General features: G+C 70.6%; 135 protein-coding genes and 3 pseudogenes. 69 read left to right on the top strand and 69 right to left on the bottom strand.

Annotated elements, in window-relative coordinates:
- From ABZT87_RS25780 to ABZT87_RS25770, 3 genes and pseudogenes are all read right to left on the bottom strand, one after another.
- Positions 1-510 (bottom strand): annotated as a pseudogene (locus tag ABZT87_RS25780) (4Fe-4S ferredoxin); the annotation flags it as partial.
- A 3-nt stretch (positions 511-513) separates the two neighbouring features.
- Complete coding sequence (gene fdh, locus ABZT87_RS25775) at positions 514-3,789, bottom strand: formate dehydrogenase (protein ID WP_355138736.1); 3,276 nt, start codon at positions 3,787-3,789, stop codon at positions 514-516.
- Positions 3,790-3,925: 136 nt separating this feature from the next.
- Entirely contained in the window at positions 3,926-4,723 is a 798-nt protein-coding gene (locus tag ABZT87_RS25770; RefSeq protein WP_354856811.1) for a PrsW family intramembrane metalloprotease, read from the bottom strand.
- Positions 4,724-4,847: 124 nt separating this feature from the next.
- Between ABZT87_RS25770 and ABZT87_RS25765 the strand changes: the two genes are divergently transcribed.
- A complete protein-coding gene (locus ABZT87_RS25765; RefSeq protein ID WP_355138734.1) occupies positions 4,848-5,180 on the top strand; it encodes a hypothetical protein in 333 nt (110 codons plus the stop codon).
- 108 nt (positions 5,181-5,288) lie between these two features.
- On the opposite strand, the pseudogene ABZT87_RS25760 reads toward ABZT87_RS25765, so the two are convergent.
- Positions 5,289-5,396: pseudogene (locus ABZT87_RS25760) on the bottom strand (RNA-binding protein); the annotation flags it as partial.
- A 61-nt stretch (positions 5,397-5,457) separates the two neighbouring features.
- Between ABZT87_RS25760 and ABZT87_RS25755 the strand changes: the two are divergent.
- Both ABZT87_RS25755 and ABZT87_RS25750 read left to right on the top strand, forming a co-directional pair.
- On the top strand, positions 5,458-5,856 hold the full coding sequence (locus ABZT87_RS25755) for an NUDIX domain-containing protein (RefSeq protein WP_355138732.1): 399 nt from the start codon (positions 5,458-5,460) through the stop codon (positions 5,854-5,856).
- A gap of 879 nt (positions 5,857-6,735) precedes the next feature.
- Positions 6,736-8,277 carry a TROVE domain-containing protein gene (locus ABZT87_RS25750; RefSeq protein WP_355138730.1) on the top strand — a complete coding sequence of 514 codons (1,542 nt, stop codon included), beginning with the start codon at positions 6,736-6,738 and terminating at the stop codon, positions 8,275-8,277.
- A gap of 41 nt (positions 8,278-8,318) precedes the next feature.
- Here the strand turns inward: ABZT87_RS25750 and ABZT87_RS25745 are convergent, their stop codons facing one another.
- Entirely contained in the window at positions 8,319-9,203 is an 885-nt protein-coding gene (locus ABZT87_RS25745) for a LysR family transcriptional regulator (RefSeq protein ID WP_355138728.1), read from the bottom strand.
- Positions 9,204-9,258: 55 nt separating this feature from the next.
- On the opposite strand from ABZT87_RS25745, the gene ABZT87_RS25740 reads away from it, so the two are divergent.
- Positions 9,259-10,536: an MFS transporter gene (locus ABZT87_RS25740; protein WP_355138726.1), complete on the top strand. Its 1,278-nt coding sequence runs from the start codon at positions 9,259-9,261 to the stop codon at positions 10,534-10,536.
- A gap of 49 nt (positions 10,537-10,585) precedes the next feature.
- On the opposite strand, the gene ABZT87_RS25735 is transcribed toward ABZT87_RS25740, so the two are convergent.
- Positions 10,586-11,335 (bottom strand): glyoxalase, encoded by a 750-nt coding sequence (locus ABZT87_RS25735; protein ID WP_355138724.1) that lies wholly within the window; start codon positions 11,333-11,335, stop codon positions 10,586-10,588.
- A 165-nt stretch (positions 11,336-11,500) separates the two neighbouring features.
- Between ABZT87_RS25735 and ABZT87_RS25730 the strand changes: the two genes are divergently transcribed.
- The 4 genes from ABZT87_RS25730 to ABZT87_RS25715 are packed head-to-tail and all read left to right on the top strand — an operon-like array spanning position 11,501 to position 14,758.
- Positions 11,501-12,427, top strand: a complete 927-nt coding sequence (locus ABZT87_RS25730; protein WP_355138722.1) for a hypothetical protein — start codon at positions 11,501-11,503, stop codon at positions 12,425-12,427.
- Entirely contained in the window at positions 12,424-12,876 is a 453-nt protein-coding gene (locus tag ABZT87_RS25725) for an ABA4-like family protein (RefSeq protein ID WP_355138720.1), read from the top strand. The genes ABZT87_RS25730 and ABZT87_RS25725 overlap by 4 nt, the downstream gene beginning before the upstream one ends.
- A 5-nt stretch (positions 12,877-12,881) precedes the next feature.
- Positions 12,882-14,135 carry a histidine kinase gene (locus ABZT87_RS25720; RefSeq protein WP_355138718.1) on the top strand — a complete coding sequence of 418 codons (1,254 nt, stop codon included), beginning with the start codon at positions 12,882-12,884 and terminating at the stop codon, positions 14,133-14,135.
- The gene (locus ABZT87_RS25715) at positions 14,132-14,758 is read left to right on the top strand and encodes a response regulator transcription factor (RefSeq protein ID WP_355138716.1); all 627 of its coding nucleotides are present in this window, start codon (positions 14,132-14,134) and stop codon (positions 14,756-14,758) included. Before ABZT87_RS25720 ends, ABZT87_RS25715 begins: the two co-directional genes overlap by 4 nt.
- 21 nt (positions 14,759-14,779) lie before the next feature.
- Here ABZT87_RS25715 and ABZT87_RS25710 read toward each other — a convergent pair whose 3' ends face one another.
- The 3 genes from ABZT87_RS25710 to ABZT87_RS25700 form a co-directional block, all read right to left on the bottom strand.
- The gene (locus ABZT87_RS25710) at positions 14,780-16,570 is read right to left on the bottom strand and encodes a gamma-glutamyltransferase family protein (protein ID WP_355138714.1); all 1,791 of its coding nucleotides are present in this window, start codon (positions 16,568-16,570) and stop codon (positions 14,780-14,782) included.
- Between the two features lie 69 nt (positions 16,571-16,639).
- A complete protein-coding gene (locus ABZT87_RS25705; RefSeq protein ID WP_355138712.1) occupies positions 16,640-20,671 on the bottom strand; it encodes a discoidin domain-containing protein in 4,032 nt (1,343 codons plus the stop codon).
- Positions 20,672-20,820: 149 nt separating this feature from the next.
- A complete protein-coding gene (locus ABZT87_RS25700) occupies positions 20,821-22,746 on the bottom strand; it encodes a Na+/H+ antiporter NhaA (protein ID WP_355138710.1) in 1,926 nt (641 codons plus the stop codon).
- A 170-nt stretch (positions 22,747-22,916) separates the two neighbouring features.
- On the opposite strand from ABZT87_RS25700, the gene ABZT87_RS25695 reads away from it, so the two are divergent.
- Genes ABZT87_RS25695 through ABZT87_RS25680 form a run of 4 tightly spaced genes read left to right on the top strand, consistent with a single transcriptional unit; the run spans position 22,917 to position 25,321 of the window.
- Complete coding sequence (locus tag ABZT87_RS25695) at positions 22,917-23,315, top strand: YbaB/EbfC family DNA-binding protein (protein ID WP_355138708.1); 399 nt, start codon at positions 22,917-22,919, stop codon at positions 23,313-23,315.
- Complete coding sequence (locus ABZT87_RS25690) at positions 23,302-23,622, top strand: type VII secretion target (RefSeq protein ID WP_355138706.1); 321 nt, start codon at positions 23,302-23,304, stop codon at positions 23,620-23,622. Before ABZT87_RS25695 ends, ABZT87_RS25690 begins: the two co-directional genes overlap by 14 nt.
- The gene (locus ABZT87_RS25685; RefSeq protein ID WP_355138704.1) at positions 23,619-24,932 is read left to right on the top strand and encodes a WXG100 family type VII secretion target; all 1,314 of its coding nucleotides are present in this window, start codon (positions 23,619-23,621) and stop codon (positions 24,930-24,932) included. Before ABZT87_RS25690 ends, ABZT87_RS25685 begins: the two co-directional genes overlap by 4 nt.
- 50 nt (positions 24,933-24,982) lie before the next feature.
- Positions 24,983-25,321, top strand: a complete 339-nt coding sequence (locus ABZT87_RS25680; protein ID WP_355138702.1) for a hypothetical protein — start codon at positions 24,983-24,985, stop codon at positions 25,319-25,321.
- A 299-nt stretch (positions 25,322-25,620) separates the two neighbouring features.
- On the opposite strand, the gene ABZT87_RS25675 is transcribed toward ABZT87_RS25680, so the two are convergent.
- From ABZT87_RS25675 to ABZT87_RS25660, 4 genes are all read right to left on the bottom strand, one after another.
- A complete protein-coding gene (locus ABZT87_RS25675) occupies positions 25,621-26,226 on the bottom strand; it encodes a hypothetical protein (RefSeq protein WP_355138700.1) in 606 nt (201 codons plus the stop codon).
- Between the two features lie 31 nt (positions 26,227-26,257).
- Entirely contained in the window at positions 26,258-27,178 is a 921-nt protein-coding gene (locus ABZT87_RS25670) for a hypothetical protein (protein WP_355138698.1), read from the bottom strand.
- Positions 27,154-28,599, bottom strand: coding sequence for a hypothetical protein (locus ABZT87_RS25665; RefSeq protein ID WP_355138696.1), 1,446 nt, complete (start codon positions 28,597-28,599; stop codon positions 27,154-27,156). The genes ABZT87_RS25670 and ABZT87_RS25665 overlap by 25 nt, the downstream gene beginning before the upstream one ends.
- Positions 28,600-28,909: 310 nt before the next feature.
- Positions 28,910-34,900 (bottom strand): DUF4011 domain-containing protein, encoded by a 5,991-nt coding sequence (locus tag ABZT87_RS25660; protein WP_355138694.1) that lies wholly within the window; start codon positions 34,898-34,900, stop codon positions 28,910-28,912.
- Between the two features lie 118 nt (positions 34,901-35,018).
- Between ABZT87_RS25660 and ABZT87_RS25655 the strand changes: the two genes are divergently transcribed.
- Positions 35,019-35,507 (top strand): hypothetical protein, encoded by a 489-nt coding sequence (locus ABZT87_RS25655; protein WP_355138692.1) that lies wholly within the window; start codon positions 35,019-35,021, stop codon positions 35,505-35,507.
- A gap of 253 nt (positions 35,508-35,760) precedes the next feature.
- Positions 35,761-36,576: an NAD(P)-dependent oxidoreductase gene (locus tag ABZT87_RS25650; protein WP_355138690.1), complete on the top strand. Its 816-nt coding sequence runs from the start codon at positions 35,761-35,763 to the stop codon at positions 36,574-36,576.
- Between the two features lie 117 nt (positions 36,577-36,693).
- Here the strand turns inward: ABZT87_RS25650 and ABZT87_RS25645 are convergent, their stop codons facing one another.
- A complete protein-coding gene (locus tag ABZT87_RS25645; protein WP_355138688.1) occupies positions 36,694-37,053 on the bottom strand; it encodes a hypothetical protein in 360 nt (119 codons plus the stop codon).
- Positions 37,054-37,140: 87 nt separating this feature from the next.
- A complete protein-coding gene (locus tag ABZT87_RS25640; protein WP_355138686.1) occupies positions 37,141-37,590 on the bottom strand; it encodes a VOC family protein in 450 nt (149 codons plus the stop codon).
- A gap of 113 nt (positions 37,591-37,703) precedes the next feature.
- Here ABZT87_RS25640 and ABZT87_RS25635 point away from each other — a divergent pair, with 113 nt between their 5' ends.
- Positions 37,704-38,138, top strand: coding sequence for a TIGR03668 family PPOX class F420-dependent oxidoreductase (locus ABZT87_RS25635; protein WP_355138684.1), 435 nt, complete (start codon positions 37,704-37,706; stop codon positions 38,136-38,138).
- Positions 38,139-38,153: 15 nt separating this feature from the next.
- Here ABZT87_RS25635 and ABZT87_RS25630 read toward each other — a convergent pair whose 3' ends face one another.
- The 3 genes and pseudogenes from ABZT87_RS25630 to ABZT87_RS25620 form a co-directional block, all read right to left on the bottom strand.
- Positions 38,154-39,065, bottom strand: a complete 912-nt coding sequence (locus ABZT87_RS25630) for a TIGR03619 family F420-dependent LLM class oxidoreductase (protein WP_355138682.1) — start codon at positions 39,063-39,065, stop codon at positions 38,154-38,156.
- A 40-nt stretch (positions 39,066-39,105) separates the two neighbouring features.
- Positions 39,106-39,498 (bottom strand): annotated as a pseudogene (locus ABZT87_RS25625) (DUF2267 domain-containing protein).
- A gap of 48 nt (positions 39,499-39,546) precedes the next feature.
- A complete protein-coding gene (locus ABZT87_RS25620; protein WP_355138680.1) occupies positions 39,547-39,963 on the bottom strand; it encodes a DUF2267 domain-containing protein in 417 nt (138 codons plus the stop codon).
- 699 nt (positions 39,964-40,662) lie between these two features.
- Between ABZT87_RS25620 and ABZT87_RS25615 the strand changes: the two genes are divergently transcribed.
- Positions 40,663-41,151: a hypothetical protein gene (locus tag ABZT87_RS25615; RefSeq protein ID WP_355138678.1), complete on the top strand. Its 489-nt coding sequence runs from the start codon at positions 40,663-40,665 to the stop codon at positions 41,149-41,151.
- Positions 41,152-41,233: 82 nt separating this feature from the next.
- Here ABZT87_RS25615 and ABZT87_RS25610 read toward each other — a convergent pair whose 3' ends face one another.
- From ABZT87_RS25610 to ABZT87_RS25595, 4 genes are all read right to left on the bottom strand, one after another.
- Positions 41,234-41,953 (bottom strand): CBS domain-containing protein, encoded by a 720-nt coding sequence (locus tag ABZT87_RS25610; RefSeq protein ID WP_355138756.1) that lies wholly within the window; start codon positions 41,951-41,953, stop codon positions 41,234-41,236.
- 90 nt (positions 41,954-42,043) lie between these two features.
- Positions 42,044-42,946 carry a phospholipase D-like domain-containing protein gene (locus ABZT87_RS25605; RefSeq protein WP_355138754.1) on the bottom strand — a complete coding sequence of 301 codons (903 nt, stop codon included), beginning with the start codon at positions 42,944-42,946 and terminating at the stop codon, positions 42,044-42,046.
- An 86-nt stretch (positions 42,947-43,032) separates the two neighbouring features.
- Entirely contained in the window at positions 43,033-43,284 is a 252-nt protein-coding gene (locus tag ABZT87_RS25600; protein ID WP_355138676.1) for a hypothetical protein, read from the bottom strand.
- Positions 43,281-43,580 carry a DivIVA domain-containing protein gene (locus ABZT87_RS25595; RefSeq protein ID WP_355138674.1) on the bottom strand — a complete coding sequence of 100 codons (300 nt, stop codon included), beginning with the start codon at positions 43,578-43,580 and terminating at the stop codon, positions 43,281-43,283. The genes ABZT87_RS25600 and ABZT87_RS25595 overlap by 4 nt, the downstream gene beginning before the upstream one ends.
- A 241-nt stretch (positions 43,581-43,821) precedes the next feature.
- Between ABZT87_RS25595 and ABZT87_RS25590 the strand changes: the two genes are divergently transcribed.
- Positions 43,822-44,238, top strand: a complete 417-nt coding sequence (locus tag ABZT87_RS25590; RefSeq protein WP_354856878.1) for a winged helix-turn-helix domain-containing protein — start codon at positions 43,822-43,824, stop codon at positions 44,236-44,238.
- Between the two features lie 18 nt (positions 44,239-44,256).
- On the opposite strand, the gene ABZT87_RS25585 is transcribed toward ABZT87_RS25590, so the two are convergent.
- From ABZT87_RS25585 to ABZT87_RS25550, 8 genes are all read right to left on the bottom strand, one after another.
- Positions 44,257-46,143: a DUF262 domain-containing protein gene (locus ABZT87_RS25585; protein ID WP_355138672.1), complete on the bottom strand. Its 1,887-nt coding sequence runs from the start codon at positions 46,141-46,143 to the stop codon at positions 44,257-44,259.
- An 80-nt stretch (positions 46,144-46,223) separates the two neighbouring features.
- Complete coding sequence (locus ABZT87_RS25580) at positions 46,224-46,901, bottom strand: DUF6308 family protein (protein WP_355138670.1); 678 nt, start codon at positions 46,899-46,901, stop codon at positions 46,224-46,226.
- Positions 46,898-48,031 carry a hypothetical protein gene (locus ABZT87_RS25575; RefSeq protein ID WP_355138668.1) on the bottom strand — a complete coding sequence of 378 codons (1,134 nt, stop codon included), beginning with the start codon at positions 48,029-48,031 and terminating at the stop codon, positions 46,898-46,900. The genes ABZT87_RS25580 and ABZT87_RS25575 overlap by 4 nt, the downstream gene beginning before the upstream one ends.
- Positions 48,032-48,033: 2 nt before the next feature.
- Positions 48,034-49,644: a protein kinase gene (locus ABZT87_RS25570; protein WP_355138666.1), complete on the bottom strand. Its 1,611-nt coding sequence runs from the start codon at positions 49,642-49,644 to the stop codon at positions 48,034-48,036.
- Between the two features lie 38 nt (positions 49,645-49,682).
- Complete coding sequence (locus tag ABZT87_RS25565; protein ID WP_355138664.1) at positions 49,683-51,449, bottom strand: AAA family ATPase; 1,767 nt, start codon at positions 51,447-51,449, stop codon at positions 49,683-49,685.
- A 30-nt stretch (positions 51,450-51,479) separates the two neighbouring features.
- The gene (locus tag ABZT87_RS25560; RefSeq protein ID WP_355138662.1) at positions 51,480-54,533 is read right to left on the bottom strand and encodes a type I restriction endonuclease; all 3,054 of its coding nucleotides are present in this window, start codon (positions 54,531-54,533) and stop codon (positions 51,480-51,482) included.
- Positions 54,530-55,693: a hypothetical protein gene (locus ABZT87_RS25555; protein ID WP_355138660.1), complete on the bottom strand. Its 1,164-nt coding sequence runs from the start codon at positions 55,691-55,693 to the stop codon at positions 54,530-54,532. The genes ABZT87_RS25560 and ABZT87_RS25555 overlap by 4 nt, the downstream gene beginning before the upstream one ends.
- A 77-nt stretch (positions 55,694-55,770) precedes the next feature.
- Positions 55,771-57,732, bottom strand: a complete 1,962-nt coding sequence (locus tag ABZT87_RS25550; RefSeq protein ID WP_355138658.1) for a class I SAM-dependent DNA methyltransferase — start codon at positions 57,730-57,732, stop codon at positions 55,771-55,773.
- A 140-nt stretch (positions 57,733-57,872) separates the two neighbouring features.
- Here ABZT87_RS25550 and ABZT87_RS25545 point away from each other — a divergent pair, with 140 nt between their 5' ends.
- Together ABZT87_RS25545 and ABZT87_RS25540 are read left to right on the top strand one after the other, a co-directional pair.
- On the top strand, positions 57,873-58,184 hold the full coding sequence (locus ABZT87_RS25545; RefSeq protein WP_355138656.1) for a hypothetical protein: 312 nt from the start codon (positions 57,873-57,875) through the stop codon (positions 58,182-58,184).
- Positions 58,181-58,582 carry a hypothetical protein gene (locus ABZT87_RS25540; protein ID WP_355138654.1) on the top strand — a complete coding sequence of 134 codons (402 nt, stop codon included), beginning with the start codon at positions 58,181-58,183 and terminating at the stop codon, positions 58,580-58,582. Before ABZT87_RS25545 ends, ABZT87_RS25540 begins: the two co-directional genes overlap by 4 nt.
- A gap of 2 nt (positions 58,583-58,584) precedes the next feature.
- Here ABZT87_RS25540 and ABZT87_RS25535 read toward each other — a convergent pair whose 3' ends face one another.
- Positions 58,585-60,507, bottom strand: coding sequence for an N-6 DNA methylase (locus tag ABZT87_RS25535; protein WP_355138652.1), 1,923 nt, complete (start codon positions 60,505-60,507; stop codon positions 58,585-58,587).
- Positions 60,508-60,591: 84 nt separating this feature from the next.
- Between ABZT87_RS25535 and ABZT87_RS25530 the strand changes: the two genes are divergently transcribed.
- The 5 genes from ABZT87_RS25530 (at position 60,592) to ABZT87_RS25510 (ending at position 65,775) form a co-directional block, all read left to right on the top strand.
- Complete coding sequence (locus ABZT87_RS25530; protein ID WP_355138650.1) at positions 60,592-61,152, top strand: DUF4352 domain-containing protein; 561 nt, start codon at positions 60,592-60,594, stop codon at positions 61,150-61,152.
- 82 nt (positions 61,153-61,234) lie between these two features.
- Positions 61,235-61,966 (top strand): hypothetical protein, encoded by a 732-nt coding sequence (locus tag ABZT87_RS25525; RefSeq protein ID WP_355138648.1) that lies wholly within the window; start codon positions 61,235-61,237, stop codon positions 61,964-61,966.
- Positions 61,967-61,994: 28 nt separating this feature from the next.
- Positions 61,995-62,831 (top strand): RNase H family protein, encoded by an 837-nt coding sequence (locus ABZT87_RS25520; protein ID WP_355138646.1) that lies wholly within the window; start codon positions 61,995-61,997, stop codon positions 62,829-62,831.
- A gap of 89 nt (positions 62,832-62,920) precedes the next feature.
- Positions 62,921-65,371 (top strand): AAA family ATPase, encoded by a 2,451-nt coding sequence (locus ABZT87_RS25515; RefSeq protein ID WP_355138644.1) that lies wholly within the window; start codon positions 62,921-62,923, stop codon positions 65,369-65,371.
- Positions 65,368-65,775 (top strand): hypothetical protein, encoded by a 408-nt coding sequence (locus ABZT87_RS25510; RefSeq protein WP_355138642.1) that lies wholly within the window; start codon positions 65,368-65,370, stop codon positions 65,773-65,775. Before ABZT87_RS25515 ends, ABZT87_RS25510 begins: the two co-directional genes overlap by 4 nt.
- A 111-nt stretch (positions 65,776-65,886) precedes the next feature.
- On the opposite strand, the gene ABZT87_RS25505 is transcribed toward ABZT87_RS25510, so the two are convergent.
- Positions 65,887-66,648, bottom strand: coding sequence for a hypothetical protein (locus tag ABZT87_RS25505; RefSeq protein WP_355138640.1), 762 nt, complete (start codon positions 66,646-66,648; stop codon positions 65,887-65,889).
- Positions 66,635-67,147 (bottom strand): sigma-70 family RNA polymerase sigma factor, encoded by a 513-nt coding sequence (locus ABZT87_RS25500; RefSeq protein ID WP_355138638.1) that lies wholly within the window; start codon positions 67,145-67,147, stop codon positions 66,635-66,637. Before ABZT87_RS25500 ends, ABZT87_RS25505 begins: the two co-directional genes overlap by 14 nt.
- A 268-nt stretch (positions 67,148-67,415) precedes the next feature.
- Here ABZT87_RS25500 and ABZT87_RS25495 point away from each other — a divergent pair, with 268 nt between their 5' ends.
- The 6 genes from ABZT87_RS25495 (at position 67,416) to ABZT87_RS25470 (ending at position 73,116) form a co-directional block, all read left to right on the top strand.
- Entirely contained in the window at positions 67,416-67,892 is a 477-nt protein-coding gene (locus tag ABZT87_RS25495; RefSeq protein ID WP_354856911.1) for a hypothetical protein, read from the top strand.
- A gap of 63 nt (positions 67,893-67,955) precedes the next feature.
- Complete coding sequence (locus ABZT87_RS25490; RefSeq protein ID WP_355138636.1) at positions 67,956-69,779, top strand: glycoside hydrolase family 15 protein; 1,824 nt, start codon at positions 67,956-67,958, stop codon at positions 69,777-69,779.
- Positions 69,776-70,612, top strand: a complete 837-nt coding sequence (locus ABZT87_RS25485) for an aldo/keto reductase (protein ID WP_355138634.1) — start codon at positions 69,776-69,778, stop codon at positions 70,610-70,612. Before ABZT87_RS25490 ends, ABZT87_RS25485 begins: the two co-directional genes overlap by 4 nt.
- Before the next feature lie 41 nt (positions 70,613-70,653).
- Entirely contained in the window at positions 70,654-71,322 is a 669-nt protein-coding gene (locus ABZT87_RS25480; RefSeq protein WP_355138632.1) for a response regulator transcription factor, read from the top strand.
- A gap of 4 nt (positions 71,323-71,326) precedes the next feature.
- Positions 71,327-72,517: a HAMP domain-containing sensor histidine kinase gene (locus tag ABZT87_RS25475; protein WP_355066313.1), complete on the top strand. Its 1,191-nt coding sequence runs from the start codon at positions 71,327-71,329 to the stop codon at positions 72,515-72,517.
- 107 nt (positions 72,518-72,624) lie between these two features.
- Positions 72,625-73,116: a DUF2231 domain-containing protein gene (locus ABZT87_RS25470; protein WP_355066315.1), complete on the top strand. Its 492-nt coding sequence runs from the start codon at positions 72,625-72,627 to the stop codon at positions 73,114-73,116.
- A gap of 187 nt (positions 73,117-73,303) precedes the next feature.
- On the opposite strand, the gene ABZT87_RS25465 is transcribed toward ABZT87_RS25470, so the two are convergent.
- On the bottom strand, positions 73,304-75,373 hold the full coding sequence (locus ABZT87_RS25465) for a phosphocholine-specific phospholipase C (protein ID WP_355138630.1): 2,070 nt from the start codon (positions 75,371-75,373) through the stop codon (positions 73,304-73,306).
- 117 nt (positions 75,374-75,490) lie between these two features.
- Between ABZT87_RS25465 and ABZT87_RS25460 the strand changes: the two genes are divergently transcribed.
- From ABZT87_RS25460 to ABZT87_RS25440, 5 genes are all read left to right on the top strand, one after another.
- Entirely contained in the window at positions 75,491-76,507 is a 1,017-nt protein-coding gene (locus ABZT87_RS25460; RefSeq protein ID WP_355138628.1) for an SEC-C domain-containing protein, read from the top strand.
- A gap of 87 nt (positions 76,508-76,594) precedes the next feature.
- Positions 76,595-77,080 (top strand): DUF2231 domain-containing protein, encoded by a 486-nt coding sequence (locus tag ABZT87_RS25455; RefSeq protein ID WP_355138626.1) that lies wholly within the window; start codon positions 76,595-76,597, stop codon positions 77,078-77,080.
- 125 nt (positions 77,081-77,205) lie between these two features.
- On the top strand, positions 77,206-79,089 hold the full coding sequence (locus tag ABZT87_RS25450) for a Xaa-Pro dipeptidyl-peptidase (RefSeq protein ID WP_355138624.1): 1,884 nt from the start codon (positions 77,206-77,208) through the stop codon (positions 79,087-79,089).
- 235 nt (positions 79,090-79,324) lie between these two features.
- The gene (locus ABZT87_RS25445; RefSeq protein WP_355138622.1) at positions 79,325-80,218 is read left to right on the top strand and encodes a DUF1996 domain-containing protein; all 894 of its coding nucleotides are present in this window, start codon (positions 79,325-79,327) and stop codon (positions 80,216-80,218) included.
- Between the two features lie 71 nt (positions 80,219-80,289).
- Positions 80,290-80,910, top strand: a complete 621-nt coding sequence (locus ABZT87_RS25440) for a DUF305 domain-containing protein (RefSeq protein WP_355138620.1) — start codon at positions 80,290-80,292, stop codon at positions 80,908-80,910.
- A gap of 163 nt (positions 80,911-81,073) precedes the next feature.
- On the opposite strand, the gene ABZT87_RS25435 is transcribed toward ABZT87_RS25440, so the two are convergent.
- The 3 genes from ABZT87_RS25435 to ABZT87_RS25425 all read right to left on the bottom strand — a co-directional run bounded on the left by ABZT87_RS25435 (position 81,074) and on the right by ABZT87_RS25425 (position 84,783).
- Positions 81,074-81,970, bottom strand: a complete 897-nt coding sequence (locus tag ABZT87_RS25435) for an acetyltransferase (protein ID WP_355138618.1) — start codon at positions 81,968-81,970, stop codon at positions 81,074-81,076.
- A 479-nt stretch (positions 81,971-82,449) separates the two neighbouring features.
- Positions 82,450-83,841 carry a hypothetical protein gene (locus tag ABZT87_RS25430; protein WP_355138616.1) on the bottom strand — a complete coding sequence of 464 codons (1,392 nt, stop codon included), beginning with the start codon at positions 83,839-83,841 and terminating at the stop codon, positions 82,450-82,452.
- A 48-nt stretch (positions 83,842-83,889) separates the two neighbouring features.
- A complete protein-coding gene (locus tag ABZT87_RS25425; RefSeq protein WP_354862334.1) occupies positions 83,890-84,783 on the bottom strand; it encodes an NAD(P)-dependent oxidoreductase in 894 nt (297 codons plus the stop codon).
- A gap of 120 nt (positions 84,784-84,903) precedes the next feature.
- Here ABZT87_RS25425 and ABZT87_RS25420 point away from each other — a divergent pair, with 120 nt between their 5' ends.
- The 4 genes from ABZT87_RS25420 to ABZT87_RS25405 all read left to right on the top strand — a co-directional run bounded on the left by ABZT87_RS25420 (position 84,904) and on the right by ABZT87_RS25405 (position 87,885).
- Positions 84,904-85,314 carry a VOC family protein gene (locus tag ABZT87_RS25420; RefSeq protein WP_354862333.1) on the top strand — a complete coding sequence of 137 codons (411 nt, stop codon included), beginning with the start codon at positions 84,904-84,906 and terminating at the stop codon, positions 85,312-85,314.
- Between the two features lie 148 nt (positions 85,315-85,462).
- Positions 85,463-85,918: a pyridoxamine 5'-phosphate oxidase family protein gene (locus ABZT87_RS25415; protein ID WP_355066332.1), complete on the top strand. Its 456-nt coding sequence runs from the start codon at positions 85,463-85,465 to the stop codon at positions 85,916-85,918.
- Between the two features lie 101 nt (positions 85,919-86,019).
- Positions 86,020-86,439 carry a PPOX class F420-dependent oxidoreductase gene (locus ABZT87_RS25410; protein WP_354862330.1) on the top strand — a complete coding sequence of 140 codons (420 nt, stop codon included), beginning with the start codon at positions 86,020-86,022 and terminating at the stop codon, positions 86,437-86,439.
- A gap of 120 nt (positions 86,440-86,559) precedes the next feature.
- A complete protein-coding gene (locus tag ABZT87_RS25405; RefSeq protein WP_355138614.1) occupies positions 86,560-87,885 on the top strand; it encodes a glycoside hydrolase family 18 protein in 1,326 nt (441 codons plus the stop codon).
- A 66-nt stretch (positions 87,886-87,951) separates the two neighbouring features.
- Here the strand turns inward: ABZT87_RS25405 and ABZT87_RS25400 are convergent, their stop codons facing one another.
- Both ABZT87_RS25400 and ABZT87_RS25395 read right to left on the bottom strand, forming a co-directional pair.
- Positions 87,952-89,850: a caspase family protein gene (locus tag ABZT87_RS25400; protein ID WP_355138612.1), complete on the bottom strand. Its 1,899-nt coding sequence runs from the start codon at positions 89,848-89,850 to the stop codon at positions 87,952-87,954.
- Complete coding sequence (locus ABZT87_RS25395; RefSeq protein WP_355138610.1) at positions 89,847-90,263, bottom strand: hypothetical protein; 417 nt, start codon at positions 90,261-90,263, stop codon at positions 89,847-89,849. Before ABZT87_RS25395 ends, ABZT87_RS25400 begins: the two co-directional genes overlap by 4 nt.
- A gap of 169 nt (positions 90,264-90,432) precedes the next feature.
- Here ABZT87_RS25395 and ABZT87_RS25390 point away from each other — a divergent pair, with 169 nt between their 5' ends.
- Positions 90,433-93,234: a M14 family zinc carboxypeptidase gene (locus ABZT87_RS25390; protein ID WP_355138608.1), complete on the top strand. Its 2,802-nt coding sequence runs from the start codon at positions 90,433-90,435 to the stop codon at positions 93,232-93,234.
- A 71-nt stretch (positions 93,235-93,305) separates the two neighbouring features.
- Here ABZT87_RS25390 and ABZT87_RS25385 read toward each other — a convergent pair whose 3' ends face one another.
- Together ABZT87_RS25385 and ABZT87_RS25380 are read right to left on the bottom strand one after the other, a co-directional pair.
- Positions 93,306-93,497, bottom strand: coding sequence for a DUF397 domain-containing protein (locus ABZT87_RS25385; protein ID WP_355138606.1), 192 nt, complete (start codon positions 93,495-93,497; stop codon positions 93,306-93,308).
- A complete protein-coding gene (locus ABZT87_RS25380; protein WP_355138604.1) occupies positions 93,488-94,288 on the bottom strand; it encodes a helix-turn-helix transcriptional regulator in 801 nt (266 codons plus the stop codon). Before ABZT87_RS25380 ends, ABZT87_RS25385 begins: the two co-directional genes overlap by 10 nt.
- 238 nt (positions 94,289-94,526) lie before the next feature.
- Here ABZT87_RS25380 and ABZT87_RS25375 point away from each other — a divergent pair, with 238 nt between their 5' ends.
- Positions 94,527-95,045, top strand: coding sequence for a hypothetical protein (locus ABZT87_RS25375; protein ID WP_355138602.1), 519 nt, complete (start codon positions 94,527-94,529; stop codon positions 95,043-95,045).
- A 682-nt stretch (positions 95,046-95,727) separates the two neighbouring features.
- On the top strand, positions 95,728-96,708 hold the full coding sequence (locus ABZT87_RS25370; RefSeq protein ID WP_355138600.1) for a DUF559 domain-containing protein: 981 nt from the start codon (positions 95,728-95,730) through the stop codon (positions 96,706-96,708).
- A gap of 3 nt (positions 96,709-96,711) precedes the next feature.
- Here ABZT87_RS25370 and ABZT87_RS25365 read toward each other — a convergent pair whose 3' ends face one another.
- Both ABZT87_RS25365 and ABZT87_RS25360 read right to left on the bottom strand, forming a co-directional pair.
- On the bottom strand, positions 96,712-97,512 hold the full coding sequence (locus ABZT87_RS25365; RefSeq protein ID WP_355138598.1) for an SAM-dependent methyltransferase: 801 nt from the start codon (positions 97,510-97,512) through the stop codon (positions 96,712-96,714).
- A gap of 137 nt (positions 97,513-97,649) precedes the next feature.
- Positions 97,650-99,716: a cellulose binding domain-containing protein gene (locus ABZT87_RS25360; protein ID WP_355138596.1), complete on the bottom strand. Its 2,067-nt coding sequence runs from the start codon at positions 99,714-99,716 to the stop codon at positions 97,650-97,652.
- 525 nt (positions 99,717-100,241) lie between these two features.
- Between ABZT87_RS25360 and ABZT87_RS25355 the strand changes: the two genes are divergently transcribed.
- The 5 genes from ABZT87_RS25355 to ABZT87_RS25335 all read left to right on the top strand — a co-directional run bounded on the left by ABZT87_RS25355 (position 100,242) and on the right by ABZT87_RS25335 (position 107,150).
- On the top strand, positions 100,242-101,582 hold the full coding sequence (locus ABZT87_RS25355) for a PHB depolymerase family esterase (protein ID WP_355066349.1): 1,341 nt from the start codon (positions 100,242-100,244) through the stop codon (positions 101,580-101,582).
- A gap of 281 nt (positions 101,583-101,863) precedes the next feature.
- Positions 101,864-104,002, top strand: a complete 2,139-nt coding sequence (locus tag ABZT87_RS25350) for a hypothetical protein (RefSeq protein WP_355066350.1) — start codon at positions 101,864-101,866, stop codon at positions 104,000-104,002.
- 4 nt (positions 104,003-104,006) lie between these two features.
- Positions 104,007-104,690: an HAD hydrolase-like protein gene (locus ABZT87_RS25345; protein ID WP_355066352.1), complete on the top strand. Its 684-nt coding sequence runs from the start codon at positions 104,007-104,009 to the stop codon at positions 104,688-104,690.
- Between the two features lie 220 nt (positions 104,691-104,910).
- Positions 104,911-106,353, top strand: coding sequence for a B12-binding domain-containing radical SAM protein (locus tag ABZT87_RS25340; protein WP_355138594.1), 1,443 nt, complete (start codon positions 104,911-104,913; stop codon positions 106,351-106,353).
- 89 nt (positions 106,354-106,442) lie between these two features.
- On the top strand, positions 106,443-107,150 hold the full coding sequence (locus tag ABZT87_RS25335; RefSeq protein WP_355138592.1) for an ElyC/SanA/YdcF family protein: 708 nt from the start codon (positions 106,443-106,445) through the stop codon (positions 107,148-107,150).
- A 30-nt stretch (positions 107,151-107,180) separates the two neighbouring features.
- On the opposite strand, the gene ABZT87_RS25330 is transcribed toward ABZT87_RS25335, so the two are convergent.
- Genes ABZT87_RS25330 through ABZT87_RS25315 form a run of 4 tightly spaced genes read right to left on the bottom strand, consistent with a single transcriptional unit; the run spans position 107,181 to position 111,434 of the window.
- Entirely contained in the window at positions 107,181-108,197 is a 1,017-nt protein-coding gene (locus ABZT87_RS25330; RefSeq protein WP_355138590.1) for a LacI family DNA-binding transcriptional regulator, read from the bottom strand.
- 54 nt (positions 108,198-108,251) lie between these two features.
- Positions 108,252-109,091, bottom strand: a complete 840-nt coding sequence (locus ABZT87_RS25325; RefSeq protein ID WP_355066360.1) for a carbohydrate ABC transporter permease — start codon at positions 109,089-109,091, stop codon at positions 108,252-108,254.
- On the bottom strand, positions 109,088-110,086 hold the full coding sequence (locus ABZT87_RS25320; RefSeq protein ID WP_355138588.1) for a sugar ABC transporter permease: 999 nt from the start codon (positions 110,084-110,086) through the stop codon (positions 109,088-109,090). Before ABZT87_RS25320 ends, ABZT87_RS25325 begins: the two co-directional genes overlap by 4 nt.
- A gap of 52 nt (positions 110,087-110,138) precedes the next feature.
- Positions 110,139-111,434: an extracellular solute-binding protein gene (locus ABZT87_RS25315; RefSeq protein ID WP_355066361.1), complete on the bottom strand. Its 1,296-nt coding sequence runs from the start codon at positions 111,432-111,434 to the stop codon at positions 110,139-110,141.
- Positions 111,435-111,684: 250 nt separating this feature from the next.
- On the opposite strand from ABZT87_RS25315, the gene ABZT87_RS25310 reads away from it, so the two are divergent.
- Positions 111,685-113,310, top strand: coding sequence for a glycoside hydrolase family 43 protein (locus ABZT87_RS25310; protein ID WP_355138586.1), 1,626 nt, complete (start codon positions 111,685-111,687; stop codon positions 113,308-113,310).
- Positions 113,311-113,343: 33 nt separating this feature from the next.
- Here the strand turns inward: ABZT87_RS25310 and ABZT87_RS25305 are convergent, their stop codons facing one another.
- Positions 113,344-114,222: a dihydrodipicolinate synthase family protein gene (locus tag ABZT87_RS25305; RefSeq protein ID WP_355138584.1), complete on the bottom strand. Its 879-nt coding sequence runs from the start codon at positions 114,220-114,222 to the stop codon at positions 113,344-113,346.
- A 70-nt stretch (positions 114,223-114,292) separates the two neighbouring features.
- Here ABZT87_RS25305 and ABZT87_RS25300 point away from each other — a divergent pair, with 70 nt between their 5' ends.
- The 4 genes from ABZT87_RS25300 to trxA all read left to right on the top strand — a co-directional run bounded on the left by ABZT87_RS25300 (position 114,293) and on the right by trxA (position 117,392).
- Positions 114,293-115,189 (top strand): LysR family transcriptional regulator, encoded by an 897-nt coding sequence (locus ABZT87_RS25300; RefSeq protein ID WP_355138582.1) that lies wholly within the window; start codon positions 114,293-114,295, stop codon positions 115,187-115,189.
- 145 nt (positions 115,190-115,334) lie between these two features.
- Positions 115,335-116,552 carry a chitosanase gene (locus tag ABZT87_RS25295; RefSeq protein WP_355138580.1) on the top strand — a complete coding sequence of 406 codons (1,218 nt, stop codon included), beginning with the start codon at positions 115,335-115,337 and terminating at the stop codon, positions 116,550-116,552.
- 130 nt (positions 116,553-116,682) lie between these two features.
- Positions 116,683-117,075, top strand: a complete 393-nt coding sequence (locus ABZT87_RS25290) for a MerR family transcriptional regulator (RefSeq protein WP_355066371.1) — start codon at positions 116,683-116,685, stop codon at positions 117,073-117,075.
- Entirely contained in the window at positions 117,045-117,392 is a 348-nt protein-coding gene (gene trxA / locus ABZT87_RS25285) for a thioredoxin (RefSeq protein ID WP_355138578.1), read from the top strand. The genes ABZT87_RS25290 and trxA overlap by 31 nt, the downstream gene beginning before the upstream one ends.
- A gap of 256 nt (positions 117,393-117,648) precedes the next feature.
- On the opposite strand, the gene ABZT87_RS25280 is transcribed toward trxA, so the two are convergent.
- From ABZT87_RS25280 to ABZT87_RS25265, 4 genes are all read right to left on the bottom strand, one after another.
- Complete coding sequence (locus ABZT87_RS25280; RefSeq protein ID WP_355138576.1) at positions 117,649-118,194, bottom strand: PepSY domain-containing protein; 546 nt, start codon at positions 118,192-118,194, stop codon at positions 117,649-117,651.
- A gap of 94 nt (positions 118,195-118,288) precedes the next feature.
- Entirely contained in the window at positions 118,289-118,843 is a 555-nt protein-coding gene (locus tag ABZT87_RS25275; RefSeq protein ID WP_354855713.1) for a DUF5872 domain-containing protein, read from the bottom strand.
- A gap of 28 nt (positions 118,844-118,871) precedes the next feature.
- A complete protein-coding gene (locus ABZT87_RS25270) occupies positions 118,872-120,161 on the bottom strand; it encodes a HAMP domain-containing sensor histidine kinase (protein ID WP_355138574.1) in 1,290 nt (429 codons plus the stop codon).
- Positions 120,158-120,841 (bottom strand): response regulator transcription factor, encoded by a 684-nt coding sequence (locus ABZT87_RS25265; RefSeq protein ID WP_355138572.1) that lies wholly within the window; start codon positions 120,839-120,841, stop codon positions 120,158-120,160. Before ABZT87_RS25265 ends, ABZT87_RS25270 begins: the two co-directional genes overlap by 4 nt.
- 103 nt (positions 120,842-120,944) lie before the next feature.
- Between ABZT87_RS25265 and ABZT87_RS25260 the strand changes: the two genes are divergently transcribed.
- Together ABZT87_RS25260 and ABZT87_RS25255 are read left to right on the top strand one after the other, a co-directional pair.
- Positions 120,945-121,403: a septum formation initiator gene (locus tag ABZT87_RS25260; RefSeq protein WP_355138570.1), complete on the top strand. Its 459-nt coding sequence runs from the start codon at positions 120,945-120,947 to the stop codon at positions 121,401-121,403.
- Between the two features lie 42 nt (positions 121,404-121,445).
- Entirely contained in the window at positions 121,446-121,853 is a 408-nt protein-coding gene (locus ABZT87_RS25255) for a hypothetical protein (RefSeq protein WP_355138568.1), read from the top strand.
- A gap of 57 nt (positions 121,854-121,910) precedes the next feature.
- On the opposite strand, the gene ABZT87_RS25250 is transcribed toward ABZT87_RS25255, so the two are convergent.
- The 4 genes from ABZT87_RS25250 to ABZT87_RS25235 form a co-directional block, all read right to left on the bottom strand.
- On the bottom strand, positions 121,911-125,840 hold the full coding sequence (locus tag ABZT87_RS25250; RefSeq protein ID WP_355138566.1) for a ThuA domain-containing protein: 3,930 nt from the start codon (positions 125,838-125,840) through the stop codon (positions 121,911-121,913).
- Between the two features lie 181 nt (positions 125,841-126,021).
- Entirely contained in the window at positions 126,022-127,086 is a 1,065-nt protein-coding gene (locus ABZT87_RS25245) for a hypothetical protein (RefSeq protein WP_355138564.1), read from the bottom strand.
- Positions 127,083-128,843, bottom strand: coding sequence for a phosphoribosyltransferase (locus tag ABZT87_RS25240; protein WP_354855720.1), 1,761 nt, complete (start codon positions 128,841-128,843; stop codon positions 127,083-127,085). Before ABZT87_RS25240 ends, ABZT87_RS25245 begins: the two co-directional genes overlap by 4 nt.
- A gap of 16 nt (positions 128,844-128,859) precedes the next feature.
- Positions 128,860-130,023: a hypothetical protein gene (locus ABZT87_RS25235; RefSeq protein WP_355138562.1), complete on the bottom strand. Its 1,164-nt coding sequence runs from the start codon at positions 130,021-130,023 to the stop codon at positions 128,860-128,862.
- Between the two features lie 372 nt (positions 130,024-130,395).
- On the opposite strand from ABZT87_RS25235, the gene ABZT87_RS25230 reads away from it, so the two are divergent.
- Positions 130,396-130,932 carry a hypothetical protein gene (locus ABZT87_RS25230; protein WP_355138560.1) on the top strand — a complete coding sequence of 179 codons (537 nt, stop codon included), beginning with the start codon at positions 130,396-130,398 and terminating at the stop codon, positions 130,930-130,932.
- Positions 130,933-131,057: 125 nt separating this feature from the next.
- Here the strand turns inward: ABZT87_RS25230 and ABZT87_RS25225 are convergent, their stop codons facing one another.
- Complete coding sequence (locus tag ABZT87_RS25225; protein ID WP_355138558.1) at positions 131,058-131,975, bottom strand: low temperature requirement protein A; 918 nt, start codon at positions 131,973-131,975, stop codon at positions 131,058-131,060.
- A gap of 255 nt (positions 131,976-132,230) precedes the next feature.
- Between ABZT87_RS25225 and ABZT87_RS25220 the strand changes: the two genes are divergently transcribed.
- Complete coding sequence (locus tag ABZT87_RS25220) at positions 132,231-132,839, top strand: class I SAM-dependent methyltransferase (protein WP_355138556.1); 609 nt, start codon at positions 132,231-132,233, stop codon at positions 132,837-132,839.
- Here the strand turns inward: ABZT87_RS25220 and ABZT87_RS25215 are convergent.
- Positions 132,754-133,425 carry a hypothetical protein gene (locus tag ABZT87_RS25215; RefSeq protein WP_355138554.1) on the bottom strand — a complete coding sequence of 224 codons (672 nt, stop codon included), beginning with the start codon at positions 133,423-133,425 and terminating at the stop codon, positions 132,754-132,756. The two genes, ABZT87_RS25220 and ABZT87_RS25215, sit on opposite strands and share 86 nt — an antisense overlap.
- 172 nt (positions 133,426-133,597) lie before the next feature.
- Between ABZT87_RS25215 and ABZT87_RS25210 the strand changes: the two genes are divergently transcribed.
- From ABZT87_RS25210 to ABZT87_RS25160, 11 genes are read left to right on the top strand one after another with little or no spacing between them, the layout of a single operon-like run.
- On the top strand, positions 133,598-134,413 hold the full coding sequence (locus tag ABZT87_RS25210; protein WP_355138552.1) for an alpha/beta fold hydrolase: 816 nt from the start codon (positions 133,598-133,600) through the stop codon (positions 134,411-134,413).
- Complete coding sequence (locus ABZT87_RS25205; RefSeq protein ID WP_355138550.1) at positions 134,410-141,069, top strand: condensation domain-containing protein; 6,660 nt, start codon at positions 134,410-134,412, stop codon at positions 141,067-141,069. The genes ABZT87_RS25210 and ABZT87_RS25205 overlap by 4 nt, the downstream gene beginning before the upstream one ends.
- Before the next feature lie 11 nt (positions 141,070-141,080).
- Positions 141,081-142,469, top strand: coding sequence for an MFS transporter (locus ABZT87_RS25200; protein WP_355138548.1), 1,389 nt, complete (start codon positions 141,081-141,083; stop codon positions 142,467-142,469).
- Positions 142,466-142,696 (top strand): acyl carrier protein, encoded by a 231-nt coding sequence (locus ABZT87_RS25195; RefSeq protein ID WP_234591281.1) that lies wholly within the window; start codon positions 142,466-142,468, stop codon positions 142,694-142,696. The genes ABZT87_RS25200 and ABZT87_RS25195 overlap by 4 nt, the downstream gene beginning before the upstream one ends.
- On the top strand, positions 142,693-144,321 hold the full coding sequence (locus ABZT87_RS25190) for a hypothetical protein (RefSeq protein WP_355138546.1): 1,629 nt from the start codon (positions 142,693-142,695) through the stop codon (positions 144,319-144,321). Before ABZT87_RS25195 ends, ABZT87_RS25190 begins: the two co-directional genes overlap by 4 nt.
- A complete protein-coding gene (locus ABZT87_RS25185) occupies positions 144,318-145,346 on the top strand; it encodes a 3-oxoacyl-[acyl-carrier-protein] synthase III C-terminal domain-containing protein (protein ID WP_355138544.1) in 1,029 nt (342 codons plus the stop codon). The genes ABZT87_RS25190 and ABZT87_RS25185 overlap by 4 nt, the downstream gene beginning before the upstream one ends.
- Positions 145,347-145,383: 37 nt before the next feature.
- Positions 145,384-147,267, top strand: a complete 1,884-nt coding sequence (locus tag ABZT87_RS25180; protein ID WP_355138542.1) for an HAD-IIIC family phosphatase — start codon at positions 145,384-145,386, stop codon at positions 147,265-147,267.
- A complete protein-coding gene (locus tag ABZT87_RS25175; protein WP_355138540.1) occupies positions 147,260-147,508 on the top strand; it encodes an acyl carrier protein in 249 nt (82 codons plus the stop codon). Before ABZT87_RS25180 ends, ABZT87_RS25175 begins: the two co-directional genes overlap by 8 nt.
- Positions 147,505-148,443, top strand: coding sequence for a thiamine pyrophosphate-dependent dehydrogenase E1 component subunit alpha (locus ABZT87_RS25170; protein ID WP_355138538.1), 939 nt, complete (start codon positions 147,505-147,507; stop codon positions 148,441-148,443). Before ABZT87_RS25175 ends, ABZT87_RS25170 begins: the two co-directional genes overlap by 4 nt.
- Positions 148,436-149,449, top strand: coding sequence for a transketolase C-terminal domain-containing protein (locus ABZT87_RS25165; RefSeq protein WP_355138536.1), 1,014 nt, complete (start codon positions 148,436-148,438; stop codon positions 149,447-149,449). The genes ABZT87_RS25170 and ABZT87_RS25165 overlap by 8 nt, the downstream gene beginning before the upstream one ends.
- Positions 149,442-150,647 (top strand): 2-oxo acid dehydrogenase subunit E2, encoded by a 1,206-nt coding sequence (locus ABZT87_RS25160; protein ID WP_355138534.1) that lies wholly within the window; start codon positions 149,442-149,444, stop codon positions 150,645-150,647. The genes ABZT87_RS25165 and ABZT87_RS25160 overlap by 8 nt, the downstream gene beginning before the upstream one ends.
- A gap of 8 nt (positions 150,648-150,655) precedes the next feature.
- Here the strand turns inward: ABZT87_RS25160 and ABZT87_RS25155 are convergent, their stop codons facing one another.
- The 4 genes from ABZT87_RS25155 to ABZT87_RS25140 all read right to left on the bottom strand — a co-directional run bounded on the left by ABZT87_RS25155 (position 150,656) and on the right by ABZT87_RS25140 (position 153,749).
- On the bottom strand, positions 150,656-151,123 hold the full coding sequence (locus ABZT87_RS25155; protein ID WP_355138532.1) for a hypothetical protein: 468 nt from the start codon (positions 151,121-151,123) through the stop codon (positions 150,656-150,658).
- 150 nt (positions 151,124-151,273) lie between these two features.
- Positions 151,274-152,464 (bottom strand): MFS transporter, encoded by a 1,191-nt coding sequence (locus ABZT87_RS25150; protein ID WP_355138530.1) that lies wholly within the window; start codon positions 152,462-152,464, stop codon positions 151,274-151,276.
- 75 nt (positions 152,465-152,539) lie between these two features.
- Positions 152,540-153,022, bottom strand: coding sequence for a hypothetical protein (locus tag ABZT87_RS25145; RefSeq protein ID WP_355138528.1), 483 nt, complete (start codon positions 153,020-153,022; stop codon positions 152,540-152,542).
- A gap of 151 nt (positions 153,023-153,173) precedes the next feature.
- The gene (locus ABZT87_RS25140; protein WP_355138752.1) at positions 153,174-153,749 is read right to left on the bottom strand and encodes a TetR/AcrR family transcriptional regulator; all 576 of its coding nucleotides are present in this window, start codon (positions 153,747-153,749) and stop codon (positions 153,174-153,176) included.
- 150 nt (positions 153,750-153,899) lie between these two features.
- On the opposite strand from ABZT87_RS25140, the gene ABZT87_RS25135 reads away from it, so the two are divergent.
- Positions 153,900-154,919 carry an aldo/keto reductase gene (locus ABZT87_RS25135; protein WP_355066410.1) on the top strand — a complete coding sequence of 340 codons (1,020 nt, stop codon included), beginning with the start codon at positions 153,900-153,902 and terminating at the stop codon, positions 154,917-154,919.
- A gap of 60 nt (positions 154,920-154,979) precedes the next feature.
- On the opposite strand, the gene ABZT87_RS25130 is transcribed toward ABZT87_RS25135, so the two are convergent.
- Genes ABZT87_RS25130 through ABZT87_RS25115 form a run of 4 tightly spaced genes read right to left on the bottom strand, consistent with a single transcriptional unit; the run spans position 154,980 to position 163,924 of the window.
- A complete protein-coding gene (locus tag ABZT87_RS25130) occupies positions 154,980-155,171 on the bottom strand; it encodes an MbtH family NRPS accessory protein (protein WP_007461660.1) in 192 nt (63 codons plus the stop codon).
- A complete protein-coding gene (locus tag ABZT87_RS25125) occupies positions 155,164-158,313 on the bottom strand; it encodes a beta-ketoacyl synthase N-terminal-like domain-containing protein (RefSeq protein WP_355138526.1) in 3,150 nt (1,049 codons plus the stop codon). The genes ABZT87_RS25130 and ABZT87_RS25125 overlap by 8 nt, the downstream gene beginning before the upstream one ends.
- Positions 158,310-161,597, bottom strand: coding sequence for an amino acid adenylation domain-containing protein (locus tag ABZT87_RS25120; RefSeq protein ID WP_355138524.1), 3,288 nt, complete (start codon positions 161,595-161,597; stop codon positions 158,310-158,312). The genes ABZT87_RS25125 and ABZT87_RS25120 overlap by 4 nt, the downstream gene beginning before the upstream one ends.
- Entirely contained in the window at positions 161,594-163,924 is a 2,331-nt protein-coding gene (locus ABZT87_RS25115) for a non-ribosomal peptide synthetase (protein ID WP_355138522.1), read from the bottom strand. Before ABZT87_RS25115 ends, ABZT87_RS25120 begins: the two co-directional genes overlap by 4 nt.
- Before the next feature lie 463 nt (positions 163,925-164,387).
- Here ABZT87_RS25115 and ABZT87_RS25110 point away from each other — a divergent pair, with 463 nt between their 5' ends.
- Complete coding sequence (locus ABZT87_RS25110; RefSeq protein ID WP_355138520.1) at positions 164,388-166,709, top strand: BTAD domain-containing putative transcriptional regulator; 2,322 nt, start codon at positions 164,388-164,390, stop codon at positions 166,707-166,709.
- A 110-nt stretch (positions 166,710-166,819) separates the two neighbouring features.
- Here the strand turns inward: ABZT87_RS25110 and ABZT87_RS25105 are convergent, their stop codons facing one another.
- The 3 genes from ABZT87_RS25105 to ABZT87_RS25095 form a co-directional block, all read right to left on the bottom strand.
- Positions 166,820-167,275 (bottom strand): glycerophosphodiester phosphodiesterase family protein, encoded by a 456-nt coding sequence (locus ABZT87_RS25105; RefSeq protein ID WP_355138750.1) that lies wholly within the window; start codon positions 167,273-167,275, stop codon positions 166,820-166,822.
- Positions 167,248-167,721 carry a glycerophosphodiester phosphodiesterase family protein gene (locus tag ABZT87_RS25100; protein WP_355138518.1) on the bottom strand — a complete coding sequence of 158 codons (474 nt, stop codon included), beginning with the start codon at positions 167,719-167,721 and terminating at the stop codon, positions 167,248-167,250. The genes ABZT87_RS25105 and ABZT87_RS25100 overlap by 28 nt, the downstream gene beginning before the upstream one ends.
- 215 nt (positions 167,722-167,936) lie before the next feature.
- The gene (locus tag ABZT87_RS25095) at positions 167,937-169,967 is read right to left on the bottom strand and encodes a PQQ-dependent sugar dehydrogenase (protein ID WP_355138516.1); all 2,031 of its coding nucleotides are present in this window, start codon (positions 169,965-169,967) and stop codon (positions 167,937-167,939) included.
- Positions 169,968-170,237: the final 270 nt, after the last annotated feature.

The following is a 170,237-nucleotide window of genomic DNA, read 5'->3' as shown; positions in this document are numbered from 1 at the left end:
ACACACATCCGACATCATCAACCACCGAAAATCCGACCGCTGCTCCACACCAGTGCCCCGCCCCGGCGGCTGCCCACCCGGCATACCCAGGAACTCCGGCCCGCCCGACATGCGGGCCGCCGCGGCCGGCGAGCCGGTTGGCAGGCCCGGATCCGTGCCGGTGTCGGTGCTGGTCCGCGCGCCCACAGCCGCCGTCGCCGGGCTGACCGCCGGCCCGTCCGGATAGCCCTCGAACGCCGGCGTCTCCCGGTCGACCGGGCGCGGCTGCTCGATGAAAGCGACGTGCCGCCACGAATTCGCGGTCAACGCCCCGGTGTTGTCGTACGACATGCCCAGCAGATCCAGACCACTCTCCGGAACGCCGTTCCACTCCTTGCAGGCCACCTCGCACGCCTTGCACCCGATACACACGCTCGTGTCGGTGAAGAACCCCATCCGCGGCGGCGCGTCCACATAGCCGGCGTCCGGCGCCGGATCGAGCGGCCCGTACAGGGCGTTGGGGTGGGGCATCGGTCAGGCCTCCTGGTCGCTGCTGCTGTCGGCGACGTCGGTCGTGATCAGCGGCGGGTAGCGGTGGGTCAGGTGCCCCGACCGTCGCCGGTAGTCGAATACGAGGTTCAGCAGATCCTGGCCCCTCGGGCGTCGGCCGGGCCGCACGTCGCACGTGCCGACCTTGCTTTCCTGGATGAGGACGTTGGGGTCGAGGGTGATGCCGAACAGGTCGTTGGCCGAGTCGCCGGTGACCAGACCCTCGTAACCGAAGTGGTACGGCACCCAGACCTGGTGGATGATCCGACCGTCTACCCGCAGCGGGGTGATCCGGTCGGTGACCAGGACCTTCGCCTCGATGGCCGCGCGGGCGGTGACCAGGTGCGCCCAGCCCAGGTGGGTCAGGCCGCGTTGGGCGGCCAGTTCCGGCGACACCTCGACGAACATCTCCGGTTGCAGCTCGGCGAGGTGCGGCACGGTCCGGCTCATGCCGCCGGCGGTGTGGTGCTCGGTGAGCCGGCTGACCGTGAACACGTACGGGAAGACGTCGCTGTACGGCTCGGGCGGGCTCGGGTTGAGGGTGTTGATCGGATGGATGTAGACCTTGCGAGCCGGGTTGGCCTGCTGGCGGTAGAGCGGGTTGCGCACCGGCGACTCGATCGGCTCGTAGTGCGTCGGCAGCGGCCCGTCCAGCACGCCGGTGGGCGCGTAGAGCCAGCCCTTGCCGTCGCCCTGCATGATGAACGGGTCGTCGCCGGCGATCCCCGCCGGCCCGGACGCGTCGGCCGGCGGCCGGTACGAGGGCGGTTTGGTCTTCTCGAAGTCCGGCACGTCGTAGCCGGTCCACTCGGCCTTTTCGGCGTCCCACCACACGTAGCGCTTGCGCTCACTCCACGGGTTGCCGTCCGGGTCGGCCGAGGCACGGTTGTAGAGGATCCGCCGGTTGGACGGCCACGCCCAACCCCATTCGAGCGCCACCGAGGACTGCTCCGAGCCGGGCTTGCGGCGCGCGGCCTGATTGACGCCGTCGGCGTACACCCCGGTGTAGATCCAGCAGCCACCGGCGGTGGAACCGTCGTCCTTCATCTCCGTGTAGCTCGACAGCGGTCGGCCGCTGGCCACCTCGTATCCGTTGATCTCGTATAGCACCGATTCGGCGCTCGGTTCGGCGTGCGGACCGTGCGTGGGGTAGTTCCAGTTGAGGTCGAGCAGCGCCCGGTCGCGGGGCCGGGTCGAGCCGGCCAACCGCTCCCTGACGATGCGTCCGAGGTGGTAGAAGAACCACAGTTCGGAGCGGGCGTCGCCCGGCGGCTCGACAGCCTTCTCCCGCCACTGCAACAACCGCTGCGTCTGGGTGAACGTGCCCTCCTTCTCCACGTGTGAGGCGGCCGGCAGGAAGAACACCTCGGTACGACACTCCTCGGGCACGATCTCGCCCGTTTCGATCTCCGGGGCGTGCTGCCAGAACGTGGCGCTCTCGACCATGAAGAGGTCCCGCACGACCAGCCAGTCCAGGTTGGCCATGCCGAGGCGCTGCGCGCGGGCGTGCGCCGAGCCCACCGCGGGGTTCTGCCCGAGCAGGAAGTACCCCTTGACCTTCCCGTCGATCATGTTGAGCACCTGCTGGTAGGTGCCGTGGTCACCGGTCATCCGCGGCAGGTGGCCGTAGCAGTAGTCGTTGTCGGCGGTGGCCGCGTCACCCCAGTACGCCTTGAGCAAGTTCACGCCGTAGGCGCGCGCGTCACCCCAGAAGCCCTTCTGCCCGGGGTGGCGGATGCTGTCCACCCACTCGTCGAAGGTCGGGTGGTCGGCGTGGTGCGGCATCGGCAGGTAGCCGGGCAGCAGGTTGAACAGGGTCGGGATGTCCGTCGAACCCTGGATGCTGGCGTGACCGCGCAGCGCCATGACGCCACCACCCGGCCGCCCCATGTTGCCCAGCAGCAACTGGATGATCGCCCCGGTACGGATGTACTGCACGCCCACACTGTGCTGCGTCCACCCCACCGAGTAGATCAGCATGCCGGTGCGGTCCCGGCCCGAGTTCGCCGTCCACGCCTGCGCCAGTTCGAGGAACTTCTCCTGCGGGATCCCGCAGACCCGCTCCACCATCTCCGGCGTGTAGCGGGAGAAGTGCCGCTTGAGGATCTGGTAAACGCAGCGCGGATGCTGCAACGTCTCGTCCCGCTGCGTCTGCCCGCCCACCGGCGCGCCGTGCGACTCGTGCTCCAGCCCGGCCGCCGTTTCCCGCTGCGTCTCGGTGTCCCGGGGGGGGATGTTCTCCTCGACGCCCTCGTACTGCCAACTGCTCTGGTCGTAGCTGGCGTTGTCCTCGGCGAAGCCGGAGAAGAGCCCGTACAGATCCTCGGTGTCGCGGTACTCCTCGGTCACGATGGTGGCGGCGTTCGTGTAAGCGACCACGTACTCGCGGAAGTCCAGCTCGTTGTCGAGGATGTAGCGGATCACGCCGCCGAGCAGGGCGATGTCGGTGCCCGCCCGGATCGGCAGGTACGCGTCCGCCACCGCGCTGGTCCGCGTGAACCGCGGGTCGACGTGGAACACCTTCGCGCCACGGTGCTTGGCCTCCATCACCCACTGGAAACCCACCGGATGTGCTTCCGCCATGTTCGAACCCTGGATGACGATGACGTCAGCGTTGGCGATGTCCTGCTGGAACTGGGTGGCGCCGCCACGACCGAAGCTGGCCCCCAGACCGGGGACGGTGGCGGAGTGTCAAATACGGGCCTGGTTCTCGATCTGCAGCGCCCCCATCGCGGTGAACAACTTCTTGATGAGGTAGTTCTCCTCGTTGTCCAGCGTCGCCCCACCCAGACTGGCGATCCCCAGCGTCCGGTTGAGCGGCCGGCCCTCGTCGTCATGGTCTTCCCAGGTCTCGTCCCGGGCGGCCAGGACCCGGTCGGCGATCATGTTCATCGCCGTGCCGAGGTCGAGATCCTCCCACTCGGTGCCGTACGGCCGCCGGTAGCGGACCGTCGTCTGCCGCAGCGGACTGGTCACCAGACTCTTGCTCGCCGAGCCCTTCGGGCAGAGCCGGCCCCGCGAGATAGGACTGTCCGGGTCACCCTCGATCTGTGTGACCTGCCCGTCCTTGACGAACACCCGCTGGCCACAACCCACCGCGCAGTACGGACAGACCGACCGGGCGACCGAGTCGGCGGTGTCGGTGCGGGCGGTCAGCGACAGTGACAGGGCCGACTTGGCCGCCGCGCCCCGCCCGAGCGGGTCGGTGCCGGTGAGCTGGCGGTAGAGCGGCCAGCTCTCGACCCAGCGGCGCACCCCCATCGCTGCACCTTCCCGACGAAAGCCACTAAATGTGAACAGTCCGACAGTAGATGAGGTGCCAGCCCGGCCGCAGCGGGATCAGCAGAGCGGGCCATTTCGCGCTGGCCGCCGACGGCATGGTGTAGGAGGGCCGCGATCAGTTCGACGGGTGCTGGACCGCCAGGCGATCACCGAAGGTCCGGTAGCGGTGCAGCTCCCAGAACAGCCAGCCGATGCTGACGATCGCCAGTACGACGAAGACCAGCGAACCGGAGAACGTGTCCCAGAGGGTGTGCAGGACGACGACGCCGAGGAAGGTGCCGAGGAACCCGAACAGCCGGCCGACGCTCGGGCTGGCCAGCAGCGCCCACAGCGCTCCGGCGGTGAGCCCGGTCCAGGCGGTGTGCCCGGCGGGCGCGGTCAGACCACGGATGAACAGGGTCTGCTCCACCGCGCCAATGTTGCCCTGCGAGCTCAGCAGCGCGGTGAAGGCGTACCCCATCGTCTCCAACGCGGCGAAGCCCATGCCGGCGGCCACACCGATGACCAGACCGTCGGACGGCAGACGGCGACGGTGCTGCGCCAGGGCCGTGAACAGCAGCACCACGGGGACGATCAGCTTCGCCGACTCCTCGATCAGTGCCACGAACAGCATGGGCAGGGCGCCGAGGCCGCGCAGAGTGTCGTACTCCAGGGTGCCGGCGACCACCGTGCCGATCACCCCGCCGAAAAACGCCGATGTCACCAGAACCGACGCCGGCACCTGCCAACGCCCGGTACGGGCCTGGGCGAACGTGAGGAACGTCAGGGGAGCCAGGGTCGCGCCGAGCAGGATCAGTGCCGGCACGAAGTTCGGGTTCTGGGTGCGGACGAGGGTCCGCAGCACCGCCAGATACAGGATCAGCCCGATGACGAGCACTCCGACCCACGCCCACCGGCGAGAACGATCACCCATACCGGGGAGTCTCGCGGATCCAGGTTACGAAGACCAGCCTGGCGCTGAGATCCCCACGACTCGACGGCGACCACGGCGTGCGAGCGAGCGTGGAGGTCTGGCGGGCCGTGCCTACGCTGGCGGGATGGATCGATGGCTGGGAATCGGCGGGTTCATCACCGGCGTCGTTGGTCTCGTGCTCACCGTCTACTACGCGCGCAAGGCCGAAGAACTCAACCTGATACGGAAGCGGCTTGAGTGGCCCGACCTGCAGGCGGCCGCGAACGACCTCGGCCGGCGGATCAAGACGGAATTCCCGCCCACCGCGATCATCGCTCCCGGCGTCGCTGCCGATCGCATCCGGGCCGCATCGGTCGCCGTCACGCGGGTGGCGTGCAAGAACCACAAGTCTCCCGAGTACTACTGGTGGCTCGCCGACAGTGACGACTTCTTCTTTCCCTGGGGTAAGGCCAGGTAGCCCAGGACCGACCGCGGCGCAGGGCTGATCCGGCGGCCGCCCCAGGGCTGTTCAGAGCACGTGACCGGCCTCCGGCAGCGGCTCGTTCGCGTGCTCGTAGCCGAGCAGCAGCGCGGACGTGGAGGTCTTCGCGCCGGCCAGGATCGCGGCAACGAGCGTGTCCCGCAGCGGCCCGGGGAACCCGAACTCCACCACAGGAAGATCATCCAAATCCATTCACGGAGGGTACGTCCGACGACCGGCGACGGGGGCCGGCCAGCGTGGCATGGTCTCGTGCATGGCCACCTACGACGTCGCCCTCGTCCTGCTCGTTGACGCCTCCGGGTCGGTGCTGATGCAGCATCGCGACGAGCACGCGCCCGTCTCACCCAACCAGTGGAGCCTTCCCGGCGGTCACATCGAGCCCGGCGAGTCGCCCGAGCAGGCGGCCCGCCGCGAGCTGCTGGAGGAGACCGGCCTGACAGCCGGTGAGCTGCGCCTGCTGTGGAGCGGTCCGCGCCCGTACGAGGCGGGCTTCGGGCACACCGTGACGGTGCACATCTTCCATGGCGTCACCACCGCGCGACAGGAAGACGTCGTGCTCGGCGAGGGGCAGGCCATGGTGTTCGTCCCGCGCGACGAGGTGTTCGATCGGGAGCTGGCGGCCTCGACCGCGCTGGTCCTGCCCATGATCTAGACGAATAAGTCCTAACTCAAGACGGGGCTGGGGCTGCGGCGAAGGGCGCTGGTCATCCGCTTTGGCTGCCCGCCGTGTCGATGTGCTGGTGAGCGGTATACCTCAGAGGTATGAATATGACTCTGAGGTATACCGCTCACCACCGCATCCGCCCCCACGGAGGTGACCGACGGTCGCCGCCGGCCACCGGCTGCGCCCACCGCCCGGAGTCCTCGACAGCGGATGCGGAATCGGGTTGTTGGCGTGGCAACGCGGGCCTACCGTCATGGGGCACCTCCCGGTGCGCAGGCAACGGCTACTTCCGCTTCCAATCGGGGAGACGTGGGTTCGAATCCCACCGCCATGTCACGTGGCGTCGACCAGCGGCCCAGGTCACCTTGGCCCGCGAGGGCCGGTCGCCGTCGCCGCTTCGATCTCGGGAGGTGCTCTCGCCGCACGCCCGGTGCGACGGATACGGTTACTTCCTGGTGAAGGCCCGGCAAGGGCCTGCGGTTCGAACCCGCGAACACCGTGTCCACTTTTGATCTCGGGCGTGTGGTGCGACCAGCCGCCGTCGATCACAAGATCACAAAACCCGTTGCCCCTCCCGCACCGCTGCCGCTACGGTCGTGACCGCACTTCCCGGTGCGTAGGCGACGGCTACATCTGGAGGGGTTCCGGCCCCGGTGAAGGACATCCGTCGCCAACCTCGATCTCGGGAAGCGCGACCACACGCACACCCGGTGCGCAGGCAACGATTACTTCCCGGCTCCGCAGATGGGGGTTCGAATCCCCCCGACACCTTCGGGTCGGTGGTTCAACGGACAGAACGGCGGACTAGTCCGTGGCCGACTCTGATCTCGGGTGTGCGCTGTGGTGGCGCCTTCTCGGCTGACTGACGTGGGGGACGTCATGGCCAAGTTCAACGTCAAGCTGCGCACGAGCCGGCATCGGCCGGCGACCGGCGAGGGCGCACCCGGTTTCGTCCGTGAGCCGCGCCTCGAACTGTTCCTGCTCGGTGTCTCGAACATGGTGGGCGAGGACACCTTCTACGAGGGTTCCACCAGCCGGGAGGCCCGTTTCCGGGACCTGGTCGCCGCCGTCGCCGTCGCGGATCCCGACTGGTTCGCGCGCTTCGTACCGTGGCTCCGCACCGGAGCGATGATGCGCTCAGCGTCCGTGGTGGCGGCCCTTGAGGGTGCCCGTGCCCAGGTAGCGGCGGGAATTCCGGGTTCCCGCGCGGTCGTGGATGCGGCGTTGCAGCGTGCGGACGAGCCGGGCGAGGCGCTCGCGTACTGGCTGGCTCGTCATGGCCGGGCACTGCCCAAGCCGGTGAAGCGGGGCATCGCTGACGCGGCGGTCCGGCTCTACACCGAGCGGAGTCTGCTCAAGTACGACTCCATCGCCAACCAGGTGCGCTTCGGTGACGTCATCGAGCTGACCCACCCCACCGCCAGGGATGAGCGACAGGGCGACCTGTTCCGGCACGCGCTGGATCGGCGGCACCGGCGGGACAACCCGGTACCCCCGTCCCTGCGGATGCTCAGGGCGCGGGACGCGCTCATGGCGATGCCTGTCGAGCAGCGCAGGGAGGTCACCGATCCGGCGACGCTGGACGCTGCCGGTATGACGTGGGAGGCGCTGGCCGGCTGGCGACAGAGCGCGATGGACGCGGCGGCATGGGAGTCGGTCATCCCGACGATGGGCTACCTGGCGCTGCTGCGTAATCTGCGCAACTTCGACCGGGCCGGGGTCAGCGACACCGTCGCGGAGACCGTGGCGGCCACGCTCTCCGACCCGGCTCAGGTCGCGAGTTCGCGGGTGCTGCCGATGCGCTTCCTGTCGGCGTACAACGCGGCGCCGAGCCTGCGCTGGGCGTACCCGCTGGAGAAGGCGTTGCAGCACGCCCTCGCGAACGTGCCCGCCCTGGACGGGCGGACGCTGATCCTCATCGACACCTCCGGCTCGATGCAGAGCCCGTTCAGCAAGGACGGCACGCTGCTCTGCTGGGACGCCGCCGCGGTGTTCGGTCTCGCGCTGGCCGCCCGCGCGCAGTCGGCCACGGTGGTGTCGTTCTCCAATGACAGCCTGGTGTTCCCTGCGGTGGCGGGCGAGTCGGTCCTCGCGGCGGTGCGGCGGTTCAAGGAGGGCGGCTACTTCCTCGGCAGGGGAACCGACACCGAGAAGGCGGTCCGCGAGCACCACGGCCGACACGACCGGCTGATCATCCTCACCGATGAGCAGGCCCACTGGCACGGCTCGACGGATGTCGTCGCGGCGGTGCCGGCGGAGGTGCCCGTCTACACCTGGAACCTGGCCGGATACCGGGTCGGGCACACGCCGACCGTCACGAACCGGCACACCTTCGGCGGACTGTCCGACGCCGCGTTCGCGATGATCCCGCTGATCGAGGCCGGGTCCGACGACCGGTGGCCCTTCTGATCCACGCGCTGCGGGGCTGCACCCGCCCCGCAGCGCGCGGGTCAGGGTAGGAACTCACCGGTCAGGGCGATGAGGGCGCGGGCGGCCGCGCCCACCGGTCGGTCCACCGGCGTGGCGAGCGACGCCGTCCAGTCGAGGTCGGCGTCGGTGACCGTCAGCGTGCGCACGCCCTCGGCGTCGGCGACGGCGAAGCGGGGCAGCAGGGCGATACCGAGGCCGTGCCGGACGTGGTCGGCGCCGGTGGCGATGTCGGGGATCTCGATCGTGACGCGCCGGGAAAGGCCGGCGGCGGCGAACGCCCGGTCGGTGACGGCGCGGTTGCCGTACCCGACCGGGGAGTCGATGAAGTTCAGCCCGGCGATTTCCCCGAGCGTCACCGCCTCGCGGGCGGCCAGCGGATGATCGTCCGGCACGACGAGATCGATCACCGAGCGGGCCAGCTCCGTGAAGCGGACCTCGGCCGGCGGCGCGCCGGGCAGCGAGACGAACGCCAGGTCGAGCCGGCGCTCCGCGAGCGCGTCGATGAGCCCCTGGGAGCCGGACGGAGCGACGCTGGTGTGCAACAGCACCCCGGGGTGCCGGCGGTGGAACTCGCCGAGCAGGGCCGGCAGGTGCAGGAGTCTGATCGACGTCATCGTGCCGATGCGGAGGGTGCCACGGAGGCCGCCGTGTACCTCGGCGACCGCGTCGCGGGCGTCGCGGGCCGCGTCGAGGGCGATGCGGGCGCGGGGCAGCAGCGCGGCGCCAGCGTCGGTGAGGAGTACGCGTTTGGAGTTGCGGTCCAGCAGCGGCGCACCCAGTTCGCGTTCCAGGGTCTTGACCGCCGCCGAGACGGCGGACTGGACGACGTGCAGGCGGGCGGCGGCGCGGGTGAAGTTCTGCTCCTCGGCCACGGCGACGAAGTACTCGAGTTGGCGGAGTTCCACGTCCCCAAGTATCACCCATACTGATCGTTGCTAGCGTCAACTTTCGTTGCACGCGATGATCGCGTGGAGCGACAGTGGGGTCATGTCGTCGACGATCCTGTCATCCCGCCGGCCCGCCGCCGCGTCCACCCGCGCCGAAGGATCGTCTCGCCGCCACGGCCGGGGCTTCTGGGTGATCGCTCTGGCGTTCCTGACCGCGATGGCGTTCGGCACCGTGCCGGCCCCGCTCTACCCGCTCTACATGGCCCGGGACGACTTCTCCACGTTCATGGTCACGATCGTGTTCGCGTCGTACGCGGTGGGTGTGGTGATCAGTCTGCTGCTCGCCGGGCACGTCTCGGACTGGGTCGGCCGGAAGAAGATCCTCATTCCGGCGCTGGTGTTGGAGCTGGTCGCCGCCGCGCTGTTCCTGGGCGACGCGTCCCTGCCGGTGCTGCTGGTCGCCCGCCTGGTGAGCGGACTGGGCATCGGCATGATCACCGCGACCGCCACCGCCTACCTGCAGGAACTGCACGCGGCGCACCGGCCCGGCGCGTCGCGCCAGCGCTTCGAAGTGGTCTCCACCGCCGCCAACATCGGCGGCCTCGGCGTGGGCGCGTTGGTCGCGGGCGTCCTCGCCCAGTACGTCCACGCGCCGCTGCGCACTCCGTACCTGGTGTTCGCCGTGCTGCTGACCGCAAGCATCGTGGCGGTCGCGGCGACCCCGGAGACCGTCGAGGAGCGGCTGGTCAAGCCCGCGTACCGGCCGCAACGGATCAGCGCCGACCACGGCGACCGGGCCGGGTACGTGGCTGCTGCCGGCGCCGGCTTCGCGTCGTTCGCCGTGTTCGCCCTGTTCACCTCCGTCGCCCCGGGCTTCGTCGCGGGCGCCCTGCACCTGCCCTCGCGGGCGCTGGGCGGCGCGGTCGTGTTCGCCGTGTTCGGCGGCGCCGCCGTGGCGCAGACCGTCACCAACCGGCTCCCCGCCCCGGCGAAGGTGCGGCTCGGGCTGCTGGCGCAGGCGGTCGGCGTGCCCGTCGTGCTGGTGGGTATGCACACCGCCAGCCTGACCGCGTTCCTGGTCGGTGGTGTGGTCGCCGGTGTCGGGGCCGGCGTGCTGTTCAAGGCCGCCGTCGGCATGGTCGCGGCGATGGCCACGCCCGCCCGGCGCGGCGAGGCCCTGGCCGGGCTGTTCCTCATCGCCTACCTGGGAATGAGCCTGCCGGCCGTCGGCATCGGGATCGCCACGCGAACCGTCAGCACGATCACGGTGATGAACTGGTTCACCGGCCTGCTGCTCGTCATGCTCGCCGGTGTGACGGCGCTCTTCCGTCGCCGTCCCGCAGCCCGCTGACCCCGCCGACCGGGGTTGGGCCGTGTCCGGCTCGCCCCGGTCCGTGTGGTCAGCGCGGATCGGACCACCAGGGTTCGAGGACGACCGGGTCCGCGATGTAGGCCCGCACCTGCGTACGCTCCGGCGCGGTCAACGTCAGCGCGCGGAGCTGGGCGCCCCACTCGGGCACCCGATCGGTCTTTCCCAGCGCGATCGACAGCTCGATCAGGCCGGCCAGCGCCGTGGCCTGCTCGACCGTCGGAGCGTCCTCGGCGCGACGACGCATCCCCGAGTCGAGCGCCCGGTAGGCGGCCAGGTCGTCCATCTTGAACTCGCGCAGGATCCGCGCGTTGTCGAGCACCCGGGCCAACCCCTGCAGGTCCTTCGACCCGCCGTACTCCAGATCCTTCGGCTCGTCTCGTTGGATGAAGATGATGGTGTTGCCCGACGGGTCGACGACGCTGAACCGTGATGCTCCGGCACGGTAGCGGGTCAGTCGGGGCAGGCCCTTGACCAGCACCTTGCCGTGGGCGCGGCGCATCGCGTCGGCGAACGCGGCGTGGTACGGCGCGACCGCGTCGACCAACACCAGGCAGCCGCCGGTCTGTTCCTTCGCCGGGTCGAGGTCCTTCGGCGCGGGCCCGTAGTGCAGGGCGAACCCGCTCCACTGAACGACCAGATACACGTACGGCCTCATCTGCTCGTAGGTCACCTCGAAGCCCAGGGCACGCCAGAAGGCCAGGGTCTCCTCCGGCGCCGGGCAGGGCAGCAGCGGCACGGTGGTCTCGTTCGGCTGGACGCGGTCCTCGTTGATCGTCATGGTCACTCCCGGTCCGGTCGGCAGGCCGGCCATTGTGCCAGCACCGGCGGCGGGCCGCCCCGATCGCGCCTCCTACCCAGGGAGGAGATGCGCTCCGACCCCGGGCCGCAACCGGGGCCCGTGGTCGGACGCGACCGGCGGGAACGGCCCCGAGCATCTACAGACATGACTACCGTTCTGCGTCGGGCGACACACTGGAACCGCCCCCTCCTGATTCTCGTCTGCGCGATGGCGGTGCTCGCCGTCGTCGCCACGGTCGGCATCCTCGTCGACCCGCGCGTCCTCACCGGGGCGCCGATCTGGCTCAAGCCGTTCAAGTTCGCGGTGTCCTTCGTCCTGTACGGCGCGACGCTCGCCTGGATGCTCTCCCTGCTGGCCCGGCGCAGCCGGATCGTCGAGTGGGCGGTGATCGTCATCGTCGCGGTGGCGGTCCTGGAGAACGCGTGGATCGTCGGTCAGGTGATCCGCGGGCAGACCAGCCACTTCAACGACACCACAGCGCTGAACACCGCGCTGTTCGCGTCGATGGGCGCGGCGATCATGGTGCTGTTCCTCGCGCACCTCGTCATCGGGATCGTCGTGCTGATCCGGCGGATCCCCGACCGGGTCGCCGCGACCGCCGTCGGGTCGGGACTCGGCCTGTCCCTGCTCGGCATGCTCGCGGCGGTACCGATGGTGCTGCCGATGCAGGACCCGGGCATCGAGGGCATCTCCGGGGCGCACAGCGTGGGCGTGGCCGACGGTGGGCCGGGGCTGCCCGTGGTCGGTTGGAGCACCACCGGCGGTGACCTGCGGATCGGGCACTTCGTGGGGCTGCACGCCCTGCAGGCCCTGCCGATCCTGGCGATCCTGCTGACCCGTTTCGCGACCCGGCTCGACACGCGCACCCGCGTCCGGCTGCTGGTCGTCGCGGGCTGCGCGTACGGCGTACTCACGATGCTGTTGACCTGGCAGGCCCTGCGCGGGCAGCCGCTGCTGCGCCCGGACGCCCGCACCCTGGCCGCCGTCGCGGCCCTGGTGGTCGCGACGGCGACCGCCAGCGGCCTGGTCCTGGCCCGCCGACGCCGCCCGGAACTGGCGCTCGCGGCATGACCGCGACGCTGTTCTCCCTGACGTTCGCGGTGGCCGCGCCGTTCTGGGCGCTGATGATCCTGGTGCCGCGCTGGTCCTGGACCGCCCGGATCATCAGCTCACCGCTGATCGTGCTGCCCGTCGTGGTGATCTACGCGCTGCTGGTGGTCCCGGCGTTCGGCGAGGTGCTGCCCGCCGTCGCGTCGCCGACCCTGGCCGGGGTACGCGACCTGCTCGGCACGCCCGACGGCGCGGCGGCGGGCTGGGCGCACCTGATCGCGTTCGATCTGTTCGTGGGCCGCTGGGCGTGGCTGGACAGCCGGGAACGGGGGGTGCCGGCGCTGGTCATGGCTCCGGTGCTGGTGCTGACCATCCTGCTCGGACCACTCGGGCTGGCCGCCTACCTGGGCGTACGGACGCGGTGGCGGCGGTCGGCGGTCGCTGCCACCGACCGTGAGCACCTAGGCTGACGACCGTGGGGTGGCTGGGACGACTGTTCGACACGCGGGACGCCCGCGTGCGGATGGTGCTGCTCGACCTCAGCGGGTTGGGCTACCTGCTCGTCGTGCCCCACTCCGGCTCCGCGCCAACGGTGACACAGTGGATCCTCGCGGTGGCCGCGTTCGCCGCCGCGCTCGTGACGTATCGCCGGCCGGTGGTCAACCTGGTGCTCCAGACGGCGTTGCTGGCGGTCGCGGTCTGCCTCATCGACGACTTCACCATCAACCAGGTGGGGGCGAGCTGGGCGCTGCTCGAGGTCACCATGCTCTCGGCTCGCGCCCGCACCATCTGGCTGGGCGCCGGGCTGCTGGCCGTGGTCGACCTGACCGACTCGATCGGCGACCCGCTGCGCCAGGTCGCCTCCGGCGTCGTCGGACTGGCCCTGGAGGTCGGTGTCCCGGTGCTGCTCGGCCTGGTCATCCGGACCAACCGGGAGCTGGGTCGGCAGGCCGTGGAGCGGGCGCTGGCCGAGCAGCGGCGCCGCGAGTCGGAGAGCCGCGCGGCGCGCGCCGACGAGCGCAGCGCCATCGCCCGCGAGCTGCACGACGTCGTCGCCCACCACGTGGCGTCGATGGTGCTGCGGGTCGGTGTGGCCCGGCACGTCCTCACCGACCTGGACCCCCGGGTGGACGAGGTGTTCGACGACGTGCACGGCACGGGCACCGCGGCCCTGGCGGAGCTGCGCCGGCTGGTCGCGGTGCTGCGCAACCCCGACGGGGTACGCGGGGACGCGGCGCTGACCGCGATCGAGCCCTCGGCGCTCCCCTCGGCGCTCGGCGCCGCCGTCGACCGGGCCCGCCAGGCCGGCATCACCGTGGACGCCGACATCGACGCGGCGATCGGCTCCCTCGACGCGGTGCGTGGCCTGGCGGTGCTGCGGTTGACCCAGGAGGCGCTGACCAACGTGGCACGCCACGCCGGGCCGGCCGCGCGGGCGCACCTGGTGGTCGCCCTGCACGGCGGGGCCGTGCACTGGGAGGTCACCGACGACGGGGGTGGCGTCGACGGCGACAGCGCGCCGACGCCGGTGCCGGCCGGCGGCGGCCACGGCATCACCGGCATGTCCGAACGCGTCGAGGTCCTCGGCGGCCGGCTGGAGGCGGGACCGACCGGCACGGGCTGGCGCGTGCGGACCGTCCTGCCGAACACGCTCCCCGAGACCGCCGCCGGGCCGGCGCCGCGGGCCCGTGAGGTACCGGCCGCATCAGCCGCCCCGGAGCCGGCGTGATCCGCATCCTGCTGGTCGACGACCAGCACCTCATTCGCGCGGGCCTGCGCATGCTGTGCGACGCGCAACCCGACATCGAGGTCGTCGGCGAGGCCGACAACGGCCGCGAGGCGGTCGTCCTCGCCGCCCGGCTCATCCCCGACGTCGTCGTCATGGACCTGCGCATGCCCGGCGTCGACGGAATCACCGCGACGTCGCGGATCCTCGCCGAGCGTCCCGCCACCCGGGTGCTGGTGCTGACCACGTTCGGCGAGGACGACCACCTCTACCCCGCGCTGAGCGCTGGGGCGTGCGGCTTCCTGCTCAAGGACGCGCCCCCGACCGAGCTGCTGGACGGCATCCGCCGCGCCGCCGCGGGCGACAGCCCGTTCACCCCGGAGGTGCTGCACCGCCTCGTCCAACGCGCGGTGCGCGCCCGCGCCGAGCCGCCCCGACCCGTGCAGGGGCTGACCGCCCGCGAGCAGGACGTGCTGACCCTTGTCGCCGAGGGCCTGTCCAACAGCGAGATCGCCGAACGGCTCCACATCGGCGTCACCACCGTCAAGACCCACATCACGAGCCTCATGACCAAGACCGACAGCCCCAACCGCGTACGCCTGGCCCTGTTCGCGCGCGGCGCCTGACCCTCGGCCATCCGGCGCGCGCTACCGGCCGCACGCGTAGCCCTGCATGCCTCTCGGGTTCGCGCCGGCGGCGAGCACGCCCGTGACCGGGTCCCGGGTCACGGCGCAGAGCCGGCCCAGACTCCACGCGTCGGCGAGCCGCACCTCGTGCCCGTACGCCCGCAGGGCCCGCACCACGTCGGCGTCGAACCGGTCCTCCATGAGCAGGACGCCGGGCTCCGAGTCGCGGGGATAGAACGACGCCGGCAGGCTGACGGTGTGCCACGCGGGCGCGTCGATGGCCTCCTGCAAATGCTGACCGCCGACGAGGTGGCGCAGCAGGAAGGGCACCTGCCACTGGTCCTGCTGGTCACCGCCGGGCGTACCGCACGCCAGGACCGGCTCCCCGTCGCGGTGCACCATCGTCGGGCTCAACGTGGTGCGCGGTCGGCGGCCCGGGGCGAGCGACGAGGGCAGCCCCTCCTCCAGCCAGAACATCTGCAGCCGGCTGCCCAGCGGAAAGCCGAGTTCCGGGATCGTGGGCGAACTCTGCAACCAGCCACCACTCGGCGTCGCGGAGATCATGTTGCCCCAGCGGTCGACGACGTCCACGTGGCAGGTGTCGCCCCGGTTCACCCCGTCGGACCGCACCGTCGGCTCCCCCGTGGTCGGGTCCGAGGCATCGACGCGGCGGCCGGCGCCGGGTCGGACGTGGGCCGGCAGGCGCGGCTGCGCCCCGTCGGGACTCCCCGGTCGCAGCTCGGTCGACGCGCGGTCACCGATCAACCCGGCCCGCTCCCGCGCGTACGCCGGGGAGAGCAGCGCCGCGGCGGGCACATCGGCGCTGTCGCCGTACCATGCCTCGCGGTCGGCGAAGGCGAGCTTGAGCGCCTCGACCTGGGCGTGGACGCCGACAGCGGTGGCCGTCTCGTACGCGCCGTCGTCGTCGAGCGCGTCGAGGACGGCCAGCGCCTGGAGCAGCACCGGCCCCTGGCCCCAGAACCCGGTCTTCGCCACCGAGTAGCCCTGCCAGTCGAGGGTCGCCGGGGCCTCCCAGGTCGCCGAGTAGGCGGCCAGGTCGTCGCCGGTGACCAGCCCGGCGTGCGCGCGTCCACTGGAGTCCCGGAACGGCCGCCGGCTGAACTCGTCGATCGCCTCGGCCACGAAGCCCGTACCCCAGGCTCGGCGCGCGGCCTCGATCTGCGCCTCCCGGTCGGCGCCGGCCGCCTGCCCGGCCTCGACGAGTCGGCGCAGGGTGCGCGCGTACGCCGGGTTGGCGAACCTCTCCCCCGCCGCCGGTGGCCGGCCGTCGCGCAGCCAGAGCTGGGCGGACGTCGGCCAGTGCTCCTCGAACAGCGACCGCACGGCCGCGACGGTCTCACCGACCCTGCCCACCAGGGGGTGGCCGGCGGCGGCGTAGCCGATCGCCGGCTCCAGCACGTCGGCGAGCGCGAACGTGCCGTGCTCGCGCAGCAGCAGGAGCCACGCGTCCACCGCGCCGGGCACTGCCGCCGCGAGCGGGCCGGCGCCCGGGATGAGGTCCATGCCGAGGGACCGGAAGTGGGCGATGGTCGCGGCGGCCGGGGCCGGACCCTGCCCGCACAGCACCTTCGGGCGAGGATCCTGGGCGGTCGCCACGATGGCCGGCACCTCGCCCCCCGGGCCGTTGAGGTGGGGTTCGACGACGTGCAGGACGAACCCGGCGGTCACCGCGGCGTCGAAGGCGTTGCCGCCGCGTTCCAGGACCCCCATCGCGGACTGGCTGGCGAGCCAGTGCGTCGACGACACCATGCCGAAGGTTCCCTGCAGGGTTGGTCTGGTGGTGAACGTCATGACAACACCTCACTCGGGCCAGATGGCGCTGGGAGGCGGCCCTCGGCGGTCGCCTCCCAGCGCGCAATGCTAGAGCGTGTTGTACGCCTGGGCGGTGACGGTGGCCTGGCGGGCAAGGCCCGGCCGCGCCGGCCAGGAGATCCCCACCTGACGCGTCTCCCCCGGCAACAGCCAGAAGTAGTTGTCGTCGTAGCGGGCCGGGAGGATCCGCTCGCCCCTCTGGTCGCGTACGGCGAGCCGGATCATCGCGGCAACCGTACGGCCCTGGTTGCGGACCGTCGTGGTGACGGTGTTCCGGCCGTCCACGACACGTACGGTGCTCGTCGACGTCGACAGTCGGGGGCTCGCCAGGTCGTTGAGCGCCCGCATCTGCTCGGCCTTGTCGTAGCGCCAGTAGGTGTTCTCCGCGAGCAGCCGGTCACGGCCGTCGCGCAACTCCAACCAGACCAGGTGCAGCCCACCGCCGTCCGGCGCGGCGACGGCGAACACGGGCGTCGTCGACGAGCGTGCCACGTCCACCCGCTGGCGCTGGGCGACACCCAGCGAGCGGCCGTTGAGGTCGTACCGGCGGGCGGTGACCGTCACTCCGGTGAGCGCGGCCGTGGTGTGGTTGACCACCCGTGCCTGCCAGGTGCCCGGGTCGGCCTGGACGTGCACCGGCTCGCACCCCTTGCGGGCGCCGTAGTAGGCGCCGTTGACGTCGCGGTCGTAGTCGTAGGTCTGCCAGACCGTGCTGTGCCACGCCGGGTGCGACATCCACAGCAGCAGGCCGGTCGCGTCCTGCCACAGGTTGGCGTTCCACGCCTCGAACATGGCGCGGTGGCTCTCGTAGTTGACGAACTGCGCCCGGGCGGCGAACTCGTCGAGCGAGCCGGACGCACCGAGCCGCGCGTCGATCGCCGCCTGGTACGTGCCGACGCGCTGGTTACCGATGGTCGACCAGTCGTGGTAGTTCCACACCTCGCCGATCGGCCACTCCGGCGCGTCGCCGACCAGATTGCGCATGCTCTCGGCGACCGACACCACCGGCATGCCGATCTCGGTGTGGAAGCCGAACGCGCCCGTGTCGTACGTGTTCCTGTTGTTGTAGGTCGCCGGCTCGACCCAGTGGTACGGGCCGTGGCCGCTGACGATGCCGCCGGCCGAGTTGGGGATGTAGAGGATCTCCGGGTGTTCGGTGGCCGCGGCCTGCTTGAGCCCGGCGTCGACGATCGGCGGCGGGTCACCCTCGTTGGCGCCGCACCACACCACGATGCTGGGGTGGTGGCGGAAACGCCGGATGGTGTCGGCGGCGATGTCGACGTAGCCGGGCGGGTTGGGCAGGAACGCGCCCGCCTGCCAGAAGTCGTTCCACACCAGGATGCCCTGCTCGTCGCAGGCCCGGTACAGCTCCTCGCGGTTGCTGCTGCCCAGCCAGTTGCGGATCATCGTGAAGTTCATGTCGCGGTGCATCTCGACCGTGTCGGCCAGCCGGTCGGGCAGCACCCGACGCAGCAGCTCGTCCCAGCCCCAGTTGCCGCCCCGGGCGAAGACCGGCACACCGTTCACGCTGATCTTGAGCTGGGTGACGGCGTTGCTGACCGGCTTCACGTCGGTCCACCGCTGCCCGTCATTCGAGACCTGGATGACGAAGTCGCGGGCGTACGCCTGCTCCCAGACGATGGTCACCTGGTCGAAGCTGACCGGAGCGCCGAGGTCGACCTGGATCCACTGGTTGTCCTCGAACTTCGACGACCACCGGGTCCGGGGATTGCCGTCGACGGCCCGGTCAGGGCCGTTGGCGTCGCTGTCGGACGACGACGCGGTGGCCGTCCGGCCCAGCGCCAGGTCGACGTCCGGCTCGGCCTGCCGCTGCACCGAGAGCGCCCACATGGACACCCCCCACGAGGTCACCCGCGCGCCGGTCTGGATGCGCAGGTGCTGGGCGGTCTGGCTGGCGAACGTCTCGACCTGGGTGGCGCGGCTGCCCAGCGGGGTGTCGTTGCTGACGGCCTTCACGTCGGTCCACGTGCCGCCGTCGGCAGACACCTGGACGCGGTAGTCGAGGGCGTACGCCTGCTCCCAGACGATGGTGACCCGGTCGAAGTCGACGGCCGCGCCGAGGTCGACCTGGATCCACTGGTCGTCCTCGGCCTGCGAGGCCCAGCGGGTCGCGGCGTCACCGTCCACGGCCCTGGCGGGCACGTTGGTGTCGTTCTCCGACGACGACGCGGTCGCGTCGCGCCCCAGGGCGAGGTCCGGGCCGGCGCCGTCGGCCACCGACAGCGCGTACATCGAGATGCCCCAGCCGGTGGCGCGCTGGCCGGCCTGGATGCGCACGTGTCGGGCGTGCTGCCGATCGAAGGTGACGGTCTGCGTGGCGGCGCCGTCGACGAAGTCCAGCGGGGGCTGGCCGGGCGGGGAGATCACGATCGGCTGATGCCAGTCGTAGCCGAACTCGCGGATGCCGAAGCGCAGCTCACGCCTGTCGCTGACCGCGTGCTTGACCGTGGCGGTCAGCGTCAGGTCGTACAGGTGGGGCTCGCCGTAGCCGTTGGGCCACCAGAGGCGGGGCTTGGCGAGGCGCAGGGCCCCGAAACGCTCCGGGGTGAAGGAGACCGTCGCGGACCCGTGGGCGGGAATGGTCACCGTTGACTCGACGCGTACCTTGTCGAACTCCGCGCGCACGGTGACGGTGGTCGCGGTGGCCGTGGCGTTGCGCACGGGCACCCGAATGGTGACCTCGGCCGTGCCGGTGTCCGGCAGTTTCGGCAGCGTGGTCTCGACGTGCGGGTCGCCGACGACCACGGTGCCGGTGCTGCGCAACCGCACGTGGTCCCACAGGCCGGTGACCCGGTCGCGGACGGCGGGCATCCAGTCCCAACCGGACACCGCCAGGTAGGTCGGCGCGTCAAGGTAGTGGTGGGCCGACTGGAGGAAGGTACGGCCGTCGGGGCCCTTGTCGCCGGGGGTGCCGGGGTGGGGCATCGGGGTGACCCGCACGGCCAGCACGTGGTCGCGGTGGCCCGCGAGAGCGTCGGTGATGTCGAAGGCGGCCCGCGCGAACGGGTGCTTGACGCTGCCGACCCGCACACCGTTGACCCAGGCGGTGGCCTCGTGGTTGATGCCGTCGAACTCCAGCCAGATCCGGCGGCCGGCGGAGGTGTCCAGGCCGCGCGGCAGCCGCAGCGCCCGCCGGTACCACCAGGTGTGCCGCGACAGCGCCTCCGGGATGCGCAGGTTGTTGAAGCCGGCGACCGGGTCGGGCAGGTGTCCCTGCTCGACCAGGGTGCCCAGCACGGTGCCGGGCACGGTCGCCGGCAGCCAGGAGCTGACGTCGACGCCGGCGCGGGACAGCTCGGCGCCGTCGGTGGTGCCCGCGAAGTCGTCCATCGTCAGCGACCAGCCGGACTCCAGCGCGACCGTGCCGTCCGGGGCCACCGTGAGCTCGGGGGCCCGGCCGGTGTTGCCTCCCTCCCAGCTCGTCCAGCCCGCGGCCTTCGGGCGAGGGGACAGGGCGACGCCGTAGACCTGGAAGCCGTTCAGGCCGACCGGGTTGCTGTTCGACCGCCCGGTGACCGTCATCCGGACCCAGCGCGCGGTGACGGGCTGCGGAAGCTTGATGGCCTGCACACCGCCCTGACCGTCGGTGGTCTCGTACACCGACCGCCAGTCGTGGCCGTCGGTGGAGACGTCGATGCGATACGCCTTCGCGGCGCTGGAGAGGATCTCGTCACCGTCGGTGTCGGTGTAGTTGCCGTCGAACGGTCCGTCGGCGAGGGTCGCCTCGAAGACCAGGGTGACGGCCTCGACGCGGCACTGCGCCTGAAGGTCCACCGAGATCCACTGCGGATCGCCGTTCGCGGCGCGCCATCCGCTGCCCCGTACGCCGACCCGGGGCAGACCGTCCACGGCGAACGCGGCGGGCGTCGGCGCGTAGTCGGTCGAGGAGACCGACACCGGGCGGTACCTGGCGAGATCGGTGGGCGACGGGCCGCCGGCCGGCGGCGCGGCGGCGCTGGCGGCCGCGTCAGGCAGGACGGCGCTCACCCCGACCGACGCCAGCAGCGTCGCTCCGGCGGAGAGGAAGGTACGCCGCGAAACGGGCGATGGCTCGGACATTGCGCCTCCAGGGATGACAACGTTGTCAGATGGCGAGGAAGTCGGTGACAACGTTGTCAGATGGTGGCCTGATGTTTCCCGGGAGTCAAGAGCCCGCGTCCTATCCATTGGGGAGCGGGCGGCAGGTCGCCCGCCCGCTCCCCGACCGGCTAGCTGTCCTGGCGCTGGCCACGCTCGCCACGGTGGTACTCGGGTTGGAGGCGCACGCTCGCGAACGCCGACTTCACCGCCGCCGAGAGCGCGGTGATGTCGTACGCGCCGTGGTGGCGCCGACCGTTGATGAAGAATGTCGGGGTGCCGGTGACGCCGCTGAGGTCGGCGGAGTCGACGTCCTCGGCGATCCGGTCAACGCCCATCCGCCTCGCCATGTGCTCCCGGAACCCGTCGAGGTCCAGGTCGAGCTGCTCGGCATAACCGAGCAGCTCGGCGGGACCGAGCGCGTCCTGGTGCGCGAGAAGCAGATCGTGCATTCCCCAGAACGCGCCCTGCTCGCCCGCAGCCTCGGCGGCCTCGGCGGCGAGCTGCGCATGCGGGTGAACGTCGGTGAGCGGCAGGTGCCGCCAGACGTACCGGACGTTGGCGAAGTCGGCCAGCAGTTCCCGGACCACCGGCTCGGCCTGCCCGCAGTAGGGGCACTCGAAGTCGCCGTACTCCACGACCGTCACCGGCGCGTCGAGCGCCCCGCGCATGTGGTCGCGATCCGGATCGACCGGCAGCTTCAGGTCGACGATCCCCTCGGCGACGCCCAGCAGCCCGCGCGCGCGCCGTGCCGGCGAGAGCCGGGCGACAGAGCGGAACACCAGCCAGGTGACAACGGACGCACCCACCGTCGCCACGAGGATGCCGAGCTTCGCCTCATCCAGCGCAGGGCCGCTCAGGGCGTGGGTGGCGATCAGGAGCGCGACGGTGAATCCGATGCCGGACACCGTGCCGACCCCCGCGACGGCAAGCCAGCCGACCGGTGGCCGGAACCGGTTGCCGCTCAGCCGGGCCACCAGCCACGAGGTGGCCAGGATCCCGGCCGGCTTGCCAACGACGTACGCGACCACGACCCCGAGCGTGACCGGGGAGGTCACGGCCCTGGCGAGCAGGTCGCCGTCGATCACGATCCCGGCGTTCGCCAGTGCGAAGAGCGGCACGATCACGTAGCTCGCCCACGGGTGGTAGAGCGTCTGCAGCCGCTCGTTCGGCGACAGCGCCGAGGTGAGCCCGGCCTGGGCCATGCGGGCGAGCTGCGGGGTGGGCTGTTCCCGGAAGAGGCGGAACTGGTCGCTCGCCCGCTGCAGGTCGCCGCGACCGGGAGCGTAGGCGTAGGTCAGCAACCCCATCACCAGGCCCACCGCGACCGGGTCGACACCGGACTCCGAGACGGCGAACCAGGCCGCCACCCCCAGCAGCGCGTAGACCGGCCCGAACCGCACGCCGAAGCCGCGGACGAGCAGGACAACACCGAAGATCGCCGCCGCGACGAGCAGCGCCGTCGGCGAGGGGTGTTCCGGGTACGCGATCGCCAACACCGCGATCGCCACCACGTCGTCGACGACAGCGACGGTCAGCAGGAAACCCCGCAGCCGATCCGAGAAGCGCGGCCCGAAGACGGCCAGCGCGCCGAGCGCGAGCGCCGTGTCCGTGGCCATCACCGCGCCCCATCCCGCAGCGGTGGGGCGCCCGGCGTTGATCGTCAGATAGATCCCGATCGGCAGGAGCATGCCGCCGAACCCGGCCAGCATCGGCAGCGCCAGTCGCCGCCGATCCCGCAGCTCGCCGATGTCGAACTCGCGTCGCAACTCCAGCCCCGCGACCAGGAAGAAGAACGTCATGAGACCGCTGTTGACCCAGGTACGCAGGTCGTGTGACACAGGCCAGTCGCCGAGCTGGACCGAGAGGGAGGTGCTCCAGAGCGACTCGTACGACGACACGTCCAGGTTGGCCCACGCCAGCGCCGCCACCACAGCGACGAGCACCACCCGTGCGCCACCGGTCTCGGTGCGCAGGAACGCGCGCAGCGGAGCGTTGAACCGCCCCTCCCAGGCGGTCCGGCTGGTCCATCCCCGGTGCGGGTTGTCGCTCGTCACGGGAACAATCTTCGTTGACCGGATCGTCACGTGGTTCGGATTCGGGCACATGGCGATGGCCGGTGCGGCGTCCCTCCCTATTCAGGGGCATACACGGAGCGCCACCAGTTGATAACGTGCCGGTGATCCCGCTGGCTGCCGTCGGCGGTGGTCCCCTGGGGAGGGTCAACATGTGGGCGGACGACGCTGCGCTCGACGCGGCCGGACGCCGGCTCGACGAGTGGGAGTCGTCGCTCGCCGAGCGGGCGGAACGAGCGAAGACGCTGTCGACGCGGATGCGGGAGCTGACAGGCACCGCCCACACCCCCGATCGGACGGTCCAGGTCACCGTCGACTCGGCTGGCCTGCTGATCGACCTGTGGCTCGACGAGCGCACCCGGCAACAGCCCGCAGCGCGCACCGCCCAGCGAATCGTGGACACCACGAGAGCCGCGCGCACCGACCTGCTGCGGCAGGTGGCTGAAGTAACCGCGGAGTCCTTCGGCGACGACGCGAGCGCCCAGGCCATCATCGACTCGTACCGCAGTCGGCTGAGCCGCGACCAGGGGCCGAGCGATGCCCGCCGGTGAGGGCATCCAGGTCGACCCGGACGACCTGACCGCCCACGCCGCACGCCTCGATCGCTGCGCCGGCAGCCTCGACACCGCCCAGCAGGCGGGCCAGCACGTCCGGCTGGGCGCCGACGCCTACGGGCAGCTCTGCGCGATGCTGCCGATGCTGCTCGACGGCCTGCAACGCACCCTTGTCGACGGCATCGGTGCCGCCGCCGCGTCGGCGCGGGACACCGCCGGCAGGCTGCGGACCGGCGCGGACCGCTACCGACACTCCGACGCCCACGCCAAGCACCTGCTCGATGGGGTGCGGCAGCGCCCGTGACGTCCAACCCGCTCGTCGCCGCCGCAGCGGACACCCCGCCCAGCGCCTGGGCGGGTGTGTGGATCTGCGAGGACATCGACCTCATCGCGCAGGGCGTCCGCAACGGCAGTTGGATCGACGGCAGCCTCGGTGTGGTGAGTGCCGGCCTCGACGCCCTCGCCTTCGTCTCCGACCCGGTCGGCGCCCTGCTCCAGTACGGGATCGCCTGGCTCATCGAGCACGTCAAGCCGCTCAGTGAGGCGCTCGACTGGCTCGCCGGCGACCCGGCACAGATCACCGCACACGCCCAGACCTGGCGCAACGTTGCCGCCTCGCTCCGCGAGGAAGCCGCCGAGCTGACCCGCGCCGTCCGCGACGACGTCGCCGACTGGGGCGGCAGCGCCGGCCCCGCCTACCGCGCCTGGGCCGCCGAGCAACAGCAGGCGATCACCGGCCTCGCCCAGGGCGCCGACACCATGGCCGCGATCACCGAGGGCGCCGCCGGCCTGGTGGCCGCCGTCCGGCTCCTGGTCCGCGACGCCATCGCCGCCTGCGTGTCCCGCCTCATCACGTACGCGGGCGAACTCGTCGTCACCGGCGGACTTGCCGCACCGCTGGTCGTGGAGCAGGTCACGACGCTGGTGGGGTCGTGGGGGGCGCGGATCGCGCGGCTGTTGCGGGGATTGTTGGCCAGCCTGCGCCGGTTGGTCCCGGAGGTACGCCGGCTCGGCGACCTCATCGAGAAACTCAAGCAGGCGCTCGGGCGACTCACTCGGCTCGGGCCGGCCGACCGGATGGGACAGCGACGTGACTGGGCCGATCCGAGGGGGCGGCCGCTACCGCCCGAAAGGGCGCCCGATTCCTACCTCTCCGCTGGCGACCCGGTTTACTACTCCGATCGCTCGACGGGAGTTGGCTACGACGAATTGACGATGCGGAACTTTGACAAGGTGCGGCCGCTGGATGGGCACCATGACGTCATCGTGCACGGCACCGACCGGGGGTACTTTGTCCCCGGTAAGGTTTCAGCAGACGGAGCGCCCATGGACGGCAACGCCACCAACGCGGCCCAGATCGCCGCCGCGGTTCGGGAAAATCCCGCATATGACGGTGGCCCCCTCCGTTTGGTCTCCTGCTATGCCGGCACGGTCAAGCCCGACCTCGACGCGGTGCCACTCGGTCAACAGGTCGCCAACGAACTCGGGGTCAGCGTGCTCGCGCCAACGGCTCGGGTGGGAACCCAGCGATGGGCCGCAGAGCCCCAACCGCCAGTCGTCGAGAGCGGCGGCTCCTGGGAGGTCTTCGTACCGCGAGCGAAAGGGCAACGATGAAGACTGTGGGGTTCTTTCGAGAACTAGGACCCAACCAGAGCGAGGTGTACGTGGAGAGCATCCACGCGCACGTCCACGCGGAGCCACTGCCCGACGCCGTCCAGGTCGAAGACTATCTGCGCAATGGACATAGCCTCATCGACGTCATGGGCGCGGAGATCGACGTCCTCGGCAGTGGCCGACACCTGGTCGGGGGCGCGTCGGTGCTGACAGACGGCGAGTGGTTGTGGCGCGACGACTTACGCTTCTACCTCGCCACCTACCACCTGCGTCTGCCCACCGAATTCCTCAAGACAGTGCGCGGCAATGATTACCGCGTGCCCGATCTGCAAGGAGATCAGCTCCGGCTGGCCGGTGAGGAAGCGACACGGATCCTCGGGTATCACTGACGGGAGGACTGTTCGGCTAGCTGGGGTGGAGGCCAGGGCATGCGAATGATGGTGACCGCCCGACGCGTCGAGGCGACTGCGGGCGAGGTCCGATACGAGTTCGGTTGCCCTTCGAGGGTGAGGGGCGGTTCGGCGCTCCACCGAGGAGCTGCCAACGGATACGCGGCGCCAGTTCGGACCGGAGCCTCAAGTTAGTCAGGGTTCAGTGTTCGCCTGGGTCGTCAACACAAGCAGATACCCTCGGTGGCTCGCCGTTCAACCGACTCCGCCCGACTGCACCTTGATGAGCAGCCCGAGCACTATTCAGGAGCCTCGCGATGCAGCTCGGTCTCCCATCCGATCACGGCGTCGTCCCAGCTTATCCGGCCTACGTCCCGCAGCCAGTAAATGGTGTAGAGCAGATTCTGCAACGACACCACGGAGCCCAGCTGCTCGTATGCGATCCGCAGCACCAGCGCTCCTCCGGCCACGTCGATCATCTCGTCGAGCACTTGGCGGAGTTCGCCGTCCAGTCGGTCCTCCGCACCTCGGGCACCCGGTTCCAAGATGGGCGGTCCAGACTTCAAAGGCTCGTGCCCGACGTCGGGAGCCGAGACGCTCAGCGCTCGAGTGGTTAGTTCCAGCAGGGCTGCCTTGACGGTAAGTTGTGTGGCTTGCATCTGGATAACGCCACCCTTGATCTCCTCCAGTGCGACGGTCGTCTTCGCGTTCAGCTGTCGGCTCTGACGGGACGCCAGCCAGGAGAACGCCCATTGAGTCAGCAGGCCGGCGACGGCGGCGGCGAGGAACGGGGTGTCGAGCCACCCCGGTAGGTGGGTGTCCAGAGCAACCCACGAAGTGCGCAGTGCCGGAACCGCATCGGACACGGCCCACAGCGCGAGGTTCATCCAGGCCGGAATCATCATCGGGGGCATGCCACCTCCGGAGCCAGAGATGCTACGACAACCTGCCGGGCGAGTCGTCGGGCAGGCCGGACAGGATCTCGTACAGCAGGCCTCCCACCCAGCGGGTATCGGGCTCGCCGTTCGGCACGCCAAGCGTCGATGCGACCCTCGGTGACACGAAGACGCGGATGCTCTTGGCCAGCTTCTGGAAGTCCTTGACTGCCGCTTCCGCAGTGCTCGAGATCCGGTCGATCTGCTCCGGCTCGCCCGTGTCATCCCGCAAGAAGGCAACGGGCTGGCCGTCCATGGGACGGGCCGGGATGTCAATAAGGATCTCGGCGTCGTCAATCTCGCCGAGCCCTGGATAGCGCGACCTGATCGCCTCCGCGAGGGCCTTCCGTAGTCGCAACTCGCCGCCGCGGCCACGACCCCCGGCACGGGATAGGGCTGTCAGCCGACGGAAGACGAAGCCTTCCTCACGGTCGTCGGCTACCGGAACCTTGTACAGCTCCTCGAATAGGCCGGCGCCGCGTAGTGGAATGAACATGGCCATGGGCGACCGCCGTCCGGTGTGATCCTCGTACAGCTTGTTCATCTTGCGGACGACGTCTGCCTCGGACGACACCAGAAACTCACGCCGCAGCACCGCCTCGTCCAGCTTTCGGTAGTCAATGTTGTCGGCGACATGGAGGAACATCGCCATCAGTGCCCGGTTTCGCTGGTGCCAATAGATCGCCCGAAAGTTGGCCAGGCGGGCGTGGATCACTGATTCGACAGCCGGCAAGGCCCGTATGTCGAACGCCAGCGACTCCATGTTCAGCCGGTCGGGCACCATGATTGCCGACCGCATGAGGCGGGAATGGTCGATGCCCTGCCCGGCGGGCACTCCGGTGTGCAGCGCGTCCAGACTGAGATAGGACAGCTTGTCGACGTCGACGCCCGAATCGATCATCGAGTTGACGAACTGCTCCACGGGGCCACATTGTCGGAGCTGGTGCCGCTCGCCGAAATCACCCTCCACAATGCTTCAGGGTCGATGGCAGAATCCGTGAGCAGTTGCCCCAGGGGCACGTGCCGCTGTCCGGTGAAGTGGCTGAAATCCGACCCCATCACCTCGTCGAAGAGCGCCCGATTTGTGAAGAGCGACCTAGCGGACTCCTGAAAAGTGTGCAAGAAGGGAAAGTGGTTGATGTCGTGCAGCAAAGCTGCAACGATCGCGAACCGAACGTCCCGACTGTCGAACGTCCGCCGGAACCGCGGTTCAGAGAAAAGATGCTTGAGCAGGTCGGCGGTCAGGCTGGCGCAATGCATCATGTGCATGGCCCTGGTGTGTTCCGCACCGACGAAGACGTAGCGCAGAAGCGTGAGCTGCTTGACCTCGAACAGTCTCGTAAAGGCTGGATGTCGGACAATCTCCCCCAGCACCCCAACCTTAGTGAATACCTGCGCGTCAGGAAAAATCTCTACGTCGACGTTACGCGCGTTGCGTACGAGTTCCGGCACTCCGTAGGGGTGGAGGAACTCGGGTTTTGCCCGTTCAAGCAGGCGGTGGACCTCCGGGGCCTTAACCTCCGTGCACGCCGGGTAGTCCGTTAGATAGCTGGCCACCTCGTCGAGGTATCGGCGGTTCGTAGCGTCAAGATTCTTCGCCGTCACCGCCAACTCTCGGATGAGTAGCCCGAACTGGTACCAGTCCAACCACTCTAGTGGAGACTCCGCTCGCAGACGGGCGAGGTCGATCCGGCCCTCCCGATCGGCCCGATCTCGATACCAGGCCTCCGGCGCCAGCCGCTCGTCGAGCTGGAGAATGGTGTGCCGGGCGGCTTCGTTGACGCGCAGTACCTGACTCGAATTCAGGTCGATGACGACAACAGGCCGGCGTTGCTCGTCGGGGTGGATCACGTTAGCGGCACGCAAATCGAAGTGCCCCACGTTGTTAGCATGCAGTGCGATCAGTGCTCGCAGCACTCCTTCGAGCCAAGGGACGATCAGCCGGACCGGGTCGACATTCGGGCTATCAAGATCTTTGAGGCGTTGGTCAACGGACAGCCCTTCGATGAAGTCCCGCGTCACCGCTAGCACGTCCACGGTCCGATCGGCGTTGGAAAGGCGGGCGGGACCGCTCCAACGCTCGTAGACACGCGGCAGTTCGGGCCGGTCAACCGCCTTGAGGGCGTTGAGCTCGTGGTAGACGCTGGCGGCGGCGACCTGCGCCCAACCGATGTCCTGCTCGTCTGACGTCCGCAGACACCGGGCGAGAAACTTCTCTTCCTCGTCTGCGGCCCGCACCACGAGCAATACCTGATGGCGCCGATGACTGGGAATCTGACCCTCGACTGTCAATTCGCTGCCATTCACCGTGATCTGTTGCCATATCGACCGCTCGATCCGCATCGGTGAAGCTCCCCCGGTTGGCCTTCCGGCTAAGCCGCGCCACCCGAGCCTAGTGCGATGCGGCGACTCTCCCAACAAGCTGTAACCCGATAGGTCGTCGGCCATCCGGAGCTTGTAGAGACACATTCCGGCAAACGCCTCAACGAAACAGTCATCCAGCAGGATCAGTTTTCCGAAATAGAGGAGGGACGGACGAACTGCCTCCACTGTTCGTCCGTCCCTCCTGGACACGAGGGTGCCGCCATGTCACCGCGTGTCCCGGTCGTCAGCACTGGAAGGACGAAGCACGCTCCGAGCAAGCAGCACAGATTCAACCTGGGCTCAGGCGGCCCTCCTGGTCGAAGCGGAGGCGACCGCTGGTTACGGCCACGTGCAGCCCGTACCGGAGTAGCTTGTCGATTTTCTCGGTGCGGCGGCGGTAGCCGAGCCGTTCCAGGCCGGCGCGCAGCAGCCGCTCCTCGTCCATGCTCGGCACGCCCTGTAGTACGTGCACGAAGGCATTGGCCACCTCCTCGGGCGGCACCTCCTCGAACGCGCGGTCGTTGCTCGCCTGCGTAACCCGGTACGCGCGGTACGTCTGCGGATCGGCGCCCTCGGGCCAGGCGTACCGGCTCACGGTCGGGTGCGTGTGCAGGCGGCGGGAGTCCACGAGCGCGAGCACCGCGGTACGCCGGTCCTCCCGAGTCCGGAGGAAACCGAACCGCGCGAGGGCGAGGCGTGCGAGCCGGTGCTGCTCGATGGGCCCCTCAGCCTCGATGATCTCGCGGAGCGCGTTCCGCATCAGGTCACGTACCCGCCGGTCGGTGGCCAGAAGGTCGAGGTCGGCCTGGTCTCCGAGCGAGGTCGGGACGTACGGAACGAACGGGCTCACCGTGATGGTGTCCGCGCCTGAGGTCGCCGTGACCTGCGGTGCGGTGGTCGCGGCGGCCAGTGCGGTGACGGGTTCCGCCGAGGCGCCCAAGAGGGGCTCCTCGTCCACCGCGAGGCGCGGCTGTGGCAACTCGGCGGCCGGTGTGGGGCGTGGCGGCCCCGCATCCGTTACGGAGCGCGGCTGCGGCAGTTCGATGGCTTCGCGTGCCGCTGCGACCGCAGAAGACTCGGGCTCCGGCTCAGCGGTCGCGGGGGCCTCGGCTTGGGCGACCGCTTCGTCGACCCGGTCGAGCAGCGCCGACCGGTCGTGGATCCACGCCGGCAGCCAGAACCGCACGACCTCCGACCAGCCCATGATCGAGCGAAGGAGCGCGGGCGCCGAGTCCCGGTCGGCCACCGTCGGGCGTGCGCTCCAGTCCGGGCCGTCGAGCATGACGGCCACCTGCCACCGTGGCGAGCCTGGTCTGCGTACGGCGATGTCCACGGTGAAGTCGGAGAGGCCGTGCGAGGTACGGACCTCGTGGCCGCGGTCGCGCAGCGCCGCGGCCACCTCCTCGCGGATTCGACTGCGCCGTTCGGTGCGGTCGGTGGCGAGGTCGCCCAGGCGCTCCGCGCCGGCGGCGGCCATCTCGCAGTACGCCCGCAGGTGCTGTGTGCCCAGCGCGGACGTACGGGACAGGTCGATGTCGGACGGGTCGAAGGACGAATAGAGGACGACCTGACGGCGGGCGCGGGTGATGGCGACGTTGAGCCGCCGCTCGCCGCCGGCCTGGCTCAGTGGACCGAAGTTCAGCGGGAGCTGACCGGTCTCCGGGTTGGTGGAGAAGGCCAGGGAGAACAGGACGACGTCCCGCTCGTCACCCTGCACGTTCTCCAGGTTCTTCACGAAGATCGGCTCCGCGACCGCACCGGAGAGCTGCTCGCGGATGATCGGCTCGGTGCTCTCCTCCAGCAGGTTGAGGATGAGATCCCGCTGCTGGATGTTGAAGGTGACCACGCCGACGGACTGGCCGGCGGTCGCCGGGTCGTGCAACCGCCGGGTGATGTCCGCGAGGATCGCCCGTGCCTCGACCTCGTTGGTGCGGGATCCGCCCCGGTCGTACTGGCCCTCGACGCGGCGCCAGCTGACGCCCGCCGAGCTGGCGGCACCGGGCGACGGGAGGCTGGAGAGCTTGTTGTCGTAGTAGTAGCGGTTGGAGAAGGCGATGAGTGACTCGTCGTGACTGCGGTAGTGCCAGGAAAGCCACCGTTGCGGCAGCCCCGACTCGACGGCCTCGCTGAGAATGCTCTCCAGGTCCTCCGGCACCGGGCCGTTGCCCTCGTCGACCCCGTCCACGGTGTGGCTGGCCTGCATGATGCTGCTCGGCGGCATCTGCCGGGAGTCGCCGACCACCACCACGGCGCTGCCCCGACCCATCGCGCCGATCGCCTCCGCCACCCGGATCTGCGAGGCCTCGTCGAAGATGACCAGGTCGAATCGTTGGCTCCCCGGCGCCAGGAAGTTCGCCGCGGACGCGGGGCTGACCAGCACGCACGGGGTCAGTGCGAGCACCGCGTCCGGGTACTGCTCGAACAGCTCCCGGAAGGACCGCCCGCCCCGCTTACGGCGGAGCTCCGCCGCGAAGTCAGCGAAGCGGCCACGCCGGTCGGCCGGGCTGAAGGGACGGCGACGGACCAGCACCGACGGCAGCTGCGTCGGCAGCGCGGACCGCAGCTCACCGGCGGCCGCCTCGAACTGGCTGATCTCGTCGTCGTGCAGTTCCGGGTCGAAGTACTGCAGGCCGCCGGCGCGTACCCGCTCGGCGAGGGACGCCGTCGCGACTCCCCGCCGGTAGACCTCCTCGGCGAGATGCCCGGGCACCTCGGCGCGCAGCAGTTGGTCCCGGTAGTCGGTGAGGCCGGCCGAGGCCAGCACGTCGGCATGGGTGAGGACGGTCGCCCACCGGCGCAGCGGGAACAGCTCCTCGGCCCGTAGCTCCTGCAGCCAGGCCGCGCCGTCGCGCTGCCAGGCGTCGACCCAGTGCGAACCGGCGGCCCACAGTGTCAGCTCCGGCCCGCCGGAACGCAACACCCCGCGCCAGGCCCGCCACCGCGAGGCAAACCGGTCGAGCAGGGCCGCGTCGACGTCGGTGAACCCGCTCTGGAACAGCTCCCAGGCCTGCGGGTGCTGGCTCAGCAGCGTCCGGCCAACCCGGGTCGCCTCGATGGCCTCCGTCAGCCGCTCCTGCGCGGTCGGGTCCGTGGGCAGCCACTGCGACAGCCGCAGCCCACCGAGCCCCTGCAGGTGGTGGTGGAGCGCGGCGGCCTGCGCCTGGGCAGCGACCAGCCGGCCGGTGAGCACCTCCATCTGTTCCACGTCGAGCGTGGCACCGGCGACCACATGCACGGCCAACCGGTCCGCGATGGCCTGGCGGCGCTTGCGCTTGCCGAACAACCGCTTCGCCGCCTCCTGGGCCTCACCGTGCCAGGTGGTCAGCTCCGGTCGGGCGAACACGTCCGGCCGGAAGGTCGCGAGCTCACCGGCGAAGCCCTGCCGGAAGGCCGCCAGGTCCGCCTGGAGCCGGGCCATCGCCTCGTCCCACCGCCGGTCGCTGGCGTGCAGGGTGGTCTGCCGGTCCGGCAACAGCCCGCGTACGGCGAGCCAGGCGCCGGCCTGCAACTCGCTCACGGTCTCCGGGGCGGGCAGCGTCCGCAGCAACTCGACCAGGTGCGGGTGGGCGGCGAGGTCGGCGCGGAGACGTTCGAGCTCACCGGCGATCTCGGTGACTGCGGCGCCGTGCAGCCCGTCGAGGGTGCGGCAACCGCTGAGCGCCCACGAGTGTGCGGCCCGCAGTCGGGCCGATCGGGCTGCCGCCGGGAACTCCCGCAGGGTCGTCTCGACCTGCGAGCGCGCCTCGGCGGGTGCGTGCAGGTAGGCCACCGGAATCGGGGCGACCGGGCCGTCCCCGTACGCCAGGGTCTGCTCATAGGCCGACCAGAGCGACATCCCGACGGGGTTGGTGGTGTGCACCTGGGCGGGGTACTCGGTCAGCGGGGCGAGCCGCGTCCGATAGGCCGTCTCGACGGCCGTCCACGTGCCGTCGCCGCCCTGGTCGTACTGGTCGAGGGCGTCGCGCAGCTGCTGGCGGATCGCGTTGAGGGACTGTTTGCGCCCGTGCAGGTCCAGCGCAAACGGCCCGAGGCCGACCTGCTTGAGGCGGCGCTTCACCACCTCCAGCGCGGCCTGCTTCTCGGCGACGAAGAGCACCGATCGACCGGCGCTGACCGCCCGGGCGATCATGTTGGTGATGGTCTGGGACTTGCCGGTGCCGGGCGGGCCCTCCAGGACGAACGAGTGGCCGCGCTCGGCGCGCACGATGGCCTGCATCTGCGACCCGTCGGCGGGGATCGGCAGGTGAAGGTCCGCCTCGTCGACCATGACCTCGGCGTCGTCGGGGCGGGCCGGGTCGTCGAAGGTGGCCCCGGAGGACTCGACCAGGTGCCGGACGACCGGGTTCTCCATGAACCGGGGCCAGTGGTCGGTGAGGTCCCGCCACATCTGGAAGGTGGAGAACTGCAGCAATCGAAGGCTGGCGGTCTCGTCGATGCGGTAGTTGAGCCGGTTGTCGAGCAGCCCGGTGTTGATCGCGGCCAGGGTCTTGGCGACGTCGATGCCGTGCTCGTCGAGCACCGGCTGTTCCAACTCCGGAATCCGGACGCTGTGCTTGACGCGCAGCCACTCGATCAGGCAGTAGTTCGGGCTGGCGACCTCGGTGCCGTCGATGACCATCGCGTACGGGCGACGGCCGCTGCCACCCTCGATACGCACCGGTAGGAGGAACAGCGGCGCGTACGCCTCTCCCCCGGTCGTCTTGGTGTGCACCAGCGTGCCGATGGTCAGGTAGAGGTAGTTGCTGCCGGTCTCCTGCTCCATCGTGCGCGCCTCGCGCTGCAGCGCCCGCATCGCGGTCTTGTAACGGGCGTCGGTGACCGCGCCGTAGACCCGGCGGTCGGTGCGCAGCTCCCGGGTGAGGATCTCGGCGTCGAGGTCCTGCGCCCGGCGTGCCCCGGCCAGCTCGTGGACGTGGCTGATGTCGTCCTGCGGAATGACCTGCACCTGACGACCATCGTGGATGAGGTCGTCGAGCAGGGCCAGCGCACCCGCCGGCACGTGCAGGTCCAGGCCGCGCCCGCGCTTGGGCAGGTTGAGCAGCGGGTTACGCAGGCTCAGGTCCAGCAGCGACTTCTTCCACTGCTGGACGCGCGCCGGCGACCCGTCGGACTGCTGCGGCGCTTCCTCACCTTCATCGGTGAGCTGGCGCAGCTTCGCGGCGGCGACGCCGGGCGGAAGGTCGAGGGACGCTTCTGCGTCGACGGTCGCTTCCGTGAGCAGCGGCGTGGTGACCAGTTCGTCGGCTGACGGCAGCGGGCGGATCCCCGAGCGGTGGGCCAGGTGGACGTCGACAACGCCCTGCATGCGCTCGCCGTCGCCGCGGAAGTGCCCGAGCCCGACGCGTACCGCCTCGGTGAAGGTCGCCGACTGCGCGCCCGGCCCGATGCGGGTCAGCTCGACCGGCACCGCCCGGCCGGAGTCCACCATCGAGATCAGCAGGTTGGTCTCGGTCACCGCGGCCGAGCCCAGCCGCTCCTCCTCCAGCAGGAAGCCACCGAAGGCATGCCCCGCGCTGATGAAGATGAGCGGGTGCAGCCCCGCCGCCTCCAGACACGCGGCGTACGTGACGGACAGGTCGAGGCAGTTGCCCAGTCGCCCGTCCAGCACGGCGGCTGTCGTCCGTACCTTCTGGCCGGTGTTCTCGAACGACGCCGGCAGGGTCTGGTAGGTGATCTCCAGCTGGCGCAGTGCCTCGTACACCGCGCCGGCGATCAGCGCCGCCCGCTCCGAACCCTCCTGATAGCCCTGCAGAGAGCCGGAGCCCGTCCGCGCGAGCAGGAGCTGGGCGGCTGCCCGCAGGACCGCCTCTACCGCCCGCGTGTTCGGCTGCACGAAGGCGGCCAGGCTGTCGTACAGGGCAGGGCTGTTGAACCATTCGTTGTGGGCCAACACTCTCGATGGGGCAACCAGCCGCAGTGCGTCCTCCTGCGCTTGCACCCGGAGGGTGTAGTCGACCGGGAACGCCTCGTCGGTGCGATACAGCAGCACCCGGTCGGGCGTGAAGTCCCGGAAGTCGTCCCAGCTCGTGCTCGCCCCCGGCCGCAACGGCGCGGTCAGCGTACGCGTCCACGGCTCGGTCAACGCGCCGTCAGGGCCTCGCAGTTCCAGCGTCAGCGTGACGTCGGTCAGCGGCACCGGACCTCGGTTGACGAGGGTGAGGTGACGGACCAGCGGCACCCGGTTGTGCACCAGGGCGGCGTTGATCGCCGGCTGCACGATCAGCCCAACTTCGAGCTGGTCGTCGTCGGCGGTGAACTGCGCGAAGACGCTGTCGGACATGGGCGTTTCTCCAGGTGGCGAGGCCAGGAGGGCCAGCCTAGCGGTCAACCAACCGGTGGACAGGGCCCCGGCCGTACGACGATCTTGGAAGTCGTACGTCTGAGGCAGGATGTGCGCCATGACGACGCACCACCAGCACCTGGTCTACGGCCACGCCACCAATCACGACTGCCTCGCCTTCATCGACGCCCCTACCGCCGCGGGGGAGGCCGCGGAGATCAGGGCACTCGCCACCGCGCGGACCTGGGGCGAGGCCCGACAGGTCCAGATGACCCGCCTGTCGCACCCCGCCGGCCCCGACTGCTACGAGCCGGAGGACGGGTACGGCGACGACGAGCCCTTCCACATCACTGAGGTGGGCGCGGTCGTGGAAGGGTACTGGCCCCCGATGGTCACGACGCGCGCGCTCGATGTGCTGCCGCAGGACCTGCGGGACCGGTACGGCAAACTCGTGCTCACGGTTCACACCGGTGAGTACCTCGAGGTTCCACTCGACTGCGAGACCGAACTGGTGGCGGAGCTGCGCGGGCGCGGCTACGAGGTGACCCGCGACGACGAGCTCATCAACCTGCTCGACGGCTTCAGCCTGGGCTCGCTGGCCAGCTGAGACGTCCTCACGCCCGAGCATCGGCAGAGATCGCCGCCAGGGGCGAACCTTCAGGGTGCGGCGGCGATGGTCGGCCGCATGACCGAATCACCGCCGCATGCTCCTGCACCTTGCCGGGGTCAACCTGCCCGGCAGGCATGATCAAACGGCAGCACCAGCATCCAGGTTTGTGCGGCATTGCCCGGGCAAAATTGGCAGGATGGCGCCATGGCCACGGTCGCTGTGATCGGTCTGGGTGGAATGGGGTAGCCGGATGGCCCGCCGGTTGCTCGATGCCAGCCATGACCTCGTTGTCTGGAACCGCACGCCGCAGAGGGCCAACGATCTTGTGGCGCGCGGCGCGGTCGCTGCCGGCAGTCCGGCAGAGGCTGCCCGCCGGGCCGATTTGGTCATCACCATGCTGTCCGACCCGGCGGCGCTGCGAGAGGTGGTCGAGGGCCCGCAGGGCATCCTCGCCGGTGCTACCGCGTCGACGACGCTCGCTGAGATGTCCACGGTCGGGCCGCCCGCGGTGCGTCGGTTGGCCGCGATGCTGCCGGATGGTGTTGGCCTGCTCGATGCGCCGGTGCTGGGCAGCGTCTCGGAGGCCGAGTCGGGTTCGCTGCGGATCTTCGTCGGAGGGCCGGAGCAGCTTGCCCAACAGTGGATGCCGGTGTTGGGCGCGCTTGGCTCGCCGATGCATGTCGGACCGCTCGGTGCCGGCGCGGCGGCCAAACTGGTCGCCAATTCGACCCTCTTCGGAGTGCTCGCTGTTCTCGGTGAGGCGCTCGCCCTCGCGGATGGGCTTGGACTGCCGCGTGACACAGCGTTTGAGGTCTTGTCCGCGACTCCCGTCGGCTCGCAAGCGGATCGGCGACGACCAGCAATCGAGTCCGACCAATTCCCGCTCCGGTTCGCGCTGTCACTCGCCCGTAAGGACGCCGATCTGGTCGTGTCGGCCGCCGAGTCGGCAGGCGTCGAACTGCCGGTCGCGACGGCCGCACGGCAGTGGGTCGCGTCAGCCCAGGAGGCCGGCCTTGGCGACCGGGACTACTCGGCCGTAATCGCGCACATCACCGACACTGCCTGAGCAGCCTGAGACCTGGCGGTCCGGCAGGCCCGTCAGGTGACCGTTGAACTCTTCCTCGCCTGCCAAGTACCGATGGCCATAACTCTGCCGGGCGCGGCGGCAACCTGCCCGCCAGGTTCAGCGGGGGCGACTCAGCCACTCCCAGGCGCGGCGGAGGCCCACCTGCACCGGGTCGTCACCCGCGGCCTCGGCCCTTCTGGCCGGCGTGTCCTCGCCCGGCTCGTGCATCTCGGCACCGGGTACCAACAGCACGACCCCCCGCTCGTACAGGTCGGCGATCTGCTCCCGGTGGGCGAAGCGGTGGGACTGGTCCGGCCCCGACGGTGCCACGATGATGCCGTGGAAGATGTCCTTCGGTTCGTCGGTCAGCACGTGCTCGACCACGCCGACGGGTGCCGAATCGACGTCGTAGACCCGAGTGCCGACGGCGAGCGCGAGGTACGAGACCTTCGCGCCGAGATCCTCCACGACGTTCACGTTACCCACCGCCTGACCACCAGGGGCCCGATCACGATGGTTGGGCTGGCCGTGACCAGGGCTGCCGGCGGACGCCGATCGTCAGGCTCAGGCGGAGGCTGCCCGACCCATCTCGGCGAGGATCCCGGTGCCCTGACCGAGCTCGATCAGATAGCCGTCCGGATCGCGCAGGTAGCACCGGATCTCGACGCCATGATCCTTGGGCTCGGTCAGGAACTCCCCACCCCGTGACCGCCACTGCTCGTAGACCGCCCGGACGTCGGTGACCCGGACGTTCATCGCGCTGCTGAGCGTGTTCGGATCCGGCGGCGCCTTCGCCTGCACACCCGGCTTGTCGTCGGTCGGACCACCCTCATCATTGATCACGATGTAGCTGTTGTGGAACCGCAGGATCGCCGGCTGGCGTTCCCGCACCACCGTTGCGCCCAGCACCCGCTGGTAAAACTCCCGGGAACGGTCCACGTCCCGCACGATCAGCAGGTGCGTGAGCACCAGACCAGCCTCCGGCTGGAAGTAGTCGGGCGCCTCGCTCGCCATCACGCCTCCCCCGCGTCCGCTCGGCAGGGCGTACCCGCGTGCGGCGCCGGCACACCCCGCCAGCTCGGCCACAACGCGTCACCAGGACCGGTGTCGGCTGTTACCGTCGGGCCGTGCCCGCCGACGACATCCGGTATCGGGTCGGGTCGGCCAGAGTGGCCCGGCTGACCACCGTCGGAGCGGATGGCCGTCCGCACCTGGTGCCCGTGTGCTTCGTGCTGCTCGACGATGTCGTCTACCACGCCGTGGACGAGAAGCCCAAGCGCCACCGGCGGCTGCGCCGGCTGGAGAACATCCAGGCGACGGGGCATGCCTGCCTGCTGATCGACGAGTACGACGAGGACTGGTCGCGGCTGTGGTGGGTCCGTCTGAACGGGCACGGTCGGCTGGTGGAGGACCGCGCGGAGGAGGCCGCGGCCCGCGCGGCCTTGGCCGACAAGTACCCGCAGTACGTCCAGCGGCCACCAGCCGGGCCGGTGATCGCGATCGCGGTGACCGGCTGGTCGGCGTGGTCCGCGGCGGACGCGGCAGCCGACCCGGCCGGGTGAGCGCCGACCGGGGTGTCAGCGGGTCGGAGCGAGGGCCTCCAGCACCTCGTCGGCCCGGCGCAGCGACGCCTGCGCGTCGGCGCGGGGTGAGCCGATCTCCGGATCGAAGTTGAGATCGACGAACACTTCCGTGATGCCGGCTTCGGCGAGTCTGCCGAGATCCGACCGGATCTGCTCGAGCGTGCCGGTGAGCGGCTCGCGCTCGGGCGGGCCCGTCGGCCGTACGCGGACCGCGCCGCGGCAGACGAAGCGCAGTGCGCCGGGTTCGCGGCCGGCCTCCGCCGCGGCGGCCTTGACGGTCGCGACCGCCTCGCCGATGCCTGTCAGGTCCGCCTGGCTGCCACTGACCCAGCCGTCGGCGAGCCGGCCGGCCCGGCGCAGCGCGGCGGGCGCCTGGCCGCCGAGCAGGATCGGCGGGTGTGGCCGCTGCACGGGTTTCGGCTCCAGGCGCGTCGGCGGGATCTGGTAGAACTCGCCGCGATGCTCGGCGACGCCGTCCTGCCAGAGAGCGCGGAGAACTGCCAGGAACTCCTCGGCCCGATGGCCCCGCCGATGCTTGCTCACCCCCGTCGCCTGATACTCCTCGTCCGCCCAGCCGAGGCCGAGTCCCACGTCGAGCCGTCCGCCGGCGAGGATGTCCAGGGTCGCGGTCTGCTTGGCCAGCAGCACCGGAGAGACGAACGGCATGTTGAGCACCGCGACGCCGAGCCGGACCCGCGTGGTGTGGGCCGACAGGAACGCCAGCGTGGTCAGTGGGTCCTGGACGCTGTGGTAGGTCTCGCTCCAAGCGAGGTCGGCAGGCACCAGGAGCCGCTGGAACGTCCAGAGCGAGTGGTACCCGAGCTGCTCGGCGCGGCGGGCGACGTGGATCATGTTCTCCGGTGTGGCCCACGAGCCGGAGACGGGCGGGGCGAATCCAACCTCCACCCGCGCACCGTACCCGGATCGGGCCAGGAAGTGGCTCGGTTCAGGCCCCGACGCTGCGGCCCACCGGACGCAGCAGCCGCCGGAAGTCCTTTGGCAGTTCGGATTCCAGGTTCTCGAGGTCTTCCGCGCTCACCGCCTCGCGCAGGGTCGTCAACACGGTGCGGGCGCCCTCAGCGGTCCGCTCGTCATCCGTTCCCGCGCGGACCCCTACCTCATTGAGGAACTCCACGAGGTCGATCCGTTCGGCGAAGTCCACGTCCTTGTGCAGGTACCCCCGCAACTCCTCGGGGACCTAGGTGGCCAGGTGCCGCGCCTCGCCACCACTGACCCCTTCCGCCAAGGTCGTCAGCGTGGCTCCGACGACGTTCGCCGCCTCCGCCGCCGGCATTCGCGCCCGCTTCCCCACCGCTTCGAGAAATTCGGCGTAGTTCACCAGTTCTCCTTCCGGACCAGTTGGGGTGCGTCGCGGGGTCCGTGCGTGCTACCCGCGGCGCTGCCGGCCACCGGCGCCCACCGGTTCGATCACCTGCCGGAACTCCTTCGGAAGCTGGGCCATCGCGTCCTCGAACTCGTCACGGGAAACAGCCTCACGGAGCGTGGTGAGCACCGCGCGGACCCCGGCACCGGCGAGCGCACGGTCGACGGCCGGGTGGTCCGCCACCCGCCGCACGAACTCGTCGAGCCCGAACGGCTGGGCATGTTCCTGCCTTCTAAGCGGTGGGGGTTTGCGCAGGTGATCGTCGAGCCCGTCGGGAAGCTGATAAGCAAGGTCCTCTGCCTGGCCGGCGCTGATCCGATCTGCCAATGTCTCCAACGTCGCGCTGGTAAGTGTCGCCGCCCGATCGGTCGACACCTTGACCCGCGTGGCCACTGCGTTGATGAAATCCTCGTATTCCACCTGATGCTCCTCTCCGGCCCGATCGCCGTCGAACCGTCAGTTGGGTGCGCCCCTGACCTCAATGCGCCGCGTTTCGGTTCGGTGCGTCTGCCCACGCGTAAGGGTCAATACCCCGCCCAGGAAGACCCGCGTCGACGCTGTTCGGGTCGATGTCGCCTGATGGCGTCACGACGTGTTCGAACTGGCTGGCCCCTGGGTTCCCGGCGGCGGAGGAAGGATTCCCTGACGTCCCCCTCCTTGAGCTCGCCCGTGACCGCCAACTGGTTGTCGCGCAACGCCCTGGTACCTCGACAGCCTGTCGGAACCGGGGGTGACCGTGCCTCATCCGGATCGGGCGAATCAGGAGTGGTGGTTTCACCACCACCGCAGTTGCGTCCCCGACGCCATCGTCGACCGATTCTGTCTGCTCGGCCCCGAGTCGGCCCACGTCGACCGACTGCAGGACTCAACGAGATCGGGGTCCACAACTTCGCCGTCTACCTCACGCACGACGACAAGGACAAGACCCTCACCGCGTACGGCAAAGATGTGATCACGCACGTCTAGTGCGTCGCGCACGGCGGTGGGCTGCACCCTGCGGCGGCGGGAGCGGCGCGGTGCGGCCCTGACCGCCAGGGATAGGGCGGTCACCCGACCGGTGGAGAGGGCCCGGACGGTAGGCTGATCTTGGTGGGTGTCCCCTGGGGCAGGATGTGCGCCATGACAACGCACCACCAGCACCTGGTTTACGGCCACGCCCCCAATCACGACTGCCTCGCCTTCATCGACGCCGCTACCGCCGCCGGGGAGGCCGCGGAGATCAGGGCACTCGCCACCGCGCGGACCTGGGGCGAGGCGCGGCAGGTCCAGATGACCCACCTGTCGCACCCCGCCGGCCCCGACTGCTACGAGCCGGAGGACGGGTACGGCGACAACGAGGCCTTCCACATCACCGAGGTGGGCGCGGTCGTGGAAGGGTACTGGCCCCCGATGGTCACGACGCGCGCGCTCGACGTGCTGCCGCAGGACCTGCGGGACCGGTACGCCAAACTCGTCCTCACGGTTCACAACGGTGAGTACCTCGATATTCCTATCGACTGTGAGGCCGAACTGGTCGCGGAACTGCGCGAACGCGGCTACGAGGTGACCCGCGACGACGAGCTGATCAACCTGCTCGACGGCGTCAACCTGGGCTCCCTCGCGGGCTGACCCTCGTCGATTCAGGTAGCGGCGCCGCTGGTCGGATTCCTGGGTACCGAACCAGCGGCGCATCCGTTTCGCCTACGGATGCTCACGTAATGGCGAGGGCGGCCGTCAGCAGCGGAAGGTCGTAGGGGGCGATCAGCCGCAGCGGCTTGTCCGTCGTCCGGCCGTTCTCAGTGATGATGAGCGCCGTGCTCAACTGGCCCGCCTGCCTTCCACTGCTCAGCCGGTCGATCGCCTCCACCACGGTGATCGCTCGGGGCACCAGAACCGCGTTCTCGCCTGGCTCTGCGAACTTCAGCACGTGGCTGACCGGTTCTTCCTCGGCGATGCCCGTGTTCCTGGTCAATTGGTCGGCCAGCCACCGGGCTATGGCATTAGTGGTCAGGACACCGGCGTAGCCGTCGCTGTCGTAAACGGGCAGCTGCGAGAACCCGAGCGTCCGAACCAGGTCCAGCGCGGTGCCTACCGGGTCGCTCGGACGCACCGTGCGTACCTCGCCGCGAGGCAGAACGTGCAGCGCCCGCGGTGGTTCGAGCATCTGCTGCCGGAGCCGCTCGATCTCCTGAACAACGGCCTCGACCGGCTCCGCGATCGGTCGACCACCGTAGTAGGTGCCGTGGCTGATCGCGTTCCGCAGTGAGGCGAACGCGACCAAGGCGCTCTTGTGTTGACTCGGAAGTCGCTTCTTCTCGGCGTATTCCCGAGCGAGCTGTGTGAAACTGATGCGCTCGTCGGCCTTGAAGTGGCCCCTGATGTGCTTCTCAATGTCATTGAACGCCGCGAGAAACCGCGAGCCGAGCGTCATGATCGTCACCGGGCGGAGCCTGCCACAGGCCAGGGCGTGCACCGGGACGGCCTACGGTGCTGTTCACCTACTCACATGCCAACGCGCTCATCACGACCGCGCCGGAAGCTTCGGCAGCTTGAACAACTCACGAAGCGCTTCACGCTGCGGTGAATCCATCCGCACCCAGTCCCCCTCGCGCAGCTTCGCTGGGGTGCTGTCGAGAGCGGCCGCCACCTCGCCCAGTGTTCGACGGACGCAATCCCGGTCGGTGCGGTAGAAGCCCATGGCCGCTCCCCCACGGCGACGGCGATCGAGAAACCTGACCAACTGAACGCTGCGCGGACGGATGAGTAACACCATGTCAGGCTGCACAAGCGAACTCGTGTCCGTCGCGGACTCGCTAATGGCGATCGTGCCGTACCTGCCCCTGCCCCCGGCAACCCAGTGCATCCGATAGCCCGCCTGCGCGAGCGCGGTTTCCTCGTCAGTCCACTCGACGCTTTCCTCCGGGCCAACCCAGACGTCGTACGGCTCGTTCGGTTCGAACGGTGGATCCGGATTCCACAGCACCGGGCCACCAGCGGCACGCACCGGCACCGTGTCCGCCCAATCGAGCCAAGCCTCGTCGACCTCGATTGCATCGGCAGCCATCTCGTCGATGAACTCCCGAGCACTGACGACGACTGCAGCTTCGGTGCTCTGGATCGCCGCCTCGACCGTACGGTCGGTGTGGGCACGCAGCGAGAGGTTGGCCGAACCCACGAAGGCGGTCCGACCGATGACGAAGACCTTCGCGTGCAGGGTCTCATGGGCATAGAGCAGGACACCCTGCTCATACCAGCTCCGCAGCAGACGAGCGGAGGTAGCGCCGCTGGCGATTGCGTTCCTGCTGCCGTTGACGACGATCAGGTCGCCTGCTTTCACCGGCAGCAGGTCGGCCGCCCCGTCACCCGCGTAGGCGACGGCAGCCCTGACTTTCCTGCCCTCGGCCTTCTGGCAGATCGTGTGCATCACCTGGCTCGCTATGAACGGCACACCGCATCATGGCCCGCCTGTACGGCTGTGTCCATGGTGGTCTGTCGCAGGCATCGCTCCAGTCACCGGCGTAAGCGGCGGGAGCAGTCGCCGTCGTGTCCGTCGCGCAGGAGGCAGCGCCGGCCACCAGGCATCAGCAGGTCGCAGAAGACCCGGTGGCGCAGGAACTGCTGGTCCTCCTCGGAGACGGTCGTCTCCCCCGGGTCGGCCATCGGCAGCACCAGCATCCACCGGCCGACGACCCGGGCCAGGCGTTGCGCGGCAGACAGGTCGGTGGCAACGACGGGCAGGTGGATGACGTACCGCTGGCTCATTGGGTGTGGCCCCGCTCGTTGCGGGCGCCGGCCTGGTCGGCCTGCCGGCGACGCAGGCCGGCCTTGATCCGGGCCGTCTCGAGGCGGCTCTCGGCGAGAGCAGCGTAGACGGCGGCCATGTCGACGGCGACCCGGTCGAGGAAGGCGTACACGTCGTCGGGGTTCAGCCCGCGACGCCCGAGCCCGGTCGGTGCGAAGCGGCGCTCGCGCACCTGCCACGGCAGCAGACTGGTGTGCGTCGAGGAGCGGATGGTCGCTCCAACCTCCCGTGCCGGTCGTTGGTTACGGGCGCTCATCTACTCGACCTGCCTTCCCTTTGATGGAGGGTGGGCCCGTGTTCACACCGCTTGCGCGAACCCACCCGGCCTGCCACCACAGCGTCGACTGGCAGCACGGCAGCGGGGTTGCTGCACGGCGTCACTCGACCGGGCTATAGATCCCCGTCCCGCGTTGAGCTTCCGCCGCCTTGATGAATATACGTACAGGGGCACAGGGGCACAACCACCACGGCCCACGGGGGGACAAGGCTTACCAGACATGACCGTCGATCCGCGCTCACACACGCCCGTTTACGTGCAGGTCGCTGACCTGTTGCGGAGACGGATCGAGTCCGGTGAACTGGCGCCTGGGGTGTCGCTGCCGAGCGAATCGCGGCTGACACAGGAGTACGGCATTGGCCGTGAGGCGGTCCGGATGGCAATGTCGATCCTGCGTTCCGAAGGGCTGGTCAGCACGGTCCGCGGGCACGGAACGCGGGTACGACGTGCGCCTGAGCGGCAGCAGATGGAGTTGCCGGCCGGCGCGTCGGTCGTCGCTCGAATGCCGACGGGCCAAGAACGGAATGAGCTGCACCTGGACGAAGGCGTCCCGGTGCTGGAGATCCGCCACGGCAAGGGCGAGATGGAAGTCAAACCCGGCGACCAGGTCGAGCTGATGCGCCCGACCGAGAGTTAGCCACAGCAGCCGGACGAGTTAGCGGTCGTCCTCGTTGGCGTCGTCTGTGTCCTGCGGATCGTCGTCCTCCTCCGCGAAGGCCTCGGGTGCCTCCCCACCCCCGGTCAACTTCCCCGCATCAACGTCCCGCTGCGCCTGCTTGCCCATGGCCGTCTCCACCAGCTCCAGCAGAGCTCGCCGACGCGCAAGGAAGAAGGCGTCGAAGTCAGCGGCCCTCAGTGCCTTGGTGTCAATCAGGTGCGCACCGATGATGGCATCAAGTTCATCGGAACCGATGGCGGCGGCACCTTCGAGCTTCGGCACGTAGGCCGCAGGAGAGGCTCCCCCGATGAAACGGTTGGTCTTCCCGGCCAGCGGCGTCTTGTTGATGATGCTCTCCCGGAGATTGCGCGGGATCTTGTTGTCGTCGCACCACTTCTTTGGAAAAACGTGATGGATGTCGACGTCGAGAGCGACGTACTGCGTATGGTCGAAGGTCTGGTGGAATCTCCAGTCCTTGGCACCCCCCGCCATCAGGAGTGCGTGCAAGCCCTTGTACGCGGCGGACTGCCGAGTTCGCAGAGACAGCAGCCGGGACTCAGCGAACGTCGCTCCCGACACGGTGCCCGGAAGCTCGGGGGCGGTGTCCGGGGACGTCACGGCTCGCGCCCAGGCCGGGACCTGGTCAACGTCGCGCGCGAAGCGGGTTTCCGTGGCGCCTCCGTAGAGCTCGCCGAGGATGCCGCACCAGAACCACTGGCGTAAACGGCTGCGAACCCCGTGGATGGTCGCAGCCTCGCCGAGGATCACGCGGATCACCGCCAGAGGCACCAGTTGAGTCGGGTAGGGGATGTCGCGCGCCCGGTGGATGTGTTCATCCCGGAGGAACTGCGCAACCCACACCAACGCCTCCCGCACCTGCTCAGCCCAAGCCAGGTATTGACTGAGCTCAAGCCGCAGCACGTCCTCCTTCCGAGCGGAGGTGAACGACGACCCGTGAGCGGTCACGAGCAGGGTGACGGCTTGGAGGAAATCCGTGTTGCGGATGCCCCTCAGGACGGGATGGGCGGAGATGATCTGCTCGGTGAGCTGCCAGTCGTCCTTCAGCCGGAAGTCGTCCCCGTGCTGGTGGAAGTAGGCGGCGTCACCAGCGAAGGTCGCCGTCAACAACTCGAAGACGTTGAGGGGAAGGCCACCCGTGTTGACCTTCTCGAAGACGGTGGCGACCGCTCCCTTGGTCGTCGACTTGTCCAGCTCAATGGCAGGGATCTCGTAGCTCTGCATTGGCGTGAGGATCTCGCCTTGAAAGCGCTGGATGAGCGCTCGTCGCGCCGCCGCTTCACCCGTTTCTCCGGGAAAGTTCCACAACCAGTCGAGTTGACCTGGCGAGTCGTAGATCAGGCGGAACGGGAAGTAACCGTGTTCGCGCTCCTTCTCCGGCGTGGACACGTCGAGGCGAATGTCCTTGCCGAAGTTGGTCCGCTCGATCCCGTCGCCCGGCAGGACCACCACCGCCTCGTCCCGGCGGGCCGGGTCCTCCAAGGCTCGGGTGATGTCGATGTAAAAGCGTCGCTGAACCTGCTTCTTCCGGGCATCCTCGGTGTCGACAACACCCGAGCCGGTCAGGGACTGGTAGAGCGACGTCAAGCGCTGCTGCCCGTCGAGTAGGAGCAAATCTGGCTCCACCTTACTGGACATCGGAGGAGTTCCCTCGATCGCCTTTGGCTTGAACCGCACCTGGTCGTTGCCGGTTTGAAGCAGCATCAGCACGCCGAGCGGGTGGCCCAGAGTCACCGTGACGAGCAGGGATCTGATGCGCTCCTCGTCCCACTTGTAGCCGCGCTGGAAGTCCGGAAGCTGGATGCTGCCGCTGCCTGCCTGCTCCAGCAGCTTGGACAACTTGTACTGTGGCGTCTGGAATCCCACGGTGCTCCCTGCAACGATCGGTTGACAATTTCGCCGGGCGATGGGGCATGCTTCGACCGAGCGCCCACTAGCGGCCGGCTTTAGGGAAGTTGAAGGCCTCGGCATCGGTAGCCGGTGTGCTCGTCGCGGTGACGCATCCAGATCGCCACGTCGAGAACTCTGAGCAAGGTGATGGCGTCCTCAGGCAATCCGGCCCGCCTTCGTAGGTCGAAAAGGCGGCTGGCGAGCGTCGCTTCCTGCTCCGACAGACGACCGTGCAGCCAGCGCCAGAAGTTTCCTCGCGTCCGGAAGGCGCATGCGACGATCTCGTCGTAGACCGGCACGAGCAAGGGCCGCTTGCGGGCGAGTAGTTTCCCGGCCACGACCCAGCCAATGCCGTCCGCATTCCGCAGCAACCGCCAAGCCCGGTCGGCTCGTCCCCCTTTCTCGATGTAGGAAGTCGCCTCAGGGCGCCCAAGAGGGACATTCGTGTGTACCTCACGCAGCTCGGCCGTTACGGCCTTCCCCAGCGCCCCTTGCAAGAGATCGAGAGAGGTATGCGGCGGCACTCGAACGCTGAGCAGTTCGACTGCGACCAGGTCCTCCGCGGTGATGACGTCCCGGGTTTCCGGCCGGTCGCCGCCACCCCCGAGCCGTTCGAACTGTCCGCCGGTGAACGGCGAATGACCAGCGACCCCGAAGTACCGGCGCAAATCGTTGACAGATTGCGGCTCGTCCAGGACTGTGAGAACCTGCGCGAGGGTGAGTGGCGGTCTCACGCCTCCCCCTCGGTTGCCACACGGCGTCGGATCTCCTTGAGGGTCACCATGTCACCGGCTCGGGCATCCTCTGCCGACCAGAAGTCGAGCCCATCGGTGGCCCGCCGGGTCGCGGTGATCGACGACCCATACACGTCGATCTTCACCGCCTCCCCAGCCGCGCTCGGGGATCCGAGAACCCGGCCTTCGTAGCGGATGCTGCCGTCAATGAGTACCTCGGCGACGTACTGCTTGCCCAGATACTTCCCGTATAGCTTGCTGCCCGGACGCAACCTCCCAGCCCTGATCAGGTCGATCACCTTAAGCGCGCGTTCTGCGCCGGTCACCGGCCGCTTGGGCGGACGCCCCTTGGCCGAACCGAGTGGCGTCAGCTGTTGAGGCACAGTAGGGGTGGCCGGTGGACGCACGACGTGCACCGGTTCAGTTACGGGGACAGGACTGACTTTGGTCGGTGCAGCGGACGACGGAAAATCGAAGGTGGCACGGGCTCGGATGAGACTGGACCGGACCTCGTCCCTGGTAAGCCTGGACAGGCGCCGATCGAGCATCGCCACCAGCTCCGCCGCAGGCTCCCCGTCACCGAAAAGTTCGAGCAACTCCCCGTGGACCTGGCGATCGACGAAGTAGCCCTTCCACAACTCCTCAATCCGGTTGTCACGCATGTTGCCCTTGCTGAGCAGCGACAGCAGGTCTACCGCATCGTCGAGGCCCTCCTCGATACGGACCGCGCGGAACAGCTTGTGCTCGATGGGCACTGGCGCGTGGGCGTTGTAGATCCGCCACTCGGCGCCGTCGGTCAGCGCCACCCACTCGACGCCGGCAACCGCGGCATAACTGATGGTCTGGTTGGCCCACCGCGGATCGTCGAGGTTCTCCCCGAGGCCCTTCGCTTCGATGAACAGGCGTGGTGTACGCAGCAGGAGGAGGGCATAGTCGACCGGGTTGTCGGGACCGCGTCGACGATACTCACGGTGCACCTCGTCTGGGTCAAACAGGTCCCAGCCGAGCGCTCCGATGACTGGTTCAATCAGCCCGGCCTTGGTGTTTTGCTCACCAATGCGCTGGTGTTGACGGCGGAATCGCGCCACCCGTTCGACGCACTGCTTCAGCGCGTCTTCCAGCTCCAACATGCTCATCGCCCCTCACGCCGTCGGTTCGTCTCATCGGTCGCGTTCTCGCCGAGTCGATCGAGGTGCACCAGCAATGTCTCGATTTCCACCGCCGCTGGCGACTGCGACCCATACAGCGCGCTGACGTCTCGAAGCAGATCCGTGAGGTGGCGACGAGCCCCGGTCACGTCACCGACCCCAGCAGCGAGCATGGCGACCTGCTGCCGCAGTGAAAACAGCTCAGGCGACTCAGGCGACAGCGCACGCTGCTCTTCGGCGAGCAGCGAACGCAGCTCGTCCAAGGCTGTGGTCGCCTCGCCCAACTCCGCCTGGCACACCGCAGCCTGCTGCCGGCACTGCCAGATCAGCTCCTGGTCGGGCACCGGGCGGGTCGCCAGGTCCGGAATGAGTCGCTGGAACTCGGGCAGGGCCTGCCGGAACGCGCCGGCGAGGACGTACAGGTTGGCCAGGTGGAGCCGCAGCTCCAGGATCCTCGGCTGCCTGGCGCCGTGCCCCTTCCTGACCGGCCGCAGGGCCGTCTCCAGCAGCTCGGCGGCCTGGGTGAACCGCTCCTCCTCGGCCAGGTCCCAGGCCCGCTCCGCGACCTCACTCAGCTCATCGATGGAGAGGGCCTCGACGACCTCCGGAGCGTTGCGGGGCCGCACGACGTCCACCCTGGTGGGTGCCAGTGGCACAGGTGGCGGCAACGGCCCGAACGGGTACCGGTACGGCATCGTGGGGTCCACCGGTTCACCGCCCGCGACGGTCAGCGCCAGGTCGGCGGCCAGCTCACGCTCTACTGCCCCGAGGGGAGCCAGTAGCTCATACACCTCCGTGGCTGATCCCGGACGGTGCTGCGGGTCTTTGGCGAGTAGTTGCGCGACGAGCCGCACCAGCTCGTCGGGCACGCCCCCGCGGTGGTCCGCAACGGAGGGCACCGGGTCATTCATGTGCCGGTGCAGCATGCCGAGCGGACTGTCGGACCGGTAAGGCGGGTTGCCGGTCAGCAGCTCGAACAGCACACAGCCGAGCGCGTACAGGTCTGCTCTCGGACCCACCGTGCTGCTCAACGCCTGCTCGGGCGCCATGTATGTAGGCGTGCCGAGGGTGTGCCCGGTGGCGGTCAGTCGCGGAACGTCAGCCGGTCCGAGGAGCGCGGCCACGCCGAAGTCGAGGACCTTGACCGCGCCGGTCGGCGTGAGCATGAGGTTCTGCGGCTTGAGGTCGCGGTGCACCAGCGAGGCGGCGTGGGCCGCCGCCAGCACGGAGCAGATCTGCGCACCGATCGCCGCCGCCCACGGCACGGAAAGCCATCCCCGCTCGGCAATGAGATCAGCGACGAGTATGCCCGGCACCAGCTGCATGACGATGTAGATGTCGTCGTCCTGAACCCCGACGTCATGAACGCTGGGCACGCCCGGATGGTCGAGGCGGGCGGTGACTCGCGCTTCCCGGATGAAGCGTTCGACCGCGTTCTCCCGCTCGCTCTCTGGGATGAAGAGCTTGCGGAGGAACTTGATGGCGACCGGCCGGTCGAGCTTCTCGTCGAAGCCGGCCCAGACCTCGCCCATACCGCCGTGGCCGACCGGGTACGTCAGTTCGTACCGTTCAGCGACACGCTCCTGCGCCCGCATCTAACCCCCCATCCCGCAAACCACCGAGTCCAGAGCCGCTATATAAGCGTAAGCTCAAGCCGCGCAATAAATTCTCTGGCCTCAACTGGCACCTCGCTCGGGAGAATGGCTTTGGCTAAACTATGAGCGTTGACGCTCCTGCCGCCCAGCGAGGGCAATCGCTGATTTAGCTGCCTAATGAACCGCTTCCCGCTCAACATATCGATATGCCCTCCGCTTCCCCAAACGGAGTTAAAGTCAGCGAGGGTGTCGCGAGCAATGGTAGTCGGATCCATGCCTCTTGGCGCATCTTTTTGCCGACGCCCCAACCAAGACCAGAGAGTCTCATCTTTGAGCACCCCAGCTACTTCATCAGCCAACTTCTGCGCCACTCCTTCATCTATCCCAGCCACACGAGCCAGACAGCGTACGTCAAGCAGATAGTTCTCGATCTCCTTACGCTTCCACACATGAGCGCCCGCACCGTCGACAGATATCTGGGATACAACCTCCGCGACCGCCGCATCACTTCGATAATCCCTATCAAGCAGAACGGTAATGACAGGTCCACTGCCCACCATCCTCAGAACGCGCGCGAAACCAGAAACGGAAGACCAGCCGCTAAATCCGCCAATTGATATCGTTGCAAGACCCTGCTCGTTGGCAACTCTTACAGCATTCAAACGCATGGCCAAGAGCCGCAGAAGGGACAAGTCCTGCCCTTCGACGAACAGTACTGACTTCCTGGTAAGCGCGCGAGCCAGGCCAAGTTGGAGGCCGCTTCCCACCTGGCCGGCGTATTCGGCCATCGCTCCATCGCCGTTGAATCGGGTCCCGCCTCCTACGGCACGATCGACCGCGATAGCCGATTCAGGACCCAACTCGTTCAGAACCTCCACACTGTGCGTGGCAATGATGATCTGCTTGCCCGCGTTTCGGGCTACTGATACCAGGCGTCGCTGCAAGTCAGGGTGAAGATAGACGTCCGGCTCATCTAAGACGAGGCAGTCCTTTTCACGCTCACGCCAGAGGTGGAACATGACCTGAAGCCAAACTTGCAGCCCGTCTCCGGCCCACGTGAGCTCGCGCTCTTTTCCAGAGATGGACTCACGAAAATAGAGATCCAGGTAGTCTTCCCCCCTGTCAAGCGAAGTCCGTTCCATCCTCAAGTCGGATATTTCTGGCGTATGGGCCTTGACGAAGGAAAGAAGATTTTCCCACTGACCGTCGAACCCTTCGTAGACATGCCACATCTGATTTCTGAAATGACTGCTAGCCAGGCGAGTCGTGTAGTTCGATCTAACGGTTCTGGTGGAAACGAGCCGCTCACGGCCTTCGACGGGCGTCAAGGTGGGTACAACACCGATAGCAGGGAAGTAATCTCTGGCAAGGCGAGTCCCGCGGACAGAGGTGGCCGGAGGGGCCTCCAGCCTGAAGAAACCACGATCGGGCGTCGGCTCCCCCGAATCAGGCCATTCCACTCTGATAGCGCCACCGTTGTCGAACGAAACTTCGAGGTGCGCTTCTTCACTGAGGAACTCATGATAGACGTTCTCAACATTGAAGCAAGCCTGATCGATGGCCGTTTCTGTTATCGTATAGTCCCAGAAGCGGTCGGACGCGCGAGCTGTGGGGTCGCCCGGATTTCTGCGCCGGGCGTGATCCAACAAAGAGGCACAGAGCCGTAGAGCTCCGATTATCGTACTCTTTCCCGCATTATTAGGTCCAACCAGAATGCTAACATCGTCATTGAACGTCAAGCGGTAATGCTTGAATCCCTTGAAAGCCCCTAACTCGATCTGCTTAATCACAAGCACCTCCCGCATCCAGGAATTCGTTCACCGTCGCAGCTTCGCCTAGGCGATGCCCTTGCGCCGGCGGATCATCTGGTACGCCTGCCGACGTGCGAACTGGTTGAGCTGCGACCGCAGGCTCTCGTCGTCGAGGTAGCGCTGCATCAGCTTGCCGTTGTCGTCATGGCGGGACAGGATCACGTCCTCGATGCGCTTGTCGCAGACAACACCGAAGTTGCTCTCGTCGTTGACCATCGCGGCGGCTTCGAGGGTGCCGTCCTCGGCGAGGGCGACGATCTGCTGCTCGACCCAGACCTTGTCCGACTCGCCCAGACCGATGCCGAACCGGTCGTTGAACGCGTCGATCAGCTCGGAGAGCACGACCTTCTCCAGGTCGCGCTGCCCGCCCGCTGCCCCGCCGAGGAAGCCGGGCAGCATCTGCTCGCCCTCGGGTGACAGGGACGCGTCGTGCTCGCCCGTCTTGCTGACCCGCAGGTGGGTCAGCTGCACCTCACCGATGTCAACGGACGGGTCCTGCCGGCGGGGTAGCCGGTTGAGCAGCGCCCGCCCGTACAGGTAGAGCCGTTCCAGGTCCTCGTCGTGGTAGGGAACGACCTGACTGAGGAACGCGTACATCCGGGTGTAGTCGCGCAGCGCGGACCGGAAGGTGTCTGCGGCCTCTGGGTCGTCAGCGGCCAAGGCGTTGATGCGCTGGACGGCCGGCTCGGTAAAGCGGTAGAGAGCGCCGTGAGCTCGCTGAAGTGCGGTGTCACTGGTTGCCTTCTGCTCGGCGGCGAGCAAAGCGTCGACGTAAGCCTGCATCTCCGAGTTGACCAGGACCGGGTAGGCCGTCACCGCATTTTGGGCCGTGTAGAGCAGGTTGGGGTCGGTGGGGGTGGTGGCGGCGGTCTCAAAGTACGGCTTGAAGTGCTCGGCAATGTCGCCGGCCTCGTTGACGAAGTCGAGGACGAAGACATCACCCTGGGCCTTGAGCGGGTGGGTGCGGTTGAGCCGGGACAGGGTCTGCACGGCGGCGACGTTCTTGAGGAGCTTGTCGACGTACATGGTGGTGAGCAGCGGCTGATCGAAGCCGGTCTGGTACTTCTCGGCGACGACCAGGATCCGGTACTCGGTGGGCTGCTTGGCCTTCGGCGTGCCAGCGTGCTTGTCATCGGCGGCGGTGTAGGCGAACCGCTCGGGCAGCTCGCCCTCGCTGAAGCCGTTGCTCCGCGCCTCGGTGTGCTCGACGCCGTCGACCTCCAGGTCGCCGGAGAAGGCGACCAGGGAGTCGCAGCCGACGTAGTCCTGCATCTCGACGTACTTCTTGATGGCGGTGTGCAGTCGGACAGCAGCCTCGCGAGAGCTGGTGACCACCATGGCCTTGGCGCGGTTACCCAGACGCGGCGCGGTGTGCTTGCGGAAGTGCTCGACGATGATTTCGGCCTTCTGCGCCTGCATCGTGGGGTGCAGGCTGGCGAAGCGGGCGAGCTGAGCGCCGGCCTTCTTCGGGTCGACCTCCGGGTCGTCGGGGTTGGCGTTGGCCAGCTTCCAGTACGACTTGTAGGTCAGGTAATTCCGCAGCACGTCGAGGATGAAGCCCTCGTCGATGGCCTGCCGCATGGAGTACGTGTGGAACGGCTGCGGGTTGCCGGTGACCGGGTGCGGCGTGCCGAACAGTTCGAGGGTCTTCGGCTTGGGGGTGGCGGTGAACGCGAAGTACGACAACGTCTCGTGCCGGCCACGGGCCAACGCCGAAGCGGTGAGCAGGTCACCTGACTCGTCCACGTCGTCGCTGCCGAGCTTCAGCAGCACCTTCTTCAACGCGGCGGCCGAATCACCGGACTGCGACGAGTGCGCCTCGTCGACGATGACCGCGAACTGCTTACCACGCAGCCCCTGCACCTGGTTGAGGATGTAGGGGAATTTCTGCATGGTTGTGATGACTACCTTGGCCGTCTCGCCCTGAAGTGCGGCGGCGAGCTGGGCGGAATCCTTGTCGATTCGCTGCACCACGCCGGGCACGTGCTCGAACTGGAAGACGGTGTCCTGCAACTGCCTGTCCAGCACCACCCGGTCTGTGATGATGATGACCTTGTCGAAGACCGGCTCGTTGGGGTGCAGCCCCTTGGCTCGGGCGTCGTCATCGAGCGCGGGCGCGGTGTGCAGGCTGGAGAGTCGGTGCGCCAACCAGGCGATGGTGTTCGACTTGCCCGACCCGGCCGAGTGCATGACCAAGTAGTTGTGTCCGGAGCCGTTGCGGGCGGCGTGGTCGGTGAGCTGCGTGACCGCGTGCCACTGGTGGTAGCGCGGGAAGATCAGCGCCTTGGATTCCTTGTCGGTGTGCAGGAACCGCCGGGCCAGGTCCATCCAGGTGTCCGGGTGCCAGATCTGCTCCCAAAGGTAGGAGCTGCGATAGCCCGACGGCCCCGCCGGCGGGTTGCCGGCACCGCCGGAGGCGCCCGGCCCGTCGGAGCCGGTGTTGAAGGGCAGGAACCGAGTTTTGTCGCCGGCCAGCTTCGTCGTGACGAAGACCAGGTCGGGATCCACGGCGAAGTGCACGAGGATACGCCTCGCGAAGAGCAGTTCCTTCGGGTCGCGGGTCTCCCGGTACTGCTTCTTGGCGTCCTCGACGGTCTGGCCGGTGAGCGGGTTTTTAAGCTCGGCCGTGGCGAGGGGGATGCCGTTGACGAAGAGCACCAGGTCGAGGGTGTTGTTGTTGCTGGTCGAGTAGGCGAGTTGGCGGGTGACGGTGAGGCGGTTGGCACGGTAGAGCTTAAGCGCGTCGTCGGTGATGGCGTGCGCGGGCTTGAAGTAGGCGAGCCGGATCAGGACACCCTTGTCCTTGACGCCTCGGCGAAGGACGTCGAGGGGGCCGCGCTCGTCGATCTGCTTCGCGAGGTACTGCGCGAAGTGGCGCTGCGCCTCGGGCTGTCCACCGTGGTAGGCGCACAGCTTTTCCCAGTCCAGCTTCTGGGTAGCACCAATGAAGATGAACAGTCCCGACGTGTCGAGCCCGAGCTGCCGGTTGTAGTGGGCCGGGTTGCCGGCTAACCAGCCCGAGCCGAGCAGCGAGCCCTCGATCGCCGCCTCGAACGGCTGCTCCTCATGCACGCTCATGCCTCCACCCCCCGCGCCGTCGTCACGTCGATCTGTCCAGTAACTGCCTCAGTGATAAGTGCCTGGCGTCGCTCCGACAGCAAGCGCACGTGCCTGCTGATGAAGTTAATCAGGCCGTCCATCCACTCGTACTGAGCCTCGATAGCCACCGTCAGTTTCCGCTGGGCGGTTGGCGATGGTACCGGCAGACGGAGCTCTCGGATTAGTCCGAGTGGGAGCCCAGGCTGCGCAGCGAAATTAACAGAAACTCGCATTTGGTCTTGAAGAATGGTAGACCGGAGCGCATACATCAACCACTCGGGCGTGAGGCTCGGCCCGGTACGCAACAGCGCAATATTTCTGTCAAGCACAGCCCTGGGAAAGCCGACAGGAACAACCGCAGATGCACCGATCGTGCCCTTGACTGTCAATAGCACATCGCCCGGCACCATGGCCAACGACCGCTCCATCTCACGAGCGTCGGCATCAGAGACGTGGGTATCTGATTCGGTAAGTCGAAGAACACCGGATGATACGTTTCGAGCAGTAAGTAGAGGCACACCGGCGTCCACGCGGGGCGGTGGCTGGTGAGAGCCGTCCCGCAACACTCTCAAGGCCCGGAAGAGCTTGTAATCTGCCGGACCGGCCTGCCGCATAGCATCGTCCACAACAGTCGTCCGGCGGGCAGCAAGCAACTCTTCTTGCCGCTGGCGTTGACGGATCAGCTCGTCATACCGGCCCCCCTGCTCATCGAGAAAGCTGGCGATCCGCCGTTGCTCATCAATTGGCGGCAGTACGAGCGGAACTTTCCTGAACTCGTCGAACGGAAGATCCCACTGGTTCGGCCGAATACCTTTCGACAAGCACTGATAGAGGTGAACGTAAGGCGCAGAGCGAAGCAGGTAGTGAGCGAAGCGTGGGTGGACGTCTTGCGAGAGGCTACACACGATGTATGCCGGGCTTACTATCCCCTCGAATTCTGATACCGCCAAAGACCCCTGCCAGGTCTTCATTTTATTAAGAACCAGATTTCCCGGCCGGACAAAGCGATAGGCCGTCAGGTCATCGCTGGGTTTATTGAAGTTATCCTCCCGGCTACTTTTCGGCACGACACCGTGTTCTCTGTATACGGAGAGGAGCTGCGCCTCAGGACGGTTCGTTACATCCAGTCTTCTCGCCACAGCCCATAGCGGCTTTCGTGACCAATGCGGAGGGACGGCGTCGAAGACGGACGCATCTACTGCATATGCACTCGCAGTCACTCCGTCACCTCTGCAAGCAAATGCTGGATCTTTGCCTCAAGTGCTCTGATCTCTGAATCGATCTCGTTCAGGGGACGCGGAGGCTGGTAGGCATAGAAGTGACGCGTGAAGGGAATCTCGTACCCAATCTTGGTCTTGGTCTCGTCGATCCAGGCATCGGGAACGTGCGGGAGCACCTCCCGCTTGAGGTAGTGGTGGATGTCCTCGTCGAGCGGGACGTTCTCGTTGTCGCGCAGGTCGGCGTCCGGCAGCGGCTTGCCCTTGCGGTCGGTCTGCGCCTCCCCCTCCGGGTCGCTGATCGAGAACGCCTCCCACACCGCCTTCTCCGCCGCCGCCGGCAGTTTCCCCAGCTTCGCGAGCTGCATCGCGAACTCAGCCCGGCGCGCCGACCTCAGCCCTAGCAGCTCTTTCGCCGACGCCAGCAGCGTTTCGCACTCGGCGTATTTCACAATCGCCCGCGCCTCGGCGAGCAGCGCAATCCTCTCCTCGGTGACCTCGTAGCGCAGCCGCAGGGGACGCTCCACGGTAATCCGCTGGTAGCCGAAGTCGGAGGTCTTAAAGACCTTCACCTTGGGGTGATGGGGATGCTCGGGGTCGTCCGCGATGGACAACGCGCCGACGTAGGCCCGGGCTAGCTCGGCGATCTGATCGTCGGTGATCTGCTTGCGCTTCTCCCCCAGGCTCTTGCGCATCTTGGCCCAATGGTCGCGGCCGTCGAGCAGCACGACCTTACGCCGGCGGGCCGGATCCTTCCGATTGGTGAGGATCCAGAAGTACGTGGAGATGCCGGTGTTGTAAAAAAGTTGGTCGGGCAGCGCGACGATGCCCTCCAAGAGGTCGTTTTCCAGGATCCAGCGGCGAATCTCCGACTCACCGGAGCCGGCGCCGCCGGTGAAAAGCGGCGAGCCGTTGAAGACAATCGCCAATCGGCTACCGCCATCCTCGGGGCGCTTCATCTTCGAGATCATGTGCTGGAGGAAGAGCAGCGAGCCGTCGTTGATCCGGGGTAGCCCGGCGCCGAAGCGGCCGGCGTGGCCGCGGGCCGCCTCGGCCTTGACGAGCTTCTCGACCTTCTTCCACTCCACGCCGAACGGTGGATTGGCGAGCATGTAGTCGAAGCGCTCGGCTTCGTGGCCGTCCTGGCTGAACGAGTTGCCGAAGGCGATCTTCGTCGGGTCGCCGCCCTTGAGCATCATGTCGGAGCGGCAGATCGCGTACGTCTCGCCGTTGAGCTCCTGCCCGTACACCTCGACGGTGGCGTGCGGGTTGTGCTCCTGGATGTGGTCCTGGGCCTCGCTGAGCATGCCGCCGGTGCCGCAGGCCGGGTCGTAGACCTTGCGGACGATGCCTGGGGTGACCAGGTCGTCCTCGTCGGGAGCGAGCAACAGGTTCACCATCAGCTTGATGACCTCGCGCGGGGTGAAGTGCTCACCCGCGGTCTCGTTGCTGATTTCGGAGAAGCGGCGAATCAGCTCCTCGAAGACGTAGCCCATCTGGTGGTTGGAGACCACATTCGGGTGCAGGTCGATGTCGGCGAACTTGGCGACCACCTGATAGAGCAGACCGGCCTCGGCGAGGCGGCTGATCTGGGTGTCGAAGCCGTACTTCTCCAGCACGTCGACCGCGCCGGGCGAGAAGCCGCCGATGTAGGCGCGCAGATTCAGCGCCACGTTGTCCTGGTCGCCGAGCAGTTTGCGGAAGGACATCTCGCTGGTGTTGTAGAACGACAGGCCGGCGGCCTTGCGCAGCACCGGGTCCATGTTCTGCACGCCCAGGTCCTTGAGCTGCGCGTGCCGCGCGAGCACCGCGTCCTTCGTCGGTTCCAGCACGCAGTCGAGCCGGCGCAGCACGGTCAGCGGGAGGATCACCCGGCCGTACTCGGACTGCTTGTAGTCGCCGCGGAGCAGGTCGGCGACCGACCAGATGAAGTTCGCGAGCTCTTGGTGCTTGTTACTCACCAGGTTCCTTTCGATTGCCTTAAGTCAGGAGTATTGCTGCTGGCCGGCGTTGTCGGGGTCCCCCACTCGGTGGAGATGATCAACCGAGTGTCAGCGGGTCGTCGCTGACGGAGGATTCATACTTCGCTAGGCTCGCGAGTATGAGTCGGCGTGTGACGATCTCCGTCCCTGATGACGTGGCCGAGCAGCTGGATGCCCTCCCGGCCCGCCAGGTTTCCGCGTATGTCACTGAGGCGCTGCGCCGCCGTCGGATATCCGACGACATGCGGGCCGCTCTGCGGACGGCCGGGCACGGCGAGTTCCCGTACGACCCGGAGGGCGCGGCGCGACGGCTGGCCGCCCGCCAGGTGACACCGGAGATGCGCGAGGCGGCGATCGCCCGGGTGGCGGAGCTGTTGGAGCGTCCGGTCGACGAGGTCCGTGCCGACTTCGACCGGCCGAGTGCGGCGTGAGCGCACCGGTCTACGTGCTCGACACCGGTGCCCTGATGGCGTACGCCCAGGGCGTCGAGGCCGTCGGTGAGGCGATGGTGGCAGCGGCCGACGCCGATGCGACCGTTGCCGTACCGCTGGTCTGCCTGCTCGAGGCGTACAGCCTGCTCGACCACACCGAGCACGAGTACCTGGCGATGCTGCGTCGCAACCCGGCCGTCCAGGTCCTCACGCCGGCCCTGCACGTCGACCGGGCCGACGACTGCCCGGTGATCGGGGGCATGGCCCGGCAGGCCGGCCGCCTCGGTGCCGGCCACGCGGCGTTCCTCGCGATCAGCAGTGCTGCCGGCCTCATCACGTCTCGGGCTGATCAGGTGCGCAAGGTGCTCGGCGACGACTGGCCCATCGTCGAGGTCTGAGATCACTGCGGGTCGTCCGGGCGGATCGAGCCGCGCGCCAGGCCGTCCGCGGTGAGTTGTGCCAGCTCAGCACCCAGCGACGCGGCCTGCCGGATCGCCGACTCGAACGCGTCGAGACGCCGGAACGCATTTCCGTGCACCCGCTGCTCGTCGACCGACAGCCGCCGCATCTGCGCCCGTCTGATGTCGAACCGCATGGTGCTCGACAGACTCGACGTCTGCTTCTCGTTCGCCGACGTGCGCAGCTGGCCAGCCAGAAACCACGGATCCAGCGCGGACGGGTTGGGTCGTAACAGGTAGAGGTTGCGCCCCAACAACGCCCCCTCTTCGGTGATCACCCGAGGGATGAGCTGCCGCGCGATCACCGGCACCACCACGTCGCCCACAGCGAGGGGGATCTCCTGCCCGAGGCGGTCATCGACCCGCCCGGACGCCGCCACCCCGGCGAGCACGTCCTGAACGGTGAGCACTGGTGGCCCGTCCGGTGCGGGTGTGGACGTGCCGGCGCGAACCGGGCCGATGAGTTGCAGTGCCCCGCTCTTCGCCAGCTCCCCGACCGTGAGGAAGAGACCGTCCGGCCCGTCGGGCGCGAGCGTGACCTCCGGTAGCAACGCCGGTAGCTCACCGACGATGGCGGCCAGCCGCTCTCTGGTGCGTACCAGATGCTCTCCGGAAGCCTCGCTCACGACGGCGGGTTGCCGGCGTGCGGGGGTGAGGTCGACATCCTCGTCGAGCAACTCGATGACCGGGACCGCACGGGCGAACCCGGCCTCCTCGACGTCGCCGTCCGGAGCGGCGGCGAAGGCCCGCCAGGCGGCCAACACGCGTGGGGCAATATCGGCCAGGTCGCCGCTGGCGGCGTCGATCAGCAGCGCCCGCGCCGGTGGCGGCGCGTCCGTCGCAGCGCGTCGCAGCACCCACAGATGCAGCGGTACGCCGTGCGGCGCCGCGACCCCCGGTGGAAGCGCGATGACGGCGCGCAGGTGGCCTCGGCGCAGCAGCTCGCCGCGGATCCGTTTGCCGGCGCGGCGGCTGGCGACGGTGGGTGGCATCAGCAGGACCGCGTGCCCGCCGACCCGCAGGTGGGCTAGGGCGTGCTGTGCCCAGGCCAGTTCGGGTTCGGTACGGGGTGTGGTGCCGACGATCCAGCGGGGGTCGTGGCCGAGTTCCTCGTCGCCCCAGTTGGTGGCGCCGAACGGTGGGTGGCAGACGACGGCGTCGACGGCGCGGCCGGCGAAGGCGTCGGCGCGCAGGGTGTCGCCGGCGCAGACTTCGCCGGGTACGTCGTGCAGCGCCAACCACAGGCCGGCGAGTTTGGCCAGGCCCTCGTCGAGTTCCTGCCCGTACACGGAGGTGCTACCAGCGCGGACGGCGGCTCGCAGGATGGCACCGGAACCGGCGGCCGGGTCGAGGACTGAGCCGCCGCCGACGCGGGCGAGCCCGATCATCAGGTCGGCGAGGTCGTCGGGGGTGGCGAAGGGGCGGCCGGGCCCGGGTGCGGAGAACCGCTGCCACAGCTCGTCGAACGCGCCCTGCGGGCCCAGCTCGTCGGCGAGCGCGTCGACGTCGGGCAGTAGCGGTGCTAGCTGCGCGTCGGGGTTGCCGCTTCGGGAGCCGCGCTGACGGGCCAGCAGGAAAGCGCCGACCGCCGCGAGGCCGGCGGCCGGGGAGTCGCTGGCCGCGGCGAGGTGTCGCCAGAGCCGGTCGGCGGTGGCGAGCTCGGGGAGCTTGCCCTGGGCGCGTAGCCACTGTTCGACCTGGATCAGGTCGAACTCAGGGCTCGCCGTCGTCCCGCCCACCGGGGCGGGGAAGTCGGGGTGCCGTTTACGCCAGTTGCTGACCGCAGCGCGACCGACACCGGCGAGCCGGGCGATCTCCGCTGCCGTGATGGTCGGGTTCTCCTGCACGCCGAAAGTCTCGCACATCTGTCAAGCACGAGATTGTCTGTTGACAGTGTTGTCGGACGATGCTCTCATTGACCCCGCACCGCTCACTTCAGGAGGACAACGATGCGCAAGACCACCACTCTCGCTCTGCTCGCCACCGGCCTCATCGCCCTGGGCTGCGGCTCCGGTGCCGCCGACAAGGCGAGCGACTCCAGCAGCGACACCAAGGCGAGCAGCTCCAACGGCGACGAGGGCGGCGCCAAGGCCGAGGAGAAGCCGGCGAAGACCGCGAAGATTGGCCAGCCGGCCCGCGACGGGAAGTTCGAGTTCACGGTCAAGTCGTCCAAGTGCGGCGTGGCCAAGATCGGCAGCGACGTGCTCGGCGCGAAGGCGCAGGGCCAGTTCTGCCTGGTCACGGTCAACGTGAAGAACATCGGCAAGGAAGCCCAGATGTTCGACGGCAGCAGCCAGAAGGCTTACGCGGCCGACGGCACCGAGTACTCCGCCGACACCGGCGCGGCGATCTACGCGAACAAGAACGCCGAGACGTTCCTCAACGACATCAACCCCGGCAACCAGGTCAACGGCGTCGTGGTCTTCGACATCCCGAAGAACGTCAAGCTCGCCAAGCTCGAGCTGCACGACTCGATGTTCTCCGGCGGCGTCGACGTCACCCTCGGCTGACCTCTCCCCCACCCCCGGGGCGGGCAACCACCGCCCGCCCCGGCTGTTCACAGCCACCTGTTCACAGAAGGAGCCTCTCGCCATGACCGACCCGACCAATCCGACGCCGCCCGACGATTCCACTGGGCCGCCGCAGCCCTCGATATCGCACGTAGCCGGTCCGGCGGCCGAGACCAACCTGGTCGGTGAACCCGGCCCCGCCGCACCGGTGAAGCGGTCCAACGTGCGGGCCTGGGCGGTCGGGGGCATCGCGCTCGCCGTCGCCCTCTGCTGCGGTGGCACTGTCATCGGCGCGTTCAACGGTGACGAATCGAAGGTGACCGTCGGTGCCAGCAGCTCGCCTGTGATTGGTCCCAGCAGCGCCCTGCCGACGACTGTCGCCCCCACTACTGCCGCACCGACCAGCGCTGCCCCCACCAGCGCCGCCCCGAGCCCTACGAAGGCTGCCCCGCCGCCCAAGCCGAAGCCGCCGTCGTATAAGACGCTGACCGAGCGGCAGTGGAAGCTGATCGCCAAGGATCCGGACAGCTACCTGGGGAAGACGTACGTCGTCTACGGGCGGGTCACCCAGTTCGACGCGGCCACCGGCACCGACAGCTTCCGTGCGGACGTCGCCCACCGCCGGATGGCCGAAGAGTACGACTACGAGACCAACACCATCTTGAACGGGTCCGAGTCGGACCTCGACAACCTCGTCGAGGACGACATCTTCCGCGCCAACGTCACGGTGCTCGGCTCCTTCAGCTACGACACCCAGATCGGCGGCGAGACCACGGTCGCGCTGCTCCAGGTCGACTCCATCAAGGTCCTCTGAACCTCCCCCTGAGACGTCAGGAGGCGTCGTGCGCCCCGACGAGTTCCTCCGCGCCCTGACCCAGCTCCCCCCGCCCCTGCACGACCGCATCCTCATACTTCGCCCCTACATCCGCCTGACCCGCTGCGACGACTGCCAGCGCGTCGGTGATGCCGTCCACCTCGCCCTCACCGCCGCTCACTACGACGAGCTGACCTCCGCTGGCGATCTGCTCGACACCGCCGAGCGCCTCGCCGCCGAGCACACCGAACACTCCGGGCACAAGGCCGACTGCTCACCACACCCCAACCAGGAGCCCGGGCGCGGCAGGGTGCTCCGCTGGGCGCAGGCGTCCGGTCCGCTGGTGGCAGCAACCGACGCCAGCTGGAAGGGCCGCGCAGGTGGCATCGGGTACGTGGCCAGCGACGGCCATTACGGTCTGCTCGGACGGGGCACCGGCCGGCTCGACCCGACCGGCAGATCCCGGGTGCTCGTCAACGAACTGCGCGCGGTCGACCATCTGCTCACCGGGTATGACGAGGCGCCAGCGGGCATGACCGTGCTACTCGACAGCCTGACGGCCGTGCGGTACCTGCACCGCTGGCAGGCCGGCGAGACCGATGCGATGCCCGCCGGCTACAGCCTGCGGCAGCGCCGCTGGTCCGATAAGCCGACGCTGGTCCGGCTCGCCGACCAGGTCGCCCACCGCCCCGACCTGACCTTCGCACACGTGAAGGGCCACAGCGGCCACCCACTCAACGAGGCTGCCGACGCGCTGTGCCACATGGCCCGCCGCCGGCGGGAAGAATCCTTCGACCTGCGTCCTCGGGCGCACGCCCTGGTCGACGCGTTCCTGCGCGACTGGCACGCGAACGTCACGCTCTGACCGCGCGACCACGGTAACGCACATCCACCGCTCACCCGGGCGGACCGACGACCCGTCGGTCCGCGGACACCACACGCCTGGAGACGACCATGACCCAGCCTCCCCCGCCCACCACGCCCCTGATCGAGCTGATCTTCGACCGGCTCGCCGCCGCTGACGTACCGACCGAGACCGCCGAGCTGGTCCTCGCCGCCCTCACCAGCGAGGACGACCTGACCGCCGCCCTCGCCGGCACCCCGACCCGGCTCGACACCCGCCTCCCTACCGACGACGGTCCGGCGGAGCGGATCTGGCTGAAGTCGGTGACCGTCGCCGGCTTCCGGGGCGTCGGCCCGGAACGGACCCTCCAGGTCGACCCCGGTCCGGGCCTCACCCTGGTCGTGGGCCGCAACGGCTCCGGCAAGTCCAGCTTCGCCGAGGCCGTCGAACTCGCCCTGACCGGTGACAGCGCCCGGTGGGCCGACAAGACCAGCGTCTGGCGTACGGGATGGCGCAACCTGCACAACCCGGACCCGTGCTGGGTCGACGTCGAGCTGCGGGTCGACGGGGTGCCCACGCCGACCCGGGTGAACCGTGCCTGGCCGGTCGGGGCCGAACTGGCCGACGCGGAGGTGACCGTCACCAGCGCCCAGGGTCGGCACCCGGGCCTCTCCGAGCTGGGTCTGGCCCGCCCGTTGGAGCTGTACCGGCCGTTCCTCACCGCCGCCGAGCTGGGCAAGCTCGCCGCTGGCACGCAGAGCCAGCTCTTCGACGCGCTCTTCGCGATCCTCGGCCTGGACGCGCTCACCGACGCCGACCAGCGTCTGCTGCGCGCCGCCCGGCCGCACGACACCACCATCAAGGAGGTACGCGCACAGCGCACCGCCCTGGCCGACGCGCTTGCGGGGATCGCCGACGATCGGGCTCGGCGGACCGCCGTTCTGCTGCGTGGCCGGGGCTCGGTCGACCTCGCGGCGGTGACGGCGATCCTCGACGAGCCGGACGAGGCGACCGCCGACCGGGAGGTGCTGCTCTGCCGGGAGCTCGCCGCCCTCGCCCCGCCGCCGGTCGACGAGGTGACCCGGCTGGCCGGTCAGCTGCGGGAGGCGGCGGCGGAGGCGCTGCGCTACGACGGTGGCCGGTCCCGGGCCGCGCTGCGCAGCGCCGAGCTGCTCCGCCTCGCCCTCGAACACCACGACGACGAGGGCGACGGGTCGTGCCCGGTGTGCGCCACCGGCACCCTGGACGGCGGGTGGCGTGCCGCGGCCGCGCAGTCGCTCACCGAGCTTCGGCAGCGCAGCGTCGCCGCCCAGACGGCGACGACCCGGTTGACGGCTCTGCTGCGGCAGGCGCACCACCTGATCGACGACCTCGCGGTGCCCGAGGGCTCGGAGTCCGAGCCGACGGTCGGGGCACTGCGTGACGCCGTGGCCGCGCTGCGGCGCGTACCCGGGGAGCCGGCCGAACTGGCCGACCACCTGGCCGCGCGGTACCCGGCGGTGGTGACCGCGGCGGACGCGGCCCGCGCGTACGCCGAAGGGTTCCTGCGGCAGCGCGACACCGGTTGGCGGGCCGCGGCGGCCGACGTGCGCGAGTGGGTGGCCGCCGCCGACGGGCTGCCGGCGCGGGAGGCAGCCCTGACCCGGTTGAAGGCCGCGCGCGCGTGGCTGAAGGACGCCGGTACGCAGATCCGCAACGAGCGGGTCGCGCCGTTCGCGGAGCACTCCCAGCAGATCTGGGCGCAGCTGCGGCAGGAGAGCAACGTCGAGTTGGGTGCGATGACGCTGGAAGGCGCGAACACCCGACGGCGGGTGGTCTTCCCGGTCAGCGTGGACGGCGCCGACAACGGCACGGCCCTCGGGGTGATGAGCCAGGGTGAGATGCAGGCGCTCGGGTTGGCGACCTTCCTGCCGCGTAGCTGCGCCCCGGAGAGCCCGTTCCGGTTCATCGTGGTCGACGACCCGGTGCAGAGCATGGACCCGTCGAAGGTGGACGGGCTCGCCCGGGTGCTGGCCGCGCTGGCCGAGCAGCGGCAGGTGGTGGTCTTCACCCACGACACGCGCTTGCCGGACGCGGTGCGCCGGCTCGACATCGGCAAGGCACGAATCATCGAGGTGACCCGGGCGGAGAAGTCGGTGGTGACGCTGCGGCCCGGCTCCGACCCGGTGACCCGCTACCTGGACGACGCGTACGCGTTGTCGCGGAACGAGGAGATCCCCGCCGAGGTGCGCGGGCCAGTGGTCGCCGAGCTGTGCCGCTCGGCGGTGGAGGCTGCCTGCCACCGGACGGTCTGGCGGACCCGGGTGGTGCGGGGTGTTCCGCACGCCGACATCGAGGCGGCCATCGTGGACGCGTCGCGTCGGCTGGCCACCATCGTCGCGATGGCGGCGTTCGACGATGCCGAGAAGGGCGGCGAGGTGCTCGGCTGGCTCGGCCGCCGGCACGGAAGACGTGCGGTGAACGCGTACCAGGCGTGCCGGGAGGGCGTCCACGGTGCGTACCTGGCGGACCTGCCCGGCCTGGTCGCGGACGCCCGCCTCCTCGCGGCGGCGCTGTCGTGACCGCGCCGACGCCGCAGCGCTGCCTGGCGGCGGCCGACCAGTTGTTGCGCGGGTCCGGTCTGCTCGGTGCCGCGGCGGTCAGCGCCGGTTGGTGGCCTCGGGCCTGCGCCTGCCTGATCCGGCTCGCCCTGGAGGGCGGCGTCGACGGCTACTGGCAGCGGGTCAAGCCGGCCGTGGCGGTATGCCCGCAGGGCCGCGCGAAGCAGTTGATGCTGCGTGGCCGACTCGGGCCGGGCACTGAAACCGCCCGCCGGGTGGCGTTCGCCTGGGCGACGCTCTCCACCGCCACGCACCACCACTGCTATGAGCTGGCCCCGACGGCGGCGGAGCTGCGACGCCTGCACACCGAGGTGAGCACCCTGCTCACGCACCTCCAACCGACCGCCAGCACCACGAACCAATAGTTGCCCGTCGCCGTGGCGCTGCGGCCCCGCCCGCCCACACTCGGTCTGTTCGGCCACTCGCCTCTGGACTGCTATGCGTGATGAGGTGGCGCTCCAGCTGAGCATCGTGTTTCAGCCCGGCAGTGCCGCTCTCACCACCAGCGAGGCGACCGAGGGCGGGAGCGGAACACCGAGAATGAGCTCCTTGCCGCGGTCTTCGACCGGGCCGAGCACCACCGCGACCTGGTAGCGGTCCGGCGTGGCCCAGATCTCGGACCAGGTCACTGACGGGCACAACGTTTCTCGCGGACCGAGCTGCTGTTCGTGAGGCTTGCCGGGAGCGAGATCGAACCCGTCTCGGATCGCGTCGACGCCCTGGCCGCGAGTCTCGCCCTGCCGGTTCACCATCGGCCCTCCGCCGACAATCACGCCGTCCTTCAGGTAGAGCACCTGAAGGAGCGATGGCGGACTGGAGGCCACATGGACTGCCCGCGCGGCGGCGAATGTCACCGTTATCGCGGGACCGGAGTCGCCGTTCACCCTGGTTACCGAGGACACTTCCGCCGTGAGGATGCCTCCCGTAGTTGAACCGGGGTGGTCGTAGCGGTCGCCGCAGACGTACGCCGCAGGCTCTTCTGCGGTGGGCCTGGTGGGAGTCGACGGCCCCGGCGTGGCGCCCGTGCCGGTGGTTGGATCGCCGCCGCCGACGATCCCGGCGGCGGCGACCGTGACCAGCGAGACCACCATGATCGACGCCGCGCCGGTTCCGGCCGCCAACAGAGCGCGCCGCCGCCGGACACGTGTGCGCAGGCGATCGGCGGCGAACGACGGTGGATCGGCCCGGTCTGCCAGGCTTGCCAGGCTGTCCCGCCAAAGGTGATCATCGGACGGCACGGTCGTCCTCCCTGGTGTCGTCGTGCAGCAGGCCGGCCAGGCGATGTCTCCCGTCATACAGGTGGCGTTTCACCGTGCCGGCGCCGCAGCCGAGTTGCGCGGCGATCTCTGGAATCGGTAGATCGACGTGGTAGTAGAGGACGACACACGCTCGTTGTTGTGGGGTGAGCGCCAAGAGCGCCGCGCGCAGGTCGTGGCGAGCGTCGGCGGCGTCTGAGGCGTCGTCGATCCGATCTGGCGTCAGCGCGAACGGCAGCACCCGCCGCCACACACCGCGCCGGCGGACCCGGTCGAGATAGAGGTTGAGTACAGCCTTGCGAACGTACTGCTCGGGGTTGCCGATCTCGTCGCGTCGTTGCCGGGTGAACACCCGCACCAGCGCGTCCTGCACCAGGTCTTCGGCGTCGCTGTCATCGCCGCACAGCAGGAAGGCGTAGCGCTTCAGCGCGGCACCTCTGGTGCTGACGAGATCCGTCAGCACCCGCTCCCAACCGGCCACAACAGGGTCCCCTCGGTGTTGTCCTCAGTATCTTGGACGAACCAGAGGCCACCCCGGTTGGGGCAGGGCACTGACCGACTACCCCGTCTCGCTGTCAACTCGTCAAGGGACGTCTGGGCGAGCAGGTCAGCGCGACAGGTCCGGTGGCTTATGGTGAGAAACCGGGCACCCGGTGGGCGGGTGTCCGGTCCGGGCCGTGGGATTCGCGCTGCTCAGCCGGAGGGTGGACCGATGACCGAGAACGCCCGCGACGTCGACGACTGCTGAGATGGACTGGGCCGGATGGGCGTTGTTCGGGTTGGTCGCCACCGCGGCGCTCACCGCGGCGATGATCACCGCTCAACTGGCCGGCCTCACTCGGCTCGACCTTCCCCTGGTGCTCGGGGCCTTCGTCACCGAGGATCCCGATCGGGCGCGTGTCGTCGGGTTCTTCCTTCACCTTTGCGCCGGTCAGGGTTTCGCTCTCGGCTACGCGGCCGCGTTCGCGCTGCTGCACCGCGCCACCTGGTGGATTGGGGCGCTGTTCGGGATTGTGCACGTCGGGATCGCGCTGACGGTGCTTCTGCCGCTGCTTCCTGGTGTCCACCCGCGCATGGCCTCGCAGCGAGCGGGGCCGGCCAGCACGGCGGTGTTGGAGCCACCCGGTCTGTTCGCCGTCAACTACGGCATCCAGACTCCCCTGGTCACGGCTGTCGTCCACGTCGTCTACGGGGCTTTCCTCGGGCTGCTCCTGCAAGCCCGGTGACCCGCGCGGGACTGTCGTCCGCGCCTGACGCCTGCCAACGCGGCTCGGCACGGGGCGATCTCCATGACTGATGGGCCCGACGCCACGTGTCCCCGACCCTCGGCACCGATCAGCGACTACGGCCTGCTGGGCGACACCCGTACCGCCGCCCTGGTCGCGAGCGACGGCGGCATGGACTGGCTCTGCGTACCACGCTTCGACGGCGATCCCCTGTTCGGCAGACTGGTCGGGGGCCCGGACGCAGGAACGTTCCGGGTCGGCCCGGCCGGGCCGGCCACGGTCGTCGAGCGGCGTTACCGGCAGCACACCGCCACCCTGGAGACCACCTGGGCGGTGGGCAGCGGCCGGCTCCGCCTCACGGAGGCGATGGTGGCCGAGGTCAGCGGTCGCCTGCTGCCCACGACACTGATCGTGCGACGGCTGTCGGCCGAGCAGGCAGCCCTCGACGCGGTGGTGGAGTTCGATCCCCGCCTTGGCGCACGGCGCCGCCGGCCCCGAGTCCACCACCGACGCCAGGCCCTCGTGTGTGAGTGGGGGCCGCTCGCGCTTGCGCTGGACAGCACGCCCAGGTTCAGAATCGAACCGGGTCGACCCACCTCGATCACGGTCCGGCCAGGCCGGCCGGTCACCCTCGTGCTGGCCGTGGCGCACCGCGAACCGGTGATCCACGTCGAGCCGACGGCCGCCTGGGAACTGCTCATCGAGGACGAGGCCCGGTGGCGGGCCTGGACCGCGGAGATCGACGAGCGGCTGCCGTTCCGGGAACACGTCGCACGAAGCCTGCTCACCTTGCGGCTGTTGACCTACTCGCCCTCGGGAGCGCCGGTGGCCGCGCCCACCACGTCACTGCCCGAGGATCCCGGTGGGGTACGAAACTGGGACTACCGCTACGTCTGGCCCCGTGACGCCAGCATCGGCGTCAGCGCCTTCCTCAGCGTCGGCAAGACCGACGAGGCCCGCGGTTTCCTCGCGTGGCTGTTGCACGCCAGTCGGTTGCAACGACCGCGCCTGCCGGCGCTGCTCACCCTGCACGGTCGGCACGTACCAGCGGAACGAGAACTGGCCGGTTGGCCCGGTTACCTCGACAGCCGTCCGGTACGGATCGGCAACGGCGCCGCCGGCCAACACCAGCTCGACGGCTACGGCTGGGTGATCGACGCGGCCTGGGCGTTCGCTCGGGCCGGACACCGCCTCTACCCCGAGACGTGGCGGGCGGTGCGCGGTTTCGCCGACGTGGTCGCCGGTTGTTGGCAGGAGCCGGACGCCGGCATCTGGGAGGTACGCGAGCCCGCGCAACACGTCCATTCCAAGCTCATGGGCTGGCTCGCCCTGGACCGCGCCCTGGCCATCGCCGACACGCACCCCCTGCCCGACCGCCAACGTCGACGCTGGCAGACAGCCCGAGATGCCATCGCCGCCGAGGTCCGGACGCGCGGCTTCGACCCGACGGCGGCCAGCTACGTCCGCAGCTACGGATCCCAGGACCTCGACGCGGCTCTGCTCGTGCTGCCGCTGCTCGGTATGGATCGGACCGAGTCACCTCGGGTACGGGGCACCATCGACGCCATCCAGGGCCGGCTCTCCGCCGGCGGTCCACTGCTCTACCGCTACCCGCCCGGACGTGACGGCCTCCCCGGCACCGAGGGCGCGTTCCTGCCCTGCTCGTTCTGGCTCGTTCAGGCGCTTGCCCGCACCGGGCGTCGCCGCGCGGCGGTCGAACTGTTCCAGGCCATGGTTGAGTACGCCAGCCCACTGGGCCTCTACCCCGAAGAGGTGAACCCCGCGACGGGTGCCCACCTCGGCAACTACCCCCAGACGCTGACCCACGCCGCGCTCATCCAGGCCGCACTCGCCATCCGAGACGCACCGGTAGGGTCCCCAGCATGACGATTCCGCACCTGACGGCCGCCGACGGCACCGCGCTGCCCGCGATCGGGCTCGGCACGTACCAGCTGAACGGCTCGGCGGGTGTCGACGCGATCGGGCGAGCGATCCGGGCGGGTTACCGGTTGATCGACTCCGCGGTCAACTACGAGAACGAAGGCGCGGTGGGTCGGGCCGCTCGTGCGGCGGGCGACGTACGCGACGAGCTGGTCGTCACCTCGAAGCTGCCGGGGCGGCACCACCGCTTCGACGAGGCGCTGACCACGATCGAGGAGAGTGTGTTCCGCACGGGCCTCGACCGGATCGACCTGTACCTGATCCACTGGCCGAACCCCAAGGTCGACCTGTACGTGCAGGCCTGGCGCGCGCTGATCGAGGCACGGGAGCGCGGGCTGGTGAAACACATCGGTCTCTCCAACTTCCTGCCCGAGCACATCGACCGGCTGGTGGCCGAGACCGGGGTCGCCCCGGTGGTCAACCAGATCGAGGTGCATCCGTACTTCCCGCAGCAGGAGGCGATCGCCTACCACCGGGAGCACGGGATCCTCGTGCAGGGTTGGAGCCCGCTCGGGCACGGCAACGACCTGCGACAGCATCCTGTCATCACCGAGATCGCGAACGCCCACGGCGTCAGCCCGGCGCAGACCATCCTCGCCTGGCACGTGGCCCGCCAGGTGATCCCGCTGCCCAAGGCCGCGTCGCCGCAGCGGCAGATCGAGAACCTGGACGTCTTCGACATCAAGCTCACCGACGCGCAGGTCGAGGCCATCACCGCGCTGGCCCGCCCGGACGGGCGGCTCGCGGACCAGGACCCGGCGGTGTACGAGGAGTTCTGAGCATCCCGGGCGGGGTCGTGGTCAGGGGGAATACTGGCCGGGTGGAGATTGCCCGCCCGCGCCTGCTGCTGGTCGAGGACGACGGCGCGCTGAGCGCGCTGCTCACCGACCTGCTCACCGAGGAGGGGTACGAGGTCGAGGTGGCCGGCGACGGGCAGAGCGGCCTGCACCGCGCCCTGGCCCGCGACTACGACGTGCTGGTGGTCGACCGAGGGCTGCCCGTGTTGGACGGGCTGGGGTTGGTCACCCGGTTGCGGGCGCGGGGTGTGGCGTGCCCGGTGTTGCTGCTCACCGCCCGGGGCGCCCTGGATGACCGGGTGGAAGGGCTCGACGCGGGCGCCGAGGATTACCTCGTCAAGCCCTTCGAGGTCCCTGAACTGCTGGCCAGACTGCGGGCACTGCGCCGTCGACACCAGGACGCGGCGGGCCGGCTGCCGCTGGGGCGGCGGCGGTGGCTGGACGTCGGAAACCGGCGAGTGCTCGACGACGACGAGGAGATTCCGCTCTCCGCCCGCGAGTTCGCCGTGCTGCGCGCCCTCGCCGGCCGGCCGACGAAGGTCTTCACGCGTGCCGAGCTGCTGAGTAGCGCGTTCGACCACGCCGACGCACCGGGCAGCGTCGACGCCTGCGTGCATCACCTGCGTCGCAAACTGGGCCGGGGGGCGATCCGTACGGTGCACGGTCTCGGCTATCGGATCGGCGCGGTCTGACGGCGTGGACGAGGCCCGACTGGTCCAGGCCCGACGGCGCAGTGTGGCGCAGACCGCCGGGGCGATCGGCGTGGTGCTGCTGCTGGTCGGTGCGCTGATGTTCGTCCTCACCAGCCGGCAGGAATCGCGGGCGCTGAACACCGAGCTGGCTCAGGTGCTCGCGATGGCCGAGGACACCGACGACCCGCCGCCCGGCGAATTCCTGGCCCACAGGGCGGCCGGATCCGGCGCCGTCGAGGTGACTGAAAGCGCCTCGCCGGAGCTGGCCCGGGTCCTCGGCGACGCGCTGGGACGGCAGCCGGGGCGATTCGACACGGATGCGGGAGACGACCATCCGGTACGGGTGTTGGTCGCCGACCGAGCGGACGGCAGCCGCTGGGCCGTCGCCGCCGACCTCGCGCCGCTGCGTCAACGCCAGGGGCAGCTCGGCGTCGCGCTCCTGGTTGCCGAACTGGCCGGCCTGACGGGGGCGCTGGTGGCCGCGACGCTACTCGCCCGGCGGGCGGTCGCGCCCCTGGCCACCGCGCTGACTCTGCAACGCCGTTTCGTCGCCGACGCCTCGCACGAGTTGCGCACCCCGCTCACCGTGTTGCACACCCGTGCACAGATGCTGGCCCGACGATCCCAGACGCAGCCGGCGGCGCGACTCACCGACCAGCTCGACCAGCTCGTCGCGGACACCCGGGCGCTCGGCGACGTGGTCGAGGACCTGCTGGTGTCCGCCGCTGCCGAGCATCAGCCGCCACCGGCCGCGGTCGTCGATCTGAGCGAGGTGGCCCGCGAGGTGGTCGCGAGCATGCAGGAGTACGCCCGGGAGCGGACGGTCGAGCTGCGCGTGGAGACCTCCGGCGAGGCCTTGGTCCATGGAGCGCGCACGGCGCTGCGGCGAGCGACGACCGCCCTGGTGGACAACGCGATCGGGCACGTCGCCGCTGGCGGGAACGTCGCCGTGACCGTGCGACGGCACGCCGATCAGGTGGCCGTCGAGGTCAGCGACGACGGTGTGGGCCTCGACCCGGCCGAGGCGGACCGGCTCTTCGAGCGCTTCGCGCACGGCACGGCCGGGGCGGGTCGCCGGTTCGGGCTTGGCCTGGCGCTCGTGCAGCAGGTCGCGCACGCGCACCGGGGTTCGATCACGGTGGCCGGCGCTCCGGGTGCGGGTGCCACCTTCACGCTGCTGCTGCCGGCATCCTGAGGGACCCACCGACGCCGCTGCTGGTTCGGATTCGAGGGCGCAAGAACTTCGCAAGAATTCGGCAATATGGTGACGGGCAGTGACATCCCGAGCGCCGAGGAGACCCCGTGCCCGACACCGTCAACGGACTGCCGCTGCACCCACTCGTCGTGCACGCGGTGGTGGTTCTCCTGCCGCTGGCCGCGCTCGGTGTCGCCGCGCTGGCCGTCCGACCGTCGTGGCGGGGCCGCTACGGCGGGCTCGTCGTCCTGATCACCGCGCTGGCGACGGCCGCGATCCCGCTCGCCACCTCCAGCGGGGAGAGCCTGGAGCACCGGGTCGGCGACCCGGGCGAGCACGCCGAACTCGGTGACACACTGATCTGGTTCGCCCTGCCCCTGCTGGTCGCCGCCGTCGCGCTGGTCTGGCTGCACCGCCGCGACACCCGGTCGAGCGACTCCCGCCGAACGCCGAGGGCGCTCGCGGTGGTGGTCGCGGTGCTGGCCGTGGTCGTGGCGGTAGCGAACCTGGTGCAGGTCTACCGGGTGGGTGACTCCGGGGCCAAGGCCGTCTGGGGCAGCGCCCCGGCCGCCTCCGTCGGGCACGGCGCCGACGACTGAACGCCGTCCGAGGGCTCGGCCACCCCGGGCACGGGGTGTCACGGGGCGTGCCGGGTGCGGGGGACGGACGTGGCGACAAGCGGTATGACTCAGAGTCATAAGTATTCCGGTGAGTCATACCGCTCAACGGAGGATCCGTCCTGCCGCGGCACCCGGACCAGCAGCGGTCCGGGTGCCGCGGCGTCGCTCAGACCAACCCGCCGAGGGCCGGGTCGCTGATGCTGTCCTTGCCGTTCTCGACGTGACCGGCGTAGCGGTACGCGAAGGCGGCGTCACCCGCGACGGTGAGAGTCAGGTCGTACCAGCCGTGCGTGCGGGCGAGCGCCCACGTCGCCCGCTCCGCCTGGCCGGGCCGCAGCGCCAGCGTCACCGGACGGGAGTGGTACCCGTCCCGGACGGTCACCTCGACCCGCTTCGCGCCCTGGTTGCCCAGCGTGAGGACGACCTTGTGGTCGTGCTCGTCGTACGAGGCGGTGACGTCGAGCTGCGACCGGCCGCCCGCGAACCGGCGGTAGAAGCCGTTCGGCCCGTGCACCGACAGGTCGTAGGAGGACTCGATCGCCCAGGTGTCAGTGAGGCGCTTGCCCGGCTCGACGGTGTAGCTGCGCGGCACCGCCGTGCTGCCGGCCAGGCGGACCTGGAAGACCGCGCCGGCGCCGCCGGTGTTGCGGAAGTCGATCCGGAACGCGCCGTCGGCGACGCGGCCGTCGGCGTGCAGGGTGTACGGGATCGCCCGTGCCGGGCGTACGCCGCGCTCCTGCTTGGGCAACCGCCCCTCGGCCGGAGGCACCGGAACCTCGTCGGGGTGCCGGACCAGGTCGTCGGGCTTGAAGTCGTCGGTGTCCGGCAGCGTGACCTCACGCGACCGGTTCGGGTGCCGGAAGTCGAAGGCCGTGGTCAGGTCACCGACGACGGCCCGTCGCCACGGGGTGATGTTCTTCTCGACCAGGTCCGGCCGGCCGTGCCCGAACCGCGTCTCCAGGAACTTGATCAGCGAGGTGTGGTCGAAGACCTGGGAGTTGACGTAGCCGCCGCGGGTCCACGGCGACACGATGATCATTGGTACGCGGATGCCGAGACCGTACGGGCCCGCCGGGTGGTCGGCGTCGCCGGGGAAGATCTCGTTGGTGGTCGGCACGGTCGACTGCCCGTGCTCGCGCGTCTGCGGAGGCGTCGGCGGGACCACGTGGTCGAAGAAGCCACCCTCCTCGTCGTACGTGATGAAGAGCGCCATCCTGCTCCACACCTCGGGGTTCGACGCGAGGATGTCGATGACCTGGGAGATGTACCAGGACCCGTACGCCGGCTCCCAGTTCGGGTGCTCGGTGTACGCCTCGGGCGCGGTGATCCAGGAGACCTGCGGCAGGCGTCCCGCCTCGACGTCGGCCCGGAAGTCGGCGAGCAGCGCCTCGGGGTCGCGGCCCTGGGTGCGGATCTCCGTGCCGGTCTTGGCCTTGTCCGCGAGGGGCGTTCCGGGCTGCGCGTTCTGGTACTGGTGGAAGTAGAGCAGCGAGTTGTCGCCGTAGTTGCCGATGTACGGGTCGTTCGTCCAGCCCCAGGAGCCGGCGGCGTTGAGGCCGGTGCCGACGTCCTGGTAGATCTTCCAGGAGATGCCGTTGCGCTCCAGCCGCTCCGGGTACGTCGACCAGTCGTAGCCGGCCTCCGCATTGGTGATGACCGGACCGCCGCCCTTGCCGTCGTTGCCGACCCAGCCGCTCCACATGTGGTAGCGGTTCGGGTCGGTCGGGCCCATCAGCGAGCAGTGGTAGCTGTCGCAGACGGTGAAGGCGTCGGCGAGCGCGTAGTGGTAGGGCAGGTCCTGGCGGGTGTGGTACGTCATCGCCGTGACGCCCTTGTTGGGCACCCACCCGTCGAACCGGCCGTCGTTCCAGGCGGCGTGCCCGTCGTTCCAGCCGTGCGGCGGGTCCGGCAGGAAGGTCTGGCCGAGGTCCTTCACCTCGGGGCGGAAGGGCAGCAGCTCGTCGGCGCCGTCGGGCTGGTGCCAGACGTCCTTGCCGGACGGCAGTGTCGCCGGATGCGGGTCACCGAAGCCGCGTACGCCGCGCATGGTGCCGAAGTAGTGGTCGAAGGACCGGTTCTCCTGCATCAGGATGATCACGTGCTCGACGTCGTTGATCGAGCCGGTCCGGTTGTTCGCCGGGATGGCGAGCGCCTTGCTGAGATCCAGCGGGAGCGCCGCGCCGATCGCGGGAACACCCATTGCCTTGAGGAACGTACGGCGATCCACCGTGCCCATAACTCCGCCTTTGTGCGATCTGGTCGAGAAACTGGCGACCGGACGCTATCGAGGTCTGGTTGACGGCAGATGGCCATAATTCGGCCGGGCGGAAGCACGCCGACGTACCGTGAGGTCGTGCCGACGAGAGACGTACTCACCAAGGCTGACCTCGCCGAACTCCGCCGTTCGGCGCTCGGGGCGGCCGACCCGCTCGGTGTCGCCGCCGACGTCGCCGAGGCGGCCCGGCAGGGCCGCCTGGAGGATCCGGACGACGCCGGGGACGCGCTGACCCTGGCCGCCGAGATCGCCCAGGTCCGGGCCAGGCCCGACGCCGCGCTGCGGTACGCGGACGAGGCGCTCGCGGCGTACCCGTCCGCCGACGATCCCCGGGCCGGCGTCGTGCGCGCGCTGCGGGCCCGGGCGATGTTCCAGGCCGGCGGTCGGGACGACGAGGCGATGGCGGAGCTGACCGCGCTGCGGCCGTTGCTGCTCACGCAGCCCGACGCGCCCGCCTACGTCAGCGCGGCGCTGGACGCGGCCGGCCGTTCGGCGATCGCCGAGACGTGGCTCAGCGAGGCGGTCGACACCCTGCTGGGTGAGCGGGCCGGGGCGGCGGCCGACCCGGAGGTCGGCCCGCCGGACGCGCCCGGTGTGCTCTTTTTCCTGCTGCAACAGCGTCACCGGGTACGCCGGAATCTCAACCTGCCGCACGACCGGCAGGACGATCTGGCCGACCGCCTGGAGAACCAGCTCGTCCGCCGGGCCGCAGAGCGTCAGGGCGCTGATTCTGATCTGCTCCTCTGGCCCCGGGCCGAGTTCGACCGTCTGCTCGCCGAGCATCCCGAGCTGACCGACGTGTACGGGCCGGACTGGGACGCGCACCGGGCCCGGCTGGAGAAGGAGCTGGTACGGCTGACGAGTGCCGGCCGGACCGGGCTGGGCGTGTTCAGAGCGACAGTGGCCGGCCTGGACGCGTTCGCCGGTCGCCGCGACGGCGACCCGACCGACGCGGCGATCCGGGCCGGCTACGCGGTCGAGGTGTCGGCGCGACCCAGCTCGCGGGTTCCCTGGCCACCGGAGCGCAACGACCCGTGCTGGTGCGGCTCGGGCCTGAAGTACAAGAAGGACTGCCTGCCGCGCTCGCGCAGTTGAGGCGAGCCCGAGGGCTGACACGTCCGCGCGCGACCGATAACGTCCTTCCCGGACGATCGACGTCCACCCCTTTCGGAGGAGACGCCGATGTTCGAGGAGTTCATGGGTATCCCCGCCCACCCTCTCGTGCTGCACGCCGCGGTCGTGTTCGTGCCGCTGCTGGCCCTCCTGACGGTCGCGTACGCGCTCGTCGCGCCGATCCGGCCGCACACACGCTGGGTGCTGGGCCTGCTCGCCGTGGGCGCGCCGGTCGCCGCCCTGTTGGCGAAGCTCACCGGCGACGCGTTCTTCGCGCGCCTGCGCTCCGCCAACCGCGTCACGCCCGAGTTCGTCCCGAAGCTGGAGGCGCACCAGGATTTCGGTGACCTCGCCCTCTACGCCGCGATCGGGCTGGGGGTCGTGGCGCTGGCGCTGGTCTGGTTCGTCGCGCCGCGCGGCGCCGAGGGCGCGCGCTCCAGTCGGGCGCTGACGCTGGTGTTGCAGGTGCTGTCGGTGGTGGCCGCCGCCATCGCCGTGTACTACGTGGTCCGTACCGGCGACTCAGGCGCAAAGGCGGTCTGGGAGGGCCAGTAACGAGCGCGGGCGCGGCCCGAGGGGATCGACGCGACGCCCACTCGCACCTAGCATGGCGACGAATGGATCTTCGTGATTGGTCCGTGCCGAGACCCGGCAGCCAGCCCGACCGAAGGGAGACGCGCATGCGTCGACCCCGCCATCTCGCACTTTTCAGCGTCGGCGTGTCCGGCGCCCTGGTGCTGAGCGCAGCCCCGACCGCGGCGGCCGCTCCGCCCACGCCTTCCGCGCCCACCGGCATCGTGGTGGCCGACGGCATGACTCAACCGGTGTTCTCGCTCGCGGACGCCATCGAGGAGCGGGTGTTCGTCCAGACCCCGGTGGACACCGACCACGACGGCCGTCCCGACCGGGTGGCGATCGACATCTCCCGGCCCCGGGAGACCGCCACCCAGGGCTTCAAGGTGCCGGTCATCTTCGAACACAGCCCGTACCGCAAGGGCACCTGGGGTGACGTGCCGTACCCGAGCGTGCTGGTCGACGACCTGCCGCAGAACGGCCGGACCGACCGCTCGGGGCGGCGGGCGCTCGAGGTGGAAGCCCAGCGGGCGCAGGCGAAGGCCAACCTGCCCGGTTCGCTGGACGACTACTACGTGCCGCGCGGGTACGCGGTGGTGCTCGGCCAGAGTGTCGGCACCGGCGACTCGGACGGCTGCCCGACCAGCGGCGACCAGGCCGAGACGCTCGGCACCAAGGCTGTCATCGACTGGCTCAACGGGCGGGCCAAGGCGTACGACGTGAACGGCGTCCCGGTCACCGCCGGCTGGACCACCGGCGCGGTCGGCATGACCGGCGTCTCCTACAACGGGACGCTGCCCAACCAGGTGGCCACCACCGGGGTCAAGGGCCTGAAGACCATCGTGCCGGTCTCCGCGATCAGCAGCTGGTACGACTACTACCGGGCCAACGGCCTGGTGGTGGCGCCGGGCACCTTCCAGGGCGAGGACCTCGACATCCTGGCCCAGTACACGGCCGGGCAGGCGCGCGCCGAGGGGCCCTGCGCCGACGAGCTCGCGACGATCACCGCCGAGCAGGACCGGGTCACCGGTGACTACTCCAAGTTCTGGCAGGACCGCGACTACCTGGACGCGCGCGACGTCAAGGCGAGCGTCTTCGTCGTGCACGGCCTCAACGACTGGAACGTGAAGACCGAACACTTCGCCGGCTGGTGGGACGAGCTCGCGAAGCGCGACGTGCCGCGCAAGATCTGGCTGCACCAGGGTGGGCACGGCGGTCCGGGCAGCAACGCCTCGGTGACCCTGCCGGACGGCCACACCTGGACCTACAAGCAGACCGAGAACCGCTGGTTCGACTTCTGGCTGTGGAACGTGCGCAACGGCATCATGGACGAGCCGACCGCGGTGCTCCAGCGCGAGGACCGCGCCTACACCACGTACGCCAACTGGCCCGACCCCGCCGCGCGTGAGGTCGGGTTGCGGTTCGCGGCGACCGACGCCACCGCGCCGGGCGCTCTGACCACGGGCAAGCCGCCGAAGGCCAAGGTCGAGCAGAGCTTCGTCGACGAGGGACGGACCATCCACCCGGACACCCTGGTGGCCGATCCGGACACGGCCAGCGCCAACCGGCTCGCGTACCGCTCCCCCGCGCTGACGCAGAACGTGCGCATCTCGGGGCGCCCGGAGATGCGGCTGCGGATGGCGATCGACAACAAGCCGGACGCGAACCTCACCGCGTACCTGGTCGACTACGGCCCGGCCGGGTCGACCGCCGCGCCGACCGTGGTGACCCGGGGCTGGATGGACCCGCAGAACCGCAAGAGCGCCGCGCGCACCGAGCCGGTCAAGCAGGGCAAGCTGTACGACTACCGGTGGACCATGGAGCCGAAGGACTACATCTTCCCGGCGGGCCACCGGATCGGGGTGGTCGTCTTCTCCAGCGACCAGGAGTACACGCTGCTGCCGTTGGGCGGCACCGAGTTGCGGGTCGCGCCGAACGACAGTGAGGTGCGGCTGCCCGTGGTCGGCGGGCGGACCGTACTCGGTTTCTGACGTCCTCGTTCCACGGGAGGGGCAGCCCGAGGTGTCGGGCTGCCCCTCCCGCCGCGTTTTCCACCAACTGCGCACGTATTGACAACCGTCGACGTGGGGAACAGTCTGATGTGGTGAGAGCGCTCTCTCGCCCCGGTTCACGGGCCACCACCCCCCTTCGGCCAGGACACTCTCCGACGTCTTTCGGCGGCGGCGTCGGAGCTGTCCCTGACCCGTCCCCGACAGGAGTCACGAGATGGACAGGGCCGCACCCCTCTCCCACGTCCCCCGCCGGCTACGCATCGCCACGGCGATCGGCGCCCTGCTGACGCTCCTCGGCACGTACCTGGCCTGGACCACCGACCGGGCCGACGCCGCCCCGGTCGCCAACGTCATCCGGGTCGCCGAGTTCCCCGCCGACTGCGCGTACAGCCACCGGCTGCCCGACGACCCGATCGTCTTTCCCGGGCTGCCCGGTGCCTCACACATGCACAGCTTCTTCGGCAGCACGGTGACGAACGGCAACACCACGCTTCCCGACCTGGTGCGGTCCACCAGCACCTGCAACCCGGCGGTGGACGTCTCGTCGTACTGGGTGCCGACCCTCTACCGGGACAACGTCGCGGTGGAGCCGGCCATCGCCACGTTCTACTACCTCGGTGAAGGGGTCCGCGCCGACGTCGTCGCCAACACCCAACCGATCCCGCAGGGCCTGCGACTCGTCGCGGGCAACGCGAAGGCCACCGGGCCGAACGACAGCATCGCCCGCTGGTCCTGCCTGCACGCCGGGCAGGTGCCGCCGTCGAAGGACTTCGTCAACTGCCCGGCCGGCACGATGCTGGAGTCGTACCTGGACTTCCCGCAGTGCTGGAACGGTCGGGACCTGGACTCCCCGGACCACAAGAGCCACCTGGCGTACCCGGTGAACCAGGCCTGCCCGAGCACCCACCCGGTGCACGTGCCGAAGCTGCGGCAGGTGCTGCGGTACCCGGTCAACGGCGACCCGTCGCATTTCCGGCTGGCCTCCGGGCCGGGCTACACCATGCACGGCGACTTCTTCAACGCCTGGCCGACCGCGGAGATGGCCCGCCGGGTCCAGGACTGCATCCGGCCGGTCATCAAGTGCGGGCACGACGGCCGGCCGATCTGAGCCGACACCGTCGTACGGAGGGGCGGGTCCGGTCACGCCGGGCCCGCCCGCCGCGGGCGAAAGGAGGCCGCATGCGCGCTCGCGCCGCTCTGCTCACGGCGGCGGTGCTCGTCGCCGGCTGCGCCGGCGGGTCTCCCGGCACCGCGCACAGCGCCGGGCCACCCACTGTCGCGCCGGCCGCGTCCACACTGTCGAACGTCGGATCGGCAGGCTCCTTCAGCCCCACCGACATCGCCTGGCTGCAACTGACGGCGGCGTTGACGGACCGGCTGCTCCCGGTGCTGGACCTGGTGCCAACCCGGACCACCGACCCCGCCTGGCGACGGCTGGCCGCCGAGGTGCGGGCCAGCAACCGTGCCGACCTGACCCGGTCCCGTCAACTGCTCAGCGAGGCGGGAGCGCCGACGACCAACCCGCACGAGGGCCACGACATGCCGGGCATGGTCACCGCCGACGAGCTGGCCGCGCTGCGGTCGGCCACCGGGACGACGTTCCACCGCCTGCTGGCCGCGCACCTGCGCGCGTACCTCACGCAGACGGTCCGGGTCGCCACCGCCGAGCAGAAGGGCGGCGTCAACCCGGCCACCACCACACTGGCCACCACAGTGATCCAGTCCAACACCACCCACCAAACAAACCTGAACACCCTCACCCCCACCCCCGCCTCCTCCTCCCCCGCCCCGCTTCGGTGATCAAGAGGTTTGCGTCATCCCACCGGCGTGTCGTGACGCGAACCTCTTGATCACCGGTGGATCGGTGGGCGTGCGGTGAGGGCACGGTCTCGGTCCGGTCCGCCCCGACGGTGCCGCCGGTGCGGGGTGCGCCCCGGGTGACGCGGGGCGCACCCCCGAGTGGCTACGCCTTCTCGGCCGGCGGCGCGAACAGCACGCGCGCGCGGAGCTGCCGGAACCCGGTGCGCTCCAACTCCGCGAGCACCGCGACGCGGTGGGCGTCCACGTCGGCGATCACCTCCCGGGCGCCTCCGGCGGCGAGCACCCGGACCGCCTCGGCCAGCAGCTCACCGCGCGCCGCGTCGTCGAGCAGGCCGAGGTACGCCAGCAGTGGGTAGCAGGCGTCGCCGGCCGTGCCGACCAGGCCCACCGGCTGCCCGCCCGCCATGCCGACGCGCCAGGCCTCGGTCGACTCCCCCAGCCAGGCCAGCGGATCGGTGGCCAGGTCGACGCCGCCGACGGCACGCGCGATCTCCGCGCCGGTCAGCACGTCCGGCACGGCGACCCGGGCGACCAGGGCGTTGATCTCGGCAGCGTCGACGGGCGGCCGGAACGTGTACCGGCCGGAGGTCGTCGGCAGTGGAGTTCCCGTCCACGAGCACCGCAGCCGCTCACCCACCTCGACCAGGCCGGCGAGTCGGGCCGCCTCCATCGGCGCGGTGACCACGGCCAGCACCTCGGGTCGACGCCGCCAGTGCGCGGGCAGAGCCGCGTAGTACCGACCGGGGCCGCCCAGCGCCTCGTGGGCAGCGTGCAGCAACGCGGCGCCGACCTCCGGCTCGGCGGCCAGGTCGAACCGCTCCAGCCAGGGAGCGCCCACCGCCCCGGGCGGGAGCAGCCAGGCCGCCCGCCCGACCACCCGGCCGTCGCGCAGGGCGATCCAGGTGTTCTCGGGCCGGTAGCCGCCGCCGGTGATGCCGTCGGCGTACGCGATCTGCCGCAGTTGGGGCAGCGGATCGGTCATGGAGTCGAACAGGTTTTCCTCGCCCGCGACGAGCGGGCGGATGACCAGACTGGTCATGGCGAACCTCCGGAAAGCGAGCGCCCCGGGTCAGATCCGCGTGGACGCCGATACGCGGAGGGGGCGCAGAACATGAGACATTGTTCTGACCTCCTCTCGGCTCGACGGCGTGCCCGCCAACATACGCGAAGCGCCAGCAGCCGCACAACGTTCTTCCGGCCCGGCTCACAGCGTCGGGTTGGTCTCCGCGCCGCGTTGGTGGACCCGCCCGTCGGCGACGGCGATCCCGGCCAGGATCAGTGCCGCCACGGCGGTCACGGCGACCGGCGGGAGAAGGACGCTCGGAGACCGTGACCAGGTTGGCGAGCGGCGCACGGCCGATACGCGGCACCGGCCAGTGGGAGGCCGCGCCGACGAGCTCGATGGCGAGCGCGAGCGACCAGAGGACACCACGGCCATGGCCGCACCCCCTCGCCGACCCGGTCCCGTCTCGTACCCGCTGAGGGGACTTTATCCCGGTCTGTCGGTACGCCCGATGGTTATGCCAGATCGCCCGGAGGGCGGTCGACGCCGCGCCCCCAGGGCCTCCACCGCCTCGTTCGGGCGGTCCGCCGCCTCGTCCGGGTCGGCCGGGCCCGCCGGTCCGTGCGGAGGCCCGCACGGCCGAGCAGCCGGATCAGCAGCCAGCAGAACAGCGCCAACGCGCCGAACAGGGCGATGGTCACGATCCGCCAGCGCATGCTGTCGATCTGGAGCATCTCCGGTAGCAGCGCCGCGACGCCGGCGACCGCGGTGACCGAGAACAGCCACTGGAGGCGCTGTTGGAACAGCGCCGTCTGCAACCCGAAGAGCTGGCTCAGATTGCTGCGCAGCAGTTCGAGACGCTGCCGGGCGGCCTGGAGATGCCGGGGAACCCGCAGCCCGTCGATGAGGAACGTGGCCACCGCGATGCGCATGGGGTCGCGGTACATGAGGTCGACGTTGCCGACCTCGGCCAGCCCTCGGCTCAGTTGCAACTGCACCCGCGCCAGTTGGGTGATGCGCGCGCCGAGCGAGTGACCCGGGCCGACAAGTTCGTCGCGGTCGTTCGGGTCCACCCCCACCCACAGTTGGCAGAAGAACCACTGGGCGTGGATCTGGCCGTACATGTCCTGGACCATGCGGGCCGCCGCCGACGCGCCCTCCACCCCGTCGTGCAGGACCGCCACGGTGGACCAGCCGGTGGTGCGGACCAGCAGGCCGGGCAGGCGCAGCGGCCCGTCGTCGGCAGCCGTGCCCGGGGTCACCGGCAGGGCGGAGAGCCGCAGCAGCGACTCCACGAGCGGTTCGTTCTCGGCCCGCTCGGGACCGCGCAGGACGAAGAACTGGCGCATGTTCTGGAACGGGTAGCGGCGTTCCCGGGGCTCGAAGCCGGCCGACTCGCGCAGGATGGCGCGGACCGCCTGAACGTGGGCGGACACCGTCAGCCCACCGTGCTCCCGGGGCTCGGCCTCGATCATGCTGAGGTGCCCGGCCAGGTTCGGCGGGAAGGTGTCCAGGTCGCGCAGGTGCCGGAAGTAGTCGAGGGTGTTCTCGCGCACGAGGTCGTCGTAGAACCGGCAGATGTCCTCGGTGCTGACCGCCGGCTCCGGCGCGGCGAACCGCAGATCCACCGAGATCACGCCGAGCGCCGGGTAGATCACGATCTGGGTGCTGGTCGCCCACGTCGTACGGCCGATGCGCACCGCCGACGTGCCGAGGGAGATCTGCAGCACCGGCGGGTGGGTGGCCAGGTAGGAGATGTTGTAGGCCCGGGTCTCCTCGTGCTGGACGACGTCGACCGAGGTGGCGCCCAGTCTGGCCAGCAGTGGGAGCGCCGGTTCCACGTCCTGCACCGTGCCGCCGAGGTCGAACTTGACCGGCACGTACACGTGATCAATATCGAGGGTCACGCATACATTCTGGGCGTACGGCACAACCTGGTTTCGCTCCGAGGCGGCCTACAACTGGTCGACGTGGTCGCGCCACGAATGCCGGGGCTCGTAGCCCAGCACCCGCCGCGCCTTGTCGATGCTGAGCAGGGTCTCGTGCTCGCCGAGCTCCTTGCGGATCTCGACACCCGGGTAGACCTCGGCCATCAGGCTGGCGCTCGATCTGCTCATGACGGTGTCGGCGTTGGCGATGATGAACACGTCCGCGCCGGGCCGGTCGTACGCGAGCGCCCGCTCGACCGCCTGGGCGCCGTCGCGGGCGTCGATGTAGCCCCACAGGTTCCACCGCCGCGACCGCGGATCGGCGTCGAAGGAGGGGAACGGCAGGTAGTCCTCGACGTCCATCACGTTGGAGAACCGCAGACCCACCATGACCAGCTCCGGGTCCCACCGGCAGAAGTGCCGCGCCATCTCCTCCTCAAGGGCCTTGTTCAGCGAGTACGTCGACTCCGGTCGCGGCGCGTACTCCTCGTCGACGGGCGCGTACGGCGGCGGGGTGTCGAACGGCAGCCCGAGCACGGTCTCGCTGGACGCCCACACCACCCGCTTGATGCCGGCCGCCCGGGCGGCGGCGAACACGTTGTACGTCGCGGCGGAGTTGTTCGCGAACGTCGTCGCGTTGGGCATCAGCCCGGGCGCCGGGACCGCGGCCAGGTGCACGACCGCCTCGACGCCGCCGGGGTGCTCGTCGGCGCCTCCGGTGAACGCCTCCACCACCTGCCCGTAGTCGGTCAGGTCGACGAGGAGGAACTCGCCGTCGACGTCGCGGGGATCGCGCCCGCCCACGCGGTCCACCGCCAGCACGTCGACGCCCACGCCGCGCAGGTGGGCGACCACGGCACGGCCGAGCTTGCCGGTGGCGCCGGTGACGACAACGCGTCCGGGGAGTACGGGATCGGTCATGACCCCATCCTCTCCGGCCGGCCGGGACACCCCACACGCGGGTGCGCCCGCGCCCGCCACCCGCCGCATCGATCAGGAATCGAGAAGTACCGGCCGAGGGCCCTACTTAGCATGGCCAGCATGGACATCACCATTCACACGACAGTTCTTCCGCACGTCGACCCGGACGCCTCCGTGGCCTTCTACCGCGACGTCCTCGGCTTCGAGGTCCGCAGCGACGTCGGTCAGGGGACCATGCGGTGGATCACCGTCGGCCCTGTCGACCAGCCCGGCACGTCCATCCTGCTCGCCCCGCCGGCCGCGGACCCCGGCATCACCGAGGACGAGCGGCGCACCATCGCCGAGATGATGGCCAAGGGCACCTACGGGTGGATCCTGCTGGCCACCCGGGACCTGGACGGCACCTTCGAGAAGGTGCAGGCCCGCGACGCCGAGGTCGTCCAGGAGCCGACCGAGCAGCCGTACGGCATCCGCGACTGCGCCTTCCGCGATCCGGCCGGCAACATGGTCCGCATCCAGGAACTGCGCTGAGCCATGTGTCTCGCCGCCTGGGGACGCGCACGCGCCGAGGAGCAGCGCCTGGACGACCTCGCCCGACTGCGTCACGCGCCGGACGTGCCGTTGGTCGCGGCGGGGGCGACCGAACCGATCAGAGGTCACGAGGTGGACGGGGGAAGATATGGCGAGCACGCCACCGCGGGGGCGTGAGGAGCGGCTGAGAGACACGCGCAGGAGACTGGAGAACGACGTCGACCTCTGGGTCGCCACGTCGGGCTCCCCGGACGGCGTGCACCTCGTCCCGCTCTCCTACCTCTGGGACGGCAGCGTGTTTCTCATCTCGACGCCGCGTGCCTCGGTCACCGGCCGCAACCTGGTGGGGGATGGCCGGGTGCGACTCAGCCTGGGCACGACGCGCGACGTCGTCATCGTCGAGGGTGCCGCCGAGCCGGTGGACACCGCCGACCTCGGCCACGACAGGCGTACGGCGTTCGCCACCAGGACCGGCTTCGACCCGAGCGGAATCGCCGAGCCCTACCAGTACTTCGTGATCCGGCCGCGGCGCATCCTGGCCTGGCGGGAGGCCAACGAGCTGCGGGGACGCGTCCTCATGCGCGACGGCCGTTGGCTCGACTGAGCCCCTCGGCCTCCCGCACGCCGCGATCCGCGTCCTGCCGTGCGGGCGCCGGGCGGGTGCGTACCGTGCAGGGGTAACCGCTCATGCGAAAAGGAGCCTTCATGTCCAAGCCACCGCTTCCCGAGGCTGCGGTCGAGATGCTGCAGAAGCCGAACCCGGCCGTCATCACCACGCTTCGCAGTGATGGTCAGCCGGTGTCCGCCGCGACCTGGTACCTCTGGGAGGACGGCCGGATCCTGGTCAACATGGACGAGAGCCGCCGCCGGTTGGAGCACGTCCGCAACGATCCTCGGGTCTCCCTCACGGTGCTGGACGAGGCCGGCTGGTACACCCACGTCAGCATCATCGGGCACGTCGCCGAGTTGCGCGCCGACGAGGATTTCACGGACATCGACCGGCTGTCCCGGCACTACACGGGCAATCCCTATCCCCGGCGTGATCGTGGTCGGGTCAGCGCCCTGATCGAGATCGACCGCTGGCACGGCTGGGGGTCGCTCAAGGACAACAGCCAGGTCGGCTGACCGTCCGCCGCGGGGACGGCGGCGGACGGACGGCTCTTGACCGCAGAGCGTGATCGGCTTAACTTCATCAATCAGATAAGTGTCTTTACTAATTCTGCTTGATCCCTCGTGGGAGTGCCGATGCGACAATTGCGTCACCGCCGCCTCACCGCCGTCGTCGCCCTGGCGACCCTGCTGCTCACCGCCGCCCCGCCCGCCGCGGCGAGCGCCGGCGCCAGGCCCGACCGCCAGCCCGGCTACCACCGGGTCGGCTACTTCACCCAGTGGGGCATCTACGGCCGGGCCTTCACGGTCAAGAAGCTCGACACCTCGGGTGCGGCGAGCCGCCTCACCCACCTCAACTACGCCTTCGGCAACGTCAGCGAGGACGGCCGCTGCTATGTGGACGGCGGACCGGGCGAGGGCGACGCCTGGGCCGACTACCAACGGCCGGTGTCCGCGCAGGAGAGCGTCGACGGCGTCGCCGACGCCCCCGGCCAGGCGCTCAACGGCAACTTCGGCCAGCTCGCCAAGCTGAAGGCCAAGCACCCCGGTCTCCAGGTGCTGATCTCGCTGGGCGGGTGGAGCTGGTCGACGTACTTCTCCAACGCCGCCCGCACCGACGCCTCCCGCAAGGCGTTTGTCGCGTCCTGCATCGACCTGTACCTCAAGGGCAACCTCCCGGGCAGCCCGGGTGCCGCGGCGGGCGTCTTCGACGGCGTCGACCTCGACTGGGAGTGGCCGAACTGGGACGGCGAGCCCGGCAACGTCATCCGACCTCAGGACCGGGAGAACTTCACCAAGCTGCTGGCCGAGTTCCGCCGGCAGCTCGACGCGTACGGCCGCACGACCCGCGCGCACCACCCGCTGACCGCCTTCCTGCCGGCCAACCCGGCCACGATGGACGCCGGTTACGAGGGCCGCAAGATCTTCACGTACCTCGACTTCGCCAGTGTGCAGGGGTACGACTTCCACGGCGGCTGGGACGCGGTGACCAACCAGCAGTCCGCGCTGCGCGTACCGGCGGGCTCGCCGGGCAACCCCGACTTCTCCGTCGAGGTGGCCGTCGACGGTTGGATCGACCGTGGGGCGCCGCGCGACAAGCTGGTCCTGGGCATCCCCTACTACGGTCGCGGCTGGACCGGCGTCACCGGCGGCGGCAACGGCCTGTTCCAGCCGGCCGCCGGGCCCGCACCGGCGACCTTCGAGGCCGGCTACGAGGACTACAAGCAGCTCAAGACCCTGGCCGGCAACGGCTACACCGTGCACCGCGACCTGCGCGCCGGGCACGCCTGGCTTTTCGACGGTACGACCTTCTGGACGTACGACGACCCGGCGGTCGTGCTGCAGAAGACGCTCTACATCCGGCGGGCCGGCCTGGCCGGCGCGATGGTCTGGTCACTCGACGGCGACGACGACAACGCCACGCTGACCAAGACGATCGGCCTGGGCCTGACGACCAGGTAGACGTACCCCTGCTCGAGCCGACCCGCCGCCGGCCGATTCCTCGGTCGGCGGCGGTGTGGCGTCAGCTCAGTGGGTGCTCCACCGCTCGCTGAACCGCCAGGCCAAGCTGCCGTCCGCCCGCGTGGGCAGCCGGTCGTCGTCAGGATTGGGTGGGGTGACCCCGTGCAAGGTGCCGCCCGCGAAGTGCGAGAGGGCGTGCAGGATCTCCGGACGAGTGTGTGGGAAGTGCCGGATGTCGGCCACCGTAAAGCCGCCGAGGGCAGCGGAGTAGCTGAACTCGCGCGGCTTCTCCACCTCGGGATAGTCCCGTTTGAAGGCGATGGCGAGGACGTTTCCGGCGACGAAGATCCGGTCCAGGTGGTGCCACGCGATGAACCTGTTGTGCGCTCTGGTCCGCACGCCGATGCCCTGTTTGGAGAGCTGGACGACGAGCGGTCTTCGGGCCAGCGCGAGGTGACCGGTCAGCACGTCGTGGAGCTGTATGACGATAAGCGCACCGATCGCGAGGATCCCGGTCAGCAACCAGACCTTCCCGAAGGCATGAATTTCGAGCGGCACCTGCCACCCGGCGTGGTGCTTGATGGGACCGACGATCTGGAACGCCACCAGCAGCCCGCCGGTGATGCCGACCGCTGCGGGGACCCGCCACCACGCCGCCAGCGCATAGCCCTGGTAGAGCAACTCTCGGACGAGACGCCACGTCAGCCAGAGGAGCCCGCCGAGCAGGACGAGGAAGAACCGCGGAGACTCGAGGAAGATCTCCGCCGCGATGTACACGACGACGGTGATCGGCAGGTACACGACGACAGCACCCCAGAGAATGATGGCAAGTCCCCGTTTGACTCTGGCATCTCGCGGAAACCCTGCCCGCACGTCGCGACCGGCGGTGGCGGCGAGCACTGTGACAATCACCGCGGCAGCCGGCTCGAAGATCGTGAACAGCAGATCCCCGTTGAGCCACCCGCGCGGTCGTGTCGGGTCGAGGGCCGGGCCGAGCCACGAGATCAGGAGAGCGATCTGCAGGCCCACGACACCTGCCGACACCGCGAGCCGTCGCCAGTGCCTCGCCAACAGGTCGCGGTGCAACGGGTGGAACAGTCGCTGCGGTCGGCGCAGCGTGTCGAGCACCGGCCGGGCTGCGGCCAGTACGGGCAGGTTGACGGCCGGCGTCTCGCCCGACGGCTGGTCCTCCAATGGAGGTGCGGCGACAGACCCGGGGCGCAACACCAGGTCGGCCGCGAGGTCGGTGTTGCGTTGGCGCGGACGGGGCAGACCCTGGCTGGGCAGGGTCACCGCCAGGTGCCGGTACGCGGCGCTCAGGGTGAGGTCGCCCCCGCCCGGGTGCCCGTCGCGCTCCGGTGGTCCGTGCTGCAACAGGCGCAGCAACTCGCCGGTGAACGCCGTGTGCTCGGCACCGACCGGCGCGATGGCGGCGACGTTGTCCGAGGTCGCGGTGAGGGTGAACGTGCCCTGGATCTCGCTGCGGTCGGCCAGCCCGTTCTCCACGTCCGTGGCGGACATGGTGGTGAGCGCCCGGCCCGCGAAACAGCAGTCGAGGATCAACACCCGGGTACGGGCGGGGCTGTCCCGCATCGCGTCACGGATCCAGCTGAACGGGATCGCTGTGTACTTGAGCCAGTCCGGTCGGGGGTTCGTGCCGCTCAGGGCGAGGAACAGTTCTCCGTTGTCGTCGAGGAGCCCGTGGCCCGCGTAGTAGACAAGCAACAGGTCTTCGGCCTCGCCGCAGCGTTCGGCGATCGTGACACCCGCCTCCCCCGGGTGCGGAACGTCGAGAAGCTGGGTGCAGCGGTCGACGGCGACCAGGTCGACCGGCCCGGTGGTGACCAGTCGGGCCAGCTCGGTGACGTTCGCCCGTACCGCCGGCAGATCCTCCAGTGCCTGCTGGCTGTGTGTGGCGGTGCCGATCAGCAGCGCGGTCGACCTGCTCGGGTCGGGGCGACTCACTTGTCGTTCGTCTCGACAGACGGTTCGTGATCGGCCAGCGCGCGTACGGCAGCCTCGATGAGCGCGGTGACCTGGTCCATGTCCCGAGCCCGGCGGACGTCCAACTCGGCCGACGATCCGCCGGGAAGCGTGAGCCTCACCGTCACGTCCTCGCGGCGGTGGGTCAACCAGCCGGCAATGGCCTGCACCAGCACCATGACGGCGCCACCGCTGCCGACGGCCACCAACAACACGTCCGTTGCGCCCCCGGACATCTCGTCCGGCGGTGCCGTCGAGCCCGCGGCGGGCGCGGCGGTCACCATTCCGCGGAGCCGGTCCTCGGCGCGTAGCCAGGAGGCCAGAGACCGGCGGGCATCGGCAGAGGGAAGATCCGGATGGACCGAGAGCGCGATCGTTTCCTGAGACTCGGGCACCGTCTTCTCCCTCCGGCGAAGGCCAACCCCACCCCCTTCATCCTGCCAGCCCGCGCCACCGTCGGGCAGCCCGCGAACTCACCGGTGTCGATCAACCCTTGACCGTCGTGTCGGCCAATTCATAGGCTCCGGCCACTGCGAGGCTTTCCGCGAGAAGGGAACCCGAGACATGGCCCCATCGTCACGTCCGTTCTGGACCCTCCCCCCGAAGCGGCTGGCGGGCGCCGCCACGATCGCGCTCCTGCTCGGCATGACTCCCCTGCTCGGCGGCACGCCCGCCGCCGGCGCCGCGCGACCCGCACCGTGCAGCGACGACCCGACGGCACGGATCAGCACCGTGCCCAGCCCGGAGGCCGCGCTCGGCTTCCCCCTCGGGACGGGACAGGAGCGGGTCGTCACCAACGACGAGGTCCGCACCTACCTCGGGGCCGTGGACAGCGCCTCCGACCGGGTCGTCACGGGTGTGACGGCCACCAGCGTGCTCGGCCAGCCCCTGCCGTACGCGGTGGTGTCCAACGAACGCCACGTGCGGCCGTCCGCCCTGCGGAAGATCGCCGACGACGTACGGGACCTGCGTGACCCCCGCCGGACGAGCGCGCGGACGGCCGCCCGGACGGCGAAGGACGGCCCGGCCATCGTCTGGGTCACCGCGAACGTGCACGGCGGCGAGAAGAGTGGCACCGACGCGGCGCTCAAGACGCTGTACGAGTTGGCGGCCGGCCTGTCCTGCGAGGTCGCGCGGCGCAACGACAACCTGGTCACCATCATCGTCCCGACGCAGAACCCGGACGGCCGCGACGCGACCCGGCGGCAGAACGAGTTCGGCTTCGACCTGAACCGGGACTGGTTCGCCCGCACCCAGCAGGAGACGGACGGCAAGCTCGAACTGCTGCGCCGCTACCCGCCGCAGGTGTTCATCGACGCCCACGAGATGGGCGGCCGGCAGTACTTCTTCCCGCCCAACGCCGACCCGATCCACCACGAGATCGCCGGCGAGGCGGTGGACTGGATCAACCGGATCGGCGAGGCCAACAAGGCCGGCTTCGGCTACAACGGCGCCTGCGACGACACGGTCACCACCGAGTGCTACTTCAACTACGACACGTACGACATGTTCTTCATGGGCTACGGCGACACCGTGCCGACCACCGGCTTCGGCGCGGCCGGCATGACGTACGAGAAGGGCAGCGCCTCGGCCGTCGCCGACCGGGTGCAGCAGCAGTTCCACACCCAGTGGTCGACGCTCGGCTGGGCCGCCGCCAACAAGCGCGAGGTGCTGGACGGCTACTTCGACATCTGGACCGACGCGCTCGCCGAGGGCCGGGCGGGCGCCCTGGAGCCCAACGAGGTGGTGCAGCCCACCAACGAGGTCCAGTTCCCGGTGCCGGCCGTCACGGTCCGCTCGTACTTCCTGCTGCCCGACCGGCAGCTCGCCGACGTCCGCCGGCTCGTCGAGCGGCTGCGCCGGATGGACGTCGAGGTGTACGAGGTGCAGAAGCCCACCCGGGTGCCCACCGCGCGGGTCTTCGGCGGTCGCAGCGCCACCAACGTGACCGTGCCCAAGGGCGCGTACTGGATTCCGATGGACCAGCCGCAGAAACACTGGATCCAGGCGATCATGGGCGAGGACCCGTACGTCCCGTTCCCGTACTTCTACGACGTGTCCTCCTGGAGCAACCCGCTGCTGATGGGCGTCTCCACGATCTACACGGGAGACAACGTCCGCCCGCAGGCCCAGCCGGTCCGGGGGATCTCCGGCGGCCGCAGCGGGCTGGCCTGGCCGTGGGGCTCCTACACGTACCCGCTGGACTCGGCCGCCGCCGCGGAGCTCACCTTCACCCTGCTCGGCCGTGGCGTGCCGCTCGTGCGGGACCTTGACACCAACCGCGTCGCGATCCCGGCGGCCCGGCTGAGCCGTACGGTCGACGACCTGGCCGAGGCCGCCGGGGTCACCCTCACCCCCGGCGGACGCCCCACCGGGACCCGCCTCGACCTGCCCGACGTCGGGCTGTTCCAGGGCACCGGCATCTCCACCACGTCCGGCTCCCACGGCGAGGCCCGGTACGTGCTCGGCAAGCGGTGGGGCCTCGCCCTCAAGCCGGTCACCACTGCCGACATCAACGACAACACCGCGGCGTTCACCGGGCGTACGGTGCTGCTGGTCCCCGACGGCAGCAGCGCCACCGGCGGACTGACCGCCGCCGGGCAGGCCAACCTGCGCGACTGGATCGCCCAGGGCCACACCTACATCGGGCTGCGCAACGAGGGCACCCGGCTGGCCCGCGCCGCCGGGCTCACCTCCACCACAGAGAAGACCAAACCGGCCGACTACCTGGTGATCGGCTCGCACCTGCGGGTCGACGTCGACACCGACAACCCGGTCGCCCTCGGCCGCCCCGCCGAGGACTTCGAGTTCAACAACAGCGACCCGATCCTCAACCCCAGCACCACCGGGACGAACGTGCTCACCTACCCGACCGACGACACGTTCTGGGCCAACGGCTACACCGTCGGCGCGGACACACTCAAGGGCACAGCCGCCGTCGTCGACGAGCCGACCGGCACCGGCAGGTCGGTGCTGTTCGCGTTCAACCCGCTCTTTCGCGCGTACAACGAGAATGGTCTGCACCTGGTGGCCAACGCGCTGCTCTACCCGCCGGGCGCACCCGACGCCCGACGCACGCCGGGCACCGACGCGGCGCGCGCCAGCGCCGCCGCCGCGCCGGTCGCGGCGGACCTGGGCGGCGGATGGCGGCCGACCACCATCGAGGTCGCGGCGACGGACCTGGCTCGCACGCGGGCCATCGTCGAACGCTTCACCACCGACGCCCGGACGTCCGCGAAGGGCACCTCGGCGTACGTCGTGATCCCCAACCCGCAAGGGCTCCAGGCCGACGAGCACCCGTTCACTGCCGATCTGGTACGCGCGCTGCGCGCCGCCGGAGTGCCGCTGCGGTCGGTGGTCGCCTGACCGGTCCCCTGCACAGCGAAGCGCCCGTCCCCGCTGTTCGGGGGGCGGGCGCTTGTCGCTTGGGGCGCTGGCTACGAACGCCGAGCGAGATCGGCGACGAACGCCCGCCACGAGGCTGGCCGGAAGACGAGCGCCGGCCCGTCGGGGTCCTTGGAGTCCCGCACACCGACGATGCCCGGCAGATTGTCCGCAACCTCAAGGCAGTTGCCGCCGCCAGAGCCGCTGCGAGTGGATTTGCGCCACCTAGCGCCGATCAGGTCCATGACGTCACGACATCCTTCATCAGCTCGATCGACTGCCGGCGGGGAAGCGCTTCACTGCGAACCATCTCCCACCTCGACATGAGAGTATCCACATCGTCGTCTCGGTCGATGACGACTCCGCCGAGCTGGTTCTCCATCTCCCCCACCCACTTGTGCTCGGGCAGGCGTGCCAAGCTGAACGGCCCGGTCAGGCCGACGTGCATGCTGACCTCGTCCGGCAGCAGGTGAACGTTGATGTTCGGCCGCTCCGCGAGGGTGGTCAACTGCTTGATCTGCCCGGCCATGATGTCGCGGAAGTCCGTGCCGGCGCGGCGGATCACCGCCTCGGCGATGACGGCGACCAGATGCGGGGCGTTTGCCTTCGTCAAGATCGCCTGCCGGTCGATCCGGTGCGCCAGCCGCTTCTCGACTTCGTCATCGCTCAGCGTTTCATTGCAGCGGATGACGGCCCGGCCGTAGCTCTCCGTCTGGAGCAGGCCCGGAACGAGGGTCGGTTGGAAAGACCTGAGCTGCGTCGCCGTCCGCTCCGCGTCGAGCCACGGCAGGAACCACGATGGGGCGCCGAGCTTGCCCACCATGCGTTCGAACAGGCCGGCGTTGTTGAGTGCCCGGTCGGCGCCCTTGATGAAGTCCATCGTGAGCGCCCGTGTCTCGCCCTCCACGGCGCTGACGTGGGAGGCGCTGAAGCCGGCACCTCGGCCGAACGCCTCCTGCGTCATCCCGGCGGCTCCTCGGGCGCGACGAATCTCGCCCACGATGAACGCGGCGAGCGGGTGCGGCAGATCAGCCATTCAAAGCTCCCCAAGCCGGAAGATCAATTACTCACGCCACTGCCCGGCGTGGAACGTTTCGCCAGCTCAGCCCGAACCGGCGAACCACCTTCCGAGCGTAGTGGACTCCACAGCAGAGTGTCACCAGCGGCGCGGCCGGTGGAGGACCCGAGACCCGGCGGACGCGTTCGTACCGGGGCCGCCCTCTGGGCGAGCACTCACGGGGCGGCCCCTCCCAACGCCTGCCAGGGGGATGACCATGCCTGTCGACCAGCCACCGCAGGTGCGATCCGGTGACCTGCTGCACCTGACCCGCGCCGCGAGCCCACAGTTCGCCCGCCCCATCACCGTTTGCGTGATCCGCACCCTCACCGACCGGCACACGTACCACGGTTGGTTGTGGATCGACGCCTACCAGCTCGGCCCGAACGGCGACGCCCTCGCCCGCCGCGAGCTTTACCTGATGCCCTCCGGCGCGCGCTGGCTCCCCTCCCCACCTGCCACCCCACCCCGAACGACCGCGCCACCCCCGACCGCCACCCCACCGCGGACCGCCACCCCACCCCGGACCGGCACTCCACCCCGGACCGCCACCCCATCCCCGACGCCCGCGCCATCCCGGACCGCCACCCCACCCCGGACCGCCGCGCCGCCCAAGCCCATCGCGGTACCCGTCACCGCACCGCCGCGCCCGACCACCACACCGTCCCGGCCCACGGCACCGCCGCGTCGTGCTGCTCGGCGCCCGGCAATGCGCGGTCCGGTGCGGGTCGGCTGATGCCCCGGCGTGCTCACGACCATCAGCCGGCCCGCCCGACGTGGCGCTGCGGCACCTGCGGAATCGCCTGGCCCTGCTCGCCCGCCAAGCTCCGCCTCCTCGCGACCTACCGGCTTGATCGCCCGGCCCTGCTGGCCCACCTGGCGGCGCTTCAGGCGGAGGCCGCCGCCCACCTCACTGCCCTCAATCCGGATAAACCACCCCCAAACCTGACCGACCGCTTCACCACCTGGGCCTCCCCCCGCTAGCCACACACCCACTCATGCCCGAATCCCTGCAGATCTTGGACAGTTTCCGTTAGCTGCTAACGGAAACTGTCCAAGATCTGCACGGGCGACAGCAACGGAGCGCGCGGCAACGCCGCGCACGGCCGCACGGCGCAGGGCCGGACGGCGCACGACACGCGACACGCGGCGGACGCCGAGCGGCAACGCGGCCACGCCGCACGGCGCACGGCGCACGGCGCACGACACGCGACACGCGACACGCGGCGGACGCCGAACGGCAGCGCGGAGCGGCAGCACGGCAACGCCGCAACGCCGCAACGCCGCAACGCGGCAACGACAGCAGCGGCAGCAGCGGCAGCGGCAGCGGCAGCGGCAGCAACGAGGGCTGTACGCCAGCGGCAGAACTGTCCGCCATTTGATGGCGCGGCACCAACCAGGTGGGAAGGCTCGACGGGATGTTGCCTCCTGATGACGCTGACGCACTCGACTGGCTCGCCTTCGAGCAGGCGGGTGTGCTGACGACCGCGCAGCTCTCCGGGCTCGTCACCGAGGGGACGGTCCGGGGCCGGATTCGCTCCGGACGCTGGCGGTCGGTCTGTCAGGGGATCGTGCTGGCCGGTAATGGTCGACTCACCCGCGACCAGCAACTGTGGGTGGCGGTGCTTGCGGCCGGTCCGGGAGCGGTCCTGGCCGGGGTGACCGCGGCTGCCGAGGCGGGCGTACGGGGACTGCGGCGCGAACCACTGCACGTGCTGGTGCCGGCCGAACGTCGCGCCGCGCGGACCGCCCTGCGTCGGCTGCCCATCGACATGCCCGCGGTGCTGGTCCATCGCACGTCGGTGCTGCCGGACGGGCATGTTCAGCTCGCCCGTCCGCCGCGTACGACGACGGCCCGCGCCCTGGTGGACGCGGCCGGGTGGGCGGGCGGCGTGGACGAGGCGCAGGGGTTGTTGGCCGCCGGATGCCAGCAGCGTCGCGTGCTACCCGAGGAACTGGATGCCGTGCTCGACGTCCTGCCCCGGGCACCTCGCCGACGGCTGATCCGGCAGGCCGTCGCCGACATCGCCGGCGGTGCGCAGGCGCTCTCCGAGATCAATTTTGTACGGCTGTGCCGGCGGCACCGGCTGCCCGCGCCGGACCTGCAACGACACCGCGTCGACGCGGCGGGCCGCAACCGCTGGTTGGACGTGTACTGGCACGAGTGGCGGGTGCAGGTGGAGATCGACGGCGCGCACCACATGGACGCCCGGCAGTGGGCGGCGGACATGCGCCGGCAGAACGACTTATGGACCAGCGGTGACCGTATCCTGCGCTTCCCCGCCTGGCTGGTCCGCGCCCGCCCCGACGAGGTCGCCGACACCGTTCGACGGGCGCTGGTCGCGGCCGGCTGGAGCCCGACCGGCGCGGCGCGACGGTCGCCGGAACAAGCCCGATGATGCCTACGGTTTGCGGGCGACGCCGCTGAAGCCGGTGCGGGCCACCTCGGCGTCGACGGTGGCGGGCGGCTCGGGGTACGGCCACATGTTGACCAGACCGGGCGACTCGAGGACGAAGTCGCCGAAGAACCGGGTGACGTCGGCGTGGCCGCGCGGTACGAACGGCGTGTTCGCGCGGGCGTAGATCGCCGAGATGCGGGCCATCAGGTCGGGGTGCACGTCGGTGCTGGCGTGGGACAGCGCCAGGTAGCTGCCGGGGGCGAGCGCGTCGCGGTAGGTCGCCACGATGTGGTGCGGGACCTGCTCGTCGGGCACCAGGTGCAGCACGAACATCATGAGGACCGCGACCGGGCTGTCGAAGTCGATGGCGGCGGCGACCTCCGGATGGGAGAGCACCTCGGCGGGTCGGCACAGGTCGGCCTGCACGACCGACACCGTCGCCGCGTCGGCGAGCAGGGCACGCCCGTGGGCGCACACCACCGGGTCGTTGTCGACGTAGACGACGCGTACGCCCGGGTCGATGCGGTGGGCGATCTCGTGCACGTTGTCCCGGGTCGGCAGTCCGGAACCGAGGTCCAGGATCTGCCGGACGCCCTTCTCCTCGACGAGGTGGCGGACCGTACGGGCGATCAGGTCGCGGCCCTGCCGGGCGGCCTCGGGCATCCACGGCGCGACCTGCAACACCATCTCGGCGGCGGCCCGGTCGGCGGCGAAGTTGTCCTTGCCGCCGAGGTAGTAGTCGAACATCCGCGCCGCGTTCGGCCGGTCGGTCTGCAGGCTCAGCCTGGGCTCCGACTGCGTCATGGCCGACCACCTCTCCCCGCCGAGCCCGCAGCATACCGTCCACGATGGTCGATCACGGACCCCCGGAGTCGGCACGAGCGTGATGCCTGTGGGTCATCTGGACAACTCACAGGCATCACGATCGTCGACGGGCGCGGTCAGCCGCTCGCGCAGATGGCGCCGTTGAGGGTGAACGCGGTCGGCAGGACGTTCGGCCCGCTGTACGCGCCGACGAAGCCGGCGCTGACGCTCGCGCCCGGGGCGATCTGCCGGTTGTCGTCGGTCGGGGTGACGCGCACGGCCCTGCCGACCTGCTCCCAGGTGGCGCTCCAGCCACTGCTCACCTGCTGCCACCCGGTCGGCCAGGTCCAGGTGAGCGTCCAGCCGGTGATGGGTTTCGTCCCGTTGTTGGTGATCTCGACGCCCCCGATGTAGCCGTTGCCCCAGTCGTTGCTGGCGGTGAAGCGGACCGTGCACGTGCTGGTCGCCGGGCTGCCGGTGGCGAACGTCAACGGCGGTGAGGCCCAGGACACCCGGCCGGCCGTGTCGCGGGCCAGCACGTTGACGGTGTACCTGCTGCCCGGCACCAGGTTGCCGACCGTGAACGACGTCGTCGCCGTCTCGCCGAACTGCTCGCTGACCGCGCCGTTCTGCCGGTACACCTCGTACTTGGCGATCGGGCTGCTGCCGGCGGTGGCCGCCGGCCAGGTGATCGTCGCGCCCCGGTCGGTGACGCCGCTGGCGGTGGGCTGGCCCGGGGCCGACGGCCGCCCGGCGGTCGCGCCGGCCGGGCGCAGCACGAGCGTCGTCAACGAGTACGGCGGCAGCGTCCGGCTGGTCGCCGAGCCGGACTGGCCGGTGGCGATGCCCGTCGCGCCGTTGGTGAGGGTGGACACCGTCGGCGCGGCTGTCGACGGTGTGAACCCGGCGTAGTCGATGGCGACGTCGTGGGCCGCGTCCGGGTCCTTGTTGATCAGCAGCACGGCCAGGTCGCCGTTGCCCCGTCGAACGGCGTGCGCGCTGACCAGTGGCTCGTCGGTGCCGGCGCGGATGAACTGGTCGCCGGTCTTCGCGAAGAGCTTCATCATCGTCAGCGCGTGGTACGGCGCGAACGGCGTGTTCAACGGCGGCTCGCACACCGAGCCGTCCGCCGTGCAGCCGCCGCTGGACAGCATGCCGAAGTCGCCGTAGTCGGTCTGGCCCGCCACCTCGCTCACGGTGCCGATGCCGTTGTGGACGTTCCACCACTGGGCGGTGAAGACGCCGTTCTCCAGCAGCCCGCTGTACGCGTCGGCGAGGAACAGCGCCCCGGGCTGGGTGTTCTGGCCGGCGCCGACGTTCAGCTCGGTGAAGCTGATGCCGATCCGGTCGGCGTTCGGGCCCGCGTACCGGCTGAGCTGCTGTCGGAGCAGGTACGTCGCGTCGGGGAGCTGGTTGGTGCGGGTCAGCGACTCGGCGGCGGTGCCACCCGGGTACCAGTGCACGTCCACGAAGTCGATCTTCGGGCCGGCGAGGGAGAGCACGGTCTGGTTCCAGGAGCCCGGGTCGCCGCCGGCGGTGATCCCGTCCGGCCAGTTGCCCGGCATCGTCAGCACCGCGCCCACCCTGATGCTCGGGTCGACCGCCTTCATCGCGTCGGCGTACTCGACGACCAGCCGCGCGTACTGGCTGGCGCTCTTGTCCGGGTGGTCGTCCGCCTCCCACGCCGACCCGTAGAGCCCGTTGCCGTAGTTCTCGTTGCCGATCGTCCAGTACTTTGCGCCGTACCCCTTTGTCACGTTGGCGTAGCGCACCCAGTCGGCGGCCTCGGCCGGCGTACCGGTGCCGTAGTTCGCGATGATCATCGGTTGGGCGCCGACCCGCCTGACCGCCGCCATGAACGTGTCGAAGTCGGTGTTCGGGGCGACGTACCCGCCGGGCGCGGTGTGGTCCTTCCAGTGGTAGATGTCGGCGTACGAGCCGCCGGGATAGCGCATCATCTGCACGCCGGCGTCGCGCAGCAGGTCCGACGTCTCGGCGGTGCCCAGGTTCTGGTCCCAGATGGCGTGGTTGACGCCCAAGGCGGTGTCGGACACCCGCGCCAGTCCGGCGCGGGCGTTCACGGTCACGGCGACGGCGCCGGGGTCGGCCGCCGCCATCGCTGTCGGAGGGTGGATGCCGGAGAGTGCGCTCGCGGCGAGCAGCACGCCCGCCAGGAGCGCCGCGCGGCGGTTCGGTATCTGCATGGCTGGGTTCCTTCGGGAAACGACAGTGAGTCACCCGGCCGGCAGAAAGCGGCGCGGCGGCGGGCGGACTCGTGGACGGACAGGCCCCGGCGCCCCATCGCTCAATCCCCGTCCCCCGGGATCCGTGGTCCGGTCCCGGCTGCCCAGTGGACGGGCGTCAGCCCCGCGCGCAGCAGGCTATCGACGGCCAAGAATGTCATGGTCGGATCGGGGATCTCAAGGGGACCCGCCCGAAGCAGGCGCTCCCACGACTGAAATGACGTCATACGTTACGTCTTGACGAACGACATGTTATCGCTCACAGTCGATGCGAGACGCCCAGCGTCAATGGCTCACCGGGAGAGCCTTCGCTGCTCAGGACGCCCGCCGGCAGGCGGGCGTCCTGACCGGACCGGTCAACAGCCCGCGGGTGACGCGCGGTGGACTCCGCGCGCCCGCGTGGTTCGTCGTGCCGATGACCGGTCCGGGCCTTCTCCCCGCACACCCCCCACCGCCACCGCTGCACCCACTGTGGAGGAACTGTCGATGAGAACAAGGCTCGCGCTGCTGGCCGCCGGGTTGGCGACGGCTCTGGCGACGATGACGGCCGTGGTCACGCTCGCCACCCCGGCGTCGGCCGCGACGCTCACCCAGGTGAGCAACTTCGGCACCAACCCGACCAACCTGCAGATGCACCTGTACGTGCCGGACCGGGTCGCGGCCCGCCCGGCGCTGCTCCTCGCGCTGCACTACTGCACGGGCAGCGGCCCGGCCGTGCACACCGGCTTCGGCCTCAGCTCCCTGGCCGACCGCTACGGCTTCATCGTGATCTACCCGTCGGTCACCCGCAGCAGCAAATGCTGGGACGTCTCCTCCCCGCAGGCCCTGCGCCGCGACGGCGGCAGCGACCCCGTCGGCCTGAAGTCCATGCTGGACTACGTCCGCAGCCGCTACCCGGTCGACCCGACCCGGATCGCCGTGGGCGGTTTCTCCTCCGGCGCCATGATGACCAACGTCATGCTCGGCCTCTACCCGGACGTGTTCAACGCCGGCTTCAGCTCCTCCGGAGTCCCGTTCGGCTGCTTCGCCACCACCAACGGCGCCGAGTGGAACAGCGAATGCTCCGGCGGACGCATCACCAAAACCCCGCAGCAGTGGGGCGACCTCGTGCGCAACGCCTACCCCGGCTACACCGGCGCCCGCCCGCGCGTCCAGATCTGGCACGGCACCACGGACACCACGCTGAGCTACGTCAACTTCGGCGAGCAGATCAAACAGTGGACCAACGTGCTGGGCGTCTCGCAGACCCCCAGCTACACCGACTACCCCCAGACGAGCGCCACCCGCACCCGCTACGGAGGCACCGGCCCCACCGCCCCGGTCGAGGCGATCAGCTTCCAGGGCTACGGCCACTCGATCCCGTTCGACGCCGCCCAGGCCATCCGCTTTCTCGGCTTCGACACCACCAACCCCAACCCCACCACCCCGCCGCCGGGCGGCACGGCGGCGCCGCTGCGCAACGTCAACGCCGGCCGGTGCCTGGACGTCCCGTCCCGGTCGCAGACGAACGGCACCCAGGTGGCGTTGTGGGACTGCAACGGCGGCACCAACCAGCAGTGGACGTCGACGACCGGCAGGCAACTCCAGGTGTACGGCACCAAGTGCCTGGACGCCGAGGGCGCCGGGACGTCCTCCGGCACCCGGGTGATCATCTGGGACTGCAACGGCGGTGCCAACCAGCAGTGGAACCTCGGAACCGACGGCACGGTCACCGGAGTCCAGTCGGGTCTGTGCCTCACCCCGAACTCCGCTGGCACCGCCAACGGCAGCCCGGTGGTTCTCTCGACCTGCAACGGCGGGACCAGCCAGAGGTGGACCAGAAGCTGATGCGGTAGCCCGATCGGTCGGTGCTACCGGCGACGATGCGGCCCGGCCCGGGAGTCTTCCGGAGCCGGGCCGCGATTCCGCTCCAGACGGCCAGCCAGTGGGGCTCGGCCCCGTCGTGGCTCTCCACGGATCGCTGGGCAGCCAGCTTGGAAGACGGGCGTTAGCCTGGAGTCAGGCCATGGTCACGGTCCGTCAACAAGCGGGAAATGGTTGGCGGCCGCGCCGAACATCCGACCACCACCGACTGGTGATGAGGGATGCGCATGATGAGGACGCCGCGGATGGTGGTGGCAATCGCGGTCACCGGCGTCCTCTCAGCCGCGACAGTGCTCACCGGGCTGATCACCAACGAGGCGTCGGCCCAGCAGCGGTGGCCCGGCTGGCTGGAGTTGGTCCGCACCCACCCGTGGCACTCACTCGGCGTACTGGCACTGCTCTTGGTCGGGCTAACCGTCGTCCTGACGGTGTTGCCGGACGGCGGAACGAAGACCCCGAGTCACCCGGACCTGGCGGACGCCGAGACCGCGCCACCGGCACCGCCGCCGTCCACAGTTGTCGAGTCCGCTGAACAGGAAGCGCCGGTAGACGACCGACGCGAGGAACAACGGATCCGACTGAGACGCCTCTCTACGGGACTGGTCAGCCGTCTCGGTCGGAGAAGGACCGCATACCCCCTTGATCTGAGCCTCGCCGAGCTGCATCGGTTGGACCTGTTCGTGCCCGGTCGAATGACCCGGTATCACGAGCGAGGCCCAGAAGTGGGCGAGCATGCCGTGGCGGCACTGATGGCCCCTCTCCACCAGGGCGAGTCGGTGCTTCTGCTCGGCGAGCCCGGGTCCGGAAAGAGCCTCTCGCTCTACGGCGCGGCGCTCGAACTACAACAAGCCGGCCTGATACCCATTCCGCTGCGCGCGCTTGACGCTGTGGAGGTCCTCGACCGTTTGCAGCAGGCAGGACTCGACCCGACGGCAGCGACGGACGCGGTGGTGCTTGTCGATGGGCTGGACGAGGCGAGTGAATTGGCCGGCGACGGGCCGCTCACCGTCGCACTGCTGCAACTGCTCCAACACGCCCCGGCGCTTGTCACCTCTCGCACCAGGGAATACGAGGAATGGATCGCCTTCGAGACCACCGCGATCAGCTTCGACGAGGTGTTCGTGCTCAAGGGCTGGTCGGCGGAGACCGAGTTCGCGGACTATCTGATCCGGCTGCAACGGCAGGGGCTGATCGCCGATCCCGATCTCTACCGGACCGTGGTCGACTCGGAGCGGTTGACGAGACTCGTAGAGCGTCCGCTCTACGCCCGGATGCTCACCTTCATCGGCCATGACGCCGCAACGCGGATCAGCAGTGCAAGTAATCTCTACGGCGAGTATCTCAACCGGCTGAGCCGTACAACCGACTTCGCGGTGCGCAGCACCCATCCCGCTTGGGCCGGCCAGTCGCTGTCGGTCTGGCAGACGGCGGCCTGGCTCGTGCACGCACGCGAACTGCCGGCGGACGCCATACCGATGGCCGACCTGCACGCCGCTCTCGCAACCAGCCGCGGACGCGGGGCCGAAATCAGAGCACTCGACCAGGTGATCGACCGGCGCACTCTCCACGGCACCGAAGTCGGCGAGTTCCTGCACTACTCGTTCTACGAATACCTGCTGGCCCGACACATTCGCGACCGGCTGCTCGCCGTGCTCTCCCCCGAGCAGGCTGTGACGTTGCTGCGTCGCGACCTGACGAGAGAGGTCCGCCACCACTTGATCGGTCAGCTGCAGGAGCTGGCCGACCACCGGCTCGGCGAACGGCTTTCCCAGCTGTACCGGCATCTGCGTGATGAACCAGGTCTCGACACGGGTGACCGGCTGACGGTCTGCAACCTGCTGGTCTACTTGATCTCGCGGACCAGTCCGGCGGCTCCTGAGCAGCTGACCGCACTGCTGCAGCGAGAGCGAGACGAGTTCCTGTTGAGCTCGATTCTGTGGGCGTTGTGCCACCACGAGTCGGACTCGGCGCTGTCACGGTTCTTCTACCTGCTGCAGTACGACTCGGCGTTCCGGGCCTGCAGCCGCGGCTACGTCCTCTACTACTACGGCGACGTGAGGGCAGGCCGCCCACCCTTCCTGGATCTGCCGCCCTACCCGCCGCACGAACGCACGACGACCCGAGTGTTGGCGATGTTCGAGAGCACCACCTTCCAGGCAATCCCCCCGCAACGCCGCTACGTCGACCTGTACACCTTCATGGACATCTATCTGGTGCGGCATGAGAGTATCGGTGGCCGTTCCCTGTCGACGCTCCGCGCGGCCACCACTGCGTTGTCCGGCCAAGGGCTGACGTCGGCGATGGAAGAGAAGCTGTCCGAGATGTTGCAGGCGATCTCCCGTCGGCCCATTGCGGACGGAAGCTCGACGTCGTTTGCGGGATGAGCAGATGACACTACGCGACCACGGGAAGGGCGAACTCGTGAAACTCTTTGTCTGGGATCTGCACGGCGTACTGGAGCAGGGCAACGATCGAGCCGTGATCGACATCTCCAACGAGGTGCTCGCCACCTTCGGATACGAGCAAAGATTCGGGTACGAGGACGGCCGCCGCCTGTACGGCCACAAGTGGTACGAATACTTTGACTTCCTCCTGCCCAACGAGACGCACCACCGGCACCTGGAGCTGCAGGACGCGTGCTTCACCCTCTCCGAGGAGCGGCCTGACCTGCAGTATCACTGGATGAAACCGACTCCACATGTCACCGACGTACTGGACGCCATAGCCATCCAGCACCAGCAGATCGTCATCTCCAACACCCGCCCCGGCACCCTCGACATGTTCCTCAAACTGCTGGAACTCGCGGACTATTTCCTGCCGGGGCGGGCGTTCGCTGTGGACCAGCATGTCCTGGACGTGAAGACCACCAAGAGGGATGTTCTCGCCGGGTACCTCGTCGGCCAACAGGCCTTCGAGGAGATCGTGATCATCGGAGACTCGGCGAGCGACATGCGATTGGCAGAGGTGGCTGGGGGGACGACCTACCTCTTCGCCCATCCCGACTTTGCATTTCGCAACTGCAGCGCGGACTTCCGAATCAGGGACCTTCGCGAGGTTCTCCATCGCATATAGACCACCTCCAATCGCACTGCCTAAACTGTGAGCAATCAATGCCTCACGGAGTGCGAGGTCGCCAATGGCATCACCTCGAGTTGTCCGGTCGTCTTCATCCCACACGCCACCACCGTTCTGCGACGCGTTGATCGTCGTACCGCCACCGTCTCCATCGGACACCAACCCTCCGCTGGGCCCGGCGATCCTCGCGACCGTCGCCGCACGTCACGGCTTTAACGTGGAGGTCCTGGACCTCAACATTCTCTTACTCAACCGGTTCGGCAATCAGGCTGGCACCCTCCGCAGCACACTGGGCGACCACGGCAAGGACCGGTCGAGCGTGGCGGCCGCCGCGCGATGGCTCTTCGCCCACACGGGTCTGCGTGGTACGCCTCCGCTGCATCTGCCCGACACCGCCGATCCAGTGGCGGGGATGCACTACCCAACCGATGCGATCACGGCCGCCGTGGCGGCCGCCGCCGCCGAGCCGGAGCCATGGCGGACGTGGCTCGAACAGCAGCTCCAAGCTTCGTGCGACACCCCACCCGCGGTGGTGGGCGTGTCCCTGATGGGGCCGTCCCAGGTCTTCGTCGGTCTGCTCGTACTGCGGGTGGTCAAGGAGATCTGGCCCGGCACGACGACCATGCTCGGTGGCAGTCACGTAACCCTGTTGGGAGATCGGATTCACCGTGACAACGGCATCCGGGACCTGGTCGACCTTGTGCTGGCTGGTCACTGCGAAGACGAGTTTGTGGCGACTCTGGTCCGACTCAGCCCTCGCGGCATCCGGCGACCGCTGCTACCAGCGCAAACTCCAGCAGACGCTCCGTTCGAGTATCTACCCACGTTCCACGCACGCCAGCTCGCTCTCTACGACCGCCGTTCGCTGACGCTGCCGGTCCAGTTCTCACGAGGGTGTTCCTACGGGCGATGCACCTTCTGCACCTACCCGGTCGTCGAACGGCAGGTCACCGCCCTCGCCCCAGATGCCGCGGCGCGGACGATCAGCGCGCTCGTCCGGGCCCACGACGTCCGCCGCTTCTCCTTGAAGGACTCTCTGTTCACAGCGCCGATGCTGCGCACCCTGGCCGAGGCGTTGCGCCACGAGCCGGTGACTGGACTGCGATGGAGCGCAACGACGAAGGCCAGTCGAGCGCTGCTTCCGCTGGCCTCATTCCTGGCCGACTCCGGACTCGCCACGCTGGAGATCGGCGTGGAGACGATCAGCCCGGCTGGTCAGCGGCTATTCGACAAGCGAGCCGATCCCGCGATGCTGGAGGACTTGATCCTGGCGCTGGCGGAGGCGGGTATCACCGTCGTGACGAACTTGATCTTTGGCTTTCCAGGAGAGCAGGAGCAGGACGCGCAGGCACAACTGGCGTGGTTACTCCGCCTACAGGCGGCGGCGCCCGATGACCGGGTCGACTGCTCGTTGAACATGCTGGAGATGGTCCGCGGCGCGCCGATGGTCTCTCACCCCCCGCCAGGACTCGAACTGCGCGGGGTTGCTCCCTGGGCGTTCAGCTATGACTGGAATGCGCCTACGTGGCGCCGTGACTTCGTTGCCACGCTGGAGCGGGTGGAACGCGCACGCGGCACGACGTCACCGATGGTCGGCACGGCAACGCACGCTCGCGAGCAGGTTGCAAGCTCAGCTGCGGCACATCGGATGCTCGCGTAGTCGGAGCAGCACGTCGAGGAGCACGACCTCGGCTGAAGGTGACCGCCCCGACCCGACCGCCATGAGCGAAGCCCGAATACTCTCGCGGCATGCGGGGACGACTCGGAGCGGCCAGGCGGTGGTGCACGGAGCATCGACGGTTCGTCCGTCGTACCCTCTTCGGGTTGGTGGTGGGCGCGGTGCTGCTGACCGGCGGCACGGTCGCCAGCGTGACGTGGGTCCGCGGCGCCGCGGACGGCCACCTCTACGACGAGGCCCATGTGCCGGCGGCGCCGGTCGCCCTGGTGCTCGGCACCAAGGTGGACGCCGACGGTACGCCGTCACCCTTTCTCGCGGCCCGTCTGGAGATCGCGCGGCGGCTGATCGAGCGGGGCAAGGTGACCGCGATCCTCGTGTCCGGCGACAACATGAACGCCGACTACAACGAGCCCGAGGCGATGCTGCGCTGGCTCGTCGATCGGGGTGTGCCGGCGCGGAAGGTGGTGCTGGACTACGCGGGCTTCGACACGTACGACTCGTGCGCGCGGGCGCAGCGGATCTTCGGGGTGACGCGCGCGACGGTCGTGACCCAGTCGTTCCATCTCCCCCGCGCCGTGGCGCTGTGCCGGCGTCTCGGCATCGACGCCAACGGGGTGGGCGACGAGACCGCCAAGCGGTACGCGCCGACCTGGCGGATCAGCGCCAGCCGCGAGAACGGCGCCTGCCTGAAGGCGGCGCTGGATGTGCTCACCGGCCGGGACCCGGCCCACCTGGGCCGCCGCGAGACCGGCGTCGACGACGCGCTGCGCGAGAGCTGACAACAGCGACGAGCGGGACCGCGGCGACGGTCACCTCGGCGGTCTGGCGCTGTCGCGCACGACGAGTTCGGTGGCGAGTTCGATGCGCGGGCTCTCGGTCTTCTCGCCTCCGGCAAGGCGCAGCACGGTCCGGGCGGCCAGCATGCCCATCTCGGCCAGTGGCTGGCGGACCGTGGTCAGCGGTGGGGAGCACCAGCGGACCTCCGGTAGGTCGTCGAAGCCGACCACGCTGATGTCGTCGGGCACCCGCAGGCCGCTTTTGCGGACGGCCTCGTAGACGCCGAGCGCCATCTGGTCACTGGAGGCGAAGATGGCGGTGGGTGGGTCGGGCAGGGCCAGTAGTTGCGTACCCGAGGTGAAGCCGGCCTCGTGGTAGAAGTTGCCGGGCCTGATGAGGGCGTCGTCGACGGCGATGCCGGCGGCGCCGAGCGCCGCGCGGTACCCGTCCATCCGGGCCCGGCTGCACATCAGGTGTGGTGGCCCGGCGATGAAGCCGATGCGACGGTGGCCGAGGCCGAGCAGGTACTGGTTGGCGCTCAGGCTGCCCGCCCAGTTGGTGGCGCCGATGGTGGGCGACTCCTGCGGGTCGACACCGGCGGGGTCGATGATGACCACTGGCAGGTGCAGCCGGCGCAGCTCCGCCTGCAGCGGTGGGTTCACCATCGAGGTCACGAAGATGACGCCCTCGGTGGATCGGGTACGCATGTTGTCCAGCCACTGCTTGGCCGAGGAGATGCGCCAGTGGATGGCGGAGACGACGGTGCCGACGCCACTGGCACGGGCGACGTCCTCCACCCCACGGATGATTTCCACGGCCCATGGGCTGTCCAGGTCGTTGAAGACCAGGTCGATCAGTGCGGCCTCGGTCCGCCGGGCCTGGGTGCGACGGCGGTAACCGTGGTGGTTGAGCAGCCGCTCGACGCGCTCCCGGGTCTCGGGAGCGACGTCGGAGCGACCGTTGATGACCCGGGAGACCGTGGGCACGGACACACCGGCCAGTCGCGCGATCATCGCGATGGTGACGTTTCGGCCGTTGTCGGAGCCCACGGTCCGCTCCTTTGTTCGGCGGGACGCTTCAGCTGGGTTGGCGATCCGGTGTCGTCACCCCTTGACGCTGCCGGTCAGGCCGCCGATGAGTTGGCGTTCGGCCACGGCGTAGAAGCCCAGGGCCGGAATCATGGACAGGACGACGTAGGCGAGCACCCGGGCGGTGTCGTCGGCGTACTGGCCCTGGAACGCCTGGACCCCGACGGGGAGCGTCCACCAACTCTGGTCGCTGAAGACGACCAGCGGGAGCATGAAGTTGTTCCAGCTCGTCACGACCGCCAGCACCGAGACGGTGGCCAGGGCGGGACGGGCCATCGGCAGCAGGACCCGCCAGAAGAACCCGAAGGAGCCGCAGCCGTCGAGGACGGCGGCCTCCTCCACCTCGGCGGGAATGGTCCGGAAGAACTGGCGCAGGATGATGATGGTGATCGGCAGCCCGAACGCGGCCTGGGGCAGGATGACACCGAGGGGGTTGTCCAGCAGGCCCAGGCCGCGGAGCAGGACGAACAGCGGCAGGATCGCCACCGCGAACGGGAACATCAGGCCGATCGCGAACAGGGTGACCAGGAACTCGCGGCCCCGGAAGGCGTAGCGGGCGAAGACGAACGCCGCCATCGCCGCCGCGCCGACCACGATGACGGTGCTGGTGACGGCGATGAGCAGGCTGTTGCCGAGCTGTCGCCAGAACACGCCGGAGGCGAAGAGGTCAGTGTAGTTCTGCGGCACCCACGGGTCGGGCAGGCCCAGTGGGTTGGTCGACAGCTGACCGTTGTCCTTGAAGCCGCCGATCACACCGAACCAGACCGGCACGACGATGAGCGCGCCGACGCCGATGCAGATGAGGTGCAGGACGAGGCTGCGGGTCCGCTGGGCGCGACTGGTCGTGGCGGTCATCGCTGGCCTCCCTGGTTGGTGATGGCGCCCGCGGTGTCCCGACGCAGGACGATGCGCTGGTAGAACAGGGCGAAGACGAGGCTCAGCAGGAACATGACGATGCTGATCGCGCTGGCGTAGCCGACCTCGAAGCGGCGGAAGCCGTACTGGTACATCGTGACGGCCATGGTCTCCGAGGTGTGGATCGGGCCGCCGCCGGTCAGCACCCAGACCATGTCGAACAGTTGGATGGTGCCGATGACCGACAGGAAGATGCTGATGCGGATCGTCGGGCCGAGCAGGGGCAGGGTGACGTGCCGGAATGCCTGCCAGGCGGTGGCGCCGTCGGTGACCGCGGCCTCGGACAGCTCCTTCGGGATGCCCTGACGGGCGGCCAGGAAGAGCATCATGTAGAGGCCGAAGTACTTCCAGGACACCACCAGGAAGACGGCGAACAGCACGGTGTCGGGGTCGGCGAAGATGGCGCCCGCGTCGGCGCCCAACCAGCGGGAGACCGACTCGCCCAGGCCCCGGTTCGGCGAGAACACCAGGGTGAACAGGACGGCCGTGGTGACCTCGGAGAGCACGTACGGGGCGAAGAAGATCAGCCGGTACGCGGCCCGGCCGCGCAACGGCTGGTTGAGGAGCATGGCCAGGGCCAGCGCCGCGGGCAGTTGCACGGCGAGGGAGAGCAGCACGAGCACGAGGCCACGCCACAGGTCGCCCCGGAAGGTCGGATCGCCGAAGGCTCGGGTGTAGTTGTCCAGCCCGACGAAGTTCTCCGGCAGCCCGAAGCCGTTCCACTTGTAGAGGCTGGCGTAGCCGGCCACCAGGATGGGCGCGATCACCAGCAGCAGGAACAGCGCCAGGGCGGGCGCCAGGAAGACGGCGAGGACGCCACCCCGCCCCGGCCGGGGCTGGCGGCCACGCTGTCGCGTGGTGCCCGGCCCCGGTGCCGGCGGATCGGTCGCCGTGTCGCCGCGCCTCGTGTCCGACACGGTCGATGGCCTGGTCATGCCTGCTCCACTCGGGTTCTATCGCCGGCTACGGATGGATACGGGGTCACGGTCAGACGGTCTTCGCCACCTGCGTGATGTCCTTGAGGATCGCCGCGGGCTGCTTCTTGCCGGCGATGATCTCGGCGACGCTGTCGTTGATCTGCTGCCCGAGCGCGGGCGCGTACGCCTGGTCGAGGTAGAGCTGGAAACCGGTGTTCTTGGCCAGGGTCTCCGCGACGACCTTGTTGTTGGCGTCGGTGATGGCGTCGGTGGCGTCCTTCACCGTGGGCAGCACCGCGCCGGTCTTCGCGGAACGACGCTGGTTGTCGACGCTCAGCAGGAACTTCAGGAAGTCGATGGTGGCGGCCGGCGCGTCCTTGCCGACGGCGAAGCCGTTGCCACCGCCGAAGACCTCGGTGGCGGTGCCCTTGCCGCCGTCCACGGCCGGGAACGGGAAGAAGCCCAGCTTGTCGCCGAGGCCCTTCTTGCTTGTGGAGCTGGACGCCTGCACCGCCGGCGCCCACTGCCCCATCAGCTCCATGGCCGCACCGCCGTTGCCCATCGTGGCGGCCTGCCCGTCCGGGGAGCCGTACTCGGCGCCGAGGAAACCCTTCTGGAAGGGCTGCAGGTCGACGAGTTCCTTGAGCCGCTCACCCGCGGCGACGAGGTCGGGGGTGTCGAAGTTCTTGTCATCGACGGCCTTCTGCAGCGCGCCGACGCCGCCGATGCGCATGGCCAGGTAGGACCAGTAGAAGTGGGCCGGCCACTTGTCCTTGCCGGCGATGGCGACCGGGGTGATGCCGGCGGTCTTGAGCTTGCGGACCGCGTCGAGCACACCCGTCCAGGTGGTGGGCGGCTCGGTGATGCCGGCGCGGGCGAAGAGGTCCTTGTTGTACCAGAACCCGACCATCCCGATGTCGAACGGGATGCCGTAGATCTTGCCGTCGATCGTGTACGGCTGCATGGCGGCGGGCAGGATGCCGCTGACCAGGTCCTTCACGTCGTCGGTGAGGTCCTTGACCAGGCCCGCGTCGACCTGCTGCTTGAGCACGCCGCCGCCCCAGGACTGGAAGAGGTCCGGCGGGTCGCCGGCCTGGGTGGCGGTGGTCAGCTTGGCCTTGAACGCCTCGTTCTCCAGCGGCTGGATGGTGAACGTGACGTTGCTGTGCGCGGTCTTGTACTCGTTGGCCATCGCGGCCCACACCGGCAGCATCGGCTCGGTGTTCTGGATGTGCCACCAGTTGATGGTCTGCGGGGCGTTCGGGTCGCTGGACTTCTCGTCGCCACTACAGGCGCTCAGCAGGTAGGCGCCGGCGCCGGCGCCGGCCAGGCCGAGCAGCGATCGGCGGGAAAGGTGCGCTGTCATGATCCATCCCTTCGGGGGACTCACGGGGTGCTCGGACGCCGGCCGAGCCGGCAAGGGTTCGAACCTGGATCTCCGGAACTTTCATTGCTTCGTCGGTATTACCGATCGATGGCCGGGACGCTACGAGCAGTTCCCCCAGCGGTCAAGACCCCTGTCCTATCGCGATAAGACCGGCTACCGTACGAGGGGCTTCCAGTGATCTGGTCCCCGCAAGTTTCCGGAAGTTTCATAGCCGCACAGAGGAGCCCCCGTGTCGACCGACACCGCTGACGTGGCGACCGCTGCCTGGTCGATCCGCAACCCCGTCCTCGCCGGGTTCCACCCGGATCCGTCGATCCTGCGCGTCGGCGACGACTTCTACCTGGCCACCTCGACGTTCGAGTGGTATCCGGGGGTTCGCGTGCACCACTCCCGCGACCTCGTCAACTGGCGACCGTTGGGCGGGATCATCACCGATCGCCGCCTGCTCGACCTGCGTGGCTGCGGCGACTCCAACGGTGTGTGGGCGCCCGACCTGACGTACCAGGATGGGGAGTTCCACCTCGTCTACAGCGACGTCGCCAGCTTCGCCAGCGGCTACTGGGATCCGCAGAACTTCCTGATCACCGCGCCCGACATCGCCGGCCCCTGGTCGGATCCGGTGAAACTGCACGGGCGCGGCTTCGACGCCTCCCTGTTCCACGACGACGACGGCACCAGCTGGCTGCTGAGCATGAGCGCCGACTGGCGACCCGGCCGCGACCGCTTCGGTGGCATCGAGATCCAGCAGTACGACCGAGCGGCGCGTCGTCTCGTCGACCGGCCCCGCATGCTCTTCACCGGCACGCCGGTCGGGGTCACCGAGGGCCCGCACCTGTACCGCCACGACGGCTGGTACTGGTTGATCACCGCCGAGGGCGGCACGAGCTGGGAGCACCAGGTCACCGTGGCACGCTCGCGGGAGTTGTTCGGTCCGTACGAAGTGGACCCGGAGGGGCCGTTGCTCACCTCCGTCGGTCGGCCGGACCTGCGGTTGCAGAAGGCCGGTCACGGCAGCCTGGTCCAGACCCCGGACGGCGGGTGGTATCTGGCCCACCTGGTCGGCCGTCCCTACTCACCGCTGGGCAACTGTGTGCTGGGCCGGGAGACGGCGATCCAGCGGGTCGAGTGGCCGTCGGGCGGTTGGCCCCGAATTCCCGGAGGGGTGCCCGCCGAGGAGGTCGCCGCTCCCGACCTGTCCCCGCATCCGTGGCCCCAGGAGCCCGCCACCGACGACTTCGACGCCGCCGAGCTGGGTTCCTGCTGGTCGACGCTGCGCCGGCCGGCCACCGCGGACTGGGTCGACCTGACGTCCCGCCCCTCGCACCTGCGGGTCCACGGTGGGCAGTCGCCGGTGGGTCGACAGGCGCCGAGCCTGGTCGCGCGACGGGTCGGGGCGACGCACTGCTCGCTGGAGACCGTTGTCGAGTTCGACCCGGTCGACCACCGTCAGCTCGCCGGGATCACCGCGTACTACAACACCCTCAACTGGCATCACCTCTACCTGACCCGGGCCGACGACGGGCGTACGGTGCTGGAGCTGCTCAGCTCGGACAACGGGCGGCGCACCCCGTACCCCGAGCTGACCGTCGATGCCAGCGGTGTCGACCGGGTCGGTCTGCGGGCGGTGTTCGACGGGCCCGTGGTGCGCTTCGACTACGACCTCGGCGCGGGCTGGCAGCGGCTGCCGATCGACCTGGACGCGACCATCCTGTCCGACGAGCACGCCGCCCTGATCATCGACGGGGAGCCGGCGGCGTGGGGCTTCACCGGGGCGTTCGTCGGCCTGTGGGTGCAGGATCTCGGCGGCGACGGGGTGTACGCCGACTTCGACCGGGCCGCCTACCGGGAGCACTGACCACGCGGACGCGGCGCGGCGGGCGCCGTCCGGTCACCTCGACGCGCTCGTCAGCTCGTCCAGGCGCCGGAGCGCCCGCCGCGCGGCGTCCGGACCGGCGGGCAGCAGCGGCAGCCGTACGGCGGCCGTCGGGATGCGACCCCGCGCGTGGAGCACCGACTTGATCACTGTCGGGTTGGGTTCGGCGAACAGCGCCGCGGACAGGCCCGCGAGCCGATGGCCGAGCGCCCGCCCCCGCACGAGGTCCCCGGCCTGCCAGTGTGCGACCAGCTGGACGAAGTCCGCAGCGGCGACCTGGGCCGAGGCCGCGATCGCGCCGTGCGCGCCGAGGGCGAGCAGCGGCGAGATGAGCGGGTCCTCGCCACCGAGTACGGCGAAGCCGGGCCGGATGCCGGCGAGGAAGTCGACGGTGTCCCCGTCGATCCCCCCGGTGGCGTACTTGATGCCGATGACGCCGGGCAGGCCGGCGAGCTGCCGAAGGTCGTCCGGGCTGAGCTGCTGCCCCGTGCGGTACGGGACGTGGTAGACGACCAGCGGCACCGGGCTGGCCTGGGCGAGGTGGGCGAAGTGGGCGAGCACTCCCGCGCCGCCCGGCCGCAGGAACGGGGGCACCAGGCAGAGCGCCGCTGTCACCTCGGGCCGGTCGGCCAGGGCGCGCAACGCCTCGACGCTGTTGGCGCCGACGAGAAGGTGCACGCGGCGCGCACGGCAGACCGCGGACAGGACGTCGAGCACCGTGCCGCGCTCGTCGTCGCTGAGGGCGGCCGGCTCCCCCGTCGTGCCGAGCGCGACCACACCGGCCGCGCCGGCGTCCAGGGCATCGTTCGCGAGGGCCGTCAGCGCGTCGACGGCGATGTCCCCCGCGAGGTCGAACGGCGTGATGAGCGGAACGTACAGGCCGGTCAGGGTCATGCCTCCACTCTCGGCGGACCGACCGGGAAGGTCCAGTTCCGATTGCTCCACCTATCCGTAAGCTGAGCTGATGCTTGACGTCCGTCGCCTGGTCCTGCTGCGGGACCTGGCCCGCCTCGGCACCATCGCCGCGGTCGCCCAGGCGCACGCCTACACGCCGTCCGCCGTCTCGCAGCAACTGGCCGCCCTGCAACGGGAGGCGGGCACCCGGTTGCTGGAGCGCACCGGACGCCGGGTCAGCCTCACGTCGACCGCCACCGCGCTCGTGCAGCACACCGAGGTCGTTCTCGCCGCGCTGGAAGCCGCCGACGCGACCCTGGCGGCCGCCCGAACCGGTCTGCGCGCGAGCGTCCGCATCGGGGCCTTCCCCAGCGCCGTACGCACCCTGCTGCCGGCAGCCCTGGCCACCCTGGCCCGCGACCATCCCGCGCTCGACCTCATGATCAGCGAGCTGGACCCGGTCGACATGCCGGCCGCCCTGCGGAGCCGACGGCTCGACGTCGCCCTGCTGCACGACTACGACATCGCGCCGACCCCACCCGACCCGACGGTGGACTCGATCGCCCTGCTGGAGGAGACCGTCTTCCTCGCCGTGCCCAGCGACACCGCCGACAACACCGCCGCCGAGCCGATCAGCGCAGCACGCGACGCGCACTGGATCCTCGGCAGTCCCGGCACGCTCTGCCACTCGGTCGCCCTGCACGCCTGCCAGCTGGCCGGCTTCACTCCGGCGGTGCGGCATCACGCCGACGATTTCACCGCCATGCTCGCTCTCGTCGCCGCCGGTCAGGGCGTCGCTCTCATTCCACAGCTCGCCATCGCCCAGCCCTCCCCGCAGGTCCGGCTCCTGCCGCTGGCCATGCGCCGCCGCACGCGCGTCGCCTACCGCAGGGGCGCGGGCGGCCACCCCGCGGTGGTCGCGTGCGTCTCCGCGCTGCGCAGCGCCACCAACACCTTCCTCGATTGATCCTGATCGTCGCCGATGTGGCAGTTGATCGACGTACCACTATCTGTTAATACTGTTTCCTGAAGCTCGTGGTGCCCGCCGGGGCCGATCGCCGCGCCGGGCACCGACCGGCCGGCGGCACGCCGCCTCTTCCCCGAGGAACACCATGGTGCGCAAGAGAACAGCCGCCTACGTCGTGGGCACCCTGCTGATCGGCGTCGCGGCGGTCAACTACGGCCTCCCGTCGGCCAGCGCCGCGACCGCCGGCCCGATCACCGGCCTCGGTGGCAAGTGCGTCGACGTCGCCGGCGCCAATCCGGCCAACGGCACGGCGGTGCAGCTCTACGACTGCAACGGCAGCAATGCCCAGACGTGGACGGTCGGCAACACCGACAGCTCGATCCGCGCGCTCGGCAAGTGCCTCGACGTCACCGCCGCGTCGACCACCAACGGCGCCAAGATCCAGCTGTACGACTGCAACAACACCGGCGCCCAGAAGTGGACCGCCGCCAGCGGTGGCGCCCTGGTCAACACCGCCTCGGGCAAGTGCCTCGACGTGACCGACCGGAGCACCGCCAACGGCGCCCGGTTGCAGATCTGGACCTGCGGCGGCACCACCAACCAGCAGTGGACCCTTCCCGGCGGCGGCAACCCCACCCCCACGCCGACCGCCACCGTCCCGGCCGGCACCAACCTGGACGACCCGGCGAAGAAGGACGTCGCCATGCAGCTCGTGTCGGCGGCGGAGAACTCCTCGCTCGACTGGCGCGCGCAGTTCTCCTACATCGAGGACATCGGCGACGGTCGCGGCTACACCGCAGGCATCATCGGCTTCTGCTCCGGCACCGGCGACATGCTCGAACTGGTCCAGGCGTACACGAACACCAAGCCGGGCAACGTGCTGGCCGGATACCTGCCGGCGCTGCGCGCCGTCAACGGCACCGCGTCGCACGCCGGCCTCGACCCCAACTTCCCCCGCGACTGGCGCACCGCGGCCAACGACTCGGTGTTCCGGGCCGCGCAGGAAGCCGAGCGGGACCGGGTCTACTTCAACCCGTCGGTCCGCGACGGCAAGAATGACGGGGTGCGGGCACTCGGCCAGTTCGCCTACTACGACGCGGCGGTCATGCACGGGTACGAGGGAATGCGCCAGATCCGCAGCCGCGCCCTCGCCCGCGCCAAGCCGCCGGCCCAGGGTGGCGACGAGCGGACCTGGCTCAACGCGTTCCTCGACGAGCGGGTCATCGAGATGCGCAAGGAAGAAGCCCACTCGGACACGTCCCGCGTCGACACGGCCCAGCGGGTGTTCCTCAACAACGGCAACGTCAACCTGAACACGCCGCTGACGTTCGCCGTCTACGGCGAGCAGTTCCGCATCGGCTAGAACCCCCTCCGGCACGCACCGACGCTCAGGGCGCCGCCTCGCGGCGCCCTGAGCCGTCCCGGGAGCGACCTTGCCTTGACGCTGACGACAAGGTTTAGCCTGGTCACGACGGGCTGGTCGAGGAGGTCTGATGCTGATCGGCGAGCTGGCTGAACGGGCCGGCACGAGCACCCGGACGCTGCGCTACTACGAGGCCCACGGGTTGGTACGCCCGCAGCGCTCGGCCAACGGCTACCGCGTCTACGACGAGGCGGAGCTGCGGGTCGTCCGGGAGATCCGGGCGCTGCTCGACGTCGGCTTCGGCCTCGACGACGTCCGTCCGTTCGTCGCCTGCCTGCGAGCGGGCAACGCGTCCGGCGATGTCTGCCCGGATTCGGTGCTGGTGCTGCGGCGCAAGCTCGCCGAGGTCGACGACTACCTCGATCGGCTCACCGCGGTCCGTCAGCAGTTGCGCACCCAGCTCACCCACGCCATCGCGCACCGGGAGGAAACATGCCCCAGGAAACGACCGTCCGCCCCCTGATCAGCGTCACCGACGCCACGTTTGCCGAGCTGGTGTTGGCCAGCGACCGGCCCGTCGTGGTCGACTTCTGGGCAGAGTGGTGCCCGCCCTGCAAGATGATCGAGAAGAGCCTCGTCGAGCTGGCCCAGGAGTTCGGCGACCGCATGACCATCGCCAAGCTCAACTCCGACGACAACCCGCAGGCCACGCGGCGCTACGGAGTCATGTCCCTGCCGACGCTGCTGGTGTTCCGTCAAGGCGAGGTCGTCGGCTCGGTCGTCGGGTCCCGGCCGAAACTCCACCTGCGGCAGAGCCTGACCCTGCACGCGGGCCTCTGACCGGCGGGCAGGGTCAGCGGCTCAGCTCTCGACCCAGCCGCACCCACCGCCACCACCCACCCCGCCACTCGACCAGGACCTCGACCTGGCCCGCACACCGTCTGGCAACGGTACCGGAACACCCGTGGTGACCCGTGGTGAGCGATCTCGTCCGAAGAGATGATCCGCCGGCAGGCGTGGTGCCGGCCCGGCGCGTGGCGACGCCCCGACCGCTGTGACGGATCCGGTCGGGGCGTCGCTGGTCGCCGGTCTTTCGTCAGTCGTCGTCGCCGGAGCTGTCGTCATCGTCGTCGGACCGGTCGCCCTTGTCGTCCGACTGGCCGAACCTGTCGTCGTCGTCGACCGGCTCCTGCTCGGCCTTGACCACCGCGCCGTTGTCCCGGTCGACGTCCACCTCGTGCTCGATGTCGCCGGCGATGATCTCGACGCTCCACACCGGCCGGCCGTGCTCCTGCTCGGCCTCGACCTCGACGATCTGGCCGCCACCGGCCCTGGCGAGCGCGATCTCACCGGCGCGCTGCTCGTCGACCGCGCTGCCCGCCGGCGCGGTGCCGGCGGACGGCGTGCCGCTCGACGGCGTACCCGACGGGGTCCCCGCCGACGGCGTGCCGCTGGCCCCCGGCGCGACGGTGCTGGCGCTGTCGTCCGGCGCGTCCGTGCCCGTCGGGGCGATGGTCGCCGCGGCGAGCGCCGTGTCGCCGCGCCGCGTGTCGTTCGCGGCGGCGACGCCCAGCGCGACCCCGGCCACCGCCAGCACCGCCGAGCCGCCGACCGTCGCCAGAAGCAGATTGGTGCGCTTCATCGTGGTGTCCACCTCTCCTCGGTTGTCGACTCCGAGGATCGGTCGGATCGGGATAGCGGCGCGCTGTCCGGACGCTAAGGCCGGGTTAAGTCCGTCAGCCGCGCCGGTTGAGTTCCGCTTCGAGCCGCTGGACGAGCGTCTTGCGGTCCTTGCCGGCGTGCTCGTTGCGCAGGGCCGTTCTGAGCTGCCGCGTGTCGAGGCCACGGACCAGCTTGCTGGCCTCGGCGACTGACATCTCCGAGATCCGGCCGGCGGTGGTGGCGTCTCGACGCGCCTTCTTGGCCGGCCCGGTGTTGGCGACGTACTGCCTGCCGGTTCGGGAGGCTTCCCGCTTCTTGGTGTCGGTCGCGCGCTTCTGGCTCTCCGACATCTCGTCCCAAGCCTTCTTGGGCAGGTAGCGGCTCGTCGTGCCGTCCTTGCGCGCACGGGTGTCGCCCTCTTTGGTCTGCCACTTCTCGTTGCCCCAGCGCTGGAGCGCTTTCTGCCGCTCGTCCTTTTCGCCCAGGAAACCGCCGCCGCGCTTCTTGTACTCCTGGGTGACCAGCTGTGACTTGCGTGCCGACCACTGACCCGGCCGACCGCCCTTGTCGGACGCCTTGATCTCTTCCTTGATCTGCTCTCTGAGCTCGGGTTTCGTATACCGCGCCATGGGTGGCAGCTACCCGGCACCGCAGCGGCTATGCCTCTCGCCGCGACGTCGACGGACCGAGCCGGAGCAGCACCTGCGCCCCGCCCTGCGGACCGGACCGCAGCTCCAGCCGACCGCCGCCGGCCTGCGCGGCGCGGCGGGCGATGTCCAGGCCGAGTCCGGTCGACCCGGCGGCGCTGGCACCCCGTCGGACCGCCCCCGCCGGCATGCCCGGTCCCTCGTCGGCGACGGTGAGCAGCACCTCCCCGTCGTCGCGCGCGAGCCGGACGGTGAACGGTGTGCCGTCGGGGGTGTGCGCGAAGACGTTGCCGAGCAGGGCGTCCACGGCGGCCGTCAGGTCGTCGGCGGGCACCCCGACGGTGAGCGGGCCGGGGGCCAGGTCGAGGTGCACGGCCCGACCGGTGTCCTCGGCCAGCACCGACCAGAACGCCACCCGGTCCGCGACGATCGCGGCGGCATCCGACGCGGCCGTCCCCGGCGTCGGCGCGCGACGCCAGCGGGCCTGCTGGATCAGACCGGTGACCGCCCGTTCGAGCCCGTCGGCGGCGGTGGCGATCCGGGCCGCGTCGTCCGGGTCGCGCAGCGACTCCGCCTCCAGCCGCAGCGCCGTCAATGGCGTCCGCAGTCGGTGCGACAGGTCGGCGACCTGCTCGCGCTCCTGCAGCAGGAGAACCTGGATCCGGCCGGCCAGGTGGTTGAGAGCACCGGCCACCTCGCGCAGCTCCGCCGGGCCGGCGGGCGTGACCCGGGCGTCCAGTTCGGCGTTCGCCAGCCGATGCGACACGACGGAGAGTTCGCTGATCGGCCGCACCAGCGTGCGCGCCAGCCGGTCGGCGACCGCCAACCCGATCAGCACCAGCACCACACCCAGCAGCGCCAGCACCAGCCAGGCCCGGGTCACCCCGGCGGTCAGCTCCTGCCGCGGCACCACGATCCGGATCACGCCGGTGCCGTCCGCCCGGCCCTGCACGGCGATGACCACCTCCCGGCCGGCCGCCGACTCCCCGGTGAGGCTCTGGCCACGCGCGGCCAGGGCCACCGCTGGCGTACGGGGCGCCTGGGCGCCGAGCACCGTGCCGTCGGGCAGGAAGACGCTCACCTGTCGACCGGACTCCGCGGCGAGCTGCTCGACGGTGAGCCGGATGGTCGGCGCGTCGGCGGTGCCGACCACCGGCACGAGGCTCTGCGCGTCGGCGGTGGCCCGGACGGTGGCCCGGTCCTGGGCGACGGTGCGGACGAGCAGCGCCAGCGGCACCAGGAAGGCGACGAGCGTGAGCACGCTGACCGCAGCGACCAGCAGCGCGAGCCGTGCCCTCACGGCGCCTCCAGTCGTACCCCGACGCCGCGCACGGTGTGCAGGTAGCGGGGCTGCTGGGCGCTCTCCCCCAGCTTGCGGCGCAGCCAGGACAGGTGCACGTCGACCGTCTTGTCCGCGCCGCCGTACGGGATCTGCCAGACCTCGGTGAGCAGCTCGCGTTTGGTGACCACCTGTCCGGGCCGGCCGGCCAGGTGGTGCAGCAGGTCGAACTCGCGCGGCGTCAGCTCCACCAGCGTGCCGTCCAGGGTGACCTGCCGGGACCGGGGATCGACGCGCAGCCCGCCCACCACGAGGGACACCTCCTGCGCGTCGGCGCTGGCCGGGCCCCGCCGCAGCACCGCTCGGGCGCGGGCGTCGAGCTGCGCGGCGGTGAACGGCTTGACCACGTAGTCGTCGGCGCCCGCGTCGAGGACCCGGACGATCTCGGTCTCGTCGTCGCGGGCGGTGGCGACGATGACCGGCACCGAGCTGACCGCGCGCAGCATCCGCAGCAGCTCGCGTCCGTCCAGGTCGGGCAGACCCAGGTCGAGGACGACCAGGTCCGGTCGGTCCTCCAGCGCGTCGCGCAGCCCGGCCATCGCGGTCGAGGCCGCGGCCACCGCGTGGCCGCGTTCCCGCAACGCCCGGATCAGCGGCGTACGGATCGTCAGGTCGTCCTCGATGAGCAGCAGGCGGGCCACAGCAGGCAGGCTAGCCGCTGCCGCTGCCGGCGAGACGCGCGTTAACCGTGCCTTAGCCTCCGGATGTGCCGACGACAACCTCCGATCGGGGATAGTCGGTGGCATGAGCCGTCGTTCCGTCCTCGTCGCCGCCGGATGGGTGGCCACGGTCGCCGTGGCGACCCTGATCGGGTTGGGCGCGATCCGGCTGGTGGGTGAGAGCCTGACCGGTACGCCGGGCGGGGTGCGCAGCGAGGCGGAGATCGAGCGGGCGCTCGCCTCGCCCGAGCCCGCGCCGGGTGGCACCGTCGGCGCGACAGCGGGCGGGCCGACGACGCCCGCGCCGTCCGCCAGCGCCGGGGTCCGCCGCAGCTTCGCCACCGACGGTGGCACGGCCGTGGCCGAGTGCGGCCCCGATGGGGTACGCCTCGTGTCGTGGGCGCCGGCGCAGGGCTACCGGGTGCACGAGGTGGACCGGGGTCCGGACGACGACGTCGAGGTCACCTTCGAGGGCTCGGCCGGTCGGCACGAGCTAAAGGTCCGCTGCATCGGCACCGAGCCGGTGGCCGTCGCCGACGACTGAATCCACTCGTGGCAGCTGCCGCAAGATCGCTAAGATCCCGCGGTGATCCGTACCCTCGTCGTCGCCTCCCTCCTGCTGGCGGGCTGCTCGCCCGCCGATACGCCCGACCCCGCTCCCCGCTCCACCGCGCCCTCGGACAAGTCCGCGGCCTCCGCGTGCAGTCGCGTGGCCTTCAGCATCGAGAAGAACAACCCACCCGTCGAGGACATGAGCACCGCGATGCTCGCCATCGGGTCGACCGACCCCGGTGTCCGCGAGGCCGGGAAGAAGCTGGGACCAGCCGCCAAGGAAGCCGGCGACCTGTGGGTGGCGGACGACCCTGCCGTCGACAAGGGGCCGGCCAACCAGCGCGTGGCCGACGCCCGGCAGGGTCTGCTCAACGCGTGCACCGACCTGTTCGGGGCGTACCCGTGGCCCTTCGTCAGGGGCGTGTCACCGACGCCCCGGTAGCTGAACGACGGGGCGTGACCGGCACGGACGCCGTGCCGGTCACGCCGTCGTGGTGGTTCAGCTCGTGTACGCCTCCACCTCCCAGAGCGAGTGGCCGTACCCGGTCCCCCGGGCGGTGCCGTAGATGCGCAGGTAGCGGCCGTTGGCGCCGAGGCCGCTGTGCTCGTCCACGCCGCCGTCGGCGCCGGTCACCGTCTTCACGGTGGTCCAGGTGGTGCCGTCGTTCGAGGTCTGGATCTGGTACGCGCTGCTGTACGCCGCCTCCCAGCTCAGCTTGACCCGCCCGATGGCGGTCGGGGCGCCGAGGTCGACGCGGATCCACTGCGGGTCCGAGAACGCGCTCGACCAGCGGGTGGTGAGGCTGCCGTCGACCGCCTGGGCGCCGGTCACGTCGGCCCCCTCGGTGCTGGACGTCGACGTCGGCTTGTTCAACAACAGGTTGCCGCCGGTCGGGCCGCCGGTGGCGCCGTACACCTCGAACTCGTAGAGCGAGTAGCCCCAGGCCGTGCCGCGGGCGGTGCCGAGGAGCCGGACGTACCTGCCGGAGCCGGTGAGCCCGGTCAGGTCGTCCACGCCGCCGTCGCCGCCGGTCACCGTCCGGACCGTGGTGAAGGTGACCCCGTCCGGCGAGGTCTGGATCTGGTACCCGCTGCCGTACGCCGCCTCCCAGGTCAGCTTGACCCGGCTGAGGGCGTACGTGGCGCCCAGGTCCACGTCGATCCACTGTGGGTCGCCGAAGGCGCTGCCCCAGCGGGTGCCGGCCACGCCGTCGAACGCGTTGGCCGCGACGTACGCGCCCTCGACGCTGGACGCCCGCGCCGGCTTGCCCCGGGCCAGGTTACCGGTCGGCTCCGGATCCGGGTCCGGCCCGGGACCGCCGGGGCTGGTGGAGAGGGTGAACTCGTCGATGTCGAACCACGGGCCGGTGCCCTTGAAGACCAGGAACAGGGTGCGGGTGCCGGTCGGGGCGGTGACCCCACCGGTGACCGTGGCGAAATTGGCGTACCCGCCGGTGGGCGTGACGGTGGCCGAGCCGACCAGCGGTCCGGTGGGCGAGTCGACGCGCAGTTCCAGCGTCCCGCCGCCGCCGGCCGGGGCGCCGACCCGTGCGCTGAACGACTGGATGCCGGTCAGGTTGTAGGGGCGGAACGAGATCCAGTCGTTGTTGTCGATGTAGCCGACCGCGGCGCCGCCGTGCCCGGCCGCCCCGGCGACGATCTGGACACCCGAGGAGTCGCCGAAGTGCTCGGCCTGGCGCACGCGCGGTTGCAGCACGGCCTGGGTGTGCGTGGTCAGCGCCGGTTGGCCGCCCCCGCCCAGATCGGTGTACTCGGCGTCGATGATGCCGAAGATGTTCGCCGCCGTGTCGTGCTCGCCGTCGGCCGAGGTCTGGATGACCCCGGTGCAGCCCTGCACGCTGCCGAGCTGGTGGCCGTGCGAGTCGTGGCCGAGGACGTAGTTCACCTTGACCCGGGCGCAGTTGATCGCGCCGTCCTGGGCGTCGGTGACGGTGACGCTGAACGGCACCGCGTCCCCGAAGGCGAAGGTCTGCCCGTTCAACGGGGTGTTCACGGTGACGACCGGGGCGCTGTTGCCGACGGTGACGACCACGCTCGCGGTGGCGGTCTTGCCGGTGGTGTCCCGGACCGTCAGGGTCGGACTGCGGGTCCCGTTGGTCGTGTACGTGAAGCTCGGGTTCGGCGCGGTCGAGTCGGTGGTGCCGTTGTTGTCGAAGTCCCAGGCGTAGGTGAACGGGTCGCCGTCCGGGTCGAGGGTGCCGGCCGAGGAGAAGGCCACGGTCAGCGGCGCGGTGCCGCTGGTCGGGGTGGCGGTGACCTTCGCGACGGGCGCTCTGCCCTCGCGGGCGTACTCGATGCGGTAGAGCGCCGAGTTGGCGTCGCCGTTGAACCAACCGGTGCCGTAGTCGAGGACGTAGAGCGCGCCGTCCGGGCCGAACTCCATGTCCATGACCTGCGTCCCGGTCCACGGGAACGGGTTGATCTTCAAGGGCTGGCCGGCCGCGTCGAGCTTGACGTTCTTGATCCAGCGGCGGCCGAACTCACCGGCGAAGAAGGTGCCGTCGTAGTACTGCGGGAACGCCACGGCGGAGGTGTTGTTCGGGTCGTACCGGTAGACCGGGCCGGCCATCGGCGACAGCCCACCGCCGGTGAACTCCGGCGGGGAGCCGGAACCGCCGTACGGCAGCCAGGCCGGGACGGCCGGCGGCAGCTGGGTGATGCCGGTGTTGTTGGGCGAGTTGTTGACCGGCCCGCCCGCGCAGTCGAACTTCGGCCCGGACGGCCCGGACGGGAACGTGTAGTCGTTGTAGGCGTCGTTGCGGGCGGTGCAGTACGGCCAGCCGTAGAAGCCGGGCCGGTCGATCCGGGCGAACTCCACATTGCCCGCCGGCCCCCGGTTCGGGTCTGCGGTGCCCGCGTCGGGGCCGTAGTCGCCGAGGTAGACGATGCCGGTGGCCTTGTCCACGCTCATCCGGAACGGGTTGCGGAACCCCATCGCATAGATCTCCGGGCGCGTCCGCGCGGTGCCGGGCGCGAACATGTTGCCGGCCGGGATGGTGTAACCGCCCGCCGCGCCCGGCTTGATGCGCAGCACCTTGCCGCGCAGGTCGTTGCTGTTCGCCGCGGTGCGCTGGGCGTCGAAGGCCGGGTTACGGCCGGCCCGCTCGTCGATCGGGGTGAACCCGGCCGAGTCGAACGGGTTCGTGTCGTCGCCGGTGGACAGGTACAGGTTGCCGGCCGCGTCGAAGTCCATGTCGCCGCCGACGTGGCAGCACATGCCCCGGCTGGTGGGCACGTTCAGGATCAGCGTCTCGCTGGCCAGGTTGATGGTGTTGTCCGCGTTCACGGTGAAGCGGGACAACCGGTTGACGCCGTCCCAGACGGCGAAGTCGGCAGGCGTGCCGGTGGCCGGGGCGCCACCGCCGGGTGTGCTCAACGGGGGCGCGTAGTAGGCGTACACCCAGCGGTTGGTGGCGAAGTTGGGGTCGGCCTTGATGCCCTGCAGGCCCTCCTCGTCGCCGCTGTAGACGGCCAGGGTGCCCGCGATCTTGGTGTTGCCGGCGGCGTCGGTGTGCCGGATCACGCCGTCGCGGGAGGTGTGCAGCACCCCCCGGTCGGGCAGAACGGTGAGACTCATCGGCTCGCCGGTCTCGGCCGCGCCCTTGGCCAGCTCCACCTGCTGGAAGTTGGTGGTCACGGTCGGGCCGCAGTCGGCGGTGACCGCCCCGGCCGCGGTCTGGATGCCGCCGAGCAGGTGCTGGCGGAAGGCCGTGTCGGTGTACGAGGCGTCGGTGTGGCCGAGGCCCGTGTACCAGGCCCGCCCTCCGGAGTAGTTCTGGCACCAGGAGATCGGGTGGTCGTACCCCATGCTGCCGCCGGTGTAGGTGCTCTCGTCCAGGGTGGCCAGCACGTGCACGTTGCCCCGGGGGTTGGCGCGGTAGTTGTAGAGCTCGTCGAACCGGCTCCACCGCTGCGGCAGCGCCCTGGTCGACGGGTGCACCTGGTCGGCGACCTTCACGGTGGCGGTCTGCTCGGCCGGGTGCGAGGCGAAGTACGCGCCGACGAGCCCGCCGTACCAGGGCCAGTCGTATTCGGTGTCGGAGGCGGAGTGCACGCCCACGTACCCGCCGCCGCCGGTGATGTAGCGCTCGAACGCCGCCTGCTGTGCGGCGTTGAGCACGTCGCCGGTGGTGGACAGCCAGATCACCGCCGCGAACCGGTCCAGGTTGGCGTCGGTGAACTGGGCCGCGTCCTCGGTGGCCTCGACGGTGAACCCGTTGGCGGCGCCGAGCTGCTGGATCGCGGTGATGCCGGGGGTGATGGATCCGTGTCGGAATCCGGCGGTCTTGCTGAAGACCAGCACGGTGAACGGCGCGGCGCTGGCCGCGGGCGGCGTGGCGACGACGCCGCCCAGGACGAGGATCGCGCTCAGCGCAGCGCCGAACCACGCTCTCAGGGATCTGCGCACGGGTAGGTCCTTTCGCGGGTGCGGGACGACGTGCGCCGATCACGCCGGGTGGTGGTGTGCATGCATCGTTGCCGCTCGATACCCGGTCCGTCAAGGGTTCTCGCATCATCCGTGAGAGCGTTATCTCCGCAGCTCAAGGCGACTCTCGGGGGCAAGATCAGATTACGGTTTTCCCGCCGTACTAGGCCCGGTCCTGCATGAACCGGCAGGACTTCAACCAGAGCCGCACCGCGGTGGCCGCCGCGACGGTGCTGACGAACTGCCAATCCTTCACGCGATCGGGCTCACCCAGGTCGGCGATCCCGCGCATCACCATCCAGGGCACACCTTCCTCGACGCAGGCCACCGCGAATCCGGCGCCCTCCATCTCCAAGGCGCCGGTGCGGCGCTCCGGGCCGAACCGCCGTGCCCGCCGCCCTACCTTCCCGTCCTCTATCAACTCGTCCTTCGCGAGGATCGTCTTCGGGATGAGCCGTGGACGGTAGGTCGCCGGGTCGAAGAGTTCGGGGACCTGCAGATCGTCCAGGTCGGCGGTCGCGGCGGCGATCTGCTTGGCAATCAGTTCGTGCCAATCCAGCCGCTCCGGCCGAAACGAGGTCATCTCCCGCGCGATCCGGAGATCCGGATTCAGTGGGGTCGGGTCGGGCACGTAGCCACGGGCCGTCGAGATCCCACCACCGGTATCGATCACCTTGTCACCGAACACGACGTCGCCCACCTGGACCTGCTTCTTGTGACCGGCCGCCATGCCGACCAGGCAGCACAGCCGGACGTCGTACGCGGAGAACACGGTGTGCAGGAAGGCCGCCATCCGACTGTTGCCGGCGGTCCCGCACTTGGTGATGATCCCCTTCAACGGCGGCTGGCCGTCGCGCGCCACTTCGACGTCGAAGAAGTATGCGCCGCGGACCGAGTAGTCGGGCTCACGTCGAAGGTCGACGCCCAGCGCGGCCTTCGCGGCGTCGAACTCGCGCTCCTTCACCGTCACGAGCGCAAAATCGACGCTGCGCGCAACCTGCCACCTGTCAAGCTGTTCGTAAATGTCCCGCATGCGGTCCGCCTCGAGCCAGCGGGAGCCCATGATTGCCGCGGCGTGGACGAGAACTTTCGACCGGAATCTCTCGTCGAGGCGACTGACAGACCAGACAAGGTCGTCGAACATGATCGACGCAACGTCGTCCGAGGTTGCCGCCCGTAGCAGGGCGAGCAGGGTGAGGACATCGTTCTCGGTCGGCTGTCGGGTCATGGCCGGCGCACCGCTGCCCCGTCCGCATCCGGGCGCTGCGCGGGGAGGTCCGTCTGGGAGGCGGGTGGCTTCCAGCCGTAGAGCGAGTGCCGTTGCCCGGCCGCGTCGGGCGAGAAGTCGAGCAGTGTGCAAACGGCCTTCACGTTCAGGCCCTTCGCCCGGGCGATGCGCTCCATCGCTCTGATCGTGTCGCCGCTACCGACGAACTCGTCGATGAGGACCACCTCCTTCGTCGCGACGGAATCCAGTTCCTGGCACCAAGGGGCCCTGGCATCGAAGACCTGTTCCGGTGCGGTGCCCTTGACCACCCTTTCGATATCCTCGCGCGGGATTCGTACCACCTGAGCGCCGGAACGCAGGGACAGGCTGTTGGACAATTTTCGGGAACCCTGTTCGCGTTCGGGGCAGACCAACAGGATGTCCTGTCCCACGGTGCTGGTTGACCGACGCACGAACATCCACAGCTTGTCGGCCAGCCAGTTTCCGTACTGCTCGAGGATCTGTGGGACGTCAGGGACCACGGCGTAGCCGCGACGGCGGGGAGCCGGGACGTCATCTTCAGGCTTGACGCCGCATGTTCGTACCAGATCCCAGAACTCGGCGGTGGTCAGCGTGTTGGTCCGCTCCTCGTACCGCCTGGTCTCTCCCACCACAGCCAGGCGGCACTCGGCTTCCGACTCGGTGCGCTGTTCAACCGACAGGAAGTATGCAACCTCGTGCTCCGTGCCGTCATTTCCCTCGATCCGGCGGCGACCGAACCGTGGCTGTGGGCCTCCGACGCAGAGGACGGACAGGACCCGCAGTCGTTCGGGACGCAACCGGGCATGGAGGGTGGTGACCCGCTCGGTCAGCGAGACGCCGGTGTTGACGACGGGCACGACCAGCAGCACCGACCGGGGTTGAGGGCCCTCCGTCGGCGTCGTGTCCATCGCTTCGGAGAAGGATCGGATCGGCAGCGAGCCGGCGGAGATGCAGGAACCCTTCAGGGGATTGGCGAGCCAGTCCGAGACGGACTCGTGGTAGACGATCAGGTCCGGGCGGTCCGCGCCGATCGCCTCGTCCAGCAGGTGGCCGAGTTCGTCCTGTGCCCGGCTGGCGTCGAAGTAGTGGCGTAGCACCTTCCGCTCGCCCTGCCGGCCGTGCGGACGAAACCAGCCGAGCCGGGTGATGAGTTTGCGTTCGAACAGGTCGATCGACGCGGTCTGTAGACGGGCCAGGGCACTGCGGTAGTCGTCCTCGTCGGTGCCCGGCCAGGAGGCGGTGCCACCGTCGGAGAGAAGGTGAATCTGACCAGAGGCCAGGCGCGCGTCCAGTTGTTCACGGAGCCTGATGTCCTCTGCCTGCTCGGTCGGGAGCAGGATGACCAGGGTGCGGGCGGCCCATTGCTCGCTGCCGCAGGCGGCGCTGACCGCCGAGGCGAGATGCAGCAGAGCCTCCGGGCGGAGGAACAGCTCGGTGTTGACCGTTCGGGTGCTTACCGAGAGGTCGAGAATCCCGATATCCGCCCGGTCAGGAAGCTCCATCAACGCCCGGTAGAGCGGCTCGTAGATGGACTCGGTTTCGACGAGCGCCGTCGCCGTGTCGATGGTGTGAAAGGCAGCGGCGGATCCTACGTAGCGCATCGTGTGGCCGGCGACGATCCGGGCCACGTAGGCGTAGAAGGCTCGCTGCTGCTCGTTCGGTTCCTCGCCCGGACCCAGCCCGAAGCGAACGAGGTCGAACGTGGTCGGTGGTGTCTGTTGTTCACGTTCCAGCATCGGGCCAGACGCCGAACTAGTCGCTGAGCGGAAGGGTCACGACTACGAGGTCGCCACGCACTGTCCCACCGTGCGACTGATCGCAGGTGATCGTCGGTGGCAGAGCTGAGACGTCGCTGCCGTCACTGCTGTCGCGGGCCACGGCGAGGTGCACGTCGGCACCGTAGGCGTCGAGCTGGCCGCCGAAAATGTCGATCACCGCGCTGGCGAGCACGGTGGGATTGTTCGGCGGCTGCCAGGCGTCTCGGAGCGCGGTGGACGTGGGCGCCGCAGTGGCGAGCGTTTCCTGCGCCTCCTCGAAGACCAGGTCAAGCAGATCGGCCGTTGCCACCTGGGTCGATCGATCGTCGGCGCCGTCCCACCAGAAGGCGATCTGCAGGTGGGCGCGACCGGAACGTCGCATCCCGTAGTGCGCGGCGACAACCGCGGTCCGCTTCTCGTGGCCGATCGACGCGCGGATCAGGGTCTCCAGGATGACCCTGCGGGCCACCTGCGCGCCATGGCCGTCCAGATCCCGATCGAGCGCCGCGACCACATGCTTCGACAGCCAGTCCGCCGCGTACCGCACTGCCGGTGCGTGCCGAGTGCTCGACCCGAGTGGCAGGACCTTGAAGGGAAAGATGTTGAAGGGCAGGGTCGGGCGTCTGGCCGCCGCCCGGCGGTGAGGATAGGAGTCGACCCGGGTCAATCGGTACACGCTCTGCGTGGTCAGCAATTGAGGCAGCGGAGTCTCGGTGGCGACGGTCATCGCCTCCAGGAAGTTGATTTCCCGGAGGAAATTGATCATCTCTGGCTGCTCGGGAAGTCGGACTCTGGTAACCAGCCCGAGGCGGTGCCGCTCGACCATTTTCGAGATGAGAAAGGCAGGACCTGCCACATCGGAGAATGCGCAGTTGGTGAGGTCGAGGCAGGCTCTCTGCTCACTCCGCCAGCCGGTGGCGACCTCGCCCCACCGGTGCCACAGGCGGTCGATCGTGGCGTCACCCGGGACGGAGACCCGGTAGCCGACTTCGGCGGCCGACCTCTTCGCCGCCAACCAGCGATCAAGTCCATCCTGGACAGTACGGCTCAGCGGGTTGGTCGCCAAACCCACGACCAGCTTGGACACGTGCAACGCCAGGTGCTCGTTCCACGTCGGCTGGTACACCGTCGCCGATATCGACGCCTGCCGACCAGTCATCGATGCCCCGAGTCATGTTGCGGACGGCGTGAGGCACAGCCGCCCTTGTCCGATTGGGTGTAACCCCCGGCTCCCCCACACGCGCCGGGGGCGGATCCTGGGCAAACCTAGCAGCGCCAACACGGCCTGTGAAGATGCGAAAGTGCCGTCCATCGGTGTCGAAACCCGACAATGGACAGACGACTGACGGGAAGACCTACGCTCGGCCAAGGAGCACGACCGACAGGGCGACAACAATGCCGGGTAATCGCTGGATACCTGCTCGTCTGCGCCGCCCGACGGGCCAAGGTTGTCGACTTATTCACCGATCGCCCGTCCTTGGTGGCCTCGGGCATCATGGGGCGCATCACCTGTCGATCCGGGAGGACGTGCATGGTCGGCGAGATCACTACCGGCGGTTTGCTGCTCACCGAGTATGAGCAGCTGAAACAGGAGCAGCGCACCCGGATCGGGTTCCGCGACAATCTGATCTATGCCACCCTCGGCTCGATGGCGGCGGTTGTCGCGGCCGCTCTCTCCGTGAAGGGCCACGCCAACCTGTTGCTCCTGCTGCCCGTGGCAAGCGTCGTTCTCGGATGGACTTATTTGATCAACGACGAAAAGATTTCCGCGATCGGTCGCTACGTCCGCACCGACCTTGGCCCCCGCCTGGTCGCGCTGACCGCTGGAGGTGAGGCCGCCTTCGGCTGGGAGACGGCTCACCGCTCGGACGCCCGCCGCGTCTCCAGGAAGTATCTGCAACTCGCCGTCGACCTTGGCACCTTCGTCGTCCCGCCGCTCGCCGCTCTGATCGTCTTCTGGGCGAACGGGCCCCTGAGCGTCGCCTTCGTCGCCGTATCTGTCATTGAGGTCGCCGCCACGGCCGTGCTCGCCTGGCAGATCGCGGTCTATGCCGACCTGACCCGCTGATGGCCGACGTCGACGGCCGGCAGGACGATGCCGACGAGCAGCACGGCGACGCTCCACCACGGCAGCCGCCGGGGGTGCGGCCCCGGTTTCCCCTCAGGTCTTTTACCGAGCGACCCTGATTCCCGTCACGCGGGTGAGGGCAGATCATCGGCATCTTTCAGGTGGCTGACCAGCGTGTCGGCCCCGCCGACGAGGACGAGCACCACGGCGGCCATGACCAGGACCGCCAAACCCGGCAGCAGGGCGCCGACCGGGACTGCCGCGGCCAGCACCAGCGCCCCGGCCAGCCGGTGGACGGGGCGCCGCCTGAAGACCTCGTACTCCGCCCAGGCCTGCGCGAGGAGGAACAGCGCCGGACCACCGAGCATGATGACCGCCGGCGGCAACGCGCCCTCGTCGGCGGGGTGGGCGATGACCAGCTCGAATCCGACTGCGGTGATCAGCACGCTGGCCACCGTCACCAGGTGGATGTAGGTCGCCCTCTCACCGAGTCGCGCCGGGGACCGGGAGTCGCGGATCGCCGGGGGGAGCAGGTGTCCGGCACGGTGGAAGTAGATCCGCCAGAACAGCACGGTGACGGCGAACGCGATGACGAAGGCGGCGACCGCCGCGGGGGTCAACGGGTCCGCGCTGGAGGCCAGGCCGATCACCAGGATCGCCTCGCCGAGTGCGATCAGGAACACCTGCTGGTAGCGCTCCACCAGGTGGACCCCGTTGATCACCCACTGGTTCACCCGGGAGGCGCCGAGCCGGGGTATCGGCCAGCCGGTGGCGAACCCCACGTACTCGATGGCCAGGGCGCCGGCCCAGACCGCGGGCCGGGCGTGCTCGCTCACGGCGGCGCCGACGAGCCAGGGCACTGCGGCGACGGCCGTCCAGATCGTGATGCGGGTGGTCACCAACCGTCGTGGTTGGCGGCGCAACGCCAGGGTGAGCGCGAGCGGCCGGCCGAGCTGGTTGGTGACGTAGGTGCCCGCGAACACCACGGCTCGGCCGCCGAACACGTGGGGCATCCCGATGGCCAGCACCAGCGCGCCGAACATGACCCACGATGACCAGCGCCTGGACGAACGGCAGCGCCGGATCGTAGAGGCTGGTGACCCAGGCCGCCAACATCCAGATCAACCAGAGCAGCAGGAAGAAGAACAGCGCCTCGGCGGCGCCCGCCACCGGATCCCGCAGCAGCCGTCCCGTCCACGCGTGCGACATCCCGGACACACCCCCGGGCATTAACGATCTTTTGGACGGGGGGTTGCGTGCGGTGGGCCGACCCGGTCCGGCGCTCCTATAGTCGGGCGGTGGGCACGGAACAGGTACGGCAGGCGTACGCCGCAGTCGCGGATCTCTACATCGAACTGTTCGGCACGCGTGAGCAGGTGGACCCCGACGACCTCGCCCTCATCGGCCGGCACCTGGGGGGCCGACCCGGTCCGGTGCTCGACCTGGGCTGCGGCCCGGGTCACCTCACCGACCACCTTCGTTCGCTGGGCGTCGACGCCACGGGCGTGGACGTGGTGCCCGAGTTCATCGCCCACGCGCGGGCGACTCATCCCGGCGGCAGCTACCGCCTCGGGTCGCTGGACGACCTCGACGTCGCCGACCACTCCGTCGCCGGCATCCTGGCCTGGTACTCGCTGATCCACCTGCCGCCGCAGCGCCTCGACGGCGTGCTCGCCACGTTCCGGCGTGCCCTGGCCCCGTCCGGGAGGTTGGTGCTGGGCCTCTTCGCGGGCGACGAGGTGGACGCCTTCGACCACAAGGTCATGACCGCCTACCGGTGGCCCGTCGACGAGATCTCCGAGCGACTGGCGCGCGCCGGCTTCACCGAGGTCGAGCGCCTGGAGCGGCCCGACGGTGGCGTCCATCGGCCGCACTACGCCATCGCGGCGGTCGCCACCGAGCAGTAGGGCGACGAGCCACCGCGGCAGCCACTGCCGAGCGGCCGGTCGGACGATGAAGCCGCTCGGCGCAGGGGGTGAAGCGGCTCGACCATCCCTCGTCCGGCATCCCATCGAGGGCCAACAGCTCGAACCCCTTGCCGTCATGGCTGACCAGCAGCCCGTCGCCGAATGTGTAGCGCTCCGGGGATTGCTGGTCACGCGTGGGCGCGGCCTTGCGTTCCCCGAGGTCAAGTCGCACCCACTGGTCGCCGTCGTCGTGGTCCTCGTCGTATTCGTCCTCGTATTCGCTGAAGGTCCACGTGCCCTGAGCCGAAGCAGGCCGGCGGCCGTCGAAGTAGGTGCGCCAGATGTACTCGTCGCTCCACGTGACCCGGAGATCCCTGACGACGTGAAAGAGGTAGGCGTCCGAGATCGCGTCCAGCCGCGCCGACCCGTCCTCGCGCAGATCAATCCGGTCGCCCGAGGAGCCGCACCACATTCCCGTCAGATCAGCGCTCGTGGGCTGCGGCGAAGGGGCTGAGGGCGCACAGGCGACCGCAGCGACGAAGAGAAACGTCAGCGTCGTCGTCAGGGCAGCGGTTTTCATCGGCACGCCGGCCACTCTAGGATCCCCACCGCTCGTCGCCTCGGCGGGCTCGAGCTGGATGAGGCCGTCCTCGCCGAGAGCGCGGACCGCTCGCTCGGGCCGCGCGCAGCGGACACCGCGACGAACCCTCAGCCGACGCTAAGACCGCTGTCACGGCCCGTTCCTAGCGTGTGCGGGCATGGCGACACCACCCGTATCCATGCCGACGACCGCCACCCGAGCGGCCGGCGCCGCAGCCTGGTTGAGCTGCGTCGCGCCGCGCCCGGCCGCCCGGCTGCGGCTGGTGTGCCTGCCGTACGCCGGTGCCGGAGCTGCCGCGTACCGGCCATGGACCACCCTGCTCGGCGATGACGTGGAGGTGTGGACCGCGCAGCTGCCCGGCCGTGAGCGCCGGCTGGCCGACCCGCCACTGAGCACGATGGACGAACTGGTGCCCCCGCTGGTCGAGGCGATCGTCGAGCGGGTGCCGGCGCCGTTCGCGATCTTCGGCCACAGCATGGGCGGCCTGATCGGGTACGAGGTGGCCGCCCGCCTGGTCGCGCGGGGAGACCACGTACCCCAGCGTCTGGTGGTCTCGGCGGCCCGTCCGCCGCGCAACGCGGCACCGCTGGGCGCGGCGCACCGCCTCGACGACGCGGCGCTGACCCGGTGGCTGCACGACCTGGGCGGGATCCCGGACGAGGTGCTCGACGACCCCGGCCTGCTGGAGCTGATCCTGCCCACCGTGCGGGCCGACCTGACAGTCGTCGCGTCGTACCGGCCGGCGACCGTGACGCCGCTGCCGCTGCCCGTGGACGCGGTGGCGGCGGCCGACGACCCCCTGGTCAGCCCGGACGAGGTGGCCGGCTGGGCGGCCTGCACCGACTCCGGTTTCTCGCTGACCGTCGTGCCCGGGGGTCACCTCTACCTGCACGACTCCCCTCCCCCGCTGTCCCGCCTGCTCGGCGGCGGGCCGGCCGCCGACCGCGCGTACGTCGAAGGGGCCACCCGATGACCCAGGACCTGCACCCGGACCTCGCCGACCTCACCCCCGAGCAGCGGGAGCTGCTGGCCCTGCGGCTGCGCCAGGGCCGTGCCAGCCAGGGCCCTGCCAGCGAGGCCCGCGCCAGCCGACCCGACACCGCCGTGCCGACGCCCCGATCGGGCGGCGTACCGGCCAGCTATCCGCTCTCCTTCACCCAGGAGCAGCTCTGGTTCCTGGACCGGCTGGAGCCCGGCACGCCGGTCTACAACGTGCCCTTCGCCGAGCGGATCACGGGCCCTCTCGACGTCACGGCGCTGCACCGGGCGGTCGACGCGGTGGTGGCCCGGCACGACGCGCTGCGGATCGTGTTCGCGAGCGTCGACGGCGTCGTCACCCAGCGGGTGTCGGAGGCCCTGGAGGTGCCGCTTCCGGTCCTCGACCTGACGGCGTTGCCGGAGTCGGAGCGGCAGGCGGCGGTCGACCGGGAGGTGGCCGCGCACGCGGCCGTCACCTTCGATCTCACTACCGGGCCGCTGCTCGCGGTACGGCTGCTCGCCCTCGCCGCCGACGAGCACCTGCTGCTGGTGAGCGCGCACCACATCGTCTTCGACGCCTGGTCGGCCGGCGTGTTCGTCGAGGAGTTGGTGAGCTGGTACGGCGAGTTCGCCGCCGGCGTACCAGCCGGGCTGCCCGCGCTGCCCACCCGGTTCGTCGCGCACGTCGCCGCCCGCCGCCGGCCGGAGGCGGAGCGGGAGCTGGCCGGTCACCTGGCCCACTGGCGGGAGCGGCTCGCCTCGGCGCCGGCCCGCTCGACGCTGCCACCGGACCGCCCCCGGCCGCCGGTGCAGACCCACCGGGGCCGGAGCCTGCCGTTCACCGTCGACGCCGAGGTGGCCGCCGCCCTCGCCGGACTGGCCCGCAGCGCGGGCGCCACCGTCAACGCCGTGGTCCTCGCCGGGCTGACCGCCCTGCTGCGACAGGCCACCGGCCAGGACGACCTGCTGCTCGGCATGCCCACCGCCGGCCGGGCGAGCACCGACCTTGAGCCGCTGATCGGCTGCTTCGCCACCATGCTGGTGCTGCGGGTGGACACCGGCGGCGACCCGAGCGTGCGCGACCTCGTCCGCCGGGTGCACCGCACGGTCAGCGAGGCGTACGCCCATCAGGAGGCCCCGTACGCGCGGGTGGTGGAGGAGGTCCGCCCGGTCCGCGATCCGAGCGTGAACCCGCTGTTCCAGGTGCTGGCGACCATGACCGACGGCGGCGTGGAGCAGCGGCAGGCCGCCGGGGTCACCTTCCGGCCGGTGCCCGCCGAGAGTGGCCTCACCGACTTCGACCTGTTCGTCAGCCTGACCGCGCACGGTGACCGGATCGACGGCGCGGTCGACTTCAACGCCGACCTGTACCTCGACGAGACGATCGCCGCGACGGTGGGTCGGCTGCCGGAGCTGCTGCGCGTCATGGCGGACGCGCCGGACCGGCCGCTGTCGGAGGTGACCGGGCTGCGCCGCCACCGCATCGCCCTGGCGGCCACGTTCACCGTGGACCCGCTGCGCGATCCGGTGGAGTTCTGGCTGCGCTTTTTGCGCGTACCCGCGTCGGTGGAGCTGGCCGGTTACGGCCAGCTGGTGGCCCACCTGCTCGCCGGGCCGACGGCCGACGCCACGGTCTGCCTGCTGCGGTGGGAGGACTGGTTGCGCAGGCAGGACGACACCGGCGCGGAGGCGGCCCTCGACGCGGCGATGGACGACCTCGACGCGGCGGTGGCCGCGTACCGACGGCGGACCGACGCCCCGCTGCTGCTGGTGGTGTGCCCCGCGTCGCCGCGCGTCGCCGACCGGCTCGGCGAGCGGTCCGGCCGCCTCGACGACCGGCTGGCCGCGTTGGCCGCCCGTACGCCGGGGGTGCACGCGGTCTGGGCAGCCGACCATGCCGGCGCGTACCTGGTGAGCGAGGTGAGCGACGAGCGCGCGGACGAGTTGGGCCACGTGCCGTACACGGGCGAGTACTTCGCGGCGCTGGGCACGATCGTGCTGCGGGAGCTGCGGCGGCTCGTCGGCCAGCCGCGCCGCCTCGTGCTCGTCGACGCCGAACGGCTGCCGGTCGACCGGCTCGTCGGCGCGCTGCCCGGTCACGAGGTGCGGGCGTACACGGCCGCCGCGCTCGCCGACGCGGACCCGGCGACCACTGTGGTGCTCGACACCGACCCGCAGGCCGTCGCGGCGCTGCGTGAGGCGCACCCGGGCGTGCTGGCGCTGGCCGTGCCCGCCGGGTGGGACGAGCTGCGCCGGCTGCTCGCCCACGTCTGGCCGCTGGACCCGCCCGCGCCGGTGCCGGCGACCGGGGCGAGTGGGCTGCGCACGGCGATCGGGTCGGAGCGGGCCGCGTACGTCGTCGAGGAGTTGAGCACGGCCGCGGCGGTCGCCGACCGGAGCCGCCCGGCTCCGGCGGTTGTCGCGGCGGCCGACGGCGAGATCGTCGCGCCGCGCACCCCGACCGAGGAGCGGCTCGCCGGCCTGTGGGCCGCCGCGCTCGGTGTCGAGCAGGTCGGTGTGACAAGCGACTTCTTCCACCTCGGTGGGCACTCGCTGCTCGCCACCGGTCTGCTGTCGCAGGTGCAGGCCGAGTTCGGTCGCGAGGTGTCGCTCTACACCCTGTTCACCAACCCGACCGTGGCCGGGCTCGCCGCCGTGCTGGACGCCGACCCGGACGCCACCGCGCTCGCCCCGCTCACCCCCGCCCCGCCGGGTACGCCCGCGGTGGCCTCCTCGGCGCAGGTACGGCTCTGGGCCCTCGACCAGCTCGGCGACGACGTCGTCCGGCACAACACCACCGCCGCCGTCGAGCTGCGCGGCGACCTCGACAAGACGTCGCTACGCCGGGCGTTCGACGACGTGCTGGCCCGGCACGAGGTGCTGCGGACGACCTTCTCCGACCGGGGCGGCGAACCGGAACCCGTGGTACGCCCGCACGTCGACCCGTGGCTGGAGACGCTGGACCTGACCGGGCTGCCGGCGGCGAAGCAGGCCCGGGCGCTGCGCCGGGCGGCCGCCGAGCTGGCCGCGCACCGGTACGACCTGGCCGCCGGCCCGCTGGTGCGGGCCCGCCTGCTGCGGCTGCCCGAGCAGCGCTGGCACCTGCTGCTCGGCATGCACCACATCGTCTGCGACAACACCTCGTGGAGCATCCTGCTCGACGACCTCGCCGCCCGGTACGCCCACCACGCCACCGGCGTCGACCGGCCGCTTCCCCCGCTGCCGGTGCAGTTCGCCGACTACGCCCGACACCAACGCGACTGGTTGGCGTCCACCGCCGTCGAGCCGCACCTGGCGTACTGGCGGGAGCGGCTGGCCGACGCGCCGCCGCTGCTGGACCTGCCCACCGACCACCCCCGCCCCGCGGAGCGCTCGGACGTCGCCGGCTATCAGGCACAGCGGTTGGGCACCGGGCTCGGTGCGGCGGTGCGGGAGCTGGCCCGGGCGGAGGGGGTCACCCCGTTCGCTGTGCTGCTGGCCGGCTTCGCCGCCCTCCTGCACACCGAGAGCGGGCAACCGGACCTGGTGCTCGGCGTACCCACCGCCGGCCGGGAACGCGCCGAGCTGGCCTCGCTGATCGGCTGCTTCGCCGACCTGCTGCCGCTGCGCGTGGACGTGGGCGGCCGGCCCACCTTCCGGCAGCTCGTGACCCGGGCGTACCGGACGGCACGGGAGGCGTACCGGCACCAGGGGCTGCCGTTCGCGACCATCGCGGAGGCGCTGCGGCTGCCCCGGCAGGCCGCGTACCACCCGCTGTTCCAGTGCGTGCTCAACGTCCTCGACGGCGCCGACGAGCTGCCGGAGTTCGCCGGGCTGGCCGCCACGCCGGTCGAGGTGCCGAGCGTCGGTGTCGACTTCGACCTCTTCCTCAGCGTCACCTGGCAGGGCGACGACCTGCACGCCGACCTGGCGTACCGGGCCGACCTGTTCGGGCCGGAGCGGATGGTCCGGCTGCTGACCGGGCTCGCGAAGGTGCTCGACGAGGGGGTTCGTCGGCCGGACGCCCCACTCGGCGGGGGACGGCGCGCGTCGGCGCCCCGCCGCCTCGCGCCGCCGGCGCCCCGGCTGGTCGTCGGCGGCACCGTCGAGGTGCCGGGGCTGGCGGCGACCGTCCGCTTCTGGACGGGACTGCTCGGCCTGCCGCACGCCCTCGAACACCTGCCGTCCGGCGCGCTGCTGCGGCTGCTGCGCGATCCGGCCGCCGGCCTGGCGACCGGGCAACGGGACCACAACGTGCTGGTGCTGCGCTGGGAGGACCGGCGGACACCCGGTCCGCTGGGGGCGGGCATCGTCGGGCTGCGCGACTTCCACACCGAGCTGCTGGCGGCACTGGACGTCCACCGGGGGCACAGCGCGGCGGCGCTGACGCTCGTGGTGTGCCCGCCGTCGCCGCCGTACCGGACGTCGCCGTGGAGTGCGTTCTTCGCGGAGCTGACCGCGCGGCTGGCCGAGGCCTGGCCCGACGTCGACGTCGTCGCGGTCGAGGCGTGGGCGCGACACTACCGGGTGCCGGAGCTGTTCGCCGGCGACGCCTGGTCGCCGGAGCTGGCGGCGGTCGCCGCGACCCTGGTGGTGCGGCGGGCGGTCCGGCACCCGGCCCTGAGCCGGCTGGTCGTACCGGCCGGGCCGGCGCACCGGCAGGCGGAGCTGGCCCAGCTGCTCGCGGCCCAGGCCCGGTCCGGGCGCGAGGTGCTGCTCACCACCACGCCGCAGGGCGCGGAGCTGTCCGCGCTGGTCACCGCCGGGATCATCGGGTACGCCCCGACCCCGCCCACCGACGCCGCCACGCTGGTCCTGCACCCGGCCACCGAACCCGCGCCGCCGGACGCCCCGGCGCTGCCCGTCGACCCCGCGAACGGGCCCGTGGACGTGCTGCGTGGCCTCTGGTCGCTCGACGCGGACGTCTCCCGGGCCGCCGACGCGCCGGTCGACCGGATTCCCGCCGGCCTGCTCGCCGAGGTGGCCACCGAGCTGAGCGACGCGGCGGCGCTGCGCGGCGCGGTCACCGACGGGTACCGGCGCTCGGCCGACCGGGCCGCCGCCGCGCCGCGCACCGACCGGGAACGTCAGCTCGTGGCGATCTGGTCGGAGCTGCTGCGCACCAACCAGCTCGGCATCAACGACGACTTCTTCGCCGTCGGCGGTGACTCGCTGCTCGCGATGCAGCTCGTCGCCCGCTGCGCGGCGGCCGGCATCCACATCACCCCGCGACAGCTCGTCCGCCACCCCACCGTCGCCGAGCTGGCCGCCAGCCTCGGGGAGACGACTGTGGCGCTGGACGCCGAACAGGGCGCGGTGCACGGCGACGCCCCGCTGACCGGCGCGCAGCGCTGGTTCACCGACCTGGTCGCCCCCACCATGGGCCGGCCCGCCCTGTTCAACCACCCCTACTACCTCCAGCTGGCCCGCCCGCTCCCGGCCGACCTGCTCCGCGAGGCGGTCCGCCGGCTGGTGGCCCAGCACGACGCCCTCCGGCTGCGCCTGACCCGCCAGCCGGACGGGAGCTGGCGTCAGCACCACGCCGACCCCGCCGACGCCGTCCCGTTCGTCAGCCACGACCTGACCGGGCTCGGCGTCGACGAGCGGGAGGCGGCCGTCGAGGCCCGCTGTGCCGAGGCGCAGACCGGTCTGGACCTCACGGCCGGCCCGCTGGCCCGGGTGGCGCATTTCCGGCTCGGCCCGGAGCTGCCCGATCGGCTGCTGCTCGTCAACCACCACCTCGTCGTCGACGCGGTCTCCCGGGGCGTGCTCCTGGCCGACCTGGAAACGCTCTGCGACCAGCTCGAACACGGGGTCGAGCCGGCGTTGCCCGCGAAGACCACGTCGTACCGGGCCTGGGCGCGGCGGCTGGCCGAGTACGCGGGCTCGCCGCAGCTGCGCGAGCAGTTGCCGTTCTGGCTGGCGCAGGCCGACGAGGGTGTGCTGGCCCAGCTGGCCGACGAGCCGACCGCCGCGCCGTTCCGCCTCGGTGACCTGGGCCTGGCCACCGTGACGCTGGACGAGGCGGCGACCCGGGGACTGCACGCCGTCGCCCGCCGGCTGCGCGCCAGCGTGCGGGACCTGCTCGTCTGGGCCGTGGTGGCCACCGTGGCGGGGCGTACCGGGGGCGCGGTCACCGTCGCCACGACCGGCCACGGCCGGGAACCGCTCTTCGACGACGTCGACGTCAGTCGCACCACGGGATGGTTCCAGGTGCTCTATCCCCTGCGGCTGGAACTGCCCGCCACCACCGATGCGGCGCGCTCGGTCCGCTCCGTGATCCGCCAGCTCGGCCGGGTCCCGGACAACGGCATCGGGTACTCGCTGCTGCGCCATCTCTGCCCCGACGACGACGTACGGGACCGGTTGGCCGCGACACCGCCGCCGCCGGTCGCGGTCAACTACATGGGCGGCTTCGGCTTCGACGACGTCGCCCCAGCCAACCAGCTCCTCGATGTCTGCACGGCGCCGTTCGGGCCGACCGAGGACCCCGACGGGCACTGGCCCTTCCCCTTCGACGTGACGGGGTCGCTCACCGGCCCCGCACTGCGCGTCGATCTGAGCTACGCCACTCCGGCCTTCCGGCCGGAGACCGCTGAGAACCTGCTCGACGGCATCCGGACCAGCCTCTTGCGCCTGGTCGGGAACCACGGGCAACCGCCACGGCAGTAGGAGGAGACCCCATGGCGTTCCGACGCCCGTCCCGGTTCGCCGGGTTCACCACGATCTGGTTCGGCCAGCTGCTGTCGGCGCTCGGCACCCGGATGACGAACTTCGCCCTGAGCATCTGGGTGTGGGACGCCACCGGCCGGGCCTTCGACCTGACCATGCTGATGGCGTTCGCGTTCGGCGCGACAGTGATCTTCAGCCCGATCGCCGGCGCGCTGGTCGACCGGTGGGGACGACGACTGACCATCGTGCTCAGTGACGTCGGCTCGGCGATCACCACCGCCGTCGTGCTGCTGCTGTTCCTCAGCGGCTCGGTCGAGGTGTGGCACCTGTACCTGGTCAACCTGGTCACCGGCGCGTTCCTCGCGTTCCAGCTGCCGGCGTACCAGGCGACCATCACGGTGATGATGGAGAAGGGCCAGTACCCGAGGGCCAACGCGATGATGTTCGCGGTCCGGACCATCCCGGTGATCTTCGCCCCCGGCTTCGCCGCCGCGCTGCTCGGCCTGATGGACATCAAGGTCATCCTGTTCATCGACGCGCTGTCCTACCTGGTGGCGATCGGCGCGGTGCTGCTGGTGCAGCTCCCACCCGTGCCCCGCTCGACGCAGCAGGACGAGGGCGGCTTCTGGTACGACACGATCTACGGCTTCCGCTACATCCTGGCCAGTCGGGCGTTCACCGGGCTGGAGGCGATCATGTTCGCCATCAACGTGCTCGCCGCGGTGGGCTTCGCCCTGCTGGTGCCGCAGATCCTGGCCCGCACCGACAGCAGCACCAACGCGGTCGGCCTGGTGCAGACCATCGGCGCGGTGGGCGGTGTGGCCGGCGCGCTCCTGCTCGGGCTGCTGCCCAACACCCGCCACAAGATCCGCCGGATGCTCATCGCCATCCTGGTCTTCAGCGTCCTCGGCCGGATCGTCTACGGCGTCGGGGACAGCATCGTCGTCTGGTCGGTCGCCCTGCTCTTCTTGCACCTGTCCATCCCCTTCATCGACGGGTACGCCCAGTCGGTGTGGCAGGAGAAGGTCGAGCCGTCGCACCAGGGCCGGGTCTTCGCCGCCCGCCAGTTCATCGAGGACCTCGCGTACCCCGGCGGCACCGCCCTGGCCGGTATCGCCGCGGACCGCTGGTTCGAGCCGATGATGCGCGACGGCGGGCCCGGGGTCCCGTACTTCGGGTGGCTGGTCGGCAGCGGACCCGGCGCGGGGATGGGCCTGATCTTCGTGATCGTCGGCCTGTTCGGCATCGGCGTCGCGGCGGCCGGGTTCGCCTCGCCGAGCATCCGCCGGATGGAGGTCGACCTGCCCGACTACGACGAGCCGACCGACCCGCCGGCCCCGCTGCCATCGCCGAGCGGCACCGACGAGCTGACCGACGACCGCGCGGTGGTGGCGAAGTGACGCTGACCGAGGTGGTGGCCGGGGTCCTGGAGGTCGACCCGGCCGAGGTGACCGACGAGTCCGGGCCGCAGACCATCGGCACCTGGACCAGCCTGCGGCACCTGCAACTGGTGGTGACCCTGGAGGAGGTCTACGGGCTCTCCTTCGCCTTCGAGGAGATCCGCGACGTGCGCAGCGTCGGCGAGCTGCGCACCGTGCTGCGCGCCAAGGGCACGGAGACCCGATGAGCGCCGACCTGTTCGCCCGACGCACCCGCTGGCAGGCGCTCACCCGCCAGCGGCCGACGCCGGCGCTGCGCGTCGCGCTGCTGGCCAGCTACACGGTGGACCCGCTGGTGCCGTACCTGGGTCTGGGCCTGCACGACACCGGTCTGCCCGCCACGCTCGCCGTCGGCCCGTTCCAGCAGGTCGTGCAGCAGTGTCTCGCCACCGACGGCTTCCTCGCCGAGGCGCGACCCGACGTGCTGGTGGTGGCGCAGCGCCTGGAGGAGGCCGGCGACCCCGGCCCGGCCGGCGACGCGTGGGCGGCGGAGCTGCTGGCCGGGGCCGAGGCGGCAGTCACCGCCGCGCGCCGGCACCGGGCCCTGCTGGTGTACGTCCTACCGGCCGTCCCCGCCTCCCGACCGTACGGGCCGGCCGACGCGATGCACGCCGACGGGGTGACCGCCAGCGCCACCGCCGTCCGGCAACGGCTGCGCGACCGGCTGGCCGGCGACCCGTGGGTGCTGCTCGTCGACGCCGACGAGGCGGTCCGCGCCGTCGGTGACGAGCGGGCGTACCACCCGGCGCTGTTCCGCTTCGCGAAGGTGCCGTACACCGAGGAGGTCTTCGCGCGGCTCGGCGCCACCGCCGCCGCGCTGGTGGCCGCCGGGTTCGGCGCGGGCTGCCGAGCGCTGGTGCTCGACGGCGACGGGCTGACCGCGGCGGCGTACCTGCTGCCGGCGCTGCGCGAGCTGCGCGCCGCCGGCGTACGCGTGGCGCTGCGGGCCACCGGCGCCGACTGGTGGTCGAGCGCCGACGCCACCGACCTGTTGGCGGTGCTGGACGGCTGGGTCACCGACGAGCGGCCGCTGGCCGACCAGCTCGCCGAGATCGCCGACGAGCTGGACGTCGCGCCGGCCCAGCTCGTGCTGGCGGGCACCGGCCCGGCGCAGGCGCCGCCGCGACACGTCCCGCTCGGGTCCGACCCCGCGCTCTGGTCGGACGAGCTGCGGGCGGCGGGGCTGACCGACCGGCTCCCGGCCCGACGGTGGACCGGCGGCACCGCCCGGCCTGCCGTCGCGCCCACCGAGCTGTCCCTGGACGACTTCGTGGCCGGCCTGGACGTCCACGTCGACTACCGGCCGGTGGCCGCCGACAGCGTCGCCGAGGTCGCCGAGGTCGTCGCCCGGGCGCACGACTTCGCGCTGGCGCCCGCCCCACCGGCCGCCGCGCTGGCCGAGCGGGCCGCCGACCTGCTGGCGATCCGGGTACGCGACCGGCTCGGCGACTACGGCACCTCGGGCCTCGTCGCGCTGGACCGGACCGTCGACCGCTGGACCGTCGACGTCTTCTCCCTCTCCTGCCCGGTGCTCGGCAAGGGCGTCGAGGCGGCCGTGCTCCGGGAGGTGACCCGGCGGGCGGGCGCGGCCGGCGCCGGCGAGGTGCTGGTCCGCTGGACCGACACGGGCCGCAACGGCGCCGCTCGGCGCTTCCTGTCCGAGTTGGACGGCGTCGCGCCCGCCGACCCCCGGGTCCGGCTGCGCGCCGCCCACACGGCCGACGACAACCCCGTGCCGCCGTCGGCGACAGCATCGACAGCGATGGCATCGACCGCATCGACACCGCCGACAGCCACGGCGGTACGGCGATGAGCGGGCCGCCGGTCGGCGTCGGGGTGGCCGCGCTGGCCCACGTCCTCGGCGAGCCGGTCGACGTGGCGGCTGCCGCGGCCGCGTACACCCAGGATCTGGACCGGTTGCGGTCCTGGGAGTACCGGGCGTTCCACCGGGCCGGCCCCGGCGTCGGGGTGACCGACCTGGCGGTCGTGGCCGGCGGCACAGCCCTGGACCGGGCCGGGCTGAGCGCCGCCGACGTGGACCTGGTGGTGCTGGCCATCCCCGACCTGGCCGAATACCTCTACTGGGATCCGGCCGCGCACACCCAGGCCCGCCTCGGCGCGCACCGGGCCGAGGCGGTGCTGCTCAACCAGGCGTGCGGCGGTGGGGTTGCCGCGTTCGACACGGTGGCCGGGCGGTTCGCCACCCACCCCGAGTACCGGACGGCGCTGCTGATCGGCGCGAACCGGGTGTGCGAGCCGTACTGGAACCGGATGGAGGTGAACACCAGCGTCTTCTCCGACGGAGCGGCGGCGGCCGTGCTGGTGCGCGACCACGACCGGTGCCGTTGGCTGGCCACCGAGACGATCACCGACGGCCGGTACGCGGGCTTCATGCGCATGCCCGTCGGTGGCGCGGCGCAGCCGTTCACCGCGGACGGCGGCACCCCCCGCGTCGGTGACCCGGCCGACCGGCTCAACGAGTTCTTCGCCGGGGACGTACGCCGGATGTTCCGGTTCGTCGCGACGATCCGGGAGCGCAACCGGCAGGTGGTGGAGACGGCGTGCGCCCGGGCGGGCGTGACGCTGGCCGACGTCCACCGGTTCGTGCACTTCCACGACAACGCCCGGCAGTTCGCCGAGCTGGCCAAGGACCTCGGCGTGGACCTGGAGCGGACCAACGTCGAGCTGGCCCTCGCCCACGGCCACATCGGCTGCGCCGACCAGCTCATCGGCCTGGAACGCCACCTCGACAGCGGCGAGCTGACCGACGGCGACCTGGTCGCCCTGACCAGCACCGGCAGCGGCATGCACTGGGTCTGCACCCTGCTGCGGGTCTGACCGGCCGGACCACACCCGACGGGAAGGAACACCGAACATGAGAGTCGAGGAGGTCCTGCACCGGATCCGCCGGCTGCGCCGACCCGACGCGGCCGCCGACCCGGAGCTGGCGCCCGGCCTGGTCCACCTGGACGACGCGGCGGTCACCACCGTCGCGTCCGCCGGTCGGCTACTCGCCGACGTGCCCGTCGAGAAGCTGGCCAGCCCCGACTTCCCGCTTCGCCCGCTGCGGGTCGCGGTCACCGGCACGTTCACGCCGGGCACGCTGGAACCGCTGCTGCGGGTGGCGCTGCTGCGGATCGGCATCGCCGCCGAGATCCACGTCTCCGGCTTCGACCAGCTCGTGCTCGACCTCAGCGACCCGCGCTCGACGCTCGCCGAGTTCCGGCCGGACGTCACGCTCTGCCTGCTGCACGACGGCTGGTTCCTGCCCGCCGAGTGGGACCCCGGCGACCTGGCCGGCCTCGCCGACGTGCTGGGCGAACGGGCCGGCGTGCTCGCCGCCGCGCTGCGCGGGTACGCGGCGCGCAACGAGGGCGCGGTGCTGCTGCACACCGTGCCGCTGTCGCCGTTGGAGCACCGCGGCCTGGTCAGCTTCCGGGGCCGGGCCGAGCTGGGCCGAATCTGGCGGGAGCTGAACTCCCAGCTGTTGGAGCTGGGCGGGCGGGACACGACGTACACCCTGGATCTGGAGACGCTGCTGGTGGACCACGACGGCCCGGTGCGCGACGAGCGCCTGTACCGGTTCGCCAGCATGGCGTGGACGCCCACGGTGGAGCGCCGGTACGCGCACGAGGCCGCCACCTTCTGCCGCGCGGTCCTCGGCCGGGCGGCGAAGGTGCTCGCGCTGGACCTGGACAACACCCTCTGGGCGGGCGTGCTCGGCGACGACGGGCTCACCGGCATCCGGCTGGGCACCGACTATCCGGGCAACTGCCACCGGGACGTGCAGCGTCGCGCGTTGGCGCTGCGCCGGCAGGGCGTGCTGCTCGCGGTGTGCAGCAAGAACGACCCCGAGCTGGTGGCGGAGGCGTTCACGCAGCATCCGGACCTGCTGCTGCGCTCCGACGACTTCGTCGCCCAGGCGGTGAACTGGGGACGCAAGGACGAGAACCTGCGCCAGCTCGCCACCACCCTCAACCTGGGCCTGGACGCCGTCGTGTTCGCCGACGACAGCCCGTTCGAGTGCGAGCTGGTACGCCGCGAACTGCCGACCGTACGGGTGGTGGAGTTGGCCGGCGACCCGGCGGGCTTTCCCAACCGGCTGCTCACCGAGGGGCACTTCACCGTGCTGGCCACCGGCGCCACCGACCGGGAACGCACCGAGCTGTACCGGGCCCGCGCCGGGCGGGAGCGCTTCGCCGCCACGTTCGACTCGGCGGCCGACTATCTGCACGAGCTGACGTTGCGCGTCACCGTCCGGGAGGTCGACGAGCACAGCCTGCCCCGGCTCGCGCAGCTCGGGCTGCGCACCAACCAGTTCACCATGACCGAGCGCGCGCACACCGAGGCGCAGACCCGGGCGCGCGCCGACTCCCCCGACCACCTGGTGCTCACCGTCGAGGTGACCGACCGGTTCGGTGCCGAGGGGCTGGTGGGCGGCCTGTGGCTGGACCGGAACGACCCGGACGCCTGGGTGATCGAGAACTTCGTGCTCAGCTGCCGGGTGTTCTCCCGGGGTGTCGAGCAGGCGGCGCTGCACCGGGTGGCGGAGCTGGCCCGAGCCGCCGGCGCGACCCGGCTGGAGGCCCTGTTCCGGCCCACCGCCCGCAACAAGCCCGGCGGGGCCGTCTGGCCGTCCGCGGGCTTCACCGTGGCATCCGTCGACGACGGCACCACCCGGCACGTGTTGCCGCTGCATCCCCCGCCCCGGCTGCTGCCGGCGTGGATCGCCCTGGAGGAGGGAGACATCCGTGCCTGACCTGTTCACCACCGTCGCGGACCTCATCGAGCAGGTCGCGGACGTACCGGCCGAGGAGATCTCGCCCGACGTCCGGTTCGCGTCGCTGGCCAACTGGACCAGCCTGGAGGCGCTGCGTCTGCTCTCCGCGCTGGAGGACAACCTCGGCGTACGCCTGGACCTGCGGGCGTACCTGGCGGTGAGCGCGGTCGGCGAACTGGTCGACCTGGTCGCCGGCGAGCTGGACGGGGCATCCCGGTGACCGCCACCCGCACCGAGGCGCCGCCGATCGCGCCGACCCGGCTCGCCGACGCCGACCTGGACCTGTTGCTGCTGATCCGGCACTTCGAGCTGGCCCTGCTGGACATGTTCGGCCGGGGCGAGCTGCACGGCACCACCCACACCTGCCTGGGCCAGGAGTACGTGCCGGTGGCGCTGCGCCCGCTGCTCACCGACGGCGACTTCGTGTTCAGCAACCACCGGGGTCACGGGCACTACCTGGCCCGGTTCGCCGACCCGCACGGCCTGCTGGCCGAGGTGATGGGCCGCGAGGGCGCGGTGTGCCACGGCGTCGGCGGCAGCCAGCACATCCTGCGGGACCGCTACCTGTCGACCGGGGTGCAGGGCGAGAGCGTGCCGGTGGCCGCCGGGGTGGCGCTGCACCTCAAGCGCACCGAGCCGGGCCGACTGGCGCTTGTCTACCTGGGCGACGGCACCTGGGGTGAGGGCGCCGTCTACGAGGCGTTGAACATGGCCGCGCTGTGGGGGCTGCCGCTGCTGCTGGTGGTCGAGAACAACGGCATCGCCCAGTCCACGCCCACCGACGCGCAGCTCGCCGGCAGCATCGGCGGGCGGGCGCGGGCGTTCGGGGTGGAGCATCTGCGGGTGACCTCCACCGACACCGAGGTGGTCCGGGCCGCGCTGACGCCGGTGCTGCGCCGGGTCCGCGAGCGGTCCACGCCGTACGTGGTGGAACTGCTCACCCACCGGGTGGGACCGCACAGCAAGGGCGACGACAGCCGCCGCCCGGAGGAGATCGCGCACGCGCGGGCGCACGACTGGTACGCCCGCTACGCGCAGGCGTACCCGGAGCAGTTCGGCGCGCACGACGAGCGACAACGGGCGTACGTCGCGCAGGTGGTCGCCGACGTCGCCGGCCGACCGGCGAGCCGCTGGGCGGAGGCCGACCGTGGCTGAGCGGGTGGTGGAGAACCTCAACCAGGCGTTGCACGCGCTGCTGGCCGACGACCCCGCGCTGACCGTGCTCGGGGAGGACCTGGTCGACCCGTACGGCGGGGCGTTCAAGGTGACCCGGGGACTGTCGACGCGCTGGCCGGAGCGGGTGCTGTCCACCCCGCTGAGCGAGGGCGGCATCGTCGGCGTGGCCGGCGGGCTGGCCCTGGCCGGGCAGAGCGCGATCGTCGAGATCATGTTCAGTGACTTCGTGGCGCTGGCGTTCGATCAGATCCTCAACTTCGCCAGCAAGTCCACCGCCATGTACGGCCGGCGGGTGCCGATGCGGCTGGTGGTGCGCTGCCCCACCGGCGGCAACCGGGGGTACGGCCCGACGCACAGCCAGAGCCCGCTGAAGCACTTCATCGGCGTCCCCGGCCTGAGCCTGCACGAGGTGTCGCCGTTCCACGACAACCGGGCGGTGCTCGCGGGCATGCTCGCCACCGGCCGGCCGGGTCTGCTCTTCGAGGACAAGGTCCTCTACACCACCCGCATGTACGCCGACGGCGTGGTGGACGAGCTGTTCCGCTACGACCTGATCGGCCCGGACGCCGACGTCGCCCGGGTCCGGGTGGACGAGGAGGAGCAGGTCGACTGCGTGCTTGTCGTACCCGGCGGGTTGGCCGCCCGGGCGGTGTCGGTGGCCCGGGAGCTGCTGCTGCGCGACGACATCGTCTGCCAGGTGCTGGTGCCGTCGCGACTCTGGCCGCTGGACGTGGACACCCTGCTGCCGCCGATCGCGCGGGCCGGGCGGGTGGTGGTGGCCGAGGAGAGCACCGCCGGCGGCACCTGGGGCGCCGAGCTGGCGCAGGTCGTGCACCGGCGGCTCTGGGGATCGCTGCGCGCGCCGGTACGCCTCGTGCACTCCGCCGACAGCGTCATCCCGACCGCCGCGCATCTCGAACGCACCGTGCTGGTGCAGGACACCGACATCCGCCAGGCCGTGAAGGAGGTCGTCAGTGGTGACTGACCTGGTCGTCCCCAAGCTCAACAACAACGACACGACGTACGTCCTGCTCGACTGGCTGGCCGAGAACGGCGAGCAGGTGCGCGCCGGCGAGCCGATCGCCGAGGTGGAGACCTCCAAGGCGGCCGAGGAGCTGCTCAGCGACGGCGACGGCGTCCTGCACCGGCTCGTCGAGGTCAACCGGGAGTGCGCCCCGGGCGACGTCATCGGTCATGTCTTCGACAGCGAAGAGGCCCGGCAACGCTTCCTCGCCGATGCGGTCGCCCCGGCTGTCGTACCCCTGCCGAACGTCTCCCCCGGCGGGCCGGTGCTCACCGACTCGGCCCGGGAACTCGCGGCAGCGCACGGTCTCGGCGACGACGAGCTGCGCGGCCTCGGCAAGGCGGTCGTGCGGCGTACCGACGTGGAACGCCTGCTGGCCGACCGGTCGGCGGCGCCCGCGGCCGCGACCGAGCCGGTGGTGGTGGCCGCGGCCGCCGCGCTGGCGGCCGGCGACGGCCCGGAGCCGGACGATCCGCGCCCGGTGCACGCGCTCTCCCGCGCCCAGCGCGCCGTGGCCGCCGTGGTCACCGAGTCCCACCGCGAGGTGCCGGCGGCGCTCGCCGTCATCAAGGTCCGGGTCGACGCCGCCCTCGCGGTGGCCCGGCAGCTCACCCGCGCCACCCGCACCCTGGTCGGCCTGCCGGAGCTGCTGGTCAAGGCCATCGGTGGGTTGCGCGAGGACCACCCGTTGCTCTTCGCCTCACCCGGCGACGGCAGCAGCGTACGACTGGCCGAGGCGGCCCACGTCGGCGTCACCATCGACGTCGGCACGGGGCTGTTCATCCCGGTGGTCCGCGACGTGGAGGAGCTGACCTGCGCGGAGATCGCCGAGACGCTGATGGACTTCCGCTCCCGGGCCGGCGGTGAGGGCTTCCGGGCCGGCGAGCTGGCCGGCGGCACCATCGTCGTCTCCCTGCACACCGACCCCGACGTGGTGCTCGCCGGGCCGATCGTCTTTCCCGGCCAGACCTGCGTGGTGGCGATCGGCGGCACCCAGGACGAGCTGGCGCTGGACGCGGACGGCCAGGTCGTGACGCGCCGCTACGTCAACCTGAGCGCCGTCTACGACCACCGGGTGGTCAACGGCCGGGAGGCGGTCGCCTTCCTCCAGGCCGTGAAGGCCGCGCTGGAGTCCCCCGACCACCTCGCCGAGGAGTGATACGGCCGTCAGCCGAAGGACTCGTCGCACACCTGCCAGCCGGTCGTCGATGTCAGGTACAGGTCGAGCCTGGTGGTCTGGCCCGTCCGGCCGGTCAGCTCGACGGTCACCGAGGCGTTGTTTCCGGCCTCGTTGGTGAAGACGGCCCGACCCATGGTGTGCGACACGGGCCGGCCGAGGCGCTCCACCGCCGCGGTGAACGCTGCCAGGTCGGTTCGTGCCTTGATCTCCCGGCACAGGGAATCGTGAGCTGCGGCGTCGTCGTTGCTCTCCAGTCGACGGACGAACTGGTCGGCCGCCGCGCGCGGCTCGTCCACGTCCGGCCCGGTGTACATCCACAGCAGGAAGCCGCCAACCGGCAGGGCGAGTGCGCCCAGGCACGCGACGACGAGAGCGGCCACGACGATCCACGCGGTGCGCTGGGCCTTCGGAGGTGGGTCAACCGACGGAGGGTGGGGCGACAGGGCTGGACGCATGGCGGAACGTTAACGACCGCCGATACCTCCCCAGCGGCGGTACGGCCACGGATCGATCTCGGTCCCTCGCAGCCCGTCGCACCCTTGACGCCATCTGTCGGTAGTGATCGTTGGCAGCTGAGCAGTGGTGGAGCCGGCGTGTCGTACCGCTCAGCTGCCAACGATCACGAGCGGGGCGCTCGCTTCGGGTTGTCGTGGCCTGGGCGGGCGCAGGGTGACCGCGGCGGTCAGGCAGAGCACGGCGGCGGCGATCAGCGGCGGACGGCCACCGAAATGGACGGCGGCGGAGCCGAGCGGGATCGCCAGGACGAGCGGGCCGAACATCGCGGTGTTGGCCGTCGCGGCGACCCGGCCGAGCAGCGCCGCCGGGCTGTGCGTCTGTACGGCGGTCACCGCCGCGACCAGGGTCCACGGCAGCCCGATGCCGGCGACGACGGCACCCGCGACCGTGGCCGGCCACCAGGGCAGGCAGCGCGCCAGGCAACCCACGGCGAACAGCACCGTTCCGGCGACGCCGACGGCGGCGGGGCCCCGTCGGGTGAGGAGCCGGCCGACGACCAGTCCACCGAGGATCGAGCCGGCGCCCTGCGCGCTGGCCAGCACACCCAGAAACGTGGTCGGAAGGCGTAGTTCCGTGACGACGACCGCGTAGACGGCCGCGGTCGTGAAGCCCGACATGGCGATCGACACGGCCGCGAGCACGACCGGTACGCGGATCGTCCGCTGTCCGAGCAGGACCGCAAGCCCGGCGCGCAGGCCGCGATGCCGCCGCGTCGGCCGTTCGGGCGGCGTCCGGTTCAGGCGCACCGCCAGGTACAGAACGGCGACCAGGAGCGGCATGGCCGCGCTCAGCACGGCGACCGCGTGGCCGCCGTGCCAGGCGTACAGGCCCGCACCGGCCAGCGGGGCGACGAGCTTCATGCCCTCATGCGCGCTCGACCGCCACCCGTTGACGTCGCCGAGGTCCGTCGGCGACAGCGCGGACGGCAGCAGCGCCGTCTCGCCCGCGTCGATCAGCACGTAGCTGACACCGTAGGCGCACGAGACGGCGAAGATGACCCACGTCTGCCCCGGGCCGCGGACGGCGAGGAGCGCCAGCAGCGCGGCTGCCAGCAGGAGGTTGACGGCGATCACCAGCGCCCGTCGGGGCGCCCGGTCGAGCAGGCCGCCCAGCCACGGGCCGGCGAGCACCGGGGCGTACACGCAGAGCCCGACCAGTGCGGCCAGACCGGTGGAGCGGGTGAGGTCCAGGATCCAGATGCCGGCCACCAGGGACATGGCGCTGCTGCCGAAGCCGGACAGCAGCGAGATCGCCACGAACAGACCCGCGTTGCGCCGCATGAGCCCTCCAGGTTGAGCCGAGTTGACTCACATCCTGATTCTTGAGCCAGTCTCAGGCAATGGCGTCGGGCGATGTCAATGGCTCGTTGACAGCACGGTGTCCACCGTCGACGCCATGACTCGCACCGCTGGCGGCAGCCGGTCGCCTGCGGCTTCGAGGTCGGCGCGGAGGTGCAGGGCCAGCGCGTAGAGCGAGCCCGGGGCGGCGTCCAGGGCGGCCTCCACTGTGCTCCGAACGAGTGCCGCCCGAGGAAAGCGGGAGTCCCACCGCCGGTCCGCCGCGATCCAGCGCCCGAGGTCGGCCACCGCGCCCCGCAACGCCGCGATCTGCGACGGGTAGCCACGGTCGAGGTCGTGTCGCCGAGCACGTCGCGCGGCCGCCAGGCGCTGACGGCGCTGCTCGGCGGCCTGCCGGCTGCCGAGCCCCAGCGCCGTCGCGACCTGCGCCCAGGTCGCGCCGTCGTGGCGCGCCCGGTCGATCAGCTCCGCCTCCCGCTCGTCCAGGTGGGCACGAGCAGCGCGCACCTCAGCCAGGCCGGCCAACGGCGTCGTCGTCATCCGTCAACATTACATTGACAGTTCGGTGCGGCGGACCCCCGAGCGGGGGCGCGCCCAATCTCCGGGCGACGCGAGCCGCCCCAGGCATGGGGCAGCTCTACAGGCAGCAGAGGGGGGCCTGCCAGCGGCGTCGAGACGGTGCCGACGGTGGCTACCGGACGCCCAGCCCTGCGATGAGGATCTCCACCATCCGGCGCGCGTCGTAGCGGGGGTCGCCCGCGCCGATGCAGAGGTTGCCGACGCCGCGCAGCAGCTCGACGGGGCTCAGGTCGGTGCGGATCTCGCCCGCCGCCGCGGCCGCGTCGAGCAGTTGGGCGCACACCGGCACCAACCGGTCGAGGAAGTAGCCGTGCAGAGCCTGGAAGGCGACGTTGTCGGACTGCAACGCCTGGGCGAGACCGTGCTTGGTGACCAGGAAGTCGACGAAGAGGTCGATCCACCGCGCGAGGGCGGCGTACGGGGTGCCGCTGGCGGCCAGCAGCGTCGGCCCGGCCTCGGCACAGGCCTCGACCTGGTGTCGGTAGACGGCCACGATCAGGTCCGCCCGCGTCGGGAAGTGCCGGTAGATCGTGCCGACGCCGACGCCCGCCGTGGCGGCGATCTCGCGAACGGGCACGTCGACGCCGGACGCGACGAAGGCCGCGGCGGCGGCGTCCAGGAGCGTCGCCTCGTTGCGCCGCGCGTCCGCCCGCTTCCGCGGTCGCGGTGACGTCGATCCGCTGTCGATGTCGGCCACTGCGCCCGACCTCCCATGATCACTGTTGGCAAACGGAACAGTGTTCCGTATATTGGTTAGCGGAACATGGTTCCACTTGTTCAGGATGCCAGAGCAGGTGGGCCACGGCCAACCACGCCCCTTGAGCACGGAGGAACAACCATGCAGTACCGCACCTTGGGTCGCACCGGCGTCCAGGTCAGCACACTCGTGCTGGGCGCCATGAACTTCGGCAAGCTGGGACGCACCAGCCAGGACGAGGTCACCGCGATCGTCGACGCCGCCCTGGAGGGCGGGGTCAACCTGATCGACACCGCCGACATGTACAGCCAGGGCGAGTCGGAGGAGATGGTCGGCCGGGCGATCACCGGCCGCCGCGACGACATCGTGCTGGCCACGAAGGCCGGCATGCCGATGGGCGACAGGCGCGACCACCGGGGCAGCTCACGCCGCTGGCTCGTCACCGAGTTGGACAACAGCCTGCGCCGCCTCGGCGTCGACCATGTCGACCTCTACCAGATCCACCGGTGGGACCCGACCACCAGCGACGAGGAGACGCTGTCGGCGCTGACCGACCTGCAGCGGGCCGGAAAGATCCGCTACTTCGGCTCGTCGACCTTCCCCGCGTACCGCATCGTGCAGGCCGAGTGGGCCGCGCGGGAGCACCACCTGAGCCGCTACGTCACCGAACAGCCCAGCTACTCGATCCTGCAACGCGGGATCGAGACCCACGTCCTGCCCGTGACCGAGCAGTACGGCCTCGGCGTTCTGGCGTGGAGCCCGCTCGCCTCGGGCTGGCTCTCCGGCGCGGTCCGGGCGGGCCGGGAGATCACCACCAGCCGGTCGACGCTTCTGCCGGAGCGCTTCGACACCGCACTCGCGGCCAACCAGGCCAGGATGGACGCCGTCGAGCAACTGGCCAAGGTCGCCGACGAGGCCGGCCTCACCATGATCCAGCTCGCGCTCGGGTTCGTCACCGCGCACCCGGCCGTGACCAGCGCGATCATCGGTCCCCGCACGATCGACCACCTGCACTCCCAGCTCGCCGCCGCGGACACCGTGCTCTCCGCCGACGTGCTGGACGCGATCGACGCGATCGTCGCGCCGGGCGTCGACCTCGCCGCACACGAGAAGTTCGACACCCCGCCCGCCCTGCTCGACCCGGCCCTGCGCCGTCGCTGAGCCCGGCGCGGGCACGTCATTGGGTCACCGACGCCGCTCGGCGGGCCGGTGACCGGTCGCTCAGCCGGCGGCCAGGTGCTCGCGGACGCTGCGGGGACGCATGTCAGTCCAGGTGCGCGTCACGAAGTCCAGGCACTCCTGGCGGCTGCCGGCGCAGCCGGCGTCCCGCCAACCGTCCGGCACCTCCTTGTGCCGCGGCCACAGGGCGTACTGCTCCTCGTCGTTGACCACCACGCGGTGTTCGTCAGCCATCGGGGTTGCCTTCCTCGTGTCGGGCCAGGTGCAGCTCGCGAGCGAGACTCTCCGGGGACAACGCCCGGATCTCCGCGAGCAGGTCGGTGAGGTCGCCGTCCGTGGGCGGGGAAATCGCCGGGGGTACGGCGGGAGCGGGCCCCGCCAGCGCGGCGACGGTACGGGCCATCGCGGCGGGGGTGGGTGACTCGAAGATCGCGGCGGGCGGCAGGTCGACACCGAGCGCGTCGCGCAGTCGCGCCACCACCCGGGTGCCGAGCAGCGAGTGCCCGCCCAGCTCGAAGAAGTCGTCGTCGGGGCCGATCTCGTCGACGCCGAGCAGGTCCGCCCAGATCCGCCGCACCACCTCGTACGGCTCGTCCCCCGTCGAGGCCGTCGCCGCCACCGATCCCGCCGTCACCGATCCGGCCGGGGCCGGTGGCGGCGGCGCGGTGACCGGCGTGACCTCGTCGGCGGCAACGGGTCCCGGCCGGTACGCGTCAACCCAGTGCCGGTCACGCGCGAACGGGTACGTGGGCAGGGGTACCCGACGTCGTCCGTCGGCGCGGCCGTCGGGCCAGCGCACCGGGGCCCCGGCGAGCCAGAGCCGGCCGACGGCCCGGGCGACGGCGTCGTCCTCGCCGGTCGGCGTGCGCTCGGCGGGCAGGCTGGTCACCACCGGCACCCCCCGTGCGGCGTCGTGCTGCCGGACGAGGGTGGCCAGGGTGCGACCGGGGCCGACCTCCAGCACCGCGTACCGCTCGCCGAGCAGCAGGGTGGCCGCGGCGGTGAAGTTGACCGGACGGCGCAGCTGCCGCACCCAGTAGTCGGGGTCGGTGGCCTCGTCGTCGGTGAGCCAGCCGCCGGTCACGTTCGACACGACAGGCAGGGTGGGCGGACGCAGCGGGACCTCCCGCAGGTGCGCGGCGAAGCCGGCCAGGGCCGGGTCCATCAGGGCCGAGTGGAACGCGTGGGAGGTGCGTACCTCCCGACAGGCCACCCCGCGCCCGCGCAGGTCGGCGGCGAGCGCGGCGACGGCGGCGGTCTCGCCGGAGACGGTGGTGAGGCGCGGCGCGTTGGCGGCGGCCACCTCCACTCCGGCGGGCAGCAGCGCCGTCACCTCGTCGACGCCGAGGGCCACCGAGAGCATCGAGCCCGGCGCCTGGGCCTGCATGAGCCGGCCGCGGACGGCGACGGTGGCGAGCGCGTCGGGCAGGGTGAAGACACCGGCCAGGCAGGCGGCCACGTACTCGCCGAGGCTGTGCCCCGCCATCGCGGCCGGACGTACGCCCTGGTGGCGCAGCAGTTCGGCGAGGGCGTACTCGACGGCGAACAGGGCCGGCTGGGTGAGCCGGGTCTCGTCCAGCTCGGGCGCGGCCGGGACCGCGTCGCCGGGTGGGCAGAGCAGCGCGCGCAGGTCCACGTCGAGGTGCGGGCGCAGCAGGTCGGCGCAGCGGTCGAAGGCCTCCCGGTAGGCCGGTTCGGTGCGGTAGAGGGTGCGGCCCATTCCCGCGTACTGCGCGCCCTGCCCGGGAAAGAGCAGCGCCACGCCGGCCGGCGTGCCGGTGGCGACGCCGGTGCGGACCAGCGTCGAGTCACGGTCGGCGAGTTGGGCGGCGGCGGTCGTGGCGTCACGGGCGACGGTGACGAGCCGGTGGCCGAACTCCCGTCGGGTGCGCGCGAGGGTGTACGCGACGTCGGCCAGCGGCACGTCGGGGTGCTCGCTCAGGTGGGTGGCGAGCTGGTCGCGGGCCCGGTCGAGCGCGTCGGCGTCCCGGGCGGAGATCACCAGCAGATGCGCTGAGCGGCCGTCGTCGGGGAGGTGATCCGCCGGTTCGGCGGCCTGGAGCACGACGTGGGCGTTGGTGCCGCCGATGCCGAAGGAGCTGACCGCCGCACGGGACGGCGTGCCCAGGTCGGGCCAGGGCTGCGCGGTGGTGGGCACGTGGAACGGCCCGCCGGCCAGCTCGGGGTGCGGGTCGGTGCAGTACGGGCTGGGCGGCACCACCCGGTGATGCAGCGCCAGCGCGGCCTTGATCAGCCCGGTCACCCCGGCGGCGACGTCGAGGTGACCGAGGATCGACTTGACCGAGCCGAGCGCGCACCGGCCTCCGTCGGTGCCCCGACCGCCGTCCGCGCCCGGGCTCGCATCTGCGCCCCGGAACGCCTCGGCCAGGGCGCGCAGCTCGATCTGGTCGCCCAGCTCGGTGCCGGTGCCGTGCGCCTCGACGTAGCCGATCGTGGCGGGGTCGACCTCGGCCACCTCCTGGGCGGCCCGGATCGCGGCGACCTGACCGTCCACACCGGGCGCGGTGAAGCCGACCTTCATCCGGCCGTCGTTGTTGATCGCGGAGCCGCGGATGACCGCGTACACCGTGTCGCCGTCGTCGCGGGCGTCCGCCAGCCGGCGCAGGACGACCACGGCGGCGCCGTCGCCTCCCACGGTTCCGGTGGCGCGCACATCGAACGGGCGGCAGTGCCCGTCGCGGGACATGATGCCGCCGGCCTCGTGCCGGTAGCCGGTGCCGGTGGGCAGCAGGACGTGCGCGGCGCCGGCGAGCGCGACGTCGCACTCGCGGGCGAGCAACGCCTGCGCGGCGAGGTGCACGGCGACCAGAGACGACGAGCAGGCCGTCTGCACCGCCACGGCGGGTCCACGCAGGTCCAGGTGGTACGCCACCCGGGTGGGCAGCGAGTCCTTGTCGTTGGCGAGCATCAGCTCGTACTCGGAGACCGAGTCGAGCCGCGGGTTGCGGAACAGGTGGTGCAGGAGGTAGCCGCTGGCCGCGGCGGCGGCGTACACGCCGACCAGCCGGTCGGGGTTCCCGGCGAGGTGACCGGCGCGTTCCAGGGCGGTCCAGGCGGTCTGCAGGAAGAGCCGCTGTTGCGGGTCGAGCAGCCGGGCGTCGCGGGGCGAGTAGCCGAAGAAGCCGGCGTCGAACCGGTCGATGTCGGCCAGCGCGCCGTGCGCCGGCACGTGGTCGGGGTGCCGCCGCTCCTCCTCGCTGAGGCCGGCGGCAGCCAGCTCCGCGTCGGTGAACCGGGTGATGGTCTCCTCCCCGGCGAGGATCCGCTGCCACAGCTCGTCGATGTCGGCGGCGCCGGGAAAGCGGCCGGCCATCCCGACGATGGCGATCTCCAGTCCGGTCTCCTGGTCGGTCACGCTCGTCCCTCCCCCGCCGGCACCGGGCGGGCCCGGCGGGCCCGGTCGGCCAGCGCCTGCTTGCGTTCGTCTCGTCGCCGGCCACCGGCCGGTGCGGTCGTCGGGGCTGCCGTGCCGTCGAGGAACCGGGCCAGCAGCGCGATGGTCGGATAGCGGAACAGCTCGACGGCGGGCACCGGTCGGCCCAGCCGTTCGGTGAGCCGGGTCTGCACCCGCGCCAGCAGCAGTGAGGTGCCGCCCAGGTCGAAGAAGTTGTCGTCCGCGCCGACGTCGTCGAGCCCGAGCACCTGCCGCCAGGTGTCGGCGATGGCCCGTTCGACAGCGCCGTCGGGTGCCACGTACGCGGCGCCGAGGTCGGCGCGGGCCACGGTGGGGGCGGGCAACCGGGACGGGTCGAGCTTGCCGCTGGACGTCACCGGCAGGTCGGGGACCACCACGAAGGCGCTCGGCACGAGATAGCGGGGCAACCGCCGGAGCAGGCTCTGGCGCAGCTCGTCGATCGCCAACCCGTCGCCGACGAGGTAGCCGACCAGTCGTCGACCGCCGGGCACGTCGGTCCGCACCACGGCGGCAGCCCGGCGCACCCCCTGACACTGCCGCAGTTGGGCCTCCACCTCACCCAGCTCGATCCGATAGCCGTTGATTTTGACCTGGTTGTCCGCCCGGCCGAGGAAGACCAACTGCCCGTCGGCACGCCAGCGGACCAGGTCGCCGGTGGCGTACATCCGCTCCCCCGGTGTCGGCGCGTACGGGTCGGGCAGGAAGCGCCCGGCGGTGAGCGCGGGGTCGCCGTGGTAGCCGCGGGCCACCCCGGCCCCGCCGAGGTGCAGCTCGCCGGGCACCCCCGGTGGCACCGGCCGCAGCTCGGTGTCGAGCACGTAGGCGCGGACCCCGGTCAGCGGCCGGCCGATCGGCAGCTCGGTGTCGGTGGCCGCGCAGTGGGCGGCGGTGGCGGTGACGGTGGCCTCGGTGGGGCCGTACCCGTTGATCAGGAGCCGGTCGCGCGACCAGGCGGCGGCGACGTCCGGGGCGCAGGGTTCGCCGCCGACGGTGAGTATCCGCAGGTCGGGCACTGCAGCGGGGTCCAGCGCGTCGAGGACCACCGGCGGCAGGTCGGCCACCGTGACGCGGTGCCGGGTGAGCGCGGCGGCCAGGTCGGGGCCGGGGGTGCGCTCGTCCGGGCCGAGCAGGCGCAGCGTGGCGCCCGCCGTGAGTGCGGTGACCACATCGGACAGCGCCACGTCGAAGCTGATCGAGTGGAACTGCAGGACCCGGTCGCCGGCCCGGACGCCGACCAGCCGGGCCTGCGCGGCGGCGAGGTTGCTCAGCCCCCGGTGGGTGCCGAGGACGCCCTTGGGCAGCCCGGTCGAGCCGGACGTGTAGATCAGGTAGGCGGCGGCGTCGGGGTGGATTGCCGTCGGGAGCGCGGCGTCGACGGCCGTCGGCTGCTCGTCGAGGCGCAGCAACGGCACGCCGGTGGTGGGCAGCGCCAACTCCGCGTCGGCAGTGGTGACCACGAGGGCGGCGGCGGAGTCGGCGAGCAGGTGCGCCAGCCGGGCCGCCGGCAACTGCGGGTCCAGGGGCAGGTAGACCCCACCCGCCCGGAGTACGGCGAGGAACGTGACCACCCAGTCCGGGCCGGCGGGCAGGCAGACCCCGACGGTCGTCTCGGCCCGCACGCCCCGGGCGGCGAGGGTCCGGGCCAGGCGGTCGGCCCGCGCGTCCAGCTCCCGGTAGGTCAGGGCCTGATCGCGGTACGCCAGGGCGACCGTCTCCGGTGTCGCCGCGGCCCGGCGGGCGACCAGCTCGCCCAGGCTCGGCTGGCCCTGCGGCGCGGGCGCGGTGGCGGCCCACCGGTCGACCAGCTCCCGTCCGGCGGGCGCGTCGAGCAGCGGCAGCCGGTCCACGGGGGTGTCCGGGGCGGCGAGCGCGGCGGTGAGCAGGGTGTCGAGCTGGTCGGCGAGCGCCCGGGCGGTGGACTCGTCGAAGAGCCGCGTCCGGTACTCGATCCGCCCGTCGATGCGGCCCTCGTACGGGATGACGGTCAGCGTCAGGTCGAACATGGACGTGCCGGTGGGCGTCTCACCGCTGGCCAGCACGTTCACCCCGGGCAGGGTCAGCCGCTGCTCCCAGCCGTCCTCGACGGCGAACATCACCTGGGCGAGCGGGTGCCGGCCGGCGTCGCGGACCGGGCGCAGCTCCTGCACCAGGGCGTCGAACGGCACCGGGTCGGTCAGCGCGGTCAGCGCGGAGTCCCGCAGCCGATCCAGCAGCGCGGCGAAGGTCAGTTGACCGTCGACCCGGCTGCGCAGCACCAGGGTGTTGACGAAGAAGCCGACTGCGGTCTCGCTGTCGAGCGTCTGCCGGTTCGCCACCGGGGTGGCGATCAGCAGGTCCGGCTGCTGGCTGCGGCGGTGCAGCAACGCCGCCCAGGCCGCCGCGAAGATCATGTACGGCGTCGCGCCGGTGCGGCGGCCCGCCTCGGCGACCCGGTCGGCCAGCTCCGGTGGCCAGGAGAATTCAATCTCGTGGCCGGCGTCCTCCAGCTCGGCCGGGCGGGGCCGGTCGGTCGGCAGGTCGAGCCCCGGCGGCGCGCCGGTCAGCGCGTCGCGCCACCAGTCCAGCCGCCGGGCCAGCTCGGTCGGGCCGAGCAGTCGGTCCTGGGCCAGCACGGCCGGTACGTCCCGGGGCACCGGCGGCAGCGCCGGACGCCGCCCCTCCCGCAGGGCCGCGTACGCCGTCGACAGCTCCTCGAAGAGCAGACCCATGCTCCAGCCGTCACACACCACGTGGTGCAGGGAGAGCAGCAGCGCGAAGTCGCTGGGGCCGGTGCGGCACAGGGTGGCCCGCACCAGCGGCCCCCGGGCCAGGTCGAAGGGGCGTACCGCCTCGGCGGCCGCGTACTCGTCGATCCGCTCCGGCGCGACGTCCTCGACCACCAGCGGCAGACCGGTCGGCGGCAGGACGAGCTGGTACGACTGCCCGTCCAGCGGCACGAACACCGTGCGCAGCGCCTCGTGCCGCGCCACGACCTCGTCGAGCGCGCCGCGCAACGCGGCCACGTCCAGGTCGCCACGCAGGTCCACCCGGTACGGCACGTGGTAGGCCGGGCTGTCCGGGCGGAGCTGCGCCAGCAGCAGCATCCACTCCTGGGCGGCGGTGAGCGGGTGGATGCCGTACCGGTCGCCGTCGGCGCGGATCGCGGCGAGGAACGCCCGCCGCCGTTCGGGCGGCAGGGCGTCCACGCGCTGGCGCAACTGCGCGGGCGTGAGGGCTCCGATCATCGGGCGATCCCCTGTTCGAGCTGGTCGAGCAGGCCGGCGAGGTCGGCGGGTGGCGGCCCGTCCGACGCGACCGGCAGGGCCGCTTCGGTGGGCTCGACCGGCACTCCGCTGATCTCGTCGGCCGCGGCGGCCAGCCCGGCCACGGTCGGGTGGTCGAAGATCAGCCGCAGCGGCACCTCCGCGCCGATCGCGGCGGCGAGCCGGGAGCGGACCCGGGTCGCCTTCAGGGACCGCCCGCCGAGGTCGAAGAAGTCGTCGTCGCGGCGGCGCACCGGCACGCCGAGGACGTCCTGCCAGATCTCGGCCACCGCCCGCTCGGTGGGTGTCCGCAAAGCGTCGTCGTCGCCTGTCGCGGCGGCGTCGGGCGCGGGCAGCGCCGCGACGTCCACCTTGCCGTTGCGGTTCAGCGGCAGCCGCGGCACCACCACGAACACGGCCGGCACCAGGTGATCGGGCAGTTGCTCGCGGGCCCGCTCCCGGACCGCCTCGACGCGCACCCCGTCGTCGGGCACGACGTACGCGACCAGTCGGGCGTCTCCGGCGGCGTCGCGGTCGGCGCGCACGATCGCGTCCCGCAGCAGGCCGCCAGCGCGTAGCGCCTCGGTCACCTCGCCCGGCTCGACCCGGTACCCGCGGATCTTGACCTGGTGGTCCGAGCGGCCGACGAACTCGATCAACCCGTCCGGGCGTTGCCGGACCACGTCGCCGGTGCGGTAGAGCCGACCCCCGGTGCGCGGCCCGAACGGGTCGGGCACGAACTTCTCGGCGGTCGCGTCGGGGCGGCCGAGGTAGCCGCGGGCCACCCCGTCCCCGCCGATGAACAGCTCACCGAGCACGCCCGGCGGCACCGGTTGCAGGAGCCGGTCCAGCACGTACACCCGGGTGTTGGCGACCGGGCCGCCGATCGGCACGATCGGGTCCACGGCGGTGAGCCGGGCGCAGTCGTACGTCGTGGTGTAGGTGGTGGCCTCGGTCGGACCGTACCCGTTGACCAGCGTCGTGTCCGGACAGGCCGCGCGGAGCCGGTCCACTGCCGTCCGGTCGGCCTGCTCGCCGCCGAACGTCAGGTAGCGCAGCGCGGCCAGGGCGTCCGGCGCCTCGGTCGCCACCTGCCGGGCCACGGACGTGGCCAGGAACATCATCGTCACGCCGGTGTCGCGCAGCCGGGCGCGCAACCGGTCCGGCACGATCACGTCGTTGATGTCCAGGTCCGCCAGGCAGGCGCCGTTGAGCAGGGCGCCCCACACCTCCAGGGTCGCCGCGTCGAACGACATCGTGGCGGCCTGTCCCATCACGTCGTCCGGGCGTACGTCGACGAAGTTGGTGTCGCGGACCAGCCGGACGATGTTGCGGTGGCTGACCCCGGTGCCCTTGGGGCGGCCGGTGGAGCCCGACGTGTACATGACGTACGCGAGCTGGTCGGGATGGATGGTCACCGCCGGCGGGTCCGCCGGGCCGTCGTCGGCCGGCAGCCGGTCCACGACGATCCGGGGCGTGTCGTCGTCCGGGAGCCGGTCGGCCAGCGCGGCGGTGTGCAGGATCGCTCCCGGTGTGGCGTCGCGGCACATCAACGCCAGCCGCTCCGGCGGGTATCCGGGGTCCAGCGGCAGGTACGCGGCGCCGACCTTGAGCGTCGCCAGCGCGGCGATCACCCAGGCGGTGGTGTCTGCGAGGCAGATGCCGACCAGCGTCTCGGCGCCGATCCCCAGCCGGCGCAGACGCTCCGCCAGGTGGTCGGCACGCCGGTCCACCTCCCGGTAGGCGAGGACCCTCTCGCCGTCGCGCAGCGCGGGCGCATCCGGGGTCTGCCGGACCCACTGGGCGAACAGGTCGGGCACCGACCTTTCGCGCGGGTAGTCGGTGTCGGTGGCGTTCCAGTCGATCACCACCTGCCGTTCCGTCGCCGGGTCGAGCAGCGGGAGGTCGGACAGGCGCGCTCCGGGCCGCTCCTGCGCCCGGGCGAGCAGCACGGCCAACGCCGCCCCGATCGACGACCCTGGGTGGTGGCTCACCGTGGCCGCCGGGCGTTCGTCGGTGTCGTCGATCAGCAGCCGCACCGCACCCCGATAACCGGGGGGCGCCTGATCGGAGCTAATCGATACCACCGGCCGATAGTCGGGAACCGTTTCGGGCAATTCCGCGTCGTGCTCCCGGGCCTCGCGCAGAGCCGTTCGGACCAGGTCCCGCAGCTCGGTCCACGTGGGATCCTCGGGCAACCGGACCCGCACGGGCAGCCAGCGTCCCGGGCCGGTCGGCGCGGCCGGCGTCTCGGCGAGCAGGTCCCGGCCGCCGACCCAACGGTGCAGCAGCGCGAACAGGCCGGCCAACGAGCTGACCTGCGGCTCGACCGAGTCGCATGGCAGATCCGCACGGGCTTCCCCGGCAGGGGCGGTCGGAGGCGCGAAGGGCAGGTCCGGCGGCTCCGGGAGGTCCGTGAGCTGCCGTTCCCAAAAGGCGGAAAGGCCAGGGAAAACTGTCTGTTCGGTCATCGGATCTCAGCTCCGATCGGCGGGTGACACGCAATGCCGGGAAGTCTGGACCGCGCCCGTGCCAGTTGCTTGTAGGGGCCGTTCGGGTGCCGTTGCGGCGGTCTGAGGGAAACCTGAGTGCGTGTTTATGCCGATAGCGCATTGCAGTCAGTAAGTACACCGACTCTTTTGGTTATGGCGATGCCGCTCGATGAAGACAATGATCGGGCCCGGGGGGAAGCCACGCCGGGGGCGACGACTCGTAGTGCCCGGTTGTCTCTTCGCTCGCCTGAGCCTCCACGAGAGAACACAGGAGCGGTGAATGTCCGGAGACAATGTCAACCATGCCTGGCGCCCGTCGACGCCGGCTCGCAGCGAAGGTGGGGACGAGGCATCGACCGCAGAACGACACCCTACGGGTGGTGACCCGGGTCGGGCGCTGCGCCGCCTCGCCTCCGCCGGTGACCGCGCGGCCGCGCACCTGTGGCTCGCCACCCAGCCCGACCTGCTGGCCGCGACACCCGACCCGGCCGACGCACCGGTCGCGGAGATCTGGCGCGCGGCGCTGCGGCACCACCTCGCCGGGGAACCACACCTGGCGACGGCCCGCCTGGCGACCGCGCCGATCGGCGCGACCGGCCCACACGCCGTGCAGCTGTACTGCCACGCGGCGGTGCACCACCTGCTCGACGACGACATCGAGCGCGCCAGCACCGACGTCGAGGAGGCGGCGCGTGCCGCCCACGCGTGCGGCGTCCCGACCGCCCACCAGGCGTACGCCCGGGTGGTCGTGCTGCTCGCCGCCGCCACCGGCGACGCGGCGGCGACCCGCGGGCGTGTGGAGGCGACCGACGGGCTGCGCCGCGCGGACGCCGGCCTGTTCCGGTTGATGGTCCACCTGGACCTGGCCGGCCACCTGCTGTGGGCCGGCGACGCCGCCGACGCGCTGCGGCACGCCGAGGCGGCCGTCCGACTGACCGAGGTGGCGGGCGACACCGGTTTCGAGCCGTACGCGCTGACCCTCACCGCAGTGGCGAAGTGTCAGCTCGGCCGGTTGGAGGAGGCGCTCGCCGACGGCGCCGCAGGGCTTCGCCTGCGGGAGCTGGCGGGAGTCGCCGCCGACGAGGCGATCTCGCTGGCCGCCCTCGGGATGGTGCACCGCCGCCGGCGGGAGCCGCGGCAGGCCCGGCAGGCGTTGGAGAGCGCTCTGGCCGCGGTGGGCAGCGGTCAGCCGCGCATCGTCTCGACCGCCTGGGTCCTGGCCGAGCTGGCGCGGATCCGCGCGGCCGACGACCTGTGCGCCGCGCAGGATCTCGCCGAACGGGCGGTCACCATGGCCCGGGAGCCCGAACGGCCGTACGCCCTGCTGGCCCGCGGCTGGGTGGCGTTGCTGCGCGGTGACACCGTCGCCGCCCACTTCGACGCCGCCGAGGCCCGCACCGGCGCGACCGTCGGGCGGCGACGCGCCACCCTCGTCGAGGCGCTCCAGCTCACCGTGCTCGCGGCGGACGACCCGCGCGCGTCCGCCGGGCTGCTCGACGACGCCGCCGCGCTCTGCCGGGAACTGGGCGACCCGGCCGAGGAGGCCACCGTCCAGCTGATCGCCGCCCGGCTACAGGGACGGCAGGCCCGCCGCGGCGCCGAGGGCGCCGAGCAGAAGCTGCGCCGCTGCGGGGTACGCCTGGACCCGGGCGTCGCCGACGGGCTCACCGCGATCACGCTGCGCGTACCGGCGGTGGTCATCCACACGCTTGGCGACTTCCGGGTGTTCCGGGCCGGCGCCGTCGTCCCGTACGGCGAGTGGCAGTCCAAGAAGGCACGGGACCTGCTGAAGATCCTCGTCGCGCACCGGGGACGCGCCGTGCCCCGGGCCAGGCTGATGGAGCTGCTCTGGCCGGACGAGTCGCCGTCGCGGACCGCGAACCGGCTGTCGGTGCTGCTGTCCACGTTGCGCCGGGTGCTCGGCACCGGACGCCGCACCAGCGGCCGGGGCGCGGTGCTGGCCGACCGGGGTTCGGTGGCGATCGACCTGGACGTGATCGACGTGGACGTCGAGACGTTCCTGACCGCCGCCGAGGAGGCGCAGGTCGCCCTGCGGGGCGGACACCCGGACACGGCCCGCGCGCTGGTCCGTGCCGACGAGCTGTACGGCGGGGACTTCCTCGCCGACGACCCGTACGAGGACTGGGCGCAGCCGCTGCGGGAGGAGGCGCAGGTCGCGCACACCAGCGTGCTGCGGGCTCTGGCCCAGCACGCCTCGGACACGGACCAGAAGCTGGTCTACCTGATGCGGCTGGTGCACCGGGACCCGTACGACGAGGACGCCCACCTGGAGTTGGTGCAGGTGCTGCGCGCGGCCGGGCGGCACGGCGAGGCGCAGCGGCGTTATCGCACGTACGTCGAGCGGATGCGGGAGTTGGGCATCGCGCCGGCCGGCGGCGAGGCGACCGACCCCGACGCGGGGCCCGCCGGGGCCGGCGGCGGGCAGCACGCCGAGCCGTCGGCCGGGGCACTGACCCGGTGGCGGGCGCCGGCCGCGCAGACCCGGCCGTGGACGACGGAGTTGGGCGGCGCCCACCGCCAGACCGGCGTCCCGGCGCAGCGGACGGGGAATCCGAGGAGGCTCATTGAGCATCCGGCCTGACCGGGCCGCCCGACCGTCGCCGGCCGCGCCGGGGCAGGCCCGCCGCACGGGACCGGCCCCGCGAGCGCGCCAGGCGGCTCACGGGACCGGCCCCGGATCGGGCGTGCCGGTCAGTGGCGGGGCTGGTAGCTCTTCGGCAGCCGCATGCCACGCTCGGCCATGATCGCCCGGACCCGGTTGGGGTAGTTGGTGATGATCCCGTCGACGCCCATGTCCATCAGCGCGGACACGGTGGCTGGGTCGTCGCAGGTCCACGGAATGATCTTCAGGCCCCGGGCGTGCGCCTCGGCCACCATGGTCGCGTCCGGGTAGAAGCGGAAGTTCGGGTCGCTGATGGTCCCGTTCTGCGGGAATCCGTAGTTGGGCGACAGGGCGGTGACGCCGGCAATGGCGGCGGCGGCCTTCACGAAGTCACCGTCGTAGTCGTCAGCGTCGATCCCGCCCAGCCAGGGGGACGCGCCCGGCTGGCCGACCTGGAGAAAGTCGTAGTTCGTGAGGGCCACCAGCGGCCACTTCGGCGCGAGCCGGTGCATCTGGCTCAGCGCGCCCCAGTCGAACGACTGGATGGTGACCTGCTTCTCGATGCCGGAGGAGTGGATCTCCTCGAAGACCCGCCGGACGAACAGCTCGCGAGGCGCGGTCTGCTCGGGCGCGCCCGGTCCTTGATGTACTTGCCGACGTACGGGTACATCGGGTCACCGGCCGTGACCGGTGCGGTGTCGGCGCACTTCTGAGCGCTGATCTGGCGGTCGTGGTTGACGACCACCTTCTGGTCCTTGGTGATCTGGGTGTCCAGCTCCAGTGTGGTGACACCGAGACGCATCGCCTTGCCGAAGCCCTCCAGCGACTCCTCGGTAGTCATGCCGATGCCGCCGCGGTGGGCTTGGAGGTCGAAATGGGTCTTCCGGGGGTGCAGCGCGCTGGCGCTGTCGACGGTTGACGCGTGCGCGGCCACCGGAGCGGCGAGCGCGGGCAGAACGGCAAGGCCCGCCAGAACGTGACGTAGGGACATGGTGCAAACCTCAGCTCTTTCAGGTGCAGATGCCCTGGTGAGGCTAGGTGGGAGGCGATCCGGCGCGATGACCTCGCCACAAGCGGGGTGTGAACGCTCGCCGAACCCTCGACGGCCGTGGCCGCGACACGACGGACCTGACGGGCAGCGCGGCCGCGCCGGAAGTTCACCGACGGCCACCGGATCGTCGCGGTGGCCGTCGGCGAACGTGGGCGCTAGTTGCCGAGGGTGACGTGCAGGACGCGTTCGTTGCTGTTGTTCGGGGTGCTGTCCTTGTCACCGGTGTTGGTGGTGGTGAGCCACAGTCCCCCGTCGGGCGCCGGCTCCACCGTCCGCAGCCGGCCGTAGGTGCCACTGAAGTACGTCTGCACGTTCGTCAGGCTGCTGCCGCTGATCACGGCGCGGTACATCCGCGTACCGCGGGCGCAGGCGACGTAGAGCGCGTCGCGCACGATCGCGATGCCGGAGCAGGAGCCCTCGGCGGTCGGGTAGGTGCGGGCCGGCGCGATGTAGCCGGCGGTGCCGCAGGTGCCGCTGGTGCCCTCGCAGGCCGGCCAGCCGTAGTTGCCGCCTCGCGTGATCAGGTTGGTCTCATCCATGATCGAGTTGCCGAACTCCTGCTCCCACAGGCGGCCCTGCGAGTCGAACGCGAGCCCCTGCGGATTGCGGTGCCCGTAGCTCCACACGTAGTTGCCGAACGGGTTGTCCGCCGGGACGCTGCCGTCCGGGTTGAGGCGCAGGACCTTGCCCTCGAGGCTGGAGCGGTCCTGGGCGTAGGCGCCGTTCTGCGCGTCGCCGGTGCTGGCGTACAGCTTGCCGTCCGGGCCGAACCGCAGGCGACCGCCGTCGTGGAACTTGTTGCGCCGAATCCCGCTGAGCAGGACCTGCTCGCTGGCGGTGGTGAGCCGGTCGTTCTCCATCTTGATCCGGACGATCCGGTTGTCGCTGGGCGAGGTGTGCATGATGTAGAGCCACCGGTCGCTGGCGAAGGTCGACGAGATCGCGAGACCCAGCAGGCCACCCTCACCGTCGGTGCTCTGCACGTTCGGCACGGTGCCCACTGTGGTCTTCGCCCCCGTGGTGGGGTTGAGATGGATGATGTCGTGCGCGTCGCGGCGGTTGTAGAGGACGGTGCCGTCCGGCAGCGTCACCAGCCCCCACGGGATGTCGGTGTCGGTGGTGACCTGCCGCACCGTGCACACCGGGTTGGCGCAGGTGCCGCCGGTGCTCACCGAGACAGAGGCGCTGCGCGCCGAGGCGTTGTCCTGCCCGTCGCGGGCGAGGACCTGGTACTGGTACGTGGTGTTCGCCGCCAGGCCGCTGTCGGTGAAGGTGGTGGCCGGCGGGGCGCCCGTGACAGTGCCGATCTTCACGCCACCGCGGTAGACGTCGTACGCCCGGACCCCGACGTTGTCGCTCGACGCGGCCCAGCGCAGGGTCACCGTGGTCCCCGACGCGGTGCCGGTGAGCTGCGTCGGCGTGCTCGGCGGCACGGTGTCGGCCTGGCAGGGCGGCGGCGTGATCGTCACGGTGGCGCTGGCCTGCGACACGTTTCCGGCGGCGTCACGCGCGTTGACGTACAGGCCCCAACTCGCTCCGGGGACGACGGTGAGGCTGGCCGACAGGGTGCCGCCGTTCACCGAGGTCATGAGCTGGCCATCGTGATAGATGTCGTAGAACGCCACCGCGACGTTGTCCGTCGAGGCGTTCCACGCGAAGGTCACCGAGTTGCAGGTCAGCCCGCTCACCCGAGGGTTGCCGGGCGGTGTGGGTGGCTGACTGTCGGTGCTGCCGAGCGACGACGTCCAGCGCTGGTTGGCCTGCCCGTTGCACGTCCAGAGGCCGACCGTCGTGCCGTTGGCGGTGCCCCCGCCGGTCACGTCCAGGCAGAGTCCGGACTGGACACCGACGATGCTCCCGTCGGCGTTGATCCGCCAGCGCTGGTTGGCGCCGCCGGTGCAGCCGTAGATCTGCAGCGCGGCGGGCGCGCTCGTGTCCTGGCCGACCACGTCCAGGCACATCGTCGCGTCGTACACCCGCAACTCGCCGGCGGCGGTGAACGTCCACGCCTGGTTGGCCTGGCCGACGCAGTCGTAGATGTTGATGCCGGCGCCGGGTGTGCGTGAGTTGCCCACCACGTCCAGGCACCGACCGGACGCCACACCGACGACGGTCGACGGGCCCGCGGCCGACGCCGGCACGCCGACCGCCACGGCCAGCAGCATCGCCGCGGCAAACGCCGGCACCAGCCGTCGTGGTCTGACTCGGGCGAAGGTTCGCATCCGTCCTCCAAGGTCGGGGCATCGAACGGCCCGACCCCACGCCGGACGACCCAGCGCCCGACCGGACCGACGAGGAAGCAACATCGACCATCAAAGATGGATTCGCGACACATGTCAACGATCTCGTTCGATCGAGGACAAACCCGATCAACGAGGTCGTCGTCGAAGTCGGGCGGTACGCGCGGCACCACCGCGGGCGCCCACGGTGATCCGATCCGGCGGCCGGACCGCCCA

Origin of the sequence: Micromonospora sp. NPDC005237, assembly GCF_040607775.1 — a bacterium.
Taxonomy (GTDB): Bacteria; Actinomycetota; Actinomycetes; order Mycobacteriales; family Micromonosporaceae; genus Micromonospora.
The sequence above is the reverse complement of the archived record's forward strand: the minus strand, read 5'-3'. Positions and strand labels throughout refer to the sequence as shown.

Coding starts and splice junctions, on each gene's coding strand:
- ABZT87_RS25515 (WP_355138644.1), top strand. CDS start 62,921: ATGACCCAGCCTCCCCCGCCCACCACGCCCCTGATCGAGCTGATCTTC.
- ABZT87_RS25710 (WP_355138714.1), bottom strand. CDS start 16,570: ATGACGTTCACCACCAGACCAACCCTGCAGGGAACCTTCGGCATGGTG.
- ABZT87_RS25155 (WP_355138532.1), bottom strand. CDS start 151,123: ATGCGTCCAGCCCTGTCGCCCCACCCTCCGTCGGTTGACCCACCTCCG.
- ABZT87_RS25415 (WP_355066332.1), top strand. CDS start 85,463: ATGGCGAGCACGCCACCGCGGGGGCGTGAGGAGCGGCTGAGAGACACG.
- ABZT87_RS25190 (WP_355138546.1), top strand. CDS start 142,693: ATGAGCGCCGACCTGTTCGCCCGACGCACCCGCTGGCAGGCGCTCACC.
- ABZT87_RS25530 (WP_355138650.1), top strand. CDS start 60,592: ATGCGCAAGACCACCACTCTCGCTCTGCTCGCCACCGGCCTCATCGCC.
- ABZT87_RS25495 (WP_354856911.1), top strand. CDS start 67,416: ATGGACTGGGCCGGATGGGCGTTGTTCGGGTTGGTCGCCACCGCGGCG.
- ABZT87_RS25210 (WP_355138552.1), top strand. CDS start 133,598: ATGGCGACACCACCCGTATCCATGCCGACGACCGCCACCCGAGCGGCC.
- ABZT87_RS25605 (WP_355138754.1), bottom strand. CDS start 42,946: ATGCACACGATCTGCCAGAAGGCCGAGGGCAGGAAAGTCAGGGCTGCC.
- ABZT87_RS25725 (WP_355138720.1), top strand. CDS start 12,424: ATGACCGCGACGCTGTTCTCCCTGACGTTCGCGGTGGCCGCGCCGTTC.
- ABZT87_RS25370 (WP_355138600.1), top strand. CDS start 95,728: ATGTTGCCTCCTGATGACGCTGACGCACTCGACTGGCTCGCCTTCGAG.
- ABZT87_RS25205 (WP_355138550.1), top strand. CDS start 134,410: ATGACCCAGGACCTGCACCCGGACCTCGCCGACCTCACCCCCGAGCAG.
- ABZT87_RS25385 (WP_355138606.1), bottom strand. CDS start 93,497: ATGGACCTGATCGGCGCTAGGTGGCGCAAATCCACTCGCAGCGGCTCT.
- ABZT87_RS25455 (WP_355138626.1), top strand. CDS start 76,595: ATGTTCGAGGAGTTCATGGGTATCCCCGCCCACCCTCTCGTGCTGCAC.
- ABZT87_RS25245 (WP_355138564.1), bottom strand. CDS start 127,086: ATGACCCGACAGCCGACCGAGAACGATGTCCTCACCCTGCTCGCCCTG.
- ABZT87_RS25610 (WP_355138756.1), bottom strand. CDS start 41,953: ATGACGCTCGGCTCGCGGTTTCTCGCGGCGTTCAATGACATTGAGAAG.
- ABZT87_RS25435 (WP_355138618.1), bottom strand. CDS start 81,970: ATGACCAGTCTGGTCATCCGCCCGCTCGTCGCGGGCGAGGAAAACCTG.
- ABZT87_RS25420 (WP_354862333.1), top strand. CDS start 84,904: ATGGACATCACCATTCACACGACAGTTCTTCCGCACGTCGACCCGGAC.
- ABZT87_RS25490 (WP_355138636.1), top strand. CDS start 67,956: ATGACTGATGGGCCCGACGCCACGTGTCCCCGACCCTCGGCACCGATC.
- ABZT87_RS25465 (WP_355138630.1), bottom strand. CDS start 75,373: ATGGGCACGGTGGATCGCCGTACGTTCCTCAAGGCAATGGGTGTTCCC.
- ABZT87_RS25365 (WP_355138598.1), bottom strand. CDS start 97,512: ATGACGCAGTCGGAGCCCAGGCTGAGCCTGCAGACCGACCGGCCGAAC.
- ABZT87_RS25135 (WP_355066410.1), top strand. CDS start 153,900: ATGCAGTACCGCACCTTGGGTCGCACCGGCGTCCAGGTCAGCACACTC.
- ABZT87_RS25600 (WP_355138676.1), bottom strand. CDS start 43,284: ATGAGCCAGCGGTACGTCATCCACCTGCCCGTCGTTGCCACCGACCTG.
- ABZT87_RS25315 (WP_355066361.1), bottom strand. CDS start 111,434: ATGACAGCGCACCTTTCCCGCCGATCGCTGCTCGGCCTGGCCGGCGCC.
- ABZT87_RS25690 (WP_355138706.1), top strand. CDS start 23,302: ATGCCCGCCGGTGAGGGCATCCAGGTCGACCCGGACGACCTGACCGCC.
- ABZT87_RS25570 (WP_355138666.1), bottom strand. CDS start 49,644: ATGCGGGCGCAGGAGCGTGTCGCTGAACGGTACGAACTGACGTACCCG.
- ABZT87_RS25770 (WP_354856811.1), bottom strand. CDS start 4,723: ATGGGTGATCGTTCTCGCCGGTGGGCGTGGGTCGGAGTGCTCGTCATC.
- ABZT87_RS25595 (WP_355138674.1), bottom strand. CDS start 43,580: ATGAGCGCCCGTAACCAACGACCGGCACGGGAGGTTGGAGCGACCATC.
- ABZT87_RS25660 (WP_355138694.1), bottom strand. CDS start 34,900: ATGTCCGACAGCGTCTTCGCGCAGTTCACCGCCGACGACGACCAGCTC.
- ABZT87_RS25755 (WP_355138732.1), top strand. CDS start 5,458: ATGGCCACCTACGACGTCGCCCTCGTCCTGCTCGTTGACGCCTCCGGG.
- ABZT87_RS25355 (WP_355066349.1), top strand. CDS start 100,242: ATGAGAACAAGGCTCGCGCTGCTGGCCGCCGGGTTGGCGACGGCTCTG.
- ABZT87_RS25695 (WP_355138708.1), top strand. CDS start 22,917: ATGTGGGCGGACGACGCTGCGCTCGACGCGGCCGGACGCCGGCTCGAC.
- ABZT87_RS25335 (WP_355138592.1), top strand. CDS start 106,443: ATGCGGGGACGACTCGGAGCGGCCAGGCGGTGGTGCACGGAGCATCGA.
- ABZT87_RS25380 (WP_355138604.1), bottom strand. CDS start 94,288: ATGGCTGATCTGCCGCACCCGCTCGCCGCGTTCATCGTGGGCGAGATT.
- ABZT87_RS25440 (WP_355138620.1), top strand. CDS start 80,290: ATGCGCGCTCGCGCCGCTCTGCTCACGGCGGCGGTGCTCGTCGCCGGC.
- ABZT87_RS25350 (WP_355066350.1), top strand. CDS start 101,864: ATGGTGGTGGCAATCGCGGTCACCGGCGTCCTCTCAGCCGCGACAGTG.
- ABZT87_RS25740 (WP_355138726.1), top strand. CDS start 9,259: ATGATCGCGTGGAGCGACAGTGGGGTCATGTCGTCGACGATCCTGTCA.
- ABZT87_RS25675 (WP_355138700.1), bottom strand. CDS start 26,226: ATGATGATTCCGGCCTGGATGAACCTCGCGCTGTGGGCCGTGTCCGAT.
- ABZT87_RS25325 (WP_355066360.1), bottom strand. CDS start 109,091: ATGACCGCCACGACCAGTCGCGCCCAGCGGACCCGCAGCCTCGTCCTG.
- ABZT87_RS25575 (WP_355138668.1), bottom strand. CDS start 48,031: ATGTTGGAGCTGGAAGACGCGCTGAAGCAGTGCGTCGAACGGGTGGCG.
- ABZT87_RS25705 (WP_355138712.1), bottom strand. CDS start 20,671: ATGTCCGAGCCATCGCCCGTTTCGCGGCGTACCTTCCTCTCCGCCGGA.
- ABZT87_RS25655 (WP_355138692.1), top strand. CDS start 35,019: ATGACGACGCACCACCAGCACCTGGTCTACGGCCACGCCACCAATCAC.
- ABZT87_RS25110 (WP_355138520.1), top strand. CDS start 164,388: ATGTCCGGAGACAATGTCAACCATGCCTGGCGCCCGTCGACGCCGGCT.
- ABZT87_RS25730 (WP_355138722.1), top strand. CDS start 11,501: ATGACTACCGTTCTGCGTCGGGCGACACACTGGAACCGCCCCCTCCTG.
- ABZT87_RS25130 (WP_007461660.1), bottom strand. CDS start 155,171: ATGGCTGACGAACACCGCGTGGTGGTCAACGACGAGGAGCAGTACGCC.
- ABZT87_RS25235 (WP_355138562.1), bottom strand. CDS start 130,023: ATGACTGGTCGGCAGGCGTCGATATCGGCGACGGTGTACCAGCCGACG.
- trxA (WP_355138578.1), top strand. CDS start 117,045: ATGCCCCAGGAAACGACCGTCCGCCCCCTGATCAGCGTCACCGACGCC.
- ABZT87_RS25485 (WP_355138634.1), top strand. CDS start 69,776: ATGACGATTCCGCACCTGACGGCCGCCGACGGCACCGCGCTGCCCGCG.
- ABZT87_RS25240 (WP_354855720.1), bottom strand. CDS start 128,843: ATGCTGGAACGTGAACAACAGACACCACCGACCACGTTCGACCTCGTT.
- ABZT87_RS25560 (WP_355138662.1), bottom strand. CDS start 54,533: ATGAGCGTGCATGAGGAGCAGCCGTTCGAGGCGGCGATCGAGGGCTCG.
- ABZT87_RS25410 (WP_354862330.1), top strand. CDS start 86,020: ATGTCCAAGCCACCGCTTCCCGAGGCTGCGGTCGAGATGCTGCAGAAG.
- ABZT87_RS25150 (WP_355138530.1), bottom strand. CDS start 152,464: ATGCGGCGCAACGCGGGTCTGTTCGTGGCGATCTCGCTGCTGTCCGGC.
- ABZT87_RS25390 (WP_355138608.1), top strand. CDS start 90,433: ATGGCCCCATCGTCACGTCCGTTCTGGACCCTCCCCCCGAAGCGGCTG.
- ABZT87_RS25405 (WP_355138614.1), top strand. CDS start 86,560: ATGCGACAATTGCGTCACCGCCGCCTCACCGCCGTCGTCGCCCTGGCG.
- ABZT87_RS25525 (WP_355138648.1), top strand. CDS start 61,235: ATGACCGACCCGACCAATCCGACGCCGCCCGACGATTCCACTGGGCCG.
- ABZT87_RS25445 (WP_355138622.1), top strand. CDS start 79,325: ATGGACAGGGCCGCACCCCTCTCCCACGTCCCCCGCCGGCTACGCATC.
- ABZT87_RS25765 (WP_355138734.1), top strand. CDS start 4,848: ATGGATCGATGGCTGGGAATCGGCGGGTTCATCACCGGCGTCGTTGGT.
- ABZT87_RS25305 (WP_355138584.1), bottom strand. CDS start 114,222: ATGACCCTGACCGGCCTGTACGTTCCGCTCATCACGCCGTTCGACCTC.
- ABZT87_RS25665 (WP_355138696.1), bottom strand. CDS start 28,599: ATGCGGATCGAGCGGTCGATATGGCAACAGATCACGGTGAATGGCAGC.
- ABZT87_RS25300 (WP_355138582.1), top strand. CDS start 114,293: ATGCTTGACGTCCGTCGCCTGGTCCTGCTGCGGGACCTGGCCCGCCTC.
- ABZT87_RS25640 (WP_355138686.1), bottom strand. CDS start 37,590: ATGGCGAGCGAGGCGCCCGACTACTTCCAGCCGGAGGCTGGTCTGGTG.
- ABZT87_RS25290 (WP_355066371.1), top strand. CDS start 116,683: ATGCTGATCGGCGAGCTGGCTGAACGGGCCGGCACGAGCACCCGGACG.
- ABZT87_RS25275 (WP_354855713.1), bottom strand. CDS start 118,843: ATGGCGCGGTATACGAAACCCGAGCTCAGAGAGCAGATCAAGGAAGAG.
- ABZT87_RS25615 (WP_355138678.1), top strand. CDS start 40,663: ATGACAACGCACCACCAGCACCTGGTTTACGGCCACGCCCCCAATCAC.
- ABZT87_RS25535 (WP_355138652.1), bottom strand. CDS start 60,507: ATGTGCGAGACTTTCGGCGTGCAGGAGAACCCGACCATCACGGCAGCG.
- ABZT87_RS25200 (WP_355138548.1), top strand. CDS start 141,081: ATGGCGTTCCGACGCCCGTCCCGGTTCGCCGGGTTCACCACGATCTGG.
- ABZT87_RS25180 (WP_355138542.1), top strand. CDS start 145,384: ATGAGAGTCGAGGAGGTCCTGCACCGGATCCGCCGGCTGCGCCGACCC.
- ABZT87_RS25735 (WP_355138724.1), bottom strand. CDS start 11,335: ATGACGATCAACGAGGACCGCGTCCAGCCGAACGAGACCACCGTGCCG.
- ABZT87_RS25590 (WP_354856878.1), top strand. CDS start 43,822: ATGACCGTCGATCCGCGCTCACACACGCCCGTTTACGTGCAGGTCGCT.
- ABZT87_RS25375 (WP_355138602.1), top strand. CDS start 94,527: ATGCCTGTCGACCAGCCACCGCAGGTGCGATCCGGTGACCTGCTGCAC.
- ABZT87_RS25230 (WP_355138560.1), top strand. CDS start 130,396: ATGGTCGGCGAGATCACTACCGGCGGTTTGCTGCTCACCGAGTATGAG.
- ABZT87_RS25545 (WP_355138656.1), top strand. CDS start 57,873: ATGAGTCGGCGTGTGACGATCTCCGTCCCTGATGACGTGGCCGAGCAG.
- ABZT87_RS25345 (WP_355066352.1), top strand. CDS start 104,007: ATGACACTACGCGACCACGGGAAGGGCGAACTCGTGAAACTCTTTGTC.
- ABZT87_RS25650 (WP_355138690.1), top strand. CDS start 35,761: ATGGCCCGCCGGTTGCTCGATGCCAGCCATGACCTCGTTGTCTGGAAC.
- ABZT87_RS25100 (WP_355138518.1), bottom strand. CDS start 167,721: ATGTCCCTACGTCACGTTCTGGCGGGCCTTGCCGTTCTGCCCGCGCTC.
- ABZT87_RS25225 (WP_355138558.1), bottom strand. CDS start 131,975: ATGTTCGGCGCGCTGGTGCTGGCCATCGGGATGCCCCACGTGTTCGGC.
- ABZT87_RS25185 (WP_355138544.1), top strand. CDS start 144,318: ATGAGCGGGCCGCCGGTCGGCGTCGGGGTGGCCGCGCTGGCCCACGTC.
- ABZT87_RS25320 (WP_355138588.1), bottom strand. CDS start 110,086: ATGACCAGGCCATCGACCGTGTCGGACACGAGGCGCGGCGACACGGCG.
- ABZT87_RS25280 (WP_355138576.1), bottom strand. CDS start 118,194: ATGAAGCGCACCAATCTGCTTCTGGCGACGGTCGGCGGCTCGGCGGTG.
- ABZT87_RS25260 (WP_355138570.1), top strand. CDS start 120,945: ATGAGCCGTCGTTCCGTCCTCGTCGCCGCCGGATGGGTGGCCACGGTC.
- ABZT87_RS25425 (WP_354862334.1), bottom strand. CDS start 84,783: ATGACCGATCCCGTACTCCCCGGACGCGTTGTCGTCACCGGCGCCACC.
- ABZT87_RS25120 (WP_355138524.1), bottom strand. CDS start 161,597: ATGATCGGAGCCCTCACGCCCGCGCAGTTGCGCCAGCGCGTGGACGCC.
- ABZT87_RS25450 (WP_355138624.1), top strand. CDS start 77,206: ATGCGTCGACCCCGCCATCTCGCACTTTTCAGCGTCGGCGTGTCCGGC.
- ABZT87_RS25360 (WP_355138596.1), bottom strand. CDS start 99,716: ATGCAGATACCGAACCGCCGCGCGGCGCTCCTGGCGGGCGTGCTGCTC.
- ABZT87_RS25565 (WP_355138664.1), bottom strand. CDS start 51,449: ATGCGGGAGGTGCTTGTGATTAAGCAGATCGAGTTAGGGGCTTTCAAG.
- ABZT87_RS25295 (WP_355138580.1), top strand. CDS start 115,335: ATGGTGCGCAAGAGAACAGCCGCCTACGTCGTGGGCACCCTGCTGATC.
- ABZT87_RS25145 (WP_355138528.1), bottom strand. CDS start 153,022: ATGACGACGACGCCGTTGGCCGGCCTGGCTGAGGTGCGCGCTGCTCGT.